The 229872-nt window shown below is 56.0% G+C and carries 207 protein-coding genes, 9 tRNA genes, 3 rRNA genes and 1 riboswitch (2 of these 220 only partly in view); of the genes, 133 read left to right on the top strand and 86 right to left on the bottom strand.

The annotated features are described in order from the left end of the window. Positions 1–277 carry the 3' portion of an L-threonine 3-dehydrogenase gene (gene tdh / locus ACQG0T_RS00830; protein ID WP_017383610.1) on the top strand. The gene continues 752 nt to the left of window position 1, outside the view, so only the last 277 of its 1029 coding nucleotides appear in the window; its start codon lies beyond the left edge, outside the window; the stop codon is at positions 275–277. A gap of 26 nt (positions 278–303) precedes the next feature. Here tdh and ACQG0T_RS00835 read toward each other — a convergent pair whose 3' ends face one another. Then, positions 304–1218 carry a hypothetical protein gene (locus ACQG0T_RS00835; RefSeq protein WP_015570028.1) on the bottom strand — a complete coding sequence of 305 codons (915 nt, stop codon included), beginning with the start codon at positions 1216–1218 and terminating at the stop codon, positions 304–306. Between the two features lie 15 nt (positions 1219–1233). Further along, positions 1234–2439, bottom strand: coding sequence for a glycosyltransferase (locus ACQG0T_RS00840; RefSeq protein ID WP_017693957.1), 1206 nt, complete (start codon positions 2437–2439; stop codon positions 1234–1236). A gap of 205 nt (positions 2440–2644) precedes the next feature. Here ACQG0T_RS00840 and ACQG0T_RS00845 point away from each other — a divergent pair, with 205 nt between their 5' ends. Further along, positions 2645–3445, top strand: coding sequence for a glycosyltransferase family 2 protein (locus tag ACQG0T_RS00845; protein WP_271040511.1), 801 nt, complete (start codon positions 2645–2647; stop codon positions 3443–3445). Positions 3446–3456: 11 nt separating this feature from the next. Here the strand turns inward: ACQG0T_RS00845 and ACQG0T_RS00850 are convergent, their stop codons facing one another. Genes ACQG0T_RS00850 through gpmM form a run of 3 tightly spaced genes read right to left on the bottom strand, consistent with a single transcriptional unit; the run spans position 3457 to position 7230 of the window. Next, complete coding sequence (locus ACQG0T_RS00850) at positions 3457–4389, bottom strand: divergent polysaccharide deacetylase family protein (protein ID WP_032620676.1); 933 nt, start codon at positions 4387–4389, stop codon at positions 3457–3459. A 3-nt stretch (positions 4390–4392) separates the two neighbouring features. Then, the gene (envC, locus tag ACQG0T_RS00855; RefSeq protein ID WP_026094345.1) at positions 4393–5652 is read right to left on the bottom strand and encodes a murein hydrolase activator EnvC; all 1260 of its coding nucleotides are present in this window, start codon (positions 5650–5652) and stop codon (positions 4393–4395) included. A 33-nt stretch (positions 5653–5685) separates the two neighbouring features. Then, positions 5686–7230: a 2,3-bisphosphoglycerate-independent phosphoglycerate mutase gene (gene gpmM, locus ACQG0T_RS00860; RefSeq protein ID WP_047364937.1), complete on the bottom strand. Its 1545-nt coding sequence runs from the start codon at positions 7228–7230 to the stop codon at positions 5686–5688. 248 nt (positions 7231–7478) lie between these two features. On the opposite strand from gpmM, the gene ACQG0T_RS00865 reads away from it, so the two are divergent. From ACQG0T_RS00865 to cysE, 5 genes are all read left to right on the top strand, one after another. Further along, positions 7479–7910, top strand: coding sequence for a rhodanese-like domain-containing protein (locus tag ACQG0T_RS00865; protein WP_017383604.1), 432 nt, complete (start codon positions 7479–7481; stop codon positions 7908–7910). An 11-nt stretch (positions 7911–7921) separates the two neighbouring features. Beyond that, a complete protein-coding gene (gene grxC, locus ACQG0T_RS00870) occupies positions 7922–8173 on the top strand; it encodes a glutaredoxin 3 (RefSeq protein ID WP_003860837.1) in 252 nt (83 codons plus the stop codon). A gap of 31 nt (positions 8174–8204) precedes the next feature. Then, positions 8205–8672 (top strand): protein-export chaperone SecB, encoded by a 468-nt coding sequence (gene secB, locus ACQG0T_RS00875; protein ID WP_014168079.1) that lies wholly within the window; start codon positions 8205–8207, stop codon positions 8670–8672. Then, entirely contained in the window at positions 8672–9691 is a 1020-nt protein-coding gene (gene gpsA, locus ACQG0T_RS00880) for an NAD(P)H-dependent glycerol-3-phosphate dehydrogenase (RefSeq protein WP_006812398.1), read from the top strand. The genes secB and gpsA overlap by 1 nt, the downstream gene beginning before the upstream one ends. Positions 9692–9766: 75 nt before the next feature. After that, positions 9767–10588 carry a serine O-acetyltransferase gene (cysE, locus tag ACQG0T_RS00885; RefSeq protein ID WP_022646641.1) on the top strand — a complete coding sequence of 274 codons (822 nt, stop codon included), beginning with the start codon at positions 9767–9769 and terminating at the stop codon, positions 10586–10588. Positions 10589–10642: 54 nt separating this feature from the next. On the opposite strand, the gene ppiC is transcribed toward cysE, so the two are convergent. Beyond that, positions 10643–10924, bottom strand: a complete 282-nt coding sequence (gene ppiC, locus ACQG0T_RS00890) for a peptidylprolyl isomerase PpiC (protein WP_006812396.1) — start codon at positions 10922–10924, stop codon at positions 10643–10645. An 85-nt stretch (positions 10925–11009) separates the two neighbouring features. Here ppiC and rep point away from each other — a divergent pair, with 85 nt between their 5' ends. Next, on the top strand, positions 11010–13034 hold the full coding sequence (rep, locus tag ACQG0T_RS00895) for a DNA helicase Rep (RefSeq protein ID WP_271040512.1): 2025 nt from the start codon (positions 11010–11012) through the stop codon (positions 13032–13034). Positions 13035–13085: 51 nt separating this feature from the next. Here rep and gppA read toward each other — a convergent pair whose 3' ends face one another. Further along, entirely contained in the window at positions 13086–14570 is a 1485-nt protein-coding gene (gene gppA / locus ACQG0T_RS00900; protein WP_017383602.1) for a guanosine-5'-triphosphate,3'-diphosphate diphosphatase, read from the bottom strand. Between the two features lie 5 nt (positions 14571–14575). Continuing rightward, complete coding sequence (gene rhlB, locus ACQG0T_RS00905; RefSeq protein ID WP_006812393.1) at positions 14576–15844, bottom strand: ATP-dependent RNA helicase RhlB; 1269 nt, start codon at positions 15842–15844, stop codon at positions 14576–14578. A 144-nt stretch (positions 15845–15988) separates the two neighbouring features. On the opposite strand from rhlB, the gene trxA reads away from it, so the two are divergent. From trxA to ACQG0T_RS00990, 17 genes are all read left to right on the top strand, one after another. Next, positions 15989–16318 carry a thioredoxin TrxA gene (trxA, locus tag ACQG0T_RS00910; RefSeq protein ID WP_006812392.1) on the top strand — a complete coding sequence of 110 codons (330 nt, stop codon included), beginning with the start codon at positions 15989–15991 and terminating at the stop codon, positions 16316–16318. A 341-nt stretch (positions 16319–16659) separates the two neighbouring features. Continuing rightward, entirely contained in the window at positions 16660–17919 is a 1260-nt protein-coding gene (gene rho / locus ACQG0T_RS00915) for a transcription termination factor Rho (RefSeq protein ID WP_001054528.1), read from the top strand. A 222-nt stretch (positions 17920–18141) separates the two neighbouring features. Further along, positions 18142–19263, top strand: a complete 1122-nt coding sequence (gene wecA / locus ACQG0T_RS00920) for a UDP-N-acetylglucosamine--undecaprenyl-phosphate N-acetylglucosaminephosphotransferase (protein WP_045324788.1) — start codon at positions 18142–18144, stop codon at positions 19261–19263. A 13-nt stretch (positions 19264–19276) separates the two neighbouring features. Then, positions 19277–20323, top strand: coding sequence for an ECA polysaccharide chain length modulation protein (gene wzzE / locus ACQG0T_RS00925; RefSeq protein ID WP_017693953.1), 1047 nt, complete (start codon positions 19277–19279; stop codon positions 20321–20323). A 56-nt stretch (positions 20324–20379) separates the two neighbouring features. Then, positions 20380–21510, top strand: coding sequence for a non-hydrolyzing UDP-N-acetylglucosamine 2-epimerase (gene wecB, locus ACQG0T_RS00930; RefSeq protein ID WP_006812390.1), 1131 nt, complete (start codon positions 20380–20382; stop codon positions 21508–21510). Continuing rightward, positions 21507–22769, top strand: coding sequence for a UDP-N-acetyl-D-mannosamine dehydrogenase (wecC, locus tag ACQG0T_RS00935; RefSeq protein ID WP_015570020.1), 1263 nt, complete (start codon positions 21507–21509; stop codon positions 22767–22769). The genes wecB and wecC overlap by 4 nt, the downstream gene beginning before the upstream one ends. Then, positions 22766–23443, top strand: coding sequence for a dTDP-4-amino-4,6-dideoxy-D-galactose acyltransferase (gene rffC, locus ACQG0T_RS00940; protein ID WP_032620667.1), 678 nt, complete (start codon positions 22766–22768; stop codon positions 23441–23443). The genes wecC and rffC overlap by 4 nt, the downstream gene beginning before the upstream one ends. A 4-nt stretch (positions 23444–23447) precedes the next feature. Next, positions 23448–24578: a dTDP-4-amino-4,6-dideoxygalactose transaminase gene (rffA, locus tag ACQG0T_RS00945; RefSeq protein WP_015570019.1), complete on the top strand. Its 1131-nt coding sequence runs from the start codon at positions 23448–23450 to the stop codon at positions 24576–24578. A gap of 1 nt (position 24579) precedes the next feature. After that, positions 24580–25830: a lipid III flippase WzxE gene (gene wzxE / locus ACQG0T_RS00950; RefSeq protein WP_017383597.1), complete on the top strand. Its 1251-nt coding sequence runs from the start codon at positions 24580–24582 to the stop codon at positions 25828–25830. Then, on the top strand, positions 25827–26906 hold the full coding sequence (locus tag ACQG0T_RS00955) for a TDP-N-acetylfucosamine:lipid II N-acetylfucosaminyltransferase (protein ID WP_271040513.1): 1080 nt from the start codon (positions 25827–25829) through the stop codon (positions 26904–26906). The genes wzxE and ACQG0T_RS00955 overlap by 4 nt, the downstream gene beginning before the upstream one ends. Continuing rightward, a complete protein-coding gene (wzyE, locus tag ACQG0T_RS00960) occupies positions 26903–28255 on the top strand; it encodes an ECA oligosaccharide polymerase (protein WP_017383595.1) in 1353 nt (450 codons plus the stop codon). Before ACQG0T_RS00955 ends, wzyE begins: the two co-directional genes overlap by 4 nt. A 12-nt stretch (positions 28256–28267) precedes the next feature. Next, positions 28268–29008, top strand: a complete 741-nt coding sequence (gene wecG / locus ACQG0T_RS00965; RefSeq protein WP_015570015.1) for a lipopolysaccharide N-acetylmannosaminouronosyltransferase — start codon at positions 28268–28270, stop codon at positions 29006–29008. 198 nt (positions 29009–29206) lie between these two features. Next, positions 29207–30592, top strand: a complete 1386-nt coding sequence (gene thrP, locus ACQG0T_RS00970) for a bifunctional threonine/serine APC transporter ThrP (protein ID WP_017693946.1) — start codon at positions 29207–29209, stop codon at positions 30590–30592. A 102-nt stretch (positions 30593–30694) separates the two neighbouring features. Further along, positions 30695–30771 (top strand) — tRNA-Arg (locus tag ACQG0T_RS00975). A 67-nt stretch (positions 30772–30838) separates the two neighbouring features. After that, a tRNA-His gene (locus ACQG0T_RS00980) sits at positions 30839–30914 on the top strand. 21 nt (positions 30915–30935) lie between these two features. Further along, positions 30936–31022, top strand: a tRNA-Leu gene (locus ACQG0T_RS00985). Between the two features lie 44 nt (positions 31023–31066). Beyond that, positions 31067–31143, top strand: a tRNA-Pro gene (locus ACQG0T_RS00990). A 537-nt stretch (positions 31144–31680) separates the two neighbouring features. Here the strand turns inward: ACQG0T_RS00990 and hemY are convergent. From hemY to hemC, 4 genes are read right to left on the bottom strand one after another with little or no spacing between them, the layout of a single operon-like run. Then, complete coding sequence (hemY, locus tag ACQG0T_RS00995; RefSeq protein WP_026080629.1) at positions 31681–32880, bottom strand: protoheme IX biogenesis protein HemY; 1200 nt, start codon at positions 32878–32880, stop codon at positions 31681–31683. Positions 32881–32882: 2 nt separating this feature from the next. Beyond that, a complete protein-coding gene (gene hemX, locus ACQG0T_RS01000; RefSeq protein ID WP_015570012.1) occupies positions 32883–34076 on the bottom strand; it encodes a uroporphyrinogen-III C-methyltransferase in 1194 nt (397 codons plus the stop codon). 20 nt (positions 34077–34096) lie between these two features. After that, positions 34097–34837 carry a uroporphyrinogen-III synthase gene (hemD, locus tag ACQG0T_RS01005; protein ID WP_017383593.1) on the bottom strand — a complete coding sequence of 247 codons (741 nt, stop codon included), beginning with the start codon at positions 34835–34837 and terminating at the stop codon, positions 34097–34099. After that, a complete protein-coding gene (gene hemC, locus ACQG0T_RS01010; protein ID WP_017383592.1) occupies positions 34834–35775 on the bottom strand; it encodes a hydroxymethylbilane synthase in 942 nt (313 codons plus the stop codon). Before hemC ends, hemD begins: the two co-directional genes overlap by 4 nt. 350 nt (positions 35776–36125) lie before the next feature. Between hemC and cyaA the strand changes: the two genes are divergently transcribed. After that, complete coding sequence (gene cyaA, locus ACQG0T_RS01015; RefSeq protein WP_017383591.1) at positions 36126–38669, top strand: class I adenylate cyclase; 2544 nt, start codon at positions 36126–36128, stop codon at positions 38667–38669. A 185-nt stretch (positions 38670–38854) separates the two neighbouring features. Here the strand turns inward: cyaA and cyaY are convergent, their stop codons facing one another. Continuing rightward, positions 38855–39175 (bottom strand): iron donor protein CyaY, encoded by a 321-nt coding sequence (gene cyaY, locus ACQG0T_RS01020; protein ID WP_003860816.1) that lies wholly within the window; start codon positions 39173–39175, stop codon positions 38855–38857. 135 nt (positions 39176–39310) lie between these two features. Here cyaY and lptM point away from each other — a divergent pair, with 135 nt between their 5' ends. From lptM to corA, 8 genes are all read left to right on the top strand, one after another. After that, positions 39311–39514: an LPS translocon maturation chaperone LptM gene (gene lptM, locus ACQG0T_RS01025; RefSeq protein ID WP_003860815.1), complete on the top strand. Its 204-nt coding sequence runs from the start codon at positions 39311–39313 to the stop codon at positions 39512–39514. Positions 39515–39549: 35 nt separating this feature from the next. Next, the gene (gene dapF, locus ACQG0T_RS01030) at positions 39550–40374 is read left to right on the top strand and encodes a diaminopimelate epimerase (RefSeq protein ID WP_058685838.1); all 825 of its coding nucleotides are present in this window, start codon (positions 39550–39552) and stop codon (positions 40372–40374) included. Continuing rightward, positions 40371–41078: a DUF484 domain-containing protein gene (locus tag ACQG0T_RS01035; RefSeq protein WP_045348417.1), complete on the top strand. Its 708-nt coding sequence runs from the start codon at positions 40371–40373 to the stop codon at positions 41076–41078. Before dapF ends, ACQG0T_RS01035 begins: the two co-directional genes overlap by 4 nt. After that, on the top strand, positions 41075–41977 hold the full coding sequence (gene xerC / locus ACQG0T_RS01040) for a tyrosine recombinase XerC (protein WP_017383588.1): 903 nt from the start codon (positions 41075–41077) through the stop codon (positions 41975–41977). Before ACQG0T_RS01035 ends, xerC begins: the two co-directional genes overlap by 4 nt. Continuing rightward, positions 41977–42693, top strand: coding sequence for a 5-amino-6-(5-phospho-D-ribitylamino)uracil phosphatase YigB (yigB, locus tag ACQG0T_RS01045; RefSeq protein ID WP_058685839.1), 717 nt, complete (start codon positions 41977–41979; stop codon positions 42691–42693). Before xerC ends, yigB begins: the two co-directional genes overlap by 1 nt. A 79-nt stretch (positions 42694–42772) precedes the next feature. After that, a complete protein-coding gene (gene uvrD / locus ACQG0T_RS01050; RefSeq protein WP_017383586.1) occupies positions 42773–44935 on the top strand; it encodes a DNA helicase II in 2163 nt (720 codons plus the stop codon). Between the two features lie 149 nt (positions 44936–45084). Beyond that, complete coding sequence (gene ysgD, locus ACQG0T_RS01055) at positions 45085–45141, top strand: YsgD/CorL family protein (protein WP_212743980.1); 57 nt, start codon at positions 45085–45087, stop codon at positions 45139–45141. Between the two features lie 150 nt (positions 45142–45291). Next, complete coding sequence (corA, locus tag ACQG0T_RS01060; RefSeq protein WP_003860807.1) at positions 45292–46242, top strand: magnesium/cobalt transporter CorA; 951 nt, start codon at positions 45292–45294, stop codon at positions 46240–46242. A gap of 516 nt (positions 46243–46758) precedes the next feature. On the opposite strand, the gene rarD is transcribed toward corA, so the two are convergent. Together rarD and yigI are read right to left on the bottom strand one after the other, a co-directional pair. Beyond that, positions 46759–47655, bottom strand: coding sequence for an EamA family transporter RarD (gene rarD, locus ACQG0T_RS01065; RefSeq protein ID WP_017694744.1), 897 nt, complete (start codon positions 47653–47655; stop codon positions 46759–46761). Between the two features lie 51 nt (positions 47656–47706). Then, the gene (gene yigI, locus ACQG0T_RS01070; protein ID WP_006812366.1) at positions 47707–48174 is read right to left on the bottom strand and encodes an acyl-CoA thioesterase YigI; all 468 of its coding nucleotides are present in this window, start codon (positions 48172–48174) and stop codon (positions 47707–47709) included. A 160-nt stretch (positions 48175–48334) separates the two neighbouring features. On the opposite strand from yigI, the gene pldA reads away from it, so the two are divergent. From pldA to rhtC, 3 genes are all read left to right on the top strand, one after another. After that, the gene (gene pldA / locus ACQG0T_RS01075) at positions 48335–49204 is read left to right on the top strand and encodes a phospholipase A (RefSeq protein WP_003860803.1); all 870 of its coding nucleotides are present in this window, start codon (positions 48335–48337) and stop codon (positions 49202–49204) included. A gap of 90 nt (positions 49205–49294) precedes the next feature. Then, entirely contained in the window at positions 49295–51124 is a 1830-nt protein-coding gene (gene recQ / locus ACQG0T_RS01080; RefSeq protein ID WP_017383584.1) for an ATP-dependent DNA helicase RecQ, read from the top strand. 61 nt (positions 51125–51185) lie between these two features. Beyond that, complete coding sequence (gene rhtC, locus ACQG0T_RS01085; protein WP_006179256.1) at positions 51186–51806, top strand: threonine export protein RhtC; 621 nt, start codon at positions 51186–51188, stop codon at positions 51804–51806. On the opposite strand, the gene rhtB is transcribed toward rhtC, so the two are convergent. After that, positions 51803–52423: a homoserine/homoserine lactone efflux protein gene (rhtB, locus tag ACQG0T_RS01090; RefSeq protein ID WP_006812363.1), complete on the bottom strand. Its 621-nt coding sequence runs from the start codon at positions 52421–52423 to the stop codon at positions 51803–51805. The genes rhtC and rhtB overlap by 4 nt on opposite strands. Positions 52424–52534: 111 nt before the next feature. On the opposite strand from rhtB, the gene pldB reads away from it, so the two are divergent. From pldB to ACQG0T_RS01105, 3 genes are all read left to right on the top strand, one after another. Beyond that, entirely contained in the window at positions 52535–53527 is a 993-nt protein-coding gene (gene pldB, locus ACQG0T_RS01095) for a lysophospholipase L2 (protein ID WP_426723738.1), read from the top strand. Between the two features lie 31 nt (positions 53528–53558). Beyond that, on the top strand, positions 53559–54359 hold the full coding sequence (gene yigL, locus ACQG0T_RS01100; RefSeq protein ID WP_015570001.1) for a sugar/pyridoxal phosphate phosphatase YigL: 801 nt from the start codon (positions 53559–53561) through the stop codon (positions 54357–54359). 82 nt (positions 54360–54441) lie between these two features. After that, complete coding sequence (locus ACQG0T_RS01105) at positions 54442–55341, top strand: carboxylate/amino acid/amine transporter (RefSeq protein WP_023295736.1); 900 nt, start codon at positions 54442–54444, stop codon at positions 55339–55341. Here the strand turns inward: ACQG0T_RS01105 and metR are convergent. Beyond that, positions 55229–56182, bottom strand: a complete 954-nt coding sequence (gene metR / locus ACQG0T_RS01110) for an HTH-type transcriptional regulator MetR (protein WP_015570000.1) — start codon at positions 56180–56182, stop codon at positions 55229–55231. The two genes, ACQG0T_RS01105 and metR, sit on opposite strands and share 113 nt — an antisense overlap. Before the next feature lie 116 nt (positions 56183–56298). Here metR and metE point away from each other — a divergent pair, with 116 nt between their 5' ends. Next, the gene (gene metE / locus ACQG0T_RS01115) at positions 56299–58560 is read left to right on the top strand and encodes a 5-methyltetrahydropteroyltriglutamate--homocysteine S-methyltransferase (protein WP_252051688.1); all 2262 of its coding nucleotides are present in this window, start codon (positions 56299–56301) and stop codon (positions 58558–58560) included. Positions 58561–58607: 47 nt separating this feature from the next. On the opposite strand, the gene ACQG0T_RS01120 is transcribed toward metE, so the two are convergent. Next, positions 58608–59414: a dienelactone hydrolase family protein gene (locus ACQG0T_RS01120; protein WP_003860793.1), complete on the bottom strand. Its 807-nt coding sequence runs from the start codon at positions 59412–59414 to the stop codon at positions 58608–58610. A 259-nt stretch (positions 59415–59673) separates the two neighbouring features. Here ACQG0T_RS01120 and udp point away from each other — a divergent pair, with 259 nt between their 5' ends. The 9 genes from udp (at position 59674) to tatD (ending at position 67583) form a co-directional block, all read left to right on the top strand. Further along, on the top strand, positions 59674–60435 hold the full coding sequence (gene udp, locus ACQG0T_RS01125) for a uridine phosphorylase (RefSeq protein WP_003860792.1): 762 nt from the start codon (positions 59674–59676) through the stop codon (positions 60433–60435). A 138-nt stretch (positions 60436–60573) separates the two neighbouring features. Continuing rightward, on the top strand, positions 60574–62031 hold the full coding sequence (gene rmuC, locus ACQG0T_RS01130) for a DNA recombination protein RmuC (protein ID WP_017383581.1): 1458 nt from the start codon (positions 60574–60576) through the stop codon (positions 62029–62031). Between the two features lie 66 nt (positions 62032–62097). Further along, positions 62098–62853 (top strand): bifunctional demethylmenaquinone methyltransferase/2-methoxy-6-polyprenyl-1,4-benzoquinol methylase UbiE, encoded by a 756-nt coding sequence (gene ubiE / locus ACQG0T_RS01135; protein ID WP_003860790.1) that lies wholly within the window; start codon positions 62098–62100, stop codon positions 62851–62853. A gap of 13 nt (positions 62854–62866) precedes the next feature. Beyond that, positions 62867–63472, top strand: coding sequence for a ubiquinone biosynthesis protein UbiJ (gene ubiJ / locus ACQG0T_RS01140; protein ID WP_023295740.1), 606 nt, complete (start codon positions 62867–62869; stop codon positions 63470–63472). Further along, positions 63469–65109: a ubiquinone biosynthesis regulatory protein kinase UbiB gene (gene ubiB, locus ACQG0T_RS01145; protein WP_017694740.1), complete on the top strand. Its 1641-nt coding sequence runs from the start codon at positions 63469–63471 to the stop codon at positions 65107–65109. The genes ubiJ and ubiB overlap by 4 nt, the downstream gene beginning before the upstream one ends. Before the next feature lie 76 nt (positions 65110–65185). Further along, positions 65186–65440 (top strand): Sec-independent protein translocase subunit TatA, encoded by a 255-nt coding sequence (tatA, locus tag ACQG0T_RS01150; RefSeq protein ID WP_003860787.1) that lies wholly within the window; start codon positions 65186–65188, stop codon positions 65438–65440. A 3-nt stretch (positions 65441–65443) separates the two neighbouring features. Beyond that, positions 65444–65986, top strand: coding sequence for a Sec-independent protein translocase protein TatB (gene tatB / locus ACQG0T_RS01155; protein WP_003860783.1), 543 nt, complete (start codon positions 65444–65446; stop codon positions 65984–65986). 2 nt (positions 65987–65988) lie between these two features. Continuing rightward, positions 65989–66759, top strand: coding sequence for a Sec-independent protein translocase subunit TatC (tatC, locus tag ACQG0T_RS01160; RefSeq protein WP_015569997.1), 771 nt, complete (start codon positions 65989–65991; stop codon positions 66757–66759). 41 nt (positions 66760–66800) lie between these two features. Further along, the gene (gene tatD, locus ACQG0T_RS01165) at positions 66801–67583 is read left to right on the top strand and encodes a 3'-5' ssDNA/RNA exonuclease TatD (protein WP_059295485.1); all 783 of its coding nucleotides are present in this window, start codon (positions 66801–66803) and stop codon (positions 67581–67583) included. Here tatD and rfaH read toward each other — a convergent pair. Further along, complete coding sequence (gene rfaH / locus ACQG0T_RS01170) at positions 67580–68071, bottom strand: transcription/translation regulatory transformer protein RfaH (RefSeq protein WP_003860779.1); 492 nt, start codon at positions 68069–68071, stop codon at positions 67580–67582. The two genes, tatD and rfaH, sit on opposite strands and share 4 nt — an antisense overlap. 169 nt (positions 68072–68240) lie before the next feature. Between rfaH and ubiD the strand changes: the two genes are divergently transcribed. From ubiD to ACQG0T_RS01185, 3 genes are all read left to right on the top strand, one after another. After that, a complete protein-coding gene (gene ubiD, locus ACQG0T_RS01175) occupies positions 68241–69737 on the top strand; it encodes a 4-hydroxy-3-polyprenylbenzoate decarboxylase (RefSeq protein ID WP_032652159.1) in 1497 nt (498 codons plus the stop codon). Positions 69738–69776: 39 nt separating this feature from the next. Beyond that, on the top strand, positions 69777–70478 hold the full coding sequence (fre, locus tag ACQG0T_RS01180) for an NAD(P)H-flavin reductase (protein WP_003860778.1): 702 nt from the start codon (positions 69777–69779) through the stop codon (positions 70476–70478). 216 nt (positions 70479–70694) lie between these two features. Continuing rightward, positions 70695–72314 (top strand): ABC-F family ATP-binding cassette domain-containing protein, encoded by a 1620-nt coding sequence (locus tag ACQG0T_RS01185; RefSeq protein ID WP_271040515.1) that lies wholly within the window; start codon positions 70695–70697, stop codon positions 72312–72314. Positions 72315–72352: 38 nt separating this feature from the next. Here ACQG0T_RS01185 and ACQG0T_RS01190 read toward each other — a convergent pair whose 3' ends face one another. Continuing rightward, positions 72353–72640 carry an HTH-type transcriptional regulator gene (locus ACQG0T_RS01190; RefSeq protein ID WP_003860776.1) on the bottom strand — a complete coding sequence of 96 codons (288 nt, stop codon included), beginning with the start codon at positions 72638–72640 and terminating at the stop codon, positions 72353–72355. Positions 72641–72970: 330 nt separating this feature from the next. Here ACQG0T_RS01190 and ACQG0T_RS01195 point away from each other — a divergent pair, with 330 nt between their 5' ends. Then, positions 72971–73681 (top strand): DUF3053 domain-containing protein, encoded by a 711-nt coding sequence (locus tag ACQG0T_RS01195; RefSeq protein ID WP_017383576.1) that lies wholly within the window; start codon positions 72971–72973, stop codon positions 73679–73681. Between the two features lie 244 nt (positions 73682–73925). Continuing rightward, on the top strand, positions 73926–74138 hold the full coding sequence (cspE, locus tag ACQG0T_RS01200; RefSeq protein ID WP_003860775.1) for a transcription antiterminator/RNA stability regulator CspE: 213 nt from the start codon (positions 73926–73928) through the stop codon (positions 74136–74138). Between the two features lie 58 nt (positions 74139–74196). Here cspE and ghrB read toward each other — a convergent pair whose 3' ends face one another. From ghrB to ACQG0T_RS01230, 6 genes are all read right to left on the bottom strand, one after another. Continuing rightward, positions 74197–75171, bottom strand: coding sequence for a glyoxylate/hydroxypyruvate reductase GhrB (gene ghrB, locus ACQG0T_RS01205; RefSeq protein ID WP_047062489.1), 975 nt, complete (start codon positions 75169–75171; stop codon positions 74197–74199). Positions 75172–75198: 27 nt separating this feature from the next. Further along, on the bottom strand, positions 75199–76479 hold the full coding sequence (locus tag ACQG0T_RS01210; protein WP_001089079.1) for an MFS transporter: 1281 nt from the start codon (positions 76477–76479) through the stop codon (positions 75199–75201). Positions 76480–76596: 117 nt separating this feature from the next. Continuing rightward, positions 76597–77535 (bottom strand): sugar kinase, encoded by a 939-nt coding sequence (locus tag ACQG0T_RS01215; RefSeq protein WP_063659782.1) that lies wholly within the window; start codon positions 77533–77535, stop codon positions 76597–76599. A 3-nt stretch (positions 77536–77538) separates the two neighbouring features. Continuing rightward, the gene (locus tag ACQG0T_RS01220; protein WP_045333503.1) at positions 77539–78288 is read right to left on the bottom strand and encodes a sugar phosphate isomerase/epimerase family protein; all 750 of its coding nucleotides are present in this window, start codon (positions 78286–78288) and stop codon (positions 77539–77541) included. Positions 78289–78390: 102 nt separating this feature from the next. Continuing rightward, positions 78391–79407 (bottom strand): LacI family DNA-binding transcriptional regulator, encoded by a 1017-nt coding sequence (locus tag ACQG0T_RS01225; RefSeq protein WP_062938376.1) that lies wholly within the window; start codon positions 79405–79407, stop codon positions 78391–78393. A gap of 179 nt (positions 79408–79586) precedes the next feature. After that, the gene (locus ACQG0T_RS01230; protein ID WP_271040516.1) at positions 79587–80249 is read right to left on the bottom strand and encodes an OmpA family lipoprotein; all 663 of its coding nucleotides are present in this window, start codon (positions 80247–80249) and stop codon (positions 79587–79589) included. 122 nt (positions 80250–80371) lie between these two features. Here ACQG0T_RS01230 and ACQG0T_RS01235 point away from each other — a divergent pair, with 122 nt between their 5' ends. Beyond that, positions 80372–82741, top strand: a complete 2370-nt coding sequence (locus tag ACQG0T_RS01235) for a molybdopterin guanine dinucleotide-containing S/N-oxide reductase (RefSeq protein WP_271040517.1) — start codon at positions 80372–80374, stop codon at positions 82739–82741. Here the strand turns inward: ACQG0T_RS01235 and ACQG0T_RS01240 are convergent. Both ACQG0T_RS01240 and tag read right to left on the bottom strand, forming a co-directional pair. Then, positions 82710–83150, bottom strand: a complete 441-nt coding sequence (locus ACQG0T_RS01240) for an N-acetyltransferase (RefSeq protein ID WP_015569985.1) — start codon at positions 83148–83150, stop codon at positions 82710–82712. The genes ACQG0T_RS01235 and ACQG0T_RS01240 overlap by 32 nt on opposite strands. Then, positions 83128–83709 (bottom strand): DNA-3-methyladenine glycosylase I, encoded by a 582-nt coding sequence (gene tag / locus ACQG0T_RS01245; RefSeq protein WP_017383572.1) that lies wholly within the window; start codon positions 83707–83709, stop codon positions 83128–83130. The genes ACQG0T_RS01240 and tag overlap by 23 nt, the downstream gene beginning before the upstream one ends. A gap of 160 nt (positions 83710–83869) precedes the next feature. On the opposite strand from tag, the gene ACQG0T_RS01250 reads away from it, so the two are divergent. The 9 genes from ACQG0T_RS01250 to dppF all read left to right on the top strand — a co-directional run bounded on the left by ACQG0T_RS01250 (position 83870) and on the right by dppF (position 94280). Beyond that, positions 83870–84412 (top strand): hypothetical protein, encoded by a 543-nt coding sequence (locus tag ACQG0T_RS01250; protein WP_015569983.1) that lies wholly within the window; start codon positions 83870–83872, stop codon positions 84410–84412. Between the two features lie 238 nt (positions 84413–84650). After that, positions 84651–85853, top strand: a complete 1203-nt coding sequence (locus tag ACQG0T_RS01255; protein ID WP_015569982.1) for an L-lactate MFS transporter — start codon at positions 84651–84653, stop codon at positions 85851–85853. A 238-nt stretch (positions 85854–86091) separates the two neighbouring features. After that, complete coding sequence (gene eptB, locus ACQG0T_RS01260) at positions 86092–87786, top strand: kdo(2)-lipid A phosphoethanolamine 7''-transferase (RefSeq protein ID WP_017383570.1); 1695 nt, start codon at positions 86092–86094, stop codon at positions 87784–87786. A 91-nt stretch (positions 87787–87877) separates the two neighbouring features. Next, positions 87878–87954: transfer RNA gene (locus tag ACQG0T_RS01265), tRNA-Pro, on the top strand. A 621-nt stretch (positions 87955–88575) separates the two neighbouring features. After that, positions 88576–90183, top strand: coding sequence for a dipeptide ABC transporter periplasmic-binding protein DppA (gene dppA, locus ACQG0T_RS01270; protein ID WP_252051691.1), 1608 nt, complete (start codon positions 88576–88578; stop codon positions 90181–90183). Positions 90184–90344: 161 nt separating this feature from the next. Beyond that, positions 90345–91364, top strand: a complete 1020-nt coding sequence (dppB, locus tag ACQG0T_RS01275; protein WP_006810536.1) for a dipeptide ABC transporter permease DppB — start codon at positions 90345–90347, stop codon at positions 91362–91364. Between the two features lie 9 nt (positions 91365–91373). Then, positions 91374–92276, top strand: a complete 903-nt coding sequence (gene dppC / locus ACQG0T_RS01280) for a dipeptide ABC transporter permease DppC (protein WP_006810535.1) — start codon at positions 91374–91376, stop codon at positions 92274–92276. A 10-nt stretch (positions 92277–92286) separates the two neighbouring features. Next, positions 92287–93270: a dipeptide ABC transporter ATP-binding protein gene (dppD, locus tag ACQG0T_RS01285; protein WP_045333501.1), complete on the top strand. Its 984-nt coding sequence runs from the start codon at positions 92287–92289 to the stop codon at positions 93268–93270. Then, positions 93267–94280, top strand: a complete 1014-nt coding sequence (gene dppF / locus ACQG0T_RS01290; protein WP_017383568.1) for a dipeptide ABC transporter ATP-binding subunit DppF — start codon at positions 93267–93269, stop codon at positions 94278–94280. The genes dppD and dppF overlap by 4 nt, the downstream gene beginning before the upstream one ends. A 42-nt stretch (positions 94281–94322) precedes the next feature. Here the strand turns inward: dppF and coaA are convergent, their stop codons facing one another. Then, positions 94323–95273 (bottom strand): type I pantothenate kinase, encoded by a 951-nt coding sequence (coaA, locus tag ACQG0T_RS01295; RefSeq protein ID WP_015569977.1) that lies wholly within the window; start codon positions 95271–95273, stop codon positions 94323–94325. Between the two features lie 317 nt (positions 95274–95590). Between coaA and ACQG0T_RS01300 the strand changes: the two genes are divergently transcribed. The 13 genes from ACQG0T_RS01300 to rpoC all read left to right on the top strand — a co-directional run bounded on the left by ACQG0T_RS01300 (position 95591) and on the right by rpoC (position 109653). Beyond that, a tRNA-Thr gene (locus tag ACQG0T_RS01300) sits at positions 95591–95666 on the top strand. Positions 95667–95674: 8 nt separating this feature from the next. Next, positions 95675–95759 (top strand) — tRNA-Tyr (locus ACQG0T_RS01305). Positions 95760–95875: 116 nt separating this feature from the next. Then, positions 95876–95950, top strand: a tRNA-Gly gene (locus ACQG0T_RS01310). A gap of 6 nt (positions 95951–95956) precedes the next feature. After that, positions 95957–96032, top strand: a tRNA-Thr gene (locus ACQG0T_RS01315). 118 nt (positions 96033–96150) lie between these two features. After that, positions 96151–97335 carry an elongation factor Tu gene (tuf, locus tag ACQG0T_RS01320; RefSeq protein ID WP_014885484.1) on the top strand — a complete coding sequence of 395 codons (1185 nt, stop codon included), beginning with the start codon at positions 96151–96153 and terminating at the stop codon, positions 97333–97335. Positions 97336–97562: 227 nt separating this feature from the next. Then, positions 97563–97946: a preprotein translocase subunit SecE gene (gene secE, locus ACQG0T_RS01325; RefSeq protein WP_003862342.1), complete on the top strand. Its 384-nt coding sequence runs from the start codon at positions 97563–97565 to the stop codon at positions 97944–97946. Between the two features lies 1 nt (position 97947). Then, a complete protein-coding gene (gene nusG / locus ACQG0T_RS01330; RefSeq protein ID WP_003862341.1) occupies positions 97948–98493 on the top strand; it encodes a transcription termination/antitermination protein NusG in 546 nt (181 codons plus the stop codon). Positions 98494–98649: 156 nt separating this feature from the next. Then, positions 98650–99078 (top strand): 50S ribosomal protein L11, encoded by a 429-nt coding sequence (gene rplK, locus ACQG0T_RS01335; protein ID WP_003862340.1) that lies wholly within the window; start codon positions 98650–98652, stop codon positions 99076–99078. A 3-nt stretch (positions 99079–99081) separates the two neighbouring features. Beyond that, the gene (gene rplA / locus ACQG0T_RS01340; RefSeq protein ID WP_006810530.1) at positions 99082–99786 is read left to right on the top strand and encodes a 50S ribosomal protein L1; all 705 of its coding nucleotides are present in this window, start codon (positions 99082–99084) and stop codon (positions 99784–99786) included. 289 nt (positions 99787–100075) lie between these two features. Beyond that, entirely contained in the window at positions 100076–100573 is a 498-nt protein-coding gene (rplJ, locus tag ACQG0T_RS01345) for a 50S ribosomal protein L10 (protein ID WP_003862338.1), read from the top strand. Between the two features lie 66 nt (positions 100574–100639). Continuing rightward, positions 100640–101005 carry a 50S ribosomal protein L7/L12 gene (gene rplL, locus ACQG0T_RS01350; protein WP_002445276.1) on the top strand — a complete coding sequence of 122 codons (366 nt, stop codon included), beginning with the start codon at positions 100640–100642 and terminating at the stop codon, positions 101003–101005. A gap of 319 nt (positions 101006–101324) precedes the next feature. Further along, a complete protein-coding gene (rpoB, locus tag ACQG0T_RS01355; protein ID WP_008503453.1) occupies positions 101325–105353 on the top strand; it encodes a DNA-directed RNA polymerase subunit beta in 4029 nt (1342 codons plus the stop codon). A gap of 76 nt (positions 105354–105429) precedes the next feature. Further along, positions 105430–109653, top strand: coding sequence for a DNA-directed RNA polymerase subunit beta' (gene rpoC, locus ACQG0T_RS01360; protein ID WP_017384083.1), 4224 nt, complete (start codon positions 105430–105432; stop codon positions 109651–109653). A gap of 58 nt (positions 109654–109711) precedes the next feature. On the opposite strand, the gene ACQG0T_RS01365 is transcribed toward rpoC, so the two are convergent. From ACQG0T_RS01365 to ACQG0T_RS01410, 10 genes are all read right to left on the bottom strand, one after another. Continuing rightward, entirely contained in the window at positions 109712–110029 is a 318-nt protein-coding gene (locus ACQG0T_RS01365; RefSeq protein WP_003862327.1) for a PTS lactose/cellobiose transporter subunit IIA, read from the bottom strand. Beyond that, on the bottom strand, positions 110029–110337 hold the full coding sequence (locus ACQG0T_RS01370) for a PTS sugar transporter subunit IIB (RefSeq protein WP_010425948.1): 309 nt from the start codon (positions 110335–110337) through the stop codon (positions 110029–110031). The genes ACQG0T_RS01365 and ACQG0T_RS01370 overlap by 1 nt, the downstream gene beginning before the upstream one ends. A gap of 180 nt (positions 110338–110517) precedes the next feature. Then, a complete protein-coding gene (locus ACQG0T_RS01375) occupies positions 110518–112059 on the bottom strand; it encodes a sensor domain-containing diguanylate cyclase (protein WP_271040518.1) in 1542 nt (513 codons plus the stop codon). 338 nt (positions 112060–112397) lie between these two features. Next, the gene (thiH, locus tag ACQG0T_RS01380; protein WP_015569973.1) at positions 112398–113525 is read right to left on the bottom strand and encodes a 2-iminoacetate synthase ThiH; all 1128 of its coding nucleotides are present in this window, start codon (positions 113523–113525) and stop codon (positions 112398–112400) included. After that, positions 113525–114292 carry a thiazole synthase gene (gene thiG, locus ACQG0T_RS01385; protein ID WP_063133333.1) on the bottom strand — a complete coding sequence of 256 codons (768 nt, stop codon included), beginning with the start codon at positions 114290–114292 and terminating at the stop codon, positions 113525–113527. The genes thiH and thiG overlap by 1 nt, the downstream gene beginning before the upstream one ends. Before the next feature lies 1 nt (position 114293). Further along, positions 114294–114494: a sulfur carrier protein ThiS gene (gene thiS, locus ACQG0T_RS01390; protein ID WP_015569971.1), complete on the bottom strand. Its 201-nt coding sequence runs from the start codon at positions 114492–114494 to the stop codon at positions 114294–114296. Continuing rightward, the gene (gene thiF / locus ACQG0T_RS01395) at positions 114478–115233 is read right to left on the bottom strand and encodes a thiazole biosynthesis adenylyltransferase ThiF (protein WP_023302918.1); all 756 of its coding nucleotides are present in this window, start codon (positions 115231–115233) and stop codon (positions 114478–114480) included. The genes thiS and thiF overlap by 17 nt, the downstream gene beginning before the upstream one ends. Further along, positions 115220–115861 carry a thiamine phosphate synthase gene (gene thiE, locus ACQG0T_RS01400; RefSeq protein ID WP_032672126.1) on the bottom strand — a complete coding sequence of 214 codons (642 nt, stop codon included), beginning with the start codon at positions 115859–115861 and terminating at the stop codon, positions 115220–115222. Before thiE ends, thiF begins: the two co-directional genes overlap by 14 nt. After that, the gene (gene thiC / locus ACQG0T_RS01405; protein WP_426723739.1) at positions 115861–117747 is read right to left on the bottom strand and encodes a phosphomethylpyrimidine synthase ThiC; all 1887 of its coding nucleotides are present in this window, start codon (positions 117745–117747) and stop codon (positions 115861–115863) included. The genes thiE and thiC overlap by 1 nt, the downstream gene beginning before the upstream one ends. A 79-nt stretch (positions 117748–117826) precedes the next feature. Beyond that, positions 117827–117936, bottom strand: a riboswitch (TPP riboswitch). A 54-nt stretch (positions 117937–117990) separates the two neighbouring features. After that, complete coding sequence (locus ACQG0T_RS01410; RefSeq protein ID WP_017384077.1) at positions 117991–118488, bottom strand: Rsd/AlgQ family anti-sigma factor; 498 nt, start codon at positions 118486–118488, stop codon at positions 117991–117993. A gap of 95 nt (positions 118489–118583) precedes the next feature. On the opposite strand from ACQG0T_RS01410, the gene nudC reads away from it, so the two are divergent. The 6 genes from nudC (at position 118584) to ACQG0T_RS01440 (ending at position 122936) form a co-directional block, all read left to right on the top strand. Then, the gene (gene nudC, locus ACQG0T_RS01415; RefSeq protein ID WP_015569966.1) at positions 118584–119357 is read left to right on the top strand and encodes an NAD(+) diphosphatase; all 774 of its coding nucleotides are present in this window, start codon (positions 118584–118586) and stop codon (positions 119355–119357) included. A 38-nt stretch (positions 119358–119395) separates the two neighbouring features. Continuing rightward, positions 119396–120460, top strand: coding sequence for a uroporphyrinogen decarboxylase (gene hemE / locus ACQG0T_RS01420; protein ID WP_022650209.1), 1065 nt, complete (start codon positions 119396–119398; stop codon positions 120458–120460). A 9-nt stretch (positions 120461–120469) separates the two neighbouring features. After that, a complete protein-coding gene (gene nfi / locus ACQG0T_RS01425) occupies positions 120470–121141 on the top strand; it encodes a deoxyribonuclease V (protein WP_003862312.1) in 672 nt (223 codons plus the stop codon). A 41-nt stretch (positions 121142–121182) separates the two neighbouring features. Beyond that, positions 121183–121773 carry a YjaG family protein gene (locus ACQG0T_RS01430; protein WP_003862310.1) on the top strand — a complete coding sequence of 197 codons (591 nt, stop codon included), beginning with the start codon at positions 121183–121185 and terminating at the stop codon, positions 121771–121773. A 186-nt stretch (positions 121774–121959) separates the two neighbouring features. After that, complete coding sequence (gene hupA / locus ACQG0T_RS01435) at positions 121960–122232, top strand: nucleoid-associated protein HU-alpha (RefSeq protein WP_002445246.1); 273 nt, start codon at positions 121960–121962, stop codon at positions 122230–122232. Between the two features lie 11 nt (positions 122233–122243). Further along, positions 122244–122936: a DUF1481 domain-containing protein gene (locus ACQG0T_RS01440; protein ID WP_017384076.1), complete on the top strand. Its 693-nt coding sequence runs from the start codon at positions 122244–122246 to the stop codon at positions 122934–122936. A gap of 48 nt (positions 122937–122984) precedes the next feature. Here ACQG0T_RS01440 and purD read toward each other — a convergent pair whose 3' ends face one another. Together purD and purH are read right to left on the bottom strand one after the other, a co-directional pair. Further along, positions 122985–124277 carry a phosphoribosylamine--glycine ligase gene (gene purD / locus ACQG0T_RS01445; protein ID WP_015569963.1) on the bottom strand — a complete coding sequence of 431 codons (1293 nt, stop codon included), beginning with the start codon at positions 124275–124277 and terminating at the stop codon, positions 122985–122987. 15 nt (positions 124278–124292) lie between these two features. Further along, positions 124293–125882: a bifunctional phosphoribosylaminoimidazolecarboxamide formyltransferase/IMP cyclohydrolase gene (gene purH, locus ACQG0T_RS01450; RefSeq protein WP_023295751.1), complete on the bottom strand. Its 1590-nt coding sequence runs from the start codon at positions 125880–125882 to the stop codon at positions 124293–124295. A gap of 563 nt (positions 125883–126445) precedes the next feature. On the opposite strand from purH, the gene ACQG0T_RS01455 reads away from it, so the two are divergent. The 7 genes from ACQG0T_RS01455 to aceK all read left to right on the top strand — a co-directional run bounded on the left by ACQG0T_RS01455 (position 126446) and on the right by aceK (position 137435). After that, positions 126446–127987: ribosomal RNA gene (locus ACQG0T_RS01455) — 16S ribosomal RNA — on the top strand. Positions 127988–128185: 198 nt separating this feature from the next. Further along, positions 128186–131091: ribosomal RNA gene (locus ACQG0T_RS01460) — 23S ribosomal RNA — on the top strand. Between the two features lie 69 nt (positions 131092–131160). Then, positions 131161–131276: ribosomal RNA gene (gene rrf, locus ACQG0T_RS01465) — 5S ribosomal RNA — on the top strand. The 16S, 23S and 5S rRNA genes sit together here, the layout of an rRNA operon. A gap of 218 nt (positions 131277–131494) precedes the next feature. Beyond that, a complete protein-coding gene (gene metA, locus ACQG0T_RS01470; protein WP_017382604.1) occupies positions 131495–132424 on the top strand; it encodes a homoserine O-acetyltransferase MetA in 930 nt (309 codons plus the stop codon). A gap of 270 nt (positions 132425–132694) precedes the next feature. Further along, complete coding sequence (aceB, locus tag ACQG0T_RS01475; RefSeq protein WP_023295752.1) at positions 132695–134296, top strand: malate synthase A; 1602 nt, start codon at positions 132695–132697, stop codon at positions 134294–134296. Positions 134297–134327: 31 nt separating this feature from the next. Continuing rightward, entirely contained in the window at positions 134328–135632 is a 1305-nt protein-coding gene (gene aceA, locus ACQG0T_RS01480; protein ID WP_023295753.1) for an isocitrate lyase, read from the top strand. A 51-nt stretch (positions 135633–135683) separates the two neighbouring features. Beyond that, complete coding sequence (gene aceK, locus ACQG0T_RS01485; RefSeq protein ID WP_032104800.1) at positions 135684–137435, top strand: bifunctional isocitrate dehydrogenase kinase/phosphatase; 1752 nt, start codon at positions 135684–135686, stop codon at positions 137433–137435. A gap of 23 nt (positions 137436–137458) precedes the next feature. Here aceK and iclR read toward each other — a convergent pair whose 3' ends face one another. Beyond that, positions 137459–138286 (bottom strand): glyoxylate bypass operon transcriptional repressor IclR, encoded by an 828-nt coding sequence (gene iclR / locus ACQG0T_RS01490; protein WP_003860353.1) that lies wholly within the window; start codon positions 138284–138286, stop codon positions 137459–137461. Positions 138287–138479: 193 nt separating this feature from the next. On the opposite strand from iclR, the gene metH reads away from it, so the two are divergent. Together metH and ACQG0T_RS01500 are read left to right on the top strand one after the other, a co-directional pair. Next, the gene (gene metH / locus ACQG0T_RS01495; RefSeq protein WP_049013241.1) at positions 138480–142163 is read left to right on the top strand and encodes a methionine synthase; all 3684 of its coding nucleotides are present in this window, start codon (positions 138480–138482) and stop codon (positions 142161–142163) included. A gap of 116 nt (positions 142164–142279) precedes the next feature. Next, positions 142280–143911, top strand: a complete 1632-nt coding sequence (locus tag ACQG0T_RS01500; RefSeq protein ID WP_003860350.1) for a Na/Pi cotransporter family protein — start codon at positions 142280–142282, stop codon at positions 143909–143911. Here ACQG0T_RS01500 and ACQG0T_RS01505 read toward each other — a convergent pair. Continuing rightward, positions 143908–144195, bottom strand: coding sequence for an addiction module antidote protein (locus ACQG0T_RS01505; protein WP_023295755.1), 288 nt, complete (start codon positions 144193–144195; stop codon positions 143908–143910). The genes ACQG0T_RS01500 and ACQG0T_RS01505 overlap by 4 nt on opposite strands. Before the next feature lie 6 nt (positions 144196–144201). Then, on the bottom strand, positions 144202–144504 hold the full coding sequence (locus ACQG0T_RS01510) for a type II toxin-antitoxin system RelE/ParE family toxin (protein WP_023295756.1): 303 nt from the start codon (positions 144502–144504) through the stop codon (positions 144202–144204). Positions 144505–144701: 197 nt separating this feature from the next. Here ACQG0T_RS01510 and rluF point away from each other — a divergent pair, with 197 nt between their 5' ends. Further along, entirely contained in the window at positions 144702–145574 is an 873-nt protein-coding gene (gene rluF, locus ACQG0T_RS01515) for a 23S rRNA pseudouridine(2604) synthase RluF (protein WP_003860347.1), read from the top strand. Here rluF and ACQG0T_RS01520 read toward each other — a convergent pair whose 3' ends face one another. The 3 genes from ACQG0T_RS01520 to lysC all read right to left on the bottom strand — a co-directional run bounded on the left by ACQG0T_RS01520 (position 145575) and on the right by lysC (position 148285). After that, a complete protein-coding gene (locus ACQG0T_RS01520; RefSeq protein WP_017382612.1) occupies positions 145575–145847 on the bottom strand; it encodes a DUF3811 domain-containing protein in 273 nt (90 codons plus the stop codon). Positions 145848–145897: 50 nt separating this feature from the next. Beyond that, on the bottom strand, positions 145898–146842 hold the full coding sequence (panS, locus tag ACQG0T_RS01525; RefSeq protein WP_015570166.1) for a ketopantoate/pantoate/pantothenate transporter PanS: 945 nt from the start codon (positions 146840–146842) through the stop codon (positions 145898–145900). Between the two features lie 93 nt (positions 146843–146935). Then, positions 146936–148285, bottom strand: coding sequence for a lysine-sensitive aspartokinase 3 (lysC, locus tag ACQG0T_RS01530; protein WP_040117084.1), 1350 nt, complete (start codon positions 148283–148285; stop codon positions 146936–146938). A gap of 374 nt (positions 148286–148659) precedes the next feature. On the opposite strand from lysC, the gene pgi reads away from it, so the two are divergent. The 6 genes from pgi to psiE all read left to right on the top strand — a co-directional run bounded on the left by pgi (position 148660) and on the right by psiE (position 155039). Further along, entirely contained in the window at positions 148660–150309 is a 1650-nt protein-coding gene (gene pgi / locus ACQG0T_RS01535; protein WP_017382613.1) for a glucose-6-phosphate isomerase, read from the top strand. Between the two features lie 366 nt (positions 150310–150675). Continuing rightward, complete coding sequence (gene yjbE, locus ACQG0T_RS01540; RefSeq protein WP_003860341.1) at positions 150676–150918, top strand: exopolysaccharide production protein YjbE; 243 nt, start codon at positions 150676–150678, stop codon at positions 150916–150918. A 63-nt stretch (positions 150919–150981) separates the two neighbouring features. Continuing rightward, positions 150982–151620 carry a YjbF family lipoprotein gene (locus tag ACQG0T_RS01545; RefSeq protein WP_017382614.1) on the top strand — a complete coding sequence of 213 codons (639 nt, stop codon included), beginning with the start codon at positions 150982–150984 and terminating at the stop codon, positions 151618–151620. Continuing rightward, positions 151617–152354, top strand: a complete 738-nt coding sequence (locus ACQG0T_RS01550; RefSeq protein ID WP_271040519.1) for a capsule biosynthesis GfcC D2 domain-containing protein — start codon at positions 151617–151619, stop codon at positions 152352–152354. The genes ACQG0T_RS01545 and ACQG0T_RS01550 overlap by 4 nt, the downstream gene beginning before the upstream one ends. Beyond that, positions 152354–154450 (top strand): YjbH domain-containing protein, encoded by a 2097-nt coding sequence (locus tag ACQG0T_RS01555; protein WP_017382616.1) that lies wholly within the window; start codon positions 152354–152356, stop codon positions 154448–154450. Before ACQG0T_RS01550 ends, ACQG0T_RS01555 begins: the two co-directional genes overlap by 1 nt. Positions 154451–154628: 178 nt before the next feature. Next, on the top strand, positions 154629–155039 hold the full coding sequence (gene psiE / locus ACQG0T_RS01560) for a phosphate-starvation-inducible protein PsiE (RefSeq protein WP_000202963.1): 411 nt from the start codon (positions 154629–154631) through the stop codon (positions 155037–155039). Between the two features lie 98 nt (positions 155040–155137). Here psiE and malG read toward each other — a convergent pair whose 3' ends face one another. The 3 genes from malG to malE form a co-directional block, all read right to left on the bottom strand. Next, positions 155138–156028, bottom strand: coding sequence for a maltose ABC transporter permease MalG (malG, locus tag ACQG0T_RS01565; RefSeq protein WP_003860332.1), 891 nt, complete (start codon positions 156026–156028; stop codon positions 155138–155140). 14 nt (positions 156029–156042) lie between these two features. Further along, positions 156043–157587: a maltose ABC transporter permease MalF gene (gene malF, locus ACQG0T_RS01570; RefSeq protein ID WP_015570169.1), complete on the bottom strand. Its 1545-nt coding sequence runs from the start codon at positions 157585–157587 to the stop codon at positions 156043–156045. 121 nt (positions 157588–157708) lie between these two features. After that, positions 157709–158899 carry a maltose/maltodextrin ABC transporter substrate-binding protein MalE gene (malE, locus tag ACQG0T_RS01575; protein ID WP_017382618.1) on the bottom strand — a complete coding sequence of 397 codons (1191 nt, stop codon included), beginning with the start codon at positions 158897–158899 and terminating at the stop codon, positions 157709–157711. 371 nt (positions 158900–159270) lie between these two features. Here malE and malK point away from each other — a divergent pair, with 371 nt between their 5' ends. The 5 genes from malK to ubiA all read left to right on the top strand — a co-directional run bounded on the left by malK (position 159271) and on the right by ubiA (position 164320). Beyond that, positions 159271–160380 (top strand): maltose/maltodextrin ABC transporter ATP-binding protein MalK, encoded by a 1110-nt coding sequence (gene malK, locus ACQG0T_RS01580; protein ID WP_003860329.1) that lies wholly within the window; start codon positions 159271–159273, stop codon positions 160378–160380. Positions 160381–160422: 42 nt separating this feature from the next. Beyond that, positions 160423–161730 carry a maltoporin gene (locus tag ACQG0T_RS01585; protein WP_026094413.1) on the top strand — a complete coding sequence of 436 codons (1308 nt, stop codon included), beginning with the start codon at positions 160423–160425 and terminating at the stop codon, positions 161728–161730. A gap of 114 nt (positions 161731–161844) precedes the next feature. Next, the gene (gene malM / locus ACQG0T_RS01590; protein WP_063413383.1) at positions 161845–162771 is read left to right on the top strand and encodes a maltose operon protein MalM; all 927 of its coding nucleotides are present in this window, start codon (positions 161845–161847) and stop codon (positions 162769–162771) included. Between the two features lie 172 nt (positions 162772–162943). Further along, a complete protein-coding gene (ubiC, locus tag ACQG0T_RS01595) occupies positions 162944–163441 on the top strand; it encodes a chorismate lyase (protein ID WP_015570175.1) in 498 nt (165 codons plus the stop codon). A 12-nt stretch (positions 163442–163453) separates the two neighbouring features. Next, the gene (gene ubiA, locus ACQG0T_RS01600; protein ID WP_252052072.1) at positions 163454–164320 is read left to right on the top strand and encodes a 4-hydroxybenzoate octaprenyltransferase; all 867 of its coding nucleotides are present in this window, start codon (positions 163454–163456) and stop codon (positions 164318–164320) included. Positions 164321–164412: 92 nt separating this feature from the next. Here the strand turns inward: ubiA and plsB are convergent, their stop codons facing one another. Then, positions 164413–166833 carry a glycerol-3-phosphate 1-O-acyltransferase PlsB gene (gene plsB / locus ACQG0T_RS01605; protein ID WP_003860322.1) on the bottom strand — a complete coding sequence of 807 codons (2421 nt, stop codon included), beginning with the start codon at positions 166831–166833 and terminating at the stop codon, positions 164413–164415. A 154-nt stretch (positions 166834–166987) separates the two neighbouring features. Here plsB and ACQG0T_RS01610 point away from each other — a divergent pair, with 154 nt between their 5' ends. The 4 genes from ACQG0T_RS01610 to ACQG0T_RS01625 all read left to right on the top strand — a co-directional run bounded on the left by ACQG0T_RS01610 (position 166988) and on the right by ACQG0T_RS01625 (position 169803). Further along, positions 166988–167356, top strand: coding sequence for a diacylglycerol kinase (locus ACQG0T_RS01610; RefSeq protein ID WP_017382619.1), 369 nt, complete (start codon positions 166988–166990; stop codon positions 167354–167356). A 108-nt stretch (positions 167357–167464) separates the two neighbouring features. Beyond that, positions 167465–168073, top strand: a complete 609-nt coding sequence (gene lexA / locus ACQG0T_RS01615; protein ID WP_003860318.1) for a transcriptional repressor LexA — start codon at positions 167465–167467, stop codon at positions 168071–168073. A 63-nt stretch (positions 168074–168136) separates the two neighbouring features. Beyond that, positions 168137–169474 (top strand): MATE family efflux transporter DinF, encoded by a 1338-nt coding sequence (gene dinF, locus ACQG0T_RS01620; protein WP_252052070.1) that lies wholly within the window; start codon positions 168137–168139, stop codon positions 169472–169474. Positions 169475–169593: 119 nt separating this feature from the next. Then, positions 169594–169803, top strand: a complete 210-nt coding sequence (locus ACQG0T_RS01625; protein ID WP_003860314.1) for a CsbD family protein — start codon at positions 169594–169596, stop codon at positions 169801–169803. Between the two features lie 47 nt (positions 169804–169850). Here ACQG0T_RS01625 and zur read toward each other — a convergent pair whose 3' ends face one another. Beyond that, on the bottom strand, positions 169851–170363 hold the full coding sequence (zur, locus tag ACQG0T_RS01630; protein WP_006810484.1) for a zinc uptake transcriptional repressor Zur: 513 nt from the start codon (positions 170361–170363) through the stop codon (positions 169851–169853). Between the two features lie 116 nt (positions 170364–170479). On the opposite strand from zur, the gene ACQG0T_RS01635 reads away from it, so the two are divergent. From ACQG0T_RS01635 to pspG, 4 genes are all read left to right on the top strand, one after another. Then, positions 170480–170968 (top strand): cupin domain-containing protein, encoded by a 489-nt coding sequence (locus ACQG0T_RS01635; RefSeq protein WP_271040807.1) that lies wholly within the window; start codon positions 170480–170482, stop codon positions 170966–170968. 192 nt (positions 170969–171160) lie between these two features. Then, on the top strand, positions 171161–172447 hold the full coding sequence (gene traF / locus ACQG0T_RS01640; protein WP_176601513.1) for a conjugal transfer protein TraF: 1287 nt from the start codon (positions 171161–171163) through the stop codon (positions 172445–172447). Positions 172448–172529: 82 nt separating this feature from the next. Further along, positions 172530–173525, top strand: a complete 996-nt coding sequence (gene dusA, locus ACQG0T_RS01645) for a tRNA dihydrouridine(20/20a) synthase DusA (protein ID WP_271040520.1) — start codon at positions 172530–172532, stop codon at positions 173523–173525. Positions 173526–173661: 136 nt separating this feature from the next. Further along, on the top strand, positions 173662–173904 hold the full coding sequence (pspG, locus tag ACQG0T_RS01650; RefSeq protein ID WP_058685903.1) for an envelope stress response protein PspG: 243 nt from the start codon (positions 173662–173664) through the stop codon (positions 173902–173904). A gap of 184 nt (positions 173905–174088) precedes the next feature. Here pspG and ACQG0T_RS01655 read toward each other — a convergent pair whose 3' ends face one another. Further along, positions 174089–175072 (bottom strand): quinone oxidoreductase, encoded by a 984-nt coding sequence (locus ACQG0T_RS01655; RefSeq protein ID WP_003860300.1) that lies wholly within the window; start codon positions 175070–175072, stop codon positions 174089–174091. 60 nt (positions 175073–175132) lie between these two features. Here ACQG0T_RS01655 and dnaB point away from each other — a divergent pair, with 60 nt between their 5' ends. The 6 genes from dnaB (at position 175133) to ACQG0T_RS01685 (ending at position 180811) form a co-directional block, all read left to right on the top strand. Further along, entirely contained in the window at positions 175133–176545 is a 1413-nt protein-coding gene (gene dnaB / locus ACQG0T_RS01660) for a replicative DNA helicase (RefSeq protein WP_003860298.1), read from the top strand. A gap of 16 nt (positions 176546–176561) precedes the next feature. Then, positions 176562–177641: an alanine racemase gene (alr, locus tag ACQG0T_RS01665; protein ID WP_048219196.1), complete on the top strand. Its 1080-nt coding sequence runs from the start codon at positions 176562–176564 to the stop codon at positions 177639–177641. A gap of 109 nt (positions 177642–177750) precedes the next feature. Next, a complete protein-coding gene (gene tyrB / locus ACQG0T_RS01670; protein WP_017382625.1) occupies positions 177751–178944 on the top strand; it encodes an aromatic amino acid transaminase in 1194 nt (397 codons plus the stop codon). Between the two features lie 268 nt (positions 178945–179212). Then, positions 179213–179926: an acid phosphatase AphA gene (aphA, locus tag ACQG0T_RS01675; RefSeq protein ID WP_045907630.1), complete on the top strand. Its 714-nt coding sequence runs from the start codon at positions 179213–179215 to the stop codon at positions 179924–179926. A 112-nt stretch (positions 179927–180038) separates the two neighbouring features. Beyond that, a complete protein-coding gene (locus tag ACQG0T_RS01680) occupies positions 180039–180455 on the top strand; it encodes a secondary thiamine-phosphate synthase enzyme YjbQ (protein WP_017382627.1) in 417 nt (138 codons plus the stop codon). 2 nt (positions 180456–180457) lie between these two features. Continuing rightward, complete coding sequence (locus ACQG0T_RS01685) at positions 180458–180811, top strand: MmcQ/YjbR family DNA-binding protein (RefSeq protein ID WP_017382628.1); 354 nt, start codon at positions 180458–180460, stop codon at positions 180809–180811. 3 nt (positions 180812–180814) lie between these two features. Here ACQG0T_RS01685 and uvrA read toward each other — a convergent pair whose 3' ends face one another. Next, a complete protein-coding gene (uvrA, locus tag ACQG0T_RS01690) occupies positions 180815–183637 on the bottom strand; it encodes an excinuclease ABC subunit UvrA (RefSeq protein WP_015570187.1) in 2823 nt (940 codons plus the stop codon). A 251-nt stretch (positions 183638–183888) separates the two neighbouring features. Here uvrA and ssb1 point away from each other — a divergent pair, with 251 nt between their 5' ends. Continuing rightward, positions 183889–184419, top strand: coding sequence for a single-stranded DNA-binding protein SSB1 (gene ssb1, locus ACQG0T_RS01695; protein ID WP_006177466.1), 531 nt, complete (start codon positions 183889–183891; stop codon positions 184417–184419). A gap of 61 nt (positions 184420–184480) precedes the next feature. On the opposite strand, the gene ACQG0T_RS01700 is transcribed toward ssb1, so the two are convergent. After that, positions 184481–184762 (bottom strand): YjcB family protein, encoded by a 282-nt coding sequence (locus ACQG0T_RS01700; RefSeq protein WP_003860282.1) that lies wholly within the window; start codon positions 184760–184762, stop codon positions 184481–184483. Between the two features lie 443 nt (positions 184763–185205). Here ACQG0T_RS01700 and ACQG0T_RS01705 point away from each other — a divergent pair, with 443 nt between their 5' ends. Beyond that, the gene (locus ACQG0T_RS01705; RefSeq protein WP_032682226.1) at positions 185206–186606 is read left to right on the top strand and encodes a sensor domain-containing diguanylate cyclase; all 1401 of its coding nucleotides are present in this window, start codon (positions 185206–185208) and stop codon (positions 186604–186606) included. Between the two features lie 265 nt (positions 186607–186871). Then, positions 186872–188437 (top strand): EAL domain-containing protein, encoded by a 1566-nt coding sequence (locus tag ACQG0T_RS01710; protein ID WP_271040521.1) that lies wholly within the window; start codon positions 186872–186874, stop codon positions 188435–188437. A gap of 6 nt (positions 188438–188443) precedes the next feature. On the opposite strand, the gene soxS is transcribed toward ACQG0T_RS01710, so the two are convergent. Then, positions 188444–188770 (bottom strand): superoxide response transcriptional regulator SoxS, encoded by a 327-nt coding sequence (soxS, locus tag ACQG0T_RS01715; RefSeq protein WP_003860277.1) that lies wholly within the window; start codon positions 188768–188770, stop codon positions 188444–188446. A gap of 98 nt (positions 188771–188868) precedes the next feature. Here soxS and soxR point away from each other — a divergent pair, with 98 nt between their 5' ends. The 4 genes from soxR (at position 188869) to ACQG0T_RS01735 (ending at position 193801) form a co-directional block, all read left to right on the top strand. Beyond that, positions 188869–189327, top strand: a complete 459-nt coding sequence (gene soxR / locus ACQG0T_RS01720; RefSeq protein WP_047736633.1) for a redox-sensitive transcriptional activator SoxR — start codon at positions 188869–188871, stop codon at positions 189325–189327. Between the two features lie 356 nt (positions 189328–189683). After that, positions 189684–190355 (top strand): glutathione S-transferase family protein, encoded by a 672-nt coding sequence (locus tag ACQG0T_RS01725; RefSeq protein ID WP_047736632.1) that lies wholly within the window; start codon positions 189684–189686, stop codon positions 190353–190355. 297 nt (positions 190356–190652) lie between these two features. Beyond that, complete coding sequence (ghxP, locus tag ACQG0T_RS01730; RefSeq protein WP_006810466.1) at positions 190653–192002, top strand: guanine/hypoxanthine transporter GhxP; 1350 nt, start codon at positions 190653–190655, stop codon at positions 192000–192002. 152 nt (positions 192003–192154) lie between these two features. Next, complete coding sequence (locus ACQG0T_RS01735) at positions 192155–193801, top strand: Na+/H+ antiporter (RefSeq protein ID WP_003860270.1); 1647 nt, start codon at positions 192155–192157, stop codon at positions 193799–193801. 36 nt (positions 193802–193837) lie between these two features. On the opposite strand, the gene ACQG0T_RS01740 is transcribed toward ACQG0T_RS01735, so the two are convergent. Further along, positions 193838–194752, bottom strand: coding sequence for a LysR family transcriptional regulator (locus tag ACQG0T_RS01740; protein ID WP_232936767.1), 915 nt, complete (start codon positions 194750–194752; stop codon positions 193838–193840). Between the two features lie 102 nt (positions 194753–194854). Between ACQG0T_RS01740 and ACQG0T_RS01745 the strand changes: the two genes are divergently transcribed. Both ACQG0T_RS01745 and ACQG0T_RS01750 read left to right on the top strand, forming a co-directional pair. Then, the gene (locus ACQG0T_RS01745) at positions 194855–195265 is read left to right on the top strand and encodes a CidA/LrgA family protein (protein WP_032668810.1); all 411 of its coding nucleotides are present in this window, start codon (positions 194855–194857) and stop codon (positions 195263–195265) included. Next, positions 195258–195947 (top strand): LrgB family protein, encoded by a 690-nt coding sequence (locus tag ACQG0T_RS01750; protein WP_015570195.1) that lies wholly within the window; start codon positions 195258–195260, stop codon positions 195945–195947. Before ACQG0T_RS01745 ends, ACQG0T_RS01750 begins: the two co-directional genes overlap by 8 nt. A gap of 33 nt (positions 195948–195980) precedes the next feature. Here ACQG0T_RS01750 and actP read toward each other — a convergent pair whose 3' ends face one another. The 3 genes from actP to acs all read right to left on the bottom strand — a co-directional run bounded on the left by actP (position 195981) and on the right by acs (position 200028). Further along, complete coding sequence (gene actP, locus ACQG0T_RS01755) at positions 195981–197630, bottom strand: cation/acetate symporter ActP (protein ID WP_017382634.1); 1650 nt, start codon at positions 197628–197630, stop codon at positions 195981–195983. Further along, complete coding sequence (locus ACQG0T_RS01760; RefSeq protein ID WP_271040522.1) at positions 197627–197941, bottom strand: DUF485 domain-containing protein; 315 nt, start codon at positions 197939–197941, stop codon at positions 197627–197629. Before ACQG0T_RS01760 ends, actP begins: the two co-directional genes overlap by 4 nt. A gap of 128 nt (positions 197942–198069) precedes the next feature. After that, the gene (gene acs / locus ACQG0T_RS01765; RefSeq protein WP_017382636.1) at positions 198070–200028 is read right to left on the bottom strand and encodes an acetate--CoA ligase; all 1959 of its coding nucleotides are present in this window, start codon (positions 200026–200028) and stop codon (positions 198070–198072) included. Between the two features lie 423 nt (positions 200029–200451). Here acs and gltP point away from each other — a divergent pair, with 423 nt between their 5' ends. Beyond that, complete coding sequence (gltP, locus tag ACQG0T_RS01770; protein WP_015570199.1) at positions 200452–201765, top strand: glutamate/aspartate:proton symporter GltP; 1314 nt, start codon at positions 200452–200454, stop codon at positions 201763–201765. 80 nt (positions 201766–201845) lie between these two features. On the opposite strand, the gene ACQG0T_RS01775 is transcribed toward gltP, so the two are convergent. The 3 genes from ACQG0T_RS01775 to fdhF form a co-directional block, all read right to left on the bottom strand. Continuing rightward, positions 201846–202520: a tetratricopeptide repeat protein gene (locus tag ACQG0T_RS01775; RefSeq protein WP_271040523.1), complete on the bottom strand. Its 675-nt coding sequence runs from the start codon at positions 202518–202520 to the stop codon at positions 201846–201848. Between the two features lie 121 nt (positions 202521–202641). Next, positions 202642–202794: a Hok/Gef family protein gene (locus ACQG0T_RS01780; protein ID WP_023299102.1), complete on the bottom strand. Its 153-nt coding sequence runs from the start codon at positions 202792–202794 to the stop codon at positions 202642–202644. 321 nt (positions 202795–203115) lie between these two features. Next, the gene (gene fdhF, locus ACQG0T_RS01785; protein ID WP_080024796.1) at positions 203116–205263 is read right to left on the bottom strand and encodes a formate dehydrogenase subunit alpha; all 2148 of its coding nucleotides are present in this window, start codon (positions 205261–205263) and stop codon (positions 203116–203118) included. A 256-nt stretch (positions 205264–205519) separates the two neighbouring features. Here fdhF and ACQG0T_RS01790 point away from each other — a divergent pair, with 256 nt between their 5' ends. After that, entirely contained in the window at positions 205520–206251 is a 732-nt protein-coding gene (locus tag ACQG0T_RS01790) for a response regulator (RefSeq protein ID WP_032104458.1), read from the top strand. Here the strand turns inward: ACQG0T_RS01790 and ACQG0T_RS01795 are convergent. From ACQG0T_RS01795 to ACQG0T_RS01820, 6 genes are all read right to left on the bottom strand, one after another. Continuing rightward, a complete protein-coding gene (locus ACQG0T_RS01795) occupies positions 206233–207252 on the bottom strand; it encodes a carbohydrate kinase family protein (RefSeq protein WP_271040524.1) in 1020 nt (339 codons plus the stop codon). The two genes, ACQG0T_RS01790 and ACQG0T_RS01795, sit on opposite strands and share 19 nt — an antisense overlap. After that, a complete protein-coding gene (locus tag ACQG0T_RS01800; RefSeq protein WP_023295772.1) occupies positions 207252–208112 on the bottom strand; it encodes a ketose 1,6-bisphosphate aldolase in 861 nt (286 codons plus the stop codon). The genes ACQG0T_RS01795 and ACQG0T_RS01800 overlap by 1 nt, the downstream gene beginning before the upstream one ends. Positions 208113–208122: 10 nt before the next feature. Continuing rightward, complete coding sequence (locus tag ACQG0T_RS01805; protein ID WP_017382640.1) at positions 208123–208809, bottom strand: D-lyxose/D-mannose family sugar isomerase; 687 nt, start codon at positions 208807–208809, stop codon at positions 208123–208125. Positions 208810–208933: 124 nt separating this feature from the next. Continuing rightward, positions 208934–209875, bottom strand: a complete 942-nt coding sequence (locus tag ACQG0T_RS01810) for an ABC transporter substrate-binding protein (protein WP_003860240.1) — start codon at positions 209873–209875, stop codon at positions 208934–208936. A gap of 28 nt (positions 209876–209903) precedes the next feature. After that, positions 209904–210899 (bottom strand): ABC transporter permease subunit, encoded by a 996-nt coding sequence (locus tag ACQG0T_RS01815; protein WP_003860239.1) that lies wholly within the window; start codon positions 210897–210899, stop codon positions 209904–209906. Between the two features lie 2 nt (positions 210900–210901). Continuing rightward, positions 210902–212416: a sugar ABC transporter ATP-binding protein gene (locus tag ACQG0T_RS01820; RefSeq protein ID WP_023302933.1), complete on the bottom strand. Its 1515-nt coding sequence runs from the start codon at positions 212414–212416 to the stop codon at positions 210902–210904. Between the two features lie 181 nt (positions 212417–212597). On the opposite strand from ACQG0T_RS01820, the gene ACQG0T_RS01825 reads away from it, so the two are divergent. Next, positions 212598–214895 (top strand): hybrid sensor histidine kinase/response regulator, encoded by a 2298-nt coding sequence (locus ACQG0T_RS01825; protein ID WP_015570208.1) that lies wholly within the window; start codon positions 212598–212600, stop codon positions 214893–214895. On the opposite strand, the gene alsK is transcribed toward ACQG0T_RS01825, so the two are convergent. The 6 genes from alsK to ACQG0T_RS01855 all read right to left on the bottom strand — a co-directional run bounded on the left by alsK (position 214828) and on the right by ACQG0T_RS01855 (position 220920). Continuing rightward, entirely contained in the window at positions 214828–215772 is a 945-nt protein-coding gene (gene alsK / locus ACQG0T_RS01830; protein ID WP_015570209.1) for an allose kinase, read from the bottom strand. The two genes, ACQG0T_RS01825 and alsK, sit on opposite strands and share 68 nt — an antisense overlap. Beyond that, positions 215756–216451, bottom strand: a complete 696-nt coding sequence (gene alsE / locus ACQG0T_RS01835; RefSeq protein WP_015570210.1) for a D-allulose 6-phosphate 3-epimerase — start codon at positions 216449–216451, stop codon at positions 215756–215758. The genes alsK and alsE overlap by 17 nt, the downstream gene beginning before the upstream one ends. 10 nt (positions 216452–216461) lie before the next feature. Next, positions 216462–217442, bottom strand: a complete 981-nt coding sequence (gene alsC, locus ACQG0T_RS01840) for a D-allose ABC transporter permease (protein ID WP_271040525.1) — start codon at positions 217440–217442, stop codon at positions 216462–216464. Continuing rightward, positions 217421–218953 (bottom strand): D-allose ABC transporter ATP-binding protein AlsA, encoded by a 1533-nt coding sequence (alsA, locus tag ACQG0T_RS01845; RefSeq protein WP_017694707.1) that lies wholly within the window; start codon positions 218951–218953, stop codon positions 217421–217423. Before alsA ends, alsC begins: the two co-directional genes overlap by 22 nt. Before the next feature lie 76 nt (positions 218954–219029). Next, positions 219030–219965: a D-allose transporter substrate-binding protein gene (alsB, locus tag ACQG0T_RS01850; protein WP_015570212.1), complete on the bottom strand. Its 936-nt coding sequence runs from the start codon at positions 219963–219965 to the stop codon at positions 219030–219032. A 64-nt stretch (positions 219966–220029) separates the two neighbouring features. Further along, a complete protein-coding gene (locus ACQG0T_RS01855) occupies positions 220030–220920 on the bottom strand; it encodes a MurR/RpiR family transcriptional regulator (RefSeq protein WP_039272000.1) in 891 nt (296 codons plus the stop codon). A 351-nt stretch (positions 220921–221271) separates the two neighbouring features. Here ACQG0T_RS01855 and rpiB point away from each other — a divergent pair, with 351 nt between their 5' ends. Next, on the top strand, positions 221272–221721 hold the full coding sequence (gene rpiB / locus ACQG0T_RS01860; RefSeq protein WP_015570214.1) for a bifunctional allose-6-phosphate isomerase/ribose-5-phosphate isomerase RpiB: 450 nt from the start codon (positions 221272–221274) through the stop codon (positions 221719–221721). 69 nt (positions 221722–221790) lie between these two features. Beyond that, positions 221791–222114 carry a DDRRRQL repeat protein YjdP gene (gene yjdP, locus ACQG0T_RS01865; protein ID WP_017382647.1) on the top strand — a complete coding sequence of 108 codons (324 nt, stop codon included), beginning with the start codon at positions 221791–221793 and terminating at the stop codon, positions 222112–222114. A 54-nt stretch (positions 222115–222168) separates the two neighbouring features. Here the strand turns inward: yjdP and phnP are convergent, their stop codons facing one another. From phnP to phnF, 11 genes are all read right to left on the bottom strand, one after another. Next, positions 222169–222927 carry a phosphonate metabolism protein PhnP gene (phnP, locus tag ACQG0T_RS01870; RefSeq protein ID WP_017694704.1) on the bottom strand — a complete coding sequence of 253 codons (759 nt, stop codon included), beginning with the start codon at positions 222925–222927 and terminating at the stop codon, positions 222169–222171. Positions 222928–222936: 9 nt separating this feature from the next. Beyond that, the gene (phnO, locus tag ACQG0T_RS01875; protein WP_015570217.1) at positions 222937–223371 is read right to left on the bottom strand and encodes an aminoalkylphosphonate N-acetyltransferase; all 435 of its coding nucleotides are present in this window, start codon (positions 223369–223371) and stop codon (positions 222937–222939) included. Next, positions 223364–223915, bottom strand: coding sequence for a ribose 1,5-bisphosphokinase (phnN, locus tag ACQG0T_RS01880; RefSeq protein ID WP_271040808.1), 552 nt, complete (start codon positions 223913–223915; stop codon positions 223364–223366). Before phnN ends, phnO begins: the two co-directional genes overlap by 8 nt. Continuing rightward, positions 223912–225048 (bottom strand): alpha-D-ribose 1-methylphosphonate 5-triphosphate diphosphatase, encoded by a 1137-nt coding sequence (gene phnM, locus ACQG0T_RS01885; RefSeq protein WP_015570219.1) that lies wholly within the window; start codon positions 225046–225048, stop codon positions 223912–223914. Before phnM ends, phnN begins: the two co-directional genes overlap by 4 nt. Continuing rightward, the gene (phnL, locus tag ACQG0T_RS01890) at positions 225045–225725 is read right to left on the bottom strand and encodes a phosphonate C-P lyase system protein PhnL (protein ID WP_015570220.1); all 681 of its coding nucleotides are present in this window, start codon (positions 225723–225725) and stop codon (positions 225045–225047) included. The genes phnM and phnL overlap by 4 nt, the downstream gene beginning before the upstream one ends. Before the next feature lie 157 nt (positions 225726–225882). Beyond that, a complete protein-coding gene (gene phnK, locus ACQG0T_RS01895) occupies positions 225883–226638 on the bottom strand; it encodes a phosphonate C-P lyase system protein PhnK (RefSeq protein WP_015570221.1) in 756 nt (251 codons plus the stop codon). Beyond that, a complete protein-coding gene (gene phnJ / locus ACQG0T_RS01900) occupies positions 226635–227480 on the bottom strand; it encodes an alpha-D-ribose 1-methylphosphonate 5-phosphate C-P-lyase PhnJ (protein WP_006810438.1) in 846 nt (281 codons plus the stop codon). Before phnJ ends, phnK begins: the two co-directional genes overlap by 4 nt. After that, a complete protein-coding gene (locus ACQG0T_RS01905) occupies positions 227473–228537 on the bottom strand; it encodes a carbon-phosphorus lyase complex subunit PhnI (protein ID WP_015570222.1) in 1065 nt (354 codons plus the stop codon). The genes phnJ and ACQG0T_RS01905 overlap by 8 nt, the downstream gene beginning before the upstream one ends. After that, entirely contained in the window at positions 228537–229121 is a 585-nt protein-coding gene (gene phnH, locus ACQG0T_RS01910) for a phosphonate C-P lyase system protein PhnH (protein ID WP_003860219.1), read from the bottom strand. Before phnH ends, ACQG0T_RS01905 begins: the two co-directional genes overlap by 1 nt. After that, complete coding sequence (gene phnG, locus ACQG0T_RS01915; RefSeq protein WP_015570223.1) at positions 229118–229570, bottom strand: phosphonate C-P lyase system protein PhnG; 453 nt, start codon at positions 229568–229570, stop codon at positions 229118–229120. Before phnG ends, phnH begins: the two co-directional genes overlap by 4 nt. Continuing rightward, positions 229571–229872: the end of a phosphonate metabolism transcriptional regulator PhnF gene (phnF, locus tag ACQG0T_RS01920; RefSeq protein WP_047736615.1), read on the bottom strand. It continues 424 nt past the right edge of the window; only the last 302 of its 726 coding nucleotides appear in the window; its start codon lies beyond the right edge, outside the window; the stop codon is at positions 229571–229573.

Genomic DNA, 229872 nt, shown 5'->3' on the forward strand with positions numbered 1-229872 from the left:
CACCATGAACCACGGTGGCCGTATCGCGATGCTGGGTATTCCGCCGTCAGATATGTCCATTGACTGGAACAAAGTCATCTTCAAGGGGCTGTTCATTAAGGGCATCTATGGCCGTGAGATGTTCGAAACCTGGTACAAGATGGCCGCGCTGATCCAGTCCGGTCTGGATCTGTCCCCGATTATCACTCACCGTTTCTCCATCGATGAGTTCCAGCAGGGCTTTGACGCAATGCGGTCCGGCCAGTCAGGGAAAGTGATCCTGAGCTGGGATAAGTAATTAAAAAGGGGCCAGCGGCCCCTTTTTTACTGATTCTTTTTCTCTTCGTCCGTCAGGTAACGCACCTTGCGGGTGTAATCCTGACCTTTGAACAGCAGTTTGTTATCCGGCGATTCCAGATACTTCTGCCATTCGGAAAGCGGGAAACCACCGTGCGCGCCAATCACCTCTTTCGGCACAACGGCTTCCTGACCGCCGATCTTCTTGGAGACCGGCCAGTTCATCCAGTCACCGAGGTTAACCGTTTTTACATCCAGCATGTCCAGCAGCGCAGCGAGCGGCAGCTGATCGGTCGGCGGCTGCGTGTCGTCCATCAGCTCCCAGGTATCCTGGAACAGCGTCAGCCACAGCGGGCAGATACGGCGCCAGGTCTTTTTGGTGGCGGCAAGAAACGCGCCGTTAACGTGATCGACCAGATACGGACGCACCGTTTCTTTGTAATATGCCGGCACTTTCTCCGCTGGCGCGCCGTCCAGCTTGGCAATCATTTTGCCCTGACGGAAGCTGGAGTAGATGTGCATATCCGCCATGTTGATCTCTGGCATTTTAAGCAGGTTGAGATCGGAGTCGATCATCAGCACACCTTCACCGCGCGCCTGCAACGGAGCGTTAAGCTTCACCAGACGACTGAGGTAGATCTGCTTATAGCGGTAACCTTCTTCACGTTTTGGAAGCGTGAGGGTAACAACGCGGGTTTTTGGCGGCAGCTCGCCGAAAGCGGATTCAGGCTGATCGCTGACGATAACAATCTCGCTGACGTCGGTGGCATAACGCTCTGCAAAGGTCGCTGACAATAACGCCTCTTCGACGAAATCCGCGCCCGTACACGGGATCACAATGGAATCCACCGCAACGAGATCGCGCGTGACCGGAAGGGAAGCGTAAGGAATGTTATGACGCCCGGTAATGTGGCGGTAGCGAGCATTCAGGAATTTAAACATGTTCTTCTCGTTTGGTTATTGCGCGCCAAGAACGGCCTCGACACCGTTAACATAGCTTTCAATGGCATACATGTTGCAGACATTCTGGTGTGCGGCAGCGGCGAGCCGGGCGCGCAGAGCAGGATCCTGCCAGATATTATCCAGATGTTGAGCAAGTTGCGACACGTCGCTCCAGGGAAACAGCAGGCCGGTCGACTCATGATCGATCAATTCTGCCGTGCCGGTCACCTTTGAACCAATCACGGGAATATTCAGCAGCATTGCCTCCAGCACGACGCGCGGCAGGCCTTCGCTCTTCGAGGCCAGAATAAATGCGTCAAAGGTGGCGAGATAGTCAAAAGGCGTGTTCTGGAAACCGGTAAAAATGACGTGCTCAGCAATACCCAGCGCGTCAGCCTGTGCCGCCAGTGCGCCGCGCTCCGCCCCTTCACCGACCAGCACCATCTTCCATTTTGCCTGCGGGTGCCTCTGGCTGAACTGTGCCAGCGCCTCCAGCGTATGGTGGTTGGCTTTGCGAGGGATTAGCGAGCCAATGCTGCCGAACACAAACGTGTCGTCATCAATGTTCAGACGCTGGCGCATCGCGCGTCGGTCGGGCAAAGGCTGGTGGATGTCGATAGCATTGTTGACCGTGGTACACAGCGCTGGCCGGACGCCATGCTGAAGCAACACGCGTTCAACGCCGTGCGAGACGGCGATGATTTTTGTGGCATGGGCATTGACCAGCTTCACCAGCGGCGGGGTCAGCACCGGTTCAATCCGGCAGTGCTGGATTATCCGCGCATGCAGGTTTGCGCCCGCCAGATACCCTTCTTCGTTAGAGCCTGGCTGGTTGTTCATATACAGCGTATCGAATCCACCTTCCCTGAAAATGGTCTCGATCTTGCTGACGTTGGGGCGAATGCGCCACAGGGTATCGATATGCCGCGTAAATGCTTTGCGCGCTGAACGCGAGAAAAACAGCAGACCACGTCCCGCTTCTTTCAGTAGTTTTGCCCATGCCGGTTGCTTACGTTGAGGGATAACGAGTAGCGGGATCCCAATGCTATTGAGCACCTGGCCAATCGTTTGACCTTCAGCACGACTATAATCACTGTAAAAACAACAAGTAATGTCGAATTTGTCGCGGTTGATTCGCTTCAGAAGCTCAAGCATACTGTTGGTACCTCCCCCCCATTCTTTGCCCGTGTCCAGGAGGAGGATTTTACGTTTTTGCGGCATGTCTGAATCCGTATGCTACCCTTCATCTGACCGCATTATAAAGAATTTACTGAAATAAAATAGATTTTTTGTATTTCTTTGTCTTTTTACAAGAAAACATTTTAAACGCGCTTATTTTAAAAGTGCGATTTAAGACTTTAATCGCCTCTTCTCAATTCGATAGTATGAGTGAAAAATTTTATGTCGTTATTGAGAGAGTGAAAATATGTTTAAAATAACGGTCTGCTTATTAACGTTTAACTCCGAAAGAACGTTGCACGATGTTATTCCTCCTCTTTTAAAAATAGCAGATGAATTCGTTATAGTGGATTCCGGAAGTACAGACTCGACGATATATATTTGCCAGAGTTATGGATTGTCGCCCATATTCAAAAAATATAGCTGGCACGGCGAGCAGATGAACCATGCCGTATCCCATGCGCATAACGACTGGGTGCTGTGCATGGACAGTGACGAAATACTCGATCAAGAAACCGTTGATGCTATTTTAGAATTAAAAATGGGCAATGAACCCGAACTGGATATGGCGTGGCGGATATGTCGTCACTGGTTTGTTTTGGGAGAAAATGTCCGAACGATTTATCCCGTCTCATCACCGGATTATCCGGTGCGTCTTTTTAACCGTACGCAGTCGCGATTTAATAACCGGCCAGTAGACGATCAGGTTGAAGGTTTTCTCCGTTCTGAACGTATTCCAGGTTATGTCAGACATGAGACGTTTCATTCGCTGCATGAACTTTTTAATAAATTAAACGGATATACCACTCGCCTGGTTCAATATCAGACGATACGTCCCTCTCTTGGTCGCGGCTCGATCAGCGCTATCGGCGCATTTTTCAAATGGTATCTGTTTAGCGGTGCCTGGCGTCAGGGCAAAGTAGGTGTGGTGACAGGGTTTTATGCCACGGCGTACAGTTTTTTGAAGTATTTCAAGGCCTGGTATCAGGATCGGGAAAAGAGAGAGTCCGTTGCAAAAGAGCAGTCGGACTCTTATCTGGCAGAATAGGCGTTAGCCGATCAGGCTTTTTTTCCCCAACCCTGCCACTGTTGCTGGACGTATTTAACCAGTGTACTGCTGCTGATGCTTTCGCCAATCACCGAGAAGAAGCGGGTTGCATAGACCGGTTCAGGCGGCTGTTTCAGCGTGCAGTTCTTCACGCCGCGGAATGGATTACGCGGCTGCGTTGCGGATGGTTGCGTGCTACCCGGACGAGAAGTATCCACCTGAGGTTCATTGAGCAGATCGCTCGGACGCACCAGCGTAATATCGGCGGGTAAGCCCGACAACATTTGCTGCAAAACGCGAACGGTAGACGGATGCGGATGCCCAATGGCAATCGCCGAACCGTTACGGCGCGCCAGCTGTACCGCGCGGTTGAACTGCACGCGGATATCCGCTTCGTTCTGGGAGTCGTCCAGGAATACTTTGCGCTTGATGACTTTTACACCCGTCCCCTGAGCGGCACGCATCGCCTGGCTGTTGCCGATGGTCATGCTGTCGAGGAAATAGAGATTGTAACGCTCCAGCGCCTGCATCACTTTCAGCATACCGTACAGGCTGGAGGTCATCGCGCTGCCCATATGGTTATTCAGACCCACGGCATACGGCACTTTATTGTACGCATCGCGGATGATGCGATCGATCTCGTCGCTGCTCATGTCCGGGCGCAGGGTATCTTTTTCCAACGGCTGCTTGCTGAGGGGGGCCATCGGCAGATGGATGAGGACCTGATGGCCGCCATTGTGCGCTTTGGTCGCCATTTCATGCGCGTGAGGCGCATTAGGCAGGACGGCGACAGAGATGGCTGGCGGCATCGCCAGCACCTGATTTTCATAGTGTGGTCGATAACCGAAGTCATCAATCACAATCGCGAGTTTGCCTGCATAAACCGGTGCAGCCAGCGCCAGTGCGCTGACTACGGAAACAACAATTCGACGAAATTGAAGCAAAACCTATCTTCCCAACCACGGCTGTGGATTGACCGCCTGACCCTGACGACGAATTTCGAAATAGAGTGACGGGCGGCCCTGACCGCCACTGCTGCCCACAAGGGCAATGGGTTGACCCGCGCGCACCTGAGTGCCCACGCTGACCAGCGCGCTCTGGTTGTAGCCGTAAAGACTCATGTCGCCTTTACCGTGTTCAACCACCACCACGAGCCCGTAACCCTGTAGCCAGTCGGCCAGGATCACGCGGCCATCGGCGATGGCTTTCACTTCGCTACCTTCAGACGCACCGATAACGATCCCCTTCCAACGTAGCTCACCCTGCAACTGTTCGCCATAGCGATGCAGGATCGTACCGCGAACGGGCCAGTAAGCCTGACCACGCGGGGAGCCGAGGCCGCCGGTACGCGACATCAGGGAACGTTCATTTTCAGTCGGTTTGTAGGTGGTGCCTTTCCGGGAGGCTTCCTGCTGCTTATTACGCACCGCCTGCGCTTCGCGCGCTTCTTTTTCGGCGCGCGCTTTGGCCGCGGCTTCTGCCCGGGCAATGCTGTTACGCAATCTCGATTCGTTAGCGCGCATTTCGCTCAGCTGGCTTTGTCCTGCCTGGATAGAGGACTCAAGCCCGGCGAGCGTCTTCTTACGCTCATTGCGCGCCTGCTCAAGCTTCTCCTGCTGCGCCTGCTGATCGTAGAGTAGCGTTTGCTGCTGGCTCTGCTTCTCTTCCAGCTCGGCTTTTTGCGTGGTGACTTCTTCGCGCGTCTGTTTCAGCTGCGCAATGGTCTCCTGACGCGCCTGGTTAAGATAGCCGAAATAGGCCTGTAAACGCTGACCACGCTGGCTCTCTTCACCGCTGAGGATCAGCTGTAGGCCTGTGTGCTCACCCTGACGGAAAGCGGCATCAAGCTGTGCAGCAAGGTTCCGCTCCTGGGCATCGCGCTGACGCTCCAGCTTCGCAATCGACGCGTTCATTTCATCGATTTGCTTATTGAGCTGGGCAAGGGTGTTTTGTGTTTCACGCAGCTTACGCGCGGCGGCGGAAATGGCCTCTTCCTGCTTTTTAAGCTGGGCGAGCAGGGTGGCGCGCTGCTGTTGCTGCTGACGTACCGCACGCTCTTTGGCGGCGATATCGGCCTGAATGGATTTAAGCTGATCGCGGTCATCCGCGTGGGCGGATGCGGCGCACAGCAATACGCCAGCGCTGAGTGCGCTGGCGCAAAGCAGAGGTCTGACTGATAACCGAAGCGGCTTCACGACCCATGTGATTGAAAAAATCGCCTTTCCCCTCATGGGGAGCGATTATTCCACGATGAACAGCGGCTTGCCAGTCATCTCTTCAGGGATTTCCATACCCATCAGCGACAACATGGTTGGCGCGATGTCGGAAAGCTTGCCGCCTTCCACAGCTTTCACTGATTTATCACCTACATAAATCAGTGGAACAGGCAGGTTGGTATGGGCGGTATGCGCCTGACCGGTTGCCGGATCACGCATCTGTTCTGCGTTACCGTGGTCAGCGGTGATCAGCAGCTGGCCGCCCACGGATTCAACCGCTTTTGCGACCTGCTCAACGCAGTGGTCCAGCGCTTCAACAGCTTTAACGGCTGCTTCCATCACGCCGGTGTGGCCCACCATGTCGCCATTCGGATAGTTACAGATGATGGTGTCGTATTTACCGCTTTCGATCGCGGCCACCAGTTTTTCGGTCAGCTCCGCAGAGCTCATTTCTGGCTGGAGATCGTAAGTGGCGACTTTCGGCGAGTTAATCAGGATGCGGTCTTCGCCTTTAAACGGCTCTTCTACGCCGCCGTTAAAGAAGAAGGTCACGTGCGCATACTTCTCAGTTTCGGAGATGCGCAACTGCGTTTTATCGTTTTTCGCCATCCACTCGCCGAAGGTATTTTCCAGGGAAGCGGGTGGATACGCGCATGGGGCTTTGATATCCGCTGCATACTCAGTCAACTGGATGAAATCGATCTTCGCCACTTTCTTACGGGCGAAACCGTCGAAATCGCTGTTGACGAAGGCGCGGGTGATTTCGCGCGCGCGGTCAGCACGGAAGTTCATGAAGATCAGCGCATCGCCATCTTCCATGGCGGCATCGGCCTGGCCTTCAGCGCGGATCACGGTTGCCTTCACAAATTCGTCGTTTTCATCACGCGCGTAAGCCGCTTCCAGGCCTTCAACGGCGGTCGGGAACTGGAACTCACCTTTTGCCAGGGTCAGCAGATCATAGGCTTGCTCAACGCGGTCCCAGCGGTTGTCACGGTCCATGGCATAGTAACGGCCAACGATGGACGCCACGCGGCCTTTGCCCAGTGCGGCAAATTTATCTTCAAACGCTTTAAGAGAACATTTTGCGCTGCGTGGCGGCGTATCGCGACCATCCAGGAAGGCGTGCAGATAGATTTTTTCCGCACCGCGCTCGGCGGCCAGTTCTACCATCGCCATGATGTGATCTTCGTGGCTGTGAACGCCGCCCGCAGAGAGCAGACCCATAATGTGAACGGCCTTGCCTGCGGCAACGGCTTTATCAACCGCTCCGGTGAGCGTTGGGTTGGCAAAGAATGTACGTTCTTTGATTTCAACGTCCAGGCGCGTCAGGTCCTGATAAACGATACGGCCCGCACCCAGGTTAACGTGACCCACTTCAGAGTTGCCCATCTGACGATCCGGCAGACCCACTTCCAGGCCAGACGCATCAATCAGGGTGTGGGGACGTTTTGCCCATAGCGCATCCATAACCGGGGTTTTGGCGTTGAAAATGGCGTTATCCTGTTGATCTTCACGGTAGCCATAGCCATCCAGAATCACCAGTACCATAGGTTTTTTAGAAACCGACATTGCGACAACCTCATGCTCAAGAGACAAAAAATTTGCGTAATTTTACTACAGCTGAATCGATAAAATAGCCGCAGAAGATCAAAGAAAGCGCGGGGGCAATGCTGTTCTCAGGCCATTTTGAGGCTTTTTTTACGTGGCATGCCGCAGAAAATAGATTAGCTTTATGTCGCTGGCTGTATTTGCCACAGCGCACAGGTATACTCCTGTCCTGGTTTTTTTAATCACTTAGTCGGGAGTTGTTACCCCCCATGCAAGAAATTATGCAATTCGTTAGCCGCCACCCGGTTCTGAGCATCGCGTGGATTGGCCTGCTGGTCGCTGTACTGTTCACCACATTTAAGGGACTGACGTCTAAAATTAAGGTGATCACCCGCGGTGAAGCGACACGTCTGATCAACAAAGAGGACGCCGTGGTTGTCGATCTGCGTCAGCGCGACGATTTCCGCAAGGGCCACATCGCAGGTGCTATCAACCTGCTGCCCGCGGAAATTAAAGCGAACAACATTGGTGAGCTGGAGAAGCATAAAGCCCAGCCGATTATTGTTGTTGACGGCACTGGCATGCAGGCGCAGGAATCTGCCAGCGCACTGCATAAAGCAGGCTTTGAAAACGTAACGGTGCTGAAAGAAGGCATCTCCGGCTGGAGCGGGGAGAATCTTCCTTTAGTGCGCGGTAAATAAGGAGTTAAGTGATGGCCAATATTGAGATCTACACCAAAGCAACGTGCCCGTTCTGCCACCGAGCGAAAGCGCTGCTGTCCAGCAAAGGCGTAACGTTCAAGGAACTGCCGATCGATGGTGACGCGATTAAACGCGAAGAGATGATCCAACGCAGTGGTCGCACAACGGTTCCACAGATTTTTATTGATGCGCAGCACATTGGCGGCTGTGATGACTTGTATGCGCTCGACGCTCGTGGCGGACTCGATCCGCTGCTGAGCTAGAGACTTTAGGACAATTAAAAAGGGTTTTTCCATGTCAGAACAAAACAACACCGAGATGACTTTCCAGATCCAGCGCATCTACACCAAGGATGTCTCTTTCGAAGCGCCAAATGCGCCGCACGTTTTCCAGAAAGACTGGCAGCCAGAGGTTAAACTTGATCTGGATACCGCATCCACCCAGCTGGCGGATGATGTGTATGAAGTCGTACTGCGTGTCACCGTGACCGCCTCTCTGGGCGAAGAAACCGCATTCCTGTGCGAAGTTCAGCAGGGCGGTATCTTCTCCATCGGCGGCATCGAAGGCAACCAGATGGCGCATTGCCTGGGTGCATACTGCCCGAACATCCTGTTCCCGTATGCCCGTGAATGCATCACCAGCCTGGTTTCTCGCGGTACATTCCCGCAACTGAACCTTGCGCCAGTAAACTTTGATGCGCTGTTCATGAACTATCTACAGCAGCAGGCTGGCGAAGGTACCGAACAACATCAGGATGCCTGATGAGCACTGTTAATGCGTCAATGACTGTGATCGGTGCCGGCTCTTACGGCACCGCTCTTGCCATCACCCTGGCAAGAAATGGTCACGACGTGGTCCTGTGGGGCCACGATCCAAAACATATCGCGACGTTGCAACACGACCGCTGCAATGTGGCGTTTCTCCCGGACGTTCCGTTCCCTGACTCCCTGTATCTGGAAAGCGACCTCGCGACCGCGCTGGCGGCCAGCCGCAATATTTTGATTGTGGTGCCAAGCCATGTGTTTGGCGAAGTCCTGCGTCAGATTAAGCCGCTGATGCGTGCGGATGCGCGTATTGTGTGGGCGACGAAGGGGCTGGAAGCGGAAACCGGACGTCTGTTGCAGGACGTTGCCCGCGAAGCGCTGGGAACAGCGATCCCGCTGGCGGTGATCTCCGGGCCGACGTTTGCCAAAGAGCTGGCTGCGGGCTTGCCGACGGCGATTTCGCTGGCGTCCACCGACCAGGCATTTTCCGACGATCTTCAGCAACTGCTGCACTGCGGCAAAAGCTTCCGCGTGTACAGCAACCCCGATTTTATCGGCGTGCAGCTGGGCGGCGCGGTGAAGAACGTCATTGCCATCGGGGCCGGGATGTCTGACGGCATCGGTTTCGGCGCGAATGCGCGTACTGCGCTGATCACCCGTGGCCTGACCGAAATGTCCCGCCTGGGCGAAGCGCTAGGTGCCGATCCGGCCACCTTTATGGGAATGGCAGGGCTGGGCGACCTGGTGCTGACCTGCACCGATAACCAGTCGCGTAACCGCCGCTTTGGCATGATGCTCGGACAGGGCAGCGATGTAAAAAGCGCGCAGGAGAAGATTGGTCAGGTGGTTGAAGGCTATCGCAATACCAAGGAAGTTCGCGAACTGGCGCACCGTTTCGGTGTTGAAATGCCAATAACCGAGGAAATTTATCAGGTATTGTATTGCGGAAAAAATGCGCGCGAGGCAGCATTGACCTTATTAGGTCGTGCGCGCAAGGACGAGCGCAGCAGCAATTAGCCGGGAAGTATCGTCACCTGAATGACCCAGCCAGCGCAGAACTGGCTGGTCATTAACTATCGTCTGGAGCAAGCAATGCCGTGTGAAGAACTGGATATCGTCTGGAATAATATTAAAGCCGAAGCCCGAGCTTTGGCCGACTGTGAGCCCATGCTGGCCAGTTTCTATCACGCGACGCTACTTAAGCACGAAAATCTCGGCAGCGCCCTGAGCTATATGCTCGCCAATAAACTGGCTTCCCCTATCATGCCTGCTATCGCGATTCGCGAGGTGGTGGAAGAGGCCTACGCCGCAGATCCGGAGATGATTGCTTCTGCCGCCTGCGACATCCAGGCTGTGCGCACGCGAGACCCGGCGGTGGATAAATACTCCACGCCGCTGCTGTATCTCAAAGGCTTCCATGCCTTACAGGCGTACCGCATCGGCCACTGGTTATGGAATGAGGGACGCCGCGCGCTGGCCATCTTCCTGCAAAACCAGGTGTCCGTAACCTTCCAGGTCGATATTCACCCGGCGGCGAAAATTGGCCGCGGGATCATGCTCGATCACGCCACCGGCATTGTTGTCGGGGAAACGGCGGTGATCGAAGATGACGTGTCGATCCTGCAATCCGTTACGCTGGGCGGTACCGGTAAAACCAGCGGCGATCGCCATCCGAAAATTCGTGAAGGGGTGATGATTGGCGCAGGCGCTAAAATCCTCGGCAATATTGAAGTCGGACGCGGCGCGAAGATTGGCGCGGGGTCGGTTGTGCTCCAGCCTGTACCGCCGCACACCACCGCCGCTGGCGTCCCGGCGCGCATCGTCGGTAAGCCAGACAGCGATAAGCCGTCGATGGATATGGATCAGCACTTCAACGGTATTCATCACACCTTCGAATACGGCGACGGTATCTGAACGCCGGAACACCTAAATAAAAAAGCCCGGTGAGTCAGTGCACCGGGCTTTTGATTAGTTGCGGTATAACACTTTGATAATGTGATAGCCGAATTGTGTGTGCAGTGGGCCAGTTGGCTCCAGCACCGGGCAGGAGAAGACCACTTTATCAAACGCCGGGACCATCTGGCCCTGGCGGAACTCGCCTAAGTCACCACCGCGTTTGCCTGACGGGCAAATCGAGTGTTTCTTCGCCAGTTTGCCGAAGTCGGCGCCGTTTTTAATCTGTTCGAGCAGATCCTGTGCCAGTTTCTCTTCTTTAACAAGGATATGCAGTGCTGCTGCTGTTTTTGCCATGATCGTGCCTTGAGTCGACTAGTTTACGATCGGTATACTACCACGCGTTTTTCCTCCTCTCCCGACTTTCATTGAGTGACCATTTATGCGTTTAAACCCCGGACAACAACAAGCTGTCGAATTCGTCACCGGACCCTGCCTGGTGCTGGCGGGAGCGGGATCCGGTAAAACACGCGTGATCACCAACAAAATCGCCCACTTAATTCGGGGTTGTGGATACCAGGCGCGCCATATCGCGGCGGTCACCTTTACCAACAAAGCGGCGCGTGAGATGAAAGAGCGCGTCGGCCAGACGCTGGGCCGTAAAGAGGCGCGCGGGCTGATGATCTCCACCTTCCACACGCTGGGTCTGGATATTATCAAGCGCGAATACGCGGCGCTGGGCATGAAGTCCAACTTTTCTCTCTTTGATGACACCGACCAGGTGGCGCTGCTTAAAGAGCTGACGGAAGGGCTGATCGAAGATGACAAAGTGCTGTTGCAACAGCTGATCTCGACGATCTCGAACTGGAAAAACGATCTGATGACGCCGGCCCAGGCAGCGGCAAGCGCCAAAGGCGAGCGCGACCGCATCTTTGCCCACTGCTACGGTCTGTACGACGCGCATATGAAAGCCTGTAACGTCCTGGATTTCGACGATCTGATCCTGTTGCCGACGCTGCTGCTTCAGCGGAATGAAGAGGTGCGCGAGCGCTGGCAGAACAAAATCCGTTACCTGCTGGTGGATGAATACCAGGATACCAACACCAGCCAGTACGAGCTGGTGAAATTGCTGGTAGGGCAACGCGCGCGTTTCACTGTGGTAGGCGACGACGACCAGTCGATTTACTCCTGGCGCGGCGCGCGACCACAAAACCTGGTGCTGCTGAGCAAAGATTTCCCGGCGTTGCAGGTGATTAAGCTGGAGCAGAACTACCGTTCGTCCGGTCGCATCCTAAAAGCGGCGAACATCCTGATTGCCAATAACCCGCACGTCTTTGAGAAGCGCCTGTTCTCCGAACTGGGTTACGGTACCGAGCTGAAAGTGCTCAGCGCCAACAACGAAGAGCACGAAGCGGAGCGCGTAACGGGCGAGCTGATTGCCCATCACTTCGTCAACAAAACTGAATACAAGGATTACGCGATCCTCTATCGCGGAAACCACCAGTCGCGCGTCTTTGAAAAGGTGCTGATGCAGAACCGCATCCCCTACAAAATCTCCGGCGGTACGTCGTTCTTTTCGCGTCCCGAAATCAAGGATCTGCTGGCCTATCTGCGCGTGCTGACCAACCCGGATGACGACAGCGCTTTCCTGCGCATCGTGAATACGCCGAAACGCGAGATTGGCTCTGCGACGCTGCAAAAACTGGGTGAATGGGCGATGACCCGCAACAAAAGCCTGTTCACCGCCAGCTTCGATATGGGGCTGAGCCAGACCCTGACCGGGCGCGGCTATGACGCCTTAACCCGCTTTACCCACTGGCTGGGTGAGGTGCAGCGTCTGGCAGAGCGCGAGCCTGTGGCGGCAGTACGCGATCTGATCCACGGCATTGATTACGAATCCTGGTTGTATGAAACCTCTGCCAGCCCGAAAGCAGCCGAGATGCGGATGAAAAACGTTAACCAGCTCTTCAGCTGGATGACCGAAATGCTTGAAGGATCTGAGATTGACGAGCCCATGACCCTGACGCAGGTGGTCACCCGCTTCACGCTGCGCGATATGATGGAGCGCGGCGAAAGCGAAGAAGAGGCCGATCAGGTTCAGCTGATGACGTTACATGCCTCGAAAGGGCTGGAGTTCCCCTATGTCTATCTGGTGGGGATGGAAGAGGGCTTATTGCCGCACCAGAGCAGCATTGATGAAGATAACGTCGACGAAGAGCGCCGTCTGGCCTACGTGGGGATCACACGTGCGCAGAAAGAGCTGACGTTTACGCTGTGCAAAGAGCGCCGCCAGTATGGTGAGCTGGTGCGCCCGGAGCCGAGCCGTTTTCTGCTGGAGTTGCCTCAGGACGATCTTATCTGGGAGCAGGAGCGTAAAGTCATTACCGCTGAAGAGCGTATGCACAAAGGGCAGGCAAACGTGGCAAACATTCGCGCGATGCTGGCAAAAGCCAAAGAGAAGGGATAACTATTTGCAGGCCGGGTAAGGCGAAGCCGCCACCCGGCACGCTTCAAAGGGTCACTTCACATCAAGCGCCCAGTGCACATAGCTCTGCCACTGGTACTCCTGCTCAATCAGTTCCGCCCCAAGTGGATGATCCTCAAGCCAGTTTTCCGGTAGCGTCAGCGTCAGTTTCTCATCGTCTGCCGCCAGCGTAATGGCTGGCAGCAAATCATCACGACGCCGGCTGGCAAACAGGATCGCCAGGCGAAGCAGACGACACAGATGCTCCGCCACGCGCGGCGGTACAGCGTTCTGCTGGTGAAGGGAAGAGAGATCGACGGCGTTAGTCTGATTTAGCAGCAGGGTGGCCAGCAGCTTCTTCTGGGCGGGCGTATAGCCCGGTAAATCGAGATTACGCACCAGCCAGGCCGCGTGCAGCGGTGCCTGCTTGTACTCCACGCTGAGACCAATTTCATGTAGCGCACAGGCGCTTAGGAGTAGATCGCGGCTTAACGGTTCAATATCCCAGCTTTTTTTCACCTGATCGGCAAACAGTGACGCCAGTTGACTCACTCTGTGTGCCTGGTCGATATCAACAATAAAGCGGCGCTGAACGTTACGCAGCGTACGGCTACGGATGTCCTGATCGACCGACTGGTGCAGCATTCCGTAGACCAGACCTTCGCGCAGCGCACCGCCTGCCAGGGTCATACACTGGATATTCAGTTCAGTAAAAATGGCGATCAGAATGGCGAGCCCACTGGGGAAAACCAGCGCGCGTTCGAGCGTCAGCCCTTCTATTTCAAGCTCTTCCAGACGACCACACTGGATGGCGCGCTGTTTAAGCTGCTGGAGTTTGGCAAGCGTGATCCGCTCGTCCATTCCCTGTGCCATCATGATTTCCTGCAACGCCTGAACGGTTCCGGACGCGCCGACACACACTTTCCAGCCGTGATAGCGCAGTTCGTCCATAACCGGGCGCAGGACCGCACGCGCCGCGTTTTCCGCCTCGTCAAAATTCTCTTTGGCAAGGTTTCGATCGGTAAAGTAGCGTTCCAGCCAGGTCACACAGCCCATCGACAGGCTGAACAGTGACGTCGCCTGCGCGCCTGTGCCCGTGACCAGTTCAGTACTGGCGCCACCGATATCGACCACCAGACGACGATCGTCGCCGCCGGTCGTATGCGCCACGCCCTGATAAATCAGACGCGCTTCTTCTTCACCGCTGATGACCTGCACCGGGCAGCCCAGAATTTCCTGTGCTCTGGCAATGAAATCGCCAGCGTTAACCGCCAGACGAAGGGTCGCCGTGGCAACAACGCGAATTTGACTGAGCGGGATATCCTGCAAACGTTCTGCAAACAGACGCAGACACTGCCAGCCACGTTCCATGGCTTCCGGGGAGAGGTGATTATCGCTGCTCAGGCCCGCCGCGAGGCGGACCTTGCGCTTAATGCGCGTCAGCGTTTGTATACTTCCCGCCACCTCGCGCACAACCAGCATATGAAAACTATTCGAACCGAGATCAATTGCCGCATAAAGCGAGGTGGAGCTGAGCATATTTTTTAACCTGAACGACGACGATTACGCGGTGCACCGCCGGAACGACGCGGACCATTGCCGGAGCGTGGACGGGTAAGGCGCTTAGGTGGCGGCAGCTCGCTCAACAGCGCGTCCGGATTGTATTTGCTCTGTGGAATAGAGTGACCGATGTAGGTCTCAATGGCCGGAAGATTCAGCGCATACTCTTCACACGCAAGGCTGATGGAGTGACCGCTTGCGCCGGCACGACCGGTACGTCCGATACGGTGTACATAGTCTTCACAGTCATCTGGCAGGTCATAGTTAAAGACGTGCGTCACGGCTGGAATGTGCAGGCCACGGGCCGCCACGTCGGTCGCGACCAGAATATCAAGGTCGCCACGAGTAAATTCGTCGAGAATGCGCAGGCGTTTTTTCTGCGCCACGTCGCCGGTCAGCAGGCCCACACGGTGACCATCTGCCGCCAGGTGACCCCAGATATCTTCACAGCGGTGTTTAGTGTTCGCGAAGATAATCGCGCGATCCGGCCACTCTTCTTCGATCAGGGTTTGCAGCAGGCGCATTTTCTCTTCATTAGAAGGATAGAAGAGCTCTTCTTTAATGCGGTGCCCGGTTTTCTGCTCCGGTTCTACTTCCACATATTCCGCATTGTTCATCTGCTCGAATGCGAGTTCACGTACGCGGTATGACAGGGTAGCGGAGAACAGCATGTTCAGACGCTGGTTTGCCGCAGGCATACGGCGGAACAGCCAGCGGATGTCTTTAATGAAGCCCAGATCGTACATGCGGTCTGCTTCATCCAGCACCACGACCTGGATTGCGCCGAGGTTGATATGGTTCTGTTTGGCGTAGTCGATAAGACGGCCGGTGGTCCCAATCAGGATATCGACGCCGCTTTCCAGCACTTTCAGCTGTTTATCGTAGCCGTCGCCGCCATAGGCCAGGCCAAGTTTCAGGCCGGTGGCTTGCGCCAGGGGCTCAGCGTCTGCGTGGATCTGTACCGCCAGTTCTCGCGTCGGGGCCATAATTAGCGCGCGCGGCTGGTTAACTTTGCGGTCTGCAATCGCCGGGTGAGAAAGTAAATAATGAAACGTTGACGTTAAAAACGCCATCGTTTTGCCAGTACCGGTTTGCGCCTGCCCTGCAACGTCGCGACCGGCCAGCGTCAGCGGCAGGGCGAGAGCCTGAATGGGCGTGCAGTTATGAAACCCTTTAGTTTCAAGGGCTTCGATAACCTTTGGGTGCAGGGCGAAGTCGGAAAACTTCTGTTCTGTTAAATGTGTTTTGCTCATAGTGTGGTAGAATATCAGCTTACTATTGCTTTACGAAAGCGTATCCGGTGAAATAAAGTCAACCTTTAGTTGGTTAATGCGACATCAACACGTCGTTGGTGGAGACAAAACCAACGTACCAGGCTTATTCCTGTGGAGTTATATATGAGCGATAAAATTATTCACCTGACTGACGACAGTTTTGACACGGACGTACTTAAAGCTGACGGGCTGATCCTCGTTGATTTCTGGGCTGAATGGTGTGGTCCTTGCAAAATGATCGCTCCGATTCTGGATGAAATCGCTGACGAATATCAGGGCAAACTGACCGTTGCCAAGCTGAACATCGACCAGAACCCGGGCACCGCGCCAAAATACGGTATCCGTGGCATCCCGACCCTGCTGCTGTTCAAGAACGGTGACGTGGCGGCGACCAAAGTGGGCGCACTGTCCAAAGGTCAACTGAAAGAGTTCCTGGACGCTAACCTGGCGTAAGGTTTCTCAGCTGAGCGTCCAGAACGCCTAATTAACGGCGAGCTCTGGACGCCCGGCTTTAGTCGTGCTAAGTTAGCTATGACTACGTTTTAAACATATCTTGTTGTTTGAATCTTGTTTTACCCGATACTTCCCGTTGTTAACTTAAACAGTGCGTGAAGTTGCTAGATTCCGGGCTTGTCACTCAATCCGTCTTGTCGTTTCAGTTCTGCGTTCTTTCCCTGTGACCAGACAGCGAACAGACATGAGGTGATGGCCGCTAAACAGGCATGGATGACCCTGCCATACCATTCACAACATTAAGTTCGAGAATCACCCCGAGTTTAAGAACCCACACCATTATGAATCTTACCGAATTAAAGAATACGCCGGTTTCTGAGCTGATCACTCTCGGCGAAAATATGGGACTGGAAAACCAGGCTCGTATGCGCAAGCAGGACATCATTTTCGCCATCCTGAAGCAGCACGCTAAGAGTGGCGAAGATATCTTTGGCGACGGTGTGCTGGAGATACTGCAAGACGGATTTGGTTTCCTCCGCTCCGCAGACAGCTCCTACCTCGCCGGCCCTGACGACATCTACGTATCCCCTAGCCAAATCCGCCGTTTCAACCTCCGCACTGGTGACACCATTTCAGGTAAGATTCGTCCTCCAAAAGAGGGTGAACGCTACTTTGCGCTGTTGAAGGTTAACGAAGTTAACTACGACAAACCGGAAAACTCCCGCAATAAGATCCTGTTCGAGAACTTAACGCCGCTGCACGCTAACTCTCGTCTGCGCATGGAGCGTGGTAACGGGTCTACTGAAGACTTAACCGCTCGTGTGCTGGATCTGGCATCGCCAATTGGTCGTGGCCAGCGTGGTCTGATTGTGGCGCCGCCAAAAGCCGGTAAAACCATGCTGCTGCAAAACATCGCGCAGAGCATTGCTTACAACCATCCAGACTGTGTGCTGATGGTGCTGCTGATTGACGAACGTCCGGAAGAAGTAACCGAGATGCAGCGTCTGGTGAAAGGGGAAGTGGTTGCGTCTACCTTCGACGAGCCTGCTTCTCGCCACGTTCAGGTTGCGGAAATGGTCATCGAGAAGGCGAAACGCCTGGTTGAGCACAAGAAAGACGTGATCATCCTGCTCGACTCCATTACCCGTCTGGCGCGTGCCTACAACACCGTGGTGCCGGCTTCCGGTAAAGTACTGACCGGTGGTGTGGATGCTAACGCCCTGCATCGTCCGAAGCGTTTCTTCGGTGCGGCGCGTAACGTGGAAGAGGGCGGTAGCCTGACCATTATCGCGACGGCGCTGATCGATACCGGCTCCAAAATGGACGAAGTTATCTACGAAGAGTTTAAAGGTACAGGCAACATGGAACTGCACCTTTCTCGTAAAATCGCAGAAAAACGCGTCTTCCCGGCGATCGACTACAACCGTTCCGGTACCCGTAAAGAAGAGCTGCTTACCACTCAGGAAGAGCTTCAGAAAATGTGGATCCTGCGTAAAATCATCCATCCAATGGGCGAAATCGACGCAATGGAATTCCTCATTAACAAACTGGCGATGACCAAAACGAACGACGATTTCTTCGACATGATGAAACGCTCGTAACGCAAATAATCCCAGTAAACGCCACGTTTTTACGTGGCGTTTTTTATTTATGGACTATACGCTATTACCATACACTCCCAATTTTGACCGGTCGGTGCGAGAATGAGATAATTCGCACAGTAAAAATATTAATAGCTTGAATAATAAACAAATGGGTCGCAAGAGGTATGCTTTATGCCTTCTGGCTTGATGCCATCATGGTTATACTTCTTTGACTAACATATGTTGAGAACATCCATTGTGAACCTATTCGATACGTTTGCTGAACTAACCAGTATTTTTTTGTTTACTACTTGCTTTCTTTTTTTCGCGCGCAAGGTGGCAAAGTATCTGGGGTTAGTGGATAAACCCAATTTTCGTAAACGGCATCAGGGTATGATCCCCTTGGTGGGTGGTATCTCCGTTTTTGCAGGTGTCTGTTTCACTTTTGCTATCGCTGATTACTATATCCCTCATGCAAGGTTATACCTCAGCTGCGCGGCGGTTCTGGTTATTGTGGGGGCACTGGATGATCGTTACGATATCAGTGTAAAAATTCGAGCTCTCGTACAGGCTGCTGTTGGTATTGCCATGATGGTGGCAGCAAAACTTCACTTGAGCAGCCTTGGTTACATTTTTGGTTCCTGGGAGATGGTGCTCGGACCATTTGGTTACTTCCTCACACTCTTTGCCGTATGGGTTTCAATCAATGCCTTTAATATGGTCGATGGGATAGATGGTTTATTGGGCGGATTATCTTGTGTCTCATTTGCTGCTATTGGCATTATCCTATGGTTTGATAGTCAATACAGCCTGGCAATGTGGTGTTTCGCCATGATTGCGGCCATTCTACCCTACATCCTGTTAAATCTTGGGGCGCTGGGCCGTCGCTATAAAGTCTTTATGGGCGACGCGGGTAGCACATTGATTGGTTTCACTATTATCTGGATCTTGTTGGAAACTACGCAGGGTAAAACTCACCCTATCAGCCCGGTAACGGCTCTCTGGATTATCGCCATCCCGCTGATGGACATGGTCGCTATAATGTACCGCCGTCTGCGTAAAGGGATGAGCCCGTTTTCTGCCGATCGGCAGCATATTCATCACCTGATTATGCGCGCCGGCTTCACGTCTCGTCAGGCATTTGTGTTGATTACGCTTGCGGCTGCTATTCTGGCTGCGATTGGCGTAGCCGCGGAATACGCACATTTCATTCCTGAATGGGTAATGTTGGTATTATTCTTGCTAGCATTTTTCATGTACGGTTACTGCATCAAGCGTGCATGGAAAGTCGCGCGTTTTATTAAACGTTTAAAACGCAGGATGCGTCGGAACAGTGGCAAAAACACAACATTAACTAAGTAAAACCGGGACTATGATGACTCAACCGTTGGCGGGAGCGAAATCAGTGGGCACTGAGAACGAGCTGGATATTCGTGGTTTGTTTCGCGTGTTATGGCAGGGCAAACTGTGGATTGTGGGGATTGCCCTGGGGTTCGCGCTGTTAGCGCTTGCCTACACCTTCTTTGCAAAACAAGAGTGGAGCGCCACGGCGATCACAGACCGACCAACGGTGAATATGCTTGGAGGCTACTACTCCCAGCAGCAATTCCTGCGTAATCTTGATATCAAGGCCAATCTGGCGACCCCGGATCAGGCTTCGGTGATGGATGAATCCTACAAAGAGTTTGTGATGCAGCTGGCGTCGTGGGATACACGTCGCGATTTCTGGTCCCAGACGGACTACTACAAGCAGCGCATGGTCGGTAACAGCAAAGCGGATGCCGCGCTGCTGGATGACCTGATTAATAACATTCAGTTTATGCCTGGCGATGTGCTCCGTAACGTTAGCGACAGCGTGAAGCTGATTGCGGAAACGGCGCCGGACGCCAATAACCTGTTGCGTCAGTACGTTGCTTTTGCCAGCCAGCGCGCGGCCAGTCATCTGAATGACGAGCTGAAAGGCGCCTGGGCTGCGCGTACTATTCAGATGAAAGCGCAGGTCAAACGTCAGGAAGAGGTCGCTAAGGCTATCTTCGCCCGTCGCGTACATAATATTGAGCAGGCGCTGAAGATTGCGGAACAGCACAATATTTCCCGTAGCGAAACGGATGTTCCGGCTGACGAACTCCCGGATTCAGAAATGTTCCTTCTTGGTCGCCCAATGCTTCAGGCACGTCTGGAAAATATCCAGGCCGTTGGCCCTGACTTTGACCTTGATTACGACCAAAACCGCGCCATGCTCAATACGCTCAACGTCGGTCCAACGCTGGACCCGCGTTTTCAGACCTATCGTTATTTAAGAACGCCTGAAGAGCCTGTAAAACGCGATAGTCCGCGTCGCGCATTCCTGATGATCATGTGGGGGATTGTGGGCGCACTGACTGGCGCTGGCGTAGCGTTATTGCGTCGCCGCACAAACTAAGAACGCCGTCTACGATGAAGGCTGCGGCCTTCATCGTCTAATCGAAGAGAATCGATGTGAAAGTACTAACCGTATTTGGCACCAGGCCGGAGGCCATCAAGATGGCGCCTCTGGTTCATGCGCTGGCCAGAGATCCTGATATTGAAGCGAAAGTGTGCGTGACTGCCCAGCACCGTGAGATGCTCGATCAGGTCTTAACCCTCTTTTCTATCGTCCCGGATTACGATCTCAATATAATGAAACCGGGACAGGGACTGACGGAAATCACCTGCCGTATTCTGCAAGAATTAAAGCCTATTCTGGAGTCGTTCAAGCCGGATGTGGTGCTGGTGCACGGCGACACCACCACCACCGTGGCGACCAGCCTGGCCGCGTTCTATCAGCGTATCCCCGTTGGTCATATTGAAGCGGGTCTGCGTACCGGCAATCTCTATTCCCCGTGGCCGGAAGAGGCCAACCGTACGCTCACCGGTCACCTGGCGATGTACCATTTTGCGCCAACCGAGAACTCACGTCAGAACCTGCTGCGCGAAAATATCAGCGACAGCAAGATCTTCGTCACCGGCAATACGGTCATTGATGCGCTGATTTGGGTGCGTGACCGCGTGCTGGCTAACAGCGAGCTTCAGGCAGAACTTGCTGCGCGCTATCCGTTCCTGAATAACGGCAAGAAAACGATTCTGGTGACGGGCCACCGCCGCGAAAGCTTTGGCCGTGGCTTTGAGCAAATATGCCACGCGCTCGCTGAAATCGCCGCGCAGAACGAGGATGTGCAGATTGTCTATCCGGTGCACCTCAACCCGAACGTCAGCGAACCGGTCAACCGTATCCTGGGCCACGTGGAAAACGTGCTCCTGATCGAGCCGCAGGACTATTTGCCATTTGTCTGGCTGATGAACCACGCCTGGCTGATCCTGACCGATTCTGGCGGCATTCAGGAAGAGGCGCCCTCCCTCGGTAAGCCGGTACTGGTGATGCGCGAAACCACCGAACGCCCGGAAGCGGTTACTGCCGGTACCGTGCGTCTGGTGGGAACGGATCCGCGTCGTATTGTCGAAGAGGTCACGCGCTTACTGCATGACGATGAAGAGTATCAGGCGATGAGCCGGGCCCACAATCCGTACGGTGACGGGCAGGCTTGTGGTCGTATTTTGCACGCACTTAAACACAATCGGGTAACGCTATGAGTTTTTCTACCATCTCTGTTGTTGGTCTTGGCTATATCGGGCTGCCTACTGCGGCGGCCTTTGCCTCTCGTCAAAAGCAGGTCGTTGGCGTAGATATCAACGCGCACGCGGTGGAAACCATTAACCGTGGCGAAATTCATATCGTGGAGCCCGATCTCGATCGTGTGGTGAAAAAGGCGGTGGACGGTGGCTTCCTGCGCGCCAGCACCACGCCGGTAGAAGCCGATGCGTACCTGATTGCGGTTCCAACGCCCTTTAAAGGCGATCATGAGCCTGACATGGTTTACGTCGAGGCGGCAGCAAAATCCATTGCGCCTGTGCTGAAGAAAGGGGCGCTGGTTATTCTTGAGTCCACTTCACCTGTTGGGGCTACTGAGCAGATGGCGCAGTGGCTGGCCGAGGCGCGTCCCGATCTCAGCTTCCCGCAGCAGGCGGGCGACCAGGCCGATATCAATATCGCCTACTGCCCTGAGCGCGTACTGCCAGGCCAGGTGATGGTGGAACTGATTAAAAACGACCGCGTGATTGGCGGCATGACGCCAGTCTGCTCCGCGCGCGCCAGCGAGCTGTATAAAATTTTCCTTGAAGGCGAATGTGTGGTGACCAACTCCCGCACCGCCGAGATGTGCAAACTGACCGAAAATAGCTTCCGCGACGTTAACATCGCGTTTGCGAATGAACTGTCGTTGATTTGCGCCGATCAGGGGATTAACGTCTGGGAACTTATTCGTCTTGCCAACCGTCACCCCCGCGTGAACATCCTTCAGCCGGGGCCGGGCGTGGGTGGGCACTGCATCGCGGTCGATCCGTGGTTTATCGTGGCGCAGAACCCGGAACAGGCACGCCTGATTCGCACCGCGCGCGAAGTAAACGACCACAAACCGCACTGGGTTATCAACCAGGTCAAAGCCACGGTCGCGGATTGCCTGGCCGACAGCGGCAAACGCGCCAGTGAGCTGAAAATTGCCTGCTTTGGTCTGGCATTCAAACCGAATATTGACGATCTGCGCGAAAGCCCGGCGATGGAAATTGCCGAAATGATCGCTGCCTGGCACAGCGGTGAAACGCTGGTGGTTGAGCCGAATATTCATGCGCTGCCGGCAAAACTTGCCGGTCACTGCACCCTTACCGCCCTGGATGACGCGCTGGCGACGGCGGATGTGCTGGTGCTGCTGGTGGATCACAATGCGTTCAAAGCGGTTTCCGGTGATGCCGTACGTCAGCAGTATGTTGTTGATACCAAAGGCGTGTGGCGTTGAGTATCCTCAACGGCGTGCTGGAGGCCCTTGAGTGGGAAAGCGCATTCTTTGCGCGTCCCTCAGCGATAGTGCGTCTGCGCGACAATGCCCCTGCGTTGCAGGAAGCAGATTTCAGCGCCTGGCAGCGCGTACAGGCTAAGATCCCGGCGGACCGCGCCGATCTGCTGGACGCCCTCCAGCAGCACGGATTCCGGCTGGTCGAGGGTGAGGTTGATCTCTCTGTTACCGTGGCTCTCCACGCCTCACCGGGCGCGGAAATTGCAACGGAGCAGGATATCCCCGCGCTGCGTAAGATGGCGGCGCTGGCCTTCGCTCAGAGCCGTTTCCGGGCGCCCTGGTATGCGCCCGATGACAGCGGCCGCTTTTATGCCCAGTGGATAGAGAATGCGGTCAAAGGCACGTTTGACCACGTCTGTCTGGTGTTCCGTACTGCCGGGGGGCAGATTCAGGGTTTTGTTTCGCTTCGCAGGCTCAACGAGCACGAGGCGCGCATCGGTTTGTTAGCCGGGCGCGGCATGGGCGAGAAACTCATGCAGGCGGCGCTGCACTGGGCGGAGCAACAACAGGTATCGACGCTGCGGGTCGCAACCCAGATGGGCAACACCGCTGCGCTTAAACGTTATATTGCGAGTGGTGCCAGCATCGACGCCACCGCCTACTGGTTATACAGGTGACAAGATGATTCCATTTAACGCGCCTCCCGTTGTGGGCACTGAACTTGATTACATGCAGTCTGCTATGGGCAGCGGCAAGCTCTGTGGCGATGGCGGTTTTACCCGCCGCTGCCAGCAGTGGATGGAGCAACGTTTTCACAGTGCCAAGGTACTGCTGACGCCGTCCTGTACCGCATCGCTTGAGATGGCGGCGCTGTTGCTGGATATCCAGCCCGGTGATGAAGTGATCATGCCGAGCTACACCTTCGTATCCACGGCGAACGCGTTTGTCCTGCGCGGGGCGAAAATCGTGTTTGTGGATATCCGTCCGGATACTATGAACATCGACGAAACGCTGATTGAAGCGGCGGTCACCGATAAAACGCGGGCGATTGTGCCGGTGCATTACGCGGGCGTGGCCTGTGAGATGGACACCATCATGGCCATCGCTAAAAAGCACAACCTGTTTGTGGTGGAAGACGCCGCGCAGGGCGTGATGTCCACCTACAAAGGGCGCGCGCTGGGCACCATTGGTCATATCGGCTGCTTTAGCTTCCACGAAACCAAAAACTACACCGCAGGCGGAGAAGGCGGCGCGACGCTGATTAACGATCGTGCCCTGGTGGAGCGTGCGGAAGTGATCCGTGAAAAAGGGACCAACCGCAGCCAGTTCTTCCGCGGTCAGGTGGATAAGTACACCTGGCGCGATATCGGCTCAAGCTACCTGATGGCGGATTTGCAGGCCGCGTATCTCTGGGCGCAGCTGGAAGCGGCAGAGCGAATCAATCTGCAACGCCTCTCCCTGTGGCAAACCTACTACGACGCGCTGGAGCCGCTGGCAAAAGCCGGACGTATTGAACTGCCGACTATTCCGGCAGACTGTATCCACAACGCTCACATGTTCTATATCAAGCTGCGCGATAACGACGATCGCAGCAAGCTGATTGCCTGGCTGAAAGAGGCGGAAATTATGGCGGTATTCCACTATATTCCGCTGCACTCCAGCCCGGCTGGCGAAGCCTTCGGGATGTTTGCCGGTGAAGACCGCTACACCACCAAAGAGAGCGAACGTCTGCTCCGCCTGCCCCTGTTCTACAACCTCGCGCCGGTGAACCAGCGTACGGTGATCAATTCGCTTCTGAGTTATTTCGCCTGATATGTCTCTGGCAAAAGCGTCGGTGTGGACGGCAGCGTCCACGCTTGTAAAAATTGGCGCCGGGTTACTGGTCGTCAAGCTGCTGGCCGTCTCATTTGGTCCGTCAGGCGTTGGGCTGGCAGGGAACTTCCGCCAGCTGGTCACGGTGCTTGGCGTGCTGGCGGGTGCCGGGATATTCAATGGCGTCACCAAATACGTCGCGCAGCATCATGACGATGCCGAAAAGCTCCGCACGGTGGTGGGCACCTCTTCTGCTATGGTGCTGGGCTTCTCTACGTTGCTGGCCGTCGTCTTTTTGCTGGCGGCGGCACCCATCAGCCAGGGGCTGTTCGGACACACGCATTATCAGGGGCTGGTGCGCCTGGTGGCGCTCGTTCAGATGGGGATCGCCTGGGCAAACCTGCTGCTGGCGCTGATGAAAGGCTTCCGTGATGCCGCCGGGAATGCGCTGGCGCTGATCCTCGGCAGCATCATCGGCGTTATCGCCTACTACTTTTGCTATCGGCTGGGCGGCTATGAAGGCGCGCTGCTGGGGCTGGCGCTGGTGCCTGCGCTCGTTGTCATTCCGGCAGCGTTTATGCTGATGCGCAGAGGCAATGTCCCGCTGAATTACCTGAAACCGCAGTGGGACAAGATGCTGGCGGGGCAGCTAGGAAAGTTTACCCTGATGGCGCTCATCACTTCGGTAACGCTTCCCGTTGCCTACGTGATGATGCGAAACCTGCTGGCAGCGCATTACAGCTGGGATGAAGTGGGGATCTGGCAGGGCGTGAGCAGCATTTCAGATGCTTACCTCCAATTTATTACGGCTTCCTTTAGCGTCTATTTACTGCCAACCTTATCGCGCCTGACTTCCAGGCAGGATATTACCCGCGAGATTTTTCGCTCCCTGCGTTTTGTATTGCCGGCGGTTGCGATCGCCAGCTTTACCGTCTGGTTACTGCGTGATTTCGCCATCTGGCTGCTGTTTTCGGCGAAGTTTACCGCCATGCGCGATCTGTTTGCCTGGCAACTGGTCGGCGATGTGCTGAAAGTGGGGGCATACGTTTTCGGCTATCTGGTGATTGCGAAGGCTTCGCTGCGGTTGTATATCCTGGCAGAGATCGGCCAGTTTGCGCTGCTGACGGCATTTTCTCACTGGCTGATCCCCACCCACGGTGCGCTGGGGGCGGCTCAGGCCTATATGGCAACTTATATCGTTTATTTCGCTGCCTGTTGCGGCGTATTTTTACTTTGGCGTAAACGCGCATGACTGCACTGATACACATACTGGGATCGGATATCCCGCATCATAACCAGAGCGTTCTGCGGTTCTTCAACGATGAACTGGCATCCGGCACGCCCGATGCGCGCGAGTTTATGGTCGTTGGACGCGATAACGGCCTGAGCGCGGCGTGTCCGGCATTGCACATCACCTTCTGGCCAGACAAAGCGGCCCTGACCAAAGCCGTTGTCGCGAAAGCCAAAGCGGACCGAAGCCAGCGTTTCTTCTTCCACGGACAATTCAATACCGGGCTGTGGCTGGCGCTGTTAAGCGGCGGGATAAAACCTTCCCAGTTCAGCTGGCATATCTGGGGAGCGGATCTCTACGAAGTCTCCCACGGCTGGAAGTTCCGTCTTTTCTATCCGCTGCGTCGTCTGGCGCAGGCGCGCGTGGGCTGCGTTTTTGCTACCCGTGGCGACCTCAACTATTTTGCTAAACAGCACCCGAAGGTTCGCGGGGAACTGCTCTATTTTCCGACCCGTATGGATCCGGCACTGAATACCATGGCGAATGACGCGGTTCGTGAGGGTAAACTGACTATCCTGGTGGGAAATTCCGGCGATCGCAGTAACGAGCATGTCGCGGCGCTGCGGGCGGTGCATCAGCAGTTTGGCGATACGGTGAACGTGGTGGTGCCGATGGGCTATCCCGCCAATAACGACGCCTACATCGATGAAGTTCGCCAGCAGGGGCTTGCGCTGTTTAGCGCGGAAAATCTGCACATTCTCAGCGATAAGCTGGAATTTGATGACTATCTCGCGCTGCTGCGAAAATGCGATCTGGGCTATTTCATCTTTGCCCGTCAGCAGGGGATTGGTACGCTGTGTCTGCTGATTCAGGCGGGCGTACCGTGCGTGCTCAACCGCGAAAACCCGTTCTGGCAGGACATGGCCGAACAGCATATTCCGGTGCTGTTTACCTCTGACACGCTTAATGTCGAGGTGGTACGGGAAGCGCAGCGTCAGCTCACGCTGGTGGATAAAAATAGCATCGACTTTTTCAGCCCGAACTATCTCACGCCGTGGCACCGCGCGCTGCGTATTGCTTCAGGAGACAACGCATGAGCCAGTTGCAATTTAGCGGCTTGCTGGTGGTCTGGCTGCTGAGCACGCTGTTTATCGCCACGCTCACCTGGTTTGAGTTCCGGCGCGTACGTTTTAACTTCAACGTATTCTTCTCGCTGCTGTTTTTGCTGACCTTTTTCTTTGGCTTCCCGCTGACCAGCATCCTCGTGTTCCGCTTTGATGTTGGCGTCGCTCCGCCGGAAATCTTGTTGCAGACGCTGCTCTCTGCGACCTGCTTCTACGCGGTGTATTACGTCACCTATAAAACGCGCCTGCGCGCGGCGAAAGACACCACACCCCGTCGTCCGCTGTTTACCATGAACCGGGTAGAAACCCATCTGACGTGGGTTATGCTGATGACCATCGCCCTCGTCAGCGTGGCGATTTTCTTCATGCATAACGGCTTTTTACTGTTTAAGTTGCAGTCCTATAGCCAGATTTTCTCCGCCGAAGTCTCCGGCGTCGCGCTCAAGCGTTTCTTCTATTTCTTCATTCCGGCGATGCTGGTGGTCTTTTTCCTGCGTCAGGACAGCAAAGCCTGGCTGTTCTTCCTGGTCAGCACCGTCGCATTTGGCATTCTGACCTACATGATCGTCGGCGGCACCCGCGCCAACATCATTATCGCCTTCGCGATTTTCCTGTTTATCGGCATTATTCGCGGTTGGATCTCGCTGTGGATGCTGGCGGCGGCAGGCGTCTTTGGCATTGTGGGGATGTTCTGGCTGGCGCTGAAGCGCTACGGACTGAACGTGGCGGGCGACGAAGCGTTTTATACCTTCCTGTATCTGACGCGCGACACCTTCTCGCCCTGGGAAAACCTGGCATTGTTGCTGCAAAACTACGACAAAATCGAATTCCAGGGGCTGGCGCCGATTGTTCGCGATTTCTATGTCTTTATACCGACGTGGCTGTGGCCTGACCGTCCCGGTATTGTCCTGAACACGGCGAACTACTTTACCTGGGAAGTGCTGAACAACCATTCGGGCCTGGCGATTTCCCCAACCCTGATTGGCTCGCTGGTAGTGATGGGCGGAACGTGGTTTATCCTGCCGGGCGCGATCGCGGTCGGGCTGATAATAAAATGGTTCGACTGGCTATATACGCTGGGTAATGAAGAGACCAACCGCTACAAAGCCGCTGTTTTGCACAGTTTCTGTTTCGGTGCCATTTTCAATATGATCGTTCTGGCGCGCGAGGGACTGGATTCGTTCGTCTCACGCGTGGTGTTTTTTATGGTCGTTTTCGGTCTCTGTCTGCTGCTGGCAAAACTGCTGTACTGGTTGTTTGACAGTGCAGGGCTTGTGCACAGACGTGAGCCACAGGGCAGCACAACGCTGTCGCAAGTCTGAGTAGGGATTATCATGACGGATACAACTTCAGCCCCGCGTTATGCGCTGCGTGGGCTACAGCTTATTGGCTGGCGTGACATGCAACACGCGCTGGATTTCCTGTTCGCGGACGGGCAGATGAAATCGGGCACGCTGGTGGCCATCAACGCAGAAAAAATGCTGGCGGTTGAAGATAATGCGGAAGTGAAAAGCCTGATTGAAGCCGCGGAGTTTAAATATGCCGACGGTATTAGCGTGGTGCGTTCAATTCGTAAAAAGTTTCCTGACGCTAATGTGTCTCGCGTGGCGGGTGCTGACCTTTGGGAGCGACTTATGGAACGCGCAGGCGCTGAAGGCACGCCGGTATTTTTGATTGGCGGCAAACCAGAGGTGCTGGCGCAGACCGAACAAAAGCTGCGTAGCCAGTGGAATGTTAACATCGTGGGCAGCCAGGATGGCTATTTCAGGCCGGAAGATCGCCAGGCGTTATATGAGCGCGTGCGCGACAGCGGGGCGAAAATTGTCACTGTCGCCATGGGGTCGCCGCGGCAGGAAATTCTGATGCGCGATTGCCGTCTGGTCAGCCCGGATGCGCTCTATATGGGCGTTGGCGGCACCTACGACGTCTTTACCGGCCACGTTAAGCGGGCGCCCAAAGTCTGGCAAAACCTGGGGCTGGAGTGGCTCTACCGCCTGCTCTCTCAACCGACGCGTATCAAACGACAGATTCGTCTGCTGCGCTACCTCGCCTGGCACTACACCGGGAAAATGTAATCAATATGCAGCGCGATCTGCTGTTCGCGCTGCAACCCCCCCCTGTAAAACTGCTGGATTTCTGTACAATGCATTCATTTTTTTAATGCATTGTTTGCCATTTGCCAGAATTTAAGAAACCATTCGCTCCGTATTTCAGTACCCCTCAAAACAATACCCGGCAATAAGTCGGGAAACAGCAAACACAACCGAGGATTTATGGCAGAGAAAAAACCGGAGCTTCAGCGTGGGCTGGAAGCTCGACATATTGAATTGATCGCGCTGGGCGGGACTATCGGCGTTGGCCTGTTTATGGGCTCGGCAAGCACGCTGAAATGGGCGGGGCCTTCCGTCCTGCTGGCGTATATTATTGCCGGGCTGTTCGTCTTCTTCATCATGCGCTCAATGGGCGAAATGTTGTTTCTGGAGCCGGTAACGGGCTCTTTCGCCGTTTACGCCCACCGTTATATGAGCCCGTTCTTTGGCTATCTCACGGCCTGGTCGTACTGGTTTATGTGGATGGCCGTCGGGATTTCGGAGATCACCGCCATCGGGGTCTACGTGCAGTTCTGGTTCCCGGAGATGGCCCAGTGGATACCCGCGCTCATCGCCGTAGGGCTTGTGGCGCTGGCGAACCTTGCCGCCGTTCGCCTTTACGGTGAAATCGAGTTCTGGTTTGCGATGATCAAAGTCACCACCATTATCGTGATGATTGTTGTGGGTCTGGGTGTCATCTTCTTTGGTTTCGGTAACGGCGGGCACGCGATTGGTTTCGGTAACCTGACCGGGCACGGCGGCTTCTTTGCCGGCGGCTGGAAAGGCTTCCTGACCGCACTCTGTATCGTTGTCGCCTCTTATCAGGGCGTTGAGCTGATCGGCATTACCGCAGGTGAGGCGAAAAACCCGCAGGTCACGCTGCGTAGCGCGGTAGGCAAGGTGCTGTGGCGTATCCTGATTTTCTATGTGGGCGCGATCTTCGTTATCGTGACCATTTTCCCATGGAACGAGATCGGCACCACCGGCAGCCCGTTTGTCTTAACCTTCGCTAAGATTGGCATCACGGCGGCGGCCGCCATTATCAACTTTGTGGTGCTGACGGCGGCGCTCTCCGGCTGTAACAGCGGGATGTACAGCTGCGGGCGTATGCTTTACGCGCTCTCGCAAAACAAACAGCTGCCGGCGGTGATGGGTAAAGTCTCCCGCGTGGGTGTACCGGTGGCGGGCGTAGCGGTGTCGATTGTGATTCTGCTGATTGGCTCTTGCCTGAACTACATCATCCCGAATCCGCAGCGCGTGTTTGTTTACGTCTATAGCGCCAGCGTGCTGCCGGGAATGGTACCGTGGTTTGTCATTTTGATTAGCCAGCTGCGTTTCCGACAGGCGCACAAAAAAGCGATCGCCAGCCATCCGTTCCGCTCCATTCTGTTCCCGTATGCGAACTATTTGACGATGGCGTTCCTGATTTGCGTATTAATTGGAATGTACTTTAATGAAGATACCCGCATGTCGCTGTTTGTCGGGATGATCTTCCTGGCTGCCGTCACAGCTGCATATAAACTTTTTGGCCTGGGCCGCCGTGGCTCCGCCCATAAAGTGGAGGAATAAGCGGCAAAATGTGCAAACCATAACCAAACGCGCATTTTTTTCAAAAAAGCACTAGACAGCGGGGACGGAGGTACGTAATATCCAGCCCCGCAACGGCGCTAAGCGCCCGTAGCTCAGCTGGATAGAGCGCTGCCCTCCGGAGGCAGAGGTCTCAGGTTCGAATCCTGTCGGGCGCGCCATTTTAGTGCCGGCGCTAGAGCTGCGGTGGTCTGAGAAGTAGTCAGAACCGCGTGAAAGAATACAGTGGTGGCTATAGCTCAGTTGGTAGAGCCCTGGATTGTGATTCCAGTTGTCGTGGGTTCGAATCCCATTAGCCACCCCATTATTGAAAGAGTTGTGAATTGCGAAGGTGGCGGAATTGGTAGACGCGCTAGCTTCAGGTGTTAGTGTTCTTACGGACGTGGGGGTTCAAGTCCCCCCCCTCGCACCACGACTTTTAATGAGTTGAACTAAAAATTCAAAAAAGCAGTACATCGGCGAGTAGCGCAGCTTGGTAGCGCAACTGGTTTGGGACCAGTGGGTCGGAGGTTCGAATCCTCTCTCGCCGACCAATTTTGAACCCCGCTTCGGCGGGGTTTTTTGTTTTCTGCGTTTTTTATCCTGTAGCCTTTCCCCGACAACACTCTATATCCTTGTCGCGATTCAGCGACATATAACCCGTTAATATTAAAGAATTTATTATTTTACCTCTTAACCTGTCTCCTGGTGACGACATATCGCCGCCTTCAGCGCGATGTTGTATGGCTTCAGGCGGTTCTTAACAGCATAATTTCCTTTTATCTTAAAATGTTGCGCGATGTAAAAGTTCTGCGTGTAAACCTGGCACATTACATGCAATAATATGCGTGTAGATGCTCATTCCATCTCTTATGTTCGCCTTAAGGCCTCATAAACTCAGGAATGACGCAGAGCCGTTTACGGTGCTTATCGTCCACTGACAGATGTCGCTTCGGCCTCATCAGACACCATGGACACAACGTTGAGTGAAGCACCAAATATGTTGTCTTACAGACCTGTTTTAACGCCTGCTTTTATAGCAGGCGTTTTTTTATGGGCGTAAAAAAGGAGGCCATCTGGCCTCCTATTAATTACTGCTGCGTTCCGTTATTTTGCAACGTCAATAACAGCCCATCACGGCGCATAGCTGCGGCCTCTTCCGGCTTATGCTGCTTGTCCAGCGAATCAGCAAGCCAGGCGTAATCAAATGCGTCCGGACGTTGCTTCAGCGCGGCGCGGAAGGCGAGACTCGCCTCCTGCCACTCGCCGTGTTTCATCAGAGACTGGCCCAGCGTACTCCACAGCAGCGGACGATCGCCCACGGTTTTGATCTGCTGGCGCAGTGCTTTTTCAATTTGTTCCGGATTGTTGGTTTTCAGACGCGGGATGACCATCACCAGGCGGTCATCATACTGTCGCTTGAGACCGTCGAGGAGGATCTCCTGCGCGGTGTCATGGTCATCACACTCAATCAGATGTTCTGCCATCGCCACCTGAAGAGGAACCTGCTGGCGCGTTTTACGGCTCTGGTTTTTCCACCAGGTTTTCAGGCCGTCGCTGCCGAGATCGGCGCGCGCCTGATCCATCAGGCCAATCCAGGCCAGACGCTGAAGTTCATCACGATGTTCATCATCGCCCACGTCGGCTTTCGCCATGGAAGGGATAATGTCCAGCAGCGAGCCCCAGGCACCGGTCCGAATATATGCCTGCTCAGCCAGACGCAGCACTTCCGGGTGACGAGGGGTAATTTCCAGCAGACGGTCAACGCCGTGACGGGCGGCATGGTTTTCATTGCGCGCCAGTTGCAGACGAACGCGGGTGATCTCAACCGGAATCGGATCTTTAGTAGAGAGCTCAGACGCGCGTTCAAGATGCTGATTGGCGCGGGCCTCATCGCCTCGCTGTTGCGCCGCCTCAGCGGCCAGCAGATAGTTAACAACCGGCTGTTCTGCATGGTCGGCATTTTTCGACATCAGCTTTTCAACCTGCTGATAGTCGCCTTCGGCCAGCTTCAGCAACGCTTGCTCGGTCTGCTTGCGGGCGCGACGGCGCTTACGGCCAACGAACCAGCCGCGCGTATGTACGCCGGTACGGAAAATACGACGCAGGAGCCACTCCACTGCCAGCAGAACGACCACACCCAGGATCAGGATAATCACCAGCCCTGTTACGCTGGTTTCGATATTGTAGTTATCGGTCTGGATCAATACATAACCCTGGTGACCCGCGAGCATCGGCCCCAGTACAATCCCGGCGATCAGCAGGATGAAGAGTAAGAAGACTTTTAGCATCATTACTCTCCTTGCGGCGCGCTTTCAGGCGCTGGCGCGGCGGCAGGTGCTTCAGCCGGACGCTCTGCCGGAACGCCCGGTTGGGCCAGCAGGTTACGCACGCGCGTCTGCATGAGCTTCTCCAGAATCGGCTGGCTTTCCAGCTTGTCCGGCACGTTCATGGTGATGTTTTGCTGGCTCAGCTTGTCGATATCCTCAAGGAACGCGGTCGTGGTTGCGTCATTGGTATCGTAGTAAGCACGTACCCAGGTTGAAACGTTATCCAGCGCCTGTTTGTAGGTCTCTTCCTGGTGACGCGGTACGGCCTGGGCAGCCACCAGCAGGCGGGAACGAATGTTTTCGCGCAGATAGACGTCCTGGTTCGGCGCCAGCAGCGGCACGGCAGTTTCATCGCGGCGGCGAATGGTAATAAAGCTGTCCATAAAGTTCTGCCAGCTCTTTTGCAGGTTGATACGCCATTCGCTCAGGGAGCTGGACAGCTCGGTGCCGTCAGAATCCATCGGGGAGTCATCGTCGTTGTTATCGGCCAGCTGAAGGTTATCAATCTGGTTGGAGAGCTGATTTACCTTAAGGATGATACCATCGTAATCGACCTGAGAAACCGCGGACAGGCTGGCGATATCTTCCGTAATAGCGCGGCGAGCGTTGATGAGGCTCGGATCGTTCATGTCCGCCAGGCTTGCGTCGGCGCTTTTCAGCAGCGCGGCGGCGGTGGTGACATCCTGATCGCTCCAGAGCTTGCGCCCGGCCAGTTTCACCAGAAAATCGGCCTGTGAAAGTAGCCAGGTTTTGGCATCGGTTCCCGAAATTGTGGCGACTTTTTCCTGCACTTCGCTCAGCTGTTTGGTCAACTCTTCACGTTTGCTGTTCGCGTCGGCGAGGGCGGCAGCCTGCTGTTTGATCACGCCTTCCAGCTCAGCTTTTTGCGTCTCCTGCGCTTTCTGTAGGGCAGTGATTTGGTTAACCAGCGCGTCGCTGGTGGCCGTCTGGTTGGTGCCTTGTTTCTTCACCAGTCCGTAGAGTCCCACGCCTGCGGCCAGCGCAATCGCGATGGCAATCACGCTCAGCGTGAGGCTGGTTTTGTTGCTGCCGTTTTTCTTCTCAACGGTTGTGTCTGTCGTCTCTGGCTGTGACGTGGTGTCCACAGTCTCCCTGGTCTCTTCAACCACGGCGGAGGATTTTTCGTGTTCCGTCATTATGGCTTCCCATTTGAGAGTTATTGTAATGCGCGCAGCAGCGCATCGTTGTCGGCGTTTTCAGCGATCCGAATATCCTGCCAGCCCAGTTCCCGGGCGTGGTTCGCCAGACGCTCACTGACGACCAGAAGCCGACAGCGGAGTAACCAGTTTTCGCGATACCAAAGCGGAATCAGCGACCAAAGCTGTTGTAACATTTCACCGCTGGTGACCACCAGCGTATTAATACCGCGGGCGTGCCAGCGCATTGCTTCTTCCGCGCCATCATAGTGTTTCGCACAGCGCTGATAGCACTCCACAAACGTCACGTCTGCGCCGCGTTCGCGCAGCGTTTCGCCCAGCAGTTCGCGACCACCGTTGCCGCGCAAAATGAGCGCGCGCTTTCCGGCAATGGTTTGTAATTCAGGTAATTGTAGCAAGACTTCGCTGATTTCCCGATCTAACGGGTAACGAACATCGATTCCGCTCGCGGTATGTAAGGCCAGCGCCGTGGTGCGCCCGATGGCGAAATAGCGGGGGGCGTGAGGCCAGCTAACGGCATGCTGTTGCAGCTGCGCATGGGCAAACTCCACGGCATGCTGCGACAGCGCAAAGAGCAGATCGCCTTCCTGTAAGAGACGCATCTGGTCAGCGAGCTCAGGCAGCTCGCGACCGGGGGAGAATTCAATCAGCGGAAAACTCCAGGCCACCTGCCCCAGTGCGCGCAGACGGCTCACTAACTGCTCTCCTGCGGGAGAAGGGCGGGTGACAAGTATGCTCATGCAGGGGGCTCTCCGTTATAGACCTCGGCCAGAATTTCACGCGCGCCGTTATTCAGCAGCTCTTCCGCCAGCGATACGCCAAGCGCCTCGGCATCTTGCGGTTTGCCGCGACGTTCACCGCGAACCATCTGTGAGCCGTCCGGCGCGCCAACCAGCGCACGCAACCACAGCTCACCGTCAGTTAATTCAGCATAGCTGCCAATTGGCACCTGACAGCCTCCTTCGAGGCGAGTATTCATCGCGCGCTCGGCTTTTACGCGAACGGCGGTATCGTCATGATTCAGCGGCGCGAGCAGTGCCTGAGTGCGCGCATCAACCAGACGACACTCAATGCCGACGGCACCCTGGCCGACGGCGGGCAGCGACAGCTCCGGCGGCAACGCGACGCGAATGCGTTCTTCCAGCCCCAGGCGTTTCAGGCCCGCAACCGCAAGAATAATGGCATCGTAGTCGCCGTTATCCAGCTTGCCAAGGCGTGTGCCGACGTTCCCGCGCAGCGAACGGATCACCAGATCCGGGCGACGTTCAGCCAGCTGACACTGGCGGCGTAAACTTGACGTGCCGACCACGCTGCCTGCCGGCAACGCATCGAGCGAGTCATAGCGATTAGAGACAAACGCATCGCGCGGATCCTCGCGCTCGCAGATGGTCACCAGCCCCAGCCCTTCCGGGAACTCAACGGGCACATCCTTCATCGAATGCACGGCGATATCGGCGCGGTTCTCAAGCAATGCCAGCTCCAGCTCTTTGACAAACAGACCCTTTCCGCCCACTTTGGCCAGCGGCGTATCCAGAATGACATCGCCACGCGTGACCATTGGCACCAGCTCAACGCGTAATCCGGTGTGGCAGGCTTCCAGGCGCTGCTTAACATAATGTGCCTGCCAGAGTGCAAGAGGACTTTGGCGTGTGGCAATTCTCAAAACATTGTCTAACATGCTTGTTACCGTCATTATCAATCGCTAACCATCCTAACATTGTTGACACTCGGATGGCAGTTTTACGGTTGATGAAGAGTGAGAGGGACAGGGCGGCGTACTCGTCAGCCATCGCCGTATTCAGGAATTTACACGTCAAGAACGGTGCTACACTTGTATGTAGCGCATCTTTCTTTACGGTCAACCGGCAAGGTGTTAAATTGATCACGTTTTAGACCATTTTTTCGTCTGTACCACCAGAAAAGCAAAAGGCGAAAAAAGGGTAACGGTTATTTTTTGAAATACTGCGGGTCCGCTGCTTTTTGTGTTCTGACTGGCGTGCGACACCCGGAAACATCAGGCGATACGTCTTGTACCTCTATATTGAGACTCTGAAACAGAGACTGGATGCCATCAATCAATTGCGTGTGGATCGCGCGCTTGCTGCCATGGGCCCTGCTTTCCAGCAGGTATACAGTCTACTGCCAACATTGTTGCACTATCACCATCCGCTGATGCCGGGTTACCTTGATGGTAACGTTCCCCAGGGCATTTGCCTCTTCACGCCTGATGAAACCCAACAGCATTACCTGACTGAACTTGAACTCTACCGTGGTATGCCGCCGCAGGATTCGCCGAAAGGCGAGCTGCCGATTACCGGGGTTTACTCCATGGGCAGCACGTCATCGGTTGGGCAAAGCTGCTCTTCTGACCTGGATATTTGGGTCTGCCATCAGTCCTGGCTCGACAATGAAGAGCGCCAACTGTTGCAGCGTAAATGCAGCCTGCTGGAGAGCTGGGCGGCGTCGCTCGGCGTGGAAGTGAGCTTCTTCCTGATTGATGAAAACCGTTTCCGCCATAACGAAAGCGGCAGTCTGGGTGGTGAAGACTGCGGCTCGACTCAGCACATCCTGTTGCTGGATGAGTTTTACCGTACTGCCGTTCGCCTGGCCGGGAAACGTATTCTGTGGAATATGGTGCCGTGCGATGAAGAAGAGAATTATGACGACTACGTCATGTCGCTTTACTCGCAGGGCGTTCTGACGCCAAACGAGTGGCTGGATCTGGGCGGCCTGAGCTCCCTGTCCGCCGAAGAGTACTTTGGCGCAAGCCTCTGGCAGCTTTATAAGAGCATTGATTCACCGTACAAAGCGGTGCTGAAAACCCTGCTGCTGGAAGCCTACTCCTGGGAATACCCCACGCCGCGCCTGCTGGCGAAAGATATTAAACAGCGTCTGCACGACGGGGAGATCGTCTCCTACGGTCTTGATGCCTACTGCATGATGCTGGAACGCGTCACCGAATACCTGACAGCCATTGAGGACGCCACGCGTCTTGACCTGGTGCGTCGATGTTTCTATCTCAAAGTCTGTGAAAAACTGAGCCGCGAACGCGCCTGCGTGGGCTGGCGTCGTGAAGTCGTCAGCCAGTTAGTCAAAGAGTGGGGATGGGACGAAGAGCGTCTCGCCATGCTCGACAACCGCGCCAACTGGAAGATCGATCAGGTGCGTGAGGCGCACAACGAACTGCTTGATGCGATGATGCAGAGCTACCGCAACCTGATCCGCTTTGCCCGCCGTAACAACCTTAGCGTTTCTGCCAGCCCACAGGATATCGGGGTGCTGACCCGCAAACTGTACGCCGCGTTTGAAGCGTTGCCGGGCAAGGTAACGCTGGTTAACCCACAGATTTCGCCTGACCTGTCTGAACCGAATCTGACCTTTATCTACGTGCCGCCGGGCCGCGCGAACCGCACCGGGTGGTATCTGTACAACCGTGCGCCAAGCATGGATTCGATCATCAGCCATCAGCCGCTGGAGTATAACCGCTACCTGAACAAGCTGGTGGCCTGGGCCTGGTTTAACGGCCTTCTCACCTCACGTACCCGGTTGTTTATCAAAGGCAACGAGGTGGTCGATTTAGCCAAGTTGCAGGAGATGGTGGCGGATGTCTCGCACCACTTCCCGCTGCGTCTGCCTGCGCCGACGCCAAAAGCGCTCTACAGCCCGTGTGAGATTCGCCATCTGGCGATCATCGTCAACCTGGAATACGACCCGACGGCGGCCTTCCGCAATCAGGTGGTTCACTTTGACTTCCGCAAGCTGGACGTCTTTAGCTTTGGCGAGCAGCAAAACTGCCTGGTGGGCAGCGTGGATCTGCTGTACCGCAACTCGTGGAACGAAGTGCGTACCCTGCACTTTAACGGCGAGCAGGCGATGATCGAGGCGCTGAAAACGATCCTCGGCAAGATGCATCAGGACGCCGCGCCGCCGGACAGCGTGGAGGTGTTCTGCTACAGTCAGCACCTGCGCGGCCTGATTCGTACCCGCGTGCAGCAACTGGTGTCTGAGTGCATCGAACTGCGTCTCTCCAGCACCCGTCAGGAAACCGGGCGCTTTAAAGCGCTGCGCGTCTCCGGCCAGACCTGGGGGCTGTTCTTTGAACGCCTGAACGTGTCGGTGCAGAAGCTGGAGAACGCCATTGAATTCTACGGCGCGATTTCACACAACAAACTGCATGGCCTGTCGGTTCAGGTGGAAACCAACCACGTTAAGCTGCCGCAGGTGGTGGATGGCTTTGCGAGTGAAGGGATTATTCAGTTCTTCTTCGAAGAGTCGGGCGATAACGCCGGGTTTAACATCTACATTCTGGATGAAACCAACCGTGCCGAGGTGTATCACCACTGTGAAGGCAGCAAAGAGGAGCTGGTGCGCGACGTCAGCCGCTTCTATTCGTCCTCGCACGATCGCTTTACCTACGGCTCAAGCTTTATCAATTTCAACCTGCCGCAGTTCTACCAGATTGTGAATGTGGATGGGCGAGCGCAGGTGATCCCGTTCCGTACGCAGGCGATTACCCCTGCGGCGCCCGCTAACCAGGAAACTGCGCCGCTGTTGCAGCAGTATTTTTCCTGAGGCTTTTCGCCGGGTGGCGCTATCGCTTATCCGGCCTACGGTCCGAGTCGCTGTTGCCGGGTGGCGCTGACGCTTACCCGGCCTACGGTTTGAGCCGCTGTTGCCGGGTGGCGCTGACGCTTACCCGGCCTACGGTTCGAGCCGTTGTAGGCCCGGTAAGGCGTAGCCGCCACCGGGCAACGCAACTACCTGAAACTCACGTCCTCGCCCGCCTGCGCCGTCGCCGCCTGCTCCAGCAGATCCCAGAACGTTTCGCCGCTGCGATCGCAGACCCACTCGTCACCTTTCAGATCAAAGTGATAGCCGCCCTGTTTCGCCGCCAGCCACACCTGGTGAAGCGGCTCCTGACGGTTAATAATAATCTTGCTGCCGTTTTCGAAGCTTAAGGTCAGGATCCCGCCGTTGATTTCACAATCGATATCGCTGTCGCCGTCCCAGTCGTCGATACGCTCTTCGATGGTCATCCACAGGGTATCGGCAAGGCGATGAAATTCACTGTCGTTCATGGTTTTATTCCTGTTTTTCGTGATGGCGGCAGTATAACGCTAAATAATTCCCGTTGCAGGAAAGCGGCAAACTCTTGCTTTTGTGTCTTCTCCTGCGATGATAGAAACAGATTTGAACTTACGGGCAACCTCTACATGAAAAACGTCTTCCGAACGCTTGTCGTTCTTGTCACTCTGTTTAGCCTGACCGGCTGTGGACTGAAGGGACCACTGTACTTCCCGCCAGAGGATAAAAACGCACCACCGCCGACAAAACCGGTGCAAAGTGGTATCGAGTCATCTACGCCGGATACCAACGATCGCGGCAATAACGGCGGCCCGACTCAGGTCAATCTCTGACAATTACGTTCTGTACCCGCGCAATGGAGCAAATGATGCAGTTCTCTAAAATGCATGGCCTTGGCAACGACTTTATGGTCGTCGACGCGGTAACGCAGAATGTCTTTTTCTCCCCGGAATTGATCCGTCGCCTGGCGGATCGACACATGGGCGTGGGGTTTGACCAGCTGCTGGTGGTGGAGCCGCCTTACGATCCTGACCTGGATTTTCACTACCGCATTTTTAACGCCGACGGCAGCGAAGTTTCCCAGTGCGGCAACGGCGCGCGCTGTTTTGCCCGCTTTGTTCGGCTGAAAGGGCTGACCAACAAGCGCGATATCCGCGTCAGCACCGCCAACGGCCGGATGGTGCTCAGCGTCACCGACGACGAACTGGTGCGCGTGAACATGGGCGAGCCGAACTTCGCCCCCTCTGCCGTGCCGTTTCGCGCCAACAAAGCGGAAAAGACCTATATTATGCGTGCCGCCGAGCAGACAGTATTGTGCGGCGTCGTCTCAATGGGTAACCCGCACTGCGTGATTCAGGTGGATGATGTGCAAACCGCGGCGGTTGAAACGCTCGGCCCGGTGCTGGAAAGCCACGAGCGCTTCCCGGAGCGGGCGAACATCGGTTTCATGCAGGTGGTGAAGCGTGAACACATTCGCCTGCGGGTTTACGAGCGCGGCGCGGGCGAAACCCAGGCCTGCGGAAGCGGTGCCTGTGCGGCGGTGGCCGTCGGTATCTCACAGGGGTTACTGGCAGAAGAGGTTCGCGTGGAATTACCGGGCGGACGTCTTGATATCGCCTGGAAAGGAGCGGGTCATCCACTGTACATGACTGGCCCGGCGACACATGTTTATGACGGGTTTATCCATCTATGAAGCAACCAGGGGAAGAACTGCGGGAACCTGTATCAGAGCTGGACGACAGCGCTGTTGTGGATTACCTGCTGCACAATCCTGAGTTTTTTATCCGCAATGCACGCGTCGTCGAACGGATGCGCGTGCCGCATCCGGTTCGCGAGACCGTGTCGCTGGTTGAATGGCACATGGCGCGCTCGCGCAACCACATCAATCAGCTCGAAGAGAACATGACGCTGCTGATGGAGCAGGCCAGCAATAACGAAAGCCTGTTCTACCGTCTACTGCACCTTCAGGCGCGTCTGGCTTCCGCGCACAGTCTCGAAGAGTTCCTCAACCGCTTCCACCGCTGGGCGCGCGATCTAGGGCTGGCAGGCGCGACGATCCGTCTCTTCCCTGACCGCTGGCGCATTGGCGCGCCGTCCGGGTTTACCCATCTGGCGCTGAGCCGTCAGGCGTTTGAGCCGCTGCGCATTCAGCGTCTGGGCCATGAGCACCACTATCTGGGGCCGCTTAACGGGCCAGAACTGCTGGTGGTGCTGCCGGAAGCCAAAGCTATCGGCTCGGTGGCGATGTCGCTGATGGGGCGCGATGGTGACCTGGGCGTGATGTTATTTACCAGCCGCGACGCGCATCATTATGAACAGGGGCAGGGCACGCAACTGTTGCAGGAGATCGCCCTGATGCTGCCTGAGCTGCTGGAGCGCTGGATTGAGCGCGTATGACGGACGGACTGCTCGCCACTGACGTCAACCGCTTTCTGCGCTATCTGGGCGTAGAACGCCAGCTCAGCCCTATTACGCTGCTCAACTATCAGCGTCAGCTTGATGCCATCATGCAGCTTGCCGATGAAATCGGCCTGAAAAGCTGGCAACAATGTGACGCCGCCACGGTACGCGGGTTCGTCGTGCGTAGCCGTAAAAAAAATCTCAGCCCGGCGAGCCTGGCGCTCCGGCTCTCTGCCCTGCGCAGTTTCTTCGACTGGCTGGTCAGTCAGGGCGGTCTGAAAGCCAACCCGGCAAAAGGGATCGCCACGCCGAAAGCCCCGCGTCATCTGCCGAAAAATATCGACGTCGACGACGTAAACCGCCTGCTGGATATCGATCTTAACGATCCGCTGGCCGTGCGCGACCGCGCGATGCTGGAGGTGATGTACGGCGCGGGCCTGCGTCTCTCTGAGCTGGTGAACCTCGACTTAAAGCACCTCGATCTGGAATCCGGCGAGGTGTGGGTAATGGGCAAGGGCAGCAAAGAGCGCCGCCTGCCGATCGGCCGCAATGCGGTCTCCTGGATTGAGCACTGGCTGGACCTTCGCGGGCTGTTTGGCGCCGACGAAGATGCGCTGTTCCTGTCGAAACTCGGCAAGCGGATCTCGGCGCGTAACGTGCAGAAGCGCTTTGCGGAGTGGGGCATTAAGCAGGGGCTGAACAGCCACGTTCACCCCCACAAGCTGCGCCACTCCTTTGCGACGCACATGCTGGAATCAAGCGGCGACCTGCGCGGCGTACAGGAGCTGCTTGGTCACGCGAATCTGTCGACCACCCAAATCTATACCCACTTAGACTTCCAACACCTTGCCTCGGTGTATGACGCGGCGCATCCACGCGCCAAACGGGGGAAATAATGCGTTTTTACCGCCCACTCGGTCAGATATCAGCCCTGACGTTTGACCTTGATGACACTCTTTACGATAACCGCCCGGTGATCCTGCGTACCGAGCAGGAGTCGCTGGCGTTTGTGCAGAACTACCATCCTGCGCTGAAAGCGATGCAGAACAAAGACTTCCAGCAGCTGCGTCAGTCCCTGCGGGAAACCGAACCGGAGATTTACCACGACGTGACCGAATGGCGCCGCCGTGCGGTTGAGCAGGCGATGCTCAACGCCGGCCTGAGCGCGCAGGATGCGGCCACGGGGGCCGAAGCGGCCATGGAAAACTTCGCCAAATGGCGCAGTCGGATCGACGTGCCGCAGGAGACCCACGACACGCTGGCGAAGCTCGCCGAAAAGTGGCCGCTGGTGGCCATCACCAACGGCAACGCTCAGCCTGAACTGTTTGGTCTGGGGAACTATTTTCAGTTCGTGCTGCGCGCGGGCCCGCACGGACGCTCGAAGCCGTTCAACGATATGTATCATCTGGCAGCGGAAAAACTGGATTTGCCGCTCGGTGATATCCTGCACGTGGGCGACGACCTGACCACGGACGTCGCCGGGGCGATCCGCTGCGGCATGCAGGCCTGCTGGATCAAGCCGGAAAATGCCGATCTGATGACTACCCCGGATAGCCGTCTTCTGCCGCACGTGGAAATTTCACGGTTGGCATCCCTCACGACGCTGATATAATCATCAATTGTTCTGTATAAATTAACAGGGTTTTGGCGAATGGAAACATTTGCCTGCCCGACATGACGTGACGGTGCCAATGGACGTTTCTTACCTGCTCGACAGCCTTAATGATAAACAGCGTGACGCGGTTGCCGCCTCGCGTACAAACCTGCTGGTACTGGCTGGAGCGGGCAGTGGTAAGACGCGCGTGCTGGTTCACCGTATCGCCTGGCTACAGAGCGTGGAGAACTGCTCGCCGTACTCGATTATGGCCGTGACGTTCACCAACAAGGCGGCGGCGGAGATGCGCCACCGTATCGCGCAGCTGATGGGCACCAGCCAGGGCGGCATGTGGGTTGGCACCTTCCACGGCCTGGCGCACCGTCTGCTGCGCGCGCACCATATGGACGCTAACCTGCCGCAGGATTTCCAGATCCTCGACAGCGAAGATCAGCTGCGCTTGCTGAAACGCCTGATCAAGGCGATGAACCTCGATGAGAAGCAGTGGCCGCCGCGTCAGGCGATGTGGTACATCAACGGTCAGAAAGACGAAGGGCTGCGTCCGCATCATATCCAGAGCTTCGGTAACCCGGTCGAGCAGACCTGGCAGAACGTCTACAAGGCCTATCAGGAAGCGTGCGATCGCGCCGGTCTGGTGGATTTCGCCGAGCTGCTGCTGCGCGCCCACGAGCTGTGGCTGAACAAACCGCATATCCTGCAACACTACCGTGAACGCTTTACCAACATCCTGGTGGACGAATTCCAGGATACCAACAACATCCAGTACGCCTGGATCCGCCTGCTGGCCGGGGATACCGGCAAGGTGATGATCGTAGGCGATGACGATCAGTCTATCTACGGCTGGCGCGGCGCGCAGGTGGAGAACATCCAGCGCTTCCTCAACGATTTCCCCGGCGCGCAAACCATCCGTCTGGAGCAGAACTACCGTTCTACCAGCAACATTCTGAGCGCGGCCAACGCCCTGATTGAGAACAACAACGGGCGCCTGGGTAAAAAGCTGTGGACCGATGGCGTCGACGGCGAACCGATTTCGATTTACTGCGCCTTCAACGAGCTCGACGAAGCCCGCTTCGTGGTGAACCGCATTAAAACCTGGCAGGAGAACGGTGGTGCGCTGGAGCAGTGTGCCATTCTCTATCGCAGCAACGCCCAGTCGCGCGTGCTGGAAGAGGCGCTGTTGCAGGTGAGCATGCCGTACCGCATTTATGGCGGTATGCGCTTCTTCGAACGTCAGGAGATCAAAGATGCGCTCTCGTATTTGCGTCTGATTGCCAACCGTAACGACGATGCGGCGTTTGAGCGCGTGGTGAACACGCCGACGCGCGGCATCGGCGATCGTACGCTGGACGTGGTGCGCCAGGCCTCGCGCGATCGTCAGCTTACGCTGTGGCAGGCGTGCCGTGAGCTGTTACAGGAAAAAGCCCTCGCCGGACGCGCCGCCAGCGCATTGCAGCGCTTCCTGGAGTTAATCGACGCGCTGGCGCAGGAAACCGCCGACATGCCGCTGCACGTCCAGACCGACCGGGTGATCAAAGATTCCGGCCTGCGCACCATGTACGAGCAGGAAAAAGGCGAGAAGGGCCAGACCCGTATTGAGAACTTAGAGGAACTGGTGACGGCAACGCGCCAGTTCAGCTACAACGAAGAAGACGAAGACCTGATGCCGTTGCAGGCATTCCTCTCTCACGCCGCGCTGGAGGCGGGGGAAGGGCAGGCCGATACCTGGCAGGATGCGGTTCAGCTGATGACCCTGCACTCCGCGAAGGGTCTGGAGTTTCCGCAGGTGTTCATCGTTGGGATGGAAGAGGGGATGTTCCCGAGCCAGATGTCGCTGGATGAAGGCGGGCGTCTGGAAGAGGAGCGTCGTCTGGCCTACGTGGGCGTGACCCGTGCGATGCAGAAACTGACTCTGACCTACGCGGAAACCCGCCGCCTGTACGGGAAAGAGGTGTATCACCGTCCGTCGCGCTTTATCGGCGAACTGCCGGAAGAGTGTGTGGAAGAGGTGCGCCTGCGCGCCAGCATCAGCCGTCCGGTCAGCCATCAGCGTATGGGCTCGCCAATCTCTGAAACCGACACCGGTTACAAGCTGGGCCAGCGCGTGCGCCACTCGAAGTTTGGCGAAGGCACCATCGTCAACCTGGAAGGCAGCGGCGAGCACAGCCGTTTGCAGGTAGCGTTCCAGGGGCAGGGGATCAAATGGCTGGTGGCAGCCTATGCCAAGCTGGAAAGTGTGTAACTTTCAGAAAAATATCACTATTTTGTAATAATCTGCTAGCCTTATACGTTGAAGGTCAATTAATGCCCTTCAGCGTTCCGTTGCGTGTTGACGCCACAGTTATTGCTGGCGTAACATGCGCGCACGATTACGCTAAGAGGACATTCGCCTTGGACACACCCAGTAGATACTGGCTCAATTCCCTGTCATCCAGGAACAACTCCTAAGGCTATCTCCTCTTGCTGATGGCCTTAGTGGTTGTCAGCGACTGCATCATTCCCGTCGCGCTGAGTCAGGCTGTTTAATGGTCTGAAACCCAATTTGTTTCTGTGTGCCCACCGAACTGTCCGATATTTTTTGCATTGGGAGTCCCGGTCATGTTGAGCGCATTTCAACTCGAAAATAACCGACTGACTCGGCTTGAAGCCGAAGAGTCACAGCCCCTCATTGATGCCGTATGGGTGGATCTGGTCGAGCCGGACGACGATGAGCGCCTTCGCGTACAATCTGAACTGGGGCAAAGCCTGGCGACACGCCCGGAACTGGAAGACATCGAAGCATCCGCCCGTTTTTTTGAAGACGAAGACGGCCTGCACATTCACTCCTTCTTCTTTTTCGAAGATGCCGAAGACCACGCGGGGAACTCCACCGTGGCGTTTACCATCCGCGATGGCCGCCTGTTCACCCTGCGCGAGCGCGAACTGCCTGCGTTTCGTCTCTACCGTATGCGCGCCCGCAGCCAGGCGATGATGGACGGCAACGCCTATGAGCTGCTGCTGGATCTGTTCGAAACCAAAATCGAACAGCTGGCGGATGAAATCGAAAACATCTACAGCGACCTGGAAAAGCTGAGCCGCGTGATCATGGAAGGCCATCAGGGCGATGAGTACGACGAAGCGTTGTCCACGCTGGCAGAGCTGGAAGATATCGGCTGGAAGGTGCGTTTGTGTCTGATGGATACCCAGCGCGCGCTGAACTTCCTGGTGCGCAAGGCACGTCTGCCGGGCGGTCAGCTGGAGCAGGCGCGTGAGATCTTACGCGATATCGAATCCCTGCTGCCGCACAACGAATCCCTGTTCCAGAAGGTCAACTTCCTGATGCAGGCGGCGATGGGTTTTATCAACATCGAGCAGAACCGCATCATCAAGATCTTCTCGGTGGTGTCCGTGGTGTTCCTGCCGCCGACGCTGGTGGCGTCCAGCTACGGGATGAACTTCGAGTTTATGCCGGAGCTGAAGTGGAGCTTTGGCTACCCGGGGGCGATTATCTTTATGATCCTCGCCGGGCTGGCGCCGTATCTGTACTTTAAGCGGAAGAACTGGCTGTAAAAATCTGGCGGGTGGCGCTGCGCTTACCCGCCCTACGATCGAATTCCCTCTCCCTGTGGGAGAGGGTTCCCCACAAAATAATGCCTGCACAGACGGCCCCCTCTCCCTTGAGGGAGAGAGCTGGGGTGAGGGGGAACATACGGCTCTGGTGGTCATTCCGTTCACTTTATGTTCCTTGCTACTCTGTCACGACATGACCGGTGAACGTGCCAGGGTGGCTCAGTCGCCACCACCCTGGCGACCCGGGCTTCCGGCGGAAAATCGCCGCTTCGCGGTGCCTTCGGCTTATTCCTTCCGGCTTATCGGGGACGGGAGGAGGTAACATCCCTGTAAAGCCCGCCCTCTCGGCGCATCCCTGCGCCTCGCCCCGGCCTACAGGAAACGCCTCAGCGATTTACAGCCGGACCGAGGCATCGCTGAAAGCCCTCAGTTATTCTGAGGCAACGTTATCGCTTTTGCTTTCAAATTACTGGGGAACCCTCTCCCCTGTGGGAGAGGGTTAGGGTGAGGGCAACATCACAGCCCTTTGCGCACCCTGCGCTGGGTATAAATCGCATCCGCAACAAAGATGGCCAGCGCCACCCAGATAAAGGCGAACGTCACCATCTTATCCGCACCCGGCACCTCGCCGTAAAACACCACCGCCAGCAGGAACATCAGCGTGGGGCCAATGTACTGGAAGAAGCCCAGCGTGGAGAGGCGCAGACGCGTTGCCGCGCCGGTAAAGCACAGCAGGGGGATCGTCGTGACCACGCCCGCGGCCATCAGCATCAGGTTCAGCGACCATGGATTGCTGCCCATGTGGCTGGTTGCGCTGTCGGCAATACCGAACAGGTAGATCGCGGCGACAGGCAGCAGCCACAGGGTTTCAAATAGCATTCCCGTCTGCGCTTCCACGGCAATTTTTTTACGCACCAGGCCGTAGAAGGCAAAGCTGAACGCCAGCCCCAGGGCGATAACCGGCAGTGAGCCGAAGGTCCACAGCTGTACCAGCACGCCGCAGAAGGCCAGAATCACCGCCACCCACTGCATCCGGCGAAAGCGCTCACCAAGGAAAATCATCCCCAGCAAAATATTGACCAGCGGGTTAATAAAGTAGCCCAGGCTGGCTTCGAGCATGTGATGGTTATTCACCGCCCAGATAAACAGCAGCCAGTTTCCGCCAATCAGCACCGCAGAGAGAGCGAGCAGGAAGACCTTCTTCGGGGTTTTCAGCAGCGTTTTGACGCCTGACCACTGACGGCTGATACTCATCAGCGCAATCATGAAGAAAAAGGACCAGATGACGCGGTGAGTGAGGATCTCGTCCGCCGGGACATAGGCGATAAGTTTGAAGTACGCCGGTGCGATACCCCAAATAAAATAAGCGGCAAGGGCGAGTAAAACGCCCTGCCGCGTCTGTTTAGCATCCATCGGGAAAATCCGTTACAAAAAAGTGAAGTAATTTTACCCGAATTTGCCGTCTCAACCCACCATATAAGTGGCGGTTGCGCTGGCGATATAAACCTGCTCCTCGTTATGCAGCTCAACGCGGGCGACGGCAACTTTATTCCCGGCGCGCAGCAGGCTGCTGGTGCAGGTGAAGCGGTTTCCGCGTCCCGGACGCAGATAGTCGACGCGTAAATCGATGGTGCCCATGCGCGACAGGCGCTGGCGTAACTCATCTTCGTTGATGGTGTCATGGCGCGTCAGCGTGCTACCCACGCACACCAGACCGGCCGCCACGTCCAGCGCGGAGGCAATGACCCCGCCGTGCAAAATGCTTTGCGCCCAGTTACCGACCATCATTGGCTGATTATTGAAACTCAGCTGAGCGAAGTCTTTTTCGTATCGCTCCAGCTCAAGACCCAGTGCACGGTTGAACGGCATGTGGTACACAAAAATCTCGCCCACGAGCTTTAAGGTTTCTTCGGCGGTGAGTGTGGCTGACATCTGACGTGGCATCCTTGTTGTTAACAAAATGTTGATTTTATGCTTCAGGATAAAGGAATGCCACTTTAAGAAACGAGGAAGCGGAAGTTATCGCAGAAGTCTGTAGAATGCCCGGACAAAACTATTCATTAAATGTCACCATTTCAGGAGAACACCACCGATGCGGACGTATCTGGGTTGGTTACTGGCGGCGGTTGCGCTGCCCCTCACAGCATATGCGCAGGAAGCGACGATCAAAGAGGTGCATGATAAACCTGCCGTTAAGGGCAGCATCATCGCCAATATGCTTCAGGAGCATGACAATCCGTTCACGCTGTACCCTTATGATACAAACTACGTGATCTACACCCAGACCAGCGATCTCAACAAAGAGGCGATAAGCTCCTATAACTGGTCTGATAATGCGCGTAAAGATGAGGTGAAGTTCCAGCTCAGCCTCGCCTTCCCGTTCTGGCGCGGCATCCTGGGGCCGAACTCGGTGCTTGGCGCGTCTTACACGCAGAAGTCATGGTGGCAGCTCTCCAACAGCGGGGAATCTTCACCGTTCCGCGAAACCAACTATGAACCGCAGCTGTTCCTCGGTTTCGCCACCGATTATGAGTTTGCAGGCTGGACGCTGCGAGACGTGGAGGTGGGCTATAACCACGATTCCAACGGTCGTTCCGACCCAACCTCACGCAGCTGGAACCGCATCTATACGCGTCTGATGGCGCAGAACGGCAATTTCATGGTGGAAGTGAAGCCGTGGTACGTGGTGGGCAGCACCGATGACAACCCGGATATCACCAAATATATGGGCTACTATCAGCTTAAAGTGGGCTATCAGCTGGGTGACGCGGTGCTGAGCGCCAAAGGCCAGTACAACTGGAATACCGGCTACGGCGGTGCAGAGCTGGGCCTGAGCTACCCGGTAACGAAACACGTTCGTCTTTATACTCAGGTGTATAGCGGGTATGGCGAATCGCTGATCGACTACAATTTCAATCAGACCCGCGTCGGTGTGGGCGTGATGCTGAACGATATTTTCTAAGCTGCTCGAATGTTTTTGCGTTAAACGTTGAAGTTTCTCTCTCAGGCGCTGAAAATAGCGCCTGTTTCATTTCTGGCATATGGGGTTAACGTGGCGCAGGCGGAAGTATTGAATCAGGAATCGCTGGCTAAACAGGTTTTGCAGGAAACCTTTGGCTACCAGCAGTTCCGCCCTGGCCAGGAAACCATCATTGAAACCGTGCTGGAAGGCCGCGATTGCCTGGTGGTCATGCCGACCGGCGGCGGAAAATCGCTCTGCTATCAGGTGCCCGCGCTGGTGCTTAATGGCCTGACGGTCGTGGTATCGCCCCTTATTTCCCTGATGAAAGACCAGGTCGACCAGCTGCTTGCCAACGGCGTGGCGGCGGCCTGTCTGAACTCGACGCAGACCCGCGAGCAACAGCAAGAGGTAATGGCCGGGTGCCGCACCGGGCAGATCCGCCTGCTGTATATCGCGCCAGAACGCCTGATGCTGGACAACTTCCTCGATCATCTGGCGCACTGGAATCCGGTGCTGCTGGCAGTGGATGAAGCGCACTGTATCTCCCAGTGGGGGCACGATTTCCGCCCGGAATACGCCGCTCTTGGCCAGCTTCGTCAGCGCTTCCCCGAGCTGCCGTTTATGGCGCTTACCGCCACGGCGGACGACACCACGCGTCAGGACATCGTTCGCCTGCTGGGGCTGAACGACCCGTATATTCAGGTCAGCAGCTTCGACCGCCCGAACATCCGCTATATGCTGATGGAGAAGTTTAAGCCGCTGGATCAGCTCTTACGCTACGTGCAGGAGCAGCGCGGAAAGTCCGGCATCATCTACTGCAACAGCCGGGCGAAGGTGGAAGACACCGCCGCGCGTCTGCAAAACCGTGGCTTTAGCGCCGCGGCCTATCACGCCGGGCTGGAGAACCATATCCGCGCCGACGTGCAGGAGAAATTCCAGCGCGACGACCTGCAAATCGTGGTCGCAACGGTGGCGTTCGGGATGGGGATCAACAAGCCCAACGTGCGCTTTGTGGTGCATTTCGACATTCCGCGCAATATCGAATCCTACTATCAGGAAACCGGCCGCGCCGGGCGTGACGGCCTGCCTGCGGAAGCGATGCTGTTTTACGATCCGGCGGATATGGCGTGGCTGCGCCGCTGTCTCGAGGAGAAACCGCAGGGGCAGTTGCAGGATATCGAACGCCACAAGCTTAACGCGATGGGTGCCTTCGCCGAAGCGCAAACCTGCCGCCGTCTGGTGCTGCTCAACTACTTTGGTGAAGGGCGTCAGGCACCGTGCGGCAACTGCGATATCTGCCTCGACCCGCCGAAGCAGTACGATGGCCTGATGGACGCGCGCAAAGCGCTCTCGACTATCGGACGCGTGAACCAGCGCTTCGGGATGGGCTACGTCGTTGAAGTGCTGCGCGGGGCTAACAACCAGCGTATCCGCGATATGGGTCACGACAAGCTGCCGGTTTATGGCATCGGGAAAGACCAGAGCCACGAGCACTGGGTGAGTATCATCCGCCAGCTGATCCATCTCGGCTTTGCCACGCAGAACATTGCCCAGCACTCTGCGCTTCAGCTGACCGAAGCGGCGCGACCGGTCCTGCGTGGCGAGGTTGAACTGAAGCTCGCCGTTCCGCGCGTCGTCGCCCTGAAGCCGCGCGTGATGCAGAAATCCTACGGCGGTAACTACGATCGCAAGCTGTTCGCCAAGCTGCGTAAGCTGCGTAAAGCCATTGCGGATGAAGAGAACATCCCGCCATACGTGGTGTTCAACGACGCGACGCTTATCGAGATGGCCGAGCAAATGCCGCTCAGCGCCAGCGAGATGCTCAGCGTCAACGGCGTTGGCACGCGTAAGCTGGAGCGCTTCGGTAAAGAGTTTATGGCGCTCATCCGTTCCCACGCTGATGGTGATGATGAGGAGTAGTCAGCCGGGCGAAAAAGTGCCAGGATGGTGACTCACTGTATTATTTCCCCGCGAGCTAATTATGTTAATGCTATTTCTCACCGTGGCGTTAGTGCACATCGTGGCGCTGATGAGCCCTGGCCCTGACTTTTTCTTCGTGTCACAAACGGCCGTCAGCCGCTCCCGCAAAGAGGCAATGATGGGTGTGCTCGGTATTACCATGGGCGTCATGGTCTGGGCGGCGGTTGCGCTGCTCGGTCTGAACCTGATCCTGGCGAAAATGGCGTGGCTGCATAACATCATCATGGTCGGCGGCGGTCTGTACCTGTGCTGGATGGGCTACCAGATGCTGCGCGGGGCGCTGAAGAAAGAAGAGAAAAAGCCGGAAGAGCCAAAGGTTGAGCTGGCAACGGGCGGCCGTAGCTTTGTGAAAGGGCTGCTGACCAACCTGGCGAACCCGAAAGCGATTATCTACTTCGGCTCTGTGTTCTCGCTGTTTGTAGGGGATAACGTCGGCGCGGGCGCGCGCTGGGGGATCTTTCTGCTGATTGTTGTTGAGACGTTCGCCTGGTTTACCGTTGTGGCAAGCCTGTTTGCCTTACCGGCGATGCGTCGCGGCTACCAGCGCATCGCGAAGTGGATCGACGGCTTTGCCGGCGCGCTGTTCGCCGGCTTCGGCATTCATCTCATCATTTCTCGCTAAGCATGACGCGCTGACGCAAGCAGCGCGCCAACCAGCATAAACAGCGAACCAAAGACTTTGTTCAGGGCCTTCATCTGTTTAGGCCCTTTGATCCACGCCGCAATTCGCTGCGCCAGCGTCGCGTAACCGATCATCACAATGATATCGACAATAATGGTGGTCGCGCCCAGCACCACGTACTGCATCACCTGTGGCTGATGCGGCACGATAAACTGCGGGAACAGGGCGGCGAGGAACACGATGCTTTTCGGGTTGGTCAGGTTAACGAACACCGCGCGTTTAAACAGGTGGCCGCGTGTTTGCGTCCGGGAGAGCGTATGCAGATCAATCGAGCCTGCGGCGCGCCACTGCTGAATACCCAGCCAGATAAGATACGCTGCGCCAGCCCATTTCAGCACCTCGAAGGCCAGCACCGAACGGGAGAACAGCGTGCCCAGACCAATCCCCACCAGCACAATATGAATGCCAAGCCCGGTCTGTAAACCGGCGATTGACGCCGCCGCGCCGCGATAGCCGTGATTAATGGAGGTGGTCATGGTGTTGATTGCGCCCGAGCCAGGTGAAAGGCTGAGGATGATGGATGTCAGCAGGTAGGCGAACCACCATTCGAAGGTCATTTGAAACTCCCGGATCGTCTGTTTTTATGCCACAATACGCTATTGTTGAGTCATTTTGTGACCGGTGACGAAAAAAACGATATTCCCTGAATTACGGGGGGTGGAAACCCAATGTTTCAGCAGAAAAAGGACTGGGAAACACGAGAAAACGCATTTGCTGCTTTCTCCATGGGGCCGCTGACCGATTTCTGGCGCCAGCGTGAGGAAGATGAGTTTATGGGCGTCGGGGAAATCCCGGTACGCTTCGTTCGTTTCCGTGATGAAAAAAATGACCGGGTGATTGTGGTCTGCCCCGGGCGCATCGAAAGCTATATCAAATATGCCGAGCTGGCGTATGACCTGTTCCATCTGGGCTTTGATGTGTTAATTATCGACCATCGCGGGCAGGGGCTTTCTGGCAGGATGTTGCCGGATACCCATCGCGGCCACGTGGATAACTTCAGCGATTACGTCGACGATCTGGCCGCGTTCTGGCAGCAGGAAGTGCAGCCCGGACCGTGGCGCAAGCGTTATATTCTTGCCCACTCCATGGGGGGCGCGATCTCGACGTTGTTTTTGCAGCGCCATAAGCACCAGTGTGACGCCATTGCGCTGACCGCGCCGATGTACGGCATTGTGATACGTTTTCCTGACTGGATGGTGCGCCATCTTCTCGACTGGGCTGAGGGCCATCAGCGCATTCGAGAAGGCTATGCCATCGGAACAGGACGCTGGCGGGCATTGCCATTTGCCATCAACGTGTTAACCCACAGCCGGCAGCGTTATCGCCGCAACCTGCGTTTTTATGCCGATGAACCGCGTCTGCGGGTCGGCGGCCCCACCTGGCACTGGGTGCGGGAAGGTATTCATGCCGGTGAGCAGGTGCTGGCGGGCGTAGGCGATGATGACACGCCGACGCTCCTGATCCAGGCGGAAGAAGAGCGTGTGGTGGATAACCGCATGCATGACCGCTATTGTGAACTTCGCGCCGCTGCGGGCCATCCCTGTGAAGGGGGTAAACCGCTGGTCATCAACGGTGCGTACCATGAGATCCTTTTTGAAAAGGACGCTAGGCGCTCAGTCGCGCTCAACGCCATTGTTGAATTTTTCAACAGGCATAACTGATTATTGTTTTCCACCAGAGGTTGAAATCCCTATGTACCAGGTTGTTGCATCTGATTTAGATGGCACGCTGCTTTCCCCCGACCACACCCTGTCGCCTTATGCGAAAGAGACCCTAAAACTCCTGACTGCCCGCGGCGTGAACTTTGTGTTCGCCACCGGTCGCCACCACGTGGACGTGGGACAGATCCGCGATAACCTGGAGATCAAGTCGTACATGATCACCTCTAACGGTGCGCGCGTACATGACACGGACGGCAACCTGATTTTTACCCATAATCTCGATCGTGACATCGCCACCGATTTGTTCGGCATTGTGCATAACAACCCGGACATCGTGACTAACGTTTACCGCGACGACGAGTGGTTTATGAACCGCCATCGCCCGGAAGAGATGCGCTTCTTCAAGGAAGCCGTATTCCAGTACTCACTGTACGAGCCGGGTCTGCTGGAGCCGGAAGGGATCAGCAAGGTATTCTTCACCTGTGTAAATCATGAGGAGTTACTGCCGCTGGAGCAGGCGATCAACGCCCGCTGGGGCGACCGCGTGAACGTGAGCTTCTCCACGCTGACCTGTCTGGAAGTGATGGCGGGCGGGGTGTCCAAAGGTCACGCGCTGGAAGCGGTAGCGAAACGGCTGGGCTTTGATCTGAAAGACTGTATCGCCTTTGGCGATGGCATGAACGATGCCGAGATGCTCTCCATGGCGGGTAAAGGCTGCATCATGCAGAACGCGCACCAGCGCCTGAAAGATCTGCACCCGGAGCTGGAAGTGATCGGCACCAACGGCGATAACGCCGTGCCTAAGTATCTGCGCAAACTGTTCCTTGAATAATCTTCAATTGATTGTTTATTGTTCAGATGTCAACTAAAGAGTTCGCTACAATGCCTCTCCTTCTTTCTGAGAGACAAGCATTGTGGCGCTACTCATTATCACCACTATCCTGTGGGCCTTCTCCTTTAGTCTGATTGGCGAATACCTTGCCGGATCGGTCGACAGCTACTTCTCGGTACTGATGCGCGTGGGGCTGGCGGCGCTGGTGTTCCTGCCGTTCCTGCGTACCCGCGGGCAGTCGCTAAAAACGATACTACTGTACATGCTGGTAGGCGCGATGCAGCTCGGCATCATGTACCTGTTCAGCTTCCGGGCCTACGTTTACCTGTCCGTCTCGGAATTTCTGCTCTTCACCGTGCTGACGCCGCTCTACATCACGCTGATTTATGACTTGCTCAGCAGGCGCCGTTTGCGCTGGGGATATCTGCTGAGCGCTGCGCTGGCAGTCATTGGCGCTGCGATTATTCGCTATGACAAGGTAAGCGATCACTTCTGGACCGGGCTGATGTTCGTCCAGCTCGCTAATATCAGCTTTGCCATCGGGATGGTGGGTTACAAACGTCTGATGGAGACCCGCCCGATGCCGCAGCATAACGCGTTTGCGTGGTTCTATATGGGCGCGGCGATTGTCGCGGTAGCGGCGTGGTTTCTGCTCGGCAATCCGCAAAAGCTGCCGACTACCTCCGTGCAGTGGAGCGTTCTGGTCTGGCTGGGCGTGGTGGCGTCGGGGCTGGGCTATTTTATGTGGAACTACGGCGCTACGCAGGTAGACGCCGGGACGCTGGGGATCATGAACAATGTGCACGTGCCGGCGGGGCTACTGGTGAACCTCGCCATCTGGCAGGAGCAGCCGCACTGGCCGAGTTTCCTTATTGGGGGAACGGTGATCCTGGCTTCGCTGTGGGTACATCGCCGCTGGGTCGCTCCGCGCTCCGCACAAACGGAAGATGGTCGCACGCGTGGTTCCGCGCTGAGCGAATAAACGCTTCCGTAATCGGCTGACGCTGCTCGCCGTCGCGCACGGCGGCGTACAGCCGGCTCCACAGTCCTTCACCCAGGGTTTTGGTGACCACCAGACCCTGGCGTTCAACCGTCTCGACCACCCAGTGCGGCAGCGCCGCAATCCCCATTCTGGCCGCCACCATCTGAATTAACAGCAGCGTGTTATCCACGCTTTTCAGCTGTGGGCTGATGCCCGCGGGTTGCAGGAAATGGCGCCAGATATCCAGACGACTGCGCTGTACCGGGTAAATCAGCAGCGTCTCCGTTGCCAGATCTTCCGGCGTGATACGCGTTTTAGCGGCCAGCGGATGGTCCGGGGCCAGCACCAGACGCACCTCAAAATCAAACATTGGCGAATAGTGCAGACCGCTGCGCGGTAGAATATCTGAGGTCATCACCAGATCCAGCTCACCCTGCTGAAGCGACGGCTGCGGATCAAACGTGACGCCGGATTTGAAGTCCATCTCCACCTGCGGCCACTTCTGGCGGAAGTTCTCAAGCGCGGGGGTCAGCCACTGAATACAGCTGTGACACTCAATGGCGATGCGCAGGGTGGTCTGCTGCGGCTCGTTGCAGGACTGCAACGCGCTGGCAATCTGCGGCAGCACCTGGTTCGCCAGCTGAAGCAAAATTTCGCCCTGCGGCGTAAAGCGCAAAGGCTGGCTCTTACGCACAAAAAGACGAAAGCCGAGGCGTTGTTCCAGATCGCTGAACTGGTGAGAAAGGGCAGACTGAGTCTGGTGCAGCGTGGCCGCTGCCGCCGCAAGAGAACCGCAGTTCCGCAACGCTTGTAGCGTTTTCAGGTGTTTAATCTCGATCATGAAAGTCCTTCACTTCGCCATGAACATTTTGCGCTTGAGGAATATACAGTACCTGCCAATTATAGAAGTGTAAACATCTGGACGTCTAAATAACGAATTTCTACAAGGGGTATGCCATGACAATCCGCACTCACACTCTCGGTTTCCCTCGCGTTGGCCTGCGTCGCGAGCTGAAAAAAGCGCAAGAAAGCTACTGGGCGGGTAACGCCACCCGCGAAGAACTGCTGGCGGTGGGGCGCGAGCTGCGCGCGCGTCACTGGGATCAGCAAAAACAGGCGGGCGTAGATCTGCTGCCGGTGGGCGATTTCGCCTGGTACGACCATGTTCTGACCACCAGCCTGCTGCTTGGCAACGTGCCGGCTCGTCATCAGAACAACGATGGATCGGTGGATATCGATACCCTGTTCCGCATCGGCCGTGGCCGCGCGCCAACGGGTGAGCCAGCGGCAGCGGCGGAAATGACCAAGTGGTTTAACACTAACTATCACTATATGGTGCCGGAGTTCGTTAAGGGCCAGCAGTTCAAACTGACCTGGACCCAGCTTCTGGATGAAGTGGACGAAGCGCTGGCGCTGGGTCACCAGGTGAAACCCGTGCTGCTGGGGCCGGTCACCTACCTGTGGCTGGGCAAAGTGAAAGGCGAGCAGTTCGACCGCCTCAGCCTGCTGAACGATATTCTGCCGGTTTATAAGCAGGTGCTGATTGAGCTGGGCAAACGCGGTATTCAGTGGGTGCAAATCGATGAACCGGCGCTGGTGCTTGAGCTGCCGCAGGCGTGGCTGGATGCCTTCAAACCGGCGTATGACGCGCTCACGGGCCAGGTGAAGCTGCTGCTGACCACCTATTTCGAGGGCGTAACGCCGAACCTCGACACCATTACCGCGCTGCCGGTTCAGGGTCTGCACGTTGATCTCGTTCACGGCAAAGACGATGTGGCAGAGCTGCACAAGCGTCTGCCTGCGGAGTGGCTGCTCTCTGCCGGTCTGGTGAATGGTCGTAACGTCTGGCGTACCGATCTCACCGGGAAATATGTACAAATCAAGGAGATTGTCGGTAAACGTGAATTGTGGGTAGCCTCTTCCTGTTCCCTGCTGCACAGCCCGATCGACCTGAGCGTGGAGACCCGACTCGACCCTGAGGTGAAAAGCTGGTTTGCCTTTGCCCTGCAAAAGTGTGAGGAGCTGGCTCTGCTGCGCGACGCGTTGAACAGCGGCGACACGGCAGCGATTACCGACTGGAGCGCCCCGATCCAGGCGCGCCGTCACTCGACGCGCGTGCATAACCCGGCGGTGGAAAAACGTCTGGCAGCCATCACTGCCCGGGACAGCCAGCGCCAGAGCCCGTATGAAGTGCGCGCCGAAGCCCAGCGTGCGCGCTTTAACCTGCCCGCGTGGCCGACCACAACCATCGGCTCCTTCCCGCAGACTACCGAGATCCGCGGCCTGCGCCTGGACTTCAAAAAGGGCAATCTGGATGCGAATCACTACCGCACCGGCATTGCGGAGCACATCAAACAGGCGATCGTCGAGCAGGAACGTCTGGGTCTGGACGTGCTGGTGCACGGCGAGGCCGAGCGTAACGATATGGTGGAATACTTCGGTGAACACCTGGACGGCTTTGTCTTTACCCAGAACGGCTGGGTGCAAAGCTACGGCTCCCGCTGCGTGAAGCCGCCGGTGGTGATCGGTGACGTCAGCCGCCCGGAGGCGATCACCGTGGAGTGGGCGAAGTATGCCCAGTCTCTGACCGACAAACCGGTAAAAGGCATGCTTACGGGGCCGGTGACCATTCTCTGCTGGTCGTTCCCGCGTGAAGATGTATCCCGGGAAACCATCGCCAAACAGATCGCCCTGGCGCTGCGTGATGAAGTGGCGGATCTGGAAGCGGCGGGGATTGGCATCATTCAGATCGACGAACCGGCGCTGCGTGAAGGCTTGCCGCTGCGTCGCAGCGACTGGGATGCTTATCTGACGTGGGGCGTGGAGGCGTTCCGCCTCAACGCGGCCGTCGCGAAGGACGACACGCAGATCCACACCCACATGTGTTACTGCGAATTTAACGACATCATGGACTCCATTGCCGCGCTCGACGCCGATGTGATCACCATCGAGACCTCGCGTTCAGACATGGAGCTGCTGGAGTCGTTCGAAGAGTTCGACTACCCGAACGAAATCGGGCCGGGCGTGTATGACATTCACTCCCCTAACGTGCCGAGCGTGGAGTGGATTGAATCGCTGCTGCAAAAAGCCGCCCGGCGCATTCCGGCGGAACGCCTGTGGGTAAACCCGGACTGCGGCCTGAAAACCCGCGGCTGGCCTGAAACCCGCGCGGCGCTGGCGAACATGGTACAGGCGGCGCAGAATTTGCGTCAGGCGTAGTGGGGCTGGATTGCCCGGTTGGCGCAGCCGCCACCGGGCTTTTTGTATTACGCTTTCTTCCCGCCGTACTGGCTGAACCACGCCAGCATTCTCTGCCAGCCATCTTTCGCCGATTCTGCGTGATAGCTCGGACGATAATCGGCATTAAACGCGTGTCCCGCATCCGGGTACACCACGATTTCGGCCTTCGCGTTTGCCGCCCGCAGCGCGTGGCGCATGGTCTCGACGGTATCAAGCGGAATGCCGGTATCTTGGCCGCCATACAGCCCTAGCACCGGGGCATTTAAATCGGTGGCGATATCAACAGGATGTTTCGGCGAGTTCAGGGTCTTTTCACCCACCAGTTTACCGTACCAGGCCACAGCGGCTTTCAGCTGCGGATTGTGCGCGGCATACAGCCAGCTAATGCGTCCGCCCCAGCAGAAGCCGGTCACCATCAGACGGTGCGGGTCGCCACCGTTGCGCGCCGCCCAGCTGGCAACGTGGTCGAGATCGGCCAGCACCTGCGCGTCCGGCACTTTGCTGACCAGGTTGCTGAACAGCGTCGGGATGTCGCTGTAATCATTCGGATCGCCCTGACGGAAATAGAGTTCCGGCGCAACGGCCAGGTAACCTTCCAGCGCCAGACGGCGGCAGAGGTCGCGAATATGTTCATGAACGCCAAATATTTCCTGCACCACAATCACGATGGGCAGCGGGCCATCGGCGGATTTTGGCCGCGCGTGGTACGCTGGCATGTTCTCTCCCTGGGAGGGAATGGAGGTCTCGCCTGCGGTAATGGCCTCTTCAGGGGTTGAGACGATGGTTGAAGCATGCGGGGCCGCAGCAGGTGCAAAACCGGTTTTTTCAGTCATGGCATTCTCCGTACCAATGAATGGATTAGCGCAAAGATAAATATAGACACCAGGTTAACAATCCACAGTGCCTTATAGCGTCTATCTTTTGTGCAGCACCCGGCGATATAACTTGTTAATGTGATGTGAATCACTATTTTATGGAAATTAACTGCAATCATTTTCATTCATGGTGAGGTGTGTCACGAAATAATGCACATTGCTTCTGTAAAGTACCGTTTTACTTCTTCTGACAAACCGACCCACAGAGGAGTCACCTATGTCTAAGTCTGATGTTTTTCATCTCGGCCTCACTAAAAACGATTTACAAGGGGCTACGCTTGCTATCGTCCCTGGCGATCCTGAGCGTGTGGAAAAGATCGCCGCGCTGATGGATAAGCCGGTTAAGCTGGCAGCGCATCGCGAATTCACCACCTGGCGCGCAGAGCTGGACGGTAAAGCGGTGATCGTGTGCTCTACCGGTATTGGTGGCCCGTCTACCTCTATCGCCGTTGAAGAGCTGGCGCAGCTGGGCATTCGTACTTTCCTGCGCATCGGCACCACAGGCGCCATTCAGCCGCACATCAACGTGGGCGACGTGCTGGTTACCACCGCATCCGTGCGTCTGGACGGGGCAAGCCTGCACTTTGCACCGATGGAATTCCCGGCAGTGGCCGATTTCGAATGCACCACCGCGCTGGTTGAAGCCGCGAAGTCCGTGGGCGCAACCACCCACGTGGGCGTAACTGCCTCTTCCGATACCTTCTACCCGGGCCAGGAGCGTTACGACACCTTCTCTGGTCGCGTGGTGAGCCGTTTCAAAGGCTCCATGGAAGAGTGGCAGTCGATGGGCGTCATGAACTACGAAATGGAATCTGCGACGCTGCTGACCATGTGCGCAAGCCAGGGTCTGCGTGCCGGTATGGTGGCGGGCGTTATCGTCAACCGTACTCAGCAGGAGATCCCGAACGCTGAAACCATGAAGCAGACTGAAAGCCATGCGGTGAAAATCGTGGTTGAAGCGGCGCGCCGCCTGATCTAATTCTCTCTTCAGTGCTGAAAGGTCGACATGCTCGGCCTTTTCTTTTTGCGTAACGCCTCGCAGGAAAACCCTTTCAAACTGGACGTTCATACAGCACAATTCTATTTTGTGCGGTAATACGTTGATGCAGGGGGCATTGTGGATATCTCAATCCTGATTTATGCAGTGATTGCGCTGGTGAGCGTGGGAATTGGCTGGCTCATTTCCGGCTACCAGCATGCGCAGCAGAAAGCCGAACAGCTGGCAGAGCGCGAGGAGATCGTCGCTGAACTTAGCGCGACGAAACAACAGCTTGCGCTGAGTGACCACTGGCGCGACGAATGCGAACTGCTCAATAACGAACTGCGCAATCTGCGTGATATCAATACCTCGCTGGAGGCCGATCTCCGTGAAGTGACCACCCGTCTTGAGTCCACCCAACTGCACGCCGAAGACAAAATCCGTCAGATGATCAACAGCGAGCAGCGTCTTAGCGAGCAGTTTGAGAACCTCGCGAACCGCATTTTTGAGCACAGCAATCGCCGCGTGGATGAGCAGAACCGCCAGAGCCTGAACAGCCTGCTGACGCCGCTGCGTGAACAGCTGGATGGCTTTCGCCGTCAGGTACAGGACAGCTTTGGTCAGGAAGCCCGCGAACGCCACACGCTGGCGCATGAAATTCGTAATCTCCAGCAGCTGAATGCGCAGATGGCGCAGGAGGCGGTTAACCTGACGCGCGCACTGAAAGGTGATAACAAAGCGCAGGGAAACTGGGGCGAAGTGGTCATGACGCGCGTGCTGGAGGCCTCTGGCCTGCGCGAAGGATACGAATACGAAACGCAGGTCAGCATTGAGAACGATGCGCGCTCGCGGATGCAGCCGGATGTCATTGTTCGTCTGCCACAGGGCAAAGATGTGGTTATCGACGCCAAAATGACGCTGGTGGCCTATGAGCGCTACTTCAACGCTGAGGATGACTACACCCGCGAAACAGCGTTGCAGGAGCACATCGCCTCCGTGCGTAACCATATCCGTCTGTTGGGCAGAAAAGATTATCAGCAGTTGCCGGGGCTGCGATCGCTGGATTATGTGCTGATGTTCATTCCGGTCGAGCCTGCGTTCCTGCTGGCGCTCGACAGACAGCCCGAACTGATCACCGAAGCGCTGAAAAATAACATTATGCTGGTCAGCCCCACCACGCTACTGGTGGCGTTACGTACCATTGCCAACCTGTGGCGCTATGAGCACCAAAGCCGTAACGCGCAGCAGATTGCCGATCGCGCCAGCAAGCTGTACGACAAAATGCGGCTGTTTGTGGACGATATGTCCTCGGTGGGGCAAAGCCTGGATCGCGCGCAGGATAACTACCGCCAGGCGATGAAAAAACTCTCCTCCGGGCGTGGCAATTTGCTGGCGCAGGCGGAGGCGTTTCGCAGCCTGGGGGTGGAAGTTAAACGCGAGATTAATCCGGAACTGGTGGAGCAGGCTACCGCTCAGGACGAAGAGTTTCGTCTGCGTGAAGGCGACGGTAAGCAAAATAGCCGCAATGAAGACAACGATTTAGCGGCGAGTTTATCCCCCGAAGCGCAGCCGGCGCGTTTCTTTCACGGTGGTTGAAACGTAGGGCAAATGCGCCCAATCTGTTACACTTCACGAACATTTGACTGATTAGCAGGCTCTGAGATGGTTGACGATTCACAAGACACAACGCACTTTGGCTTTCAGACTGTCGCCAAAGCGCAGAAAGCTGACATGGTGGCCCACGTATTTCATTCCGTGGCGGCGAAGTACGATGTGATGAATGATTTGATGTCATTTGGCATTCATCGCTTGTGGAAGCGCTTCACTATTGATTGCAGCGGCGTGCGCCGTGGACAAACGGTGCTGGATTTAGCCGGAGGCACAGGGGATCTGACCGCTAAATTCTCCCGTCTGGTTGGCGAAACCGGCCGCGTGGTGCTGGCGGATATCAACGACTCAATGCTGAAAATGGGACGCGAAAAGCTGCGTAATATCGGCGTGGTAGGCAACGTTGAATATGTTCAGGCCAACGCCGAAGCGCTGCCGTTCCCGGATAATACGTTCGACTGCATCACCATCTCTTTCGGTCTGCGTAACGTGACCGATAAAGATAAAGCGCTGCGCTCCATGTACCGCGTGCTTAAGCCGGGCGGTCGACTGCTGGTACTTGAGTTTTCTAAACCGATTATCGACCCGCTGAGCAAAGCTTACGATGCCTATTCCTTCCACGTTCTGCCGCGCATCGGCGAGCTGGTGGCAAACGATGCAGAAAGTTACCGTTACCTGGCCGAGTCCATCCGAATGCACCCGGATCAGGACACGCTGAAAGCGATGATGCAGGATGCGGAGTTTGAAAACGTGGAATACTTCAATATGACGGCGGGTGTCGTCGCGCTGCATCGTGGTTACAAGTTCTGAGTGGAGGTTTCCCGTGCCCATTAAACCCTTAGTCACCGCAGGCATCGAGAATGTACTGAATGCTTTTCTGTATCGCGCTCCGGCGTTGAAAACCGCACGTCAGCGGCTTAACGGAAAGGTGCTGCGCATCGTTTTAAAGGAGTTCTCGACGCCGCTTGTGCTGGTCTTCAGCGAACGCCAGCTTGACGTTCTGGGTGAGTGGGAAGGCGAGGCTGACTGCTCGGTGATTACGCACATGAGCGTATTGCCAAAACTGCGTGACCGTCAGCAGATGACGGCGCTTATTCGCAGCGGTGAGCTGGAGGTCGAAGGCGATATTCAGGTGGTACAGAACTTCGTTGCACTCAGCGATCAGGCTGAATTCGACCCGGCGGAACTGATGGCGCCCTATATCGGCGACATCGCGGCTGAAGGTATAAGCAAAACGCTGCGCACGGGTTCCGCTTTCCTTCGTAAAGGTCTGCTCCGTCAACAGCGCTACGCTGCCGAGGTGCTGACCGAAGAGTGGCGTATGGCGCCGGGGCCTTTAGAAGTCGCCTGGTTTGCAGAAGAGACCGCGGCAGTTGAGCGCGCAGTTGATGCGTTAACCAAACGGCTGGAAAAACTGGAGGGCAAATGACGCCTGGTGAAATTCGGCGCCTCTATTTTATCGTTCGCACCTTTTTGAGCTACGGGCTCGACGAGCTTATCCCCAGAATGCGTATCACCCTGCCGCTTCGGCTTTGGCGTCGCACGCTATTCTGGATGCCGAATCGCCATAAGGATCAGGAGCTGGGCGCACGCCTGCGTCTTGCGTTACAGGAGCTGGGCCCGGTCTGGATCAAGTTTGGGCAGATGCTCTCAACACGTCGCGACCTTTTCCCACCGCAGATTGCCGATCAGCTCGCGCTATTGCAGGACCGCGTTGCTCCGTTTGACGGAGAGAGAGCGAAGAAACAAATCGAAGAAGCGATGGGCAATATCCCCATCGAGACCTGGTTTGATGATTTCGATATTCAGCCCCTGGCCTCTGCCTCTATTGCGCAGGTTCACACCGCGCGCCTGAAGGAAAATGGCAAAGAGGTGGTCATCAAAGTGATTCGTCCGGATATCCTGCCGGTTATCAAAGCAGACATGAAGCTGATTTATCGCCTGGCTCGCTGGGTGCCGCGTCTGTTGCCGGATGGTCGCCGTCTGCGTCCGCTGGAAGTGGTTCGGGAATACGAAAAAACGCTGATTGACGAGCTTAACCTGCTGCGTGAATCGGCGAACGCCATTCAGCTGCGTCGAAACTTTGAAGACAGCCCGATGCTGTATGTTCCTGAAGTCTATTCTGACTATTGCAGTCAGAACATGATGGTGATGGAACGTATCTACGGTATTCCGGTCTCGGACGTGGCGGCGCTGGAAAAACAGGGCACCAACATGAAGCTGCTGGCCGAGCGTGGCGTGCAGGTCTTCTTTACTCAGGTTTTCCGCGACAGCTTCTTCCATGCAGACATGCATCCGGGCAACATCTTCGTCAGCTATGAGCACCCGGAAGATCCGAAATACATCGGCATCGACTGCGGTATTGTCGGCTCGCTGAATAAAGAGGATAAGCGTTATCTCGCCGAGAACTTTATCGCTTTCTTCAATCGCGACTACCGTAAGGTGGCCGAGCTGCACGTGGATTCAGGCTGGGTTCCGCCAGATACCAACGTGGAAGAGTTTGAATTTGCGATCCGCACCGTCTGTGAGCCGATTTTTGAAAAGCCGCTCTCGGAGATCTCTTTCGGACACGTCCTGCTCAACCTGTTCAACACCGCACGCCGTTTCAATATGGAAGTGCAGCCACAATTAGTTTTACTTCAGAAAACATTACTTTACGTTGAGGGCGTAGGCCGCCAGCTCTATCCTCAGTTAGACTTGTGGAAAACCGCGAAACCGTTCCTCGAATCCTGGATTAAGGATCAGGTCGGTATTCCAGCCCTGGTTCGCTCGCTTAAAGAGAAAGGCCCGTTCTGGATTGAAAAAATGCCTGAAATTCCTGAACTGGTTTACGACAGTTTGCGTCAGAGCAAGAACCTTCAGCACAGCATGGATAAAATCGCGCACGAGCTTCAATCCAGTCGCGTGCGTCAGGGGCAGTCCCGCTATCTCTTCGGAATTGGCGCGACGCTGCTGATAAGCGGCACGTTGCTGTTGATCAATCGTCCGGACTGGGAAATGATGCCAGCCTGGATTATGGCTGCCGGTGTGGTTGTCTGGCTTGCTGGCTGGCGAAAAACGCGCTGAATTAGCGTCGCTATCGAGAGATTGCATACGTATAATGCGATCTGACTAATTAATCATCTATCACTGGGGAACACGCATGGGTGGTATCAGTATCTGGCAGTTAGTGATCATTGCCGTCATCGTTGTGCTGCTGTTTGGCACGAAAAAACTCGGATCGATTGGTTCCGACCTGGGCGCGTCAATCAAAGGCTTCAAGAAAGCCATGAGCGATGATGAGAATAAGCAGGAAAAAACCAGTCAGGATGCTGATTTTACCGCTAAATCCATCGCCGATAAGCAGGACGAAGCCAAAAAGGAAGAGGCTAAACGTCACGATAAAGAGCAGGTGTAATTCGTGTTCGACATTGGTTTTGGTGAGTTACTGCTGGTCTTTGTGATTGGTCTGATTGTGTTGGGGCCGCAGCGTTTACCCGTTGCGGTGAAAACCGTTGTGGGCTGGGTGCGGGCGCTTCGCTCGCTGGCAACTACCGTGCAGAACGAACTGGCGCAGGAGCTGAAGCTTCAGGAATTTCAGGACAGCCTGAAAAAGGTTGAAAAGGCGAGCATGGACAACCTGACGCCGGAGCTGAAAGCATCAATGGATGAGTTGCGCGAAGCGGCGGAATCCATGAAGCGTTCTTACAGCATTAACGATCCTGAGAAGGCGAGCGATGAAGCAAACACCATCCACAATCCGGTGGTGAAGGGTAGCGAAGAGCAGCGCGAGGGTGTAACGCCTTCCAGCGCGGAGCATCAGGCTGCTTCGCCAGAGCAATCGCCGCAGGAGCCCGAAGTGAAAAAGCAGGTGCCGCCGGAAGAGCCCGTGGTCAAAACGGCTGAGGTAAAACCCGCCGCGCCCGTTTCCGAATCATCCCCCTCGTCGAGTGATAAAGCGTAAACATGGCAGTAGATGATACTCAACCGCTTATTACGCACCTCATTGAGCTGCGTAAGCGCCTGTTAAACTGCATTATTGCGGTTTTCCTCATTTTTTTATGTCTGGTCTATTTTGCCAACGATATCTATCAGGTGGTTTCCGCGCCGCTGATTAAACAGATGCCTCTGGGCGCGACGATGATTGCAACAGACGTTGCTTCACCGTTCTTTACCCCGATCAAACTGACCTTCTGGGTGTCGTTGATTGCCTCTGCGCCGGTCATTCTGTATCAGGTCTGGGCATTTGTGGCGCCCGCGCTGTACAAGCATGAACGCAAGCTGGTTATTCCGCTGCTGGTGTCCAGTTCGCTGCTGTTTTATATCGGCATGGCGTTCGCCTACTTCGTTGTCTTCCCGCTGGCCTTCGGCTTCCTGACGCATACCGCACCGGAAGGGGTACAGGTGTCGACGGACATCGCCAGCTACCTCAGCTTCGTGATGGCGCTGTTTATGGCCTTTGGTGTCGCCTTCGAGGTGCCCGTAGCAATTGTCCTGCTCTGCTGGGTGGGGGTGACCACGCCTGACGATCTGCGTAAGAAGCGCCCGTACATCCTGGTGGGGGCATTTGTCGTAGGTATGCTGTTAACGCCACCGGACGTCTTCTCGCAAACCTTACTGGCGATACCTATGTACTGCCTGTTTGAAGTCGGCGTGTTCTTCGCTCGTTTCTACGTCGGAAAGGGGCGTACCCGGGACGAAGAAGACGAGCCGTCTGAAGAGACTACTAAAGAATAAAACCAACCGCCCGTCAGGGCGGTTGTCATATGGGGATACGTATGTTTGATATCGGGCTTAACCTCACCAGCGCCCAGTTTGCGAAAGACCACGATGAGGTGGTGGCGCGCGCCTTTGCCGCCGGCGTGGGTGGGCTGCTACTGACGGGAACGAATCTGCATGAGAGTGAGCAGGCACGGCAGCTGGCGCAACGCTATCAACACTGCTGGTCCACCGCAGGCGTGCATCCTCATGACAGCAGCCAATGGACGCATGAAAGCGCTGAGGCGCTTCATCGTCTGGCACAAACGCCAGAAGTGGTTGCCATTGGCGAATGCGGGCTTGATTTCAACCGTAACTTCTCGACGCCTGAAGAGCAGGAGAAGGCATTTACCGCCCAGCTCGCGCTGGCAGCAGAGCTGGAGATGCCGGTGTTTATGCACTGTCGCGATGCGCATGAACGTTTTATGGCGCTACTGGAACCCTGGCTGGAGAAACTGCCGGGCGCGGTGTTGCACTGCTTTACGGGCTCCCGTCAGGAAGCGCTGGATTGCCTGAACTGCGGGCTGTATTTGGGTATCACGGGCTGGGTCTGCGATGAGCGTCGTGGGCTGGAACTGCGTGAGCTGTTACCCGTTATCCCGGCCGATCGTTTGCTGCTGGAAACGGATGCGCCGTATCTGTTGCCCCGGGATATGCAGCCCAAACCGCCATCACGACGTAATGAACCGGCCTACCTGGGGCACATTGCTGAGCGAGTGGCGCACTGGCGCGGAGAAGATGCCCAGTGGCTGGCAGCACAAACCGATGATAACGTGCGTCGTCTGTTCGGCGTGCAGTTCTAAACTTTGCGGAAATCGGTGTTTTTAACGCTCTGCAACACCTCTTTGTTCAGCAGGTTGAGCAGCAGCATGGAGCGCGCTTCACCGTCCGGCTCAGCGAAGATGGCCTGTAACCCTTCAAAGGCGCCTTCGGTGATCACCACGCTGTCGCCGGCATAAGGGGTTTCCGGATCGGTAATATCTTCAGGCTGCTGGTAGACAGAAAGCTGATGAATAACCGATGACGGTACTCTTGCCGGATGGGCGCCAAAACGCACAAAATGGCTGACGCCGCGCGTGGCGCTGATCGTCGTGGTGTGGATCACTTCGGGGTCGAACTCGACGAACAGATAGTTCGGGAACAGAGGCTCACTGACGGTCGTGCGTCTTCCACGCTGCATTTTTTCAAGCGTGATCACGGGTGTCAGGCAGTTAACAGACTGACGTTCAAGATGTTCCTGCGCGCGCTGAAGTTGCCCGCGTTTGCAATACAGTAAATACCAGGCCTGCATAATCACTCTTCCCATTGTTCGGGGCGCAAGCATACCAAAACCCTGGCGGGATCGCTAAGGTGATTATAATGGCGAAAAAGAGAGTAAGTCGTGGAAGTTCACGCTAATTTAACAAAATTACAGCATCACGCGGTCTTACGCCGTATAATGAAGCGCTTACAGAGAGGCCATGATTAACTGCATGAAATACCACGATCTACGCGACTTCCTGGCGCTGCTGGAAAAGCAGGGCGAACTCAAACGCATTACGCTTCCTGTTGATCCGTATCTGGAAATGACAGAAATCGCTGACCGCACCCTGCGCGCGGGCGGCCCGGCGTTGCTGTTTGAAAACCCAAAAGGCTACGCCATGCCGGTGCTGTGCAACCTGTTTGGCACACCTCGCCGCGTGGCGCTGGGGATGGGACAGGAAGATGTCACGGCGTTACGTGAAGTGGGCAAACTGCTGGCCTTTCTGAAAGAGCCGGAGCCGCCAAAAGGGTTCCGCGACCTGTTCGACAAGCTGCCGCAGTTTAAGCAGGTGCTGAACATGCCCACCAAACGCCTGCGCGGTGCGCCGTGCCAGCAAAAAGTGCTGGAAGGCGATGCGGTGGATCTGACCAAAATTCCCATCATGCAGTGCTGGCCTGACGATGCCGCACCGCTGATCACCTGGGGCCTCACCGTGACGCGTGGGCCGCATAAAGAGCGTCAAAACCTCGGCATTTATCGCCAGCAGCTAATTGGCAAAAACAAGCTCATCATGCGCTGGTTGTCCCATCGCGGTGGGGCGCTGGATTTCCAGGAGTGGTGCGCGGCCCATCCGGGCGAACGCTTCCCGGTTTCCGTCGCGCTGGGTGCCGATCCGGCAACCATTCTGGGCGCGGTGACGCCTGTTCCTGATACGCTGTCTGAATATGCCTTTGCAGGGCTGCTGCGCGGCACCAAAACCGAAGTGGTGAAGTGCATCTCCAGTGACCTGGAAGTACCGGCCAGCGCAGAGATTGTGCTGGAAGGTTACATTGAACAGGGCGAGCTGGCGCCCGAAGGGCCGTACGGCGACCACACCGGCTATTACAACGAAGTGGATAACTTCCCGGTGTTCACCGTCACCCACATTACCCAGCGTGAAGATGCCATCTATCACTCCACCTATACCGGCCGTCCACCCGACGAACCGGCGGTGCTTGGCGTGGCGCTGAACGAAGTGTTTGTGCCGATCCTGCAAAAGCAGTTCCCGGAAATCGTTGATTTTTATCTGCCGCCGGAAGGGTGTTCGTATCGCCTGGCGGTGGTGACGATGAAGAAGCAGTATGCCGGTCACGCTAAGCGCGTGATGATGGGCGTATGGTCTTTCCTGCGCCAGTTTATGTATACCAAGTTTGTGATTGTCTGCGATGATGACGTCAATGCCCGCGACTGGAATGACGTCATCTGGGCCATCACCACGCGTATGGATCCGGCGCGTGATACGGTGTTAGTGGAAAACACGCCGATTGATTACCTGGACTTTGCCTCGCCGGTTTCCGGACTTGGCTCAAAAATGGGACTGGATGCCACGAACAAATGGCCTGGCGAAACCGACCGTGAATGGGGTCGCCCGATCGAAAAAGATCCTGCCGTGACCGCGCGAATTGACGCGATCTGGGACGAGCTGGCCATAATGAATAACGGTAAGGCAGAATAAGACCGTTTAGCCCTATAGACTTCCCGACAGAGAGAGCGAATGACAACCTTAAGCTGTAAAGTGACGTCGGTAGATGCTATTACCGACACCGTATATCGCGTCCGTTTGGTTCCTGAAGCGGCCTTCTCATTCCGTGCCGGTCAGTACCTGATGGTCGTGATGGACGAGCGTGATAAGCGTCCTTTCTCTATGGCCTCAACGCCAGCAGAGAAGGAATTTATTGAGCTGCATATTGGTGCGTCTGAGCTTAACCTGTACGCGATGGCCGTGATGGACCGCATCCTGAAAGAGCGTGAAATCGTGGTCGATATTCCTCATGGCGAGGCCTGGCTGCGTGAAGACGAAGACCGTCCGCTGATCCTGATTGCCGGTGGCACGGGCTTCTCTTATGTCCGCTCTATTCTGCTGACCGCGCTGGCGCGCAACCCGAATCGCGATATCACCATCTACTGGGGCGGCCGTGAAGAGAAGCATCTTTACGATCTGTCTGAGCTGGAAGCGCTGAGCGTAAATCATCCAAACCTGCGCATCGAGCCGGTTGTCGAGCAGCCGGAAGAGGGCTGGCGCGGGCGCAGCGGTACGGTGCTGACTGCGGTATTGCAGGATCATGGGACGCTGGCCGGGCACGATATCTATATTGCCGGTCGCTTTGAAATGGCAAAAATTGCCCGCGACCTGTTCTGCAACGAGCGTGATGCGCGGGAAGATCGTCTGTTTGGCGATGCGTTTGCGTTTATCTGATTGAGAGACCCGCTTCGGCGGGTTTTTTACGCTCGGGCATTAGCCTGGTGAAAATTTAACCTTGAAATGGGCGGCGCATAGCCGTTATTCTTGTTCCCGTTAAATTTCGCCCTCAGGAGCGCCCCCCAAAAATGAACAAACACGACTGATGAATTTCGATCCTTGCTCAACGCACCGCGTCGGCAGGGGATGTTTTGATTTCATTCAGGAGTGCTTATGGCTCATTTTGCGCAGTCCCCCTCTTTTATTTTGCATCAGGTCACCTGTCAGTTTGCGACGGGCGATATCCTTTTTGGTCCACTGAATCTTTCTCTGGATGCGTCAGTGTGCGCGCTGGTTGGCCGCAACGGCAGCGGTAAAACACGCCTTCTGCGGCTGCTGGCAGGGGTTGATGAACCCGCCAGCGGTCATATTGAGCGCTTTGGTACACACGTCTATGTGGCGCAGCAGCAGGATATTTCTGCGGATACGACTCTTGCCGGACTGCTTGGTTACGACACGATCTTTGCGGCGCGCACGCGCATCGACAGCGGTCATTATGAACCCGACGATCTCGATACGCTCGACGGTTACTGGGATCTGGCTGAACGGCTGAGCCAGGCTTTTATCGCTGCAAAACTTCCCCCTTTTGACCCGAATAAACGCGCGGCAGAGCTGAGCGGCGGCGAGCGCATTCGTGCTTTGCTGTGCAGCGCATTCACCGCAGATGCTGATTACCTGCTGCTGGACGAACCGACCAACCACCTCGACAGGCAAGGCCGCGTGTGGTTCTACGAGCAGCTTTCCCGGTATCAGGGCGGGGTACTGGTGGCCTCTCACGACCGTGAGTTGCTGGCCCAGGTACCGCGTATCCTTGAACTGAGCGCGTTGGGCTTGCGCAGCTACGGGGGGAATTATGCTGACTATCGAACCCAGCGTGATGCTGAGCAACTGGCTGCCCGCGCCGCGCTGGAGCATGCTGCCACCGAGCGCAAGCGTACCCGCGCCCGTATGCATAAAGAGCATGACGACAGCCTGCGGCGTTCAGCCAAAACGCTTCGCACGGTCGACAGCCTTAACATCGCCTCGTTTGAACGGGTCAAATACAAAGGGGCGGCGAAAGAGCGTATTGGTTCCTGGAAAAAACAGCATAGCGATCAAAATCATGCTCTGAACGCTGCGGTCAACCAGGCACGCGAGCGGGTTGAAGAGGATAACGCGGTGATGTTTACCCTGCCGGGCAGTGAAATCCCGGAAGGAAAACAGGTGCTGGTGCTGGAAGAACTGGTGCTTCCGCACGTGCCTGTCTGCCCGATACACTGGCGAATGGATGGCCCGATGCGCGTGGCGCTACGCGGGCCGAACGGCTGTGGAAAATCCACGCTGTTGAAAGTGATGTTGGGCGAAACCGCCCCTGTTACGGGAACCTGTAAGGTCTCCGTCAGGTGTGCTTATCTCGATCAGCATCTTTCCCGGCTGGATCTTTCGAAGTCGGTGATGACACACCTTAGCCTGGGCAATACGCCGCTCGAAGAGGGGGCGTTGCGTACCCGTTTAGCGCAGCTTCAGCTGGGCGCAGAGAAAGTGACACTACCACTGGCCGAACTGAGTGGCGGCGAGCGCCTGAAGGCCGCGCTGGCCTGCGTATTGTGGCGTGAAGCGGCAACGCAACTGCTGCTTCTGGATGAGCCGACCAACCATCTTGATCTGGCCTCTGTTCAGGCTATAGAAGCGGCCTTAGCCGATTACCCCGGCGCGCTGCTGGTGGTGTCGCATGATGAAGCCTTTCTGGCAGGGCTGAAGTTGACGCATGAACTGGTGTGGGAAGAGACGGGATGGCGATGTGAAAGTCTGTAAACACAAGCCCCCGCAAGGGCGGGGGCAAACAAACTTTATCAGGCTAACTGCTTGCGAAGGTCAGGGTTTGCCTGGATCAGGCGCATCAGCTTTAGCTCGGCTGGGGTAGGTTTTTCACGTTTTGACTCCCACTCCAGCACCATCGCTACGCTGACACCCATCGCTCTTGCGAATTCATCTGTTTTCAGGCCCGATCCTTTGCGTAAACGCTCAAATTCACTAAAAGGATTGGACTTTTGATTCAGGGTAACCGTCGGCGGTACATCTTTAAAAATAATCTGTTCCAGGCTGCTCAGCAGCTCAAACTCAGGATCTTTTAATTCCATTGAGAACTCCTCATAAATCACACATCGGGATCATGAACATCAGAGAGCCTGTTAAGAATAGTCCCTAAACCAGACACAGGATCGTCACGGCTGTGATTAATTGTGCGATAACGATCGCTTTACGCGTTTCAGCTATATGGATAGTTATGCTAATTACCTGATTAGTCATATGTAGGAATGCACAGGTATTTTTTTGTAAATAGTCAGTACAAAAACGGGAATACCCGTTTTGCATGAAAACTCTATCTTGCAAGGCTGACCTGGACTATCCTTGTCAGCGTTGGGCACGCGTGTGCCGGTGTGCGCTTTTTGGGTGAAAGGAGTAATAAAATGGCGACAGGAAAGTCCTGCTCTCGCTGGTTTGCGCCTATTGCGGCGTTGTTGATGGTTGTTAGCCTGAGTGGGTGTTTCGATAAAGAAGGCGATCAGCGCAAAGCGTTTATCGATTTTCTACAGAATACAGTGATGCGTAGCGGCGAGCGTTTACCAACGCTGACTGCGGATCAGAAAAAACAGTTTGGTCCATTCGTGTCGGATTACGCCATTCTGTATGGCTATTCACAGCAGGTAAGCCAGGCGATGGATTCCGGTATTCGCCCGGTAGTGGATAGCGTGAATGCCATCCGCGTTCCACAGGATTATATGACCCAGCGCGAACCGCTGCGCCAGTCAAATGGCGCGCTTGGGGTACTGAGCCAGCAGCTGCAAAATGCCAAAATGCAGGCTGATGCGTCGCGTTCCGCGTTGAAGCAGGGCGAGGATCTCAAACCGGTCTATGACCAGGTGTATGAGAAAGTCGTGACCAAGCCGTCAAACGCCTTGCAACCGCTGATCCCGGCGGCGCAGGTCTTTACTCAGCAGCTGGTTCAGGTGGGTGACTTTATTAGTGAACAAGGTACGCAGGTGAGCTTCGTCTCTAACGGTATCCAGTTCCCGACCTCCCAGCAGGCGAGCCAGTACAACGCGCTGATCGGGCCGCTCGCGTCCCAGCATCAGGCCTTTAGCCAGGCCTGGAGCGCAGCGGTCGCTGCTACGGAATAAGAAAAACCCCCGCTTCGGCGGGGTTTTTTTTATGCTTGATGAAAATAACGCTTGTCATTCATCTACCACATCGGTATAACTATGTTCGTCGGTTTGTTACACAGACCTAAAGCAGTTTAGTAAAGCAGTCCAGATTGTTATCCATAGATACCCTTCGTAGTGACCCTTCCTTCATCGCTTAAAAATCTGTAACGCAATCCATCAAGCCGGAAGGCACAATATATTTGTTAATAAGGTAATTTCTATGTCTGCTAAAATGACTGGTCTGGTAAAATGGTTCAACGCTGATAAAGGTTTCGGCTTCATCACTCCTGACGATGGCTCTAAAGACGTGTTCGTACACTTCTCTGCTATCCAGAACGATGGCTACAAATCTCTGGATGAAGGTCAGAAAGTTTCCTTCACCATCGAAAGCGGCGCTAAAGGCCCAGCAGCTGGTAACGTTGTAAGCCTGTAAGCTTCCAACCCAGTAGCACAAAATTCAAAAACCCGCCTTCTGGCGGGTTTTTTCGTTTCTACTGTTGTATCTGCGGGTTAACGCAGTTCTTATCCACTTTACCGCCGAGCGCGGCAATCAGATTATCCACGGCGGTCGCCGCCATATTGTAGCGTGTTTCATGAGTGGCAGAGCCGATGTGGGGCAGGGCGACGACGTTCGGCATGGTCAGTAGCGGAGAATCCACCGGCAGCGGCTCCTGTTCAAACACGTCCAGACCAGCAGCGTGGATCTCACCGTTTTGCAGAGCCTCAATCAGCGCCTTCTCATCGACCACCGGACCACGACCCGCGTTGATGAAAATGGCCGATTTCTTCATCTTTTCAAACGCCGCTTTGCCGATGAGATGACGCGTTTCATCCGTCAGCGGCAGGATCAGGCAGACAAAGTCGGCTTCCCGCAACAGCGTATCAAGCTCGCAGTAGCGGGCATTGAAACGTTCTTCAGCTTCAGTGTGGTGACGGCGTGCGTTATACAGAATGGGCATGCTGAAGCCGAAATGGGCGCGCTGTGCCAGTGCCAGACCGATGCGGCCCATCCCAACAATCCCCAGCGTTTTGTCATGAACGTCCACGCCGAACCAGTCCGGGCCAATGCTTTTCGTCCATTCGCCCGCTTTCACGCGCTCGGCCACTTCCACCACGCGACGGGCGGTGCTGAGCACCAGCGCCATCAGCGTGTCGGCGACGGTCTCCGTCAGGGCATGCGGCGTGTGCATCAGCAGGATGTTGCGCGCGTTTAGCGCATCCACGTCGAAATTGTCGTATCCCACCGAAACGGTTGAGGTAGCACGAAGCTTCGGCATTTTCTCCAGCAGCGCTGCATCCACCTTTTCGCTCGAACCCAGCAGGCCCTCGGCGCTGGCAAACGCGTCGGCGTGCTGTGCCACGGTTTCCGGGCTGAGGTTCTTGACCCGGGTAACGGTAAAGTGTTCTTCCAGGCGTTTTTGCAGGTCTTCAGGCAGTGCTTTGTACAAAATGACGGACGGCTTCATGCTAATCTCCGTTGATTTTAAAAGGATTCAGGCGTGGCGTGCGCCGACGGGTAGCTGTTGATTATTAGCAGGCTTAACAATCAGAGTAAGCCATACCGAGGCAAAAAGCGCCACCCCCATAAAGATGTAAGAGGCCGATGGGCTGCCGGTGGCGCCGTTCAGATAGCCCACAAACCACGAGCCAAAGAACGAACCCAGCGCGCCCATGCTGTTAATCAGCGCCATCGCGCCCCCAGCGACGTTACGCGGCAGCATTTCCGGGATGATGGCAAAGAACGGACCATACGGGGCATACATGGCCGCACCCGCAATCACCAGCAGCGTATACGAAGCCCAGAAGTGGTTCGCGCCTACGGCCCAGGAGCCAATAAAGGCAAAAGCAGCGATCAGCAGCAGTGGCCAGACGAACAGCTTACGGTTTTGCAGCTTGTCCGATGCCCAGGAGACGATAATCATCGCGATGGTCGCAGCCAGGTAAGGCACCGATGACAGCCAGCCCACTTCCACCATGCCAAGGTTTTCACCGCCGCTGCGGATAATCGACGGCAGCCACAGCACAAAGCCGTACACGCCAATACTCCAGGTAAAATACTGTGCGCACAGCAGAATAACGTTCCGGGAGCGGAAGGCTTCACCGTAGTTACGCACCGCTTTCAGCCCCTGCTGCTCTTTATCCAGCTGCGCCTGGAGTGCGGCTTTTTCGTCCTCAGAAAGCCATTTTGCCTGGGCTGGCTTATCTTTCACCAGCACCCACCAGCAGAAGGCCCAGATAATCGCGGGAACCCCTTCGATGATGAACATCTCGCGCCAGCCGAAGGACTGGATCAGGTAGCCGGAAACCACCGACATCCACAACACGGTGACCGGGTTACCGAGTATCAGGAACGTATTAGCACGTGAACGCTCAGATTTTGTGAACCAGTTGCTGATGTAAATCAGCATTGCTGGCATGACGGCCGCCTCAACCACGCCGAGAATAAAGCGAATAGCCGCCAGAGCAGGAATGTTATTCACCACGCCAGTAAGCGACGCACAGGCACCCCATAAGATCAGGCAGATGAAAATGAGCTTTCGCACGCTGCGGCGTTCAGCGTAAATCGCGCCGGGGATCTGGAAGAAGAAATAACCCAGGAAGAAGAGGGCACCCAGCAGGGAGGAGACCCCTTTGGTAATCCCGAGGTCTTCGTTGATCCCGGCGGCGGATGCGAAACTGAAGTTGGCACGATCCAGGTACGCCAGGCTGTACGTGATAAACACGATTGGCATGATGTACCACCAGCGTTTTACTGCATTGGTCGAACTGTTCATAGGCTTGCCTCTGTTGTTGAGGTTGTTGCCGCCGTTGTCTGTAGGGTACACGGTGGCTTAATTATCTGGTGCGGATTGCTGCCCTCACCCTGGCCCTCTCCCACAGGGAGAGGGAATTTAGACGCCGAGCTCTGCTCGTGTTGGTAATCCTTCGCTGTCGCCCTGCACCTGAATCGCCAGCGAACCAATTTTGTTGCCTCGCGCCACGGCCTGCGACAGCGGTTTGCCCTCCAGCAGAGCGCTGATGACCCCGACGGCAAACCCATCGCCCGCGCCCACGGTATCGACCACGTTGTCGACTTTTACCGCAGCGACAGCGCCTTGCTCACCGTCGGCAGTTTTGAACCATGCGCCGTCGGCACCGGTTTTCAGCACCACGGCTTTTACCCCTCTGTTGAGGTAAAAATCAGCAATGCCTTCGGGCGTGCTTTCGCCAGTGAGGATCATTCCCTCTTTTATGCCCGGCAGAACCCAGTCCGCCTTAAATGCCAGTCGGTTGAGTTTCTCAGCCATCTCCGCTTCGCTTTTCCACAGCACCGGGCGCAGGTTCGGATCAAAGGAGATGGTTTTGCCCTGCGCTTTCATTGCCGAAGCCGCGTGATCCAGTAAATCGTACGAGCTGGCCGAGAGCGCCGCCGCCACGCCGCTCAGGTGCAGGTGGCGCGCGGAGGAGAAATACGCGGCGTGATAATCATCCACGGAGAGATGGCTTGCCGCTGAGCCTTTGCGGAAATACTCCACGATGGGATCGGTTCCATTTTCAACTTTAGATTTCAGCTGAAAGCCCGTCGCAAAGCGTCCGTCGAGGGTCACGCCTGCGGCATCAATACCCTCTTTTTTCAGCGAGTCGAGAACAAAATGGCCAAAGCTGTCATTTCCCACGCGGCTTACCCAGCCGACATTCAGCCCCAGACGCGCAAGGCCGGTAGCAACATTCAGCTCGGCACCTGCCACGCGTTTAATGAAGTGCTCCACTGCGCTCAGCTCGCCCGTTTCGGTGGCGACAAACATCGCCATGGCCTCGCCAATGGTGATGACATCCAGCGTCTTGTGCATGGTTTACTCCTCGCGCAGCAGGTTGACGTAATGGCGGGTGACGGCGGTGAGATCCGTCCCTTCCAGCGGAAATTCGATACCGCGTGGCGCATCGGCAGGGAGCTGATTAAGCAGATCCCGCCAGCGAGAATCGGCCTGATCCGGCGCGACGGCGCGGAACTGCGCCTTATGTGGGACCGCGGCCTTAACATGAATATAGCTCACGGCGGGAGCCAGCTGACGTGCAGCCTCTTCCGGGGAGTCGCCAACCCACAGCCAGTTGCCCATATCGAACGTCAGCGTGACCGGCAGCGCCATTACCCGGCAGGCGGCTTTGAAACGCTGCATCGGCGCGAGCTGCCCGCAGTCGGTCTGGTCGTTTTCCACCACCAGCGTCATGCCGCTTTCATCCAGCAGTGTGCGCAGGGCTTCAAGGGGCTGTTTGTCGCTGAAATGACCCAGCGAGACTTTAAGCCACAGCGCGTTCAGGGTGCTGGCTTCGCTAAGGTAGCGCGGGAGATCCGGGTTGAGGGTGCCATCGGGCATAAACAGGGGGGCCGGGGCGGAGTAGCACGCCAGTAAACCCAGCAGTTCAATGGACTCGCCGAGCGCAGGTAGGGCCATTAACTCGTCGTTGCTGAAGAGCTCGCGGCGGATTTCAACGCCATCAGCTCCTGCGCCGGCAATAACGGGAAGCATTGCCCGTTGACCGCCTGCCTGTCGCACCTGATCCGCACCATACGCGGCGGTGACCACCATAATTTTCCTGCTCATTTCCTGACTCCAGAGCGTAATCGATAGTATTACGCTAGATGGAACCGGTTCCAAAGAAAAGATCGGGATGCTGAATTTATGATCGCTGTCACGAAGGGGAAATTAACGGGCAGTAGAGCCGCGAACGATCAGTTCGCCGGAAAACACCTGCTCGCGTACGGCGTCGCGGGTGCCTTCAATGCGGCGAACCACTTGTTCAACCGCGGCATAGCCGATCTGCCAGGTGGGTTGTTTGAGGGTGGTGATGCCTACGCCAGCAAGTTCTGCCCACTCCAGTTCATCAAAGCCGAGTAAGCCGATGTCGCTGCCCCAGTGCAGGCCAATGCGTTTAAGCGAGCGGGCAACCTGAAGCGTCAGCGCCCCGTTCGCGGAGATCACCGCCTTGCGCATACCCCGATGGCGGGTATGGAACTGGCGCAGGGTATTATCCAGCTGCCCGGCTTCATGCAGGGGGATTTCGGCATTCTCGGCGATCATGCCGGGATATCGCGCCAGCGTGGCACGAAATGCAGCCAGGCGGTCGCGGCGGGTGTTAACCATGCCCAGCGGTTCGCTCAGGAATAAAATGGCTTCGAAGCCCTGTTCAATCAGGTGCTCAGTGGCGGTGGTGGCCGCCTGGGTGTTATCCAGCCCGACCACATCGCAGGCAAATTCCGGGATTTTTCGGTCAATAAGCACCATTGGCAGAGACGATTGTTGCAGACGATTTAGCCCCTCTTCTCGCATCCCGACGGCATTCACCACAATCCCTTCCACCTGATAGCTGCGCAGCAGATCGAGGTAATGCAGCTCCTGATCAACCTCGTTATTGGTGTTACAGACCAGCGGGGTAAAGCCTTTTTCACGGCACGCCGCTTCGATGCCGCTGAGGACGTTAACGGAATAGGGGTTGGTGATATCGGCGATGATGAGGCCAATCAGACGGGTGCGGCCCCGCTTGAGGCCGCGCGCCATCAGGCTGGGACGGTAGTCGAGATCGGCAATGGCCTGTTCGATTCGCGCCAGCAGCGCATCGGAAAGCAGGTGTTTCTCGCCGTTGAGGTAGCGTGAAATGCTGGTTTTACCGGTTTTGGCGGCTTTCGCCACGTCGCTGATGGTGGCCCGGGTTGGTTTGATCATCGCTGATTTCCCTGAATTTAGTGAGAATACCTTAGCGGGAAAATCTGGCGAATCAAGCTATTTGCCGGGTGGCGCTGCGCTTACCGGAGGTTGCGGTCTGATGCCCTCACCCCAACCCTCTCCCACGGGAGAGGGCGCAAACACTAATAACGGCAACGGGGTTGCCGTTTTGCTTTTACCTACTGCACCGGGCTTAACGTAATCTCAACGCGGCGGTTCTGCGCTTTGCCTTCCGCCGTGCTGTTGCTGGCGATCGGGTTAGCCGGACCCATGCCGCTGGTGCGGATGCGGTTCGCTTCTACGCCCTGGGCGATCAGCGAGCTGGCCACGGAATCGGCGCGCTGCTGGGACAGACGCATGTTCAGATCCTGGCTGCCGGTGCTGTCGGTGTAGCCAATCACGTTCACGGCAGTTTTATTGTACTCTTTCAGCACTGCGGCCACGCCGGTCAGGGTGTTTGCGCCTGCGGGTTTCAGCGTCGCGCTGCTGCTGTCAAAGGTCACGTTGTTTGGCATGTTCAGGATGATGTTGTCACCGCTGCGCGTCACGCTCACGCCCGTACCTTTCATTTTGTCACGCAGTTTTGCTTCCTGCACGTCCATGTAATAACCCACGCCGCCGCCCAGGGCTGCGCCTGCCGCTGCGCCAATCAGCGCACCTTTGCCGCGATCTTTCTTGGAGGAGGAGAGTGCGCCAACGCCAGCGCCCACCAGGGAACCAATATTCGCGCCAATGCCGGATTTGCCCGCTTCGCGTTCACCGGTGTAAGGGTTGGTTGTGCAGCCAGAAACAGCCAGTGCGCCGCTCACCAGAGCGGCAATAACGAGTACGCGTTTTTTCATCTTATTTCCTTAATCCTTTTTATTCTTTGCCACGATGGACGTGGCAGTGGATTATGACGTCCGGATACGGAGAAAATTCAGTGTATAACTCTGAAATTTGTCACAAACGATAAACTGCCTCAATGAAAGGCCGAAACACCTGCACGCAACCAGGAGCGCACGCTTTGAGCACCTCAACAAAAACCATTCTGACCGCCGCCCACTGGGGGCCGATGCTGGTCGAAACCGATGGCGACACTGTGCTGTCGTCTCGCGGGGCTTTGCCTTCGCGCCATCTCAACTCTTTACAGACCGTCGTTCGCGATCAGGTACACAGTAAAACCCGCGTCCGCTGGCCGATGGTGCGTAAAGGCTTTCTGGCGTCACCGGATAAGCCGCAGGGTATTCGTGGGCAGGATGAGTTCGTACGCGTGAGCTGGGACGACGCGCTGGCGCTGATCCATACCCAGCATAAACGCATTCGCGACAGCTATGGCCCGTCGTCCATTTTTGCCGGCTCCTATGGCTGGCGCTCGAACGGCGTGCTGCATAAGGCCGCAACCCTGCTGCAACGCTATATGAGCCTGGCCGGAGGATACTCCGGCCATCTGGGCGATTACTCGACCGGCGCGGCGCAGGCAATCATGCCGTATGTCGTGGGCGGGAATGAGGTTTATCAGCAGCAGACCAGCTGGCCGCTGGTGCTGGAGCATGCGGAGGTGGTGGTGCTCTGGAGCGCCAACCCGCTCAATACCCTGAAAATTGCCTGGAATGCGTCCGACGAGCAGGGCGTTTCCTACTTTGATGCGCTGCGCAAAAGCGGCAAGCGCATCATCTGTATCGATCCGATGCGTTCTGAAACGCTGGATTTCTTCGGCGACAGCGCCGAGTGGATCGCGCCGCATATGGGCACCGACGTGGCGATGATGCTGGGCATCGCCCACACCCTGGTGGAGAACGGCTGGCACGATACGGAATTTCTGGCGCGCTGCACCACGGGCTTCGATAAATTTGCCGACTACCTGACGGGACAAACCGACGGTATCGCCAAAACCGCAGAGTGGGCTGCGGCGATTTGCGGCGTTGATGCCGTTAAAATCCGCGAACTGGCGACGTTATTCCATAGCCGTGTCACGATGCTCATGTCCGGCTGGGGGATGCAGCGCCAGCAGTTTGGCGAGCAGAAGCACTGGATGCTGGTGACGCTCGCCGCGATGCTCGGGCAGATTGGCACACCCGGCGGCGGTTTTGGGCTTTCCTATCACTTTGCTAACGGCGGCAACCCGACGCGAAAAGCGGCGGTGCTGGCCTCCATGCAGGGCTCGGTGCAGGGTGGCGTGGACGCTGTAGATAAAATTCCGGTGGCACGCATTGTTGAAGCTTTGGAGAACCCAGGCGGGTTTTATCAGCACAACGGCCAGGATCGGCATTTCCCGGATATTAAGTTTGTCTGGTGGGCGGGTGGGGCCAACTTCACCCATCACCAGGATACTAACCGCCTGATCCGCGCCTGGCAGAAACCGGAACTGGTGGTGATCTCGGAGTGCTTCTGGACCGCGTCAGCGAAACATGCCGATATCGTTTTGCCCGCCACGACCTCGTTCGAGCGTAACGATCTCACCATGACGGGGGATTACAGTAATCAGCATATGGTGCCGATGAAGCGCGTCGTGGCTCCCCGGGATGAAGCGCGGGATGATTTTGATGTCTTTGCCGACCTGAGTGAAATGTGGGAAGCGGGCGGTCGGGAGCGTTTCACCGAGGGCAAAACGGATCTGCAATGGCTGGAAACATTTTACCAGATTGCCAGCCAGCGCGGGGCTGCGCAGGGCGTGACGCTGCCGCCATTTGCTGAATTCTGGGAGGCGAATCAACTCTTCGAAATGCCGGAAAGCGAGCAGAATGCGCGGTTTGTGCGCTTTGCTGACTTCCGTCGCGATCCGGAGAATCATCCGTTAAAAACCGAAAGCGGGAAGATTGTGATCTACAGCGAACGCATCGCCAGCTTTGGCTACGCGGACTGTCCGCCACATCCGGCGTGGCTGGAGCCGGACGAATGGCATGGTAATGCGCAGCCGGGGCAGCTTCAGCTGCTGTCTGCCCATCCCGCCCATCGTCTGCACAGCCAGCTCAACTATTCGGCTTTGCGCGAGCAGTATGCGGTGGCGGGTCGTGAGCCGATTGCGCTGAACAGCGATGACGCAAAGGCGCGGGGGATTAACCACGGCGACCTCGTTCGGGTCTGGAACGCGCGCGGGCAGGTGCTGGCCGGTGCCGTGGTGAGTGACGGGATCCGCCCTGGCGTTTTCTGCATTCATCAGGGCGCATGGCCTGATCTGGCGCTGGACGAGGGCGGTATTTGTAAGAACGGCGCCGTAAACGTGCTGACCAAAGATCTCCCCAGCTCGAAGCTGGGGAATGGCTGCGCGGGGAATACGGCGCTGGCATGGGTGGAGAAATATGAGGGGCCGGCGCTTACCCTTACGGCGTTTGATCCGCCTGCCAGCTCATGATCCACGTCGGGTGTTGGGTATCATCCTGCCAGGCGCTGTCTTCGATGCGAAAACCCTGAGCATGATAGAAATTCACCGCCCGCACGTTTTTCTGATACACCTCCAGAGTTAAATACGGATAGTGCTGCTGAACGTGGTTCAGCAGCGCACGCCCGATCCCCTTTCCGATGAACGCCGGGGCGATAAACAACGCCCCCACGAACTGGAACTGCATGACGCTGATAAAACCGCACAGGGTACCGTTTTCTTCCCAGACCCAGGTCTCGGCGGCGGGAAGGTATTCATCCCGCACTACCGCTTCATTCGCTTGCCAGTAACTTGCGTCGATAAACGGATGCGCCTCGGTGGTGCTCTCCAGCCACAGACTCAAAAGCGGAGCGGTGTCCTCACTTTGCCATTTGCGGATCATGGTGGCCCTCCGGATGGCAGAAGCAGCCCGTAATGTGGTCATTGACCAGCCCGCAGGCCTGCATAAAGGAGTAACAGATGGTGGTGCCCACAAACTTAAAGCCGCGTTTTTTCAGCGCTTTCGACAGGGCATCTGAGGCGGGGGTCGACGTTGGGATCTCTGCAAGCGTGGCGGCCTGCGTCACCTTCGGCTCGTTATCCACAAACGACCAGACGAATGCTGAGAAGGGTTCGCCGTTTTGCTCCATCGCCAGATAAGCACGCGCGTTACCAATAATGGCCTGAATTTTACCGCGATGGCGGATGATACCGGTATCCAGAACCAGCCTTTCCACGTCGTCGTCGGTCATGGCGGCAACCGCAGCCGGATCGAACTGGTGGAAGGCTTTGCGATAGTTCTCACGCTTTTTCAGAACGGTGATCCACGACAGTCCGGCCTGCTGGCCTTCAAGGCAAATCATTTCAAACAGTTTTTTACCGTCGGTTTCCGGTACGCCCCATTCCTTGTCGTGATAATCGATATAAAGCTGATCCTGGCTTACCCAGCCGCAACGTTGCATAGGTCATCTCCCTTCCTGATACGGTAAACGCAAAAATTTCAATCTGCCCGGCTTGACGTGTCTGCTAAAGAGACAATAGTTAATACAGGGCTATACGCCCTAATACCTCTTCGAACAATGACATATATCGCCGAACTCGGCTCTTTCTGGAGTCGCTTTGATGATGATAAAAAAAATCAGTGGTCGCCATGCTGCTTCTGGCCTGGTGGGTGTTTCAGTCTGCCTGCTTTTTTGTAACACCGCTTTTGCGTGGCAACAGGAATATATCGTTTCAGATGCTCAAAGTAATACGATGGAACGCTATACATGGGACGCCGATCACCAACCTCGTTATGAAGATATTCTCGCGGAGCGTATTAACCGTACGCAGAATGCTGCGGGGTTTACCCTGAACGATCCCTCCGGTTCGGATGCGGAAACCGTTCTGAGCGTTGGCTGGAATTTTCCCGTGGCGGGACATTTCACCACCGGGCCCGTAATGGCGTGGCGCACTGATGGCGCTCCCTCCGCACCAGTGAATGCGTTTGAGGATACAACCACCACGCAGTCGCTTACCGATCCACTCTGGCATGCCAGCGTGAACTCATTGGGGTGGCGTGTCGATACGCAGTATGGTGATTTACACCCCTGGGCGAAGATCAGCTATAACCAGCAAACTGAAGAAGAATATTTATATACGCTGGGATTGAGCGCCAAATTTTAAAGGGTTGTCACTTTTTTAAACGCTGCCGTAACATATTTAATACAATAACGGCAGGGACTGTAGCGATAGTGATCGCTCACCTTTGAGCTTTTTCTTCTCCGGCAAGGTCATTCATTCCCGCTTCCAGGCATTTCATTCCGTTTCTCCTGCATTTCATGCCGTTTTACCCCTGGCGTTATGGGGTTTTGTTTATCGTGTCCTCAGCGAATTTCCTTAATTTATCTTGCAGGACACTGCCATGAACACATCAACTTATAACCGCACGCGTTGGCTGACGCTATTCGGCACCATCGTTACCCAGTTCGCACTGGGATCGGTCTATACCTGGAGCCTGTTTAACAGCGCCCTGTCTGATAAGATCGGCGCGCCGATAAGCCAGGTGGCGTTCTCCTTCGGCTTGCTGAGTCTTGGGTTAGCAATTTCCTCTTCCGTGGCGGGCAAACTTCAGGAGCGCTTCGGCGTGAAGCGTGTAACCATGGCCTCCGGGATCTTGCTGGGCGTGGGCTTCTTCCTGACGGCATATTCCGACAACCTGATGATGCTGTGGCTGAGCGCCGGGGTGCTGGTGGGGCTGGCGGACGGCGCAGGTTACCTGCTGACGCTGTCTAACTGCGTGAAGTGGTTCCCGGAGCGTAAAGGGCTTATCTCCGCGTTTGCCATTGGTTCATATGGCCTGGGCAGCCTTGGCTTCAAATTCATCGATGCGCATCTGCTGGCCTCGGTGGGGCTTGAGAAAACCTTTATGATCTGGGGCGTGATTGTGCTGGTGATGATCCTCTTCGGCGCAACGCTGATGAAAGACGCGCCGCAGCAGGAAGTGAAAACCGTTAACGGTGTGGTGGAGAATGATTTCACCCTTGCACAGTCCATGCGTAAACCGCAGTACTGGATGCTGGCGGTGATGTTCCTGACGGCCTGCATGAGCGGTCTGTATGTCATCGGCGTGGCGAAAGATATCGCGCAGGGAATGGTGAAACTGGACGCGGCGACGGCGGCGAACGCGGTAACGGTCATCTCCATCGCTAACCTCTCGGGTCGTCTGGTACTGGGTATCCTGTCTGACAAAATCGCCAGGATCCGCGTGATTACGCTGGGGCAGGTGATCTCCCTGGTGGGGATGGCAGCGTTGCTGTTCGCTCCGCTGAACGAAGCGACATTCTTTGCGGCGATAGCCTGCGTAGCCTTTAACTTTGGCGGCACCATTACCGTCTTCCCGTCGCTGGTGAGCGAGTTCTTCGGGCTGAACAATCTGGCGAAAAACTACGGTGTGATTTATCTCGGCTTCGGTATCGGCAGTATTTGCGGATCGCTGATTGCCTCGCTGTTTGGTGGCTTCTACGTGACATTCTGCGTGATATTTGCCTTGCTGATTATTTCACTGGCGCTGTCCACCACGATTCGTCAGCCGCAACGCGAGGTCTATAAAGAAGCGCATGCATGATTCGATAAAAAGGGGCCGCAGGGCCTCTTTTTTTATCGCAATATCACTTCCGGACTTGTTATTTTGTAAAAATTTTCATCGATTCACATTCTCTGCTGCCACTTTTCTTCCTCGCTGTGGTCTACTTATCGCGCTTGTAGACGTTTCTGATAACGCTTTATCTCGCACCTACTTACTCTGTCTGCTTTCTCAATGAGATTCGGCGGGTCTTTATACCCCTTCCCCCAGGGTTGTTTGCATGAAATATATCAGGTCTCTTACCCAGCAAAGATTGTGTCTGATGCTGGCTGTCTATATCGGTTTGTTTCTGAATGGCGCGGTGCTGTTCAGAAGAGTGGAAGGTTATTTTGAACACCTCACCGTAAGAAACGGGATTTTCGCCGCGATTGAAGTGTTTGGCTCAATTCTGGCAACCTTCTTCCTGCTACGTCTGCTCTCGCTTTTTGGCAGACGTACATGGCAGGTTCTGGCCTCGCTGGTGGTGATTATCTCTGCCGCCGCAAGCTATTACATGACATTCATGAATGTGGTCATTGGCTACGGTATTGTGGCCTCGGTGATGACCACGGACATCGACCTCTCGAAAGAGGTGGTGGGGCAAGGGTTCATCATGTGGACGATTTTGACCTGCCTGATCCCGCTCTTCTTTATCTGGAGTAATACCTGTCGCTATACCCTGTTACGCCAGCTGCGTACCCGTGGGCAACGCATCCGCAACGTCGCCGTCGTTCTTCTGGCGGGTCTGCTGGTATGGGCGCCTATTCGCCTGATGGAAAAACAGCAAAAGCGGATCGAAAAAGCGACAGGCGTAGATATGCCAAGCTACGGCGGCGTGGTGGCTAACTCGTATCTGCCGTCTAACTGGCTGTCGGCGTTAGGTCTCTATGCCTGGGCTCAGGCGGACGAATCCAGCGATGTGAAATCGCTGATTAACCCGACCAAAAAGTTCACCTACCAGGCTCCGGCTGACGGACTGGATGATACTTACGTGGTCTTCGTTATCGGCGAAACGACGCGCTGGGATCATATGGGTATTCTCGGTTATGACCGCGATACCACCCCGAAACTGGCGCAGGAAAAGAACCTGGTGGCATACCGCGGCTACTCCTGCGATACCGCTACGAAGCTTTCGTTGCGCTGTATGTTTGTTCGTGAGGGCGGTGCGAGTGATAATCCTCAGCGCACTCTCAAAGAGCAAAACGTGTTTGCTGTTCTGAAGCAGCTTGGATTTAGCTCCGATCTGTTCGCCATGCAAAGTGAGATGTGGTTCTACACCAACACCATGGCGGATAACATCGCCTACCGCGAGCAGATTGGCGCCGAGCCGCGTAACCGCGGAAAAAACGTTGATGATATGCTGCTGCTCTCTGAGATGGAACAGTCGCTGAAAAACCATCCGCAGGGTAAGCACCTTATTGTTCTGCATACCAAAGGTTCACACTACAGCTACTATCAGCGTTACACGCGCGATTTCGCCAAATGGACGCCTGAGTGCGTCGGCATTAACAAGAACTGTAGCAAGCAGGAGCTGATCAATGCCTATGATAACTCGATTCTGTATGTGGATACCTTCCTCAGCCGGGTGATCGACCAGCTTCGCGATAAGAAAGCGATTGTGATTTACGCGGCCGACCACGGCGAGTCCATCAACGAGAAAGAGCATTTACACGGCACGCCGCGTAAGCTGGCCCCGCCTGAGCAGTTCCGCGTGCCGATGATCATGTGGATGTCGGATAAGTACCTGGAAAACCCGGACAAAGCCAAAATGTTTGCCCATCTGAAACAGCAGGCAGAGATCAAGGTACCGCGCCGTCACGTTGAGCTGTACGACACCATTATGGGTTGTCTCGGCTATACCTCACCGAACGGTGGGATTAACGAAAACAACAACTGGTGTAAACTCCCTGATAACACCACAAAAGCCGCGCAGTAGCTGGTCTGGCGAGAATATCGCCAGTTGAATGGCTTTTTGAAAATAAGGGATTGACGGGGGCGCACCTCAGCAGTAAGATGCGCTCCGCATTCGGCGAGTAGCGCAGCTTGGTAGCGCAACTGGTTTGGGACCAGTGGGTCGGAGGTTCGAATCCTCTCTCGCCGACCACATTCTAAAAAGGGCTAACCGCAAGGTTAGCCCTTTTTGCATTAACGCGTTACCCCGCACGAGTCCTCAAAATACCCCTTAGCCCTGCTTCCCCCTGCCTGCTTGCGGTTTTGTGACATAATCCATTGTATTTTTTTATATATAGTTTGATCTTTTTTCGCGTTGCTTATGGATAACCTCAGCATTTTTCGCTGTGCGTTTTAACGTTCGCGGTATTTAGTGCTCAGATAATCACCATTCTGTAAGAAAATTTACCCATTCTGAATAAAACTTAATCACTGAGTGTTGCGAAATATGAAGATAATTGTGCTGCATCATGGCGAGTAGCATAAATTTCTCTGCTGAAAACTCACGGTCAGGGTTTTTTTAATCTTTGTTTGCGGTTTCTCACACTCCACGTAAATCCCCGCCACCTGTATTGACGTTTTCACATTCTGTTGACAGATTGTAGGGCACGAGGGGCATTTCAGGGAGGATCTGCGCTGCAACTCAAACGCTCTTCTGAAAGGATTCTCTATCCCTTTTAACGCCTTCGGGCATCACCGACCGGACCGGGTAAAAAATAAATAAAGGTCAGGCGGCGTAACACAACAAAGCAAAACATCACATTGGAGCACAATAATGAGTATTTCCTTGAAGAAGTCAGGGATGCTGAAGCTTGGTCTGAGCCTGGTGGCCATGACCGTTGCAGCAAGCGTACAGGCAAAAACCCTGGTTTACTGTTCTGAAGGCTCTCCGGAAGGCTTTAACCCACAGCTCTTTACCTCTGGTACGACTTACGACGCAAGCTCTGTACCGATCTATAACCGTCTGGTTGAATTTAAAATCGGCACCACGGAAGTGATTCCTGGCCTGGCTGAAAAGTGGGATATCAGCGAAGACGGTAAAACCTATACCTTCCACCTGCGCCAGGGCGTGAAGTGGCAGGACAGCAAAGAATTTAAACCTACGCGCGACTTTAACGCCGACGACGTTGTGTTCTCCTTCGACCGTCAGAAAAATGCCCAGAACCCGTACCATAAAGTGTCTGGCGGCAGCTATGAATACTTCGAAGGGATGGGTCTGCCAGACCTGATCGCTGAAGTGAAAAAAGTGGACGATAAAACCGTTCAGTTTGTGCTGACGCGTCCGGAAGCGCCATTCCTGGCTGACCTGGCGATGGACTTCGCCTCGATTCTCTCTAAAGAGTACGCGGACAACATGCTGAAAGCCGGCACGCCGGAGAAAGTGGACCTGAACCCAATCGGTACCGGCCCGTTCCAGCTGCTTCAGTACCAAAAAGATTCCCGTATTCTGTATAAAGCCTTCCCGGGCTACTGGGGCACCAAGCCGCAGATCGACCGTCTGGTCTTCTCCATCACGCCTGACGCATCCGTGCGTTACGCAAAATTGCAGAAAAACGAATGTCAGGTGATGCCGTATCCAAACCCGGCTGACATCGCGCGCATGAAGCAGGACAAAAATATCAACCTGCTGGAGCAGGCGGGCCTGAACGTGGGTTATCTCTCCTTCAACACCGAGAAGAAACCGTTCGATGACGTGAAAGTGCGTCAGGCGCTGACTTACGCGGTGAACAAAGAAGCGATCATCAAAGCCGTTTACCAGGGCGCGGGCGTTGCGGCCAAGAACCTGATCCCACCAACCATGTGGGGTTATAACGACGACATTAAGGACTACACCTACGATCCTGAGAAAGCGAAAGCGCTGCTGAAAGAAGCGGGCCAGGACAAAGGCTTCACCGTCGAGCTGTGGGCGATGCCGGTACAGCGTCCTTACAACCCGAACGCACGTCGTATGGCGGAAATGGTTCAGGCTGACTGGGCGAAGATTGGCGTACAGGCCAAAATTGTGACCTACGAGTGGGGCGAGTACCTGAAGCGCGCTAAAGCGGGCGAACACCAGGCGGTCATGATGGGCTGGACCGGCGACAACGGGGATCCGGACAACTTCTTCGCGACCCTGTTCAGCTGTGCGGCAGCGAAAGACGGTTCTAACTATTCTCGCTGGTGCTACAAGCCATTTGAAGATCTGATCCAGCCGGCGCGTGCGACCGACGATCACAACAAACGTATTGAACTGTACAAGCAAGCTCAGGTTGTCATGCACGATCAGGCTCCGGCTCTGATTGTTGCTCACTCCACCGTGTACGAGCCAGTGCGTAAAGAAGTGAAGGGCTACGTGGTTGATCCACTGGGCAAACACCACTTCGAAAACGTGTCTGTTGAATAATAAGTAGGGTGTTCTCCCTCTCCCTGTGGGAGAGGGCAGGGGTGAGGGGCGTGCATGCATCCCCTCATCCTAACCCTCTCCCACAGGGAGAGGGAATTTACATTTGTGAGCAATACAGACGTCACGCCACTGGGCGTGCGTCATCAGAGAGAATCCGGGTTATGTTGCAGTTCATCCTCCGACGTCTGGGACTGGTTATCCCGACGTTTATCGGTATCACCCTTCTCACTTTTGCCTTCGTCCATATGATCCCGGGTGACCCGGTAATGATTATGGCGGGCGAGCGTGGTATCTCCCCTGAACGTCATGCGCAACTGCTGGCTGAACTCGGCCTTGATAAGCCGATGTGGCAGCAGTATCTCCACTATATCTGGGGCGTGTTGCACGGCGATTTAGGTATTTCACTGAAAAGCCGTCTTCCGGTGTGGGACGAGTTCGTGCCGCGCTTTAAAGCGACGCTGGAACTCGGTATCTGCGCCATGATCTTCGCGACCGCGGTAGGGATCCCCGTTGGCGTACTGGCTGCCGTTAAGCGTGGCTCTATTTTCGACCACACCGCTGTTGGCCTGGCACTGACCGGCTACTCCATGCCTATCTTCTGGTGGGGCATGATGCTGATCATGCTGGTCTCGGTGCAGTGGAACCTGACGCCGGTCTCCGGACGCGTCAGCGATATGGTTTTCCTTGACGACACCAACCCGTTAACCGGCTTTATGCTGATTGATACGGCGATCTGGGGCGAAGAGGGCAACTTCATTGATGCGGTTGCGCACATGATCCTGCCTGCAATGGTGCTGGGCACCATCCCTCTGGCGGTGATCGTGCGTATGACCCGTTCCTCCATGCTGGAAGTGCTGGGCGAGGATTATATTCGTACTGCCCGCGCTAAAGGCCTGACCCGTATGCGCGTCATCATCATTCATGCCCTGCGTAACGCCATGCTGCCGGTGGTGACCGTTATCGGTTTGCAGGTCGGTACGCTGCTGGCGGGGGCGATCCTGACCGAAACCATCTTCTCCTGGCCGGGTCTTGGACGCTGGCTGATTGATGCGCTGCAACGCCGTGACTATCCGGTTGTGCAGGGCGGTGTACTGCTGGTCGCGACGATGATTATCCTCGTCAACCTGCTGGTCGATTTGCTGTACGGCGTGGTGAACCCGCGTATTCGTCATAAGAAGTAAGGGGCCATCATGTCACAAGTTACTCAAAATAAAGTGGTCACCGCACCGGTGCCAATGACGCCGATGCAGGAGTTCTGGCACTACTTCAAGCGCAACAAAGGCGCGGTCGTCGGGCTGGTGTATGTTTCCATCATGATCCTGATTGCGGTGTTTGCGAACGTCCTTGCGCCGTATAACCCGGCTGATCAGTTCCGCGATGCGCTGCTGGCGCCTCCTGCATGGCAGGACGGCGGAAGCCTGACGCACCTGCTGGGCACCGACGATGTGGGCCGCGATGTGCTGTCGCGCCTGATGTACGGCGCACGCCTGTCGCTGCTGGTTGGCTGCCTCGTTGTCGTACTGTCGCTGATCATGGGGATCGTACTCGGCCTCGTGGCGGGCTATTTCGGCGGCATCGTTGATAACATCATCATGCGCGTCGTCGACATTATGCTGGCATTGCCAAGCCTGCTGCTGGCGCTGGTGCTGGTGGCGATCTTTGGTCCGTCGATTGGTAACGCCGCGCTTGCGCTGACGTTTGTTGCGCTACCGCATTACGTGCGTCTGACCCGTGCGGCGGTGCTGGTGGAAGTGAACCGCGACTACGTTACCGCCTCTCGCGTGGCGGGTGCCGGTGCGATGCGTCAGATGTTTATCAATATCTTCCCAAACTGCCTTGCGCCGCTGATTGTTCAGGCGTCGCTCGGTTTCTCTAACGCCATTCTTGATATGGCCGCTCTTGGCTTCCTTGGCATGGGTGCGCAGCCGCCAACACCGGAGTGGGGCACCATGCTCTCCGACGTGTTGCAGTTCGCGCAAAGCGCCTGGTGGGTCGTCACCTTCCCGGGTCTGGCGATTCTGCTGACGGTGCTGGCATTTAACCTGATGGGTGACGGTCTGCGTGATGCACTTGATCCCAAACTGAAGCAGTAAGAGGCACGAGATGGCGTTATTAAATGTAGATAAATTATCCGTGCACTTTGGCGACGAAGGCACACCGTTTCGCGCCGTGGACCGCATCAGCTACAGCGTTAATCAGGGCGAAGTGGTCGGGATTGTAGGAGAGTCGGGCTCCGGTAAGTCAGTGAGTTCGCTGGCGATTATGGGGCTGATTGACTACCCCGGCCGCGTGATGGCGGAAAATCTGGAGTTCAACGGTCAGGATCTGAAGCGCATTTCCGAAAAACAGCGCCGCCAGCTGGTGGGCGCGGAAGTGGCGATGATCTTCCAGGACCCCATGACCAGCCTGAACCCATGCTACACCGTCGGTTTCCAGATTATGGAAGCCATTAAGGTGCATCAGGGCGGGAATAAGAAAACCCGTCGCCAGCGTGCTATCGATCTGCTGAACCAGGTGGGGATACCTGACCCGGCATCGCGTCTGGACGTTTACCCGCACCAGCTTTCCGGCGGGATGAGCCAGCGCGTGATGATCGCCATGGCGATTGCCTGTCGACCAAAACTGCTGATTGCGGATGAACCAACTACCGCGCTGGACGTGACCATCCAGGCGCAAATCATCGAGCTGCTGCTGGAGTTGCAGCAGAAAGAGAATATGGCGCTGGTGCTGATTACGCATGACCTGGCGCTGGTGGCGGAAGCGGCACACAAAATCATCGTGATGTACGCGGGTCAGGTGGTGGAGACCGGAAGTTCGCACGATATCTTCCGCGCGCCGCGTCACCCGTATACGCAGGCGTTACTGCGCGCGCTGCCGGAGTTTGCCCAGGACAAAGCGCGTCTGGCGTCGTTGCCGGGCGTGGTTCCGGGTAAATATGACCGTCCGCAGGGCTGCCTGCTGAATCCGCGCTGCCCGTATGCGACGGACAAATGCCGCGCCGAGGAGCCAGAGCTGAATCTGCTGGCCGATGGTCGGCAGTCAAAATGCCACTACCCACTCGATGATGCCGGGAGGCCAACACTATGAGTACGCACGAGGCCACCACGCAACAGCCGCTGTTGCAGGCTATCGACCTGAAAAAACATTACCCGGTGAAGAAGGGGATTTTTGCCCCCGAGCGCCTGGTAAAAGCGCTGGACGGCGTCTCCTTCAGCCTTGAACGCGGTAAAACGCTGGCGGTCGTCGGGGAGTCGGGCTGTGGGAAATCCACGCTGGGCCGTCTGCTGACGATGATCGAAACGCCAACCGGCGGCGAGCTTTACTATCAGGGCCAGGATCTGCTCAAGCACGATCCGCAGGCGCAGAAGCTGCGCCGCCAGAAAATCCAGATCGTATTCCAGAACCCGTACGGCTCTCTGAATCCGCGGAAGAAAGTCGGGCAAATTCTGGAAGAGCCGCTGCTGATTAACAGCAATCTGAGCAAAGAGCAGCGTCGTGAAAAAGCGCTGGCGATGATGGCGAAGGTGGGGCTTAAAACTGAGCATTACGATCGCTACCCGCATATGTTCTCTGGCGGTCAGCGTCAGCGTATTGCCATCGCCCGTGGGCTGATGCTTGACCCGGACGTGGTGATTGCCGATGAGCCGGTCTCAGCGCTTGACGTGTCCGTTCGTGCGCAGGTGCTTAACCTGATGATGGATTTACAGCAGGATCTGGGACTGTCGTACGTCTTCATCTCCCATGACCTGTCCGTGGTTGAGCACATTGCCGATGAGGTGATGGTGATGTATCTGGGACGCTGCGTGGAGAAGGGGACGAAAGATCAGATCTTTACTAACCCGCGTCATCCGTATACGCAGGCGCTGCTGTCTGCAACGCCGAGACTGAACCCGGATGACCGCCGGGAGCGCATTAAGCTGACCGGCGAGTTGCCAAGCCCACTTAACCCGCCGCCGGGATGTGCGTTCAACGCCCGCTGCCGTCGCCGCTTCGGTCCGTGCACGCAGTTGCAGCCACAGCTGAAGGATTATGGCGGACAGCTGGTGGCCTGCTTCGCAGTCGATCAGGATGAAAACGGCGAAAAGCCGCAGGCATAAATAAAAAAACCGGCGCTAAGCCGGTTTTTTTACGTCTGAGATCTACTTCCGTAAACGAATCTGGTCGACGGCGTGTTTCTCACTCTTGGTGAGGATCAGGCTTGCGCGTTCGCGCGTCGGCAGGATGTTCTCTTTGAGGTTGACGTAGTTGATCTCATTCCACAGCCCGGTCGCCACGCTGATAGCCTCTTCTTCAGAGAGCTGGGCGTAGTTGTGGAAGTAGGAATCCGGGTCGGTGAACGCGCCTTCGCGGAACTTCAGGAAGCGGTTGATATACCAGCGTTGCAGCAAATCTTCCGGCGCATCGACATAAATTGAGAAATCGACAAAGTCAGAGACAAACACATGATGCGGATCGTGAGGATAATCCATCCCGCTTTGCAGGACGTTTAAGCCTTCCAGAATCAGGATGTCGGGCTGCACAACCGTTTTGTCGCCATCCGGGATGCGGTCGTAGATCAGATGCGAGTAAACCGGCGCGGTAACGTGAGGTACGCCCGATTTTAGATCTGAAACAAACTTTACCAGGCGGTGCATATCATAAGAGAGCGGGAAGCCCTTCTTTTTCATCAGGCCGCGTTCTTTCAACACCTCGTTGGGATGCAGGAAGCCGTCGGTGGTGATCAGCTCCACGCTGCGGTGTTCCGGCCAGCGGCTCAGCAGCGCCTGTAGCACGCGCGCGGTGGTACTTTTACCCACTGCCACGCTGCCCGCAATACTGATGATATAAGGAATACGTTGACCGTTCGTGCCGAGGAACTGTTCCAGTACGGCCTGACGGCGCAAATTGGAACTGATATAGAAGTTAAGCAAGCGAGAAAGGGGGAGATAGATTTCTGCCACCTCTTCCAGGGAGAGATCTTCGTTTATCCCTTTTAGCCGTGCGATTTCACCTTCCGTCAGTGTCATAGGGACGGAGTCACGCAGGGCTGCCCACTGGCTACGGTTAAACTGAAGATAGGGCGTCATTAACGTTTGCTCTTTTTTGCTCATAAGCATGCTTCTGTGAACCATCACGAAACGGCGGGTGCGGGCTCATCACATAGTTAATTTTGGACAATGGGCAGGAGGTTAACACCAGATGAGAGGAATAATAAGAAAAAATATGGGAAAGCGATGCTTAACCGGGCAGGCATCACCTGGGGCTATAGCGTGCCGAAATCAGGCGTTCATGTTGAATTTTTAACCGTGAGCGGATGAATTTACAGCGGTTAGCCCTGGTTTCGAATAAAATGTGAGCGAAAGAACGTTTTATGCAATTTTTTAGTTGCATGACTGCGCAGGTCTCCATAGAATGCGCGCTACTTGATGCCGACTTAGCTCAGTAGGTAGAGCAACTGACTTGTAATCAGTAGGTCACCAGTTCGATTCCGGTAGTCGGCACCATCAAGTCCGGTGGGGTTCCCGAGCGGCCAAAGGGAGCAGACTGTAAATCTGCCGTCACAGACTTCGAAGGTTCGAATCCTTCCCCCACCACCACTTTCTGGCAGCGACAACGCCGCCGGAGCTGGTTGGAAAAATTGACCAGCTCGAACAGAAAAGAGAGAAATCTCTTTTTTTGTTACAGAAAGAACTGGGTAGCCGAGTTTCAGGATGCGGGCATCGTATAATGGCTATTACCTCAGCCTTCCAAGCTGATGATGCGGGTTCGATTCCCGCTGCCCGCTCCAATACGTGCTGATATGGCTCAGTTGGTAGAGCGCACCCTTGGTAAGGGTGAGGTCCCCAGTTCGACTCTGGGTATCAGCACCACTTCACTTCTCCCTCCCTTTCTCTCTGTTTCAATGTAAATGTATTCAACAGTTCAGGCATTTTCGCCTGGTTGATGTGGTGATATCACCGATTTATCCGTGTCTTAGAGGGACAATCGATGTCTAAAGAAAAGTTTGAACGTACAAAACCGCACGTTAACGTCGGTACTATCGGCCACGTTGACCATGGTAAAACAACGCTGACCGCTGCAATCACTACCGTACTGGCTAAAACCTACGGCGGTGCTGCTCGTGCTTTCGACCAGATCGATAACGCACCAGAAGAAAAAGCTCGTGGTATCACCATCAACACCTCTCACGTTGAGTATGACACCCCGACTCGCCACTACGCACACGTAGACTGCCCAGGCCACGCCGACTATGTTAAAAACATGATCACCGGTGCTGCGCAGATGGATGGCGCGATCCTGGTTGTTGCTGCGACTGACGGCCCTATGCCTCAGACTCGTGAGCACATCCTGCTGGGTCGTCAGGTAGGCGTTCCTTACATCATCGTGTTCCTGAACAAATGCGACATGGTTGATGACGAAGAACTGCTGGAACTGGTAGAGATGGAAGTTCGTGAACTGCTGTCTCAGTACGATTTCCCAGGCGACGACACTCCAATCGTTCGTGGTTCCGCGCTGAAAGCGCTGGAAGGCGACGCAGAGTGGGAAGCGAAAATCATCGAACTGGCTGGCTACCTGGATTCTTACATCCCAGAACCAGAGCGTGCGATTGACAAGCCATTCCTGCTGCCAATCGAAGACGTATTCTCCATCTCCGGTCGTGGTACCGTTGTTACCGGTCGTGTAGAGCGCGGTATCATCAAAGTTGGTGAAGAAGTTGAAATCGTTGGTATCAAAGAGACTGCGAAGTCTACCTGTACTGGCGTTGAAATGTTCCGCAAACTGCTGGACGAAGGCCGTGCTGGTGAGAACGTTGGTGTTCTGCTGCGTGGTATCAAACGTGAAGAAATCGAACGTGGTCAGGTTCTGGCGAAGCCAGGCTCAATCAAGCCACACACCAAGTTCGAATCTGAAGTGTACATTCTGTCCAAAGACGAAGGCGGCCGTCATACTCCGTTCTTCAAAGGCTACCGTCCACAGTTCTACTTCCGTACAACTGACGTGACCGGTACCATCGAACTGCCAGAAGGCGTAGAGATGGTAATGCCAGGCGACAACATCAAGATGGTTGTGACGCTGATCCACCCAATCGCGATGGACGACGGTCTGCGTTTCGCAATCCGTGAAGGCGGCCGTACCGTTGGCGCGGGCGTTGTTGCTAAAGTTCTCGGCTAATCGCTGATAACATTTGACGCAATGCGCAATAAAAGGGCATCATTTGATGCCCTTTTTGCACGCTTTCACATCAGAACCTGGCTCATCAGTGATTAATTTTGTCATAATCATTGCTGAGACAGGCTCTGCGGAGAGCGTATAATACGAAAAGCGAATAGCATTTCGATTGGTTTGCCTCGCACACGCGGGGTGAAAATGTTTGTAGAATACTTCTGACAGGTTGGTTTATGAGTGCGAATACCGAAGCTCAAGGGAGCGGGCGCGGCCTGGAAGCGATGAAATGGGTAGTTGTAGCCGTGCTGCTGATTGTGGCGATTGTCGGCAACTATCTTTATCGTGACATGATGCTGCCGCTACGCGCGCTTGCAGTGGTAATTCTGATTGCTGCGGCGGGTGGTGTCGCGCTGTTGACGACGAAAGGCAAAGCGACCGTTGCGTTTGCCCGCGAAGCGCGTACCGAAGTCCGCAAGGTCATTTGGCCGACTCGCCAGGAAACATTGCACACCACGCTGATTGTAGCGGCGGTAACCGCTGTAATGTCACTGATCCTGTGGGGACTGGATGGTATTCTGGTTCGCCTGGTATCCTTTATCACTGGCCTGAGGTTCTGAGATGTCTGAAGCCCCTAAAAAGCGCTGGTACGTCGTTCAGGCGTTTTCCGGTTTTGAAGGCCGCGTAGCTACGTCGCTGCGTGAGCATATCAAATTACACAATATGGAAGAGTTATTTGGCGAAGTTATGGTTCCGACCGAAGAAGTGGTTGAGATCCGTGGCGGCCAACGTCGCAAAAGCGAGCGTAAATTCTTCCCGGGTTACGTGCTGGTTCAGATGGTGATGAACGACGCGAGCTGGCACCTGGTGCGCAGCGTACCACGCGTGATGGGCTTTATCGGCGGCACATCTGACCGTCCGGCGCCAATCAGCGACAAAGAAGTTGATGCGATTATGAACCGCCTCCAGCAGGTTGGTGATAAACCGCGTCCGAAAACGCTGTTTGAACCGGGTGAGATGGTTCGTGTTAACGACGGTCCGTTTGCTGACTTCAATGGCGTCGTCGAAGAAGTGGACTACGAGAAGTCCCGCCTGAAAGTTTCCGTTTCTATCTTTGGTCGTGCGACCCCGGTAGAGCTGGACTTTGCTCAGGTAGAAAAAGCCTAAGCAGCGATCAAAAAAGCGACGATTTAATCGTTGCACAGGGCGCGAGATTGGAATACAATTTCGCGCCTTTTGTTTTTATGGGCCCCGGCCCGTAAAACGAATTTTATTCACGGGGAGCCTCTCCGAGGCGTTATTACCCAATCAGAGGATTTTAGAATGGCTAAGAAAGTACAAGCCTACGTCAAGCTGCAGGTTGCAGCAGGTATGGCGAACCCAAGTCCACCAGTTGGTCCAGCTCTGGGTCAGCAGGGTGTGAACATCATGGAATTCTGTAAAGCGTTCAACGCCAAAACTGAATCCATGGAAAAAGGTCTGCCAATCCCAGTTGTAATCACTGTTTACGCTGACCGTTCTTTCACTTTCGTTACCAAAACCCCTCCAGCAGCAGTTCTGCTGAAGAAAGCCGCGGGCATCAAGTCTGGTTCCGGTAAGCCGAACAAAGACAAAGTGGGTAAAATTTCCCGCGCTCAGTTGCAGGAAATCGCGCAGACCAAAGCTGCCGACATGACTGGTTCCGACATTGAAGCGATGACTCGCTCCATCGAAGGTACTGCACGTTCCATGGGCCTGGTAGTGGAGGACTAAGAAATGGCTAAACTGACCAAGCGCATGTCCGTGATCCGTGACAAAGTTGATGCGACCAAACAGTACGACATCAACGAAGCTATCGCTCTGCTGAAAGAACTGGCAACTGCTAAGTTCGTTGAAAGCGTTGACGTTGCCGTTAACCTGGGCATCGACGCTCGTAAATCCGATCAGAACGTTCGTGGCGCAACTGTACTGCCACACGGTACTGGCCGTTCCGTACGCGTAGCTGTATTTGCTCAGGGTGCAAACGCTGAAGCTGCTAAAGCTGCCGGCGCTGAACTGGTAGGTATGGAAGATCTGGCTGATCAGATCAAGAAAGGCGAAATGAACTTTGACGTTGTTATTGCTTCTCCAGATGCAATGCGCGTTGTTGGCCAGCTGGGCCAGGTTCTGGGTCCACGCGGCCTGATGCCAAACCCGAAAGTGGGTACTGTAACGCCTAACGTTGCTGAAGCGGTTAAGAACGCTAAAGCAGGTCAGGTTCGTTACCGTAACGACAAAAACGGCATCATCCACACCACCATCGGTAAAGTGGACTTTGACGCTGACAAACTGAAAGAAAACCTGGAAGCTCTGCTGGTTGCGCTGAAAAAAGCAAAACCAACTCAGGCGAAAGGCGTGTACATCAAGAAAGTTAGCATCTCCACCACCATGGGTGCAGGTGTTGCAGTTGACCAGGCTGGCCTGAGCGCTGCTGCAAACTAATGCCTTTACGTGGGCGGTGATTTTGTCTACAATCTTACCCCCACGTTTGCTAACAAAAGTTAGCGGCTAAAAGAATTGTTCGTTGGAGCCTGGCCTATCCAGGCCTCCGTCGAAGACCGCAGGTGTTTCGCAAGAAACTTAATCCCCTGCGTAGACGGTGACAGAACGCTAAGATTATTTTAAATACTCTGGCTTGTTTCTGCTCACCGTATTAAGACGCTCTTCCCGTTGGGTCGAGTGAAGTGAGTTCCGGAACATGAGTTCCGGCAAACATCCAGGAGCAAAGCTAATGGCTTTAAATCTTCAAGACAAACAAGCGATTGTTGCTGAAGTCAGCGAAGTAGCCAAAGGCGCGCTGTCTGCAGTAGTTGCGGATTCCCGTGGCGTTACTGTAGACAAAATGACTGAACTGCGTAAAGCAGGTCGTGAAGCTGGCGTATACATGCGTGTTGTTCGTAACACCCTGCTGCGTCGCGTAGTTGAAGGTACTCAGTTCGAGTGCCTGAAAGACACGTTTGTTGGTCCGACCCTGATTGCATACTCTATGGAACACCCGGGCGCTGCTGCTCGTCTGTTCAAAGAGTTCGCGAAAGCGAATGCAAAATTTGAGGTCAAAGCTGCAGCCTTTGAAGGTGAGTTGATCCCGGCATCGCAAATCGATCGCCTGGCAACCCTGCCGACCTACGAAGAAGCAATTGCACGCCTGATGGCAACCATGAAAGAAGCTGCGGCTGGCAAACTGGTTCGCACTCTGGCTGCTGTACGCGATGCGAAAGAAGCTGCTTAATCGCAGTTATCTTTATAAAGCATTTGCTTACGTATAAACTTATTCTGATTTTCAGGAACAATTTAAATGTCTATCACTAAAGATCAAATCATTGAAGCAGTAGCAGCTATGTCCGTAATGGACGTTGTAGAGCTGGTTTCTGCAATGGAAGAAAAATTCGGTGTTTCTGCTGCTGCTGCTGTAGCTGTAGCTGCGGGCCCGGCTGAAGCTGCTGAAGAAAAAACTGAATTCGACGTAATTCTGAAAGCTGCTGGCGCGAACAAAGTTGCTGTAATCAAAGCAGTACGTGGCGCAACTGGCCTGGGTCTGAAAGAAGCTAAAGACCTGGTAGAATCTGCTCCAGCTGCGCTGAAAGAAGGCGTGAGCAAAGACGACGCAGAAGCACTGAAAAAATCTCTGGAAGAAGCTGGCGCTGAAGTTGAAGTTAAATAAGCCAACTTTTCTGGTTGCAGCCTAAGCAATTAGGCTGATGGCTGGTGACTTTTTAGTCACCAGCCTTTTTGCGCTGTAAGGCATCAGCAGCATTTCACACTGTTTGACTGCTGGTTGTCCTGACAATGCTTGTTTCTATCGACGACTTAATATACTGCGACAGGGTGCTCGCTCTGTGTAAATCGCAATGAAATGGTTTAAGCGTGATAGCAACAGGTATTGCGGAAAGTATTCAATTTTCCGGTCCACAAAATGGTGTTGCACAAACTGTCCCTTCGTCGGACAGATGGGTCGACTTGTCAGCGAGCTGAGGAACCCTATGGTTTACTCCTATACCGAGAAAAAACGTATTCGTAAGGATTTTGGTAAACGTCCACAAGTTCTGGACATTCCATATCTCCTTTCTATCCAGCTTGACTCGTTCCAGAAGTTTATCGAGCAAGATCCTGAAGGGCAGTACGGCCTGGAAGCAGCCTTCCGTTCCGTGTTCCCGATTCAGAGCTACAGCGGTAATTCCGAGCTGCAGTACGTCAGCTACCGCCTTGGCGAACCGGTGTTTGACGTTCAGGAATGTCAGATCCGTGGCGTGACCTATTCCGCACCGCTGCGCGTAAAACTGCGTCTGGTGATCTACGAGCGCGAAGCGCCGGAAGGCACCGTAAAAGACATTAAAGAACAAGAAGTCTACATGGGTGAAATTCCACTCATGACGGACAACGGTACTTTCGTTATCAACGGTACTGAGCGTGTTATCGTTTCCCAGCTGCACCGTAGCCCGGGCGTCTTCTTCGACAGCGATAAAGGTAAAACGCACTCTTCCGGTAAAGTACTGTATAACGCACGCATCATTCCTTACCGTGGTTCATGGCTGGACTTCGAATTCGATCCAAAAGACAACCTGTTTGTCCGTATCGACCGTCGTCGTAAGCTGCCTGCAACCATCATTCTGCGTGCACTGAACTATACCACTGAGCAGATCCTGGACCTGTTCTTTGAGAAAGTGATCTTTGAAATCCGCGACAACAAGTTGCAGATGGAGTTGGTGCCGGAACGTCTGCGTGGTGAGACCGCGTCGTTCGACATCGAAGCCGACGGCAAAGTGTATGTGGAAAAAGGTCGCCGTATCACCGCGCGCCACATCCGCCAGCTGGAAAAAGATGATATCAAACACATCGAAGTTCCGGTTGAATACATTGCAGGAAAAGTAGCCGCGAAAGATTACGTTGATGAATCAACTGGCGAGCTGATCTGCCCGGCGAACATGGAGCTGAGCCTGGATCTGCTGGCTAAGCTGAGCCAGGCTGGCCACAAACGTATCGAAACGCTGTTCACCAACGATCTGGACCACGGTCCGTACATCTCTGAGACTGTACGCGTCGACCCAACCAACGATCGTCTGAGCGCGCTGGTCGAAATCTACCGCATGATGCGTCCTGGTGAGCCACCAACTCGCGAAGCGGCTGAAAGCCTGTTCGAGAACCTGTTCTTCTCCGAAGACCGCTACGATCTGTCCGCGGTTGGTCGTATGAAGTTCAACCGTTCTCTGCTGCGCGACGAAATCGAAGGTTCCGGTATCCTGAGCAAAGACGACATCATTGAAGTGATGAAGAAGCTCATCGATATCCGTAACGGTAAAGGCGAAGTGGACGATATCGACCACCTCGGCAACCGTCGTATCCGTTCCGTAGGCGAAATGGCGGAAAACCAGTTCCGCGTTGGCCTGGTACGTGTAGAGCGTGCGGTGAAAGAGCGTCTGTCTCTGGGCGATCTGGATACCCTGATGCCTCAGGATATGATCAACGCCAAGCCGATTTCTGCGGCAGTGAAAGAGTTCTTCGGTTCCAGCCAGCTGTCTCAGTTCATGGACCAGAACAACCCGCTGTCTGAGATCACGCACAAACGTCGTATCTCCGCACTCGGCCCAGGCGGTCTGACCCGTGAACGCGCAGGCTTTGAAGTTCGAGACGTACACCCGACTCACTACGGTCGCGTATGTCCAATCGAAACGCCTGAAGGTCCAAACATCGGTCTGATCAACTCCCTGTCCGTGTACGCACAGACGAACGAATACGGTTTCCTCGAGACCCCGTATCGTAAAGTGACCGACGGTGTTGTTACTGACGAAATTCATTACCTGTCTGCTATCGAAGAAGGCAACTACGTTATCGCTCAGGCGAACTCCAACCTGGATGACGAAGGCCACTTTGTAGAAGATCTGGTTACCTGCCGTAGCAAAGGCGAATCCAGCTTGTTCAGCCGCGACCAGGTTGACTACATGGACGTATCCACCCAGCAGGTGGTATCCGTCGGTGCGTCCCTGATCCCGTTCCTGGAACACGATGACGCCAACCGTGCATTGATGGGTGCGAACATGCAACGTCAGGCCGTTCCAACTCTGCGTGCTGATAAGCCGCTGGTTGGTACCGGTATGGAACGTGCTGTTGCCGTTGACTCCGGTGTTACCGCAGTTGCTAAGCGTGGCGGTACCGTACAGTACGTTGACGCATCCCGTATCGTTATCAAAGTTAACGAAGACGAGATGTATCCGGGCGAAGCGGGTATCGACATCTATAACCTGACCAAATACACCCGTTCTAACCAGAACACCTGTATCAACCAGATGCCATGTGTGTCTCTGGGTGAGCCAGTTGAGCGCGGCGACGTGCTGGCAGACGGTCCGTCCACCGACCTCGGTGAACTGGCGCTCGGTCAGAACATGCGCGTAGCGTTCATGCCGTGGAATGGTTACAACTTCGAAGACTCCATCCTCGTCTCCGAGCGTGTGGTTCAGGAAGATCGTTTCACCACCATCCACATTCAGGAACTGGCATGTGTGTCCCGTGACACCAAGCTGGGGCCAGAAGAGATCACCGCTGACATCCCGAACGTGGGTGAAGCTGCGCTCTCTAAACTGGATGAATCCGGTATTGTTTACATCGGCGCGGAAGTGACCGGCGGTGACATTCTGGTTGGTAAGGTCACGCCGAAAGGCGAAACCCAGCTGACGCCAGAAGAGAAACTGCTGCGTGCTATCTTCGGTGAGAAAGCGTCTGACGTTAAAGACTCTTCTCTGCGCGTACCAAACGGTGTTTCCGGTACGGTTATCGACGTTCAGGTCTTCACCCGTGACGGCGTTGAGAAAGATAAGCGTGCGCTGGAAATCGAAGAGATGCAGCTCAAACAGGCTAAGAAAGACCTGTCTGAAGAACTGCAAATCCTCGAAGCAGGTCTGTTCAGCCGTATCTATGCGGTGCTGGTTGCCGGTGGCGTTGAAGCTGAGAAGCTCGACAAACTGCCACGCGATCGCTGGCTGGAACTGGGCCTGACCGACGAAGAGAAACAGAATCAGCTGGAACAGCTGGCTGAGCAGTATGACGAACTGAAACACGAGTTCGAGAAAAAACTCGAAGCGAAACGCCGCAAAATCACTCAGGGCGACGATCTGGCACCAGGCGTGCTGAAGATTGTTAAGGTGTATCTGGCTGTTAAACGTCAGATCCAGCCTGGTGATAAGATGGCAGGTCGTCACGGTAACAAGGGTGTTATCTCTAAGATCAACCCGATCGAAGATATGCCGCACGATGCTAACGGTACGCCGGTAGATATCGTACTGAACCCACTGGGCGTACCGTCTCGTATGAACATCGGTCAGATTCTGGAAACCCACCTGGGTATGGCTGCGAAAGGTATCGGCGATAAGATCAACGCCATGCTGAAACAGCAGCAGGAAGTCGCGAAACTGCGCGAGTTCATCCAGCGTGCCTACGATCTGGGTACCGACGTTCGTCAGAAAGTCGACCTGAACACCTTCAGCGATGAAGAAGTGCTGCGTCTGGCAGAGAACCTGCGCAAAGGTATGCCAATTGCAACGCCGGTATTCGACGGTGCAAAAGAAGCTGAAATTAAAGAGCTGCTGCAACTGGGTGGTCTGCCAACGTCTGGTCAGATTACGCTGTTTGACGGCCGTACCGGTGAACAGTTCGAGCGTCCGGTAACCGTAGGTTACATGTACATGCTGAAACTGAACCACCTGGTCGACGACAAGATGCACGCTCGTTCTACCGGTTCTTACAGCCTGGTTACTCAGCAGCCGCTGGGTGGTAAGGCTCAGTTCGGTGGTCAGCGCTTCGGGGAGATGGAAGTGTGGGCGCTGGAAGCATACGGCGCAGCATACACCTTGCAGGAAATGCTCACCGTTAAGTCTGATGACGTGAACGGTCGTACTAAGATGTATAAGAACATCGTAGACGGCAACCATCAGATGGAACCGGGCATGCCAGAATCCTTCAACGTACTGTTGAAAGAGATTCGTTCGCTGGGTATCAACATCGAACTGGAAGACGAGTAATTCTCGCTCAAACAGGTCACTGCTGTCGGGTTAACGCCCGACAGCAGAGTGTGCTAACTCCGACGGGAGCAAATCCGTGAAAGACTTATTAAAGTTTCTGAAAGCGCAAACTAAAACCGAAGAGTTTGATGCGATCAAAATTGCTCTGGCTTCGCCAGACATGATCCGTTCATGGTCTTTCGGTGAAGTTAAAAAGCCGGAAACCATTAACTACCGTACGTTCAAACCTGAGCGTGACGGCCTTTTCTGTGCGCGTATTTTCGGGCCAGTAAAAGATTACGAGTGCCTGTGCGGTAAGTACAAGCGCCTGAAACACCGTGGTGTGATCTGTGAGAAGTGCGGCGTTGAAGTGACCCAGACCAAAGTACGCCGTGAGCGTATGGGCCACATCGAGCTGGCGTCTCCGACCGCTCACATCTGGTTCCTGAAATCTCTGCCGTCCCGTATCGGTCTGCTGCTGGACATGCCGCTGCGCGATATCGAACGTGTTCTGTACTTCGAATCTTATGTGGTTATCGAAGGCGGGATGACCAATCTGGAACGTAACCAGATCCTGACCGAAGAACAGTACCTGGACGCGCTGGAAGAGTTCGGTGACGAATTCGACGCGAAGATGGGTGCGGAAGCTATCCAGGCCCTGCTGAAGAGCATGGATCTGGAGCAAGAGTGTGAAACTCTGCGCGAAGAGCTGAACGAAACCAACTCCGAAACCAAGCGTAAAAAGCTGACCAAGCGTATCAAACTGCTGGAAGCGTTCGTTCAGTCTGGTAACAAACCAGAGTGGATGATCCTGACCGTTCTGCCGGTTCTGCCGCCAGATCTGCGTCCGCTGGTTCCGCTGGATGGTGGTCGTTTCGCAACGTCGGATCTGAACGATCTGTACCGTCGCGTGATCAACCGTAACAACCGTCTGAAACGTCTGCTGGATCTGGCTGCGCCGGACATCATCGTACGCAACGAAAAACGTATGCTTCAGGAAGCAGTCGATGCCCTGTTAGATAACGGTCGTCGTGGTCGTGCGATCACCGGTTCTAACAAACGTCCTCTGAAATCTTTGGCCGACATGATCAAAGGTAAGCAGGGTCGTTTCCGTCAGAACCTGCTCGGTAAGCGTGTTGACTACTCCGGTCGTTCTGTAATCACCGTAGGTCCATACCTGCGTCTGCATCAGTGCGGTCTGCCGAAGAAAATGGCACTGGAGCTGTTCAAACCGTTCATCTACGGCAAGCTGGAACTGCGTGGCCTCGCCACCACCATCAAAGCCGCGAAGAAAATGGTTGAGCGTGAAGAAGCTGTCGTTTGGGATATCCTGGACGAAGTGATCCGCGAACACCCGGTACTGCTGAACCGTGCACCAACTCTGCACCGTCTGGGTATCCAGGCCTTTGAGCCAGTCCTGATCGAAGGTAAAGCGATCCAGCTGCACCCGCTGGTTTGTGCGGCCTATAACGCCGACTTCGATGGTGACCAGATGGCTGTTCACGTACCGCTGACGCTGGAAGCCCAGCTCGAAGCGCGTGCGCTGATGATGTCTACCAACAACATCCTGTCTCCAGCGAACGGTGAACCTATCATCGTTCCTTCTCAGGACGTTGTACTGGGTCTGTACTACATGACCCGTGACTGTGTTAACGCCAAAGGCGAAGGCATGGTGCTGACTGGCCCGAAAGAAGCTGAGCGTATTTATCGCGCTGGCCTGGCCTCTCTGCATGCGCGCGTTAAAGTGCGTATCACCGAATACGAAAAAGATGAAAACGGCGAGTTCGTTGCGCACACCAGCCTGAAAGACACGACCGTTGGCCGTGCCATTCTGTGGATGATCGTACCGAAAGGTCTGCCTTTCTCCATCGTCAACCAGGCGCTGGGCAAGAAAGCGATCTCCAAAATGCTGAACACCTGTTACCGCATTCTGGGTCTGAAGCCGACCGTTATCTTCGCTGACCAGACAATGTACACCGGCTTTGCTTATGCAGCGCGTTCAGGTGCATCTGTTGGTATCGATGACATGGTCATCCCAGAGAAGAAACACGAGATCATCTCTGAAGCGGAAGCTGAAGTTGCTGAGATCCAGGAGCAGTTCCAGTCTGGTCTGGTAACCGCAGGCGAACGTTACAACAAAGTTATCGATATCTGGGCTGCGGCGAACGATCGTGTATCTAAAGCGATGATGGATAACCTGCAAACCGAAACCGTGATTAACCGTGACGGCGTAGAAGAGCAGCAGGTCTCCTTCAACAGCATCTACATGATGGCCGACTCCGGTGCGCGTGGTTCTGCGGCACAGATTCGTCAGCTGGCAGGTATGCGTGGTCTGATGGCGAAGCCAGATGGCTCCATCATCGAAACGCCAATCACCGCGAACTTCCGTGAAGGTCTGAACGTACTCCAGTACTTCATCTCCACGCACGGTGCGCGTAAAGGTCTGGCGGATACCGCACTGAAAACGGCGAACTCCGGTTATCTGACGCGTCGTCTGGTTGACGTTGCGCAGGATCTGGTCGTCACCGAAGACGATTGTGGCACCCTCGAAGGTATCACCATGACCCCGGTTATCGAGGGTGGTGATGTTAAAGAGCCGCTGCGCGATCGCGTACTGGGTCGTGTGACCGCGGAAGACATTCTGAAGCCGGGCACCGCAGACATTCTGGTTCCACGCAACACCCTGCTGCACGAACAGTGGTGTGACCTGCTGGAAGCGAACTCTGTTGACTCCGTGAAAGTGCGTTCCGTTGTATCCTGTGACACCGACTTTGGTGTGTGTGCGCACTGCTACGGTCGTGACCTGGCGCGTGGCCACATCATCAACAAAGGTGAGGCTATCGGCGTTATCGCGGCACAGTCCATCGGTGAGCCGGGTACACAGCTGACGATGCGTACGTTCCACATCGGTGGTGCGGCATCTCGTGCGGCTGCTGAATCCAGCATCCAGGTGAAAAACAAAGGTAGCATCAAGCTCAGCAACGCGAAGTCGGTTGTGAACTCCAGCGGTAAACTGGTTATCACTTCCCGTAACACCGAGCTGAAGCTGATCGACGAATTCGGTCGTACCAAAGAGAGCTATAAAGTGCCTTACGGTGCGGTTATGGCGAAAGGTGATGGCGAGCAGGTTGCTGGCGGTGAAACCGTTGCAAACTGGGATCCACACACCATGCCGGTTATCACCGAAGTAAGTGGTTTCATCCGCTTCACTGACATGATCGACGGCCAGACCATTACTCGTCAGACCGACGAGCTGACCGGTCTGTCTTCTCTGGTGGTTCTGGATTCTGCTGAACGTACTACCGGCGGTAAAGATCTGCGTCCTGCACTGAAAATCGTTGATGCTCAGGGCAACGACGTTCTGATCCCTGGTACCGATATGCCTGCGCAGTACTTCCTGCCGGGTAAAGCGATTGTACAGCTGGAAGATGGCGTACAGATCAGCTCTGGTGACACCCTGGCGCGTATTCCTCAGGAATCCGGCGGTACCAAGGACATCACCGGTGGTCTGCCACGCGTTGCGGACCTGTTCGAAGCACGTCGTCCGAAAGAGCCTGCGATCCTGGCTGAAATCAGCGGTATCATCTCCTTCGGTAAAGAGACCAAAGGTAAGCGCCGCCTGGTTATTACGCCAGTAGATGGCAGCGAGCCGTACGAAGAGATGATTCCTAAGTGGCGTCAGCTCAACGTGTTCGAAGGTGAACGCGTAGAACGTGGTGACGTGGTTTCCGATGGTCCAGAAGCGCCGCACGACATCCTGCGTCTGCGTGGTGTGCATGCTGTTACCCGTTACATTGTTAACGAAGTACAGGACGTATACCGTCTGCAAGGCGTTAAGATTAACGATAAACACATTGAAGTTATCGTTCGTCAGATGCTGCGTAAAGCAACCATCGAAAACGCGGGCAGCTCCGACTTCCTGGAAGGCGAGCAGGTTGAATACTCACGCGTTAAGATCGCTAACCGCGATCTGGAAGCGAACGGCAAAATCGGTGCGACCTTCGCACGCGATCTGCTGGGTATCACCAAAGCGTCTCTGGCAACCGAGTCCTTCATCTCTGCTGCATCGTTCCAGGAAACCACTCGTGTCCTGACCGAAGCGGCTGTTGCAGGTAAACGTGATGAATTGCGCGGTCTGAAAGAGAACGTTATCGTGGGTCGTCTGATCCCGGCCGGTACCGGTTATGCGTACCACCAGGATCGTATGCGTCGTCGCGCAGCGGGCGAACTGCCAGCTGCACCGCAGGTGACTGCCGAAGATGCATCCGCGAGCCTTGCAGAACTGCTGAACGCAGGTCTGGGCGGTTCCGACAACGAGTAATCGTTGATGCCGTAAATAAAAAACCCGCCTCGGCGGGTTTTTTTACGTCTGTATGTCTTCAGTTCACTAACGGGATACGTCGATAAAGCTCAATCATATCGCCCGCCAGATCCTGAATAACCATCGCGTTCATCAGGTGATCCTGAGAGTGAACGGTGATCAGGTTAACCGGAAGTTTCCCGGTCCCTTCATCAAGACCGATAAGCTGCGTCTGGATCGTATGCGCATGTTTCACATATTCACGCGATTCTTCCATCGCTTTCTCGGCTTCATCAAAGTCGCCTTTTCGCGCCATCTGCAACGCCGTCAGGGCCGCGCTGCGCGCTGCGCCTGCGTTGACAAGCAGTTCCATAATCGTGGTTTCTAAGTCTTCCATTATGACTCCAGAAGTTTGAGCGCTTTTTCCAGTACGGCATCACCTTTCATCATGCCGTAATCCATCATGTCGATGACCGCAACCTTTTTTCCGAGCGGATCGGCCTGCGCCTGGAGTTTTGCCTGTTCGTATTTAACCTGTGGCCCCAGTAATACGATATCAGCCGTCGCGATGTTATCTTTAAACTCCGCGACCGGAACGGCTTTAATGGTTACTTCGACTCCTTTTTTCTGCGCGGCATCTTTCATACGTTGAACCAGCATGCTGGTTGACATTCCCGCTGCACAGCATAAAACGATGTTCTTCATAGTCAGCCTCGATCTACATGTGTTTATTGATAATTATCCCGTGCAGACCGCTTCAACAACCGCTTTACCGCGATTGTGTGTCAGGCATCACAAAGAAATCGGCATTTTCCTGAAACCGGTTACAATTTTACAGCGGAGAGCATTCTGCCCGTCAGATCGGGCAGAATTTGAGGAAGGGTATTATCGGCTGGCCGTGCTTACGATGCGGTTTTTACCCTGTTGTTTAGCGGTATACAGCGCTTCATCTACGCTACCGATAAATTGTTCCAGCGGTTCGAAGTGCCACTCCCCCATCCCGGCGCTGAAGGTCACTCGCAGATTCTCTTCCCGCCAGGTCCGCTTTTCAACGGCGGTGCGCCAGGCTTCCAGTAGCGCGTGCGCGGAGTTCATCAGCTCGGCCGGGAATATCACGCCGAACTCTTCTCCACCGTAGCGGTAAACGGAAACGTGGTGCGGCTGCATGATCTGAATACCTTCCCGCGCCACGTTGCGCAGCACAATATCTCCGCTCAGGTGGCCCCAGGTGTCGTTAATGGATTTGAAGTTATCGATGTCGATCAGCGCCAGAACGAAGGGTTGATGAGCGGTCAGCAGCTCATCCACATCGTTATCGAACGCACGGCGATTTTTGCAGCCTGTCAGCGCATCATGGGTGGCCTGACGGACATAGGCCAGCTCGCGTTCTTTATTGGTTCGAATGGTATGGCTGAGCATCGCCTCAAGGCGTGGTGCCTGGTTGACGTCGCCGGTTTTGATGGCGTTGATAATGTTCATCAGCACAGAACGCGAGGCATGACGAAGGTAAAGCCCGAACAAAATGATGATGATTGCCGCCAGCGCAAATCCCCAGCCGACGACGGTGGTTTCATGCCGGGTGATGACGTTAAGCGTGGCATCGGAGACCCGATAAATCACAAACCAGTCCGGATTGGTGAAAGAGTAGTAGTAATACCAGGTTTTACTTTTGGGGTCGAAAAGATGGCCTTCGCCGCTGGTCATTTTGTCCATCAGCGCTTCGCTTACATACTGCTTAAAGAGCGCCCCCGTGTCCGGATGCAGCACAACGGCGCCGTCACGCTCCACGACAAAAAACTCACCCTGAACAGGCGCCACCATCTGGCGCAGGGTATACCCCATGGACGTTAAATCAAGATGGAAAGCGAGCGTGCCCTTCAGACGGCCTTCCGGTGAAATGACCGGCTTATAGAGGGTGACAGTAGGATGTTGGGTGAAATAGTCCAGATAGGGGCGGGTGTAGTGAGGAAAGTTGCTGGCTTCCGCTTGCCCGACAAACCATGGGCGGGTTCTGGCGTCGAACGACTTACTTTTCTCCGTTGGCAGCACTTCCGGCGCGCGCAGATGGCGCCCTTCTGTGTCCGCCAGAGAGATAGACGACACCGTCGGCATCAGGTTCTGCAAATGCATCAACATCTGGAAACCGTGTGTCGGATCGATATTTATTGTCTGATTTACTCTGTCGTTACGGGCGAAGTACATCGCAGCGCGACCAAGAATATAGTCATTTTCTCGCAGGATGGATTCGGTATAGTTCACCGCCAGATTATGGGTGAAATTACCATTAATTTTATGATAATCCTCAAGAAAATCCTTTCTCTGTGAAAGGACGACCAGGACGGCGATCAGCGCGAAACTGAACAGGATCCCCGCGAAGCTGACCATAATTGGCCGGGTAAAAGAGAGCTTTTTACTGTGGAGTGCCATGAGTTGTACATCAATCCAGATGGTAGACGCGTTGCGTCTGTCGATACCCTCAGCATAGTCGCTGTCCGGTTGCTGGTAGTAAATTATACAGAAGGCGATTACCGACGAGATGATTTATCTTAAGCGTAGATAAGAAACGACGTATTTATTGTATCAATTGAATTTTGTTTAAGAGGCGGAGGGCAGGGCGAAACGAGGAAGAAGCATTTTCACCCTGGTCAGCGTCCGTTGCTGACGTGGTTAAGCATAAGAAAACCGGGCAGATCGCCTCAATCGCCCGGTTATGATCTTACGAGCCGCCTCGTAACCTTTTCGCATTTTTGCAGACAGTTTCAGCGCTAATGCGAGGCTCTTCCCAGCCAGCTATCCCAGTCTTTCCACACCGGCTGGAGCCCCTGTGCAGTCAGGGCTTCCGCCACCGCTTCGGGCCGTCGGCCGTCGTGCGGTGCAAACTGTTCCAGTTCCGGGTGATCGTCCGCGTAACCGCCCGGCTGCGTTTTGGAAAAGGCGCTGACGTTATTGATCGCCAGCGGGATCGCGCGGTCGCGAAACGCGGGGGATTCACGCGTGGAGAGCGACAATTCCACTTCCGGCGCGAACAGGCGAAATGCACACAGGGTTTGCACCAGCTGGCGCTCATCCATCAGCGAGGCGGGTTCAACGCCTCCCGTACAGGGACGCAGCCGCGGGAAAGAGATGGAATAGCGGCTTTGCCAGTACTGCTGCTGTAGCCACAGCAGATGCTCCGCCACCATATAGCAGTCCACCCGCCAGCTGTCGGACAGACCAATAAGCGCGCCCAGCCCAATTTTATCGATACCGGCGCGCCCCAGCCTGTCCGGCGTTTCCAGCCTGAAGATGAAATCCTGCTTCTTCCCTTTCAGGTGATGCCGGGCATAGGTCGCCTCATGGTAGGTTTCCTGATAAACCATTACGCCGTCCAGCCCGAGGGTTTTCAGCTCCGCATATTCCTCCTGCGACAGAGGCTGCACTTCCATTTGCAACGAGGCAAATTCGCGGCGGATGGCCGGAAGATGCTGGCGAAAATAGTCCATCCCCACTTTGCCCTGATGTTCACCCGTCACCAGCAGGAGATGTTCAAAACCCATCTCACGAATAGCCGCACACTCGCGGGCGATCTCATGCTCATCCAGCGTTTTACGCTTAATACGGTTGCTCATGGAGAAACCACAGTAGGTGCAGTCATTGGCGCACAGATTAGAAAGATAGAGCGGCACGTAAAAGCTCACCGTGTTGCCAAAACGCTGGCGGGTGAGGCGTTGCGCGCGCTGGGCCATCGGTTCAAGGTACGCGCTGGCTGCCGGAGAAAGCAGGGCCATCAAATCCTCGCGCGTCAAATGTTTGGCTGTTAATGCCCGCTCTACGTCCGCAGAGGTTTTACTGTTGATGCGTAAGGCAATATCGTCCCAGTTAAGCTGACGCCAGCGATCGGTAAAGGTAGCCATCAGAGCGCCTCCAGAAAATCGGTCAGCGGGCTGGTGGCCTGCGCCTGAACACTGCGCGAGCCGGGGCCGGACTGCCGAGCCAGCAGACCGGACTCCACGGCAAGGCGGAACGCACGCGCCATCATCACCGGGTCGTCGGCCACCGCAATCGCGGTATTGACCAGCACCGCATCGGCCCCCATCTCCAGCGCCTGCGCGGCGTGACTGGGTACGCCGATGCCCGCATCCACCACCACCGGCACGGTCGCCTGCTCAATAATGATTTCCAGCATCGCGCGGGTCTCCAGCCCCTGGTTGGAGCCAATGGGGGCGCCCAGCGGCATTACGGCCGCGCAGCCGACCTCTTCCAGACGCTTACAGAGCACGGGGTCGGCACCACAGTAGGGCAGAACGGTGAATCCCTGCTGCACCAGTTTCTCTGCCGCTTTCAGGGTTTCGATCGGATCGGGCAACAGCCAGCGGGCGTCCGGATGAATTTCCAGCTTCAGCCAGCGGGTGTCGAGCGCTTCCCGCGCCAGTTGCGCAGCGAAAATTGCTTCCTCGGCCGTTTTCGCACCGGAGGTATTCGGTAAGAGCGTCACGCCTGCCTCCAGTAACGGCGCAAGTATGGCATCGTTGTGCTGACGCAGATCCACGCGCTTCATCGCCAGCGTCACCAGCTGGCTGCCGCTTTCACGAATGGCATCCACCATCAGTTGCGGGGAGGCGAATTTTCCGGTTCCGGTAAACAGATGTGAATCAAAGACTTTGTCGGCAATACGTAACATCTCAGCCCCCTGCGATAACCTGAAACAGCAGGATCTGGTCGCCCTCATTGACCTGCTGATGTTCCCACCGCTCGCGCGGCAGGATCTGTTGATTGAGCGCCAGCGCCGTTCCCGGCTTCAGCTGGCGCAGCATGTCGAGCAGGGCGGCAACGGTGAGATCGTCGTCGCACGTCATCGGCTCATCGTTAAACAGAATGCGCATTGCGGCCTCCGCATACCGGGCAGTGGCTGGCACGGTTTAACGCCAGATGACGCCAGCCGCTGGAGCGGGCGTCGAACAGCCGCAGCGTGTTGCGTTCTGTCTCCATGCCGCTGAGCAACTTGATGGCCTCCAGCGCCTGAAGAGTACCCATCACGCCCACCACCGGGCCCAGAATGCCTGCCGTGCGGCAGTTACGCTCCGGTTCAGCCTCGTCCGGCCACAGGCAGCGGTAGCAGCCCTGTGCCCACGGCGGCGTAAGCACCATTATTTGCCCACCGAAACCGACCGCGCTGGCGGTGATCAGCGGCGTGTTCTGCGCAACACAGGCCGCGTTGATGGCCTGACGTGTCGCCATATTGTCCGTACAGTCCAGCACCACGTCGGCAAGGGCCACTTCGCGTTGCAGATCTTCCCCGCTCAGCCGCGTCTGGAGTGCGACCAGTTCGATATCGGGGTTAAGCTGGTTCAGCCGCTGGCGCGTAACGTGCGCTTTAGGCTGGTTGATATCTTCTGTCGTAAAGAGAATTTGCCGTTGCAGATTGCTGAGATGTACCTCGTCGTCATCGGCCAGCACCAGCGTGCCCACGCCCGCGCCGGCCAGATACAGCGCGGCGGGGGTGCCTAATCCGCCCAGACCGACAATCAGTACCCGGCTGGCGAGCAGCTTTTGCTGCCCCTCGATGGCGATATCCTCCAGCAGGATCTGGCGGCTGTAACGCATAAAATCACGATCTTTCATCACCTGCTCCTGCCAGTTGTAAAAGCTGCGCGGTGGCGGCCTGCCAGTCTGCCGCCTGGGTGATAGCGCTGACGACGGCGATACTGCCGACGCCGGTCTCCAGCACCGCGGGCGCACGTTCAAGACTGATCCCGCCGATGGCGACGGTGGGGTAATCGGCAAGGCGCTTAACGTGGGCCGCCAGCTGCGTCAAACCCTGTGGAGCGGACGGCATCTGTTTGGTTTGCGTTGGGAAAACGTGCCCGAGCGCGATGTAAGAGGGGCGGGCCGCCAGCGCCACGTCGATCTCCATATCGTCGTGGGTGGAGACGCCCAGCCGCAGACCGGCGTCACGGATCGCGTTGAGATCGGTCGTTTCCAGATCTTCCTGTCCCAGATGCACGCCGTACGCCTGGTGTTTAACCGCCAGCCGCCAGTAGTCGTTGATAAACAGGCGGGCGTGGTAGCGACGTCCCAGCGCGATAGCGGCGATCACGTCGGCCTCCACCTCTTCATCGCGTTTATCCTTGATGCGTAGCTGGAGGGTGCGAACGCCAGCTTCCAGCAGGCGGGCGATCCACTCCACGCTGTCCACCACCGGGTAAAGCCCTAAGCGGAAGGGCACGGAGGGGAAATCGGGCTGGTACATTACGCCTCCTCCTTTTTGAGGTAGATTTCGCCGCCTTTCGCGCGGAAGGTTTCCGACATGTCCGCCATGCCGACTTCAATGGTCTGCGCGGCGGCATAATCACGTACTTCCTGGCTGATTTTCATCGAGCAGAATTTAGGTCCGCACATGGAGCAGAAGTGCGCCACTTTGCCCGATTCCTGCGGCAGGGTTTCGTCGTGATAGGCGCGGGCGGTGAACGGATCGAGGGCCAGGTTAAACTGGTCTTCCCAGCGGAATTCAAAGCGCGCTTTGGACATGGCGTTGTCGCGGATTTGCGCGCCCGGATGGCCTTTCGCCAGATCCGCCGCGTGGGCGGCAATCTTGTAGGTGATCAGCCCCTGCTTCACGTCCTCTTTGTTTGGCAGCCCGAGGTGCTCTTTCGGCGTCACGTAGCAGAGCATGGCGCAGCCGAACCAGCCGATCATCGCCGCGCCAATGCCTGACGTGAAGTGGTCGTAGCCCGGCGCAATATCGGTGGTCAACGGCCCCAGGGTGTAGAACGGTGCTTCGTGGCAGTGCTCCAGCTCCTCGGTCATGTTGCGACGGATCATCTGCATCGGCACATGGCCCGGGCCTTCAATCATCACCTGCACATCGTACTCCCAGGCGATTTTGGTCAGCTCGCCCAGCGTGTGCAGCTCGGCAAACTGCGCCTCGTCGTTAGCATCGCGGATGGAGCCAGGACGCAGGCCGTCGCCCAGCGACAGGGAGACGTCGTACGCGGCGCAAATTTCGCAGATTTCGCGGAAGTGTTCGTAGAGGAAGTTTTCCTGATGATGGGAAAGGCACCATTTCGCCATAATCGAACCGCCGCGTGAGACGATACCGGTCAGACGTTTCGCCGTCATCGGCACGTAGCGCAGCAGCACGCCCGCGTGGATGGTGAAGTAGTCCACGCCCTGCTCGGCCTGCTCCAGCAGCGTGTCGCGGAACGCTTCCCAGGTGAGGTTTTCGGCGATGCCGTTGACCTTCTCCAGCGCCTGATAAATCGGGACGGTGCCAATCGGCACCGGGCTGTTACGCAGGATCCACTCGCGGGTCTCATGAATATAGCGGCCAGTGGAAAGGTCCATCACCGTGTCCGCGCCCCAGCGCGTCGACCAGACCAGCTTTTCCACCTCTTCTTCGATGGATGACGTCACCGCTGAGTTGCCGATGTTGGCGTTGACCTTCACCAGGAAGTTGTGGCCGATAATCATCGGCTCGGATTCCGGATGGTTGATATTGGCGGGGATAATGGCGCGCCCGGCGGCCACTTCGTCACGCACAAATTCCGGCGTGATGTTTTCCGGCAGGCGAGCGCCAAACCCTTCACCAGGATGCTGGTGGCGCAGCACTTCGCTGCGGATGCGCTCGCGGCCCATGTTTTCGCGGATGGCGATGAACTCCATCTCCGGCGTGACGATACCCTGGCGCGCGTAGTGCAGCTGGGTGACGCATTTGCCCGCTTTAGCGCGTTTTGGCGTCAGAAGGCCGGTAAAGCGCAGCGCGTCCAGACCGTCGTCGGCCAGGCGCGCGTTGGTATACGCCGAGCTGCGCACGCGCAGTTCTTCGCAGTCGTTACGGGCGTCAATCCACGGCTGGCGCAGTTTTGCCAGACCCTGCTGTACGTTGATAGCAACAGAAGGGTCGCCGTACGGGCCGGAGGTGTCATACACCGGCACGGCTTCGTTGTCTTCAAACTGCGGGTTTTCTTTGCTGCCGCCGATAAGCGTCGGGCTGAGCTGGATTTCGCGCATCGGCACGCGGATATCAGCCTGTGAACCGGTGATGTAGATGCGCGTTGAGTTCGGGAAAGCGGTGCCTTCCAGGGTGTCGATGAAGCGTTGTGCGTGTTCGCGGCGGGTCAGTTTTGTTGTAGACATAGCTCATTCCAGATGTGAAGGACATGGCTTGTCAGACGACGGATGAAGCAAGAGAAGATCGCCTCAGGGGCGATACAACAGCAGTGTGACTCTTGTTCCCTTCGCAGGTATTAACCTGATCAGGTTCCGCGGATCCCGAATTAACGGTCTCAGCCCGTGCTTTCACACTGGGCACTCCGACAAGAAAAATCCCCCTCGTGAGAGGGGCGAATGGTTGTAAATTACTCGTTAACGATTAAGAACTCAAGCAGGGCGCGCAACGTTATCGCTGGTGCTGATATTCAGGTTGTTGTCCAGCACGAGGGCGATGAGCTTGTCTTCCAGCGTGAATCGCTCTTCCAGCGCTTCGCCAAGGTCGGAAAGCGCCTGCTGAAACTCAAGATAGTTATCGTGATCGATAGCGTTCTCTAGCGTGGAATCGTAGTAGTCCATGATCTGCTGGGTGTTGGCTTCCAGCAGCGGACAGAGTTTGCTGGCCGCTAAATACGGCGTTGTCCCTTCCATTTCGCGGATAATGCGTTCATAAAGGTTGAAATGGCCGTCGGAAAGGTAGTCGACCAGGCTCTGACAGAAGTCGTCCAGCGCTTTTTCATTCAGCCGCATAAAGGATTCTTTGCCAGGCTTAAGACCAACCAGATTGTAATACGCCACGAGTAGATGCTTGCGCACATGTAGCCAGCGATCCACCAGGGTGTTACTTCCTCCAACGCGCTCAGTCAGGCTTTCCAGCTGGTTTAACATGGTCGACTCCATAAGGTTTAGAATGGGATCTGCTTATCCAAAATGTAACCATAATGCTAACAACATGTCAGTGAAGCGAAGGTAGTGCAATAGATATGGATCGTATTATTGAAAAATCAGATCTGGGTTGGTGGATCGTCAGTCACGAACAAAAATTATGGCTGCCCGGTGGGGAGATACCCTACGGTGCGGCAGACATCTTCGATCTCGTCGGCCAACCGGCGCTGCGGATCGGCGAGTGGCAGGGCGATCCGGTATGGTTGATCCAACAGGCTCGTCGTCAGGATATGGGATCCGTTCGTCAGGTGTTGGATCGGGATGTCGGCCTGTTCCAGCTGGCGGGGCGCGGCGTGCAGCTGGCGGAGTTTTACCGCTCGCACAAATACTGCGGCTACTGCGGCCACACCATGCACCCGAGCAAAACCGAGTGGGCAATGCTCTGCGGCCACTGCCGTGAACGCTACTACCCGCAAATCGCACCGTGCATCATTGTCGCCATCCGCCGTGATGATTCCATCCTGCTGGCGCAGCATACCCGCCATCGCAACGGCATTCACACCGTCCTCGCCGGGTTCGTGGAAGTCGGCGAAACGCTGGAACAGGCGGTGGCGCGCGAGGTGATGGAGGAGAGCGGCATTAAGGTGAAAAACCTGCGCTATGTGACGTCGCAGCCGTGGCCGTTCCCGATGTCCCTGATGACCGCGTTTATGGCGGAATACGACAGCGGCGAGATTGTTATCGATCAGAAAGAGCTGCTGGAGGCGAACTGGTATCGCTACGACGATTTACCGCTGCTGCCCCCACCGGGAACGGTGGCGCGTCGCCTGATAGAAGATACCGTGGCAATGTGTCGGGCCGAGTATGAGTAGTGTTACACTGACGGACTGACGCAATAAGGAACTGCAAAATGACCGAACTGAAGAACGATCGTTATCTGCGTGCGCTGCTGCGCCAGCCCGTTGATGTCACCCCGGTGTGGATGATGCGCCAGGCGGGACGCTATCTGCCAGAGTACAAAGCCACGCGCGCGCAGGCAGGCGATTTTATGTCGCTGTGCAAAAACGCCGAGCTGGCCTGTGAAGTGACGCTCCAGCCGCTGCGCCGCTTCCCGCTCGATGCCGCCATTCTTTTTTCGGACATTCTCACCATTCCGGATGCGATGGGCCTTGGGCTCTATTTCGAAACCGGAGAAGGCCCGCGTTTTACCTCTCCGATCAAAAGCAAAGCCGACGTTGATAAGCTGCCGATCCCCGATCCTGAAGGCGAGCTGGGCTATGTGATGAACGCCGTGCGCACCATTCGCCGCGAACTGAAAGGCGACGTGCCGCTGATTGGCTTCTCCGGTAGTCCGTGGACGCTGGCCACCTACATGGTGGAAGGCGGCAGCAGCAAAGCCTTTACCGTCATCAAAAAGATGATGTACGCCGAGCCGCTGGCCCTGCATGCCCTGCTCGACAAGCTGGCGAAGAGCGTCACGCTCTATCTCAACGCGCAGATTAAAGCGGGCGCGCAGTCGGTGATGATTTTCGACACCTGGGGCGGCGTGCTGACCGGACGTGATTATCAGCAGTTCTCCCTGTACTACATGCACAAAATTGTCGATGGCCTGCTGCGTGAAAACGAAGGCCGTCGCGTGCCGGTGACGCTGTTTACCAAAGGCGGCGGTCAGTGGCTGGAAGCGATGGCGGCCACCGGCTGCGACGCGCTGGGCCTCGACTGGACCACCGATATTGCCGATGCGCGCCGTCGCGTGGGGGACAAAGTGGCGCTCCAGGGCAACATGGATCCGTCCATGCTCTATGCGCAGCCTGCCCGTATCGAAGAAGAAGTGTCGACTATACTGTCTGGTTTCGGCCAGGGCGAAGGCCACGTCTTCAACCTCGGTCACGGTATTCATCAGGATGTACCGCCAGAACACGCTGGCGTATTTGTGGAGGCGGTGCATCGGCTTTCTGCCCAGTATCATAAGTAAGGAGTGGTTATGGATCTCGCGTCGCTACGCGCTCAGCAAATCGAACTGGCTTCATCAGTGATCCGCGAGGATCGTCTGGATACGGACCCTCCGCGGTACATTGGCGGGGCGGACGTCGGGTTTGAGCAGGGCGGTGAAGTGACGCGAGCGGCGATGGTGGTGCTGAAATACCCTTCGCTGGAGCTGGTGGAGTACAAGGTGGCGCGTATCGCCACCACCATGCCCTATATCCCCGGCTTTCTCTCCTTCCGCGAATATCCCGCGCTGCTGGCCGCGTGGGAGCAACTCTCGCAAAAACCCGATCTGCTGTTTGTTGATGGGCATGGTATCTCCCATCCGCGTCGCTTAGGTGTCGCCAGCCACTTTGGTCTGCTGGTGGACGTGCCGACCATCGGCGTGGCGAAAAAACGCCTGTGCGGCGCGTTTGAGCCGCTCTCTGCCGAACCGGGCGCGCTGGCGCCGCTTATCCATAAAGGCGAGCAGCTGGCGTGGGTCTGGCGCAGTAAAGCGCGCTGCAACCCGTTGTTTATCGCCACCGGGCATCGGGTCAGCATGGATAGCGCACTGGCGTGGGTGCAACGCTGTATGAAGGGCTACCGTTTACCGGAGCCAACCCGCTGGGCTGACGCCGTGGCCTCTTCACGTCCGGCATTCATTCGTTGGCAGGAAATTCAGCCGTGATTCAGGTAAACTGCGGCTAATTTTCGATTCGAGACATCATCATGTTACAAAACCCGATTCATCTGCGCCTTGAGAAGCTGGAAAGCTGGCAGCACGTGACGTTTATGGCTTGCCTGTGCGAGCGCATGTATCCCAACTATGCCGCGTTCTGCAAGCAGACGGCGTTTGGCGAAGGCCAGATTTATCGTCGTATCCTGGATTTAATCTGGGAGACGCTGACGGTCAAAGATGCGAAGGTAAATTTTGACTCTCAGCTCGAAAAGCTGGAAGAGGCTATTCCGGCTGCGGATGATTTCGATCTGTATGGCGTCTACCCGGCCATTGATGCCTGTGTGGCGTTGAGCGAGCTGATCCACTCCCGTCTGAGCGGTGAAACCCTGGAACACGCCATTGAAGTCAGTAAGGCATCCATTACCACCGTTGCGATGCTGGAAATGACCCAGGAAGGCCGTGAAATGACCGACGAGGAGCTGCGTGCTAACCCGGCGGTTGAACAGGAATGGGATATTCAGTGGGAAATTTTCCGTCTGCTGGCGGAGTGTGAAGAACGTGATATTGAGCTGATCAAAGGGCTTCGCGCGGACCTTCGCGAGGCCGGTGAGAGCAATATTGGTATAATTTTTAACCAATGAGACAACAAAACGTGATTTAACGCCTGTTTTGTCACTCCTCGACTCTTCCCTTTCGCCCCCCGTCTGGTCTACATTTGGGGGGCGAAAAAAAGTGGCTATCGGTGCGTGTATGCAGGAGAGTGCTTTTTTGGCATTTTCGTCGCACTCGATGCTTAGCAAGCGATAAACACATTGAAAGGATAACTTATGAACAAGACTCAACTGATTGATGTAATTGCGGACAAGGCTGATCTGTCTAAAGTGCAGGCTAAAGCTGCTCTGGAATCTACCCTGGCTGCTATTACTGAGTCTCTGAAAGAAGGCGATGCTGTACAACTGGTTGGTTTCGGTACCTTCAAAGTGAACCACCGCGCTGAGCGTACTGGCCGCAACCCGCAGACCGGTAAAGAAATCAAAATCGCCGCAGCTAACGTGCCGGCATTTGTTTCTGGTAAAGCACTGAAAGACGCAGTTAAGTAAGACGCGTGGCAGTGAACAGTTTTAACGAAGGGGCGGCAACGCCCCTTTTGTCATTCTGGCGTGGAACGCTCGCGCTGGCAGGCGTACTGTTGCTGTCTGCCTGTAGCCATGATTCCTCACTCCCCCCGTTTACCGCCAGCGGCTATGCTGACAACCAGGGTGCGGTCAGGATCTGGCGCAAAGATTCCAGCGATGAAGTCCATATGCTCACCGCATTCAGCCCGTGGCATAACGGCAACACCTCGACCGCAGAATACCGCTGGCAGGGCGATGCGCTGTCGCTCATTGAACTGAATATCTACAGTAAGACTCCCGAACACGTGAAGGTGCGTTTCGACGACCACGGCGAGCTGAGCTTTATGCAGCATGAGGTCAGTGGACTGAAACAGCAGCTTTCCAGCGATCAGGTCGCTCTCTACCGCTACCGTGCTGAACAACTCCGCCAGACCAGCGATGCGCTGCGTCAGGGCCGCGTGGTGCTGCGCCAGGGGCGCTGGCATGCCGACGGCACGGTGACCACCTGCGAAGGGCAGACAGTGAAGCCTGAGCTTGAATCCTGGGCAACCGAACACATTCAGCGTCGTCAGCGGCATTCATCTGTGGAGGTGAGTGTGGCATGGCTGGAAGCGCCGGAAGGCTCTCAGCTGTTGCTGGTGGCGAATGAAGATTTCTGCACCTGGCAGCCGACAGAGAAGAGTTTCTGACGTAAATCCCCTCTCCCTGTGGGAGAGGGTTAGGGTGAGGGTGTGAAATTACTCTCCCTGCTCCCGCGCAATGGCACGATAGCCGATATCCTGGCGGCTGAAGCTGCCATTCCAGTGAATATCCGCCATCAGCGCATAGGCGCGCTTCTGCGCCTCTGCCACGGTCTGGCCCAGCGCGGTCGCACACAGCACGCGACCGCCGTTGGTGAGCACGCGGTCGTCGTCAGAGAGCTTTGTACCGGCGTGGAACACCTTCGCACCGTCAATCTCTTCCAGCGGCAGGCCGTGGATCTCATCTCCGGTGTTGTAGCTACCCGGATAGCCACCCGCAGCAATCACCACACCTAAAGAGGCACGCTCGTCCCACTCGGAAGTTTTCTCGTCCAGCTTGCCTTCGCACGCCGCCAGACACAGATCAACCAGATCGGACTTCATGCGCAGCATGATCGGCTGGGTTTCCGGATCGCCGAAGCGGCAGTTGAATTCAATCACCTTCGGGTTACCCTGCTTGTCGATCATCAGGCCTGCGTAAAGGAAACCGGTGTAGGTATTGCCTTCCGCAGCCATCCCCTTCACGGTTGGCCAGATGATGCGGTCCATGGTGCGCTGGTGTACTTCGTCAGTGACCACCGGAGCAGGGGAGTAAGCTCCCATCCCGCCGGTGTTTGGCCCCGTGTCGGCATTGCCTACGCGCTTGTGATCCTGGCTGGTCGCCATCGGCAGAACGTGCTCGCCGTCAACCATCACGATAAAACTCGCTTCTTCGCCGTCGAGGAACTCTTCAATCACGATGCGGTGGCCCGCGTCGCCAAAGGCGTTACCCGCCAGCATATCCTGCACGGCGGCTTCCGCTTCTTCGAGGGTCATCGCCACGATAACGCCTTTCCCGGCAGCCAGGCCGTCGGCTTTGATCACAATCGGCGCGCCTTTTTCACGCAGGTAAGCCAGAGCAGGCTCTACCTCGGTGAAGTTCTGATATTCCGCCGTCGGGATGTTATGACGCGCGAGAAAATCTTTGGTGAAGGCTTTTGAGCCTTCCAGCTGCGCAGCCCCTTCCGTTGGGCCGAAAATTTTCAGGCCCGCGGCGCGGAAGGCATCTACAACGCCGATCACCAGCGGCGCTTCCGGGCCAACAATCGTCAGATCGATATTCTCGTTTTGGGCAAAGCTCAGCAGCGCCGGGATATCGGTTACGCCGATGGCGACGTTCTGTAGTGCGGGCTCCAGCGCGGTCCCGGCGTTACCCGGTGCCACAAAGACGGTTTCAACCTGCGGAGACTGCGCTGCTTTCCACGCCAGGGCGTGCTCGCGCCCGCCGTTACCAATCACTAATACTTTCATTTTCTGCTCCGGGAATTAATGGCGGAAGTGGCGCATGTCGGTGAAGATCATTGCGATGCCATGCTCGTCGGCAGCGGCAATCACTTCGTCATCACGGATTGAACCGCCAGGCTGGATCACACAGGTGATGCCCACAGCAGCGGCCGCATCGATACCGTCGCGGAACGGGAAGAAGGCGTCAGAGGCCATGGCGGAACCTTTGACTTCCAGACCTTCGTCACCTGCTTTAATACCCGCGATTTTCGCAGAGTAAACGCGGCTCATCTGGCCTGCGCCTATTCCGATGGTCATGTTCTCTTTGGCGTAGACGATAGCGTTGGATTTCACGAACTTCGCCACTTTCCAGCAGAACAGCGCGTCACGCAGTTCCTGCTCGGTTGGCTGACGTTTGGTGACGACACGCAGATCGGCTTCGCCCACCATACCCAGATCGCGGTCCTGAACCAGCAGCCCGCCGTTCACGCGCTTGAAGTCCAGGCCTGGAACGCGCTCTGCCCACTGGCCGCAAACCAGTACGCGCACGTTCTGTTTCGCCGCGGTGATTTTCAGCGCCTCTTCGGATGCGGATGGCGCGATGATCACTTCGACAAACTGGCGGGAGATGATGGCCTGCGCGGTTTCCGCATCCAGCTCGCGGTTGAAGGCGATAATGCCGCCGAACGCGGAGGTCGGGTCGGTTTTGTAGGCGCGATCGTATGCTTCCAGAATAGACGCACTTACCGCAACGCCGCATGGGTTGGCGTGCTTGACAATAACGCAGGCAGGCTCGCTGAACTCTTTCACGCATTCCAGCGCGGCGTCGGTATCGGCAATATTGTTATAGGAGAGCGCTTTGCCCTGAACCTGCTGGGCAGTCGCTACAGAGGCTTCTTTTACCTCTTCTTCTATATAGAAGGCAGCCTGCTGGTGGCTGTTCTCACCGTAACGCATATCCTGCTTCTTAATGAAGTTCAGGTTCAGCGTGCGCGGGAAGCGGCCAGATGGATCTTTGCTTTCACCGTGGTAGGCAGGTACCAGGCTACCGAAATAGTTGGCGATCATGCTGTCGTAGGCGGCGGTATGCTCGAAGGCTTTGATGGCGAGATCGAAACGCGTTTCAAGCGTCAGGGACCCTTCGTTGGCATCCATCTCATTAATAATGGCGTTGTAGTCACTGCTCTTTACCACGATGGCTACATCTTTATGGTTCTTGGCTGCGGAGCGCACCATGGTCGGGCCGCCGATGTCGATATTCTCAACAGCGTCTTCCAGAGAACAGCCTTCGCGGGCAACGGTCTGGGCGAACGGGTAGAGGTTAACAACCACCATGTCGATGGGGGCAATATTGTGCTGCTCCATAATGCCGTCGTCCTGACCGCGACGGCCCAGAATACCGCCGTGCACTTTCGGGTGCAGGGTTTTGACGCGTCCATCCATCATTTCCGGGAAACCGGTGTAATCGGACACTTCGGTTACCGGCAGACCTTTATCTGCTAACAGGCGAGCGGTACCGCCTGTAGAAAGCAGCTCCACACCGCGTGCGGAAAGTGCCTGAGCGAATTCGACGATACCGGCTTTATCAGAAACACTGAGCAGAGCGCGGCGGACTGGACGACGTTGTTGCATGGTAAATCCCCTGGATTTCACGATTACAGAGAGCGTTAGATGAATTTTCCTGTGAAAAACTCATCTAACACACCTGACGAGGCATCCTTGTGAAGCGCGAGCATTTTAACGAAAACGTTTGCGCAACGCTCGCATATTTTTACTTTTTCGTATCATTGTGGATAAGTCTGTGCGTAAAAAGGTATAAGGCGGGGTTTTGCTGTGGAATGCAGCAGTCAGTCATTTTTCTGTCATTTAGCGGTTGCGGCCTGCGGAGAACTCCCTATAATGCGCCTCCATCGACACGGCGGATGTGAATCACTTCACAGATAACCCGGTCGGCTGAAGAGAAAAAATCCTGAAATAACGGGTTGACTCTGAAAGAGGAAAGCGTAATATACGCCACCTCGCGACAGAGCGCTGAAGCGCGTCGCAACTGCTCTTTAACAATTTATCAGACAATCTGTGTGGGCACTCAAAGTGACATGGATTCTTAATGTCTTCGGACACTAAATGAATACCAAGTCTCAACGAGTGAACACGTAATTCATTACGAAGTTTAATTCATTGAGCATCAAACTTTTAAATTGAAGAGTTTGATCATGGCTCAGATTGAACGCTGGCGGCAGGCCTAACACATGCAAGTCGAACGGTAACAGGAAGCAGCTTGCTGCTTTGCTGACGAGTGGCGGACGGGTGAGTAATGTCTGGGAAACTGCCTGATGGAGGGGGATAACTACTGGAAACGGTAGCTAATACCGCATAACGTCGCAAGACCAAAGAGGGGGACCTTCGGGCCTCTTGCCATCGGATGTGCCCAGATGGGATTAGCTAGTAGGTGGGGTAACGGCTCACCTAGGCGACGATCCCTAGCTGGTCTGAGAGGATGACCAGCCACACTGGAACTGAGACACGGTCCAGACTCCTACGGGAGGCAGCAGTGGGGAATATTGCACAATGGGCGCAAGCCTGATGCAGCCATGCCGCGTGTATGAAGAAGGCCTTCGGGTTGTAAAGTACTTTCAGCGGGGAGGAAGGTGTTGAGGTTAATAACCTCAGCAATTGACGTTACCCGCAGAAGAAGCACCGGCTAACTCCGTGCCAGCAGCCGCGGTAATACGGAGGGTGCAAGCGTTAATCGGAATTACTGGGCGTAAAGCGCACGCAGGCGGTCTGTCAAGTCGGATGTGAAATCCCCGGGCTCAACCTGGGAACTGCATTCGAAACTGGCAGGCTAGAGTCTTGTAGAGGGGGGTAGAATTCCAGGTGTAGCGGTGAAATGCGTAGAGATCTGGAGGAATACCGGTGGCGAAGGCGGCCCCCTGGACAAAGACTGACGCTCAGGTGCGAAAGCGTGGGGAGCAAACAGGATTAGATACCCTGGTAGTCCACGCCGTAAACGATGTCGACTTGGAGGTTGTGCCCTTGAGGCGTGGCTTCCGGAGCTAACGCGTTAAGTCGACCGCCTGGGGAGTACGGCCGCAAGGTTAAAACTCAAATGAATTGACGGGGGCCCGCACAAGCGGTGGAGCATGTGGTTTAATTCGATGCAACGCGAAGAACCTTACCTACTCTTGACATCCAGAGAACTTAGCAGAGATGCTTTGGTGCCTTCGGGAACTCTGAGACAGGTGCTGCATGGCTGTCGTCAGCTCGTGTTGTGAAATGTTGGGTTAAGTCCCGCAACGAGCGCAACCCTTATCCTTTGTTGCCAGCGGTTAGGCCGGGAACTCAAAGGAGACTGCCAGTGATAAACTGGAGGAAGGTGGGGATGACGTCAAGTCATCATGGCCCTTACGAGTAGGGCTACACACGTGCTACAATGGCGCATACAAAGAGAAGCGACCTCGCGAGAGCAAGCGGACCTCATAAAGTGCGTCGTAGTCCGGATTGGAGTCTGCAACTCGACTCCATGAAGTCGGAATCGCTAGTAATCGTGGATCAGAATGCCACGGTGAATACGTTCCCGGGCCTTGTACACACCGCCCGTCACACCATGGGAGTGGGTTGCAAAAGAAGTAGGTAGCTTAACCTTCGGGAGGGCGCTTACCACTTTGTGATTCATGACTGGGGTGAAGTCGTAACAAGGTAACCGTAGGGGAACCTGCGGTTGGATCACCTCCTTACCTTAAAGAACCTGCCTTTGCAGTGCTCACACAGATTGTCTGATGAATGATGAACTTCTGAATGTACTTTTGAGTGCATTAAGAAGTTTTGCTCTTTAAAAATCTGGATCAAGCTGAAAATTGAAACGACACACAGCTCATGTGTGTTCGAGTCTCTCAAATTTTCGCAATCAGAAGTGAAACATCTTCGGGTTGTGAGGTTAAGCGACTAAGCGTACACGGTGGATGCCCTGGCAGTCAGAGGCGATGAAGGACGTGCTAATCTGCGAAAAGCGCCGGCGAGGTGATATGAACCCTTGACCCGGCGATGTCCGAATGGGGAAACCCAGTGCAATCCGTTGCACTATCGTTAACTGAATACATAGGTTAACGAGGCGAACCGGGGGAACTGAAACATCTAAGTACCCCGAGGAAAAGAAATCAACCGAGATTCCCCCAGTAGCGGCGAGCGAACGGGGAGCAGCCCGGAGTCTGAATCAGCTTGTGTGTTAGTGGAACGGTCTGGAAAGTCCGACGGTACAGGGTGATAGTCCCGTACACGAAAGCACACATGCTGTGAACTCGAAGAGTAGGGCGGGACACGTGGTATCCTGTCTGAATATGGGGGGACCATCCTCCAAGGCTAAATACTCCTGACTGACCGATAGTGAACCAGTACCGTGAGGGAAAGGCGAAAAGAACCCCGGCGAGGGGAGTGAAAAAGAACCTGAAACCGTGTACGTACAAGCAGTGGGAGCCTCTTTATGGGGTGACTGCGTACCTTTTGTATAATGGGTCAGCGACTTATATTCTGTAGCAAGGTTAACCGTATAGGGGAGCCGAAGGGAAACCGAGTCTTAACTGGGCGTTAAGTTGCAGGGTATAGACCCGAAACCCGGTGATCTAGCCATGGGCAGGTTGAAGGTTGGGTAACACTAACTGGAGGACCGAACCGACTAATGTTGAAAAATTAGCGGATGACCTGTGGCTGGGGGTGAAAGGCCAATCAAACCGGGAGATAGCTGGTTCTCCCCGAAAGCTATTTAGGTAGCGCCTCGTGAACTCATCTTCGGGGGTAGAGCACTGTTTCGGCTAGGGGGCCATCCCGGCTTACCAACCCGATGCAAACTACGAATACCGAAGAATGTTATCACGGGAGACACACGGCGGGTGCTAACGTCCGTCGTGAAGAGGGAAACAACCCAGACCGCCAGCTAAGGTCCCAAAGTCATGGTTAAGTGGGAAACGATGTGGGAAGGCACAGACAGCCAGGATGTTGGCTTAGAAGCAGCCATCATTTAAAGAAAGCGTAATAGCTCACTGGTCGAGTCGGCCTGCGCGGAAGATGTAACGGGGCTAAACCATGCACCGAAGCTGCGGCAGCGACGCTTATGCGTTGTTGGGTAGGGGAGCGTTCTGTAAGCCGTTGAAGGTGTGCTGTGAGGCATGCTGGAGGTATCAGAAGTGCGAATGCTGACATAAGTAACGATAAAGCGGGTGAAAAGCCCGCTCGCCGGAAGACCAAGGGTTCCTGTCCAACGTTAATCGGGGCAGGGTGAGTCGACCCCTAAGGCGAGGCCGAAAGGCGTAGTCGATGGGAAACAGGTTAATATTCCTGTACTTGGTGTTACTGCGAAGGGGGGACGGAGAAGGCTATGTCAGCCGGGCGACGGTTGTCCCGGTTTAAACATGTAGGCGGAGGTTCCAGGTAAATCCGGTACCTTGTTAACGCTGAGGTGTGATGACGAGGCACTACGGTGCTGAAGTGATAAATGCCCTGCTTCCAGGAAAAGCCTCTAAGCATCAGGTAACACGAAATCGTACCCCAAACCGACACAGGTGGTCAGGTAGAGAATACCAAGGCGCTTGAGAGAACTCGGGTGAAGGAACTAGGCAAAATGGTGCCGTAACTTCGGGAGAAGGCACGCTGATGTGTAGGTGAAGCCCCTGCGGGCGGAGCTGAAATCAGTCGAAGATACCAGCTGGCTGCAACTGTTTATTAAAAACACAGCACTGTGCAAACACGAAAGTGGACGTATACGGTGTGACGCCTGCCCGGTGCCGGAAGGTTAATTGATGGGGTTAGCGGCAACGCGAAGCTCTTGATCGAAGCCCCGGTAAACGGCGGCCGTAACTATAACGGTCCTAAGGTAGCGAAATTCCTTGTCGGGTAAGTTCCGACCTGCACGAATGGCGTAATGATGGCCAGGCTGTCTCCACCCGAGACTCAGTGAAATTGAACTCGCTGTGAAGATGCAGTGTACCCGCGGCAAGACGGAAAGACCCCGTGAACCTTTACTATAGCTTGACACTGAACACTGGTCCTTGATGTGTAGGATAGGTGGGAGGCTTTGAAGCGTGGACGCCAGTCTGCGTGGAGCCAACCTTGAAATACCACCCTTTAATGGCTGGTGTTCTAACGTAGACCCGTAATCCGGGTTGCGGACAGTGTCTGGTGGGTAGTTTGACTGGGGCGGTCTCCTCCCAAAGAGTAACGGAGGAGCACGAAGGTTGGCTAATCCTGGTCGGACATCAGGAGGTTAGTGCAATGGCATAAGCCAGCTTGACTGCGAGCGTGACGGCGCGAGCAGGTGCGAAAGCAGGTCATAGTGATCCGGTGGTTCTGAATGGAAGGGCCATCGCTCAACGGATAAAAGGTACTCCGGGGATAACAGGCTGATACCGCCCAAGAGTTCATATCGACGGCGGTGTTTGGCACCTCGATGTCGGCTCATCACATCCTGGGGCTGAAGTAGGTCCCAAGGGTATGGCTGTTCGCCATTTAAAGTGGTACGCGAGCTGGGTTTAGAACGTCGTGAGACAGTTCGGTCCCTATCTGCCGTGGGCGCTGGAGAATTGAGGGGGGCTGCTCCTAGTACGAGAGGACCGGAGTGGACGCATCACTGGTGTTCGGGTTGTCATGCCAATGGCACTGCCCGGTAGCTAAATGCGGAAGAGATAAGTGCTGAAAGCATCTAAGCACGAAACTTGCCCCGAGATGAGTTCTCCCTGAGACTTTAAGTCTCCTGAAGGAACGTTGAAGACGACGACGTTGATAGGTCGGGTGTGTAAGCGCAGCGATGCGTTGAGCTAACCGATACTAATGAACCGTGAGGCTTAACCTTACAACGCCGAAGGTGTTTTGGCGAAGAGACAGACACGATTTTCAGCCTGATACAGATTAACAGAATTTGCCTGGCGGCTTTAGCGCGGTGGTCCCACCTGACCCCATGCCGAACTCAGAAGTGAAACGCCGTAGCGCCGATGGTAGTGTGGGGTCTCCCCATGTGAGAGTAGGGAACTGCCAGGCATCAATTAAGAAGAACCCCGTACCGTAAGGTGCGGGGTTTTTTGCTTTGTACGTTCTGAAAAGTCGGGTGGTGGCCCAGCCTTACCCGCCCTACATGCTTTTCCTCCTTGAAACTTTCTCACCTTTCGCTTGCAGACTCGACATTAACCCCATTTCTGGGTATCGTTAGCTGTCTGGATGTCTAAACGTTTATACGTATGCTTTGAGGATTTAAGGTTATGCCGATTCGGGTGCAGGACGAGCTACCAGCCGTCAATTTCTTGCGTGAAGAGAATGTCTTCGTAATGACAACTTCGCGTGCTTCTGGTCAGGAAATTCGCCCGCTGAAGGTGCTGATCCTTAATCTGATGCCAAAGAAGATCGAAACGGAGAACCAGTTCCTGCGTTTGCTCTCCAACTCTCCGCTTCAGGTTGATATCCAGCTGCTGCGCATTGACGCGCGTGAGTCACGCAACACGCCTGCTGAGCATCTGAATAACTTCTACTGTAATTTTGAAGATATTCGCGATGAGAATTTCGATGGACTGATCGTCACCGGCGCCCCGCTGGGTCTGGTGGAATTTAATGACGTTGCCTACTGGCCACAGATCAGGCAGGTGCTGGAGTGGGCAAAAGATCACGTCACGTCCACCTTGTTTGTCTGTTGGGCGGTACAGGCCGCGCTGAATATCCTCTATGGCATTCCCAAGCAAACCCGCAGCGACAAACTTTCTGGCGTATACGAACACCACATTCTTCACCCGCATGCGCTGCTGACGCGTGGTTTCGATGACACTTTCCTGGCCCCGCATTCTCGCTACGCCGATTTTCCGGCACAGCTGATCCGCGATTACACCGACCTGGAAATCCTGGCCGAAACGGAAGACGGCGATGCCTACCTGTTCGCCAGTAAAGACAAACGCATCGCGTTCGTTACCGGCCATCCTGAGTACGATCCGCATACCCTCGCGTCAGAGTATTTTCGTGACGTTGAAGCGGGTCTGAATCCGGATGTCCCGTACAACTATTTCCCGAAAAACGATCCGCAAAACACGCCTCGGGCAACCTGGCGTAGCCATGGAAATTTGCTGTTTACCAACTGGCTCAACTATTACGTCTACCAGATTACGCCGTACGATCTGCGACACATGAATCCGACGTTGGAGTAATCGTCTGCATTAAACGATCCTAAAGCGTTTCAGCTATTCAGATCAGGCACCTTCGGGTGCCTTTTTTATTTCCGAAATCCAACTCAGCATCGTGAATAACTTTAATTTCATATTAATCAAATCATTGCACGCATAACTCAATTAAAATGGAAATTGTTTTTGATTTTGGAAAAATTATAGATAGTCTTAATTCTGCTGAGCGAAAACTACACAACGATCTTTCGCTCGCGTCGGGGGCGTGATTTTGGATCTTTGATGAGGAGCAGAACGATGACTCAACAGGCAACAACGGTCGATGAACTGACCTTTACCCAGCCGAATGGTGAACAAGAACAGCAAGTTTTGACGGCAGAAGCGGTAGAGTTTCTGACTGAACTGGTGACTCGCTTTACGCCACAGCGTAATAAACTGCTGGCGGCGCGCATTCATCAACAGCAGGAGATCGATAACGGCAAGTTGCCAGGGTTTATTTCGGAAACCGCTTCCATTCGTCATGGTGAATGGAAAATCCGCGGAATCCCTGAAGATTTACAGGATCGTCGCGTAGAGATCACCGGTCCGGTAGAGCGCAAAATGGTGATCAACGCCATGAATGCCAACGTCAAAGTATTTATGGCGGACTTCGAAGATTCCCTCGCGCCGGACTGGCAGAAAGTTATCGACGGGCAGATCAACCTGCGCGACGCCGTCAACGGCACCATCAGCTATACCAACGAAGCCGGTAAAATTTACCAGCTCAAACCGAATCCGGCGGTGCTGATCTGCCGCGTACGCGGTCTGCATTTGCCAGAAAAACACGTCACCTGGCGCGGAGAAGCGATTCCGGGCAGCCTGTTCGACTTTGCGCTGTACTTCTTCCACAACTATAAAAACCTGCTGGCGAAAGGCAGCGGCCCCTATTTCTATCTGCCTAAAACACAGTCCTGGCAGGAAGCGGCGTGGTGGAGTGAAGTCTTCAGCTACGCAGAAGACCGCTTTGGCCTGCCGCGCGGCACCATTAAGGCCACGCTGCTGATTGAAACCCTGCCTGCCGTATTCCAGATGCATGAGATCCTCCATGCGCTGCGTGACCATATTGTGGGCCTGAACTGCGGCCGTTGGGATTACATCTTCAGCTACATCAAAACCCTGAAAAACCATGCCGACCGGGTATTGCCGGATCGTCAGGTTGTCACCATGGATAAACCGTTCCTCAGCGCCTACTCGCGCCTGCTGATTAAGACCTGCCACAAACGCGGCGCCTTTGCGATGGGCGGTATGGCGGCGTTTATCCCGAGCAAAGACGCAGAGCGTAACAATCAGGTGCTCAACAAGGTGAAAGCCGATAAAGAGCTGGAAGCCCGTAATGGCCACGACGGGACGTGGATTGCCCATCCTGGTCTGGCCGATACGGCGATGGAAGTCTTTAACCGCGTACTCGGCGACAACAAAAACCAGCTGTTTGTCACCCGTGAAGACGATGCGCCAATCGCAGAAGAACAGTTGCTGGCGCCGTGTGCGGGCGAACGCACGGAAGAGGGGATGCGCGCCAACATTCGCGTCGCCGTGCAGTACATCGAGGCATGGATCTCAGGCAACGGCTGCGTGCCTATCTACGGCCTGATGGAAGATGCCGCCACGGCGGAAATTTCACGTACCTCCATCTGGCAGTGGATCCATCATCAAAAAACGCTCAGCAACGGCAAACCGGTAACCAAAGCCCTGTTCCGTCAGATGCTGGCCGAAGAGATGCGGGTCATCCAGGACGAACTGGGCGAGCACCGCTTCAGCAGTGGGCGTTTTGACGATGCCGCACGTCTGATGGAGCAAATCACCACCTCTGATGACTTAATCGACTTCCTGACCCTGCCGGGCTACCGCTTCCTGGCGTAATTCACCACATAACAATATGGAGCATCTGCACATGAAAACTCGTACCCAACAGATCGAAGAGTTACAAAAAGAGTGGACCCAACCGCGCTGGGAAGGCATCCGCCGTCCGTACAGCGCAGAGGAAGTGGTGAAGTTACGCGGCTCGGTTAACCCGGAATGTACGCTGGCGCAGAACGGCGCGGCGAAAATGTGGGATCTGCTGCATGGGGGGTCTAAAAAAGGCTATATCAACAGCCTCGGCGCGCTGACCGGCGGTCAGGCATTGCAGCAGGCGAAGGCCGGCATTGAGGCTATCTATCTTTCCGGCTGGCAGGTCGCGGCGGATGCTAACCTTGCCTCCAGCATGTATCCGGATCAATCTCTTTATCCGGCGAACTCGGTGCCGTCAGTGGTGGATCGGATCAACAATACCTTCCGCCGTGCGGATCAGATCCAGTGGGCCGCGGGTATCGAACCCCACGATCCGCGTTTTATCGACTATTTCCTGCCGATCGTCGCCGATGCGGAAGCCGGTTTCGGCGGCGTGCTGAACGCCTTTGAGCTGATGAAATCCATGATTGAGGCCGGTGCAGCGGCCGTTCACTTTGAAGATCAGCTGGCGTCGGTGAAGAAGTGCGGGCATATGGGCGGGAAAGTGCTGGTGCCAACCCAGGAAGCGATCCAGAAGCTGGTTGCCGCGCGTCTGGCTGCTGACGTGCTCGGCGTGCCGACGCTGGTGATTGCCCGTACCGATGCTGACGCGGCGGACCTGATCACCTCTGACTGCGACCCGTATGACAGCGAATTCATTACCGGCGAACGTACCAGCGAAGGGTTCTATCGCACACATGCCGGTATTGAACAGGCGATCAGCCGCGGCCTGGCGTATGCCCCTTACGCCGACCTGGTCTGGTGTGAAACCTCCACGCCGGATCTGGCGCTGGCGAAGCGCTTTGCCGATGCGATTCATGCGAAGTATCCGGGCAAGCTGCTGGCCTATAACTGTTCGCCGTCCTTCAACTGGCAAAAGAATCTGGACGATACGACCATCGCCAGCTTCCAGCAGCAATTGTCAGATATGGGCTACAAGTACCAGTTCATCACCCTGGCGGGTATCCACAGCATGTGGTTCAACATGTTCGACCTGGCGCACGCCTACGCGCAGGGCGAAGGCATGAAACACTATGTTGAGAAGGTGCAGCAGCCAGAATTTGCGGCGGGCAAAGAAGGATATACCTTCGTTTCGCACCAGCAGGAAGTGGGAACCGGCTACTTCGATAATGTGACCACGATTATTCAGGGCGGGGCCTCCTCCGTCACGGCATTAACGGGCTCGACGGAAGAAGCACAGTTCTAATCTTTTCCCCCTCTCCCCCCTCGGGGAGAGGGTTGGGGGGAGGGGGAATATATGTCGCGTGGTCTGGAATTACTGATTGCCCAAACTATTTTGCAGGGCTTTGATGCCCAGTATGGCCGCTTTCTGGAAGTCACCTCCGGCGCGCAACAGCGTTTTGAGCACGCCGACTGGCATGCGGTTCAGCAGGCCATGAAGCAGCGTATCCATCTTTATGATCACCACGTAGGTCTGGTGGTGGAGCAACTGCGCTGTATCACCGACGGTAAAAGCCCGGATGCGGAATTTTTACTGCGCGTGAAAGAGCACTACACCCATCTGTTACCCGACTACCCGCGCTTCGAGATTGCGGAGAGCTTTTTCAACTCCGTCTATTGCCGGTTATTTGACCACCGCTCATTATCTCCTGAGCGGTTATTTATCTTCAGCTCCCAGCCGGAGCGCCGCTTTCGTACCATTCCGCGTCCGCTGGCGAAAGATTTCTTTCCCGATCGCGGTTGGGAAAAGCTCCTGCACCGCGTCTTAACGGATTTGCCGCTGCGCCTGCCTTGGGAGAATAAACCCCGGGATATCGGCTATATCCACGCATATCTCAGTGAAACCTTCGGTGAGGAGGTACTCAGCCGCAGCCATTTGCAGGTTGCCAACGAGCTTTTCTACCGGAATAAGGCCGCCTGGCTGGTGGGCAAACTGGTTACGCCGACAGCTATCGTGCCGTTTCTGCTACCCATTCACCGTACCGACGACGGCGAACTGTTTGTCGATACCTGCCTGACTACCAGCGCTGAGGCCAGCATCGTATTTGGCTTCGCCCGTTCCTATTTCATGGTCTATGCCCCACTGCCTGCCGCCCTGGTGGAGTGGCTGCGCGAGATCCTGCCGGGCAAAACCACCGCCGAGCTGTATATGGCGATTGGCTGTCAGAAGCATGCCAAAACGGAAAGTTATCGGGAATACCTGCGTTATGTCACCACGGCTGATGAGCAGTTTATCGAAGCGCCGGGGATCCGCGGCATGGTGATGCTGGTTTTCACACTGCCGGGCTTCGACCGCGTGTTTAAGGTGATTAAGGATAAATTTGCCCCGCAGAAAGAGATGACCGCCGCTCACGTCCGCGCCTGCTATCAGCTGGTTAAAGAGCACGATCGCGTCGGGCGAATGGCGGATACCCAGGAGTTTGAAAACTTTGTGCTGGATAAGCAGCAGATCGATCCGTCGCTGATGTCGCTGCTAATGCAGGAAGCGCCGACGAAAATTACCGATCTTGGCGATAAGATTGCGATTAGCCATCTCTATATCGAACGCCGGATGGTGCCGCTAAATATCTGGCTGGAGCAATCCGAAGGCCAGGCTTTACGAGACGCCATTGAAGAGTACGGCAATGCGATTCGCCAGCTCGCCGCCGCCAATATTTTCCCCGGCGACATGCTGTTTAAAAACTTCGGCGTCACCCGTCACGGGCGGGTGGTGTTCTACGATTACGATGAAATTTGCTACATGACCGAGGTGAACTTCCGCGATATCCCGCCGCCGCGCTACCCGGAAGATGAACTGTCCAGCGAGCCGTGGTACAGCGTATCGCCGGGCGATGTGTTTCCGGAGGAGTTTCGCCACTGGCTTTGTGCCGACCCGCGCATCGGGCCGCTATTCGAAGAGATGCATGCCGATCTGTTCCGCGCCAGCTACTGGCGCGGGCTGCAAACGCGGATCAAAAATGGGCACGTGGAAGATGTCTATGCTTACCGCCGCAAGCAGCGGTTTTGCATCCGCTTTTCTCCCTCTCCCTGTGGGAGAGGGCCGGGGTGAGGGCATCAGGCGGCAATGCACGTTTAACGAATCCCACCATACGCCAGCGTCACCTCTTTCGCGGCCTTAATCACCATCGCGCCCAGCTCGGTGACGCGGTCGTCGGTCATGCGTGAAATCGGCCCGGAGATGGAGATGGCGGCAAACGGCTCGCGGTGCTCGTCAAAAATGCAGGACGCGAGGCAGCGCAGCCCGAGGGCATGTTCTTCGTCATCAAACGAATAGCCGCGCTTGCGGGTCAGAGCCAGATCTTCTTTCAGATGCACGGGCGACACCAGCGTGGCGTGGGTATAGGCGTGCAGCCCTTTACGGTGCAGCAGCCCCGTTACCTGCTCTTCGCTCAGCTGCGAGAGAAACGCTTTCCCTGCGCCAGAGGCGTGCATCGGCAGCTTGCCGCCAATCGGTGCGGACATGCGCATCAGCTGCGTACACTGCACCTGGTCGATGATAATCGCCTGGTGATCGCTCTGATCCAGCACGGCCAGGTTTACCGTCTCGCCGGACTCCTCCATCAGCTTGCGCAGAATCGGGTGGACAATCGCCAGCAGGTTGCGGCTTTGCAGGAAGCTGCTGCCGACAATAAACGCATGCGCCCCCACCGCCCAGTGTCCCAGCTCGCCCACCTGACGCACGAAGCCCAGCTGCTGCATGGTGGTCAGCAGACGGTGCGTGGTGGAGTTCGGCAGGCCAGCCTGCTGCGCCAGCTCCGTCAGGGCCACGCTACCATGCGATTCGGCTATCCATTCCAGCAGCTTCAGGCCGCGCGTCAGGGATTGAACCTGTCCGCCTGGTTGTGCAGCGGTGGTTGCAGCAGGTTTTCTGCCGCGTTTAGCGGGAACGGTCGTAACCATGACGAACTCCTTTTTCTGTATCGTGGAAATCATTTTCGTTTTATTTGGTGGTTTTGCAACCGCTTTCCTGACTGATCGGAGGAGTGATAGTGAACATGTCTCATGTTACCGCTGTGTGACTTTTCGACCCTGCGAGATTATGCCAGTATGGAACGCAGCCTTTTGGCCATGTTGAGCGTTGTCGGGAGCAAGTGTGAGCAGCAAAGTAGAGCAACTGCGTGCGCAGTTAAATGAACGAATTCTGGTGCTGGACGGCGGCATGGGCACCATGATCCAGGGCTATCGTCTGAGTGAAGACGATTTCCGCGGCGAGCGCTTTGCCGACTGGCCTTGTGACCTGAAAGGGAACAATGACCTGCTGGTGTTAAGCAAACCGTCTGTTATCAGGGATATCCACAACGCTTACTTCGAAGCGGGTGCGGATATTGTTGAAACCAACACCTTCAACTCGACAACCATCGCCATGGCGGATTACCAGATGGAATCCCTGTCGGCGGAGATCAACTTTGAAGCGGCGAAGCTGGCGCGCGCCTGCGCCGAAGAATGGACGGCCCGTACGCCGGACAAGCCGCGCTACGTAGCCGGGGTGCTGGGCCCAACCAACCGCACCGCGTCGATTTCTCCGGACGTCAACGACCCGGCGTTTCGGAACATCACCTTTGACCAGCTGGTTACCGCCTACCGCGAGTCGACCAAAGCGCTGGTGGAAGGCGGTTCCGATCTGATCCTGATTGAAACCGTATTCGACACCCTCAACGCTAAAGCCGCGATTTACGCGGTGAAAGAGGAGTTCGAGGCGCTGGGCGTCGACCTGCCGATCATGATTTCCGGCACCATCACCGACGCCTCGGGGCGCACGCTTTCCGGCCAGACAACCGAAGCGTTTTATAACTCCCTGCGCCACGCCGAAGCGCTCTCCTTCGGCCTGAACTGCGCGCTGGGGCCGGACGAGCTGCGCCAGTACGTGCAGGAGCTTTCGCGCATCGCAGAGTGCTACGTCACCGCCCACCCGAACGCCGGTCTGCCGAACGCGTTTGGTGAGTACGATCTGGATGCCGACACCATGGCGGCGCAAATCCGCGAATGGGCCGAATCTGGTTTCCTCAACATCGTCGGCGGCTGCTGCGGCACCACGCCTGAGCATATCGCCGCCATGAGCCGCGCCGTCGCCGGGCTTCCACCGCGCAAGCTACCCGAGCTTCCGGTAGCCTGTCGTCTGTCCGGCCTGGAGCCGTTGACCATCGGCGACGACAGCCTGTTTGTGAACGTGGGTGAACGTACTAACGTTACCGGTTCTGCGAAGTTCAAGCGCCTGATCAAAGAAGAGAAGTACAGCGAAGCGCTGGACGTTGCCCGCCAGCAGGTAGAAAGCGGCGCGCAGATTATCGATATCAACATGGACGAGGGGATGCTTGATGCCGAAGCGGCAATGGTGCGTTTCCTCAACCTGATTGCCGGTGAGCCGGATATCGCCCGCGTGCCGATCATGATTGACTCTTCCAAATGGGAAGTCATCGAAAAAGGGCTGAAGTGCATTCAGGGCAAAGGCATCGTTAACTCCATCTCGATGAAAGAGGGCGTCGATACCTTTATCCACCACGCGAAGCTGGTCCGTCGCTACGGAGCCGCCGTGGTGGTGATGGCCTTCGATGAAGTGGGCCAGGCCGATACCCGCGAGCGCAAGATTGAGATTTGCCGCCGCGCGTACAAAATTTTGACCGAAGAGGTGGGCTTCCCGCCGGAAGACATCATCTTCGACCCGAACATCTTCGCCGTCGCGACCGGCATCGAAGAGCACAACAACTACGCCCAGGACTTTATCGGCGCGTGTGAAGACATTAAACGCGAGCTACCGCATGCGCTGATCTCCGGCGGCGTGTCAAACGTGTCGTTCTCGTTCCGCGGCAACGACCCGGTGCGTGAGGCGATCCACGCCGTATTCCTCTACTACGCCATCCGCAACGGGATGGACATGGGGATCGTCAACGCCGGCCAGCTGGCAATTTACGACGATCTGCCAGCCGAGCTGCGCGACGCCGTAGAAGACGTGATCCTCAATCGTCGTGACGACACCACCGAACGCATGCTGGATCTGGCGGAAAAATACCGCGGCAGTAAATCTGACGAATCAGCCAACGTTCAACAGGCCGAATGGCGCTCCTGGGATGTGAATAAGCGTCTGGAATACTCGCTGGTAAAAGGCATTACCGAGTTTATCGAGCAGGATACCGAGGAAGCGCGTCAGCAGGCCGCCCGTCCGATTGAAGTGATCGAAGGGCCGCTGATGGACGGCATGAACGTGGTCGGCGATCTGTTCGGCGAGGGCAAAATGTTCCTGCCGCAGGTGGTGAAATCCGCCCGCGTCATGAAGCAGGCGGTGGCGTATCTGGAACCCTTTATCGAAGCCAGCAAAGAGAAGGGCTCCAGTAACGGTAAAATGGTCATCGCCACCGTGAAGGGCGACGTACACGACATCGGCAAAAACATCGTTGGCGTGGTGTTGCAGTGTAATAACTACGAAATTATCGATCTTGGCGTGATGGTCCCGGCGGATAAAATCCTCAGGACCGCGCGCGAAGTGAATGCGGATCTGATTGGTCTTTCCGGGCTGATTACGCCTTCGCTTGACGAAATGGTCAACGTGGCAAAAGAGATGGAGCGCCAGGGCTTTACCATTCCACTGCTGATTGGCGGGGCAACCACCTCGAAAGCCCACACGGCGGTGAAAATCGAGCAGAACTACAGTGGGCCGACGGTGTATGTTCAAAACGCCTCGCGCACTGTGGGCGTGGTCTCCGCGCTGCTGTCCGACACCCAGCGCGATGACTTTGTCGCCCGCACCCGCAAAGAGTATGAAACCGTCCGCATTCAGCATGGACGTAAGAAACCGCGCACGCCGCCGGTTTCGCTTCAGGCGGCGCGCGATAACGATCTGGCGTTCGACTGGTCCAGCTATACGCCGCCGGTCGCACACCGTCTGGGCGTGCAGGACGTGACGGCCAGCATCGAAACGCTGCGTAACTACATCGACTGGACGCCGTTCTTCATGACCTGGTCGCTGGCGGGCAAATATCCGCGCATTCTTGAAGATGAGGTGGTGGGCGAAGAGGCGAAGCGCCTGTTTAAAGATGCTAACGACATGCTCGACAGGCTGAGCGCAGAGAAAGCCCTCAACCCGCGCGGCGTGGTGGGGCTGTTCCCGGCGAACCGCGTGGGCGACGATGTGGAAATCTACCGCGATGAAACCCGCACCCACGTGCTGGCCGTGAGCCACCACCTGCGCCAGCAAACCGAGAAAGTGGGCTTTGCCAACTACTGCCTGGCGGATTTCGTCGCACCGAAACTCTCCGGTAAAGCCGACTATATCGGCGCCTTTGCCGTAACTGGTGGTCTGGAAGAAGACGCGCTGGCGGATGCGTACGACGCGCAGCACGATGATTACAACAAAATCATGGTGAAAGCGATCGCCGACCGTCTGGCGGAAGCCTTCGCTGAATATCTGCATGAACGCGTACGTAAGGTGCACTGGGGCTACGCGGCGAATGAGAATCTCAGCAACGAGGAGCTGATTCGCGAAAATTACCAGGGCATTCGTCCGGCGCCGGGGTATCCGGCCTGCCCGGAACACACCGAGAAGGGCACTATCTGGAAGTTGCTGGACGTCGAAGCGCATACCGGCATGAAGCTCACCGAGTCGTTCGCCATGTGGCCGGGCGCGTCCGTTTCCGGCTGGTACTTCAGCCATCCGGACAGCAAGTACTTCGCCGTGGCGCAGCTTCAGCGCGATCAGATTGAGGATTACGCCCTGCGTAAAGGCATGAGCGTGTCAGAGGTGGAACGCTGGCTGGCGCCGAATTTGGGCTACGACGCAGACTAACGTCACTTTTCCTTACAACAAACAGGGCACCGCTATGGTGCCCTGTCTCTTTCTTACGTTTAAACCCTTATACTGAACCTCAGGAAAACGAATAACGATAAGGAGGAATACCTACCGTGTTGACGTTGTTACACCTGCTCTCCGCAGTCGCACTGCTGGTATGGGGCACCCATATCGTTCGTACCGGTGTGATGCGCGTGTTTGGCGCACGTTTACGTACCGTTCTCAGCGGCAGCGTTGAGAAGAAGCCGCTCGCCTTCTGCGCGGGTATTGGCGTCACGGCGCTGGTGCAAAGCAGCAACGCCACCACCATGCTCGTCACCTCGTTCGTGGCGCAGGATCTGGTGGCGCTCGCCCCGGCGCTGGTGATTGTCCTTGGCGCCGACGTCGGTACCGCGCTGATGGCGCGTATCCTGACGTTCGATCTCTCCTGGCTGTCGCCACTGCTGATTTTTATCGGCGTCATTTTTTTCCTCGGCCGTAAGCAAAGCCGTGCCGGGCAGCTTGGCCGCGTCGGTATTGGCCTCGGGCTGATCCTGCTGGCACTGGAGCTGATTGTGCAGGCTGTCACGCCGATCACCCAGGCCAACGGTGTGCAGGTCATCTTCGCCTCGTTAACCGGCGATATTATGCTGGATGCGCTGATCGGCGCGGTATTCGCCATCGTCAGCTACTCCAGCCTGGCAGCGGTCCTGCTGACGGCGACCTTAACCGCCGCAGGGGTAATTTCCTTCCCGGTGGCGCTGTGCCTGGTGATCGGTGCCAACCTAGGCTCTGGCCTGCTGGCGATGCTCAACAACAGCGCCGCCAACGCTGCCGCCCGCCGGGTGGCGCTGGGGAGTTTACTGTTTAAGCTGGTGGGTAGCCTGATCATTCTGCCGTTTGTGCACCCGCTGGCGAACCTGATGGATAATCTCTCTCTGCCGAAAGCGGAGCTGGTGATCTACTTCCACGTCTTCTACAACCTGGTGCGCTGTCTGGCGATGGTGCCGTTTGCCGCGCCGATGGCCCGCTTCTGCGAGCGGCTTATTCGTGATGAACCGGAGCTGGACGCGCGCCTTAAACCGAAGCATCTGGACACCTCGGTGCTGGATACTCCTGCGCTGGCAATCGCCAATGCCGCCCGCGAAACGCTGCGCATGGGCGACGCGATGGAAACCATGCTGGAAGGGCTGCAAAAGGTGATGCACGGCGAGCCGCGCGAAGAAAAAGAGCTGCGCAGGCTGGCGGACGATATCAACGTGCTCTATACCGCCATCAAGCTCTATCTGGCGCGGATCCCCCAGGACGAGCTGGCGGAAGAGGAGTCGCGCCGCTGGGCGGAAATCATCGAGATGTCGCTTAACCTGGAGCAGGCTTCGGATATTGTCGAGCGTATGGGCAGTGAAATCGCAGACAAATCCCTGGCCGCACGCCGGGCGTTTTCTGTTGAAGGGCTGAAAGAGCTGGAAGCGCTGCACGAACAGCTGGTCAGCAACCTGAAGCTGGCGATGTCGGTCTTCTTCTCCAGCGACGTGCCGAGCGCGCGCCGCCTGCGCCGCAATAAGCATCGTTTCCGCATCCTTAATCGCCGCTACTCACACGCCCACGTTGAGCGTCTGCACCAGCAGAACGTGCAGAGTATCGAGACCAGCTCCCTGCACCTGGGGCTGCTGGGGGATATGAAGCGTCTCAACTCGTTGTTCTGTGCGGTGGCGTACAGCGTGATGGAGCAGCCGGATGAAGACGACGAGCGGGATGAGTATTAATCCCCAGAGGGTTTGATTGTTAACCCAAGGCCCAATGCTTTCATGACCGCCAGCGTGGTTTTGAGCGTTGGGTTCCCCTTATCACTGAATGATCGATACAGTTGTTCTCGTGACAGGCCCGTTTGCTGGGAAATGGTCGACATCCCTTTCGCTCGGGCGATGACGCCCAGCGCTTTAGCAATGTACGCTGAGTCACCCGTCTCTAATGCATCAGCCATAAACACAGCGATTTCCTCGTCATCCAGCAGTGCGTTGGCTGGATCGTAGGGTGTTAATTTATGCATGCTCATTCACTCCTGCCATTGGGATACATTGCTCAGCATTTTTGCCATAAGTATGTCTCTGGCCTGGCTGCTTTTGTCACCACCACATAACAGCACGATGATGCAATTGCCCTGGTCCTTAAAATAGATCCTGTAGCCCGGGCCAAAGTGGATCCTCAGTTCACTGATACCTTCTCCCACAGGTCTAATGTCGCCCGCTAAGCCATTTGCCAGCCTAAAGAGGCGGGAGGCGATAATCGTCTTTGCCCGCCTGTCCTTTAAATTTTGCTCCCAGCGTCGGAAGGATTCTGTCTGAACGATCTCCTTCATATTACTCCCTGTGATTTATAAACTACAAGCAATTGTCTCTGGAGAGTAAAGCTAAAAGGAGTTAGCCCAAGGATAAATAGCCTGACGCTAAATCCTGAAAGCGTCTCGCAAACTAAAAAACCCGTCTCAGTAACCGTCGGCTAATCTTTTTTTCCAGCCCAAACCTAAGGTATATTTCGCCCTTCACAGGAGAAACTATGCTGCCAACTCAATCAACCCGATTAAACAAATACATTAGCGAGAGCGGGATCTGCTCACGTCGCGAGGCTGACCGTTACATTGAACAGGGTAACGTGTTTCTTAACGGCAAACGCGCCACCATTGGCGATCAGGTAGTGCCTGGCGATGTGGTGAAAGTGAATGGTCAGGTCATCGAACCGCGTGATGCTGAAGACCTGGTGTTTATCGCGTTGAACAAGCCGGTTGGGATTGTCAGCACCACGGAAGATGGCGAGCGGGACAACATTGTTGATTTCGTGAACCACAGCAGCCGTATCTTCCCGATTGGCCGTCTGGATAAGGACTCTCAGGGGTTAATTTTCCTGACTAATCACGGCGATCTGGTGAACAAAATTCTGCGTGCCGGTAACGACCATGAGAAAGAGTACATTGTTACGGTGAACAAGCCGGTCACGGACGAGTTCATCCGGGGAATGGGCGCAGGCGTGCCGATTCTGGGCACCGTGACGAAGAAGTGTAAAGTCAGAAAAGAGGCGCCGTTTGCGTTTCGTATCACGCTGGTGCAGGGCCTGAATCGCCAGATCCGCCGCATGTGCGAGTACTTCGGTTATGAAGTGACGAAGCTGGAACGCACGCGCATCATGAACGTCAGCCTGTCTGGGATCCCGCTGGGCGAGTGGCGTGACTTAACGGATGACGAGCTGATCGAGCTGTTCAAACTTATCGAGAACTCCTCGTCCGAAGCGAAGCCGAAAGCTAAAGCCAAACCGAAAACGCAGGCGATTAAGCGTCCGGTGGTGAAGGCACCGCAGGCGGAAGAGAAAGGGCGGGGCAAGCCGGGCAACGGAAAACGCTTTACCCAGCCGGGGCGCAAAAAGAAAGGGCGCTGATTAGCGCCTTCCACGGGTTGATGTGCTGGCGGACCAGGAAAAAGTCGCCTCTGCATCGGGTTTATAAGCCTGCTCTTTTTTCAGCTTGCGGGCTTTTTTCGCCGCGGCATCACGTTGCGCCATCAGTTTATCGATGTACTCTTTTTTAACCTGATTGGTTTCGGCGTTCGTCAGCGTGCGGCCATGCGCGATACGGGCGCGGTCGAGTAGCGTTTTCAGTTCGCGCTGCTCGGCTTCGGTCATGTCTTTCTGGGTCAAACGTGGTGTAGCCATTGCTGAAGCCTCCTGATGGGGAGGCTTCAGTGTAAAGCAAGCCGGGTCAATTAACCCTGTTTCACCGCATCTTTTTTCGGTTGGTCATCAATCGGCTTACCGGACCAGTATCCAGCTAACAGCGAACCGGACAGGTTGTGCCAGACAGAGAACAGCGCCCCCGGTAGCGCTGCCAGCGGTGAGAAGTAAATTTTACCCAGCGCCGCTGCCAGGCCGGAGTTCTGCATCCCCACTTCGATCGCCAGCGTGCGGCAGGTGGATTCGTCAAAGCCAAACAGCTTTCCGCCCCAGTAACCGCCCAGCAGACCAATAGTGTTATGCAGCACAACCGCGACGATCACCACAAAGCCCACCGAAGCAATGTGCGATGCGGAACCGGCTACCACGGCGCTGATAATGGCCAGTATGCAGACCATCGAAAACGCGGGCAGATACGGCTCAACCGCTTTCACCACCCGCGGGAAGAGATGGTGGATCACCAGCCCCAGCGCAATCGGGATCACCACGATTTGCAGGATGCTGAGCAGCATGCCCATCACGTCCACCTGGATATGCGCGTCCACATACAGGCGGGTTAACAGAGGCGTGGCAATCACGCCCACCAGCGTGGAAACGGACGAGATGGTGACGGAGAGCGCCACGTCGCCTTTCGCCAGATAGATCATGACGTTAGATGCCGTACCGCTGGCTACGCTCCCCACCAGCACCATCCCGGCGGAAAGGTCGGGCGGCATCTTAAAGGCCATCGCCAGCAGCCAGGCCGCGAGCGGCATCACCAGGTAGTGCAGGAAAATCCCTGCGGCAACCGGTGCCGGGCGAGACAGCACGCGTTTGAAATCGTCAATTTTCAGATGCACGCCCATGCCGAACATAATCAGCATCAGCAGCGTGGTGACCCACGGACCAATGCCCGTGAACGTGGCAGGAGTGTAATACGCGAGTACAGAGAGCAGCAGCGCCCATAACGGGAACAGCCGGGTGATAGCGGAGAGCATAGTGAATTCCTTGCAGTATTGTCGTGTTGTTTTGTTATAAAAAAGCCGGGTCTGTGCCCGGCTTATTGATATTGTTTATCGTGCTAACGAATTTTATTCAAACAAATTCTGATGAAGTTTCTGCACGACCTGCTCGGCCTGATCGGCAGGGACCAGGAAGCAGAGGTTGTAGCTGGACGCGCCGTAGCAAATCATGCGAATATTGAACGGGTCGAGCACGCCGAACACCTCTTTGCCCACGCCACAGGCGCGCGACAGCTTATTACCGATGATGGCAACCAGCGCCAGATCTTCTTCCACCTCCACGCGGCACAACTCGGAAAGCTCAATCAGCAGCGACTGCGTCAGCAGGGTGTCGCCGGTAGAGGTGGAGCCGGTGGTGTCGAGCGTCAGCGCGATGCTGACTTCTGACGTGGTGATCAGGTCCACGGAGATATTGTGGCGCGCCAGGATGCCAAACACTTCCGCCAGAAATCCACGGGAGTGCAGCATATTATGGCTGTGCAGGGTAACCAGCGTCTGCTTACGACGCAGGGCCAGCGCGCGGAACAGTGGCGGGTTCTCGGTTTTCTTGCAGACCAGCGTCCCGCCCGCCTTTGGATCTTTACTGGAGCCAACGAAGACCGGAATGTCGCTGCGCACGGCGGGCAGCAGCGTGGCCGGGTGCAGCACTTTCGCGCCGAAAGTCGCCATTTCAGCCGCTTCTTCAAAGGCGATCACGTCAATACGTTTTGCCGCAGAGACCACGCGCGGGTCGGTGGTGTAGATACCCGGCACGTCCGTCCAGATATCCACGCGGGTGGCGTGCAGGGCTTCACCCAGCAGGGCGGCGGTGTAGTCGCTACCGCCACGGCCCAGCGTGGTTGTGCGCCCTTTGGCTTCGCTGCCGATAAAGCCCTGGGTGATCACTATGCCTTCATCCAGGCGCGGGACAAGCTGCTGGTTAGTCAGCTCAGCCAGGGCTTCCACGTCCGGCTCGGCGCGGCCAAAGCGGTCGCTGGTGCGCATCACTTTACGCACGTCGAACCACTGCGCCTGAATATTGCGCTCGCGCATGATCTCAACGAACAGCAGTGTGGACATCAGTTCGCCGTGGCTGACCAGTTCATCGGTCAGTGCGCTGGAGGTGGCCAGCGACGCGGCTTCTGCCAGGGTGGTGATATTTTCCAGCAGGCGTTCCACTTCCTCACGAATGACGTTAGGGTTTTGCAGACGCTCGAGAATGTCGAACTGAATTTTGCGCAGTGCATCCAGCTTCACGAAACGCTCGGTCGCTTCCAGTCCTTCAGACAGGGAAACCAGCAGGTTCGTCACGCCGGCTGAGGCGGAAAGCACCACCAGGCGGGTATTCGGATCGGCCAGCACCACATCGGCGCTGCGGTTCATGGCATCGTAGTCTGCCACACTGGTGCCGCCAAACTTGGCGACCACAAAACTCGTCATAACAACCTCGTGTCAGGGAATGAATAGAGCGACCTTGGCACAAGAATGAAGCGAGAACAGGTGCAGGCGCAAAATACGGCCCTATAAATAAAATGCGGGGGAGGTCCTGTCAATGCTGGGATTATGCGGATTTTTCATGGGGGGGTACCCCTCAGAAACAGGACTTATAACAGGCCCATATTTTATGCTCCTTTTTCCCCCTTTTTGACCAACATTTCGCCACGCCGGAAGGGCGCGACAGCAGCTATACTTTTCGGGTCTTTTCACCTGCGTTTGATGCAGACCAGGGCAATGGCATAAAAACCATCACAATTTTTATTTGCAGGCGCTACAATCGACCGCAGTCACAATTCTCAAATCAGAAGAGTATTGCTATGAAAAACATCAACCCAACGCAGACCGCTGCATGGCAGGCACTACAGAAACATTTTGATGAAATGAAAGACGTCACCATCGCGGAACTGTTCGCGAAAGATGCCGATCGTTTCAGCAAGTTTTCCGCCACCTTCGATGACCTGATGCTGGTGGATTTCTCCAAGAACCGTATCACCGAAGAGACGCTGGCGAAGCTGCAAGATCTGGCGAAAGAGACTGAGCTGGCAGATGCCATCAAATCCATGTTCTCCGGTGAGAAAATCAACCGCACCGAAGACCGTGCCGTCCTGCACGTGGCCCTGCGTAACCGTAGCAATACGCCAATTATCGTAGACGGCAAAGATGTGATGCCGGAAGTGAACGCGGTGCTGGAAAAGATGAAAACCTTCTCTGAAGCGATCATCTCAGGTAGCTGGAAAGGCTACACCGGCAAAGCGATCACCGACGTCGTAAACATCGGTATCGGCGGCTCTGACCTCGGCCCGTTCATGGTGACCGAGGCGCTGCGCCCGTACAAAAACCACCTCAACATGCACTTCGTGTCCAACGTCGATGGGACTCACATCGCTGAAGTGCTGAAAAAGGTGAACCCGGAAACCACGCTGTTCCTGGTGGCGTCTAAAACCTTCACCACTCAGGAAACCATGACCAACGCCCACAGCGCGCGCGACTGGTTCCTGAAAACCGCGGGCGACGAAAAGCACGTGGCGAAACACTTTGCGGCGCTGTCCACCAACGGTAAAGCGGTGGGTGAGTTCGGTATTGATACCGCGAACATGTTTGAGTTCTGGGACTGGGTGGGCGGCCGCTACTCACTGTGGTCTGCGATCGGTCTGTCCATCATCCTGTCCGTGGGCTTCGACAACTTCGTTGAACTGCTCTCCGGCGCGCACGCGATGGACAAACACTTCTCCACCACCGCGCCTGAGAAAAACCTGCCGGTGCTGCTGGCGCTGATCGGGATCTGGTACAACAACTTCTTCGGCGCTGAAACCGAAGCGATTCTGCCGTACGACCAGTACATGCACCGCTTTGCGGCCTACTTCCAGCAGGGCAACATGGAATCCAACGGCAAGTACGTTGACCGTAACGGCAACGCGGTGGATTACCAGACTGGCCCAATCATCTGGGGCGAGCCGGGCACCAACGGTCAGCACGCGTTCTACCAGCTGATCCACCAGGGCACCAAAATGGTACCGTGCGATTTCATCGCCCCGGCGATCACGCACAACCCGCTGTCCGACCACCATCCGAAGCTGCTGTCTAACTTCTTCGCCCAGACCGAAGCGCTGGCGTTCGGTAAATCCCGCGAGGTGGTTGAGCAGGAATACCGTGACCAGGGTAAAGATCCGGCTACGCTGGAGCACGTTGTGCCGTTTAAAGTGTTCGAAGGCAACCGTCCAACTAACTCCATTCTGCTGCGCGAAATCACGCCGTTCAGCCTGGGTGCGCTGATTGCCCTCTACGAGCACAAAATCTTCACTCAGGGCGCTATTCTGAACATCTTCACCTTTGACCAGTGGGGCGTTGAGCTGGGCAAACAGCTGGCAAACCGCATTCTGCCAGAGCTGGGTGACGATAAAGCGATCGACAGCCACGACAGCTCCACCAATGGTCTGATTAACCGTTATAAAGCCTGGCGTGCGTAATAAATATGTCATGGACAATGCCGGCGATATGCCGGCATTTTTTTATCGGATAATTCCTGATGTCTGTTAGTTATCTCAAATTCTGAAGCTGAGTTTAATCCGAAAAAGACGGTAACCCCGTTAATTGCTGAGGTTTATTTTAAGAAAATACGGAGTGATGCTTTAATGTTCTTATATTATAACTGGTTGATTTATATTGATTATATATTTCCTTGATTCTTTTTTCCTTCCATTTTTAACCATTAGTCTGAAAACCTCATCCCTATTTACCCCCACGGTAAACCCACTGCTTTAGTTGTGTATACTCGAATCCGCCTGAATTTCTTTTCGGGCAAATCTCCATTCATTCATTGAAGGGAAATTGTTATGAAGAAAGTACTGTATGGCATTTTTGCCATATCTGCGCTTGCGGCGACGTCTGTCTATGCAGCTCCGGTCCAGGTCGGGGAAGCAGCAGGGTCGGCAGCGACGTCTGCGTCTGCGGGGAGTTCTACCGCAGCCAGCACCAGCGCCGTAAGTTCAGCCGTGGGTGTCGCGCTGGCGGCAACCGGTGGCGGTGATGGCTCCAATACCGGAACCACGACCACTACGACGACCAGCACCCAGTAATAACGGGTGTTTTAATCATAACCACACTTCGGTGTGGTTATTTCGCCCCTTCGGAGAAGAGTCGTGAAGCGACCTGCAATCATCCTGATTTGCCTGCTGTTGCAGGCGTGCTCAGCTACCACCAAAGGGCTGGGCCACTCACTGTGGGACAGCATGTTCGGCACGCCGGGCGTGCATCTGACCGATGACGAACTTCAGAACATGCCGTATGCCAGCCAGTACATGCAGCTAAACGATGGTCCGCAACTGTTTGTGGTGCTCGCTTTCGATGAAAACGGGCAGCAGAAATGGGTGACGCAGGATCAGGCCACCATCGTGACGCAGCATTCCCGCATCGTGAAAACGTTGCTCGGCGGCGACAACCTGCTTGAGGTGAACAACCTGGCTGAAGATCCGCTCATCAAGCCGAATCAGATCGTCGATGGCGCAAGCTGGACGCGCACGATGGGCTGGACCGAGCATAAACAGGTGCGCTACGCCACGGCCCGCTCCACCTTCCGCTGGGACGGTACGGACAGTGTCAAAGTGGGCAGCGACGAAACGCAGGTGCGCGTGCTGGATGAAGAAGTGACAACCGATCAGGCCACCTGGCATAACCGCTTCTGGGTGGACGAAGAGGGGCAAATCCGCCAGTCCTTACAGTATCTCGGTGCCGGTTTCTTCCCGGTGAAGGCCACCCTGATCAAGGCGGCGAAATCATGAAAATGTTCATCCACATTGCTCTTCTCGCCAGCCTGGCCTCGCCGATGGCGTGGTCTGCGGGAACGGTACAGGTCTACACCCCGGACAGCGAAAAACCTAAAACCTTAACCAATGCCGGGCATCTGCTCGATCTGGTGGGGCAGCCGAGGCTGGCGAAAAGCTGGTGGACCGGGGCGGTGATCAGCGAACGTCAGGCGACGATCGTCGCGGAACAAAAACATCAGGCGCTGCTCGCCCGACTGAGCGGGCTGGCACAACAGGAAGATGCCGACGATGCCGCGGCCATTACTAGCCTGCGTCAACAGCTTCAGGCGGTTAAGGTGACGGGGCGCCAGAAGGTGAATCTCGATCCGGATGAGGTGCGCGTCGCGGAAAACGGCAATCCGTCGCTGGAAGGGGACTATACCCTGTGGCTTCCGGCTCAGCCTTCCACCGTCACCGTGATGGGGCTTCTCAGCAGCCCTGGCAAAAAGCCGTTTACGCCGGGCCGGGACGTGGCGAGCTATCTCGAAGAGCAAAGTCTGCTCAGCGGAGCGGATAACAGCTATGCCTGGGTGGTCTATCCGGACAGGCATACGCAGAAAGCGCCGGTGGCTTACTGGAATAAACGCCATATCGAACCTATGCCAGGCAGCATCATTTTTGTCGGTTTTGCCGACCATTTCTGGACGAAAGCGTATGACGGGCTTAATGCCGATATCCTTCGCTCCCTGATACAGCGGATACCGGAATAATGAAAAAAACCTATCTCTACAGCATGCTTGCACTGTGCGTGAGTGCCGCCTGTCATGCAGAAACGTATCCGGCACCCATCGGCCCGTCGCAGTCCGATTTTGGCGGCGTGGGCTTACTGCAAACCCCAACCGCGCGTATGGCCCGCGAGGGGGAAATCAGCCTTAACTATCGCGATAACGATCAGTACCGTTACTACTCTGCGTCCGTGCAGCTGTTCCCCTGGCTGGAGACCACGCTGCGCTACACCGACGTGCGTACAAAACAGTACAGCAGCGTGGATGCCTTCTCCGGCGACCAGACTTATAAAGACAAAGCTTTCGACGTGAAGCTGCGCCTGTGGGAAGAGAGCTACTGGATGCCGCAGGTCTCCGTTGGTGCGAAGGATATCGGCGGGACCGGCCTGTTTGACGCGGAATACATCGTGGCCAGCAAAGCCTGGGGACCGTTTGATTTCTCACTCGGTCTGGGATGGGGCTATCTCGGCACCAGCGGCAACGTCAAAAATCCGTTCTGTACCTACAGCGATAAATACTGCTACCGCGATAACAGCTACCAGAAAGCGGGCTCCATCAACGGGGACCAGATGTTCCACGGCCCGGCCTCGCTGTTTGGTGGCGTGGAGTATCAAACACCGTGGCAGCCGTTACGCCTGAAGCTGGAGTACGAAGGAAACGACTACTCGCAGGACTTCGCCGGGAAAATTGAGCAAAAGAGCAAGTTTAACGTCGGCGCCATTTACCGCGTCACCGACTGGGCCGACGTTAACCTCAGCTATGAGCGCGGTAATACCCTGATGTTTGGCTTTACCCTGCGCACTAACTTTAACGACATGCGGCCGCACTACAATGACAACCCGCGGCCAAAATATCAGCCGGAGCCGCAGGATGCGATCATTCAGCACTCCGTGGTAGCGAACCAGCTGACGCTGCTGAAATATAACGCGGGCCTGGCGGATCCAAAGATCCAGACCAAAGGCGATACGCTGTACGTCACCGGCGAGCAGGTAAAATACCGCGACTCCCGCGAAGGGATCGAGCGCGCCAACCGGATCGTCATGAACGATCTGCCGGAGGGGATCCGCACGATCCGCGTGACGGAGAACCGCCTCAACCTGCCGCAGGTCACAACCGAAACCGATGTTGCCAGCCTTAAGCGTCATCTTGAAGGCGAACCGCTGGGACATGAAACCGAGCTGGTACAAAAACGCGTTGAGCCGGTGGTGCCAGAGAGCACCGAGCAGGGCTGGTATATCGATAAATCCCGCTTCGATTTCCATATCGATCCGGTGCTGAACCAGTCCGTGGGTGGGCCGGAAAACTTCTACATGTATCAGCTGGGGGCGATGGCGACGGCGGATCTGTGGGTGACCGACCACCTGTTGACCACCGGTAGTCTGTTCGGCAACATTGCTAACAACTACGACAAATTTAACTACACCAACCCGCCGAACGATTCAAAACTGCCGCGCGTGCGTACCCGCGTTCGCGAATATGTGCAGAACGATATCTACGTGAATAACCTCCAGGCCAACTACTTCCAGTACTTCGGCAACGGCTTCTACGGCCAGGTTTACGGTGGCTATCTGGAAACCATGTTCGGCGGCGCCGGGGCAGAAGTGCTTTATCGTCCTGTCGACAGCAACTGGGCGTTTGGGGTTGATGCCAACTACGTGAAACAGCGTGACTGGCGCAGCGCGCAGGACATGATGAAGTTCACCGACTACAGCGTCAAAACCGGCCACCTGACCGCCTACTGGACGCCGTCGTTCGCGCAGGACGTGCTGGTGAAAGCCAGCGTCGGCCAGTATCTGGCGGGTGATAAGGGCGGCACGCTGGATATCTCCAAACACTTCGACAGCGGCGTGGTGGTGGGCGGCTATGCCACCATCACCAACGTTTCGCCAGACGAGTACGGGGAAGGGGACTTCACCAAAGGGGTGTACGTGTCGATTCCGCTGGATCTGTTCTCATCAGGCCCAACCCGCAGCCGTGCGGCAGTGGGCTGGACGCCGCTGACGCGCGACGGCGGTCAGCAGCTTGGACGTAAATTCCAGCTGTATGATATGACCAGCGATAAGAACATTAACTTCCGCTGATGCTTATTTGCCCGGTGGCGCTGCGCTTACCGGGCCTACGAGAGTGTTTTTGTAGGCCGGGCAAACGCAGTGCCGCCCGGCAAGAATGTTCATCTGGACAAAACATAAACAAAAAATATAGATCCCCGTCACATTTTTGCGTTATACAGGAACCTCGCCCTGGAGAATGAGGTGCTGTATGACATCCCTGACGCGTCCGCGCGTTGAGTTTATCTCAACGATACTCCAGACCGTGCTGAACCTCGGTCTGCTGAGCCTTGGCCTGATCCTGGTCGTTTTTCTGGGTAAAGAGACGGTGCATCTGGCGGATGTGCTGTTCGCCCCTGAGCAAACCAGCAAATACGCGCTGGTGGAAGGCCTGGTGGTCTACTTTCTCTACTTTGAATTTATCGCCCTGATTGTGAAGTACTTTCAGTCCGGCTTTCACTTCCCGCTGCGCTATTTTGTCTACATTGGCATCACCGCCATTGTGCGGCTGATCATCGTCGATCATAAATCCCCGCTCGACGTGCTGATCTACTCGGCGGCGATCCTGCTGCTGGTGATCACCCTCTGGCTGTGCAACTCGAAGCGGCTGAAACGCGAATAAAAAAAAATGGCGGCCCGGAGGCCGCCGAATAACAGTCACAAGTTGGTTCAATACAATACGTCTAAAGTTGAGGGTTGCAGTGGCATAACAAATGAAACTTAACCTTTCACACCGCCCGCCGTCAGGCCGTTGACCAGCCAGCGCTGGGCCAGCAGGAACACCACGGTAATCGGGATGGCAGAGAGGACGGCCGCCGCGGCAAAGTCGCCCCACAGGTAGTTTTGCGGGTTGAGGTACTGCTGCATACCGACGGCAAGGGTGTAGCTGTTCACATCGCGCAGTAGCAGTGAGGCGACCGGGACTTCGGTGATGGCGGCGATAAACGACAGGATAAACACCACCGCCAGAATCGGCACCGACAGCGGCAGCAGCACCAGACGGAACGCCTGCCACGGTGTCGCCCCATCCAGCGCCGCCGCTTCTTCCAGCGAACCGTCGATGGTTTCGAAATAGCCTTTGATGGTCCACACGTGCAGGGCGATGCCGCCAAGATAGGCGAAGATCACGCCGCCGTGAGTGTTCAGGCCGATGAACGGCACATACTGCCCAAGACGGTCAAACAGGGCATACAACGCCACCAGCGACAGCACGGCCGGGAACATCTGGAAAATCAGCATCCCTTTCAGCAGCGTCGCTTTGCCCGGGAAACGCATACGGGCGAAGGCGTAAGCGCAGGTGGTGGAGAGCGTCACGATGCCGATCGCAGTGATGGTCGCCACCTTCACCGAGTTCCATAGCCACAGCAGCACCGGGAACGGCGGCGGCGTGACGCGGCCATCCGCATGTTCCACGCTGAAGCCCAGCGCGAGCTTCCAGTGCTCCCAGGAGATTTCGTCCGGGATCAGGCTCCCGGTGGCGAAGTTCCCCGAGCGCAGGGAGATGGCGATAACCATCAGCAGCGGGAACATGATCGCCGCGATGAAAATCAGCAGGCCTAAGTGCGTCGCGAGGAGGCGCAGTTTCTGAGATTTGGGTTGTACCATTGCCATGTTCAGTGCCCTCCTTAGTCAAATTTCATACGTGTGGCTTTCAGGTTCACAATCGCCAGGGCGCCCACCAGCAGGAAGATCAGGGTGGCAATCGCCGCCGCCAGGCCGAAGTCCTGACCGCCGCCGCCCTCGAAGGCGATGCGGTAGGTGTAGCTCACGAGCAGGTCGGTATAGCCTGCCGGCGTGGTGGTGCCGAGACGGTCCGGGCCACCGTTGGTCAACAGCTGAATCAGCACGAAGTTGTTAAAGTTAAAGGCGAAGCTGGCGATCATCAGCGGCGTCAGCGGCTTAATGAGCAGCGGCAGGGTAATTTTGAAGAAGTTCTGGAACGGACCCGCGCCGTCCATCGCCGAGGCTTCGTACAGGTCGTCCGGGATAGCCTTCAGCAGCCCCATGCACAGGATCATCATGTACGGATAACCGAGCCAGGTGTTCACGATGATAATCATCGAGCGAGCGGTGGTTGGGTCGCTGAACCAGGCCGGTTTGATACCGAACAGCGCGCTCAGCATCATGTTGATTTCACCGAAGCTCTGGTTAAACAGCCCTTTGAAAATCAGAATCGAGATAAACGACGGCACGGCGTAGGGCAGAATCAGCAGCACGCGGTAAATCGCTTTGCCTTTCAGGGACTCCCACTGCACGAGGCAGGCCAGCACCATGCCCACGGCCACGGTCAGGATCACGGTTAGCACCGAGAAGACCACCGTCCAGACGAAGATGGCGAAGAACGGTTTCTGGATGCCTTCGTCGGTAAATACGCGGGTGAAGTTGTCCCAGCCGATGGTGACGGTATAGCCCGGGCTGAGTTTGTCGTCGCCCCAGCTGCCGTCGGCATTCACCGACTGATAGAAACCGATATCGTTGTTCGGACGGTACTTCACGCCGCTCTGGTTGTTGGTCAGCGTGCCGTCATCCGCCAGAGTATAAAGCGGCTGCGTGCCGGAGAACTGGCGCAGCGAGCTCATGGTTACTTTGCTGTCATCGGGCAGCACGGCGGTGAGCTGGGTCAGCGCCTGACGATTCTGGGTAATGATACGCAGGTTCGCACGTTCACCTTCCGGCAGGGCCGCAGCCTCTTTTAAGGCCAGCTTCTGCTCGCCGCCAAATTTGAACGCGTCGGAAAGATAGGTTTTGCCGCTCTCACCGTCAGTGAGCGCTAACTTCCACTCGTCACCCGTGGGATACAGGCCGAAGTTAAAGGTTTTACCCGCCTGGTAAGAACGATCCAGAAGCACCTGGGTGGCACGCTCCTGCGCGAGCTGGTTGGTGCTGCTGTAGTTGGTAAAGGCAATCGCGATGGTGCAGATCAGCGGAAAGAGGACAAACAGCCCCATCCCGGCAACGCCCGGGTAGACATAGCGCCAGGCGTACGCTTTACGGTTGGCGAAAATATACAGGCCAACCGAGCTTAAAATCAGCGTCATGATGGCAAACAGGTATTCCCCTTGCACGTACATTAAAACAACAAGGTAACCCACCAGCAGACACAGCAGACCTATCACTGACCACTTCAGTGCGTCGCTTTGCCACCAGTGTTTCTTTTTAATGACATCCATGGGGTTCTTCCTCTACAACGGTGGAAACTTATCGTCAGGTGGCGCTGCGCTTACCTGACCTACGGATCGTGCCGTAGTCGTAGGGCGGGTAAGCGCACGCGCCACCCGCCGTTTTTCAGACTTACTTAGTAATACGGCCCTGAGCATCTTTCAGTGCGGCATCGACAGTCTGGCGACCGCTTGCAGCGTTGATGACCGCGGTACGGGTGGCGTACCAAAACGCAGCCATCTGTGGGATGTTCGGCATGATTTCGCCTTTCTGGGCGTTATCCATGGTGGCCGCAATACGCGGATCTTTCGCCAGCTGATCCTGGAAGGATTTCAGCGCAACGGCGCCCAGCGGCTTGTCCTTGTTCACTTCATCCAGACCCTGATCGGTCAGCAGGTAGTTTTCGAGGAACTCTTTCGCCAGCTCTTTGTTCGGGCTGGCGGCGTTGATGCCTGCGCTCAGCACGCCCACGAACGGTTTAGACGGCTTGCCGTTGAAGGTTGGCAGCAGGGTCACGCCGTAGTTGATTTTGCTCTTGTCGATGTTGGTCCAGGCCCACGGACCATTGATGGTCATCGCGGTTTCGCCTTTGTTGAACGCCGCTTCCGCGATGGAGTAGTCGGTATCCGCATTCATGTGTTTGTTCTTGATGAGGTCAACCAGGAAGGTCAGACCCGCTTTCGCGCCTGCGTTGTCCACGCCCACGTCTTTCACGTCATATTTGCCGTTTTCAAACTTGAACGCGTAACCGCCGTCGGCAGCAATCAGCGGCCAGGTGAAGTACGGCTCTTGCAGGTTGAACATCAGGGCGGATTTACCTTTCGCCTTCAGCTCTTTATCCAGAGCAGGGATCTCTTCCCAGGTCTTCGGCGGGTTTGGCACCAGGTCTTTGTTGTAAATCAGAGACAGCGCTTCAACCGCGATTGGGTAAGCGATCAGCTTGCCGTTATAGCGAACGGCGTCCCAGGTGAACGGGAACAGTTTGTCCTGGAAGGCTTTGTCTGGCGTAACTTCTGCCAGCAGGCCAGACTGCGCGTAGCCCCCGAAACGGTCATGCGCCCAGAAGATAATGTCCGGACCATCGCCAGTTGCCGCAACCTGCGGGAACTTCTCTTCCAGTTTGTCCGGGTGTTCTACGGTGACTTTGATACCGGTGTCTTTCTCGAATTTTTTGCCCACTTCGGCCAGACCGTTATAGCCCTTGTCGCCGTTAATCCAGATAACCAGCTTACCTTCTTCAATTTTGGCGAGAGCCGGTGCGGAAATCATCATTGCTGCGAGGGCGGACAATGCGAAAACGCGTGCGCCAGTCTTGATCTTCATATCTGCCATCCTTTATTGGTGATGTGCTCGTGGATACATAAGGTGGTTCAACGTGACTCAGTCTCCTTATTTGACATCCTCTTTCCATCCTCCCAGTCCCTACGCCCCACCCCCTGTTTGTGTGATCCCTGTAACATAAATTTAAGTTATGAGTGCTGGCGCACATAAAAACCCACTGAATTTTGCAGGCCGCTTCACGATTTTCGCCTCAGCCCCTCCGCTGCGGTCGCAGAGCCTGCTCTCTCATCCTCCCGCCTCCTCCCCCATAAAAAAGCCGGGGGGTGGAGGATTCACGAAAGTAATGGAACACGCATAGTGAACTTATCTTGAATGTTTCTGTCGGTGACAGGTTGTAACGAAGGGAGAAGGGCATGGCGAGCGTACAGCTGCGTAATGTAACGAAAGCCTGGGGCGACGTAGTGGTGTCAAAAGACATCAATCTGGACATCCACGAAGGTGAGTTTGTGGTGTTCGTGGGTCCATCAGGCTGTGGTAAATCGACTCTGCTGCGTATGATTGCCGGTCTTGAAACCATCACCAGTGGCGATTTATTTATTGGTGATACCCGAATGAACGACATCCCGCCAGCCGAACGCGGCGTGGGCATGGTGTTCCAGTCTTATGCCCTTTATCCGCATCTTTCCGTTGCCGAGAACATGTCCTTTGGCCTGAAGCTGGCCGGCGCGAAAAAAGAGACCATTAACCAGCGCGTCACCCAGGTGGCGGAAGTGCTCCAGCTGGCACATCTGCTGGAGCGTAAACCGAAGGCGCTCTCCGGTGGTCAGCGTCAGCGTGTGGCGATCGGCCGTACGCTGGTGGCCGAGCCGCGCGTGTTCCTGCTCGATGAACCTCTCTCTAACCTGGATGCCGCCCTGCGCGTCCAGATGCGTATCGAAATCTCCCGTCTGCACAAACGCCTTGGACGCACGATGATTTACGTCACCCACGATCAGGTCGAAGCGATGACGCTGGCCGACAAAATCGTGGTGCTGGACGCCGGTCGCGTGGCGCAGGTGGGCAAACCGCTGGAGCTGTATCACTACCCGGCAGACCGCTTTGTCGCGGGCTTCATTGGCTCGCCAAAGATGAACTTCCTGCCCGTAAAAGTGACCGCGACGGCAATCGAACAGGTACAGGTGGAGCTGCCAAACCGTCAGCAAGTCTGGCTGCCGGTCGACAGCGCCAACGTACAGGTGGGGGCCAATATGTCCCTCGGTATCCGCCCTGAGCATTTACTGCCGAGCCACATCGCTGATGTGACGCTGGAAGGTGAAGTTCAGGTCGTCGAACAGCTTGGTCACGAAACACAGATTCATATCCAGATCCCCGCCATCCGTCAGAACCTGGTCTACCGCCAGAATGACGTGGTGTTGGTAGAAGAGGGTGCCACATTCGCTATCGGTTTGCCGCCAGAGCGCTGCCATCTGTTCCGTGAGGATGGCACTGCATGTCGTCGGTTGCACAAAGAGCCAGGCGTTTAAGCATTCCAATTACAAAGAAAAGCAATGATCTCAGGAGATAGAATAATGATTACTCTGCGCAAAGTCCCTCTGGCTGTCGCCATTGCGGCAGGCATCCTGTCTGCCCAGGCGGGCGCCGTAGACTTTAAAGGTTATGCTCGTTCCGGCATTGGCTGGACCGGAAGTGGCGGTGAACAACAATGTTTCCAGGCAACAGGCGCACAAAGTAAATACCGTCTCGGTAACGAATGTGAAACCTACGCCGAACTGAAACTGGGCCAGGAAGTGTGGAAAGAAGGCGACAAAAGCTTCTATTTCGACACCAACGTAGCGTACTCCGTTTCTCAACAGAATGACTGGGAATCCACCAGCCCGGCCTTCCGTGAAGCTAACGTGCAGGGTAAAAACCTGATTGAATGGCTGCCAGGCTCTACCATCTGGGCCGGTAAACGCTTCTATCAGCGTCATGACGTACACATGATCGACTTCTACTACTGGGATATCTCTGGTCCTGGTGCCGGTATTGAAAACATCGATCTGGGCTTTGGTAAACTCTCTCTTGCAGCGACCCGTTCTTCTGAGTCCGGCGGTTCTGCGACCTTCGCCGATCGTGATGCGAACGGTGACCGTATTTATGACAACGTAGTACCAAACGACGTCTTCGACGTGCGTTTAGCCGGTCTGGAAACCAACCCGGGCGGTACGCTGGAGCTGGGCGTTGACTATGGTCATACCAACATTCCTGACGACTACTATCTGCAACCTGGCGCCTCTAAAGATGGCTGGCTGTTCACCGCTGAACACACCCAGAGCATGATGAAAGGCTTCAACAAGTTCGTGCTGCAATACGGTACGGACTCCATGACCTCTAACGGTAAAGGTATTCCACAGGGCGGCAGCATCGATAACGACGGCTCTATGTGGCGCGTGCTGGACCACGGTGCAATCACCCTGGCAGACCGTTGGGACCTGATGTACGTCGGTATGTACCAGAACATCGATCGTGACAACAACAACGGTACCGAGTGGTGGACCGTGGGTGTTCGTCCAATGTTCAAATGGACGCCGATCATGAGCACCTTGCTGGAAGTGGGCTACGACAACGTTAAATCTCAGAAAACTGACGACAAAAACAGCCAGTACAAAATCACCCTGGCACAGCAATGGCAGGCAGGCGACAGCATCTGGTCCCGTCCGGCTATCCGCGTCTTCGCAACCTATGCGAAGTGGGATGAGAAATGGGGCTACGCGAACAACGGCGATACGGGCTACACCTCTGGCGTAGCGTATAGCGACACCTCCGCGAAAACCTTCAGCCGTGGCGACAACGATGAGTGGACCTTCGGCGCCCAGATGGAAATCTGGTGGTAATTCGTCAAGCCTGACGTAATGACCTGAAAAGAGGGGCGCAAGCCCCTCTCTCCTTAGGGTGCTGCGCGCTATTGCCTGGCCACCGCAGTGCTCACGCTATCAGAGGTAATAACAATGAAAATGAAGAAAAGTCTCGTCGCGCTGTGCCTCTCTGCGGGGCTGTTGGCCTGTGCGCCTGCGGTCACCTTTGCAGATGTGAATTTTGTTCCTCAAAATACCAGCGCTGCGCCAGCTATTCCGGCTGCGGCACTTCAGCAACTGGTGTGGACGCCAGTTGATCAATCGAAAACACAAACTACCCAGCTTTCAGCGGGGGGCCAGTCACTGAACGTGCCGGGTATCAGCGGTCCGGTCGCGGCTTTCAGCGTGCCGGCGAATATCGGCGAGCTGACCCTGACGTTGACCAGTGAAGTCAATAAACAGACCAGCGTCTTCGCGCCTAACGTGCTGATCCTCGATCAGAACATGACGCCATCCGCGTTCTTCCCAAGTGACTATTTCAGCTATCAGGAGCCTGGCGTCATGAGTGCCGATCGGCTGGAAGGCGTTATGCGCCTGACGCCAGCCCTGGGTCAGCAGAAGATTTATGTCCTGGTGTTCACGACTGAAAAAGATCTGCAACAGACAACGAAGCTTGTTGACCCGGCAAAAGCCTATGCGAAAGGCACGGGGAACTCTGTCCCGGATATTCCGGACCCGCTTGCCCGTCATACCACCGATGGTCTGATCAAGCTGAAAGTCTCCACCAACAGCGCCTCCAGCGTACTCGTAGGCCCGCTGTTTGGCTCATCTGGCCCGGGTCCGGTAACGGTGGGTAATACTGCCGCGCCTGTGTACGCCGCGCCAGCCGCAGCACCGGCCCCGGCGAAAAAAGCCGAGCCCGTGCTTAACGATACTGAAACTTACTTTAACAACGCCATCAAGCAGGCGGTTAAAAACGGCGATGTCGATAAAGCGCTGAAACTGCTTGATGAAGCCGAGCGTTTAGGTTCAACCACTGCCCGTTCCACCTTTATCAGCAGTGTAAAAGGCAAGGGGTAACCGTCTCCCCACAGTGCTGATTTTGTTAGTCGTTTAGTGCGCCTGAGTGGGCGCACTTTTTTTGGCTAAGTTGCACCATTGTTGCGATAGTGATCGCTAAATTTGGTTTGTCCGTCCTCATTTTGCCAATCTGCGATACAATGCCTTTACGTTATGTATCGGAGAGTCTGGCATGTCACACCCCGCGCTAACGCAGCTGCGTGCGCTACGCTATTTCGACCAAATACCCGCGCTTGACCCGGAGCAACTGGACTGGCTGCTGCTGGAAGATTCCATGACAAAACGTTTTGAGCAACAGGGTAAAACGGTCACGGTGACGATGATTCAGGAAGGGTTTGTCTCGCCTGCGGAGATTGCCAGCGAGCTGCCGCTGCTGCCGCAGGAAGAACGCTACTGGCTGCGTGAAATTTTACTGTGTGCCGATGGCGAGCCGTGGCTTGCCGGGCGGACGGTGGTTCCTGAGTCTACACTTTCCGGGCCGGAGCTGGCATTGCAACGCCTCGGCAAAACGCCCCTGGGGCGCTATCTGTTCACCTCGTCTGAACTGACCCGTGATTTTATTGAAATTGGTTGCGATGCCGATTTGTGGGGGCGCCGTTCCCGCCTTCGTTTGAGTGGCAAGCCGTTAATACTGACGGAACTCTTTTTGCCTGCATCGCCGTTGTACTAAGAGGGAGAAAAAATGGAGTGGAGTCTGACGCAGAATAAGCTGCTGGCCTATCACCGCCTGATGCGTACTGATAAACCCATTGGCGCGCTGCTGCTGCTGTGGCCGACCTTATGGGCGCTGTGGGTTGCCACGCCGGGCGTGCCGCCGCTGTGGATCCTGGCGGTGTTTGTGGCGGGCGTCTGGCTGATGCGCGCTGCGGGCTGTGTGGTTAACGACTATGCTGACCGGAAATTTGATGGACATGTTAAGCGCACCGCGAATCGTCCTCTGCCGAGCGGTCAGGTGACCGGGAAAGAGGCGCGCATTCTGTTTGTGGTGCTGGTGCTTCTCTCTTTTATGCTGGTGTTAACCCTTAACACCATGACCATTCTGCTGTCCGTTGCTGCTCTGGCGCTGGCCTGGGTTTACCCGTTCATGAAGCGATACACCCATCTGCCGCAGGTGGTGTTGGGTGCGGCATTTGGCTGGTCGATTCCCATGGCGTTTGCCGCGGTCAGCGAGTCCGTTCCGCTCAGCTGCTGGCTGATGTTCCTGGCGAATATTCTCTGGGCCGTTGCGTACGATACCCAATACGCGATGGTCGATCGCGATGACGATCTCAAGATTGGCATCAAATCGACGGCGATCCTGTTTGGTCGTCACGACAAACTTATCATCGGCATATTGCAGGTGGCGGTGCTGGCGCTGATGGTGGCGATTGGTCGCCTGAACGGACTGAACTGGGAGTTTTACTGGTCCGTACTGGTGGCGGGGCTGCTGTTTGCGTATCAGCAGAAGCTGATCGCGAAACGCGAGCGTGAAGCCTGCTTTAAAGCGTTTCTGAATAATAACTACGTCGGGCTGGTGCTGTTTCTGGGCCTGGCGATGAGTTACGGGTGATAAAAAAGCCGGGTGGCGGCTTCGCCTTACCCGGCCTACGATTTAGCGGAACATGTAGGCCGGGTAAGCGTTAGCGCCACCCGGCTTTAGCATCATTCGCCCTGCGTCGAACTCTCAATCGTCAAACGCACATCCGCGGTAATCAGCTCTGCCAGCATCTGGTAAACCTTCATCGTCTCTTCCGGCTCGGCATCGCCCGTATCGCTAATGTACCCTTCGTCGCGCAGCGTCAGCACCAGGGAGCTGAATACCGCTTTGTCGAAGAATTCCGGGGCGTTAATGCCATGCAGAACGGAAAGGCGCTGGGCCAGCGTCCGGCTCTCTTTTTCCAGCGTACCGCGGTTGATGGACGGATTTGCACTCAGCAACCAGAAGGTAATGGCGTAGCGCTGCAACGTCTCACGCGCACCGGAAGCCAGAAGCTGCAAGGTACGGGAACGTGACGGATTGATATGCAGTTCATCATCACTGATGGTAATCAGCCCCTGACGATGCATCTCTGCCGTCATTTTATCGAGCTCTGCCGCCAGTTCATCCTTACTCCAGCGCAGGAACAGCTCCGCTTTCAGCATTGGGTAGATGGCCTGAATATGGCGCAGCAGCTCCTGACGCGAAATACGGCGGTGCTGGGTAATAATGGCCGCCATCAGCGACGGCAGCATCAGCATGTGCGTGATGTTATTGCGGTAGTAGGTCATCAGCACGGCCTGCTCGCGCGGCAGAATGATGATGTCACCAATCGTATCTTTCTCGACTTCGAACTTGTTCATCTGCAACGCGTGATCGATCAACTCGCTGGCGGTGGCAGACGGCACGGTCGAATCAACGGAATACGGCACGTTGCGCATGATATCCAGGTAGCAGTCAATCTGCTCGGTCAGCTGTTCGCGGGTCAGTGAACGCTGGCGGGAGGCCAGAAGCGCAGTACAACACAGGTTCATGGCGTTTGCCGCACCAGCATTGTTGATGCGTACCATCAGCTCGGATGCAATGCCGTTGACCGTTGGCGTCAGCCAGGCCGGACGTACCGCTTCGATAGGATCGATAGACTCGCGCCACTCCGGAACATGATGGTTCAGATATGTCATCAGCGGCAGGGGCTCGCCAAAGTTCACGTAGCCCTGGCCGAGGTTGCGCAGTTTACTCAGCCCACGCAGCATCTGCGGCAGACTCTCTTTCTCTTTGGTCGCACCGCGCAGCTCTTTCGCGTAGGTGCCCACTTCCATCACGTGTTCATAACCGATGTAAATAGGCACCAGCGTGATAGGACGCGTACCGCCACGCAGCATGGCCTGAATGGTCATCGACAGCGTGCCGGTCTTCGGATCGAGCAGACGACCGGTACGCGAGCGACCGCCTTCAACAAAGTACTCCACGGAATAACCGCGGCTGAACAGCTCGCCCAGATACTCCCTGAAGACGGTAGAGTAAAGCTTGTTACCCTTAAAGGTACGACGAATAAAGAACGCACCCAGACGGCGGAAAATCGGGCCTGCTGGCCAGAAGTTCAGGTTGATACCGGCAGCAATATGCGGCGGCACCAGCCCCTGGTGATAGAGCACGTAAGAGAGCAACAGGTAGTCCATGTGGCTGCGGTGGCAGGGCACATAGACAATCTCGTGGCCGTCGTGCGCTAACTGACGCACGCGCTCGGCGTTGTGGACGTTAATCCCCTGATAGAGGCGGTTCCACGTGAAGCCAAGGATACGGTCAGAGAGGCGAATCATCTCGTAGGAGAAATTCGCGGCGATCTCTTCCATCAGCGCTATCGCGTTCTGCTGCGCTTTCTCGTGCGAAATTTTCTTGCTGCGCGCTTCGTCTTCTACGGCACGGGCAATCGCTTTGGAAGCCAGCAGCTTGTTGAACAGATCCTGACGTGCCGGGAGACGTGGTCCAACGGCCGCCAGACGCTGACGTGCAAAGTGCATACGCGCAACGCGCGCCAGCTTTTGCGCAATGATTTTGTCAGTGCCGTGTTCATCCGCCATGCGGCGCAGTGAAACGGAAGGTGAGAAGCGGACAAAGCTGTCGCGTCCTAGCCAGGAGACGGCGAAGAACTTCTGAATGCCGTTGAGCATACGCAGCGGCGGGTTCTCTTCCCCTTTTTCGCGCCCCGGACGACGGCCAAACATCACCGACACCGGCACCATCTGCACGTCCAGATCGGGGTTGCTGCGGTGCAGATCGAGGTAATCATGGAACAGCTTAATGGACTCTTCTTTCGGCGTGTAATAGGTGAACACGCGCGGCCCGCCATGGATGAACACGTAGCGCGGCAGCAGCGTACCGTCGACTTCCAGCGGTTCAAGCGGGTCAGGTAAATCGTGCGCCAGACATTGAGCGCGAAGCGTCAGCAGGTCTGCCTTCGAGTTATAAGGCAAAACGTACATAATAGGGCGCGACGTATCGAGCCCTAATTCCAGCGCAGGTTCTGCTGGGATAGACTTACTTTTTACCAGGACGCTTAATGGTAAATTAAGTAATTTGTAGTAAATTCGTGGCCAGCCGGACATAAACGATGTAAAGCCTCTGGTTAATAATGCAATTGCGGCGCAAGGATAACAGAAAGCGCGCAAAATTTCTGTTGTTACCCGTCATACTTCAGGTTGCAGCAAAACGCGCTGCGGCTTTAGTTACAGACGCTATTTATCATAAAAGGTTCTTTTAATGGCCAATAATACCACTGGGTTAACTCGAATCATTAAAGCTGCCGGTTATTCATGGAAAGGTTTCCGCGCGGCATGGGTTAATGAAGCCGCTTTCCGCCAGGAAGCGGTTGCCGCAATCGTTGCCGTTGTCATCGCCTGCTTCCTTGATGTTGATGCTATCACCCGCGTACTGCTCATCGGATCTGTCCTTCTGGTGATGATAGTGGAAATTCTGAATAGCGCTATTGAGGCCGTTGTTGACCGAATCGGGTCGGAATTCCATGAACTGTCTGGCCGGGCGAAAGACATGGGTTCCGCTGCCGTACTGCTGGCGATTATCACTGCGGCGATCACCTGGGTCACGCTGCTTTGGTCGCATTTCCGATGAGCCTCGAGGAATAATTAAGTCCCTGGTTTTTTGTGCAGTTTTTGGTTCCAAAATCGTCTTTGACTGTATATACTCACAGCATAACTGTATATACACCCAGGGGGCGGTATGAAAGCGTTAACGACCAGGCAGCAAGAGGTGTTTGATCTCATTCGGGATCATATCGGCCAGACGGGTATGCCACCCACGCGTGCAGAAATTGCGCAGCGTCTGGGCTTCCGTTCTCCTAATGCTGCCGAAGAGCACCTTAAAGCGCTGGCGCGTAAGGGCGTGATTGAGATTGTTTCCGGCGCCTCACGCGGCATTCGTCTGCTTGTGGAAGAAGAGAGCGGTATTCCGCTGGTGGGTCGCGTAGCCGCAGGTGAACCTCTGCTGGCGCAGCAGCACATCGAAGGGCACTATCAGGTTGACCCAGGCATGTTCAAGCCGAGCGCCGATTTCCTGCTGCGCGTTAGCGGAATGTCCATGAAAGATATCGGTATTCTGGATGGCGATCTGCTGGCGGTACACAAAACGCAGGATGTGCGTAACGGGCAAGTCGTGGTGGCGCGCATTGATGATGAAGTGACGGTTAAGCGCCTTAAGAAACAAGGCAATACCGTGCAGCTTCTGCCTGAAAATAATGAATTCTCCCCGATTGTGGTGGATCTCCGCGAGCAGAGCTTCTCTATTGAAGGACTGGCGGTCGGCGTTATCCGCAACGGTGAATGGCTGTAATCTCTTCCTGACAGGCTGTAGTTCCTCTACAGCCTGGCCTGTTTTCTGATTCCGGTAATTTCCATGGCATTGCTAACTTCTGCCGATAAGGCGTTGTGGCGTCTTGCGCTACCAATGATTTTTTCCAATATTACCGTTCCTCTGCTGGGGCTGGTGGATACGGCGGTTATCGGGCATCTCGATTCGCCGATTTATCTTGGCGGCGTCGCGATCGGCGCAACAGCGACCAGCTTCCTCTTTATGCTGCTGCTTTTTCTGCGCATGAGTACGACAGGCCTGACGGCCCAGGCGTATGGTGCAAAAGATCCCCTGCGTCTGGCGCGTGCGCTGGTTCAGCCGCTCATTCTGGCATTCGGTGCCGGCGCGTTAATCGTTCTGTTGCGTACGCCGCTGATTGATCTTGCGCTCCATATTGTAGGTGGCAGCGATGCCGTACTGGAACAGGCCCGGCGGTTCCTCGAAATTCGCTTGCTCAGCGCGCCCGCTTCACTGGCAAACCTGGTCCTGCTGGGCTGGCTGCTGGGCGTGCAGTACGCCCGTGCGCCGGTGATCCTGCTGGTGGTGGGCAACCTGCTTAACATTGTGCTCGATCTCTGGCTGGTGATGGGACTGCACATGAACGTCCGGGGCGCGGCGCTGGCCACGGCGATTGCCGAGTACGGTACGCTGCTGATCGGTTTGGGGATGGTCTGGCGCGTGCTGGCGATGCGCGGCATCACCCTGGATCTGCTGAAATCGGCCTGGCACGGCAACATTCGTAAGCTGCTGGCGCTTAATCGCGACATCATGCTCCGTTCGCTTCTGCTGCAACTCTGCTTTGGTGCATTAACCGTTTTTGGTGCGCGTCTTGGGCCTGAGATCGTTGCCGTCAACGCAGTGCTCATGACATTACTGACCTTTACCGCTTACGCGCTGGATGGTTTTGCTTACGCCGTGGAGGCGCATTCAGGGCAGGCCTATGGCGCGCGTGAAAGCGGCCAGTTACGCGAAGTCTGGCGTGCTGCCTGTCGTCAGGCGGGCCTGGTGGCGCTGGTCTTTGCTCTGGTATACGCCTGTTTTGGTGGGCATATTGTCGCGTTACTCACCTCGTTGCCCGCGCTACGTGAGCTGGCCGATCGCTACATCCTCTGGCAGGTAGTATTACCGGTGGTGGGCGTGTGGTGCTATTTGCTGGACGGCATGTTTATTGGTGCGACGCGAGGGGCGGAGATGCGCAACAGCATGGCCGTCGCGGCGGCGGGGTTCGGCCTGACGCTGCTAACCCTGCCGTATCTCGGCAATCATGGTCTGTGGCTGGCGCTGGCGGTGTTTCTCTCACTGCGTGGCCTTTCGCTGGCCGTTATCTGGCATCGTCACTGGCGAAACAATACCTGGTTTCCAGCCCCGCACGATATATCGTAACGGTTAAAGATTCCGAATATAAAAACAATTGCCGAATCCTTAACTACAATAATAATCACGTCCAGCAGAAAAGAACGAAGCGGACGATACTCATAGACGCTTAACACGAGGACACGATTATGAATAAAGACGAAATCGGCGGCAACTGGAAGCAATTCAAAGGTAAAGCGAAAGAACAGTGGGGTAAGCTGACAGATGACGATATGACCGTCATTGAAGGTAAGCGCGATCAGCTGGTAGGTAAAATCCAGGAGCGCTACGGTTACGAAAAAGATCAGGCGGAAAATGAAGTCAAAGACTGGGAAACCCGTAACGACTACCGCTGGTAACCGGCACTATCCCCAAGGGCGGCCCTGAGCCGCCTTTTTCTTTGGCTTTAACGCGGCTTTTTCTTCACCAGGATAGAGTGATCGTGCTGACAGGCATCCTGATGGCGGCATGACTCCACCTCCACGCAGGCAGAACATAAGCCGTGGGCTTCAATCACATTATGGCGCAGCGCAAAGCCCATTCTGGCTGCCAGCGTATGCATAATATCTTCCACACCTTCCGCACACTCTTCCTTCACCACACCACAGCGATCGCAGATAAACATGGCGGACGTGTGAGTTGGCTGGTCAAAAAGATGGCACAGCACATAGCTGTTTGTTGATTCCACTTTATGCACAAACCCTTGCTCCAGCAGGAAATCCAGCGCCCGATAAACGGTCGGCGGTTTTGCCTGCGGCTCGCTTTCACGCAGCAGATCGAGCAGATCGTAGGCGCTGATGGCACCCTGTTGCAGGCTCATCAGACGCAGTACCTCAAGGCGCTGCGGGGTCAGGCGCACATTGCGTTGCGCGCACAGCTTTTCAGCTTGCGCTAACAGCTCTTTTGTGGACTTGTCCATCGGGCACCTCGGATATGGTAAGGGGTGAAAACCTTCACTTTATCATGTTCTGCTAAAAACACCGAGATCCCCAGGCTGTGCTATACCTGACGCATCGCAAATCGGGAGATCGCATGATGAAAAGACCTGACTGTATTCGGCACTGGCGGGACGTGGAAGGCGCCGATGACGCAACGTATTCTGACAGCAACGAACGTTTTTCTGTTGGCGCGCCGCTGGCCCGCAGGCTGGGTCTCGGCCGCATTGGTATTCACCATGAACGGCTGCCACCCGGACGCCGTACGTCTTATCCGCATGCGGAAAGCGACGAAGAGGAGTTTGTTTACGTTCTGGAGGGTTACCCTGAGGCCTGGATCAATGGCTATTTATGGAAGCTCGAACCCGGAGACAGCGTGGGATTTCCAGCCGGGACGGGCGTGTGTCACACCTTTATCAACAATACCGATGAAGAGGTGCGCTTACTGGTGGTGGGTGAGGCCAATAAAAAACATAACCGCATCTACTATCCGCTCAATCCGGTGTATGCCGCGACGCGCGAAGACCGCTGGGTCGACCATCCGCCTCAGTTTTTTGGGCCGCACGATGGAAAACCTGGGCGAAAATAATTTCCTCTTCTATAAATATTGATGGTCGTCACATATTACAACAGGCCGGGATGGAATTTAACTTAAGGAAATAGCGGGTCTTTTTGCACTTATTCACAGCAATAGTTCGTTCCTGTTTGGGTGATAACAGACAGGGTTAACTAATAACAAACTATTTACGAGCACACTGTGAAAAAACATTTTAAATTTTCGATGGTTAGCATCGCTGTCTCCTTTTTTATGGCAAATCAGGCGGGAGCAGCCAATACCTGGACGGAAGCGCGTAGCGACGCAATGGGCGGAACGGGTGTCGCGGCAGGGAGCTATGGCAGCGGGGCGTTAATCAACCCCGCGTTACTGGCAAAATCTAAGCCAGAGGATGATGTGACGGTCATTTTGCCGTCCGTTGGCGTGCAGGTGACCGATGAAGACAATCTTCAGGACGAGATTGATACCATTAACGACAAAATCAATCATTACAAGGATGTGGTTGATAGTCTGACCCCCATTGAAGTTATCACCAATCCATTAGGTTCGATCAATCAGTTCCAAGGCGCAGCGAAAGATCTCGCTGATGAACTGGACTACCTGAAAGGCAAGACCGCACACGCCACCGCTGGGGCAGGGATTGCCGTCAGTATCCCTAACGATGTTCTTTCCGTGGCCTTTATGGCAAAAGGCTATGCCCATGGCCGGGTCAGCTCTTCAATCGATCAGCAGGACATTGATTATCTGCGCGGTATACAACGAAGCGATGCGGTGGCTGCCGGTGTGGCGCTGGATGCCGCGCTAAACGGTACCGATCAGATCACCAAAAACCTTAACTCTACGGCGTCTGGTCGGGCGGCGATTGTGTCCGACTACGGTATTGCGGTGGCCCGTCAGTTCGATCTTGGCGGCGTTCCGGTTTCCGTTGGCGTCACGCCGAAGCTGCAAAAAACCTGGCTCTATAACTACACCACTTCAATCTACGATTACGACAGTAATAAGTGGAACGACAGCCGCTACCGTACCGACGACACTGGCTTCAACGTCGATGCCGGTATTGCTGCTGATTTCGGTGAAAACTGGACGGTCGGCGTGAGCGGGCAAAACCTGATGTCGCGCGATATCGATACCAAAGATATCCGCATCCGCAACGGGCGTACGGGAGAGGTGGTGAGTTATAAAGACACTTATCAGATCCGTCCGCTGGTCACTGCCGGGGCCGCCTGGCACAACGATCTGGTCACGCTGACCGCAGATGGCGATCTGACCGAAACCAAGGGCTTTAAAAGCGAAGACACCTCCCAGTACGTTGGCGTTGGTGCCGAAGTCACGCCGCTGAGCTGGCTGGCAGTACGCGCCGGTTATCGTGCGGATATGAAAGGGAACGACAGCAACGTCTTTACCGGCGGTGTCGGTTTCGCGCCGTTCAACTCCGTCCACGTTGACCTGATGGGGCTTTATGGCGAAGACGAGACCTGGGGCGCAGGGGCACAGTTGAGCATGACGTTCTAAAGTACACCGGAGGCGCTGCGCCTCCGGCTTTTCTTTGTGCTATAGTAGCGCCCCTTTTCCACCAGATGCTTAAAACTTCGTCATGTCGTCAGAACTCCAGACCGCTTTCCCTGCACACCGTTTCTCCATTGCGCCAATGCTCGACTGGACGGACAGACACTGCCGCTATTTCCTGCGTCAGCTCTCCCGCCATACGCTGCTGTACACCGAAATGGTCACTACCGGCGCAATTATTCACGGCAAGGGCGATTATCTGGCGTACAGCGAAGAGGAGCATCCGGTTGCGCTGCAACTGGGTGGCAGCGATCCGGCTGCGCTGGCGCAGTGCGCGAAGCTGGCTGAAGAACGCGGCTATGACGAGATTAACCTCAACGTCGGTTGCCCGTCCGACCGTGTGCAAAACGGTATGTTCGGCGCGTGTCTGATGGGTAATGCACATCTGGTGGCGGACTGTATCAAAGCGATGCGCGACGTCGTCTCTATCCCGGTTACGGTCAAAACCCGTATCGGCATAGACGACCAGGACAGCTACGAGTTCCTGTGTGATTTCATCAACACCGTATCAGGGAAGGGTGAATGCGAGATGTTTATCATCCACGCCCGTAAAGCCTGGCTCTCTGGCCTCAGCCCGAAAGAAAACCGCGAGATCCCGCCGCTGGACTACCCGCGCGTGTACCAGCTAAAACGCGACTTCCCGCACCTGACCATGTCGATCAACGGCGGTATTACGTCGCTGGACGAGGCCAAAGCGCATCTCGAACATATGGATGGCGTGATGGTCGGACGCGAGGCGTATCAGAATCCGGGCATTCTGGCGATGGTTGACCGGGAAATCTTTGGCGTTGACGGTGCTGACACCGATCCCGTGGCGGTAGTGCGCGCCATGTATCCGTACATTGAGCGCGAGCTGAGTCATGGTACGTATCTGGGCCACATTACCCGCCATATGCTTGGCCTGTTCCAGGGCATTCCTGGCGCGCGCCAGTGGCGTCGTTATCTCAGCGAGAACGCGCATAAAGCCGGTGCGGATATTGAGGTCCTGGAACACGCGCTGCGTCTGGTTGCGGATAAACGTTAAATTTCGCTAAAAGATGGTCAAATACGCCACGCCCTGCAATACATTGCGGGGCGTTTTGCTTTCAGAACAACGACTTATTTTTGGCATGCTTCTTGTAATGATCGCAGCATCATTCGGGAACTCGTGGGAGAGCACCATGCTGGAACTACTTTTTGTGATTGGCTTCTTTATCATGCTGATGGTCACGGGCGTGTCGCTGCTCGGTATTCTGGCCGCGCTCGTTGTGGCCACGGTGGTGATGTTTATCGGCGGTTTATTTGCCCTGACGATTAAACTCTTGCCGTGGTTACTTCTGGCGATTGCAGTGGTATGGGCGATACGGGCGATTAAATCGCCAAAACTGCCCACTTATCAGCGTAATAACCGCTTCCGTTACTAAGGTATTGAGGGGTACGTCACATACCTGCAACTTTTCCGGCAGCAATCCTTAGAACAGAATAGGATTTACTTATCGAATCTGTCACTATGGCTGCCGCTAAAGAATTCATCGAGCTGTACCCTACATACAGCCGAACTAAAAAAAGAAAGGGCTTCCCACGGGAAGCCCAATTTCTTTTTATGGCTCAGGGAATTAACAGACTTGATCCCTGCGTTGCCCGGCTCTCCAGCACCTCATGCGCGCGCTGCGCATCGGTCAGCGGATATTTCTGCGCCTCTGCCACATCCACTTTAATTACCCCACTGGCGATCAGCGAGAACAGCTCGTTGCTGGCTTCCTCAAGTTCTTCCCGGTTGGTGATGTAACCTTGCAGGGAAGGGCGAGTGACGTATAGCGACCCTTTCTGATTCAGAATGCCCAGGTTGACGCCGGTGACTGCCCCGGAGGCATTTCCGAAGCTCACCATTAGCCCGCGACGTTGCAGGCAGTCCAGCGAAGATTCCCAGGTGTCTTTCCCCACCGAGTCATACACCACGCGGACCTTTTTGCCGCCAGTGATCTCTTTCAGCCGCTCAACGATGCTCTCTTCCCGGTAGTTGATCACCTGCCATGCGCCCGCGTCCAGCGCGCGCTGCGCTTTTTGCGCGCTGCCTGTGGTGCCGATCAGCTTCGCGCCCAGGGCTTTCGCCCACTGGCAGGCAATCAGCCCCACGCCACCTGCGGCTGCGTGAAAAAGGAATTGCTCGTCAGGCTTAATTTCGTAGGTTTTGCGCAGCAGATAATAGACCGTCAGCCCTTTCAGGAATGAGGCGGCAGCCTGCTCGAAGCCGATCGCATTTGGCAGAAGCGCCGCTTTCTCGGCCGGAACGTTATGGATGGAGCTGTAAGCGCCCAGCGCCGACTGCGCGTACACCACGCGATCGCCTTCCTTAATGTGCTTAACCGCGCTGCCCACTTTGCTGACGATACCGGCCGCCTCGGTGCCCAGTCCGCTCGGCATCGACGGAGGCGGATAGAGGCCGCCGCGAATATAGGTATCGATGTAGTTAATGCCGATCGCTTTGTTTTCCACCTGGATTTCGTTCTCGCCAGGCGCAGCGGGGGTAAATTCCACCGCTTTGAGTACGTCAGGGCCACCATGCTTGTGAAATTCAATACGTGTTGCCATGCTTCCTCCAGAATGTGGTAATCTTTCGACCCACTCTTTATCTCGGTAACTCCATTCACTATGGCAGGAAACAAACCCTTCAACAAACAGACTGAACCTCGTGAGCGTGATTATCAGGTCGCCGGGTTAAAAGTCCCGCCGCACTCGATTGAAGCGGAACAGTCGGTGTTGGGCGGTTTAATGCTGGATAACGAACGCTGGGACGACGTCGCCGAGCGTGTTGTCGCGGAAGACTTCTATACCCGCCCGCACCGCCATATCTTTACGGAAATGGCGCGTTTGCAGGAGTCGGGCAGCCCTATCGACCTGATTACGCTCGCAGAATCGCTGGAGCGTCTGGGACAGCTCGACAGCGTTGGCGGATTTGCCTATCTGGCAGAACTGTCAAAAAACACGCCAAGTGCCGCGAACATCAGCGCTTACGCTGATATCGTTCGTGAACGTGCCGTTGTCCGCGAGATGATCTCGGTGGCGAATGAGATCGCCGAGGCCGGTTTCGATCCCCAGGGGCGCACCAGCGAAGATCTGCTCGACCTGGCGGAATCCCGCGTCTTTAAAATCGCCGAAAGCCGTGCGAACAAAGACGAAGGCCCGAAAAATATCGCCGATGTGCTCGACGCCACGGTTGCGCGTATTGAGCAGCTTTTCCAGCAGCCGCACGATGGCGTGACGGGGGTGAACACCGGTTATGACGATCTCAACAAGAAAACGGCAGGTCTTCAGCCATCGGATTTGATTATCGTCGCGGCGCGTCCGTCGATGGGTAAAACGACATTTGCGATGAACCTCGTCGAAAACGCGGCGATGTTGCAGGATAAGCCGGTGCTTATCTTCAGTCTTGAGATGCCCTCTGAACAGATCATGATGCGTTCTCTGGCGTCCCTGTCGCGTGTGGATCAGACCCGCATCCGTACCGGTCAGCTGGACGATGAGGACTGGGCGCGGATCTCCGGTACCATGGGGATTTTGCTGGAAAAACGGAACATCTATATCGATGACTCCTCCGGCCTGACGCCGACGGAAGTGCGTTCCCGCGCGCGCCGTATCGCCCGTGAACACGGTGGCATCGGCCTTATCATGATCGACTACCTTCAGCTGATGCGCGTTCCGTCGCTTTCCGACAACCGTACGCTGGAGATTGCCGAGATTTCCCGCTCGCTCAAGGCGTTAGCCAAAGAGCTGCACGTGCCGGTGGTGGCGCTATCGCAGCTTAACCGCTCTCTGGAACAACGTGCAGACAAGCGCCCGGTCAACTCCGACCTGCGTGAATCCGGCTCCATCGAGCAGGATGCCGACTTAATCATGTTCATCTACCGTGATGAGGTTTATCACGAGAACAGCGATCTGAAAGGGATCGCCGAAATTATTATTGGTAAGCAACGTAACGGCCCCATCGGTACGGTACGTCTGACCTTTAACGGCCAGTGGTCGCGTTTCGACAACTATGCCGGTCCTCAATATGATGATGAGTAATTTCTAAGGAATTCAAATGCAAGCGGCAACTGTTGTTATTAACCGCCGCGCTCTGCGACACAACCTGCAACGTCTGCGAGAACTGGCGCCCGCCAGTAAGCTCGTTGCAGTCGTGAAAGCGAACGCTTACGGACACGGTCTTCTTGAGACCGCGCGAACGCTCCCCGATGCCGACGCTTTTGGCGTCGCCCGTCTCGAAGAAGCTCTCCGCCTGCGCGCAGGTGGAATTACGCAACCGATTCTGCTCCTCGAAGGCTTTTTTGAAGCCTCGGACCTGCCGACCATTGCCGATCAGCACCTGCACACGGCGGTGCATAACGAAGAACAGCTGGCCGCGCTGGAAACGGCTGAACTGAGCGAGCCGGTCACCGTCTGGATGAAGCTCGACACGGGCATGCACCGTCTGGGCGTGCGGCCGGAAAGCGCGGAGGCGTTTTATCAGCGTCTGAGTCAGTGCAAAAATGTGCGTCAGCCGGTGAACATCGTCAGCCACTTTGCCCGCGCCGATGAGCCTGAATGCGGCGCAACGGAACAGCAGCTTGATATCTTCAACACCTTCTGCGAAGGCAAACCGGGGATGCGCTCGATCGCGGCATCCGGCGGGATCCTGCTATGGCCGCAGTCGCACTTCGACTGGGCGCGTCCGGGCATCATTCTTTATGGCGTGTCGCCGCTGGAGAACAAACCCTGGGGGCCGGACTTTGGCTTTAAGCCGGTGATGTCGCTGGTTTCAAAGCTGATTGCCGTGCGTGAGCACAAAGCGGGAGAGCCGGTAGGTTACGGCGGCACCTGGATCAGCGAGCGCGATACGCGTCTTGGCGTGGTGGCGATGGGCTACGGTGACGGCTATCCCCGCGCCGCACCAACGGGCACGCCGGTGCTGGTCAACGGTCGCGAAGTAAAGATTGTCGGCCGCGTGGCGATGGACATGATTTGTGTTGATCTGGGGCCCGACGCGCAGGATAAAGCGGGGGACGATGCGGTAATGTGGGGTGAAGGCCTGCCGGTAGAGCGTATTGCTGAAATAACAAAAGTGAGTGCTTACGAACTTATCACGCGCCTTACCTCAAGGGTCGCAATGAAATACGTCGACTAAGCATGAGCGGGATGAGATGCATCCCGCTTCTGTTAACATCCCCTCGATCTTCTTCCGCTTCCGGTTTATTGTTGAATGCCCTGCCTCATAATAATCCGGAGAACATCGCGTGTTTCAGAAAGTAGACGCCTACGCCGGCGACCCTATCCTCTCCTTGATGGAGCGTTTCAAAGAAGATCCTCGCAGCGACAAAGTGAACCTCAGCATTGGTCTTTACTACAACGAAGACGGCATCATTCCTCAGTTGAAAGCCGTTGCCGAAGCTGAAGCGCGTCTGAACGCAACCCCGCACGGTGCTTCGCTTTATCTGCCGATGGAAGGATTAAACACCTACCGCAACACTATCGCGCCGCTGCTGTTTGGTGCGGACCACGCGGTGCTCGCGCAAAAGCGCGTGGCGACTATCCAGACGCTGGGTGGCTCGGGTGCGCTGAAGGTAGGCGCAGATTTCCTGAAAAAGTACTTCCCGGATTCCGGCGTGTGGGTCAGCGACCCGACGTGGGAAAACCACGTTGCGATCTTCGAGGGCGCGGGCTTTAAGGTGGCGACCTATCCGTGGTTCGACAGCGAAACCAACGGCGTGCGCGTTGATGCGCTGCTGGAAAAACTGAACACCCTGCCGGAGCGCAGTATCGTATTGCTGCATCCGTGCTGCCATAATCCGACCGGTGCGGACCTCACCAATGCCCAGTGGGATGCGGTGATCGAGATACTGAAGGCGCGTAACCTGATCCCGTTCCTCGACATCGCCTATCAGGGCTTTGGCGCGGGCATGGAGGAAGACGCCTATGCCATTCGCGCGATTGCCAGCGCGGGGCTTCCCGCTCTGGTCAGCAACTCGTTCTCAAAAATCTTCTCCCTGTACGGCGAGCGCGTTGGCGGCCTGTCCGTGGTGTGTGAAGACGCCGAAGCCGCGGGACGCGTACTCGGTCAGCTGAAAGCGACGGTCCGCCGTATCTACTCCAGCCCGCCGAACTTTGGTGCGCAGGTGGTGGCGACAGTTCTCGGTGACGAAACGCTGAAAGCGTCCTGGCTTGCGGAAGTGGAAGCGATGCGTAAGCGCATCCTGTCGATGCGTCAGGAGCTGGTTAACGTCCTGAAAGAGGCCGTGCCTGGGCATAACTTTGATTATCTTCTCAAGCAACGCGGGATGTTCAGCTACACCGGACTGAGCGCAGCGCAGGTCGATCGCCTGCGCGAAGAGTTCGGTGTCTACCTGATCGCCAGCGGCCGTATGTGCGTGGCGGGTCTGAATGCCAGCAACGTCCAGCGCGTGGCGCAGGCGTTTGCATCCGTAATGTAAGCATTCACTTACTTGCATACTGTATGTAGGCCGGGTAAGGCGTAGCCGCCACCCGGCTTTTTTGTTCGCGTCGGTGCCAGTCATTGCCCGGTGGCGCTTCGCTTACCGGACCTACACGTTTCTTCTGCGCTTTGTGATCGTCTTCTTTTTATTCAGCCCCATAAGTAAAAACTCCTTTCCTTCCCCTACCGCTGGGGTTATGGTCGGATAGTTTTTTGACCATCCGCTCAAAATAAAAAGATAACAAACTGAATATTCAGGGGAAAATATGCGCAAGATCACACTGGCGCTCAGCGCCGCCTGCTTATTGTTCTCGCTTAATAGCGCCGTTGTTGCACGGGCTTCTGCACCCACGCCGCTTTACACCGGCACTACCGCCGCCATTCTTGCCGAACAGGCTCCCATTCACTGGGTTTCAGTGGCACAAATCGAAAATAGCCTGACGGGTCGCCCGCCGATAGCCGTGGGCTTCGATATTGACGATACCGTTCTCTTCTCCAGCCCCGGTTTCTGGCGCGGTAAAAAAACGTACTCCCCGGACAGCGAAGCCTATCTGAAAAAACCGGAATTCTGGGAAAAGATGAACAACGGCTGGGATGAGTTCAGTATCCCGAAAGAGGTTGCCCGCGCGCTGATCGCCATGCACGTAAAGCGCGGCGACAGCATTTACTTCGTGACCGGACGTAGCCAGACCAAAACCGAAACCGTCTCGAAAACGCTACAGGATGATTTCCTGATCCCGGCGGCCAGCATGAACCCGGTCATTTTTGCCGGGGACCAGGAAGGGCAAAACACCAAAACCCAGTGGCTGGAAAAGAAAAATATCAAAGTGTTCTACGGGGATTCAGATAACGACATCACCGCGGCGCAAGACGTGGGAGCCAGAGGCATCAGGGTGTTACGCGCCTCGAACTCCACCTACCGACCGCTGCCGATGGCCGGAAAATTTGGTGAAGAGGTGATTGTTAACTCTGAATACTGATGTATTAACGGCGGGGTGAATGCTTTTTTAAGCAAATCTCGCTGCGCGGGTTTTACCTTTCGCTTTCTTGCTGCACACTTAGAAAGATTCACCTTTCATAATGGAGCAGCACATGTGGTATCAACAGACCCTGACCTTAAGCGCAAAACCACGCGGATTTCACCTTGTGACGGACGAAGTCATCGGGCAAATCCGCGACCTGTCGCGCGTCAAAACGGGTTTGCTGCATCTGCTGCTTCAGCACACGTCTGCTTCTCTCACGCTCAATGAAAATTGCGATCCCACCGTCCGGTCCGACATGGAGCACCATTTTCTGAAGAGCGTCCCGGACAACGCGCCTTATGAGCATGACTATGAGGGGGCGGACGATATGCCTTCGCACATCAAATCCTCTTTGCTGGGCGTCTCGCTGATGCTGCCGGTCCACAACGGACGGCTACAGCTGGGAACGTGGCAGGGGATCTGGCTGGGAGAACATCGCATTCACGGTGGTTCGCGTAAAATTATCGCAACGCTACAAGGGGAATAAAGATGACAATTTCGGAGATACTTCAGTACTGCATGAGCAAGCCGGGTGCGGAACAAAGCGTTCACAGCGACTGGAAAGCCACGCAGATCAAAGTGGGGGATGTGTTGTTCGCGATGGTGAAAGAGGTGGATGCGCGGCCTGCGGCATCACTGAAAACCAGTCCGGAACTGGCCGACTTACTGCGCCAGCAGCACGATGATGTCAGGCCAAGTAAGCATCTGAATAAAGCGCACTGGAGTACGGTGTTTCTCGACGGCTCGCTGCCAGATTCGCAAATTTACTACCTGGTGGATGCGTCGTATCTACAGGCGGTAGAACTGCTGCCGGAAACGATCCGACAGCAGCTCTCCGTGTGACGATTACAGCAACGGTTTGAGGAAGCGCGCGGTGTGCGAGGCTTCGCACTCTGCAACGGTCTCTGGCGTACCGGAGACGAGGATTTCACCGCCGCCGCTGCCGCCTTCCGGGCCGAGATCGACAATCCAGTCAGCGGTTTTAATCACGTCCAGGTTGTGCTCAATCACCACGATGGTGTTGCCCTGATCGCGCAGCTGGTGCAGCACGTCCAGCAGCTGCTGGATATCCGCAAAGTGCAGGCCGGTGGTCGGCTCATCCAGAATATACAGCGTCTGACCGGTACCGCGTTTGGACAGCTCACGCGCCAGCTTCACGCGCTGCGCTTCACCGCCGGACAGCGTTGTCGCTGACTGCCCCAGACGAATATAGGTCAGACCCACATCCATCAGGGTTTGCAGCTTACGCGCCAGCGCAGGGACGGCGTCAAAGAACTCGCGCGCCTCTTCGATGGTCATATCCAGCACTTCGTGGATGGTCTTGCCTTTGTACTTAATCTCCAGCGTTTCGCGGTTATAACGCTTACCTTTGCACTGGTCGCACGGCACGTAGATATCCGGCAGGAAGTGCATCTCAACCTTGATTACGCCGTCGCCCTGGCACGCTTCACAGCGGCCGCCGCGCACGTTAAAGCTGAAACGGCCTGGCGTATAGCCGCGTGAACGCGCTTCCGGCACGCCGGCAAAGAGTTCACGTACGGGCGTAAAGACGCCGGTATAGGTCGCCGGGTTGGAACGCGGCGTACGGCCAATCGGGCTCTGATCGATGTCGATAACCTTGTCGAAATGCTCCAGCCCCTGAATGTCGCGGTACGGCGCAGGCTCGGCCAGCGTCGCGCCGTTCAGCGCCGTCTGCGCAATTGGGAACAGCGTATCGTTGATCAGCGTCGATTTACCGGAACCGGACACGCCGGTGATGCAGGTAAACAGCCCGACAGGCAGCGTCAGGGTCACGTCCTTCAGGTTGTTGCCGCGCGCCCCGGTCAGCTTCAGCACTTTTTCCGGGTTCGCCGCCACGCGCTGTTTCGGCACTTCAATTTTGCGCTTGCCGCTCATGTACTGGCCGGTCAGCGACTCGGGCACCGCCATGATGTCTTTCAGCGTCCCTTCCGCGACCACCTGGCCGCCGTGTACGCCTGCGCCCGGGCCGATATCGATCACGTGGTCCGCGGCGCGGATCGCATCTTCGTCGTGCTCGACCACGATTACCGTGTTGCCGAGGTTACGCAGGTGAACCAGCGTGCCGAGCAGGCGTTCGTTGTCGCGCTGGTGCAGGCCGATAGACGGCTCATCCAGCACGTACATCACGCCGACTAAGCCCGCGCCAATCTGGCTCGCCAGACGGATACGCTGGGCTTCACCGCCGGACAGCGTTTCAGCCGAGCGGGAAAGCGTCAGGTAGTTCAGACCGACGTTCACGAGGAACTTGAGGCGATCGCCGATCTCTTTCAGCACTTTTTCAGCGATTTTCGCGCGCTGACCGGAGAGCTTCAGGTTGTTGAAGAAGTCCATCGCGTGGCCGATGCTCATGTCTGAGATGGTCGGCAGTGCCGTGTTTTCGACAAACACGTGACGCGCTTCGCGACGCAGACGTGTACCCTCGCAGGTGGCGCAGGAGCGGTTGCTGATGAACTTCGCCAGCTCCTCACGCACCGCGCTGGATTCGGTCTCTTTGTAGCGGCGCTCCATGTTGTGCAACACCCCTTCGAATGGGTGGCGACGCACGGAAGTGTCACCGCGATCGTTCATGTACTTGAACTCAATATTCTCTTTGCCGGAACCGAACAGGATCACTTTATGTACGTTCGCGCTCAGGCTGGCCCACGGGGCTTCAACGTCGAACTTATAGTGCTCAGCCAGCGATTTCAGCATCTGGAAGTAGTAAAAATTACGCTTATCCCAGCCGCGAATAGCGCCACCCGCCAGCGACAGTTCCGGGTTTTGGATCACACGGTCCGGGTCGAAATACTGCTGAACGCCCAGGCCGTCACAGGTCGGGCACGCGCCCGCCGGGTTGTTGAACGAGAACAGGCGCGGTTCCAGCTCGCGCATGCTGTAGCCGCAAATCGGGCAGGCAAAGTTGGCGGAGAAGAGCAGCTCTTCCGCTTTCGGGTCGTCCATATCGGAGACCACGGCCGTGCCGCCAGAGAGTTCCAGCGCCGTTTCAAAGGACTCCGCCAGACGCGTCGCCAGATCTTCACGTACCTTAAAGCGGTCAATCACCACTTCGATGGTGTGTTTCTTTTGCAGCTCCAGCTTTGGCGGATCGGACAGGTCACACACTTCGCCGTCGATACGGGCGCGGATATAGCCCTGGCTTGCCAGGTTCTCCAGCGTTTTGGTGTGCTCGCCCTTACGCTCTTTAATGATCGGCGCCAGCAGCATCAGGCGTTTGCCTTCCGGCTGCGACAGTACGTTATCCACCATCTGGCTGACGGTCTGGGCCGCCAGCGGGACGTCGTGGTCCGGGCAGCGCGGCTCGCCCACGCGCGCATACAGCAGACGCAGGTAGTCATGGATTTCGGTAATGGTACCGACCGTGGAGCGCGGGTTATGCGATGTGGATTTCTGCTCAATGGAGATAGCAGGGGACAACCCTTCAATGTGGTCGACATCCGGTTTTTCCATCAGCGACAGGAACTGACGCGCGTACGCCGAGAGCGATTCAACGTAACGACGCTGTCCTTCGGCATACAAAGTGTCGAAAGCCAGTGAGGATTTGCCAGACCCCGAAAGCCCGGTCACGACGATGAGTTTGTCGCGAGGGATTATGAGGTTGATATTCTTGAGATTATGGGTGCGGGCGCCCCGAACTTCGATCTTATCCATTCACCTTTCCCGGTTGGAACACGGATTGCCTGATTTGTTTGAAGGACAAACGGCTGTCAGAAACGGCTAATTATGACACAAAATGACCTGTTTGAATATACAGTATTGGAATGCATTTTCTGATTCACTATGTAACAATGTCGAGTTCGCGGGAGAACTCTGGAACGTGCTACGCAACTATCAAAGTGCAGCATGGAAATGGTACACTCGCGCGTTTACACTATTAAGAAACGTATTCAGGAGACACGAACATGGCCAGCAGAGGCGTAAACAAGGTGATTCTCGTCGGTAATCTGGGCCAGGACCCGGAAGTACGCTACATGCCGAGTGGTGGCGCAGTTGCCAACATTACGCTGGCTACTTCCGAATCCTGGCGTGATAAAGCGACCGGAGAAATGAAAGAGCAGACCGAATGGCACCGCGTTGTGCTGTTTGGCAAACTGGCCGAAGTGGCCGGTGAGTATCTGCGTAAAGGTTCTCAGGTCTATATCGAAGGCCAGCTGCGTACCCGCAAATGGACCGACCAATCCGGCGCTGAGAAGTACACCACGGAAGTGGTGGTGAATGTGGGCGGCACCATGCAAATGCTGGGTGGCCGTCAGGGCGGTGGCGCACCGGCAGGTGGCGGTCAGAATCAGCAGCAGGGTGGTTGGGGTCAGCCTCAGCAGCCTCAGGGCGGCAACCAGTTCAGCGGCGGCGCGCAGTCCCGTCCGCAGCAGCAGTCTGCTCCGGCACCGTCTAACGAACCGCCAATGGATTTCGACGACGATATCCCGTTCTGATATCCAGACGCGTGAAAAACAAAAAACCCAGACAATGTCTGGGTTTTTTTATAACAGGCTATCAGGTAATCACCATCGGCCAGTCTGGCGGAGTGTGGCTCATGGCTTCAACCATCACCACTTTAATGTTTTCCCAGACGGCGGCAATGTCTACCAGCGTAATGCCAAGCAAACCTGTCGCGAACCAGCATGCGGCGCCCAACCCTAACAGGGTGCTAATCACAGCAAGACCTGCATAGTCGGACTTTCGAAACTGAATGTTTAACGTGCTGGCCAGGAACATCAAAACCGCGCTCAACAACGGCCAGCGCAGGAGCACCATGCTGGTGGTAATGGTTGCCATAAAACCCATCCTCGACAAAACAGACGAACTGGAATGAAACAATGTTTCTCGTTACATAAGATGTGTGAACTATATCACATTTGCTGTTTTATTCGCCAGTATCCGCGTGAGGTGAAAGTGGGATTATTGCCGGGGAAAATATATCGTCGTCGCTCAGAACGACGTCTGGTCGGAATTTTTATTTTTATTTCATCCAGATAGTATAACCTTTGCAAAACGCCATCGGCTGTATAGCGTTTACAGCAGTATATCTATGGATTATGCTTGTGTGGAACAATAAATGTACCCGCAAAAATAATTCATCGCATTGAATTAATTGGCTTTTTTGGATTTTGTATTCTTTGTTTTACACTCGGCATGCTCTTTGATTTCGTGGTCTTATTCTTTTATTCAGATATGAATTATTGCGGTTGCTCTCTCGATTAATGACCTGCGAAAAGATAATGAAAGAAAAAAGACGCGAGATTATTAACGACAGCATGCAGGCGCTGCACGCCCTGGCGAAGCTGATGCCGCAACTCAACGCGCAGTGTTCGCCGGTTGAAATGCTGGAAATTATCAACAGCGCACTGGGGGCAAATCTCTCATGGGTCAGTGTCGAATCCGCAGACGGGCCGCGCGTGGTTTGTGCCGGCGACGTGACGTGTCACGCCTTTAACGTGGCGGATTTTCTTGCCAGCACCCTGTTGCAGCGGCATCACCGCGCCTGGCGGGTGATCTACTGGAAAGAGCATATTGGCCGGGCGGTATTTTCCCCTCAGCACCCAGGCTATGCGCGGCTGCAAAGCGGCGTGCTGTGTAAATTCTCAGCGCATGGCAGACAGTGCAGTGGTTATTTCTTTTTGGCTTTTAATGAAAAACTGACCTCGTTGCCGATATTGAAAAATATCGTGGTGGTATTGGTTGAGAAGCTAAAAGATTATTTTGATGACATCATCGTGCGGGAAAAAACGGCGCAGGAAATGCAGCGCGTCGTCACGCAATATAAAACCTTATTTGAGCGTGCTCCGGTATTAATGAACGCCTTTGACAGGCATAACCGGTGTGTATTGTGGAATGCCGAATGCGAAAAAGTCTTTGGCTGGAGTATGACTGAAATCGGCGAGCATCCCGATCCGCTGGCCCTGTTTTACCCGGATCCTGAGGAGCGACAGCGCGTGCAGGAGTCGGTTCGTTTCGCACCACTTAAGGATATGTACGAATGGCACCCGGTGCGTAAAGACGGGACGCAGTTAACCATTCTCTGGTCAAACATCCTTTTGCCGGATAACTCCATTCTCAACATTGGCCTGGATATCACCGAACGTAAAAAAGCAGAACAGCAGCTGACCGTCAAAGCCACCACGGACGATCTGACGGGCTGTCTGAATCGCTCGACAATCTTACAGCGGCTCAAAATGGCGCTGGCAGCCAGTTCGCCGCAGGATGTCAGTAGCCACTTCTGTCTCCTGATGTTCGATCTCGATTATTTCAAGCAGATCAACGATCGGTGGGGACATCAGGTTGGCGATGCGGCATTGATCCACTTTTGCGACCGTATTCGCGAGGTGAGCCCGGCCGGGTCGGCGCTGGGACGGGTGGGGGGCGAAGAGTTTGTTCTTCTGCTGGCGCACACGGATGGTATGGCCGCTACGTTGCTCTCTTCCCGGCTGCGTGCCGCGCTGATCTCAAAACCGCTGCGTGTGGGCGATAAAACGCTGGTACTCTCTTTCAGCGCCGGGGTGGTTGAAGTCTGTCAGGGGCAACGGGATACTTCTGCCATACTGATGCGTGCCGATAAGGCATTATATGACGCCAAGCGTACGGGAAGAGGAAAAACGGTCCTGGCGTCTGATTATTTATAAATCAGCATAAGAACAAAGAGCAGGCTATTTCAGCCAGCGAATTTTCCACACCTGTCGCGGGTAATTATTTTCCTTATCAGAAACGAAATGAATACTTTTAGTTTGGCTTACGGGAAAATATTATCGGCATCACGAATTTTAGGATTTTTAATACCAAAAGTCAGTTGCTAACTTCCCATGATTCATGCAACGTAATCACCTGTTTATCAAAGCAGCCGGTCTTCATTGCTACAGGCGTACAACATGCAGGGATACAGAGCGGGAAATGAATCGTAGCGCGCTGCGCAACATGCTCAAAGTGGTCGGGATTATCATGGTAGTTATGCTGCCGGTGATGCTTGCGCTATGGTTTGCCCAGCTTAGAGCCGTGTCGGAAATCAGCGCCCAGCTGCGCACGTTTGCTGAACTTGCTTTAAACAAAACTGAACGGGTTATTCAACAGGTTGATCTGGCCCGGGAAGACGCGGAAAAATATCAGGGAAAAGTGTGTACGCCGGAGCATCGTCAATATATGTTGAACGTTTCCCGCGGTCGTCTTTTTGTTGCCGATTTAATTTATGCTGAAGGCCAGGCGTTTCTCTGCTCGACCCTTTTTACGCCGGATCATCCTTACACCATTCCCGCTGCCAATTACACACGTAAACCCGACGTTGCTATCTATTATTTTCGCGATACGCCATTTTTTGATGGTTATAAAATGATATATATGCAGCGCGGAAATTATGTCGCAGTGGTCAACCCGCTTTCGTACAGTGAGGTGATGTCAGACGATCGTTCCCTGTCGTGGGGGGTGTATGACACCGTCAGCAATGCATTCTTTTCTGTAAGCCAGAAAGCCAATATTTCTTTATTGCATTCGATGCTTCGACATCAGGAAACGACTTTTCAGAAAGGTGACCGTTTTTATACGATCGTGAAATCCGGGCAGCGGCCGATTGCGGCCATCGTTTCAACCTCCAGCGCCCGTTTTTATAAAACGCTTTATCATCAGGCTACCCTGACGCTACCGCTGGGGATAATTTGCAGCATTATTATTCTGCTGGTGTGGTCGCGTACACACCGTGAATTCAATTCGCCTGGCCGACTTCTGCACCGGGCGCTGAATAAACGCCAGCTGTGCGTCCATTATCAGCCCATTATTGATATTAAAAATAACCAGTGCGTGGGGGCAGAGGCGTTGTTGCGCTGGCCTGGATTCAACGGTCAGGTTATGAGCCCGGCGGAATTTATTCCCCTGGCAGAAAAAGAGGGGATGATTGAGCGCATTACGGATTACGTCGTGGAGGAGGTGTTCAGCGATCTGGGCCATTTTCTTGCCACTCATCCCGATCTGTATGTCTCGATTAACCTGTCGGCGTCGGATTTTCACTCTTCGCGTCTTATCGCCCTGATCTCCGACAAAGCCCGCTTTTACTCGGTTCGCGCGCAGCAAATCAAAATTGAGGTGACGGAGCGGGGGTTTATTGACGTGCCGAAAACCACGCCGGTCATTCAGGCGTTTCGCCAGGCGGGGTATGAAGTGGCGATTGATGATTTCGGAACCGGCTACTCTAACCTGCATAACCTCTATTCGCTGAACGTCGATATCCTGAAAATCGACAAATCCTTTATCGATACCTTAACCACCAATAGCACCAGCCACCTGATTGCCGAGCACATCATTGAGATGGCGCAAAGCCTGCGGCTGAAAACCATTGCGGAAGGGGTCGAGACGGGGGAGCAGGTGAGCTGGTTGCTGAAGCGTGGCGTGCAGTATTGTCAGGGATGGCACTTCGCGAAAGCGATGCCGCCCCAGGCATTTATGGCCTGGCAGCAGCAACCCTTGCGTTAACACGCATTAATTGAGCTGATGGCGGTAGTCGCTCGGCGTACGGTCAAACTCGCGGCGGAAGACGCGGGAAAAGGTCTGCTGCGACACATAGCCCAGATCCATTGCGATATCAAAAATGGGCCGCTGCGTTGAGCGTAACGCCTGCGCCGCCAGCAGAAGCCTGCGCTGGCGAATGTAATCACCCAGCGTTTGATGCATTACGGTGCGGAACATTCTCTGTAAATACCATTTCGAATAGCCCGACTTCTTAGCGACCACATCAATGTTCAACGGCTGGTCGATATGTTCATCAATCCATTCAATAAGTGTCTGAATAATTTGCTGATGCGACATAAGGTTACCCCTCTGTGGAGACATCTGTCCTGGTTGATTCGTCGTTTTCTCTGCGGGGGAGTATAATTCCTCAAGTTAACTTGAGGTAAAGAGGTTTTATGGAAAAGAGATTACCGCGCATCAAAGCGCTGTTAACCCCCGGTGAAGTGGCTAAGCGAAGCGGTGTGGCGGTGTCGGCACTCCACTTCTATGAAAGCAAAGGGTTAATAAAAAGTATCCGTAACGCCGGAAACCAGCGGCGCTACACCCGCGATGTGCTCCGCTACGTGGCGATCATCAAAATTGCGCAACGTATCGGCATTCCTCTGGCCACCATCGGTGAGGCGTTCGGCGTATTGCCGGAAGGGCACTCGCTGAGCGCGAAGGAGTGGAAGCAGCTGTCGTCCCAGTGGCGAGAAGAGCTGGATCGTCGTATTCACACGCTGGTGGCCCTGCGCGATGAGCTGGACGGCTGCATTGGTTGCGGGTGTTTATCACGCAGCGATTGTCCGCTGCGTAACCCGGGTGACAGGCTGGGCGAGCAGGGAACAGGGGCGCGGTTGCTGGAGGAGGATTGAGAGGTGTTTGCCGGGTGACGCTTCGCTTACCCGGCCTACGCTCTCGGTTTTGCAGGCCGGGTAAGGCGCAGCCGCCACCCGGCAACAAGCATAAAGAACTAAAGCGCCACTAAGGGCGCTTTAGTTTTTTCCGGTCTTTGTCTTTCTCTCTATCCCGCTGGCTCACGGGAGGGTTTCCCCCGACATCAGTACCCCTCGTGTCGAGCTTGTGGAGGAGGTTCCGGTTTGTACTGACACTTTAATTCTATGCCCGGCCGCCGTTTTTGCCACCGGAGACGGTGAGATTTTAGCCAAATTTTTTTCGTGAAGTTGTTCAGTTTTCTATAGTTAAAAAGTATGAATCACCGGAGAACATCATGCTAACGGTCCACCACCTTAATCAGTCTCGTTCACATCGCGTCCTCTGGGCGCTGGAAGAGCTGGGTCTGACGTATGAGATTGTGCGCTACCAGCGCGAGAAATCCATGCTTGCACCGGATTCGCTCAAAAAAGTGCATCCGCTGGGGAAATCCCCGGTACTGGAAGATAACGGACTGGTGCTGGCCGAATCAGGCGCGATTCTGGAATATCTTCAGGAAACGTACGATTTGGCGTCACGATTCAAACCGTTAGATCCCGCCCATAAAGTGCAGTATCGCTTCTGGCTGCATTACGCCGAAGGGTCTTTGATGCCGCTACTGTTAATGAAGCTGGTGTTTAACAGCCTCGGCAAACCACCCGTCCCGTTTGGCCTGCGCACGCTGGGTAAGGCGCTGGGGCAGGGGGTGCAAAAAGCGTATCTCAACCGCCAGCTAGAAACGCATGCGCGCTTTATTAACGATCATCTTGCCGAAAACAGCTGGTTTGCCGGCGACACGCTGACCATGGCTGATATCCAGATGAGTTTTCCCCTCTTCGCCCTGCTGGCGAGAGGCGGCATCGACAATCTCGACCACATAGCGGCGTGGAAACAGAGAGTGGAGGCACGTCCGGGCTGGCAGACAACGCTTGCGAAAGGCGGCCCGCTGACGATCCCCGGCGAGGGATGAAATGTAACGAAATTGCGCATGGACGATAACGTTTGCGCATCCTCTGCTTAATTCTTCATCGTCATGAGGCAATTTTAGCGAAAAACGAGAAAGTTCAGTTGAAAAGGGCGGGTATTAGGCTAGATAATCGTTTGCCTACATTTGACCACCCGTTTTGTAAGCGCGGAGCTAAACGTTTGCTTTTTTTGTGACGCCCCTTTCGTCGCAAACGCAGCACAAGGATTTGACGTTTCGCTGGCAGTGGAGTCTCCACCACGCTTACGGACTTTCAATAAAAATTTTCAGGGGATGTTTTCTATGTCTACGCCATCTGCGCGTACCGGCGGTTCACTTGACGCCATGTTTAAAATTTCTGCTCGCGGCAGCACCGTGCGCCAGGAAGTTGTTGCCGGTCTGACCACGTTTCTGGCGATGGTGTACTCCGTCATCGTGGTGCCAGGCATGCTCGGCAAAGCGGGCTTCCCGCCAGCGGCGGTCTTCGTTGCCACCTGCCTGGTTGCGGGTGTGGGTTCGATTGTGATGGGCCTGTGGGCGAACCTGCCGCTGGCGATCGGGTGCGCCATCTCCCTGACCGCGTTTACCGCCTTCAGCCTGGTGCTGGGCCAGCATATCAGCGTCCCGGTAGCGCTCGGCGCCGTGTTCCTGATGGGGGTGCTGTTCACCGTAATTTCAGCAACCGGTATTCGTAGCTGGATTTTGCGCAACCTGCCGCAGGGCGTGGCGCACGGCACCGGCATCGGTATTGGCCTGTTCCTGCTGCTGATCGCTGCCAACGGCGTGGGTCTGGTCATCAAGAACCCGCTGGACGGCCTGCCGGTTGCGCTGGGTAACTTCGCGAGCTTCCCGGTGATCATGTCGCTGGTGGGTCTGGCGGTGATCATTGGCCTGGAAAAACTGAAAGTGCCGGGCGGCATTCTGCTGACCATTATCGGCGTGTCCATCGTCGGCCTGATCTTCGACCCGACCGTTCATTTCTCCGGGATTTTCGCCATGCCGTCGCTGAGCGATGACAAAGGTAACTCCCTGATTGGCAGCCTGGATATTGTGGGCGCGCTGAACCCGGTGATCCTGCCAAGCGTGCTGGCGCTGGTAATGACCGCGGTGTTTGATGCCACGGGCACCATCCGCGCGGTGGCCGGTCAGGCTAACCTGCTGGATAAAGACGGACAGATTATTGACGGCGGCAAAGCGCTGACCACCGACTCCCTGAGCAGCGTTTTCTCTGGCCTGGTAGGTGCGGCGCCTGCGGCGGTGTACATTGAGTCCGCAGCGGGTACGGCGGCAGGCGGTAAAACCGGCCTGACGGCCATCACCGTTGGCGTGCTGTTCCTGCTGATCCTGTTCCTCTCTCCGCTCTCTTATCTGGTGCCGGCTTACGCGACCGCACCTGCGCTGATGTACGTCGGCCTGCTGATGCTGAGCAACGTGGCGAAAATCGACTTCGCGGATTTTGTTGATGCCATGTCCGGCCTGATCACTGCGGTATTCATCGTGCTGACCTGTAACATCGTGACCGGCATTATGATCGGCTTCGCCTCGCTGGTGATTGGGCGTCTGGTCTCCGGTGAGTGGCGTAAGCTGAACATCGGTACCGTGGTCATCGCCGTTGCGCTGGTGGCGTTCTACGCGGGCGGCTGGGCCATCTGAATTGACTTTTTATGCGAAAACGGGTGGCTCAGGCCGCCCGTTTTTATTTTCAGGACTCATCCTGTTGCCTTTTACGTTACTCTGGAGAGGATAGAATAAGAGGCACGACGCCTCAGGTTTGGCATATAAGAAACACAGCAAACAGGGAACGCATGGAAATTTTCTTCACAATACTCATCATGACCCTTGTGGTCTCATTATCCGGGGTGGTTACACGCGTACTGCCCTTCCAGGTCCCCCTGCCTTTAATGCAAATAGCTATCGGTGCGCTGCTGGCGTGGCCGACGTTCGGTCTGCACGTGGAGTTCGATCCGGAACTGTTCCTCGTGCTGTTTATCCCGCCGCTGCTGTTTGCCGATGGCTGGAAAACGCCGACGCGCGAATTTCTGGAGCACGGGCGAGAGATCTTCGGCCTGGCGCTGGCGCTGGTGGTGGTCACCGTGGTCGGGATTGGTTTTCTGATCTACTGGGCCGTACCGGGGATCCCGCTCATACCCGCCTTTGCGCTGGCCGCCGTGCTGTCGCCTACCGACGCCGTGGCGCTGTCCGGCATTGTGGGCGAAGGGCGCATTCCAAAGAAAATCATGGGCATTTTGCAGGGCGAGGCGCTGATGAACGACGCTTCTGGCCTGGTCGCCCTCAAGTTTGCCGTGGCGGTTGCCATGGGCACCATGGTCTTTACCGTCGGCGGCGCGACCCTGGAATTCTTCAAGGTGGCGATTGGCGGTATCCTCGCGGGCTTCGTAGTGAGCTGGCTGTACGGACGCTCGCTGCGCTTCCTTAGCCGCTGGGGTGGTGATGAACCGGCGACGCAGATCGTCCTGCTGTTCCTGCTGCCGTTTGCCTCTTACCTGATTGCCGAACACATCGGCGTGTCGGGTATTCTGGCGGCGGTAGCCGCGGGGATGACCATCACCCGCTCTGGCGTTATGCGGCGCGCGCCGCTGGCGATGCGCCTGCGCGCGAACAGTACCTGGGCCATGCTCGAGTTTGTGTTTAACGGCATGGTGTTCCTGCTGTTGGGTCTGCAACTGCCGGGCATTATGGAATCCTCGCTGATTGCGGCCGAAGCGGATCCAAACGTTGAAGTCTGGATGCTGTTTACCGATATCGTGCTCATCTACCTTGCGCTGATGCTGGTGCGTTTCGGCTGGCTGTGGACGATGAAGAAATTCAGCGTGCGCTTCCTGACCAAAAAGCCGATGGAGTTTGGCTCGTGGACTACGCGCGAGCTGCTGATTGCCTCATTCGCGGGCGTGCGCGGGGCGATCACCCTTGCTGGTGTCCTCTCCATTCCTCTGCTGCTGCCGACGGGTGACGTCTTCCCGGCGCGCTACGAGCTGGTGTTCCTGGCGGCGGGCGTGATCCTCTTCTCCCTGTTTGTCGGCGTGATTATGCTGCCGATTCTGCTGCAACATATTGACGCAGGGGACTCCTCGCAACAGCACAAAGAAGAGCGGATTGCCCGTGCGGCGACGGCGGAAGTGGCGATTGTCGCCATCGAGAAGATGGAGGAGCGTCTGGCCGCCGATGCCGAAGAGAACATTGATAACCAGCTGCTGAAGGAAGTCAGTTCACGCGTGATCGGTAATTTGCGTCGCCGTGCTGACGGACGTAACGACGTGGAAAGTTCGTTGCAGGAAGAGAACCTCGAACGCCGTTTCCGCCTGGCGGCGCTGCGCTCCGAGCGTGCCGAGCTGTATCACCTGCGCGCCACGCGGCAGATCAGTAACGAGACGCTGCAAAAGCTGCTGCACGATCTGGATCTGCTGGAAGCGTTGTTGATAGAGAATCAGTAGCGCTGTAATTGCCCGGTGGCGCTGCGCTTACCGGGCCTACGTGCTCGATCGGTTCCCTCTCCCTGTGAGAGAGGGTACCCAAAACCCCTCACAGCATTGCAACCACGCCTGCGCGCTGTGCGACAGATAGACCCCTTCACGCCAGATCATCCCCAGCTGCCAGTGCAGGTCGCTCTCCAGCGGGATCCAGCGCAGCGTATTTTTATCCAGCCGCTCGCAGATCGGCTGCGGCAGAATGGCAATCCCCACGCCCGCCTGTACCATCGCCGCCAGAAAATCCCACTGGCCGCTGCGCACCGCAATGCGCGGCTTCACGTTATGCTGGTTAAACAGCGCCATCAGCTGGCGGCTTAAGGCGAAATCTTCGTTGTAAATCAGCAGCGGGTGCTCGCCGAGCAGCTCGGGCTTTACCGAGTCTATCTTCAGCCATTCACCGGAGCGGGGAACCAGCACGCACAGCGGGTGGCTAAAGAGCGGCAGCGTCGCCAGTCCGCTCTCCTCCTCAACGGGAAGGGCCGTCATGGCCACGTCCAGTTCACCGTTCATCACCGCCTGCTGCACGGTCAGGCCGCCAAATTCAGCAATTTTTAGCTCAACGCCGGGATAGCGCTGACGAAACAGGCTTATCGGGCCGGCCATCATCATGCCGACCATCGGCGGAATACCGAGCCGCAGCAGCCCTTTTGTCAGATGGTTGATGTCCCCAAGCTCGGCCTCCAGCTGGCGGAACTCCGCCAGAATTGCCAGCCCGCGCTCGAACACCACGCGACCGGTATCGGTCAGCAGTAGCTTGCGTCCGTCGCGGATCAGCAGGGTACAGTTCAGCTCATCTTCGAGGTTTTTCAGCATCTTGCTGATGGTTGGCTGGGTTACGAATAACTTCTCCGCTGCGCGGGTAAAACTTTGCTGGCGAACCACCTCGACAAAATAGCGCAGCGTTCTTATGTCCATGATTATTCCTCGAAACTATACCTTCGATGATTTTAATTCATTTCAGTCGATACCGTACGCTCACTATACTGGCGCCTCGTCTCATTTCTGAGGAAAACCCCCATGGCCGTGGCGTTAAGCCGTGTTACGCCTGCCGTTGTTCAACGACTCCAGGTACCGGTTCAGGTACTGCTTTACGCGGGACTGTTTGTTTTCGCGGAATATCTTGTCGACTGGCTGCATCTGCCTTTACCCGCCAACCTGGTGGGGATGGTGCTGTTGCTGACGCTGATCCTCTGTCGCGCGTTGCCCCTTAGCTGGGTGCGGGCCGGCGCACGCTGGCTGCTGGCGGAGATGCTGCTGTTCTTTGTGCCGGCCGTGGTGGCGGTGGTGAACTATGCCCAGCTGCTGATGGTCGACGGCTGGCGCATCTTTGCGGTTATCGCCCTGAGCACGCTGATGGTGCTGGGCGCCACCGCCTGGGTGGTGGATAAAGTGTATCGCTTTGAAATCAGCAGGCAGACGCATGACTAACTTTCAGATAAGCGTGCTGTGCCTGATTGCGACAGTCGTCATCTACTTTGCCAACAAGCGCCTGTATCGCCGCTTTCGCGCGCTGCCGCTGATGCCGCTGGTCTTTACGCCGATCCTGCTGGTGCTGATGCTGGTCTTCGGCCATATCTCCTGGCAGAACTACATTGGCGAATCCCACTGGCTACTGTGGCTGCTCGGCCCGGCGACCATCGCCTTCGCCGTACCCGTTTATGACAACCTCGCTATTATCCGACGCCACTGGATGTCACTCAGCGCGGGCGTCGTCACCGCGACGGTGGTGGCGGTGTGCAGCTCGGTCTGGCTGGCGCGGCTGTTTACCCTGTCGGATGAAATCCAGCGCAGCCTGGCGGTGCGTTCGGTGACCACGCCGTTTGCGCTGGCAGCCGCCAAACCGCTCGGTGGCCAGCCGGATCTGGTGGCGCTGTTTGTGGTGGTGACGGGCGTGTTCGGCATGGCAGTGGGGGATGTGCTGTTTCTGCGGCTTTCCATTCGCGAAGGGATGGCGAAAGGCGCGGGGTTTGGTGCGGCGTCGCACGGGGCGGGGACGGCACGTTCGTATGAGCTGGGACAGCAGGAGGGCGTTGTCGCGAGCCTGGTGATGATGCTTTCGGGCGTCACGATGGTGCTGATTGCGCCGCTGGTGGCGTGGGTGATGTTTTAAGCTCCCCGGCCAGAGCGACCGGGGAGAAAAGGCTTAGTGCGCGCGGCCCTGCTCAACGCCCAGGCCGGTTTGCGAGCGGATAAACTGGGCGCGGAATTTTTCACGCTCCAGGTTACCCTCCGGTGAATTATCGGTGGCAGAGAAGATCCAGATCCCGATAAACGCCACGGCAATGGAGAACAGCGCCGGGTATTCATACGGGAAGATAGCGCTTTCGTGACCGAGGATCTGCACCCAGATGGTCGGGCCGAGGATCATCAGAATCACCGCCGTCAGCAGGCCCAGCCAGCCGCCGATCATCGCCCCACGGGTGGTCAGTTTTGACCAGTACATGGAGAGCAGAATGATCGGGAAGTTACAGCTTGCCGCAATCGAGAAGGCCAGCCCGACCATAAAGGCGATGTTCTGTTTCTCGAACAAAATCCCCAGCAGGATGGCGACAACGCCCAGCACCAACACGGTGATTTTGGAGACCTTCAGCTCATCGCGCTCGCTTGCGCCTTTGCGGAAGACGTTGGCGTAGAGGTCATGCGAAACCGCCGACGCGCCGGCCAGCGTCAGCCCTGCAACCACCGCGAGGATGGTGGCAAAGGCCACGGCAGAGATAAAGCCGAGGAACAGGTTGCCGCCCACCGCGTCGGCCAGATGCACCGCCGCCATGTTGTTACCGCCGATAAGCGCGCCCGCCGCGTCTTTAAACGCCGGGTTTGCCCCCACCAGCATGATTGCGCCGAAGCCGATGATAAAGGTCAGAATGTAGAAGTAGCCCATAAACCCGGTAGCGTAGAACACGCTTTTACGCGCTTCACGCGCATCTGACACCGTGAAGAAACGCATCAGGATATGCGGCAGGCCAGCGGTACCGAACATCAGGCCGAGACCGAGCGAGAGCGCGGATATCGGATCTTTCACCAGCCCGCCCGGGCTCATGATCGCTTCCCCTTTCGGGTGGACCGCCATCGCTTCGGTAAACAGATTATTGAAGCTGAACCCGACGTGCTTCATCACCATAAAGGCCATAAAGCTGGCGCCGAACAGCAGTAGTACCGCTTTGATGATCTGTACCCAGGTGGTGGCCAGCATGCCGCCGAACAGGACGTACATCACCATCAGCACGCCGACCAGCACCACCGCGACGTGGTAGTTCAGGCCGAACAGCAGCTCGATCAGTTTGCCCGCGCCGACCATCTGGGCGATCAGATAGAGTGCCACCACCACCAGCGAACCGCAGGCGGAGAGGGTACGAATCGGCCCCTGCTTCAGGCGATAGGAGGCGACGTCAGCAAAGGTATAGCGCCCCAGGTTACGCAGGCGCTCGGCAATCAGGAACAGAATGATTGGCCAGCCCACCAGGAACCCGAGGGAGTAGATCAGGCCGTCATACCCTGAGGTATACACCAGCGCGGAGATCCCAAGGAACGAGGCGGCGGACATAAAGTCCCCCGCGATCGCCAGCCCGTTCTGGAAGCCGGTAATATTGCCGCCCGCGGTGTAGTAATCGTTACGGGAGCGTACGCGTTTCGACGCCCAGTAGGTGATGTACAGCGTCAGCACCACGAAAATCAGGAACATGATAATCGCCTGCCAGTTGGTTGGCTGGCGCTGAACCTCGCCGGTAAGGGCATCTGCCGCATGGGCAGCAAAGGGAAGTGTGGCGGCTAGCGCCGTCAGGACTCGCTTCATGATGCTTTTACCTCGCGCAGAATTTCTCTGTTAAGACGATCGAATTCACCGTTCGCACGCCAGACGTACACACCCGTGAGCACAAACGAAATGATGATCACGCCAATCCCAATCGGAATACCGCGCGTGACGCTGGTACCCTCATGCAGCGGGGTGCCCAGCCAGTGCGGCGCAAAGGCGATCAGCAGAATAAAGCCGACGTAGATAATCAGCATGATGATGGAAAGGATGAAGGCAAACCGTTGCCGTTTTTCGACGAGCTCCCTGTAGTGCGCACTATTCTCTATCTGCTGACAAATATCGTTATTCATCACAGAGTTCTCCAGAAGTAAGGTTGGTTTGTTTTATCCCCTCTCCCCTGTGGGGAGAGGGTGAGGGGAGGAAGGTGCGGTCTGATGCCCTCACCCCGGCCCTCTCCCACGGGGAGAGGGAGAAAACACTAGGAAGGCATTGCGATGGCCTGCTTCTCTTCGAGCAGTTTGTCCACCACGCCAGGATCGGCCAGCGTTGAGGTATCACCGAGGTTACTGGTGTCGCCCGCCGCGATTTTGCGCAGGATACGGCGCATAATCTTGCCGGAACGGGTTTTCGGCAGCGAGTCGGTCCAGTGCAGCACGTCCGGCGTGGCAAGCGGGCCGATCTCTTTACGCACCCAGTTGCGCACCTCGGTATACAGCTCTGGCGACGGCTCTTCGCCGTGGTTCAGAGTGACGTAGGCGTAGATCGCCTGGCCTTTGATGTTGTGAGGAATGCCGACAACCGCCGCTTCGGCAATTTTCGGATGCGACACCAGCGCAGACTCAATCTCCGCCGTGCCCAGACGGTGGCCGGAGACGTTCAGCACGTCGTCCACGCGTCCGGTGATCCAGTAATAACCGTCTTCATCCCGGCGCGCGCCGTCGCCGCTGAAGTACATGTTTTTGAAGGTCGAGAAGTAGGTCTGCTCGAAGCGCTCATGGTCGCCGAACAGGGTACGCGCCTGGCCAGGCCAGGAATCGACGATCACCAGGTTGCCCTCGGTAGCGCCTTCCTGCGGATTGCCTTCGTTGTCCACCAGCGCAGGCTGCACGCCGAAGAACGGACGGGTGGCCGAACCGGCTTTCAGCTGCGTGGCACCCGGCATCGGGGTGATCATGAAGCCGCCGGTTTCGGTCTGCCACCAGGTGTCCATCACCGGGCACTTCTCGTTGCCGATCTTCTTCCAGTACCACTCCCAGGCTTCGGGGTTGATCGGCTCGCCCACGGAGCCGAGGATACGCAGGGAAGAGCGGTCGGTCCCTTCGATGGCTTTATCGCCTTCCGCCATTAGCGCACGGATCGCCGTTGGCGCGGTATAGAGAATGTTGACCTGATGCTTATCAACCACCTGGCACATACGCGCCGGGGTCGGCCAGTTCGGTACGCCTTCAAACATCAGCGTCGTTGCGCCGCAGGCCAGCGGGCCGTACAGCAGGTAGCTGTGACCGGTGACCCAGCCCACGTCGGCGGTACACCAGTAGATGTCGCCCGGATGATAGTCGAAAACGTATTTAAAGGTGGTGGCCGCATAGACCAGATAACCGCCGGTGGTATGCAGCACGCCTTTCGGCTTACCGGTGGAGCCGGAGGTATACAGGATAAACAGCGGATCTTCCGCGTTCATTTCTTCCGGCTGATGCTGGTCGCTCGCGTTTTCAATCAGATCGCTCCACCACAGGTCGCGCCCCTCGTGCCAGTCGATTTTGCCGCCCGTGCGCTTGAGGACAATGACGTTGTTGATGGATTTTACGTTCGGGTTTTTCAGCGCTTCATCAACGTTTTTCTTCAGCGGAATACCGCGCCCGGCGCGCACGCCCTCGTCAGCGGTGATCACCAGCTTCGAATTTGAGTCGACAATACGCCCGGCAACCGCCTCCGGCGAGAAACCGCCGAAGATAACGGAGTGGATCGCACCGATGCGCGCGCAGGCCAGCATAGCCACGGCGGCTTCCGGCACCATTGGCATATAGATCGCCACCACATCGCCTTTTTTAATGCCCTGGGCCAGCAGCACGTTGGCAAAGCGGCACACGTCGCGATGAAGTTCGTTATAGGTGATATGTTTACTCTGAGAGGCATCGTCGCCTTCCCAGATGATGGCCGTTTCGTTGCCGCGTTCAGCAAGATGGCGGTCCAGGCAGTTCGCCGCCAGGTTCAGCGTGCCGTCTTCATACCATTTAATGGAGACGTTGCCCGGCGCGAAAGAGGTGTTCTTTACCTTCTGATAAGGTTTGATCCAGTCGAGGATGTGGCCCTGCTCACCCCAGAACGCGTCAGGGCTGGAAACGGACTGCTGGTATTTCTCCTGGTATTGCTCCGGGCTTATCAGGCAACGGTCCGCAATGTTTGCGGGAATGTCGTGTTTGTGTATTTGGCTCATGGCTTTTTTTCTCCTTGTAAGATGTTAATAATATGTCGCAAAAACGTTAATAGTACGGGCTTTACAAGCTTTGTTTAGTATTTGGGCGACAGATCACGCAATGTCTGAAGAGTATGAAAATTGAGCGAATGAAACTTTGAAGGGAAATAATTCACCTGAAGAATTATTCACTTTTTTGAAGTGAAAATATTTTGTATAACAAATGGTTATTTATGCGAATTGCTATAAATTGCCGTCAATGACACTTTTTGCAGTGAAATGCCTTGTTCTTTAAGGCTTGCGCAGCATGCCGTGCAAATGATACTCATACGGCGCGTTAAAAAATCCCATAAACCAACGCAACACAATTCATACCCTTTCAGTATGTCTCCATATTCATGCAGTTTTGATGGTACGGAGATTTCATTGAGGAAGTCAGTTTCTATGAAAAATTTGAAAGTCAGCCTGGCCTGGCAGATCCTGCTGGCCCTTGTGCTGGGCATCTTGCTGGGCAGTTACCTCCATTATCATAGCGACAGCCGCGAGTGGCTGATTGCGAACCTTCTCTCCCCTGCGGGCGATATCTTTATTCATCTGATCAAGATGATTGTTGTGCCGATTGTGATCTCGACGCTGGTGGTCGGTATCGCGGGTGTCGGTGATGCGAAACAGTTAGGCCGCATCGGCGTTAAAACTATTCTCTATTTCGAAGTGATCACCACGGTTGCCATCGTTCTTGGCATCACCCTGGCGAATGTGTTCCAGCCTGGTGCCGGGATCGATATGTCGCAGTTGGCGACGGTGGATATTTCGAAATACCAAAGCACAACCGCCGATGTGCAGAGCCATTCGCATGGACTGATGGGGACTATTCTCTCGCTGGTGCCGACCAACATTATCGCGTCCATGGCGAAGGGCGAGATGCTGCCGATCATCTTCTTCTCGGTACTCTTTGGTCTGGGGCTTTCTTCCCTGCCCGCGACGCACCGTGAACCGCTGGTCACCGTGTTCCGATCTGTCTCCGAAACCATGTTCAAAGTCACCCACATGGTGATGCGTTATGCGCCGGTCGGGGTATTCGCGCTGATTGCGGTGACCGTAGCGAACTTCGGCTTTGCCTCCCTGTGGCCGCTGGCGAAGCTGGTGATTCTGGTGCACTTCGCGATTCTGTTCTTCGCGCTGGTGGTGCTGGGCATTGTGGCGCGCCTGTGCGGGCTCAGCATCTGGATCCTGATCCGCATCCTGAAGGATGAGCTGATTCTGGCCTACTCCACGGCAAGCTCCGAGAGCGTACTGCCGCGTATCATTGAGAAGATGGAGGCCTACGGTGCGCCGGCGTCCATTACCAGCTTCGTGGTGCCAACGGGTTACTCCTTTAACCTGGATGGTTCGACGCTGTATCAGAGTATTGCGGCAATCTTTATCGCGCAGCTGTACGGCATTGACCTGTCGCTGTGGCAGGAGATCGTGCTGGTTCTGACGCTGATGGTGACTTCAAAAGGCATCGCAGGCGTGCCGGGCGTCTCCTTCGTGGTGCTGCTGGCGACGCTGGGCAGCGTCGGTATTCCGCTGGAAGGCCTGGCGTTTATTGCCGGTGTGGACCGTATCCTCGACATGGCGCGTACTGCGCTGAACGTGGTGGGTAATGCGCTGGCGGTACTGGTAATCTCCAAGTGGGAACACAAGTTCGACCGTAAAAAAGCGCTGGCGTATGAACGCGAGGTGCTGGGTCGTTTTGATAAAACGGCTGACCAGTAACATTCTAAGCCCGGTGGCGCTGCGCTTACCGGGCTTACGGGTTTTGTAGGCCGGGTAAGGCGAAGCCGCCACCCGGCACGTTACTCCCCGCTCAACGCATCAAACTCTTCACACCCGGTATCAAACCCTTCGGTACAGCTCAGGTTTAACCAGTAAAGCGCTTTCTGCTTATTCGGTGTGATAAAGCCTTTCTCACCCTGCCTGAACAGCATTCCTGCCCAGTACTCCGCATAGCCCGTCCGGGACAGAGCCGAACTCCGCTTGAACCACGACGCGGCCTGCATGTCATCCTGAGGGACTTCAACGCCGTTGGCATAGATCAGCCCCAGCAGCTGTTGCGCGTCTACCGCCGAGTCGCTATCGATGTCTTCGGTAGCCGATTGCAGCAGTGCGATGGCCTGCGGGTAGTCGGTTTTGCCCGCCTGCGTGTTCACCAGCACCCGCGCCAGCATGATCGCGCCGCGTTTGCTGCCCGCAATGTTTGCCTGCTGGGCCAGGGCTTTAGCCTGCGCATAGTCACCCTGCGAAAAGTGGATTTGCGACAGCAGCGCCATGGCGTCGACATCACCGCCTTTTGCCGCTTTTTCCGCCCACAGCGCCGCCTGCGCGCTGTCGCCGGAACTGAACCAGGTATCGGCAAGATAATACTGCGCGCGCGCATCGCCCGCTTCAGCCTGCTTTTTATACTGGCTGCCTATCTCATCGGCATGGGCAAACGCGGTTAAAAAAAACAACATCAGAAAAAGGGTTTTCATGGATTCTTATCATCTGGGTACACGCCGCGCAGTATAATCGCGGCGACAGAAGAAAAAAACGGGTGCGTTAAGACCTCAGCATCCCACAAGCCGGGCGGAACACGCGTTCCGCCCGAAGAGGTTAGCCTGCGTTACAGGCTAATTTCGCCGCCACCTCCTGATGTTCACTCTTTATTGAAAACTCACATAACTTACCGCGAGTAATAAAGGTAAAGATCACTATCGTCAGGCAAATAATAAAAACGATGCCTAACGCAGTTTTTAATGGCGTCATGCCTTTTACTCCTTGTGGAAAAAAGAATAAGAGGCTACTCTCAACCTGTTGGTTGTTGAGGGGTAGCCTCGGGTAAATGCAAATTTCCCGGGGCTTTCCACTTTCTGTCCCTCAACAATGCTCAAGACAGAAAGTCTTAAGCACCCGCCGCATATCTTATCCCTCTGAATTAAAATGCAAAGATGTAATTAATTTTCGCGCAAATTACATTTTTTCTGCGCGACGTCTTCAGAAATATATATAGATGTAATTAATAGCGATGCCAGAAATAATAATGGGGTGAATATCTCACCCCATTTAGTCAGTGATTAATTTACGGCTTCATCCCATTGCGCTTTCACGCAGGCGGGCTTTCAGCTTGTTATATTCGTCGATCACATACTGTTCCGCAGCGTGTTGATCCGCAATGGGCTCCACGTTTACGGCGCAGTATTTATACTCCGGCGTTTTGGTTATCGGGCTTAAGTTCTCCGTCACCAGCTCGTTACAGGCGCCAATCCACCACTGGTAGGTCATATAGACTGCCCCTTTGTTCGGACGGTCGCTGACCTGCGCGCGGGTAATGATGCGGCCCTTACGCGAGTTCACCCACACCAGCGCTTCATCTTCAATACCGAGCCGTTCGGCATCGGCGGTGTTGATCTGCGCGTAGCCCGGTTCATCCGCCAGCGCCGCCAGCGCGGCGCAGTTGCCGGTCATGGAGCGGCAGGAGTAGTGGCCCACTTCACGCACGGTGGAGAGCACCATCGGATACTCGTCGGTGAGCTTATCGATCGGCGCGACCCAGTCGCAGGTGAAGAACTGCGCCAGCCCGTTCGGGGTGTCGAACTTCTCTTTAAAGAGGTATGACGTCCCCTGATCGGATTCTGATTCATCCCGGCACGGCCACTGGATGTAGCCCAGCTCACCCATTTTTTCATAGGTTGCCCCATAAAAGTCCGGGCACAGATGCCGCAACTCGTCCCAGATCTCCTGGGTGTTGTTGTAGTGCATCGGGTAGCCCATGCGGGTGGCGATTTCGCTGATGATCTGCCAGTCCGTTTTCAGATCCCACTTCGGCTCGACGGCCTTGAAGAAGCGCTGGAAGCCGCGGTCTGCCGCCGTATAGACACCTTCATGCTCGCCCCAGGAGGTCGACGGCAGAATCACATCCGCCGCCGCCGCGGTTTTGGTCATAAAGATATCCTGAACAATCACCAGCTCCAGATCCTCAAAGCCTTTGCGCACCGCAGACAGTTCGGCGTCGGTCTGGAGCGGATCTTCACCCATGATGTAGGCCGCACGTACTTCACCGTGCGCCGCGCGGTGCGGCAGCTCGCTGATGCGGTATCCGGTGTGTGCCGGCAGACTTTCCACGCCCCAGGCCTTCGCAAATTTCTCGCGGTTTTCCGGGAATTTGACGTACTGGTAGCCCGGATAGGTGTCCGGCAGCGCGCCCATATCACACGCACCCTGCACGTTATTCTGACCACGCACCGGGTTCACGCCCACATGCGCTTTACCCAGATTGCCGGTCAGCATGGCGAGGCTGGTGAGCGAGCGCACGGTTTCCACGCCCTGGTAGAACTGGGTCACGCCCATGCCCCACAAAATGGCGGCGGTTTTCGCTCCGGCGTACATCCGCGCCGCCTGGCGGATCTCCTGCGCGCTGACGCCGGTTATCGCCTCTACTGACTCCGGCGTATAGCCTTCGACAATCTTGCGATACTCTTCAAACCCTTCCGTACGGCTCGCGACAAACGCCTGGTCGTAGAGGTTCTCCTCAATAATGACATGCCCCATCGCATTCAACAGCGCGATGTTCGAGCCGTTTTTCAGTGCGATGTGCATATCCGCAATGCGCGCGGTTTCAATTTTACGCGGATCGCAGACGATGATTTTCGCCCCGTTCTGTTTGGCGCGAATAACGTGATTCGCGACGATAGGGTGAGAATCCGCCGGGTTATAGCCGAAGATGAACACCAGATCGGTGTTATCTATCTCATTGATGGCATTACTCATTGCGCCGTTACCGACCGACTGGTGCAGACCTGCAACCGATGGGCCGTGTCAGACGCGAGCGCAGCAGTCGACGTTATTGGTACCAATAACGGCGCGCGCGAATTTTTGCATCACATAGTTGGTTTCATTCCCGGTTCCGCGTGAGGAGCCGGTGGTCTGAATCGCATCCGGGCCATACTTGGCCTTGATGGCGCTGAGGCGCGTGGCGACGTAATCCAGCGCTTCATTCCAGGAGACGGCTTCCAGCTTGCCGCCGCGCTCGCGGCGGATCATAGGGGTTTTCAGGCGCGGCGTGAGGATTTGGGTATCGTTAATAAAATCCCAGCCGTAGTACCCTTTCAGGCACAGCGTGCCCTGATTGGTTTTACCCTGCGCCGCTTCCGCCCGGACGATTTTGCCGTTATCGACCACCAGGTGGATCTTGCAACCTGAGGCACAATAAGGGCAAACCGTGACGACTTTTTTCATCACTTTGCTCCAGTTAAACAGTTCTTACCTGCCCAATATGCAGCTTCTATGCCATGTTTTTACTATGGGTATTTCCTGACTTTACGGCCCTTTGCGGGGCAAAACCCTGACGAAAAACAGCCAATCGTCAAAATTGACGTGTCGAAAGGGCAGGGGATGTGACATGGATTGAATTTCCGTCACGTAAAAAACAATTCGGCTGGAGCCAGCGGCAGAATGGTTCAGACTTAACATAATTCCCTGACGGAAGCATGCGATGAAACCGGCGATTCTGGTGGTTGATGATGATGTCGCAGTCTGCGAACTGCTACAGGATGTGCTCAGCGAGCACGTCTTTACCGTGCTGACGTGTCACACCGGTCAGGACGCGGTGAACCGTGTCCAGCAGGATCCCGGCATTGCGCTGGTTCTGCTGGACATGATGCTGCCGGATATCAACGGATTACAGGTTTTGCTGCAACTGCAAAAGCAGCGACCATCGCTACCGGTGGTGATGCTGACGGGGCTGGGAAGTGAATCAGATGTGGTCGTCGGGCTGGAAATGGGCGCCGATGATTACATCGGAAAACCGTTCAATCCGCGCGTGGTGGTCGCCCGCGTTAAGGCGGTGCTGCGTCGTACCGGCGCGCTGGACGCGGAGCCTGCCGCGCCGCGCGTTGAAGGTATTGCCTTTAACGGCTGGACGCTGGACACCACCCGCTGCGAGCTGAGCGATCCGCAGCGTAATACCGTGCCATTAACCCAGGGCGAATACGGCCTGCTGCTGGCATTAACGCAAAACGCCCGCCGGGTACTGAGCCGTGAACAGCTGCTGGAGCTGACCCACAGCGAAAGCGCCGAGGTCTTTGACCGCACTATCGACGTGTTGATCATGCGGCTACGGCGTAAAATTGAGGTCAATCCGCACCAGCCTTTGCTGATCAAAACCATTCGCGGTCTGGGCTATGTTTTTGCCACGGACGTTTCCCATCATGAGAAAGCCGCCTGACCGTTCTCCTGAATAAACGCCTGAAGCTCGGCCAGCGTTTTCGCGCCGTCAATCGCATTGGCCGCCAGCAGGCTGGCCCGCGCGCAGGCATGCGCCAGATAAATACTCTCGGTAAGCGACAGCGATTCATGGCAACCGTATAAAAAGCCTGCGCAAAACGCGTCGCCCGCACCGACGCTGCCGATAATCTCGTCCTGCGTCAGCTTCCACGACGGAACCCATTGCCCTTTTTCACCCGGCGCTTCACCCCATGCCCCTTCCGGACAGTGGATCACCACCCGCTGCCGCACGCCTGCCGCCAGCAGCTGTGCGGCAGCGTCGGCGATATGGACCATGTTCAGCGCACCATGACCGTCGCGGATCTCAAGCCCGCTAAACTCACCGGCTTCCAGCTCGTTAATCACCAGATAATCAAGATGACGCAGGGCAGGGAGCACCAGCGGCTGATAGCGCGGATCGCCCTTGCGGGAGACCAGATCGAGCGAGGTTTCATACCCCTGATCGCGCATCTGTGCCAGTAACCGCGCGCTGCGGGTGCCAAACTCCTCGTCCGGCATGTCCAGGCTGTCGAGCAGCAGCAGATAGCCGAGATGGAAGATCTTCAGCGATCCGTCTAAACGATCGAAGGCGGGAAGATCCAGCAGGCGGTTGGCGCCCGGCGAGTGAAAAAAGGTGCGCTGTCCGCTGGGGTCGGTCATTACCTGCGACATCGACGTTGGGGCGAACGTCGTGCGCTGCACGCGCTGGCGATTGACGTGATACTGGTTGAGCATCGCCAGAATATAGTCTCCGTCGCTGTCTTCCCCAATCAGCCCCACCGCCTGTAACGGCAGGCCGACGTGCATTTTCGCCAGCGTCAGTAGAACGTTGAGCGGCGCACCGCCGGTTGAGCGCTCACTGTGGGTGATTTCCGCCAGCCAGCCGCGCTCCGGCCACTGTACGATCTGGTGGACGTGATCCACCAGCATGTTGCCTGCGGCGATAATCCCTTTGCGTTCCATTATGCCTGCCCCGCGCTGCCGAAGATGCGCATCTGCTCCGCGACCGTATCGGTAATGGCCTCTTCAATGCCCAGCAGCAGTTCGGCAAACTCATCGTACAGCGGCTGGCGGTTCGCCATGCGCTGCTCAACGGCGGCGAGCGCGGCCTGCGACATGCCGGTATAAAAATTGATTTTATGAATGCCCAGCTCGATAGCGCGGCGGAAGTCGGCATCGCTAATCCCGGAGCCGCCGTGTAAAACCAGCGGCAGGCCCGTCTGCTGGCGAATGGCGTCCAGACGCGGGAAATCAAGCTTCGGCTCGCCCTTGTATTTGCCGTGCGCGTTGCCAATGGCGACCGCCAGCGCGTCGATACCGGTTAAATCGACAAACTCGCGCGCCAGCTGTGGGTCGGTAAAGAACGCTTCATCCGCATGCCCATACAGCGCGCCGCCTTCATCTCCGCCGACCGCGCCCAGCTCCGCCTCCACCGAGACGCCCACCGCGTGGCACATCTTCACCACTTCCCGGGTCTGGCGGATATTTTCCTCATAGCTCAGCGTCGAGCCGTCGAACATCACCGAGCTGAACCCTAAGCGCAGGGCGCGCACGACGGCCTCAAAATGCAGCCCGTGGTCGAGGTTAAGCACCACGGGAATATCGTGACGGGCGGCTTCGAACTTCACCGCTTCAACAAGCGACTCCAGAGACACGTACTTAAAATGCACTTCCGCGATGTTGATGATAAACGGCGAGCGTTCCTGCTTCGCGGCGGCAAACAGCGCGCGCAGAAAATGGGAGTCGAGAACGTTGAACGCGCCCAGGGCGTAGCGGTGTTCTCTGGCGTGTGCCAGACCGTCGGCAAGAGAAATCAATGGCATCATTCACTCCTTATATCCGAAACAGGTTGTACTCGTTGCACAGCACCAGCACCGCCGGTTCGTCTTCTTCGATGGTGTTGTAGCGATCGATGGGCTGTAAAAAGTGGTTGTCGTGTTCATCGTCATTGACCGACGACACTTCGCCCACCAGCACGTCGCCAAAGCCGCGTTCACCCCAGAAACTGTGGTACAGGCCGGGCGTCAGGCAGATGCTCTCCCCTGGCGTGAGGCGCAGCTGGCTGCCGGGCGCGTGCGTCTGCCGACAGCCGTCTATCGTGACGATCACGTCGGTGTTTTCGGTCTCCTCATGCGCCCCCGCATTCCATAACTCAATAATCAGATTCCCGCCGCCGCGGTTGATGATGTCCTCCCGCTTGCGCCAGTGGAAATGCATCGGCGTCACCTGGCCGTCGCGGACGTGCATGATTTTTTCGGCATAGCACTTCTCATAAGGCACGCCGTTGGGGGAGCCGTTGCGCAGGGTGAACAGCGTCAGCCCCTGTGCGGCAAAGTGGTTGCCGCCAAACGCCGTCACGTCCCAGCCGAGCCTGAGGTCGAACACCTCCTGCCAGGCGGCCTGGTCAAGCTGCTGCCATTTTGTTGGCGGAAAGCTGGCAAACGGCGGGAGATGCACGTCGTGCATGGAGAAGAACTGCCGCGTGTGGCCGAGGATTTCATTGATGTCGGAGCGTTTCATGGGGACTCCTTGAGTTTTATGCCGCCCCCTCACCCTAACCCTCTCCCCAAAGGGGAGAGGGGACGATTACACCCTCTCCCCTTTGGGGAGAGGGCCGGGGTGAGGGCATCAGGCCGCACCGGGGTTACTTAACCGTCCACCCCTTATACGTGCCGACGTTCTTTTTATCGATCATCGTCACCGGGATCAGCACAGGCTCTTTCGGCGCAGGTTTGCCCTGAAGAATGTCATAGCCAATCTCCACCGCCTTCGCCGCCATCACCTGCGGATCCTGCGCCGGTGTCGCCACAAACAGGGAGTTTTCGCGCTTCAGGGCTTCTTCACCGTCCGGGCTGCCATCCACGCCAACGATAAAGAACTCATTACGTTGAGCCTGTTTCGCCGCCAGATCGGCGCCGATCGCCGTCGGATCGTTAATTGCGAATACGCCGTCGATCTTCGGATTGGCCGCCAGCAGGGAGGTCATGACCTCCAGTCCGCCTTCGCGGCTGCCTTTGGCGTTCTGATTATCCGAGAGCACTTTGATATCCGGGTGGCGCCTGAACTCGGTCTGGCAGCCCTCCACGCGGTTTTGTACCGCAGAAACCGGCGGCCCGTTGATGATCACCACGTTGCCTTTACCTTTCAGGCGGTCGGTTATGTACTTACAGGCCATCTCCCCCGCCTGGGTGTTATCGGAGGTGATGGTCGCATCAGCCCCTTCCGCCGCCACGTCAACCGCCACGACCACGATCCCTGCCTCTTTGGCGCGTTTTACCGCCGGGCCGATCCCTTTGGAATCCGCGGCGTTGAGGATGATCATGTCCACTTTCGCCGCAATGAAGTTATCGATCTGCGACACCTGCTGGCCCAGATCGTACCCGCTGGAGACCAGCGTCACCTTGACGTTATCTCCCGCCAGCTTGCGCGCTTCCAGCTCGGCGCCTTTGGTGATCTGCACGAAGAACGGGTTAGCCAGGTCGCCCACCGTCACGCCGATGGACTTCAGATCTTTTGCCTGCGCAAACGGGGTTGCGGCCAGCAGCGCGCCAGCACAGAGCGCGGTCACTAAGGGCTTTAATCTCATGCTGTATTCCTCACGTAGGGTATTGTTGTTATGCACTTTGATGGTGTCGGGTACGGTATTTGTCGATCAGCACCGCTATGATGATCACCGCCCCTTTGATCACCAGCTGCCAGAAGTAAGAGACGCCCATCAGCGTCATGCCGTTGTTGAGGGTGGCGATGATCAATGCACCGACCAGCGTGCCGGTGATCGTGCCGATCCCGCCGACGAAGCTGGTTCCGCCGAGGATCACCGCCGCAATCGCATCCAGCTCGTACCCCGTGCCGAGGTTGCCGTTGGCGCTGTAGAGGCGCGAGGCGCTCATCACGCCGCCTAATCCCGAGAGCAGGCCGCTCATGCCGTAGACAAACAGCAGCACCAGCCAGACCTTGATGCCGGTTAAGCGTGCCGCCTGCATATTGCCGCCGACCGCATAGATGTGAACGCCGAGGGTGGTGCGACGCAGAATAAACCAGCACACCACAATCACCGCCAGGGCGATCACCACCAGCCACGGAATCGGGCCGAGGTAGTTGTTGCCGATCCACTCGAAGTTAATGTTGGAGTTAATGACCGTCGTGCCGTCCGCCAGCAGATACGCCGCGCCGCGCAGTGCCGTATAGGTGCCGAGGGTGACGATAAACGGCGGCAGCCCGGCAAAGGCCACCAGCGCGCCGTTGAACAGCCCCAGCACCATACCGAGCATCAGCGCCGCCGGAATGGAGAGCATCGCAAATTCCGGGATAAGCGAGACCACCATCGCCGCTACCGCCGTAGTGCCCAGAATCGAGCCCACGGAGAGGTCAATCCCGCCGGTCAGGATGATGAAGGTCATCCCCGCCGCCAGCACGATGTTGATCGACGCCTGCCGGGTAATATTCAGCAGGTTGCTCTCGGTGAAAAAGTTCGGGGCGATAAAGCCAAATACCGCCACAATCAGGATTAAAATTGGCAAAATGCCGATCGTTTGCATCAGATCGCTCATCAGCATTTTTTTGGCGGAGGCGGATTTCGCCACCTGCTGCGGATGGGTTGGAGTTGTCATAATTACACCGCCTGATGATGTGTGTCGTTCACGCCGGTTGCCAGCGTCATAATGTTTTCCTGAGAGATGTCGCGTCCGTGGAGTTCACCCGCGATGCTGCCTTCCCGCATCACGTACACCCGGTCGCTCATGCCCACCACTTCCGGCAGCTCGCTGGAGATCATCAGAATCGCCACCCCTTTGCGCGCCATCTGGTTCATGATGCGGTAGATCTCGCTTTTCGCGCCGACGTCCACGCCGCGCGTAGGTTCGTCCAGAATCAGAATGCGCGGGCCAATCGCCACCCAGCGGGAGATCAGCAGCTTTTGCTGGTTGCCGCCGGAGAGCCCGCCCGCGCGCACCTGAGAATGCGGCACGCGGATATTGAGCAGGGCGATGGCGTCATCGGAAATAGACTGCGCTTTTTTGCGGTTCAGCCAGCCGAAGGTGGCGTCGCGCTCCAGCGTCGCCATGGTGATGTTCTCCTGCGCCGCCAGCTCCAGAAACAGCCCCTGCTCCTTGCGGTTCTCGGTAAGAAAACCGATGCCGTTTTCAATGGCCGCGCGCGGGGAGTGGATCACCACCGGTTCGCCGTCGACCTCGATCATGCCGCCGGTGGCTTTGCGCACGCCGAAGATCAGCTGCGCCAGCTCGGAGCGACCGGCCCCGACCAGCCCCGCCAGCCCGACGATTTCACCGGAGCGAACCTGCAAACTGCACGGCAGCACTTTTTTGCCATCTGTCAGGTGGTGCACGTTCAGACGCGGGCTGCCGAGCGGAATATCGCGCTCTTTGTTAAACAGATCGCTGAGCGGGCGGCCCACCATCATGCGCACCAACTCAGAGGCATTCAGCTTGTCGCGCGTCAGGCTGCCGACGTACTGCCCGTCGCGCAGGACGCTGACGCGATCGGAAAGCTCATACACTTCCGCCATGCGGTGGCTGATGTAGATAATCGCCATCCCTTCATCGCGCAGGCGCAAAATCAGTTCAAACAGGCGGTGCGTTTCGCGCGAAGAGAGGGCGGCGGTGGGTTCATCCATCACCAGAATGCGGCTGTTGCGGTGCAGCGCGCGGGCGATCTCCACCTGCTGCTGCTCGGCGATGGTCAGCTTCATCACCAGGTCGGTGGCGCTGAACTGCGCGCCGAGACGGTCAATCACCGCCTGCGCCTGGGCGGCCATCTCTTTGCGCTGCACCAGCCCGCCGCGCGACAGCTCGCTGCCGAGAAAAATGTTTTCCGCCACGGTCAGGTTAGGAGCAAGCTGCATCTCCTGATAAATCAGGGTAATGCCTGCGGCCAGCGCATCCTTCGGACCTTTGATGTGAAACGGCTGACCGTCGATGAGGATGTCGCCGCTGCTGGCGGTATAAGCGCCTGCGAGGATCTTCATCAGCGTGCTTTTTCCGGCGCCGTTTTCCCCCATCAGCGCGTGGATCTCACCGGGGAAAACCGTCAAATCCACACCCTTGAGCGCGTGGAAATTGCCAAAGGTTTTGGCAATGTGGCGCATCTCTAAAACCGGGGTTCTGCTCATGGCGGATCTCCTGTGAATGTCGATATCTGTACTTCATCACAGGCGCGTAAATGCAAAATGTCAGAAGCTGTTCATATTTGTCATAGTTATGAATAGCTAATCGCCATCACATTTTCCTTTTCCCTCTCCCGGCGGGAGAGGGTCAGGGTGAGGGCACCAAACCGCAGAGGAGCCCAAACCCATGTCTTCACGCCCCCCGTTCTTCACCAGCGCCCGCGGTCGCCTGCTGATATTTAACCTGCTGGTGGTGGCGGTAACGCTGATGGTAAGCGGCGTGGCGGTGCTCGGCTTTCGTCATGCCAGCCAGATCCAGGAGCAGGTGCAGCAGCAAACGCTGGATGATATGACTGGCAGCATGAACCTCGCGCGCGACACGGCCAACGTGGCAACGGCGGCGGTGCGGCTGTCGCAGGTGGTCGGTGCGCTGGAGTACAAAGGCGAAGCTGAACGGCTTAAACAGACGCAGATGGCGCTGCGCCACTCGCTGGAGCAGCTTGCCGATGCGCCGCTGGCGCAGCAGGAGCCCGCGCTGGTGGCGCGTATTATTCGCAGGAGCAATGAGTTACAGCAGAGCGTGACGGGAATGCTGGAGCGCGGGCAAAAACGGCATCTGGAGCGTAACGCGCTGCTCAGCGCGCTGTATCAAAGCCAAAGCTATCTGCGTCATTTGCAGGATATCAACCGCCGTTACGCGAGCAATGTGCCAGACGCCCGGCAGCTTGCAGAGATGGACAGGCTGATCGTTGCCGCCATTGATACCCCTTCACCGCGCGCCACGGTGCAGCAGCTGGATGCAGTAACCGCGATGTTACCCGCGAGCGCCCTGCAACCGGTGGTCAACCTGGTGCTCCCGGATTTTAATGATGAGCTGCGCAAGCTCGCGCCACTGTCAAAGCAGCTGGAGGAGAGCGATCTGTCCATCAGCTGGTACATGTTCCACATCAAGGCGCTGGTGGCGATATTAAACCGCGACATCAATCAGTACGTTGAACAGGTGGCGCAGGCCTCCCGGCTGCGTACCGCCCAAAGCCACCAGGAGCTGCGCTCCATCAGCGTGTTTATCAGCGTCTTCGCGGTGCTGGCGCTGATCATCACCGGCTGCGCCTGCTGGTATATTTACCGCAATCTGGGCTCCAACCTGACGGCTATCTCAAGGGCAATGTCGCGCCTCGCTCACGGCGAGCAGGATGTGTCGGTGCCCGCGCTACAGCGGCGTGATGAGCTGGGGGAACTGGCGCGCGCGTTTAACGTTTTTGCCCGCAATACCGCTTCGCTGGAGCACACCACGCGGCTACTGAAGGAGAAGACCTCGCAGATGGAGGTCGACCGCATCGAACGTCAGGGGCTGGAGGAGGCGCTGCTGCACAGCCAGAAAATGAAGGCGGTTGGGCAACTGACGGGCGGGCTGGCGCATGATTTTAATAACCTGCTGGCGGTGATTATCGGCAGTCTGGAGCTGACCGATTCAGCGTCACCGGACGCGCCGCGCATCACTCGTGCGCTCAAAGCCGCGGAACGCGGGGCCATGCTCACCCAGCGTCTGCTGGCCTTCTCGCGCAAGCAATCCCTGCAACCCCATGCGGTAGAGATGAAGCCGCTGCTGGAGAACCTGAGCGAGCTGATGCGGCACTCGCTTCCCGCCACGCTGACGCTGGATATTGAAGCGCAAACCCCGGCCTGGCCCGCATGGATTGACGTCAGCCAGCTGGAAAACGCCATTATCAACCTGGTAATGAACGCCCGTGATGCAATGGAGGGGCAAAATGGTGTGATCAAAATCCGCACCTGGAACCAGCGTGTGACCCGCAGCGACGGGCGCAGGCAGGATATGGTCGCGCTGGAGGTGATTGACCACGGCTGCGGGATGTCGCAGGAGGTGAAATCGCAGGTCTTTGAACCGTTCTTCACCACCAAACAGACCGGCAGCGGCAGCGGGTTAGGGCTGTCGATGGTGTACGGCTTTGTGCGTCAGTCCGGGGGGCGCGTTGAGATCGAAAGCGCGCCGGGGCAGGGAACCACCGTGCGGCTCCAGCTGCCGCGCTCGACGCTGCCCGCGTTCTCCGATGATGCCGCGCTGGCGACCACGGCCCCGGCAGAGAGTGAGCTGCTTGTGCTGGTCCTGGAAGATGAGGCGGGCGTGCGGCAGACACTGTGCGAGCAACTGCACCAGCTTGGCTACCTGACGCTTGAAGCCGAAAACGGCGAGCAGGCGCTGAACATGCTGGACGCATCGCCGGATATCGGCATGTTTATCAGCGACCTGATGTTGCCGGGCGGCCTGAGCGGCGCGGAGGTGATCGGCCATGTACGCAGCCACTATCCGCAGTTGCCGGTGCTGCTGATCAGCGGGCAGGATTTGCGCCCGGCGCATAACCCGCAGCTGCCGGACGTTCAGTTACTGCGAAAACCGTTCACCCGCGCACAGCTGGCGCAGGCGCTGCGCAAGGTGATGGCAGGAACCGGCAGCGAGCCAGGGTAGCGGCCCCCTGAGCGCCGTTAAAAGACGACGACGAGGCAGGGATAAATTTCACGGACTCATGCGGCAGCGGGCGGCGCAAATGCTGCTTTATCCCGACAATCAGCGCTTCGCGCGGAAAGCCAGGCATATCCATTACGCCGCCACCGAGGATCACCGCATCCGGATCGAACAGATTTACACTGGTGGCAATGGCGCGGGCTGCATGATTCAGGAGTTGTTGTACGAAGGGGTCATCGGGTACGGCTGAAAAGATATCTCCCATCGCATACTCGCGGGGCTGCTGTTCGTACCACTGTTTCAATGCGATACCGGAACAAACTGTTTCCAGACATCCCGGGTTGCCACAACCACAGTGCCGCGTCATATCCCCCTGTGGAATATGCCCGAGCTCGCCCGCTACGCCGTGCGCGCCCGTCCATGGAGCACCGTTTAGCCAGATGGCAAATCCCATGCCGGTGCCAAGATAGGCCGCCAGAACCTCTTGCTGCTGGAGATTGTGTTGCGCCACGTCAAACGAAAGCTGAAGGTTAACGTCGCGGGAAAATTCGACCGGGCAGCCTAGCGCATCTTCAAGTTTTCCCGCCAGATCGCGGAGCTCATTCGCCTGCAAAGGCAGATTAGGCGTCGAAATAATGGTGCGTTTGTCTTTGCCGACCAGTGCCGGAAAGCCCATGACCAGACCGCGACAGTGAACCTGTAAATGACGCAGCTGAGCCGTGATCATTTCCGTCACGCCGCACACCACACCAGAGCGGATAACCTCCGCGGTGCGCTGTTTTTCACAATGCAACACCGCACCGTCGGCCGTTTGCAGGCAAAAACGGATATGAGTGGCCCCCATATCCACTCCGGCGACGACATCAGGCTGTTTTTGCATGAGGAACAACCTCGTTTCGTGCCGACAGGATCTGCCCGGCCATAAGCTGCCATGCATCCCCGATATTCTCTGCATGGTTGAACAGACCAGACGTTCCGACGATAAAGACATCTGCGCCGGCGGCCATCAGTTTTTTATAGGTGGCCTGATTGCATGAGCCATCGATCTCAATCTCATAGCTCAGCCCTTCGCGTTCGCGCCAGGCTTTCAGCTCGGCAATTTTCTCCAGCATTTCCGGAATGAACGGCTGCCCGGCAAAGCCTGGATCGACGGTCATCACGGTGATTTTGTCCGCCTTATGAATATAGTATTTCATCGCCTCAACCGGGGTTTCCGGGTTGAGGATGAGTCCCACCTTCATACCGTGACGACGGATCTCTTCAATCAGGCGGAAAGCCTGACCGTTGATGGTCTCCGGGTGCAGTGTGATGAAGTCTGCTCCGGCCTGCGCCAGCTGGCTTATGTAGTCCTGCGGGCGAGTCACCATCAGGTGACAGTCCAGTGGTTTGGTGGCGAGCTTCTTCACCTGGCCGACAAAGAACGGAGACAGCGTCAGATTAGGCACAAAGTGGCCGTCCATGATGTCGATATGGAAGTAGTCCGCGTGCTGGTCAATAAATTCGATCTGTTCTTTGAATTTCAGCAGATCCATACACATCAGGGAGGGTGAAATTTTCATAGTGATTTCCTTACTTACTGATCAATCTGTCGAGGGCAACAGCGGCGATAATCAACCCGCCCATTACCACCAGCTGGTAGTAGGTTTGTACCTGTAAGATATTGAGTCCGTTATTGATGGTGCCGATGATGAGACCACCAATCACGACCGAGAAGATGCGGCCTTTACCGCCGAAGAAGCTGGTTCCGCCGATGATGGCGCTGGCGATGGCGTATGTTTCAAATCCCATCCCGGCCAGCGGCTCCGCTGCGCCCAGACGCGCGGTCGACACCACGCCCGCCAGCCCGGCGCATACGCCAGAAATAATGAGCACCACCAGAATATGAAACTTCACGTCAATGCCGGAGTAGAACGCCGAGTTTTTGTTACCGCCCAGGGCGTAGATATTGCGCCCCAGCCGCATACGGGTGGTGAGGAACCAGAGGATCACCGCGACGATCAGCGAGAAGATGACCGGTACGGGTATCCCGAGGACGCTGGCAGCGAAGAAGTTTACAAAATCGAACGAAAAGCCATAGACGGAGTTAGCATCGGAAATCACCAGCGTGATGCCGCGAAAAATGGCGTTAGTACCGAGAGTGATAATGAACGGATGTAGCCCGGTCCAGTTGACCAGACAGCCATTGATCGCCCCCAGCGCGCCGCCGACCAGTACGCCGCCAATCAGTGCTGCAAAAAACGGGTCGACACCAGCCAGCATCAGTTTGGCAGTCACCATGCCGGAGAGTGCCAGAATGGCTCCGACGGACAGATCAATACCCGCGACAAGGATGGCAAAGAATTCGCCCATCCCGATCAGCACCGTTACCGAGCTCTGGACAAAAATCTGCGTGATGTTGTTGGTGGTGAGGAAGTACTCCGATGACAGCGTGCCAAAGATGGCGACTATAATCGCGAGGATAAAAAAGGTACCGTACTTGTCCCAGAACAGCGCGAAGTTAAATGGCTTTTTCTCCGCCATATCGCCTTTCACTCTTGTGGTAATGCCCATGCCATGATCTCCTCTTCGCTCATGTCGTCGCGATTGGTCAGGATTTGCGTCAGCCGCCCTTCGCAGAACACGGCGATGCGGTCGCAGACGGCGATAATTTCAGGTAATTCAGACGACACCATCAGGATGACCTTGCCTTCGTCAGCCAGCTGGCGCATCACCTTGTAGATTTCGGCCTTTGCGCCGACGTCGATGCCTCGCGTGGGTTCATCAAAAATGATGACGTCCGGGTTGCAACACAGCCATTTAGAAATCAGCACCTTTTGCTGATTGCCGCCGGAGAGTTCGGTGATGTTTTGCTCTACGCTATGGCACTTCAACGCCAGCAACTGGCGCTGTGCTTCGGCGGTCTTGCGTTCTTCATGCTCGCGAAAGAGCCCCATGGCCCCTTTATAGCCACCGTTTTTCAGGCTCTGGCTGACGGCCATGTTTTGGGCGATAGAGAAATTAGGGAAAAAGCCATTTTCGCGGCGGCTTTCGGTGATGTAGGCCATCCCTTTTTTCAACGCATCCAGAGGCGAACGCGGGGAGATGGTTTTGCCGTTGAGGCGAATTTCACCGCTCGCGCGTTTATCCACGCCGAAGAGACAGTCCATCAGTTCGGTACGTCCCGAGCCGACCAGACCCGCAAAACCCAGTATTTCGCCGCGGTTCACGCTGAACGAAATATCTCGCACTTTTTTCTTGTCCCGGCTGGTGACGTTGTTCACCTCAAACACCGTGTCGCGTTCGATGTTGCCGGTGCTCTCTTTCATGGCGTTAAAGCGGTTTTGCAGTTCGCGGCCGACCATCAGGCGCACAATGTCGTCGTTTGAAACGTCACTCACCAGGCCACTGCATACGCTGGAACCGTCTTTCATTACCGTGTAGCGGTCGCAGATGCGGCGGATTTCCGCGAGCTTATGCGAGATATAGACAATGGCGGTGCCTTCTTTACGCAGCTGATTCATGATCAAGAAAAGATAATCCACCTCTTTATTGGTTAATGAAGATGTGGGTTCATCCATAATGATCACTTTGGCATCGAGCATTAAGGTTTTCGCGATTTCCAGCATCTGTTTATGGCTGATGGATAAATTCGCTACCTTTTCATCTAAATCGACTTTTAATCCGACGCGTAAGAGCATCATCGCACCGCGAATGCGCATCTCTTTCCAGTCAATAATCCTGATGCCACAAACCTTTTTAGTCAGGTGACGGCCTATATATAGATTTTCCAGCACGGTTAATTCATCAATAACGCTGAGTTCCTGATATATAATGCCGATGCCCAGTTGTGCTGCCAGTTTATGATCCAATTTGTCGTAATTCTTTTCATTAATAATAATGGAGCCTTTGGTCGGCTCATGAATTCCCGACAATACTTTCATTAAGGTTGATTTACCGGCACCATTCTCCCCTAATAACGCGTGGATCTCATGAGGGTATATAGTTAAATCAACCGATTTTAATGCGTGAACCGGACCAAAGGATTTGCCGATCCCCGCCATCGAGATATATGGCGTGACCATGTTTATTTCCTTCTCTGTTCACCCTCTCCCTGTGGGAGAGGGCCGGAGTGAGGGCATCAAGCCGCACAGTTCTGCGTTATTTTGTCACCAGAATCGAATCCACCAACTTGAATTCAGGCGTTTTTTCCAGCGGGATGACTTTCCCGGTTTTCGCGGCATCCACCATTAATTTCAGGCCGGTCGCCCCGATGTCCGCCGGGTTTTGTGCGACGGTTGCCGTCATCTGACCGGCTTCGACCATCTTACGCGCCTCTGGGATACCATCGGTGCCGACCACCAGCACTTTGCCGATTTTACCGGCGTTTGCCACCGCCTGTGCCACGCCCATCGCCATGGTATCGTTCGCGCAGTAGAAGGCTTTCAGATTCGGGTTTCGTTGCAGCACGTTGGTTGCCACATCCAGAGCTTTAATGCGATCCCAGTCAGCGGGCTGGCTGGCAACCAGCTTAATTTGGTTTGCTTTTTTGAAGGCTTCTGTTGCGCCATTGCGGCGCGCCTCGCCCGATGCGTTACCGGCTTTACCCTCAATGATTGCGACTTCGCCCCCCTCCGCACCAAGTTTATTGATAATAAAATCGGCCCCTTTTGCGCCGACGGCCACGTTGTCCGTTGTGACAAACCCCTCTACATTGCCACCTGCTTTTTTCAGGTTATCCATATCGATTTTTTCATCGAGATTCACCAGATAGAGACCTTTCTGCCAGGCGCGCGCGACGGGCATGACCAGATTCACGGAGGAGAGTGGGGCAAAAGCGATACCCTTGTATTTTTTATTACTCAGATCTTCGAACAGCTGTAGCTGGGACTGAAAATCCCCTTCTGACGGCGAGGCAAAAATATCAACGCTTACTCCCAGGGTTTTGGCTTCATCTTCAATCCCTTTCTTCATATCCACCCAGAATGGATTGGAGAGCGTTTTTAATACCACCGCATATTCCGCAGCAGCAAACGCGCTGGTGGATAACATTAAGCCCATAGCGGCGCCGCTGAAATATTTCAGATATTTATTCATAGCAGTGTTCTCAATGTAGGGTATGTTGTTGTTAATCCCGCCTGAGCAGGATTAACCTTTTAATTTACTTCAGTGCGCCAGGAGAGAAGAAATCCACAATAGCGCCGGTTTTTTGCATATTAAGTGTGGCCTGTTCGATGTTTTGTTGTGCAACGGAAACAAATAACGCATCTAATAATGTAAGCTGTAATATACGCGCGGAGGCGTTGCGCCCTAATAACGGGGTCTCTGGTGCTGGCGAACAAATAATATAATCAGCAAGTTTAGCAATCGGCGAATGGTAGCTATGAGTAATACAGATAATTTTGGCGCCGTTCTTTTTTGCTAACTCAACTGCTGCTTTCACATCACTGGTGCGGCCGGAATGGGAGACCACCAGTACCACATCCCCTTCCTTCAGCAGCGATGCTGACATCATCATAATGTGCGCGTCCTGATACGACTGGCAGCGCACGCCGATGCGTAGAAACTTATGCTGGATGTCGGCGCAAATAGCGTTAGAACCCCCCACACCGTACAGATCGCGCTGGTTGGCCTGGGCGAAGAAACGTGCCGCGCGGTGAATTTCATCCACGTTCACTATCGACTGGCCTTCCATAATGGTGCGCAGCGTAATATTGAACACTTTGTTAACCACATCCTGTGGTGCTTCATCAAAAGCGAGTTCCGCAGGTAATACTTGTTCGGATTGCGAGAAGTAGTCGACCAGCGCCGCACGCAGGTTACGGAAACCGCTAAAGCCGAGCAGTTTGGCCACTTTCACGATCATCGCTTCCGACACCATCAGCGTTTCGGCAACGTCTTTAATCGCAGGCGCGCCGCTCAGGTTACCCGGCTGGAGCAGCCAGTCGACGATACGGCTTTCGTTGCCGGTCATGCCTTCCTGCTTCATGCGCAGGTACGGTGCAAGGCCAATGCCGTTAGGCAGCTCTTTTTTAAATTCTGACTGACTCATCGCTCTCTTTTGTCCTTAAAAATGAAGACGACACTATATCACCACACTCTGGCATGAAAATATGCTGGCAACTTCACAATGTTTAGAAATTCATAAAGTTTTATTGGCTGTGAAGTTTTGAGGGGCGGTTGCTTTAGGACTCCCTTAAAAATCAATAACATAATTATGACGCGTTAACGGATTTTAATGCATGCCGTAAGAAATATACCGTCATGAGAGAGTTGAAATGTCAAAGTCAGGGGTGTAGAACACGCGCAGAACTCGATGGTTTTGAGGTTTTATTGCACAACTGACCGGTCTTAAATCACAACTCCATCGAGTTCGTAAAGTTAACCCACGATGAGGTTTATTATGAAAAAGATTGCATTTGGCTGCGATCACGTAGGTTTTATGCTGAAAGAGGATATTCTGGCCCATCTGTGCGCGCGTGGCATCGACGTGGTGGATAAGGGCACCTGTTCCCCGGAGCGTACTGACTACCCGTATTATGCCAGCGCGGTTGCACAGGCTATTATCGATAAGGAGGTGGATGGCGGCATCCTGATCTGCGGAACGGGGGTAGGGATCTCCATTACGGCCAATAAGTTCCCGGGCATCCGCGCAGTGGTCTGTAGCGAACCTTATTCAGCTCAGCTTTCAAGGCAGCATAACAACACGAATGTGCTGGCATTTGGTTCGCGCGTGGTCGGACTGGAGCTGGCAAAAATGATCGTCGATGCCTGGCTAAATGCACCGTTTGAAGGGGGACGACATCAGGCGCGAGTCGATGCGATAGGGGCGATTGAACAGGCCAGGAATTGAGATTCCTCCGCTACCCCGGTTCCCTGCCATTCATTACCGTAAGGCCAGTTCACCTGCGAGTCTGGCCTTATGAAACGTTACTCTACCGCTCTGTTATTGGGTCTGCTGACTTTAACCAGCCAACTGGCGCATGCCGATGTGATTGATGATGCCATTGGCAATATTCAGCAGGCGATCAACGACGCCTATAACCCCGGCAGCAGCCGTAATGATGACGACGACGATCGTTACGATCGCAGCCGTCAAACCGACAGCCGCCAGTACGACGATCGTCGTCGACAGTTAGAAGATCGACGCCAGCGTTTAGACGAGCGTCAGCGGCAGCTGGATGACGATCGGCGTCGGTTAGAAGAGGATGAGCGCCGGTTAGAGGATGATTACGATCGGTGGTAACCCCGGTATTGCAACGCACAGGCCGGGTAAGGCGCAGCCGCCACCCGGCAAAACCTAATCCAGTACCAGCACCATCCCGTCATACCCCGCTTCAATGCCGGACGGCAGCGGGTTATTCATCATCCACACGTCAAACTGATGGCTGATATGCGTCAGGATCACCTGCGGACAGCCAATCACCCCGTTCAGCGCAATCACCGTATTCAAATCACAATGGTTGCGCGGCGTCTCCGGGCGCGGTTCATGGCTACAGTCGATAATCATCGCCTGCGGCTGATTGTTTAGCAGAAACGTCACCGTTTTATCCGGTAGCCCGGCGGTATCAGAAAGCCACGCCACGCGGCTGTGGGCGGACTCCAGCAGATAGCCAAACGTGAGTTTTGAATGGTTGAGCGGCAGCGGCGTGACCCGCAAGCCCTGAAGTTCAAACATCACAAACGGCTCCACCGTGTGGCTGAAATCGAGAAGGCCCGGATGCTTGAACAGGTCGTCACAGCCTGCGTCGTCCGGCGGACCGTAAACCGGAATGGTCGCTCCCACGCCCCAGCGCAGAGGAAAAAGCCCCTGAACGTGATCCATATGATAATGGGTAAGCAAAATCTGCCTGAAACTCCCCGCGGGCCAGTCGTCCATCAGGTGTGGAATACCCGCGTCCAGCAAGGTGACCGAATCGTTGAATTTCACCGCCGCGCTACAGGGGCGACGGCGATAATTTTCCTGTAAACGCGCCCGTCGGCACGCCGCGCAGTCGCAGCCAAACACCGGCACCAGCTGAGCCCCTCCGGTTCCTGTCAGCGTGATCGTCAGACTCATAACGCACCTCTACAGCGGTTTGGTGAAGCGGAAATGGCTTTGCGTATATCCTTCACGAACATAAAAACGGTGCGCGTCCACGCGCTTCACGCTGGTGGAAAGCTCGGTCAGCTCGGCGCCTGCCTGTCGCGCGACGTCCTCTGCCCAGGCCAGCAGCTGGCTGCCCACTTTTAATCCGCGCGCCTGCGGCATCACCACCAGCTCCTGGATCTCGCCGATCCAGCGGGCGTGATGCAGGTGAAACTGCATATGCAGGCCGATCATACCGATGATCTGCCCGTCCAGCTCGGCCAGCTGGTAACGCATATTGTGATCCTGCAAGTTGGCCAGATACCCGGCGTGAAACGCCTGATGATCGAACTCGGCCTGCTTAAGTTCGCAGATCAGCGCGTAAACGATCGGCGCATCGTCGGCGGTGGCGGGGCGAAGCTGGCAGTCAGGCATGCTGTTTCTCCTTCTGGCGAATAAGCGATAGCAAGGTCTCGATTGACTGTAGCAAACTTCCGTCGTTATTGAGGAGATGGCAACCCGACGGGGTGTAGCGCGCCGCCCGTTCCAGCCGCTGGTCGATCTCGCGCGCGTTTTCGCGTCCCCGCTTTTGCAGCCGGCTACGCAGAACGTCCGGGGAAACCTGCAAACAGACCGGGAGCAGCGCCGCTTCGTACCGGGCGCGAGCCTGCGGGAGATGCGCCCGCGAGCCGTTAACCAGCACGTCGAACCCCGCATGCAGCCAGAGGTCAATCTCAATACCGACGCCATAGTAGTAACCGTTGGCATGCCAGCTCAGCGCCAGCAGGTTTTGTCCGGCGCGGGTAAAAAACTCCTGCTCGCTCAGGGCGATATGGTTCTCGCTTCCGGCGTTGGCATCGCGCGTGATATAGCGGTGCGCCACCAGCAGCTGTGAATGTTCCCGCTGCCGTAACGCCGACAGCAGGCTGTCCTTCCCGGAGCCGGACGGGCCCATTAACCAGATGAGTCTTCCCATCAGAACACCCTTTTTCCCTGACGCCAGACGTGGTCGATATGAATGTGCTCGCCCTTACGGTGGGCGAGCACCAGATCGGCCCGTTTCCCCTCGGCAATTTCACCGCGATCGTGAAGATTAAGCGCGCTGGCCGGGTTTTTCGTCACCAGGCGAATCGCCTGTGGCAGCGTGAAGCTGTTGTTCTCGTCGTCCGCGACGCGGAAGGCCGCGTCCAGCAGGCTGGCGGGGTAATAGTCAGAGGAGAGGATATCCAGCAGGCCGAGCGAGGCGAGCCTGCTTGCCGCCACGTTGCCGGAGTGCGATCCGCCGCGCACGATATTTGGCGCGCCCATCAGGACGTTCATGCCGTGCTTACGCGATGCCTCTGCCGCTTCAAACGTGGTGGGAAATTCAGCTATCACGCTGCCAAGCTGGTGGGATTCGCGCACGTGATCGTGCGTGGCGTCGTCATGGCTGGCCAGGGCAATATTCCGGTCCCGGCACATCGCGGCAATGGAGAGGCGATTCGGCTGCGACCACTGGGCCGCAAGCTGGAGCTGCTCTTCTTCGTAGCGCGCCATCTCCGCGTCGTTGAGCGAATATTTGCCCTGATAGTATTCGCGATACTTTTCAATGTTGGCGAACTGGCGCTGCCCCGGCGAGTGATCCATCAGGGAAACCAGCGAGACCGGCTCGCGGCCCACCAGCTTCTCAAACAGCGGCAGGGTGGTGTGGTGCGGCAACTCGCAACGCAGGTGCAGGCGGTGCTCGGCGCGGTTGAGGCCGCGCTTTTGCGTCTCCTCCACGGCGTTGATCATCTTCTCCAGATTCTCCAGGCGATCGCCGCCGTCGCGCACGTCGCCAATCGCCACCGCGTCCAGCACCGTGGTGATGCCGCTGGCGACCATCAGCGCGTCGTGGCTGCTCATCGCTGAATGAGCAGGCCAGTCCACCTTTGGGCGCGGGGTGAAGAATTTATCGAGATTATCGGTATGCAGCTCAATCAGCCCCGGCAGCAGCCAGCCGCCTTCGCCGTCCATCGCTTCAGGAGTGCGGCTCCGGGTTTCGGCAAAGGCGCGGATGACACCGTCCCGCACCTCAACCGAGCCGTTCACGACCTCATTTTCCAGCACCAGCCTGACATTATTGATAATCATACGTTTGTCCCCATCGGGTGCAGTCTGTCCGCCACGCGTTGGCGTACGGCGTCGTCGTGGAAGATCCCGACGATCGCCGCGCCGCGCGCTTTGGCCTGTTCGATCAGTTCCATCACCGCTGCGCTGTTCTTACTGTCGAGCGAGGCGGTGGGTTCATCCAGGAGTAAAATCGGATAATCGACGATAAAGCCGCGGGCGATGTTGACGCGCTGCTGCTCGCCGCCGGAAAAGGTTGACGGGGCGAGGTGCCACAGACGCTCCGGTACGTTGAGGCGCGTCAGCAGGCTGGCGGCTTTAGCGGCGCAGGTTTCGCGCGGCACGCCGAGATCCAGCAGGGGTTGCATGACCACGTCCAGGGCGGAGATCCGCGGGATCACTCGCAGGAACTGGCTGACCCAGCCGATCGTCGAGCGGCGCACTTCCAGCACTTTGCGCGCGGGAGCCTGAACCAGATCGACCCATTCATTGTTATGGCGAATATGAATATGGCCTTCGTCCGGCAGGTAGTTGGCATACAGGGAGCGCAGCAGGGTGGATTTTCCGCTGCCGGAATGGCCATGCAGCACCACGCATTCGCCGTTGCTGACCTCTAACGAGGCATTTTGCAGTACCGGCAGGCGGACGCCGTTTTGCTGGTGGAGCACAAAGGTTTTACTGACATTTTCAACGTGGATCATTTTGGCCTCGCGATTCGTTTTGCCGGGTGGCGGCTTCGCCTTACCCGGCCTACGGGTGCGGTGTTCGTTTTGCCGGGTGGCGGCTTCGCCTTACCCGGCCTACAAGGTGCGGTGTTCGTAGGCCGGGTAAGCGCAGCGCCACCCGGCAACCGCGCCCTCAGTTCTGCAATACGGACGACACCAGCAGCTGGGTATACGGATGATGGGGATCGTCGAGCACGCGGTCGGTTAACCCACTTTCCACCACCTGACCCTGCTTCATCACCAGCAAGCGGTCTGCCAGCAGGCGCGCGACGCCTAAATCGTGGGTGACAATCACCACCGCCAGGTTTAGCTCCACCACCAGGCCGCGCAGCAGGTCGAGCAGGCGAGCCTGTACAGAGACGTCCAGCCCGCCGGTCGGTTCATCCATAAACACCAGCTTCGGATGGGTGACGAGATTGCGGGCAATCTGTAAACGCTGCTGCATGCCGCCGGAGAAGGTGGTCGGCAGGTCGTCGATGCGCGAGGCGGGAATTTCAACCTCTTCCAGCCAGTGCTGCGCCGTGGCGCGGATGTTGCCGTAGTGGCGCGCGCCGGTGGCCATCAGCCGTTCGCCGATGTTGCCCCCCGCCGACACCTGGCGGCGCAGGCCATCCATCGGGTGCTGGTGCACCACGCCCCACTCGGTGCGCAGCAGGCGGCGGCGATCGGCTTCACTCATGCCATACAGCGACACGCCCTCATACAAAATGTCGCCATTCTGCGGCGTCAGGCGCGCGGAGATGGACTTCAGCAGGGTGGTTTTACCGGAGCCGGACTCGCCGACAATGCCCAGCACTTCGCCCGGCCACAGCTCAAACGACACGTCGCTAAAGCCTTTGCCCGGCGCATAAAGGTGAGTCAGGTTATTAACCGAAAGCAGCGGTTTCATTGGCTGTTCGCCTCGCTCTGTTGGCGGCAGTAATCGGTGTCGGAGCAGACAAACATCCGTTTGCCCGTGTCGTCCAGCACCACTTCATCCAGATAGCTATGCTTCGAACCGCAGATGGCGCACGGCTCGTCCCACTCCTGCACCGTAAACGGGTGATCGTCAAAATCCAGGCTCTCCACACGGGTGTACGGCGGTACGGCGTAGATGCGTTTTTCACGTCCGGCGCCAAAAAGTTGCAGGGCGGGCATCATGTCCATCTTCGGGTTATCGAATTTCGGGATCGGCGACGGGTCCATCACGTAGCGGCCGTTCACCTTCACCGGGTAGGCGTAGGTGGTGGCGATATGGCCGAAGCGGGCGATGTCCTCATACAGTTTGACCTGCATGATCCCGTACTCTTCCAGGGCGTGCATGGTGCGGGTTTCGGTTTCCCGCGGCTCAATAAAACGCAGCGGCTCCGGGATCGGCACCTGGAAAATCAAAATCTGATCTTCAGTCAGCGGGGTCTCCGGAATGCGGTGACGGGTCTGGATCAGCGTCGCGTCTTCGGTTTTTTCGGTAGTATTAACGCCCGTTACGCGCTTAAAGAAGTTGCGGATCGACACGGCGTTGGTGGTGTCGTCTGCCCCCTGGTCGATGACCTTAAGCACGTCCGCTTCGCCGATCACGCTGGCGGTGATCTGAATACCGCCCGTGCCCCAGCCGTAGGGCATTGGCATTTCGCGGCCGCCGAATGGCACCTGGTAGCCGGGGATCGCCACTGCCTTAAGGATGGCGCGGCGGATCATGCGTTTAGTTTGTTCGTCCAGATAGGCAAAGTTGTAGCCGCTTAAGTTAGCCATTGGCGCGCTCCCGTTGCAGGCGTTTCAGCAGTTCCAGTTCGGCCTGGAAATCGACGTAGTGCGGCAGCTTGAGGTGCGAGACAAAGCCGGCGGCCTCAACGTTATCCGCGTGGGCCAGCACGAACTCTTCGTCCTGTGCCGGGCCTGCAATATGCTCGCCGTAGTCCGGCGCCTGGAGCGCACGGTCAACCAGCGCCATCGCCATCGCCTTGCGCTCGCTCAGGCCATACACCAGCCCGTAGCCGCGGGTAAAGTGCGGATCTTCATTCTCTGGCGCGACAAAACCGTTGACCATTTCGCACTCGGTCATCAGCAGTTCGCCGATGTTCACCGCAAAACCCAGCTCTTCCGGCACGATTTCAATGTCGATATAACCGCTGCGGATCTCTGCCGCGAAGGGGTGGTTGCGCCCATAGCCGCGCTGAGTGGAGTAGGCCAGCGCCAGCAGATACCCTTCGTCACCGCGCATCAGCTGTTGCAGGCGGGACGAGCGCGAACAGGGATAGACCGGCGGCGTGCGGGTGATGTCATCCGGTGTGCTGCCGGTGTCCTCCTCCGCCTTCGCCAGCCCCTGGTTTGCCAGCAGGCTAAAGACGTGCGGGGAGGCGTCTTGTTCAGCGTCAGAGACGCTGAGCTGCGGTGTTTCACCGTTCGCCAGCAGAGTGAAGTCCAGCAGGCGATGGGTGTAGTCGTAGGTTGGACCAAGCAGCTGGCCGCCAGGAATATCTTTGTACACCGCAGAAATACGGCGCTCTAATCGCATTTCCGCCGTATTCACCGGCTCGCTAACCGCCAGCTTCGCAAGCGTAGTGCGGTAAGCGCGCAGCAGGAAGATGGCTTCCACGTTATCGCCGCTGGCCTGTTTCAGCGCCAGCGCCGCCAGTTCGCGGTCCGCGATGCCGCCTTCGGTCATCACGCGGTCGACGGCCAGGTTTAACTGCTGTTCAATCTGGGCGACGCTCAGCTCGGGAAGGGCGTCATCCCCCCGGCGTCTGTGCGCCTGCAAGGCATGGGCGGCGGCGATCGCCTTCTCGCCCCCTTTGACGGCAACGTACATCAGCACACCTCCACGTGAGTGGTTCTCGGGATCGCCAGCAGGCGCTCGCCGCAGGTCAGGATCAGGTCGATACCGAGCGGGAACGGATGCGGGCGCTCGGTCAGCTCATGAATGATGCACTCCGGCAGCTGGGGGGCGACCATCCGCTCGTCGGCAATCCCTGCACCCGTCAGGCGCAGCATGCGGCCACCGCTCAGGCTGGAGACCTGCAAAATCAGCGTAGCGCTGGTTTCTGGTGCGACGGCGCTGCCTTCGCTCAGGGCGTTAAGCTGTTCGTGGCTGATTTGCTCGTCGGCCACGGCGAAGACCGCCTGCTGGGGCTGCTCGACCAGCGGCGCGTTGGTGTGAAAGCGCAGGTTCTGGCTGGCGATATCGTTCAGCAATGCGCCTGACAGCCATACCGGGGTGTCGTTGTCCGCCAGGGTCAGCAGCACGCTGGTCGAGGCGAGGTTCAGCGGCAGCCAGCCCTGGGAGAGCTGATGCAGCGAGACAATGACGCCCGGCTCGCTCATGGCTTTCAGCAGGCGACGGAAACTCTGTTGGGCATCCTGGACGGCCAGGGTAAAAGCAGGTTGAAGCGTCATGCGTTGTCTCCGCGAACGAGCGTAAAGAAGTCGACCCGGCTGGTATTCACTTCGGCCTGACGCGCGGCAAGGCGTGCGGCGCGGTCGGCTTCCAGCGGGGCAATAAGGGTTTCCATTAACGTCTGAAAATGCGGCTGTTCCTGTAAAAGCGCGTCGATCGCTGCGCAGCGCTCGGCGTGCGTTTTGTCGCGCCCAAGTACGTAGCCGTAGCCCAGCGTGCCGCTTTTCAGGCGGATCACCGCGCGGGTGAGGGTGGCATCGCCGGCGAAGAAGCGCTCGCCGGTGCCGCCCATGCGTGCCTGGATCTGCACCAGGCCGATCTCCGGCGCGCGGATCGTGTCGTAGTCCGGCGTCAGGCCGAGCGTGCTCATGCGGGCAGCCAGCGCATTAGGCTGGCTGTGGGCCAGCACGCGCATCCAGCGCTGACGAGTGGAGGTGTCGAAGTGCATTCAGTGCTCCATGGTAAATTCAATCATGTCGGCGCGGGTCAGGCTGACGGAGTATTCCGTTGCGTTGACGTCGCCGTCACGGTGGTTGAGGGTGCGCACGCAGAGCAGCGGGGCCATGTTGGGGATCTCCAGCACCTTGCTCTCTTTCGCCTGCGCGCGGCGGGCGCTGATGCGCGTCTGGGTGCGTTTGAGCGCGATACCCGTCGCGTTCTGAAGAAAATCATGCAGGGAACCGCTGGCGAAATGTTGCAGCACGGGCCAGAGGGTGAGGTCCGCGAAGTAGTGGTCGATCTGACAGACCG

The sequence above is a fragment of the Enterobacter cloacae complex sp. 302F9 genome (genome assembly GCF_050030335.1).
Classification (GTDB): Bacteria; Pseudomonadota; Gammaproteobacteria; order Enterobacterales; family Enterobacteriaceae; genus Enterobacter; species Enterobacter hormaechei_C.

Excerpts from the sequence above, each read along its gene's own strand:
- ACQG0T_RS00835 (WP_015570028.1), bottom strand. The coding sequence starts at position 1,218 with ATGTTTAAATTCCTGAATGCTCGCTACCGCCACATTACCGGGCGTCAT.
- ACQG0T_RS00840 (WP_017693957.1), bottom strand. The coding sequence starts at position 2,439 with ATGCCGCAAAAACGTAAAATCCTCCTCCTGGACACGGGCAAAGAATGG.
- ACQG0T_RS00845 (WP_271040511.1), top strand. The coding sequence starts at position 2,645 with ATGTTTAAAATAACGGTCTGCTTATTAACGTTTAACTCCGAAAGAACG.
- gpmM (WP_047364937.1), bottom strand. The coding sequence starts at position 7,230 with ATGTCGGTTTCTAAAAAACCTATGGTACTGGTGATTCTGGATGGCTAT.
- ACQG0T_RS00865 (WP_017383604.1), top strand. The coding sequence starts at position 7,479 with ATGCAAGAAATTATGCAATTCGTTAGCCGCCACCCGGTTCTGAGCATC.
- grxC (WP_003860837.1), top strand. The coding sequence starts at position 7,922 with ATGGCCAATATTGAGATCTACACCAAAGCAACGTGCCCGTTCTGCCAC.
- secB (WP_014168079.1), top strand. The coding sequence starts at position 8,205 with ATGTCAGAACAAAACAACACCGAGATGACTTTCCAGATCCAGCGCATC.
- gpsA (WP_006812398.1), top strand. The coding sequence starts at position 8,672 with ATGAGCACTGTTAATGCGTCAATGACTGTGATCGGTGCCGGCTCTTAC.
- cysE (WP_022646641.1), top strand. The coding sequence starts at position 9,767 with ATGCCGTGTGAAGAACTGGATATCGTCTGGAATAATATTAAAGCCGAA.
- ppiC (WP_006812396.1), bottom strand. The coding sequence starts at position 10,924 with ATGGCAAAAACAGCAGCAGCACTGCATATCCTTGTTAAAGAAGAGAAA.
- rep (WP_271040512.1), top strand. The coding sequence starts at position 11,010 with ATGCGTTTAAACCCCGGACAACAACAAGCTGTCGAATTCGTCACCGGA.
- gppA (WP_017383602.1), bottom strand. The coding sequence starts at position 14,570 with ATGCTCAGCTCCACCTCGCTTTATGCGGCAATTGATCTCGGTTCGAAT.
- rhlB (WP_006812393.1), bottom strand. The coding sequence starts at position 15,844 with ATGAGCAAAACACATTTAACAGAACAGAAGTTTTCCGACTTCGCCCTG.
- trxA (WP_006812392.1), top strand. The coding sequence starts at position 15,989 with ATGAGCGATAAAATTATTCACCTGACTGACGACAGTTTTGACACGGAC.
- rho (WP_001054528.1), top strand. The coding sequence starts at position 16,660 with ATGAATCTTACCGAATTAAAGAATACGCCGGTTTCTGAGCTGATCACT.
- wecA (WP_045324788.1), top strand. The coding sequence starts at position 18,142 with ATGTTGAGAACATCCATTGTGAACCTATTCGATACGTTTGCTGAACTA.
- wzzE (WP_017693953.1), top strand. The coding sequence starts at position 19,277 with ATGACTCAACCGTTGGCGGGAGCGAAATCAGTGGGCACTGAGAACGAG.
- wecC (WP_015570020.1), top strand. The coding sequence starts at position 21,507 with ATGAGTTTTTCTACCATCTCTGTTGTTGGTCTTGGCTATATCGGGCTG.
- rffA (WP_015570019.1), top strand. The coding sequence starts at position 23,448 with ATGATTCCATTTAACGCGCCTCCCGTTGTGGGCACTGAACTTGATTAC.
- wzxE (WP_017383597.1), top strand. The coding sequence starts at position 24,580 with ATGTCTCTGGCAAAAGCGTCGGTGTGGACGGCAGCGTCCACGCTTGTA.
- ACQG0T_RS00955 (WP_271040513.1), top strand. The coding sequence starts at position 25,827 with ATGACTGCACTGATACACATACTGGGATCGGATATCCCGCATCATAAC.
- wzyE (WP_017383595.1), top strand. The coding sequence starts at position 26,903 with ATGAGCCAGTTGCAATTTAGCGGCTTGCTGGTGGTCTGGCTGCTGAGC.
- wecG (WP_015570015.1), top strand. The coding sequence starts at position 28,268 with ATGACGGATACAACTTCAGCCCCGCGTTATGCGCTGCGTGGGCTACAG.
- thrP (WP_017693946.1), top strand. The coding sequence starts at position 29,207 with ATGGCAGAGAAAAAACCGGAGCTTCAGCGTGGGCTGGAAGCTCGACAT.
- hemY (WP_026080629.1), bottom strand. The coding sequence starts at position 32,880 with ATGCTAAAAGTCTTCTTACTCTTCATCCTGCTGATCGCCGGGATTGTA.
- hemX (WP_015570012.1), bottom strand. The coding sequence starts at position 34,076 with ATGACGGAACACGAAAAATCCTCCGCCGTGGTTGAAGAGACCAGGGAG.
- hemD (WP_017383593.1), bottom strand. The coding sequence starts at position 34,837 with ATGAGCATACTTGTCACCCGCCCTTCTCCCGCAGGAGAGCAGTTAGTG.
- hemC (WP_017383592.1), bottom strand. The coding sequence starts at position 35,775 with ATGTTAGACAATGTTTTGAGAATTGCCACACGCCAAAGTCCTCTTGCA.
- cyaY (WP_003860816.1), bottom strand. The coding sequence starts at position 39,175 with ATGAACGACAGTGAATTTCATCGCCTTGCCGATACCCTGTGGATGACC.
- lptM (WP_003860815.1), top strand. The coding sequence starts at position 39,311 with ATGAAAAACGTCTTCCGAACGCTTGTCGTTCTTGTCACTCTGTTTAGC.
- dapF (WP_058685838.1), top strand. The coding sequence starts at position 39,550 with ATGCAGTTCTCTAAAATGCATGGCCTTGGCAACGACTTTATGGTCGTC.
- ACQG0T_RS01035 (WP_045348417.1), top strand. The coding sequence starts at position 40,371 with ATGAAGCAACCAGGGGAAGAACTGCGGGAACCTGTATCAGAGCTGGAC.
- xerC (WP_017383588.1), top strand. The coding sequence starts at position 41,075 with ATGACGGACGGACTGCTCGCCACTGACGTCAACCGCTTTCTGCGCTAT.
- yigB (WP_058685839.1), top strand. The coding sequence starts at position 41,977 with ATGCGTTTTTACCGCCCACTCGGTCAGATATCAGCCCTGACGTTTGAC.
- uvrD (WP_017383586.1), top strand. The coding sequence starts at position 42,773 with ATGGACGTTTCTTACCTGCTCGACAGCCTTAATGATAAACAGCGTGAC.
- corA (WP_003860807.1), top strand. The coding sequence starts at position 45,292 with ATGTTGAGCGCATTTCAACTCGAAAATAACCGACTGACTCGGCTTGAA.
- rarD (WP_017694744.1), bottom strand. The coding sequence starts at position 47,655 with ATGGATGCTAAACAGACGCGGCAGGGCGTTTTACTCGCCCTTGCCGCT.
- yigI (WP_006812366.1), bottom strand. The coding sequence starts at position 48,174 with ATGTCAGCCACACTCACCGCCGAAGAAACCTTAAAGCTCGTGGGCGAG.
- pldA (WP_003860803.1), top strand. The coding sequence starts at position 48,335 with ATGCGGACGTATCTGGGTTGGTTACTGGCGGCGGTTGCGCTGCCCCTC.
- rhtC (WP_006179256.1), top strand. The coding sequence starts at position 51,186 with ATGTTAATGCTATTTCTCACCGTGGCGTTAGTGCACATCGTGGCGCTG.
- rhtB (WP_006812363.1), bottom strand. The coding sequence starts at position 52,423 with ATGACCTTCGAATGGTGGTTCGCCTACCTGCTGACATCCATCATCCTC.
- pldB (WP_426723738.1), top strand. The coding sequence starts at position 52,535 with ATGTTTCAGCAGAAAAAGGACTGGGAAACACGAGAAAACGCATTTGCT.
- yigL (WP_015570001.1), top strand. The coding sequence starts at position 53,559 with ATGTACCAGGTTGTTGCATCTGATTTAGATGGCACGCTGCTTTCCCCC.
- metR (WP_015570000.1), bottom strand. The coding sequence starts at position 56,182 with ATGATCGAGATTAAACACCTGAAAACGCTACAAGCGTTGCGGAACTGC.
- metE (WP_252051688.1), top strand. The coding sequence starts at position 56,299 with ATGACAATCCGCACTCACACTCTCGGTTTCCCTCGCGTTGGCCTGCGT.
- ACQG0T_RS01120 (WP_003860793.1), bottom strand. The coding sequence starts at position 59,414 with ATGACTGAAAAAACCGGTTTTGCACCTGCTGCGGCCCCGCATGCTTCA.
- udp (WP_003860792.1), top strand. The coding sequence starts at position 59,674 with ATGTCTAAGTCTGATGTTTTTCATCTCGGCCTCACTAAAAACGATTTA.
- ubiE (WP_003860790.1), top strand. The coding sequence starts at position 62,098 with ATGGTTGACGATTCACAAGACACAACGCACTTTGGCTTTCAGACTGTC.
- ubiB (WP_017694740.1), top strand. The coding sequence starts at position 63,469 with ATGACGCCTGGTGAAATTCGGCGCCTCTATTTTATCGTTCGCACCTTT.
- tatA (WP_003860787.1), top strand. The coding sequence starts at position 65,186 with ATGGGTGGTATCAGTATCTGGCAGTTAGTGATCATTGCCGTCATCGTT.
- tatC (WP_015569997.1), top strand. The coding sequence starts at position 65,989 with ATGGCAGTAGATGATACTCAACCGCTTATTACGCACCTCATTGAGCTG.
- tatD (WP_059295485.1), top strand. The coding sequence starts at position 66,801 with ATGTTTGATATCGGGCTTAACCTCACCAGCGCCCAGTTTGCGAAAGAC.
- rfaH (WP_003860779.1), bottom strand. The coding sequence starts at position 68,071 with ATGCAGGCCTGGTATTTACTGTATTGCAAACGCGGGCAACTTCAGCGC.
- ubiD (WP_032652159.1), top strand. The coding sequence starts at position 68,241 with ATGATTAACTGCATGAAATACCACGATCTACGCGACTTCCTGGCGCTG.
- fre (WP_003860778.1), top strand. The coding sequence starts at position 69,777 with ATGACAACCTTAAGCTGTAAAGTGACGTCGGTAGATGCTATTACCGAC.
- ACQG0T_RS01185 (WP_271040515.1), top strand. The coding sequence starts at position 70,695 with ATGGCTCATTTTGCGCAGTCCCCCTCTTTTATTTTGCATCAGGTCACC.
- ACQG0T_RS01190 (WP_003860776.1), bottom strand. The coding sequence starts at position 72,640 with ATGGAATTAAAAGATCCTGAGTTTGAGCTGCTGAGCAGCCTGGAACAG.
- ACQG0T_RS01195 (WP_017383576.1), top strand. The coding sequence starts at position 72,971 with ATGGCGACAGGAAAGTCCTGCTCTCGCTGGTTTGCGCCTATTGCGGCG.
- cspE (WP_003860775.1), top strand. The coding sequence starts at position 73,926 with ATGTCTGCTAAAATGACTGGTCTGGTAAAATGGTTCAACGCTGATAAA.
- ghrB (WP_047062489.1), bottom strand. The coding sequence starts at position 75,171 with ATGAAGCCGTCCGTCATTTTGTACAAAGCACTGCCTGAAGACCTGCAA.
- ACQG0T_RS01210 (WP_001089079.1), bottom strand. The coding sequence starts at position 76,479 with ATGAACAGTTCGACCAATGCAGTAAAACGCTGGTGGTACATCATGCCA.
- ACQG0T_RS01215 (WP_063659782.1), bottom strand. The coding sequence starts at position 77,535 with ATGCACAAGACGCTGGATGTCATCACCATTGGCGAGGCCATGGCGATG.
- ACQG0T_RS01220 (WP_045333503.1), bottom strand. The coding sequence starts at position 78,288 with ATGAGCAGGAAAATTATGGTGGTCACCGCCGCGTATGGTGCGGATCAG.
- ACQG0T_RS01225 (WP_062938376.1), bottom strand. The coding sequence starts at position 79,407 with ATGATCAAACCAACCCGGGCCACCATCAGCGACGTGGCGAAAGCCGCC.
- ACQG0T_RS01230 (WP_271040516.1), bottom strand. The coding sequence starts at position 80,249 with ATGAAAAAACGCGTACTCGTTATTGCCGCTCTGGTGAGCGGCGCACTG.
- ACQG0T_RS01235 (WP_271040517.1), top strand. The coding sequence starts at position 80,372 with ATGAAAGGCCGAAACACCTGCACGCAACCAGGAGCGCACGCTTTGAGC.
- ACQG0T_RS01240 (WP_015569985.1), bottom strand. The coding sequence starts at position 83,150 with ATGATCCGCAAATGGCAAAGTGAGGACACCGCTCCGCTTTTGAGTCTG.
- tag (WP_017383572.1), bottom strand. The coding sequence starts at position 83,709 with ATGCAACGTTGCGGCTGGGTAAGCCAGGATCAGCTTTATATCGATTAT.
- ACQG0T_RS01250 (WP_015569983.1), top strand. The coding sequence starts at position 83,870 with ATGATGATAAAAAAAATCAGTGGTCGCCATGCTGCTTCTGGCCTGGTG.
- ACQG0T_RS01255 (WP_015569982.1), top strand. The coding sequence starts at position 84,651 with ATGAACACATCAACTTATAACCGCACGCGTTGGCTGACGCTATTCGGC.
- eptB (WP_017383570.1), top strand. The coding sequence starts at position 86,092 with ATGAAATATATCAGGTCTCTTACCCAGCAAAGATTGTGTCTGATGCTG.
- dppA (WP_252051691.1), top strand. The coding sequence starts at position 88,576 with ATGAGTATTTCCTTGAAGAAGTCAGGGATGCTGAAGCTTGGTCTGAGC.
- dppB (WP_006810536.1), top strand. The coding sequence starts at position 90,345 with ATGTTGCAGTTCATCCTCCGACGTCTGGGACTGGTTATCCCGACGTTT.
- dppC (WP_006810535.1), top strand. The coding sequence starts at position 91,374 with ATGTCACAAGTTACTCAAAATAAAGTGGTCACCGCACCGGTGCCAATG.
- dppD (WP_045333501.1), top strand. The coding sequence starts at position 92,287 with ATGGCGTTATTAAATGTAGATAAATTATCCGTGCACTTTGGCGACGAA.
- dppF (WP_017383568.1), top strand. The coding sequence starts at position 93,267 with ATGAGTACGCACGAGGCCACCACGCAACAGCCGCTGTTGCAGGCTATC.
- coaA (WP_015569977.1), bottom strand. The coding sequence starts at position 95,273 with ATGAGCAAAAAAGAGCAAACGTTAATGACGCCCTATCTTCAGTTTAAC.
- tuf (WP_014885484.1), top strand. The coding sequence starts at position 96,151 with ATGTCTAAAGAAAAGTTTGAACGTACAAAACCGCACGTTAACGTCGGT.
- secE (WP_003862342.1), top strand. The coding sequence starts at position 97,563 with ATGAGTGCGAATACCGAAGCTCAAGGGAGCGGGCGCGGCCTGGAAGCG.
- nusG (WP_003862341.1), top strand. The coding sequence starts at position 97,948 with ATGTCTGAAGCCCCTAAAAAGCGCTGGTACGTCGTTCAGGCGTTTTCC.
- rplK (WP_003862340.1), top strand. The coding sequence starts at position 98,650 with ATGGCTAAGAAAGTACAAGCCTACGTCAAGCTGCAGGTTGCAGCAGGT.
- rplA (WP_006810530.1), top strand. The coding sequence starts at position 99,082 with ATGGCTAAACTGACCAAGCGCATGTCCGTGATCCGTGACAAAGTTGAT.
- rplJ (WP_003862338.1), top strand. The coding sequence starts at position 100,076 with ATGGCTTTAAATCTTCAAGACAAACAAGCGATTGTTGCTGAAGTCAGC.
- rplL (WP_002445276.1), top strand. The coding sequence starts at position 100,640 with ATGTCTATCACTAAAGATCAAATCATTGAAGCAGTAGCAGCTATGTCC.
- rpoB (WP_008503453.1), top strand. The coding sequence starts at position 101,325 with ATGGTTTACTCCTATACCGAGAAAAAACGTATTCGTAAGGATTTTGGT.
- ACQG0T_RS01365 (WP_003862327.1), bottom strand. The coding sequence starts at position 110,029 with ATGGAAGACTTAGAAACCACGATTATGGAACTGCTTGTCAACGCAGGC.
- ACQG0T_RS01370 (WP_010425948.1), bottom strand. The coding sequence starts at position 110,337 with ATGAAGAACATCGTTTTATGCTGTGCAGCGGGAATGTCAACCAGCATG.
- ACQG0T_RS01375 (WP_271040518.1), bottom strand. The coding sequence starts at position 112,059 with ATGGCACTCCACAGTAAAAAGCTCTCTTTTACCCGGCCAATTATGGTC.
- thiH (WP_015569973.1), bottom strand. The coding sequence starts at position 113,525 with ATGGCTACCTTTACCGATCGCTGGCGTCAGCTTAACTGGGACGATATT.
- thiG (WP_063133333.1), bottom strand. The coding sequence starts at position 114,292 with ATGTTACGTATTGCCGACAAAGTCTTTGATTCACATCTGTTTACCGGA.
- thiS (WP_015569971.1), bottom strand. The coding sequence starts at position 114,494 with ATGCGCATTCTGTTTAACGATGAGCCGATGACGTGCGACGACGATCTC.
- thiF (WP_023302918.1), bottom strand. The coding sequence starts at position 115,233 with ATGAAAGATCGTGATTTTATGCGTTACAGCCGCCAGATCCTGCTGGAG.
- thiE (WP_032672126.1), bottom strand. The coding sequence starts at position 115,861 with ATGTACCAGCCCGATTTCCCCTCCGTGCCCTTCCGCTTAGGGCTTTAC.
- thiC (WP_426723739.1), bottom strand. The coding sequence starts at position 117,747 with ATGTCTACAACAAAACTGACCCGCCGCGAACACGCACAACGCTTCATC.
- ACQG0T_RS01410 (WP_017384077.1), bottom strand. The coding sequence starts at position 118,488 with ATGTTAAACCAGCTGGAAAGCCTGACTGAGCGCGTTGGAGGAAGTAAC.
- nudC (WP_015569966.1), top strand. The coding sequence starts at position 118,584 with ATGGATCGTATTATTGAAAAATCAGATCTGGGTTGGTGGATCGTCAGT.
- hemE (WP_022650209.1), top strand. The coding sequence starts at position 119,396 with ATGACCGAACTGAAGAACGATCGTTATCTGCGTGCGCTGCTGCGCCAG.
- nfi (WP_003862312.1), top strand. The coding sequence starts at position 120,470 with ATGGATCTCGCGTCGCTACGCGCTCAGCAAATCGAACTGGCTTCATCA.
- ACQG0T_RS01430 (WP_003862310.1), top strand. The coding sequence starts at position 121,183 with ATGTTACAAAACCCGATTCATCTGCGCCTTGAGAAGCTGGAAAGCTGG.
- hupA (WP_002445246.1), top strand. The coding sequence starts at position 121,960 with ATGAACAAGACTCAACTGATTGATGTAATTGCGGACAAGGCTGATCTG.
- purD (WP_015569963.1), bottom strand. The coding sequence starts at position 124,277 with ATGAAAGTATTAGTGATTGGTAACGGCGGGCGCGAGCACGCCCTGGCG.
- purH (WP_023295751.1), bottom strand. The coding sequence starts at position 125,882 with ATGCAACAACGTCGTCCAGTCCGCCGCGCTCTGCTCAGTGTTTCTGAT.
- metA (WP_017382604.1), top strand. The coding sequence starts at position 131,495 with ATGCCGATTCGGGTGCAGGACGAGCTACCAGCCGTCAATTTCTTGCGT.
- aceB (WP_023295752.1), top strand. The coding sequence starts at position 132,695 with ATGACTCAACAGGCAACAACGGTCGATGAACTGACCTTTACCCAGCCG.
- aceA (WP_023295753.1), top strand. The coding sequence starts at position 134,328 with ATGAAAACTCGTACCCAACAGATCGAAGAGTTACAAAAAGAGTGGACC.
- aceK (WP_032104800.1), top strand. The coding sequence starts at position 135,684 with ATGTCGCGTGGTCTGGAATTACTGATTGCCCAAACTATTTTGCAGGGC.
- iclR (WP_003860353.1), bottom strand. The coding sequence starts at position 138,286 with ATGGTTACGACCGTTCCCGCTAAACGCGGCAGAAAACCTGCTGCAACC.
- ACQG0T_RS01505 (WP_023295755.1), bottom strand. The coding sequence starts at position 144,195 with ATGCATAAATTAACACCCTACGATCCAGCCAACGCACTGCTGGATGAC.
- ACQG0T_RS01510 (WP_023295756.1), bottom strand. The coding sequence starts at position 144,504 with ATGAAGGAGATCGTTCAGACAGAATCCTTCCGACGCTGGGAGCAAAAT.
- rluF (WP_003860347.1), top strand. The coding sequence starts at position 144,702 with ATGCTGCCAACTCAATCAACCCGATTAAACAAATACATTAGCGAGAGC.
- ACQG0T_RS01520 (WP_017382612.1), bottom strand. The coding sequence starts at position 145,847 with ATGGCTACACCACGTTTGACCCAGAAAGACATGACCGAAGCCGAGCAG.
- panS (WP_015570166.1), bottom strand. The coding sequence starts at position 146,842 with ATGCTCTCCGCTATCACCCGGCTGTTCCCGTTATGGGCGCTGCTGCTC.
- lysC (WP_040117084.1), bottom strand. The coding sequence starts at position 148,285 with ATGACGAGTTTTGTGGTCGCCAAGTTTGGCGGCACCAGTGTGGCAGAC.
- pgi (WP_017382613.1), top strand. The coding sequence starts at position 148,660 with ATGAAAAACATCAACCCAACGCAGACCGCTGCATGGCAGGCACTACAG.
- yjbE (WP_003860341.1), top strand. The coding sequence starts at position 150,676 with ATGAAGAAAGTACTGTATGGCATTTTTGCCATATCTGCGCTTGCGGCG.
- ACQG0T_RS01550 (WP_271040519.1), top strand. The coding sequence starts at position 151,617 with ATGAAAATGTTCATCCACATTGCTCTTCTCGCCAGCCTGGCCTCGCCG.
- ACQG0T_RS01555 (WP_017382616.1), top strand. The coding sequence starts at position 152,354 with ATGAAAAAAACCTATCTCTACAGCATGCTTGCACTGTGCGTGAGTGCC.
- psiE (WP_000202963.1), top strand. The coding sequence starts at position 154,629 with ATGACATCCCTGACGCGTCCGCGCGTTGAGTTTATCTCAACGATACTC.
- malG (WP_003860332.1), bottom strand. The coding sequence starts at position 156,028 with ATGGCAATGGTACAACCCAAATCTCAGAAACTGCGCCTCCTCGCGACG.
- malF (WP_015570169.1), bottom strand. The coding sequence starts at position 157,587 with ATGGATGTCATTAAAAAGAAACACTGGTGGCAAAGCGACGCACTGAAG.
- malE (WP_017382618.1), bottom strand. The coding sequence starts at position 158,899 with ATGAAGATCAAGACTGGCGCACGCGTTTTCGCATTGTCCGCCCTCGCA.
- malK (WP_003860329.1), top strand. The coding sequence starts at position 159,271 with ATGGCGAGCGTACAGCTGCGTAATGTAACGAAAGCCTGGGGCGACGTA.
- malM (WP_063413383.1), top strand. The coding sequence starts at position 161,845 with ATGAAAATGAAGAAAAGTCTCGTCGCGCTGTGCCTCTCTGCGGGGCTG.
- ubiC (WP_015570175.1), top strand. The coding sequence starts at position 162,944 with ATGTCACACCCCGCGCTAACGCAGCTGCGTGCGCTACGCTATTTCGAC.
- ubiA (WP_252052072.1), top strand. The coding sequence starts at position 163,454 with ATGGAGTGGAGTCTGACGCAGAATAAGCTGCTGGCCTATCACCGCCTG.
- plsB (WP_003860322.1), bottom strand. The coding sequence starts at position 166,833 with ATGTCCGGCTGGCCACGAATTTACTACAAATTACTTAATTTACCATTA.
- ACQG0T_RS01610 (WP_017382619.1), top strand. The coding sequence starts at position 166,988 with ATGGCCAATAATACCACTGGGTTAACTCGAATCATTAAAGCTGCCGGT.
- lexA (WP_003860318.1), top strand. The coding sequence starts at position 167,465 with ATGAAAGCGTTAACGACCAGGCAGCAAGAGGTGTTTGATCTCATTCGG.
- dinF (WP_252052070.1), top strand. The coding sequence starts at position 168,137 with ATGGCATTGCTAACTTCTGCCGATAAGGCGTTGTGGCGTCTTGCGCTA.
- ACQG0T_RS01625 (WP_003860314.1), top strand. The coding sequence starts at position 169,594 with ATGAATAAAGACGAAATCGGCGGCAACTGGAAGCAATTCAAAGGTAAA.
- zur (WP_006810484.1), bottom strand. The coding sequence starts at position 170,363 with ATGGACAAGTCCACAAAAGAGCTGTTAGCGCAAGCTGAAAAGCTGTGC.
- ACQG0T_RS01635 (WP_271040807.1), top strand. The coding sequence starts at position 170,480 with ATGAAAAGACCTGACTGTATTCGGCACTGGCGGGACGTGGAAGGCGCC.
- traF (WP_176601513.1), top strand. The coding sequence starts at position 171,161 with ATGGTTAGCATCGCTGTCTCCTTTTTTATGGCAAATCAGGCGGGAGCA.
- dusA (WP_271040520.1), top strand. The coding sequence starts at position 172,530 with ATGTCGTCAGAACTCCAGACCGCTTTCCCTGCACACCGTTTCTCCATT.
- pspG (WP_058685903.1), top strand. The coding sequence starts at position 173,662 with ATGCTGGAACTACTTTTTGTGATTGGCTTCTTTATCATGCTGATGGTC.
- ACQG0T_RS01655 (WP_003860300.1), bottom strand. The coding sequence starts at position 175,072 with ATGGCAACACGTATTGAATTTCACAAGCATGGTGGCCCTGACGTACTC.
- dnaB (WP_003860298.1), top strand. The coding sequence starts at position 175,133 with ATGGCAGGAAACAAACCCTTCAACAAACAGACTGAACCTCGTGAGCGT.
- alr (WP_048219196.1), top strand. The coding sequence starts at position 176,562 with ATGCAAGCGGCAACTGTTGTTATTAACCGCCGCGCTCTGCGACACAAC.
- aphA (WP_045907630.1), top strand. The coding sequence starts at position 179,213 with ATGCGCAAGATCACACTGGCGCTCAGCGCCGCCTGCTTATTGTTCTCG.
- ACQG0T_RS01680 (WP_017382627.1), top strand. The coding sequence starts at position 180,039 with ATGTGGTATCAACAGACCCTGACCTTAAGCGCAAAACCACGCGGATTT.
- ACQG0T_RS01685 (WP_017382628.1), top strand. The coding sequence starts at position 180,458 with ATGACAATTTCGGAGATACTTCAGTACTGCATGAGCAAGCCGGGTGCG.
- uvrA (WP_015570187.1), bottom strand. The coding sequence starts at position 183,637 with ATGGATAAGATCGAAGTTCGGGGCGCCCGCACCCATAATCTCAAGAAT.
- ssb1 (WP_006177466.1), top strand. The coding sequence starts at position 183,889 with ATGGCCAGCAGAGGCGTAAACAAGGTGATTCTCGTCGGTAATCTGGGC.
- ACQG0T_RS01700 (WP_003860282.1), bottom strand. The coding sequence starts at position 184,762 with ATGGCAACCATTACCACCAGCATGGTGCTCCTGCGCTGGCCGTTGTTG.
- ACQG0T_RS01705 (WP_032682226.1), top strand. The coding sequence starts at position 185,206 with ATGAAAGAAAAAAGACGCGAGATTATTAACGACAGCATGCAGGCGCTG.
- ACQG0T_RS01710 (WP_271040521.1), top strand. The coding sequence starts at position 186,872 with ATGAATCGTAGCGCGCTGCGCAACATGCTCAAAGTGGTCGGGATTATC.
- soxS (WP_003860277.1), bottom strand. The coding sequence starts at position 188,770 with ATGTCGCATCAGCAAATTATTCAGACACTTATTGAATGGATTGATGAA.
- soxR (WP_047736633.1), top strand. The coding sequence starts at position 188,869 with ATGGAAAAGAGATTACCGCGCATCAAAGCGCTGTTAACCCCCGGTGAA.
- ACQG0T_RS01725 (WP_047736632.1), top strand. The coding sequence starts at position 189,684 with ATGCTAACGGTCCACCACCTTAATCAGTCTCGTTCACATCGCGTCCTC.
- ghxP (WP_006810466.1), top strand. The coding sequence starts at position 190,653 with ATGTCTACGCCATCTGCGCGTACCGGCGGTTCACTTGACGCCATGTTT.
- ACQG0T_RS01735 (WP_003860270.1), top strand. The coding sequence starts at position 192,155 with ATGGAAATTTTCTTCACAATACTCATCATGACCCTTGTGGTCTCATTA.
- ACQG0T_RS01740 (WP_232936767.1), bottom strand. The coding sequence starts at position 194,752 with ATGGACATAAGAACGCTGCGCTATTTTGTCGAGGTGGTTCGCCAGCAA.
- ACQG0T_RS01745 (WP_032668810.1), top strand. The coding sequence starts at position 194,855 with ATGGCCGTGGCGTTAAGCCGTGTTACGCCTGCCGTTGTTCAACGACTC.
- ACQG0T_RS01750 (WP_015570195.1), top strand. The coding sequence starts at position 195,258 with ATGACTAACTTTCAGATAAGCGTGCTGTGCCTGATTGCGACAGTCGTC.
- actP (WP_017382634.1), bottom strand. The coding sequence starts at position 197,630 with ATGAAGCGAGTCCTGACGGCGCTAGCCGCCACACTTCCCTTTGCTGCC.
- ACQG0T_RS01760 (WP_271040522.1), bottom strand. The coding sequence starts at position 197,941 with ATGAATAACGATATTTGTCAGCAGATAGAGAATAGTGCGCACTACAGG.
- acs (WP_017382636.1), bottom strand. The coding sequence starts at position 200,028 with ATGAGCCAAATACACAAACACGACATTCCCGCAAACATTGCGGACCGT.
- gltP (WP_015570199.1), top strand. The coding sequence starts at position 200,452 with ATGAAAAATTTGAAAGTCAGCCTGGCCTGGCAGATCCTGCTGGCCCTT.
- ACQG0T_RS01775 (WP_271040523.1), bottom strand. The coding sequence starts at position 202,520 with ATGAAAACCCTTTTTCTGATGTTGTTTTTTTTAACCGCGTTTGCCCAT.
- ACQG0T_RS01780 (WP_023299102.1), bottom strand. The coding sequence starts at position 202,794 with ATGACGCCATTAAAAACTGCGTTAGGCATCGTTTTTATTATTTGCCTG.
- ACQG0T_RS01790 (WP_032104458.1), top strand. The coding sequence starts at position 205,520 with ATGAAACCGGCGATTCTGGTGGTTGATGATGATGTCGCAGTCTGCGAA.
- ACQG0T_RS01795 (WP_271040524.1), bottom strand. The coding sequence starts at position 207,252 with ATGGAACGCAAAGGGATTATCGCCGCAGGCAACATGCTGGTGGATCAC.
- ACQG0T_RS01800 (WP_023295772.1), bottom strand. The coding sequence starts at position 208,112 with ATGCCATTGATTTCTCTTGCCGACGGTCTGGCACACGCCAGAGAACAC.
- ACQG0T_RS01805 (WP_017382640.1), bottom strand. The coding sequence starts at position 208,809 with ATGAAACGCTCCGACATCAATGAAATCCTCGGCCACACGCGGCAGTTC.
- ACQG0T_RS01810 (WP_003860240.1), bottom strand. The coding sequence starts at position 209,875 with ATGAGATTAAAGCCCTTAGTGACCGCGCTCTGTGCTGGCGCGCTGCTG.
- ACQG0T_RS01815 (WP_003860239.1), bottom strand. The coding sequence starts at position 210,899 with ATGACAACTCCAACCCATCCGCAGCAGGTGGCGAAATCCGCCTCCGCC.
- ACQG0T_RS01820 (WP_023302933.1), bottom strand. The coding sequence starts at position 212,416 with ATGAGCAGAACCCCGGTTTTAGAGATGCGCCACATTGCCAAAACCTTT.
- ACQG0T_RS01825 (WP_015570208.1), top strand. The coding sequence starts at position 212,598 with ATGTCTTCACGCCCCCCGTTCTTCACCAGCGCCCGCGGTCGCCTGCTG.
- alsK (WP_015570209.1), bottom strand. The coding sequence starts at position 215,772 with ATGCAAAAACAGCCTGATGTCGTCGCCGGAGTGGATATGGGGGCCACT.
- alsE (WP_015570210.1), bottom strand. The coding sequence starts at position 216,451 with ATGAAAATTTCACCCTCCCTGATGTGTATGGATCTGCTGAAATTCAAA.
- alsC (WP_271040525.1), bottom strand. The coding sequence starts at position 217,442 with ATGGGCATTACCACAAGAGTGAAAGGCGATATGGCGGAGAAAAAGCCA.
- alsA (WP_017694707.1), bottom strand. The coding sequence starts at position 218,953 with ATGGTCACGCCATATATCTCGATGGCGGGGATCGGCAAATCCTTTGGT.
- alsB (WP_015570212.1), bottom strand. The coding sequence starts at position 219,965 with ATGAATAAATATCTGAAATATTTCAGCGGCGCCGCTATGGGCTTAATG.
- ACQG0T_RS01855 (WP_039272000.1), bottom strand. The coding sequence starts at position 220,920 with ATGAGTCAGTCAGAATTTAAAAAAGAGCTGCCTAACGGCATTGGCCTT.
- rpiB (WP_015570214.1), top strand. The coding sequence starts at position 221,272 with ATGAAAAAGATTGCATTTGGCTGCGATCACGTAGGTTTTATGCTGAAA.
- yjdP (WP_017382647.1), top strand. The coding sequence starts at position 221,791 with ATGAAACGTTACTCTACCGCTCTGTTATTGGGTCTGCTGACTTTAACC.
- phnP (WP_017694704.1), bottom strand. The coding sequence starts at position 222,927 with ATGAGTCTGACGATCACGCTGACAGGAACCGGAGGGGCTCAGCTGGTG.
- phnO (WP_015570217.1), bottom strand. The coding sequence starts at position 223,371 with ATGCCTGACTGCCAGCTTCGCCCCGCCACCGCCGACGATGCGCCGATC.
- phnM (WP_015570219.1), bottom strand. The coding sequence starts at position 225,048 with ATGATTATCAATAATGTCAGGCTGGTGCTGGAAAATGAGGTCGTGAAC.
- phnL (WP_015570220.1), bottom strand. The coding sequence starts at position 225,725 with ATGATCCACGTTGAAAATGTCAGTAAAACCTTTGTGCTCCACCAGCAA.
- phnK (WP_015570221.1), bottom strand. The coding sequence starts at position 226,638 with ATGAAACCGCTGCTTTCGGTTAATAACCTGACTCACCTTTATGCGCCG.
- phnJ (WP_006810438.1), bottom strand. The coding sequence starts at position 227,480 with ATGGCTAACTTAAGCGGCTACAACTTTGCCTATCTGGACGAACAAACT.
- ACQG0T_RS01905 (WP_015570222.1), bottom strand. The coding sequence starts at position 228,537 with ATGTACGTTGCCGTCAAAGGGGGCGAGAAGGCGATCGCCGCCGCCCAT.
- phnH (WP_003860219.1), bottom strand. The coding sequence starts at position 229,121 with ATGACGCTTCAACCTGCTTTTACCCTGGCCGTCCAGGATGCCCAACAG.
- phnG (WP_015570223.1), bottom strand. The coding sequence starts at position 229,570 with ATGCACTTCGACACCTCCACTCGTCAGCGCTGGATGCGCGTGCTGGCC.